General features: G+C 68.7%; 205 protein-coding genes, 1 pseudogene and 1 riboswitch (2 of these 207 running past the window's edge). Of the genes and pseudogenes, 108 read left to right on the top strand and 98 right to left on the bottom strand.

Features of this window, described 5'->3' with window-relative positions; genetic code table 11:
• A protein-coding gene (locus E0H45_RS27175) for a carbohydrate kinase family protein (RefSeq protein WP_131342486.1) crosses the window boundary here: on the bottom strand, positions 1–794 show its 5' portion. It extends 190 nt beyond the left edge of the window; the window shows 794 of its 984 coding nt (coding positions 1–794); it begins with the start codon at positions 792–794; its stop codon lies off the left edge, out of view.
• Positions 795–889: 95 nt separating this feature from the next.
• Between E0H45_RS27175 and E0H45_RS27170 the strand changes: the two genes are divergently transcribed.
• The 5 genes from E0H45_RS27170 to E0H45_RS27150 are packed head-to-tail and all read left to right on the top strand — an operon-like array spanning position 890 to position 4,704.
• Positions 890–1,525, top strand: coding sequence for an O-methyltransferase (locus E0H45_RS27170; protein WP_131342484.1), 636 nt, complete (start codon positions 890–892; stop codon positions 1,523–1,525).
• A gap of 1 nt (position 1,526) precedes the next feature.
• Entirely contained in the window at positions 1,527–2,180 is a 654-nt protein-coding gene (locus E0H45_RS27165; RefSeq protein ID WP_420323350.1) for an ABC transporter ATP-binding protein, read from the top strand.
• Entirely contained in the window at positions 2,177–3,742 is a 1,566-nt protein-coding gene (locus tag E0H45_RS27160) for a DUF6297 family protein (RefSeq protein ID WP_131342480.1), read from the top strand. The genes E0H45_RS27165 and E0H45_RS27160 overlap by 4 nt, the downstream gene beginning before the upstream one ends.
• A 51-nt stretch (positions 3,743–3,793) precedes the next feature.
• Positions 3,794–4,135 carry a PadR family transcriptional regulator gene (locus E0H45_RS27155; RefSeq protein WP_131342478.1) on the top strand — a complete coding sequence of 114 codons (342 nt, stop codon included), beginning with the start codon at positions 3,794–3,796 and terminating at the stop codon, positions 4,133–4,135.
• Positions 4,132–4,704 carry an HAAS signaling domain-containing protein gene (locus E0H45_RS27150; RefSeq protein ID WP_131342476.1) on the top strand — a complete coding sequence of 191 codons (573 nt, stop codon included), beginning with the start codon at positions 4,132–4,134 and terminating at the stop codon, positions 4,702–4,704. Before E0H45_RS27155 ends, E0H45_RS27150 begins: the two co-directional genes overlap by 4 nt.
• Here the strand turns inward: E0H45_RS27150 and E0H45_RS27145 are convergent.
• Positions 4,692–4,997, bottom strand: a complete 306-nt coding sequence (locus E0H45_RS27145) for a nucleoside triphosphate pyrophosphohydrolase family protein (RefSeq protein WP_131342474.1) — start codon at positions 4,995–4,997, stop codon at positions 4,692–4,694. The genes E0H45_RS27150 and E0H45_RS27145 overlap by 13 nt on opposite strands.
• Before the next feature lie 58 nt (positions 4,998–5,055).
• Here E0H45_RS27145 and E0H45_RS27140 point away from each other — a divergent pair, with 58 nt between their 5' ends.
• The gene (locus tag E0H45_RS27140; protein WP_131342472.1) at positions 5,056–5,961 is read left to right on the top strand and encodes a hypothetical protein; all 906 of its coding nucleotides are present in this window, start codon (positions 5,056–5,058) and stop codon (positions 5,959–5,961) included.
• A 13-nt stretch (positions 5,962–5,974) separates the two neighbouring features.
• On the opposite strand, the gene E0H45_RS27135 is transcribed toward E0H45_RS27140, so the two are convergent.
• Entirely contained in the window at positions 5,975–6,862 is an 888-nt protein-coding gene (locus tag E0H45_RS27135; RefSeq protein ID WP_131342470.1) for a peptidoglycan recognition protein family protein, read from the bottom strand.
• 136 nt (positions 6,863–6,998) lie between these two features.
• Positions 6,999–8,048, bottom strand: coding sequence for an LLM class flavin-dependent oxidoreductase (locus E0H45_RS27130; protein ID WP_131342468.1), 1,050 nt, complete (start codon positions 8,046–8,048; stop codon positions 6,999–7,001).
• A 160-nt stretch (positions 8,049–8,208) separates the two neighbouring features.
• Here E0H45_RS27130 and E0H45_RS27125 point away from each other — a divergent pair, with 160 nt between their 5' ends.
• A complete protein-coding gene (locus tag E0H45_RS27125; protein WP_238155310.1) occupies positions 8,209–10,080 on the top strand; it encodes a glycoside hydrolase family 76 protein in 1,872 nt (623 codons plus the stop codon).
• Here the strand turns inward: E0H45_RS27125 and E0H45_RS27120 are convergent.
• Complete coding sequence (locus tag E0H45_RS27120) at positions 10,077–11,090, bottom strand: aldo/keto reductase (protein ID WP_131342464.1); 1,014 nt, start codon at positions 11,088–11,090, stop codon at positions 10,077–10,079. The genes E0H45_RS27125 and E0H45_RS27120 overlap by 4 nt on opposite strands.
• A 121-nt stretch (positions 11,091–11,211) precedes the next feature.
• Here E0H45_RS27120 and E0H45_RS27115 point away from each other — a divergent pair, with 121 nt between their 5' ends.
• On the top strand, positions 11,212–12,045 hold the full coding sequence (locus E0H45_RS27115; protein ID WP_202872525.1) for a helix-turn-helix transcriptional regulator: 834 nt from the start codon (positions 11,212–11,214) through the stop codon (positions 12,043–12,045).
• Here E0H45_RS27115 and E0H45_RS27110 read toward each other — a convergent pair.
• Positions 12,042–12,611, bottom strand: coding sequence for a TetR/AcrR family transcriptional regulator (locus tag E0H45_RS27110; protein WP_131342462.1), 570 nt, complete (start codon positions 12,609–12,611; stop codon positions 12,042–12,044). The two genes, E0H45_RS27115 and E0H45_RS27110, sit on opposite strands and share 4 nt — an antisense overlap.
• Before the next feature lie 85 nt (positions 12,612–12,696).
• On the opposite strand from E0H45_RS27110, the gene E0H45_RS27105 reads away from it, so the two are divergent.
• Together E0H45_RS27105 and E0H45_RS27100 are read left to right on the top strand one after the other, a co-directional pair.
• Complete coding sequence (locus E0H45_RS27105) at positions 12,697–13,572, top strand: aldo/keto reductase (RefSeq protein WP_131342460.1); 876 nt, start codon at positions 12,697–12,699, stop codon at positions 13,570–13,572.
• Positions 13,573–13,795: 223 nt separating this feature from the next.
• Positions 13,796–14,302 carry a peptidoglycan-binding domain-containing protein gene (locus tag E0H45_RS27100; protein ID WP_131342458.1) on the top strand — a complete coding sequence of 169 codons (507 nt, stop codon included), beginning with the start codon at positions 13,796–13,798 and terminating at the stop codon, positions 14,300–14,302.
• An 88-nt stretch (positions 14,303–14,390) separates the two neighbouring features.
• On the opposite strand, the gene glnA is transcribed toward E0H45_RS27100, so the two are convergent.
• Positions 14,391–15,815, bottom strand: coding sequence for a type I glutamate--ammonia ligase (gene glnA / locus E0H45_RS27095; RefSeq protein ID WP_131342456.1), 1,425 nt, complete (start codon positions 15,813–15,815; stop codon positions 14,391–14,393).
• Positions 15,816–16,005: 190 nt separating this feature from the next.
• Here glnA and E0H45_RS27090 point away from each other — a divergent pair, with 190 nt between their 5' ends.
• Positions 16,006–16,467 (top strand): RDD family protein, encoded by a 462-nt coding sequence (locus E0H45_RS27090; RefSeq protein WP_131342454.1) that lies wholly within the window; start codon positions 16,006–16,008, stop codon positions 16,465–16,467.
• Here E0H45_RS27090 and E0H45_RS27085 read toward each other — a convergent pair.
• From E0H45_RS27085 to lipA, 3 genes are all read right to left on the bottom strand, one after another.
• Positions 16,464–17,756, bottom strand: a complete 1,293-nt coding sequence (locus E0H45_RS27085; RefSeq protein WP_131342452.1) for an SAM-dependent methyltransferase — start codon at positions 17,754–17,756, stop codon at positions 16,464–16,466. The two genes, E0H45_RS27090 and E0H45_RS27085, sit on opposite strands and share 4 nt — an antisense overlap.
• A gap of 160 nt (positions 17,757–17,916) precedes the next feature.
• Positions 17,917–18,615, bottom strand: a complete 699-nt coding sequence (locus E0H45_RS27080; protein ID WP_131342450.1) for a DUF4191 domain-containing protein — start codon at positions 18,613–18,615, stop codon at positions 17,917–17,919.
• A gap of 29 nt (positions 18,616–18,644) precedes the next feature.
• Positions 18,645–19,580: a lipoyl synthase gene (gene lipA / locus E0H45_RS27075; RefSeq protein WP_130380347.1), complete on the bottom strand. Its 936-nt coding sequence runs from the start codon at positions 19,578–19,580 to the stop codon at positions 18,645–18,647.
• Positions 19,581–19,636: 56 nt separating this feature from the next.
• On the opposite strand from lipA, the gene E0H45_RS27070 reads away from it, so the two are divergent.
• The 5 genes from E0H45_RS27070 to E0H45_RS27050 all read left to right on the top strand — a co-directional run bounded on the left by E0H45_RS27070 (position 19,637) and on the right by E0H45_RS27050 (position 24,938).
• Positions 19,637–21,016, top strand: a complete 1,380-nt coding sequence (locus tag E0H45_RS27070; protein WP_131342448.1) for a sensor histidine kinase — start codon at positions 19,637–19,639, stop codon at positions 21,014–21,016.
• Positions 21,017–21,024: 8 nt separating this feature from the next.
• On the top strand, positions 21,025–21,684 hold the full coding sequence (locus tag E0H45_RS27065; RefSeq protein WP_131343856.1) for a response regulator: 660 nt from the start codon (positions 21,025–21,027) through the stop codon (positions 21,682–21,684).
• A gap of 131 nt (positions 21,685–21,815) precedes the next feature.
• Positions 21,816–22,697: an ABC transporter ATP-binding protein gene (locus E0H45_RS27060; protein WP_131342446.1), complete on the top strand. Its 882-nt coding sequence runs from the start codon at positions 21,816–21,818 to the stop codon at positions 22,695–22,697.
• Entirely contained in the window at positions 22,694–23,860 is a 1,167-nt protein-coding gene (locus tag E0H45_RS27055) for an ABC transporter permease (protein WP_131342444.1), read from the top strand. Before E0H45_RS27060 ends, E0H45_RS27055 begins: the two co-directional genes overlap by 4 nt.
• Before the next feature lie 109 nt (positions 23,861–23,969).
• Entirely contained in the window at positions 23,970–24,938 is a 969-nt protein-coding gene (locus tag E0H45_RS27050; protein ID WP_131342442.1) for a LysR family transcriptional regulator, read from the top strand.
• 445 nt (positions 24,939–25,383) lie between these two features.
• Here E0H45_RS27050 and E0H45_RS27045 read toward each other — a convergent pair whose 3' ends face one another.
• On the bottom strand, positions 25,384–26,862 hold the full coding sequence (locus E0H45_RS27045) for an MFS transporter (protein ID WP_131342440.1): 1,479 nt from the start codon (positions 26,860–26,862) through the stop codon (positions 25,384–25,386).
• A gap of 110 nt (positions 26,863–26,972) precedes the next feature.
• Here E0H45_RS27045 and E0H45_RS27040 point away from each other — a divergent pair, with 110 nt between their 5' ends.
• Positions 26,973–28,274, top strand: a complete 1,302-nt coding sequence (locus tag E0H45_RS27040) for a sulfatase-like hydrolase/transferase (protein ID WP_131342438.1) — start codon at positions 26,973–26,975, stop codon at positions 28,272–28,274.
• Positions 28,275–28,278: 4 nt separating this feature from the next.
• Entirely contained in the window at positions 28,279–29,658 is a 1,380-nt protein-coding gene (locus tag E0H45_RS27035) for a sulfatase family protein (RefSeq protein ID WP_131342436.1), read from the top strand.
• Here the strand turns inward: E0H45_RS27035 and lipB are convergent.
• Positions 29,640–30,356, bottom strand: coding sequence for a lipoyl(octanoyl) transferase LipB (gene lipB, locus E0H45_RS27030; RefSeq protein ID WP_238155308.1), 717 nt, complete (start codon positions 30,354–30,356; stop codon positions 29,640–29,642). The genes E0H45_RS27035 and lipB overlap by 19 nt on opposite strands.
• Positions 30,357–30,450: 94 nt before the next feature.
• Between lipB and E0H45_RS27025 the strand changes: the two genes are divergently transcribed.
• Positions 30,451–32,286 (top strand): protein kinase domain-containing protein, encoded by a 1,836-nt coding sequence (locus E0H45_RS27025; RefSeq protein ID WP_131342435.1) that lies wholly within the window; start codon positions 30,451–30,453, stop codon positions 32,284–32,286.
• A 20-nt stretch (positions 32,287–32,306) separates the two neighbouring features.
• Here E0H45_RS27025 and E0H45_RS27020 read toward each other — a convergent pair whose 3' ends face one another.
• The 3 genes from E0H45_RS27020 to E0H45_RS27010 are packed head-to-tail and all read right to left on the bottom strand — an operon-like array spanning position 32,307 to position 34,520.
• On the bottom strand, positions 32,307–32,876 hold the full coding sequence (locus E0H45_RS27020) for a hypothetical protein (protein WP_131342433.1): 570 nt from the start codon (positions 32,874–32,876) through the stop codon (positions 32,307–32,309).
• Positions 32,877–32,919: 43 nt separating this feature from the next.
• Positions 32,920–33,588: a class I SAM-dependent methyltransferase gene (locus tag E0H45_RS27015; RefSeq protein WP_131342431.1), complete on the bottom strand. Its 669-nt coding sequence runs from the start codon at positions 33,586–33,588 to the stop codon at positions 32,920–32,922.
• Positions 33,585–34,520 (bottom strand): helix-turn-helix domain-containing protein, encoded by a 936-nt coding sequence (locus E0H45_RS27010; RefSeq protein ID WP_131342429.1) that lies wholly within the window; start codon positions 34,518–34,520, stop codon positions 33,585–33,587. Before E0H45_RS27010 ends, E0H45_RS27015 begins: the two co-directional genes overlap by 4 nt.
• 148 nt (positions 34,521–34,668) lie before the next feature.
• Between E0H45_RS27010 and E0H45_RS27005 the strand changes: the two genes are divergently transcribed.
• Positions 34,669–35,511: an SDR family oxidoreductase gene (locus E0H45_RS27005; RefSeq protein WP_131342427.1), complete on the top strand. Its 843-nt coding sequence runs from the start codon at positions 34,669–34,671 to the stop codon at positions 35,509–35,511.
• Positions 35,512–35,553: 42 nt separating this feature from the next.
• Here E0H45_RS27005 and E0H45_RS27000 read toward each other — a convergent pair whose 3' ends face one another.
• From E0H45_RS27000 to lpdA, 3 genes are all read right to left on the bottom strand, one after another.
• Positions 35,554–36,441 carry a TIGR01777 family oxidoreductase gene (locus E0H45_RS27000; protein WP_131342425.1) on the bottom strand — a complete coding sequence of 296 codons (888 nt, stop codon included), beginning with the start codon at positions 36,439–36,441 and terminating at the stop codon, positions 35,554–35,556.
• Positions 36,442–36,539: 98 nt separating this feature from the next.
• Positions 36,540–38,414 carry a 2-oxoglutarate dehydrogenase, E2 component, dihydrolipoamide succinyltransferase gene (gene sucB, locus E0H45_RS26995; RefSeq protein ID WP_131342423.1) on the bottom strand — a complete coding sequence of 625 codons (1,875 nt, stop codon included), beginning with the start codon at positions 38,412–38,414 and terminating at the stop codon, positions 36,540–36,542.
• A 128-nt stretch (positions 38,415–38,542) separates the two neighbouring features.
• Positions 38,543–39,934, bottom strand: coding sequence for a dihydrolipoyl dehydrogenase (lpdA, locus tag E0H45_RS26990; RefSeq protein WP_131342421.1), 1,392 nt, complete (start codon positions 39,932–39,934; stop codon positions 38,543–38,545).
• A 199-nt stretch (positions 39,935–40,133) separates the two neighbouring features.
• Between lpdA and E0H45_RS26985 the strand changes: the two genes are divergently transcribed.
• Complete coding sequence (locus E0H45_RS26985; protein WP_131342419.1) at positions 40,134–40,451, top strand: hypothetical protein; 318 nt, start codon at positions 40,134–40,136, stop codon at positions 40,449–40,451.
• 3 nt (positions 40,452–40,454) lie between these two features.
• Here E0H45_RS26985 and E0H45_RS26980 read toward each other — a convergent pair whose 3' ends face one another.
• Entirely contained in the window at positions 40,455–41,225 is a 771-nt protein-coding gene (locus E0H45_RS26980; RefSeq protein ID WP_131342417.1) for a carbon-nitrogen hydrolase family protein, read from the bottom strand.
• Positions 41,226–41,254: 29 nt separating this feature from the next.
• Here E0H45_RS26980 and E0H45_RS26975 point away from each other — a divergent pair, with 29 nt between their 5' ends.
• Complete coding sequence (locus E0H45_RS26975) at positions 41,255–41,893, top strand: GntR family transcriptional regulator (RefSeq protein ID WP_131342415.1); 639 nt, start codon at positions 41,255–41,257, stop codon at positions 41,891–41,893.
• On the opposite strand, the gene E0H45_RS26970 is transcribed toward E0H45_RS26975, so the two are convergent.
• The gene (locus tag E0H45_RS26970) at positions 41,880–43,193 is read right to left on the bottom strand and encodes an MFS transporter (protein ID WP_131342413.1); all 1,314 of its coding nucleotides are present in this window, start codon (positions 43,191–43,193) and stop codon (positions 41,880–41,882) included. The genes E0H45_RS26975 and E0H45_RS26970 overlap by 14 nt on opposite strands.
• A gap of 89 nt (positions 43,194–43,282) precedes the next feature.
• Here E0H45_RS26970 and E0H45_RS26965 point away from each other — a divergent pair, with 89 nt between their 5' ends.
• Both E0H45_RS26965 and E0H45_RS26960 read left to right on the top strand, forming a co-directional pair.
• Positions 43,283–43,954, top strand: coding sequence for a DUF2848 domain-containing protein (locus tag E0H45_RS26965; protein ID WP_131342411.1), 672 nt, complete (start codon positions 43,283–43,285; stop codon positions 43,952–43,954).
• 1 nt (position 43,955) lies between these two features.
• A complete protein-coding gene (locus E0H45_RS26960; RefSeq protein ID WP_131342409.1) occupies positions 43,956–44,285 on the top strand; it encodes a cupin domain-containing protein in 330 nt (109 codons plus the stop codon).
• Here the strand turns inward: E0H45_RS26960 and E0H45_RS26955 are convergent.
• Complete coding sequence (locus E0H45_RS26955; RefSeq protein WP_131342407.1) at positions 44,274–45,779, bottom strand: leucyl aminopeptidase; 1,506 nt, start codon at positions 45,777–45,779, stop codon at positions 44,274–44,276. The two genes, E0H45_RS26960 and E0H45_RS26955, sit on opposite strands and share 12 nt — an antisense overlap.
• A gap of 97 nt (positions 45,780–45,876) precedes the next feature.
• On the opposite strand from E0H45_RS26955, the gene gcvT reads away from it, so the two are divergent.
• The 6 genes from gcvT (at position 45,877) to E0H45_RS26925 (ending at position 53,453) form a co-directional block, all read left to right on the top strand.
• On the top strand, positions 45,877–46,977 hold the full coding sequence (gcvT, locus tag E0H45_RS26950) for a glycine cleavage system aminomethyltransferase GcvT (protein ID WP_131342406.1): 1,101 nt from the start codon (positions 45,877–45,879) through the stop codon (positions 46,975–46,977).
• A gap of 351 nt (positions 46,978–47,328) precedes the next feature.
• Positions 47,329–48,336 (top strand): ABC transporter permease, encoded by a 1,008-nt coding sequence (locus E0H45_RS26945; protein ID WP_131342405.1) that lies wholly within the window; start codon positions 47,329–47,331, stop codon positions 48,334–48,336.
• Between the two features lie 41 nt (positions 48,337–48,377).
• Positions 48,378–50,135, top strand: a complete 1,758-nt coding sequence (locus tag E0H45_RS26940) for an ABC transporter substrate-binding protein (RefSeq protein WP_131342404.1) — start codon at positions 48,378–48,380, stop codon at positions 50,133–50,135.
• A gap of 97 nt (positions 50,136–50,232) precedes the next feature.
• Positions 50,233–51,225: an ABC transporter permease gene (locus tag E0H45_RS26935; RefSeq protein ID WP_131342401.1), complete on the top strand. Its 993-nt coding sequence runs from the start codon at positions 50,233–50,235 to the stop codon at positions 51,223–51,225.
• 62 nt (positions 51,226–51,287) lie between these two features.
• Positions 51,288–52,415, top strand: coding sequence for an ABC transporter ATP-binding protein (locus E0H45_RS26930; protein WP_238155307.1), 1,128 nt, complete (start codon positions 51,288–51,290; stop codon positions 52,413–52,415).
• An 18-nt stretch (positions 52,416–52,433) separates the two neighbouring features.
• A complete protein-coding gene (locus tag E0H45_RS26925; RefSeq protein WP_131342397.1) occupies positions 52,434–53,453 on the top strand; it encodes an ABC transporter ATP-binding protein in 1,020 nt (339 codons plus the stop codon).
• Between the two features lie 76 nt (positions 53,454–53,529).
• On the opposite strand, the gene E0H45_RS26920 is transcribed toward E0H45_RS26925, so the two are convergent.
• The 13 genes from E0H45_RS26920 to E0H45_RS26860 all read right to left on the bottom strand — a co-directional run bounded on the left by E0H45_RS26920 (position 53,530) and on the right by E0H45_RS26860 (position 66,135).
• Positions 53,530–54,834 carry a sugar ABC transporter permease gene (locus E0H45_RS26920; protein WP_131342395.1) on the bottom strand — a complete coding sequence of 435 codons (1,305 nt, stop codon included), beginning with the start codon at positions 54,832–54,834 and terminating at the stop codon, positions 53,530–53,532.
• A complete protein-coding gene (locus E0H45_RS26915; protein WP_131342393.1) occupies positions 54,831–55,646 on the bottom strand; it encodes an ATP-binding cassette domain-containing protein in 816 nt (271 codons plus the stop codon). The genes E0H45_RS26920 and E0H45_RS26915 overlap by 4 nt, the downstream gene beginning before the upstream one ends.
• Positions 55,647–55,730: 84 nt before the next feature.
• Positions 55,731–56,810, bottom strand: a complete 1,080-nt coding sequence (locus E0H45_RS26910) for a substrate-binding domain-containing protein (protein WP_131342391.1) — start codon at positions 56,808–56,810, stop codon at positions 55,731–55,733.
• 80 nt (positions 56,811–56,890) lie between these two features.
• Positions 56,891–58,066 (bottom strand): ROK family transcriptional regulator, encoded by a 1,176-nt coding sequence (locus tag E0H45_RS26905; protein ID WP_131342389.1) that lies wholly within the window; start codon positions 58,064–58,066, stop codon positions 56,891–56,893.
• Positions 58,067–58,430: 364 nt separating this feature from the next.
• Positions 58,431–59,273, bottom strand: coding sequence for an adenosylcobinamide-GDP ribazoletransferase (cobS, locus tag E0H45_RS26900; RefSeq protein ID WP_131342387.1), 843 nt, complete (start codon positions 59,271–59,273; stop codon positions 58,431–58,433).
• Positions 59,270–59,797: a bifunctional adenosylcobinamide kinase/adenosylcobinamide-phosphate guanylyltransferase gene (locus tag E0H45_RS26895; protein WP_131342385.1), complete on the bottom strand. Its 528-nt coding sequence runs from the start codon at positions 59,795–59,797 to the stop codon at positions 59,270–59,272. Before E0H45_RS26895 ends, cobS begins: the two co-directional genes overlap by 4 nt.
• A complete protein-coding gene (locus tag E0H45_RS26890; RefSeq protein WP_238155306.1) occupies positions 59,790–60,557 on the bottom strand; it encodes an ECF transporter S component in 768 nt (255 codons plus the stop codon). The genes E0H45_RS26895 and E0H45_RS26890 overlap by 8 nt, the downstream gene beginning before the upstream one ends.
• A gap of 92 nt (positions 60,558–60,649) precedes the next feature.
• Positions 60,650–62,260 carry an ABC transporter ATP-binding protein gene (locus tag E0H45_RS26885; protein WP_131342381.1) on the bottom strand — a complete coding sequence of 537 codons (1,611 nt, stop codon included), beginning with the start codon at positions 62,258–62,260 and terminating at the stop codon, positions 60,650–60,652.
• Entirely contained in the window at positions 62,257–63,354 is a 1,098-nt protein-coding gene (locus E0H45_RS26880) for an energy-coupling factor transporter transmembrane component T (RefSeq protein ID WP_131342379.1), read from the bottom strand. Before E0H45_RS26880 ends, E0H45_RS26885 begins: the two co-directional genes overlap by 4 nt.
• On the bottom strand, positions 63,355–64,071 hold the full coding sequence (locus E0H45_RS26875; protein ID WP_131342377.1) for an SCO2322 family protein: 717 nt from the start codon (positions 64,069–64,071) through the stop codon (positions 63,355–63,357).
• A 224-nt stretch (positions 64,072–64,295) separates the two neighbouring features.
• Positions 64,296–64,505 (bottom strand): hypothetical protein, encoded by a 210-nt coding sequence (locus E0H45_RS26870; protein WP_131342375.1) that lies wholly within the window; start codon positions 64,503–64,505, stop codon positions 64,296–64,298.
• Positions 64,502–65,512, bottom strand: coding sequence for an aldo/keto reductase family protein (locus E0H45_RS26865; RefSeq protein ID WP_131342373.1), 1,011 nt, complete (start codon positions 65,510–65,512; stop codon positions 64,502–64,504). Before E0H45_RS26865 ends, E0H45_RS26870 begins: the two co-directional genes overlap by 4 nt.
• 35 nt (positions 65,513–65,547) lie before the next feature.
• The gene (locus tag E0H45_RS26860; protein WP_131342371.1) at positions 65,548–66,135 is read right to left on the bottom strand and encodes a DUF3043 domain-containing protein; all 588 of its coding nucleotides are present in this window, start codon (positions 66,133–66,135) and stop codon (positions 65,548–65,550) included.
• Positions 66,136–66,301: 166 nt separating this feature from the next.
• Here E0H45_RS26860 and E0H45_RS26855 point away from each other — a divergent pair, with 166 nt between their 5' ends.
• From E0H45_RS26855 to E0H45_RS26840, 4 genes are all read left to right on the top strand, one after another.
• Positions 66,302–67,120, top strand: a complete 819-nt coding sequence (locus tag E0H45_RS26855) for a PspA/IM30 family protein (RefSeq protein WP_131342369.1) — start codon at positions 66,302–66,304, stop codon at positions 67,118–67,120.
• Positions 67,117–67,392, top strand: coding sequence for a PspA-associated protein PspAA (gene pspAA, locus E0H45_RS26850; RefSeq protein ID WP_131342367.1), 276 nt, complete (start codon positions 67,117–67,119; stop codon positions 67,390–67,392). Before E0H45_RS26855 ends, pspAA begins: the two co-directional genes overlap by 4 nt.
• Positions 67,393–67,670: 278 nt before the next feature.
• Positions 67,671–69,209, top strand: a complete 1,539-nt coding sequence (locus E0H45_RS26845; RefSeq protein WP_238155304.1) for a sugar transferase — start codon at positions 67,671–67,673, stop codon at positions 69,207–69,209.
• Between the two features lie 30 nt (positions 69,210–69,239).
• The gene (locus E0H45_RS26840) at positions 69,240–69,809 is read left to right on the top strand and encodes an RNA polymerase sigma factor (protein ID WP_165546607.1); all 570 of its coding nucleotides are present in this window, start codon (positions 69,240–69,242) and stop codon (positions 69,807–69,809) included.
• 45 nt (positions 69,810–69,854) lie between these two features.
• On the opposite strand, the gene E0H45_RS26835 is transcribed toward E0H45_RS26840, so the two are convergent.
• From E0H45_RS26835 to E0H45_RS26780, 12 genes are all read right to left on the bottom strand, one after another.
• Positions 69,855–70,211: a hypothetical protein gene (locus E0H45_RS26835; RefSeq protein ID WP_131342364.1), complete on the bottom strand. Its 357-nt coding sequence runs from the start codon at positions 70,209–70,211 to the stop codon at positions 69,855–69,857.
• Between the two features lie 5 nt (positions 70,212–70,216).
• Positions 70,217–71,836 (bottom strand): right-handed parallel beta-helix repeat-containing protein, encoded by a 1,620-nt coding sequence (locus tag E0H45_RS26830; protein ID WP_131342362.1) that lies wholly within the window; start codon positions 71,834–71,836, stop codon positions 70,217–70,219.
• Complete coding sequence (locus tag E0H45_RS26825; RefSeq protein ID WP_131342360.1) at positions 71,833–73,041, bottom strand: glycosyltransferase; 1,209 nt, start codon at positions 73,039–73,041, stop codon at positions 71,833–71,835. Before E0H45_RS26825 ends, E0H45_RS26830 begins: the two co-directional genes overlap by 4 nt.
• Positions 73,038–74,261, bottom strand: a complete 1,224-nt coding sequence (locus tag E0H45_RS26820) for an O-antigen ligase family protein (RefSeq protein WP_131342358.1) — start codon at positions 74,259–74,261, stop codon at positions 73,038–73,040. Before E0H45_RS26820 ends, E0H45_RS26825 begins: the two co-directional genes overlap by 4 nt.
• Positions 74,258–75,937, bottom strand: a complete 1,680-nt coding sequence (locus E0H45_RS26815; RefSeq protein ID WP_131342356.1) for a Wzz/FepE/Etk N-terminal domain-containing protein — start codon at positions 75,935–75,937, stop codon at positions 74,258–74,260. The genes E0H45_RS26820 and E0H45_RS26815 overlap by 4 nt, the downstream gene beginning before the upstream one ends.
• Positions 75,934–77,184, bottom strand: a complete 1,251-nt coding sequence (locus tag E0H45_RS26810) for a Wzz/FepE/Etk N-terminal domain-containing protein (RefSeq protein ID WP_165546606.1) — start codon at positions 77,182–77,184, stop codon at positions 75,934–75,936. Before E0H45_RS26810 ends, E0H45_RS26815 begins: the two co-directional genes overlap by 4 nt.
• Positions 77,185–77,251: 67 nt before the next feature.
• A complete protein-coding gene (locus E0H45_RS26805) occupies positions 77,252–79,189 on the bottom strand; it encodes a heparinase II/III family protein (protein WP_202872523.1) in 1,938 nt (645 codons plus the stop codon).
• Entirely contained in the window at positions 79,186–81,333 is a 2,148-nt protein-coding gene (locus E0H45_RS26800; RefSeq protein WP_131342352.1) for a bi-domain-containing oxidoreductase, read from the bottom strand. Before E0H45_RS26800 ends, E0H45_RS26805 begins: the two co-directional genes overlap by 4 nt.
• A 9-nt stretch (positions 81,334–81,342) precedes the next feature.
• Complete coding sequence (gene asnB / locus E0H45_RS26795; protein WP_131342350.1) at positions 81,343–83,262, bottom strand: asparagine synthase (glutamine-hydrolyzing); 1,920 nt, start codon at positions 83,260–83,262, stop codon at positions 81,343–81,345.
• Between the two features lie 2 nt (positions 83,263–83,264).
• Positions 83,265–84,503: a glycosyltransferase family 4 protein gene (locus E0H45_RS26790; protein WP_202872522.1), complete on the bottom strand. Its 1,239-nt coding sequence runs from the start codon at positions 84,501–84,503 to the stop codon at positions 83,265–83,267.
• On the bottom strand, positions 84,500–85,840 hold the full coding sequence (locus tag E0H45_RS26785) for a UDP-glucose dehydrogenase family protein (RefSeq protein WP_165546605.1): 1,341 nt from the start codon (positions 85,838–85,840) through the stop codon (positions 84,500–84,502). The genes E0H45_RS26790 and E0H45_RS26785 overlap by 4 nt, the downstream gene beginning before the upstream one ends.
• A gap of 114 nt (positions 85,841–85,954) precedes the next feature.
• The gene (locus E0H45_RS26780; RefSeq protein ID WP_165546604.1) at positions 85,955–86,746 is read right to left on the bottom strand and encodes a class I SAM-dependent methyltransferase; all 792 of its coding nucleotides are present in this window, start codon (positions 86,744–86,746) and stop codon (positions 85,955–85,957) included.
• 157 nt (positions 86,747–86,903) lie between these two features.
• On the opposite strand from E0H45_RS26780, the gene E0H45_RS26775 reads away from it, so the two are divergent.
• From E0H45_RS26775 to E0H45_RS26695, 17 genes are all read left to right on the top strand, one after another.
• Positions 86,904–87,965, top strand: a complete 1,062-nt coding sequence (locus tag E0H45_RS26775; RefSeq protein WP_131342343.1) for an NAD-dependent epimerase/dehydratase family protein — start codon at positions 86,904–86,906, stop codon at positions 87,963–87,965.
• The gene (locus tag E0H45_RS26770; protein ID WP_131342341.1) at positions 87,965–89,209 is read left to right on the top strand and encodes a class I SAM-dependent methyltransferase; all 1,245 of its coding nucleotides are present in this window, start codon (positions 87,965–87,967) and stop codon (positions 89,207–89,209) included. Before E0H45_RS26775 ends, E0H45_RS26770 begins: the two co-directional genes overlap by 1 nt.
• A 30-nt stretch (positions 89,210–89,239) precedes the next feature.
• Entirely contained in the window at positions 89,240–90,094 is an 855-nt protein-coding gene (locus E0H45_RS26765) for a sugar phosphate nucleotidyltransferase (RefSeq protein ID WP_202872521.1), read from the top strand.
• Positions 90,094–90,744 carry a PIG-L deacetylase family protein gene (locus tag E0H45_RS26760; RefSeq protein WP_131342339.1) on the top strand — a complete coding sequence of 217 codons (651 nt, stop codon included), beginning with the start codon at positions 90,094–90,096 and terminating at the stop codon, positions 90,742–90,744. The genes E0H45_RS26765 and E0H45_RS26760 overlap by 1 nt, the downstream gene beginning before the upstream one ends.
• A gap of 14 nt (positions 90,745–90,758) precedes the next feature.
• Positions 90,759–91,880 carry a methyltransferase C-terminal domain-containing protein gene (locus E0H45_RS26755; RefSeq protein WP_165546603.1) on the top strand — a complete coding sequence of 374 codons (1,122 nt, stop codon included), beginning with the start codon at positions 90,759–90,761 and terminating at the stop codon, positions 91,878–91,880.
• 1 nt (position 91,881) lies between these two features.
• Positions 91,882–92,427, top strand: coding sequence for a dTDP-4-dehydrorhamnose 3,5-epimerase family protein (locus E0H45_RS26750; protein WP_131342335.1), 546 nt, complete (start codon positions 91,882–91,884; stop codon positions 92,425–92,427).
• Positions 92,427–93,743 (top strand): glutamate-1-semialdehyde 2,1-aminomutase, encoded by a 1,317-nt coding sequence (locus E0H45_RS26745; RefSeq protein WP_131342333.1) that lies wholly within the window; start codon positions 92,427–92,429, stop codon positions 93,741–93,743. The genes E0H45_RS26750 and E0H45_RS26745 overlap by 1 nt, the downstream gene beginning before the upstream one ends.
• Positions 93,744–93,755: 12 nt before the next feature.
• On the top strand, positions 93,756–94,733 hold the full coding sequence (locus E0H45_RS26740; RefSeq protein ID WP_131342331.1) for a glycosyltransferase family 2 protein: 978 nt from the start codon (positions 93,756–93,758) through the stop codon (positions 94,731–94,733).
• Positions 94,730–95,962: a polysaccharide pyruvyl transferase family protein gene (locus E0H45_RS26735; protein WP_131342329.1), complete on the top strand. Its 1,233-nt coding sequence runs from the start codon at positions 94,730–94,732 to the stop codon at positions 95,960–95,962. The genes E0H45_RS26740 and E0H45_RS26735 overlap by 4 nt, the downstream gene beginning before the upstream one ends.
• The gene (locus E0H45_RS26730; RefSeq protein WP_131342328.1) at positions 95,959–97,278 is read left to right on the top strand and encodes an MATE family efflux transporter; all 1,320 of its coding nucleotides are present in this window, start codon (positions 95,959–95,961) and stop codon (positions 97,276–97,278) included. The genes E0H45_RS26735 and E0H45_RS26730 overlap by 4 nt, the downstream gene beginning before the upstream one ends.
• Positions 97,275–98,477 (top strand): glycosyltransferase family 4 protein, encoded by a 1,203-nt coding sequence (locus tag E0H45_RS26725; RefSeq protein WP_131342326.1) that lies wholly within the window; start codon positions 97,275–97,277, stop codon positions 98,475–98,477. The genes E0H45_RS26730 and E0H45_RS26725 overlap by 4 nt, the downstream gene beginning before the upstream one ends.
• A 184-nt stretch (positions 98,478–98,661) precedes the next feature.
• Complete coding sequence (locus E0H45_RS26720; protein WP_131342323.1) at positions 98,662–99,555, top strand: phytanoyl-CoA dioxygenase family protein; 894 nt, start codon at positions 98,662–98,664, stop codon at positions 99,553–99,555.
• 194 nt (positions 99,556–99,749) lie between these two features.
• The gene (locus E0H45_RS26715; protein WP_131342322.1) at positions 99,750–101,234 is read left to right on the top strand and encodes a sugar transferase; all 1,485 of its coding nucleotides are present in this window, start codon (positions 99,750–99,752) and stop codon (positions 101,232–101,234) included.
• Positions 101,234–102,175 (top strand): GDP-L-fucose synthase family protein, encoded by a 942-nt coding sequence (locus E0H45_RS26710; RefSeq protein ID WP_131342320.1) that lies wholly within the window; start codon positions 101,234–101,236, stop codon positions 102,173–102,175. Before E0H45_RS26715 ends, E0H45_RS26710 begins: the two co-directional genes overlap by 1 nt.
• On the top strand, positions 102,172–103,155 hold the full coding sequence (gmd, locus tag E0H45_RS26705; RefSeq protein WP_131342318.1) for a GDP-mannose 4,6-dehydratase: 984 nt from the start codon (positions 102,172–102,174) through the stop codon (positions 103,153–103,155). The genes E0H45_RS26710 and gmd overlap by 4 nt, the downstream gene beginning before the upstream one ends.
• Positions 103,152–103,898, top strand: a complete 747-nt coding sequence (locus tag E0H45_RS26700; protein WP_131342316.1) for a WecB/TagA/CpsF family glycosyltransferase — start codon at positions 103,152–103,154, stop codon at positions 103,896–103,898. The genes gmd and E0H45_RS26700 overlap by 4 nt, the downstream gene beginning before the upstream one ends.
• 9 nt (positions 103,899–103,907) lie before the next feature.
• Positions 103,908–105,176, top strand: coding sequence for an MATE family efflux transporter (locus E0H45_RS26695; protein ID WP_131342314.1), 1,269 nt, complete (start codon positions 103,908–103,910; stop codon positions 105,174–105,176).
• On the opposite strand, the gene E0H45_RS26690 is transcribed toward E0H45_RS26695, so the two are convergent.
• From E0H45_RS26690 to E0H45_RS26680, 3 genes are all read right to left on the bottom strand, one after another.
• The gene (locus E0H45_RS26690) at positions 105,163–106,662 is read right to left on the bottom strand and encodes a fibronectin type III domain-containing protein (protein ID WP_238155303.1); all 1,500 of its coding nucleotides are present in this window, start codon (positions 106,660–106,662) and stop codon (positions 105,163–105,165) included. The two genes, E0H45_RS26695 and E0H45_RS26690, sit on opposite strands and share 14 nt — an antisense overlap.
• Before the next feature lie 55 nt (positions 106,663–106,717).
• Positions 106,718–108,247 (bottom strand): WD40 repeat domain-containing protein, encoded by a 1,530-nt coding sequence (locus E0H45_RS26685; RefSeq protein ID WP_131342312.1) that lies wholly within the window; start codon positions 108,245–108,247, stop codon positions 106,718–106,720.
• Between the two features lie 144 nt (positions 108,248–108,391).
• Positions 108,392–110,611: a LamG-like jellyroll fold domain-containing protein gene (locus E0H45_RS26680; protein WP_131342310.1), complete on the bottom strand. Its 2,220-nt coding sequence runs from the start codon at positions 110,609–110,611 to the stop codon at positions 108,392–108,394.
• 215 nt (positions 110,612–110,826) lie between these two features.
• Between E0H45_RS26680 and E0H45_RS26675 the strand changes: the two genes are divergently transcribed.
• Positions 110,827–112,452 carry a Wzz/FepE/Etk N-terminal domain-containing protein gene (locus E0H45_RS26675; protein WP_131342308.1) on the top strand — a complete coding sequence of 542 codons (1,626 nt, stop codon included), beginning with the start codon at positions 110,827–110,829 and terminating at the stop codon, positions 112,450–112,452.
• Positions 112,452–113,729 carry a hypothetical protein gene (locus E0H45_RS26670; RefSeq protein WP_131342306.1) on the top strand — a complete coding sequence of 426 codons (1,278 nt, stop codon included), beginning with the start codon at positions 112,452–112,454 and terminating at the stop codon, positions 113,727–113,729. Before E0H45_RS26675 ends, E0H45_RS26670 begins: the two co-directional genes overlap by 1 nt.
• On the opposite strand, the gene E0H45_RS26665 is transcribed toward E0H45_RS26670, so the two are convergent.
• Both E0H45_RS26665 and uxaC read right to left on the bottom strand, forming a co-directional pair.
• Positions 113,715–115,127 (bottom strand): right-handed parallel beta-helix repeat-containing protein, encoded by a 1,413-nt coding sequence (locus E0H45_RS26665; RefSeq protein ID WP_238155302.1) that lies wholly within the window; start codon positions 115,125–115,127, stop codon positions 113,715–113,717. The genes E0H45_RS26670 and E0H45_RS26665 overlap by 15 nt on opposite strands.
• Before the next feature lie 152 nt (positions 115,128–115,279).
• A complete protein-coding gene (gene uxaC, locus E0H45_RS26660) occupies positions 115,280–116,692 on the bottom strand; it encodes a glucuronate isomerase (protein WP_131342302.1) in 1,413 nt (470 codons plus the stop codon).
• 161 nt (positions 116,693–116,853) lie between these two features.
• Between uxaC and E0H45_RS26655 the strand changes: the two genes are divergently transcribed.
• The 6 genes from E0H45_RS26655 to E0H45_RS26630 are packed head-to-tail and all read left to right on the top strand — an operon-like array spanning position 116,854 to position 123,256.
• Positions 116,854–117,849 carry a LacI family DNA-binding transcriptional regulator gene (locus E0H45_RS26655; RefSeq protein WP_131342300.1) on the top strand — a complete coding sequence of 332 codons (996 nt, stop codon included), beginning with the start codon at positions 116,854–116,856 and terminating at the stop codon, positions 117,847–117,849.
• Between the two features lie 56 nt (positions 117,850–117,905).
• Positions 117,906–119,114 carry an ABC transporter substrate-binding protein gene (locus E0H45_RS26650; RefSeq protein ID WP_131342298.1) on the top strand — a complete coding sequence of 403 codons (1,209 nt, stop codon included), beginning with the start codon at positions 117,906–117,908 and terminating at the stop codon, positions 119,112–119,114.
• A complete protein-coding gene (locus E0H45_RS26645) occupies positions 119,111–120,172 on the top strand; it encodes an ABC transporter ATP-binding protein (RefSeq protein ID WP_131342296.1) in 1,062 nt (353 codons plus the stop codon). The genes E0H45_RS26650 and E0H45_RS26645 overlap by 4 nt, the downstream gene beginning before the upstream one ends.
• Positions 120,169–121,047, top strand: a complete 879-nt coding sequence (locus tag E0H45_RS26640; protein ID WP_131342294.1) for an ABC transporter permease — start codon at positions 120,169–120,171, stop codon at positions 121,045–121,047. The genes E0H45_RS26645 and E0H45_RS26640 overlap by 4 nt, the downstream gene beginning before the upstream one ends.
• Positions 121,044–121,877, top strand: a complete 834-nt coding sequence (locus tag E0H45_RS26635) for an ABC transporter permease (RefSeq protein ID WP_131342292.1) — start codon at positions 121,044–121,046, stop codon at positions 121,875–121,877. Before E0H45_RS26640 ends, E0H45_RS26635 begins: the two co-directional genes overlap by 4 nt.
• Positions 121,874–123,256, top strand: a complete 1,383-nt coding sequence (locus tag E0H45_RS26630) for a mannitol dehydrogenase family protein (RefSeq protein WP_131342290.1) — start codon at positions 121,874–121,876, stop codon at positions 123,254–123,256. The genes E0H45_RS26635 and E0H45_RS26630 overlap by 4 nt, the downstream gene beginning before the upstream one ends.
• A gap of 354 nt (positions 123,257–123,610) precedes the next feature.
• Here E0H45_RS26630 and E0H45_RS26625 read toward each other — a convergent pair whose 3' ends face one another.
• Both E0H45_RS26625 and E0H45_RS26620 read right to left on the bottom strand, forming a co-directional pair.
• On the bottom strand, positions 123,611–125,197 hold the full coding sequence (locus E0H45_RS26625) for a right-handed parallel beta-helix repeat-containing protein (protein WP_165546602.1): 1,587 nt from the start codon (positions 125,195–125,197) through the stop codon (positions 123,611–123,613).
• A gap of 130 nt (positions 125,198–125,327) precedes the next feature.
• Positions 125,328–127,040 carry a right-handed parallel beta-helix repeat-containing protein gene (locus E0H45_RS26620; protein ID WP_238155301.1) on the bottom strand — a complete coding sequence of 571 codons (1,713 nt, stop codon included), beginning with the start codon at positions 127,038–127,040 and terminating at the stop codon, positions 125,328–125,330.
• Positions 127,041–127,101: 61 nt separating this feature from the next.
• On the opposite strand from E0H45_RS26620, the gene E0H45_RS26615 reads away from it, so the two are divergent.
• The 5 genes from E0H45_RS26615 (at position 127,102) to E0H45_RS26595 (ending at position 131,152) form a co-directional block, all read left to right on the top strand.
• Positions 127,102–128,307, top strand: a complete 1,206-nt coding sequence (locus E0H45_RS26615; protein WP_131342286.1) for a glycosyltransferase family 4 protein — start codon at positions 127,102–127,104, stop codon at positions 128,305–128,307.
• A 73-nt stretch (positions 128,308–128,380) separates the two neighbouring features.
• Complete coding sequence (locus tag E0H45_RS26610; protein ID WP_238155299.1) at positions 128,381–128,827, top strand: adenylyltransferase/cytidyltransferase family protein; 447 nt, start codon at positions 128,381–128,383, stop codon at positions 128,825–128,827.
• Positions 128,824–129,549 carry a CDP-alcohol phosphatidyltransferase family protein gene (locus E0H45_RS26605; protein ID WP_131342284.1) on the top strand — a complete coding sequence of 242 codons (726 nt, stop codon included), beginning with the start codon at positions 128,824–128,826 and terminating at the stop codon, positions 129,547–129,549. The genes E0H45_RS26610 and E0H45_RS26605 overlap by 4 nt, the downstream gene beginning before the upstream one ends.
• Positions 129,549–129,965: an FAD synthase family protein gene (locus E0H45_RS26600; protein WP_131342282.1), complete on the top strand. Its 417-nt coding sequence runs from the start codon at positions 129,549–129,551 to the stop codon at positions 129,963–129,965. Before E0H45_RS26605 ends, E0H45_RS26600 begins: the two co-directional genes overlap by 1 nt.
• A complete protein-coding gene (locus tag E0H45_RS26595; protein WP_131342280.1) occupies positions 129,965–131,152 on the top strand; it encodes a glycosyltransferase family 4 protein in 1,188 nt (395 codons plus the stop codon). Before E0H45_RS26600 ends, E0H45_RS26595 begins: the two co-directional genes overlap by 1 nt.
• Before the next feature lie 257 nt (positions 131,153–131,409).
• Here E0H45_RS26595 and E0H45_RS26590 read toward each other — a convergent pair whose 3' ends face one another.
• Positions 131,410–132,357, bottom strand: coding sequence for a type IV toxin-antitoxin system AbiEi family antitoxin domain-containing protein (locus tag E0H45_RS26590; protein ID WP_131342278.1), 948 nt, complete (start codon positions 132,355–132,357; stop codon positions 131,410–131,412).
• 168 nt (positions 132,358–132,525) lie between these two features.
• A complete protein-coding gene (gene nadA / locus E0H45_RS26585) occupies positions 132,526–133,707 on the bottom strand; it encodes a quinolinate synthase NadA (RefSeq protein ID WP_131342276.1) in 1,182 nt (393 codons plus the stop codon).
• Between the two features lie 82 nt (positions 133,708–133,789).
• Here nadA and E0H45_RS26580 point away from each other — a divergent pair, with 82 nt between their 5' ends.
• From E0H45_RS26580 to E0H45_RS26545, 8 genes are all read left to right on the top strand, one after another.
• Positions 133,790–134,365 carry a nucleotidyltransferase family protein gene (locus E0H45_RS26580; RefSeq protein WP_131342274.1) on the top strand — a complete coding sequence of 192 codons (576 nt, stop codon included), beginning with the start codon at positions 133,790–133,792 and terminating at the stop codon, positions 134,363–134,365.
• 45 nt (positions 134,366–134,410) lie between these two features.
• Complete coding sequence (locus E0H45_RS26575; protein ID WP_131343842.1) at positions 134,411–135,286, top strand: AAA family ATPase; 876 nt, start codon at positions 134,411–134,413, stop codon at positions 135,284–135,286.
• Between the two features lie 7 nt (positions 135,287–135,293).
• Complete coding sequence (locus E0H45_RS26570) at positions 135,294–136,427, top strand: vWA domain-containing protein (RefSeq protein ID WP_131342272.1); 1,134 nt, start codon at positions 135,294–135,296, stop codon at positions 136,425–136,427.
• A complete protein-coding gene (locus E0H45_RS26565; protein WP_131342270.1) occupies positions 136,420–137,535 on the top strand; it encodes an XdhC family protein in 1,116 nt (371 codons plus the stop codon). Before E0H45_RS26570 ends, E0H45_RS26565 begins: the two co-directional genes overlap by 8 nt.
• Positions 137,536–137,620: 85 nt before the next feature.
• Positions 137,621–138,115 (top strand): (2Fe-2S)-binding protein, encoded by a 495-nt coding sequence (locus E0H45_RS26560; RefSeq protein ID WP_131342269.1) that lies wholly within the window; start codon positions 137,621–137,623, stop codon positions 138,113–138,115.
• Positions 138,112–140,511, top strand: coding sequence for a xanthine dehydrogenase family protein molybdopterin-binding subunit (locus tag E0H45_RS26555; protein ID WP_131342267.1), 2,400 nt, complete (start codon positions 138,112–138,114; stop codon positions 140,509–140,511). Before E0H45_RS26560 ends, E0H45_RS26555 begins: the two co-directional genes overlap by 4 nt.
• Positions 140,508–141,362, top strand: a complete 855-nt coding sequence (locus tag E0H45_RS26550) for an FAD binding domain-containing protein (RefSeq protein WP_131342265.1) — start codon at positions 140,508–140,510, stop codon at positions 141,360–141,362. Before E0H45_RS26555 ends, E0H45_RS26550 begins: the two co-directional genes overlap by 4 nt.
• Complete coding sequence (locus E0H45_RS26545; RefSeq protein WP_131342263.1) at positions 141,359–142,063, top strand: SRPBCC family protein; 705 nt, start codon at positions 141,359–141,361, stop codon at positions 142,061–142,063. Before E0H45_RS26550 ends, E0H45_RS26545 begins: the two co-directional genes overlap by 4 nt.
• Before the next feature lie 60 nt (positions 142,064–142,123).
• Here the strand turns inward: E0H45_RS26545 and E0H45_RS26540 are convergent, their stop codons facing one another.
• The 3 genes from E0H45_RS26540 to E0H45_RS26530 are packed head-to-tail and all read right to left on the bottom strand — an operon-like array spanning position 142,124 to position 143,700.
• The gene (locus E0H45_RS26540; protein ID WP_131342261.1) at positions 142,124–142,618 is read right to left on the bottom strand and encodes an NUDIX domain-containing protein; all 495 of its coding nucleotides are present in this window, start codon (positions 142,616–142,618) and stop codon (positions 142,124–142,126) included.
• Positions 142,611–143,261: a deoxyribonuclease V gene (gene nfi / locus E0H45_RS26535; RefSeq protein WP_131342259.1), complete on the bottom strand. Its 651-nt coding sequence runs from the start codon at positions 143,259–143,261 to the stop codon at positions 142,611–142,613. The genes E0H45_RS26540 and nfi overlap by 8 nt, the downstream gene beginning before the upstream one ends.
• Before the next feature lie 37 nt (positions 143,262–143,298).
• Positions 143,299–143,700 carry a VOC family protein gene (locus E0H45_RS26530; protein WP_131342257.1) on the bottom strand — a complete coding sequence of 134 codons (402 nt, stop codon included), beginning with the start codon at positions 143,698–143,700 and terminating at the stop codon, positions 143,299–143,301.
• A gap of 189 nt (positions 143,701–143,889) precedes the next feature.
• On the opposite strand from E0H45_RS26530, the gene E0H45_RS26525 reads away from it, so the two are divergent.
• From E0H45_RS26525 to E0H45_RS26500, 6 genes are all read left to right on the top strand, one after another.
• On the top strand, positions 143,890–145,008 hold the full coding sequence (locus E0H45_RS26525) for a glycerate kinase family protein (RefSeq protein WP_131342255.1): 1,119 nt from the start codon (positions 143,890–143,892) through the stop codon (positions 145,006–145,008).
• A 192-nt stretch (positions 145,009–145,200) separates the two neighbouring features.
• Positions 145,201–145,557 carry a HesB/IscA family protein gene (locus tag E0H45_RS26520; RefSeq protein WP_130380162.1) on the top strand — a complete coding sequence of 119 codons (357 nt, stop codon included), beginning with the start codon at positions 145,201–145,203 and terminating at the stop codon, positions 145,555–145,557.
• Positions 145,558–145,696: 139 nt separating this feature from the next.
• A complete protein-coding gene (locus E0H45_RS26515; RefSeq protein WP_130380160.1) occupies positions 145,697–146,338 on the top strand; it encodes an ABC transporter permease in 642 nt (213 codons plus the stop codon).
• Positions 146,331–147,497 (top strand): ABC transporter ATP-binding protein, encoded by a 1,167-nt coding sequence (locus E0H45_RS26510; protein WP_131342253.1) that lies wholly within the window; start codon positions 146,331–146,333, stop codon positions 147,495–147,497. Before E0H45_RS26515 ends, E0H45_RS26510 begins: the two co-directional genes overlap by 8 nt.
• On the top strand, positions 147,494–148,315 hold the full coding sequence (locus tag E0H45_RS26505) for an ABC transporter permease (protein WP_131342251.1): 822 nt from the start codon (positions 147,494–147,496) through the stop codon (positions 148,313–148,315). Before E0H45_RS26510 ends, E0H45_RS26505 begins: the two co-directional genes overlap by 4 nt.
• Positions 148,312–149,283: a glycine betaine ABC transporter substrate-binding protein gene (locus E0H45_RS26500; RefSeq protein ID WP_131342249.1), complete on the top strand. Its 972-nt coding sequence runs from the start codon at positions 148,312–148,314 to the stop codon at positions 149,281–149,283. The genes E0H45_RS26505 and E0H45_RS26500 overlap by 4 nt, the downstream gene beginning before the upstream one ends.
• On the opposite strand, the gene E0H45_RS26495 is transcribed toward E0H45_RS26500, so the two are convergent.
• Positions 149,270–150,721 carry a DHA2 family efflux MFS transporter permease subunit gene (locus tag E0H45_RS26495; protein ID WP_131342247.1) on the bottom strand — a complete coding sequence of 484 codons (1,452 nt, stop codon included), beginning with the start codon at positions 150,719–150,721 and terminating at the stop codon, positions 149,270–149,272. The two genes, E0H45_RS26500 and E0H45_RS26495, sit on opposite strands and share 14 nt — an antisense overlap.
• A 117-nt stretch (positions 150,722–150,838) precedes the next feature.
• On the opposite strand from E0H45_RS26495, the gene E0H45_RS26490 reads away from it, so the two are divergent.
• The gene (locus E0H45_RS26490; RefSeq protein WP_131342245.1) at positions 150,839–151,549 is read left to right on the top strand and encodes a TetR/AcrR family transcriptional regulator; all 711 of its coding nucleotides are present in this window, start codon (positions 150,839–150,841) and stop codon (positions 151,547–151,549) included.
• A gap of 182 nt (positions 151,550–151,731) precedes the next feature.
• Positions 151,732–153,165 (top strand): MFS transporter, encoded by a 1,434-nt coding sequence (locus E0H45_RS26485; protein ID WP_238155297.1) that lies wholly within the window; start codon positions 151,732–151,734, stop codon positions 153,163–153,165.
• A gap of 95 nt (positions 153,166–153,260) precedes the next feature.
• Here the strand turns inward: E0H45_RS26485 and E0H45_RS26480 are convergent, their stop codons facing one another.
• Positions 153,261–154,529: an aspartate aminotransferase family protein gene (locus E0H45_RS26480; RefSeq protein ID WP_238155295.1), complete on the bottom strand. Its 1,269-nt coding sequence runs from the start codon at positions 154,527–154,529 to the stop codon at positions 153,261–153,263.
• Positions 154,530–154,594: 65 nt separating this feature from the next.
• Here E0H45_RS26480 and E0H45_RS26475 point away from each other — a divergent pair, with 65 nt between their 5' ends.
• On the top strand, positions 154,595–156,067 hold the full coding sequence (locus tag E0H45_RS26475; protein ID WP_131342243.1) for an NAD-dependent succinate-semialdehyde dehydrogenase: 1,473 nt from the start codon (positions 154,595–154,597) through the stop codon (positions 156,065–156,067).
• A gap of 19 nt (positions 156,068–156,086) precedes the next feature.
• On the opposite strand, the gene E0H45_RS26470 is transcribed toward E0H45_RS26475, so the two are convergent.
• Together E0H45_RS26470 and E0H45_RS26465 are read right to left on the bottom strand one after the other, a co-directional pair.
• Positions 156,087–156,737: a GntR family transcriptional regulator gene (locus tag E0H45_RS26470; protein ID WP_131342241.1), complete on the bottom strand. Its 651-nt coding sequence runs from the start codon at positions 156,735–156,737 to the stop codon at positions 156,087–156,089.
• Positions 156,734–157,462: a maleate cis-trans isomerase family protein gene (locus tag E0H45_RS26465; protein ID WP_165546600.1), complete on the bottom strand. Its 729-nt coding sequence runs from the start codon at positions 157,460–157,462 to the stop codon at positions 156,734–156,736. Before E0H45_RS26465 ends, E0H45_RS26470 begins: the two co-directional genes overlap by 4 nt.
• Before the next feature lie 45 nt (positions 157,463–157,507).
• Between E0H45_RS26465 and E0H45_RS26460 the strand changes: the two genes are divergently transcribed.
• The gene (locus E0H45_RS26460; protein ID WP_131342240.1) at positions 157,508–160,417 is read left to right on the top strand and encodes an FAD-binding and (Fe-S)-binding domain-containing protein; all 2,910 of its coding nucleotides are present in this window, start codon (positions 157,508–157,510) and stop codon (positions 160,415–160,417) included.
• Here E0H45_RS26460 and E0H45_RS26455 read toward each other — a convergent pair.
• Genes E0H45_RS26455 through E0H45_RS26445 form a run of 3 tightly spaced genes read right to left on the bottom strand, consistent with a single transcriptional unit; the run spans position 160,414 to position 163,512 of the window.
• Positions 160,414–161,601, bottom strand: coding sequence for an aminotransferase-like domain-containing protein (locus E0H45_RS26455; protein ID WP_131342238.1), 1,188 nt, complete (start codon positions 161,599–161,601; stop codon positions 160,414–160,416). The genes E0H45_RS26460 and E0H45_RS26455 overlap by 4 nt on opposite strands.
• Positions 161,602–161,605: 4 nt before the next feature.
• A complete protein-coding gene (locus tag E0H45_RS26450) occupies positions 161,606–162,760 on the bottom strand; it encodes a M24 family metallopeptidase (protein WP_131342236.1) in 1,155 nt (384 codons plus the stop codon).
• The gene (locus tag E0H45_RS26445) at positions 162,757–163,512 is read right to left on the bottom strand and encodes a maleate cis-trans isomerase family protein (protein WP_238155293.1); all 756 of its coding nucleotides are present in this window, start codon (positions 163,510–163,512) and stop codon (positions 162,757–162,759) included. The genes E0H45_RS26450 and E0H45_RS26445 overlap by 4 nt, the downstream gene beginning before the upstream one ends.
• A gap of 67 nt (positions 163,513–163,579) precedes the next feature.
• Between E0H45_RS26445 and E0H45_RS26440 the strand changes: the two genes are divergently transcribed.
• From E0H45_RS26440 to E0H45_RS26430, 3 genes are read left to right on the top strand one after another with little or no spacing between them, the layout of a single operon-like run.
• A complete protein-coding gene (locus E0H45_RS26440; RefSeq protein ID WP_131342234.1) occupies positions 163,580–164,572 on the top strand; it encodes a D-2-hydroxyacid dehydrogenase in 993 nt (330 codons plus the stop codon).
• Entirely contained in the window at positions 164,569–165,954 is a 1,386-nt protein-coding gene (locus E0H45_RS26435) for an amidase (protein ID WP_131342232.1), read from the top strand. The genes E0H45_RS26440 and E0H45_RS26435 overlap by 4 nt, the downstream gene beginning before the upstream one ends.
• Positions 165,951–166,445, top strand: coding sequence for a DUF3830 family protein (locus tag E0H45_RS26430; protein ID WP_131342230.1), 495 nt, complete (start codon positions 165,951–165,953; stop codon positions 166,443–166,445). The genes E0H45_RS26435 and E0H45_RS26430 overlap by 4 nt, the downstream gene beginning before the upstream one ends.
• On the opposite strand, the gene E0H45_RS26425 is transcribed toward E0H45_RS26430, so the two are convergent.
• Genes E0H45_RS26425 through E0H45_RS26405 form a run of 5 tightly spaced genes read right to left on the bottom strand, consistent with a single transcriptional unit; the run spans position 166,432 to position 172,005 of the window.
• Positions 166,432–167,244, bottom strand: coding sequence for a MerR family transcriptional regulator (locus E0H45_RS26425; RefSeq protein WP_131342228.1), 813 nt, complete (start codon positions 167,242–167,244; stop codon positions 166,432–166,434). The two genes, E0H45_RS26430 and E0H45_RS26425, sit on opposite strands and share 14 nt — an antisense overlap.
• An 8-nt stretch (positions 167,245–167,252) precedes the next feature.
• Complete coding sequence (locus E0H45_RS26420) at positions 167,253–168,569, bottom strand: amidase family protein (RefSeq protein WP_131342226.1); 1,317 nt, start codon at positions 168,567–168,569, stop codon at positions 167,253–167,255.
• Between the two features lie 33 nt (positions 168,570–168,602).
• Complete coding sequence (locus E0H45_RS26415; protein ID WP_131342224.1) at positions 168,603–169,766, bottom strand: amidohydrolase family protein; 1,164 nt, start codon at positions 169,764–169,766, stop codon at positions 168,603–168,605.
• The gene (locus tag E0H45_RS26410; RefSeq protein ID WP_131342222.1) at positions 169,763–170,947 is read right to left on the bottom strand and encodes a M20 family metallopeptidase; all 1,185 of its coding nucleotides are present in this window, start codon (positions 170,945–170,947) and stop codon (positions 169,763–169,765) included. Before E0H45_RS26410 ends, E0H45_RS26415 begins: the two co-directional genes overlap by 4 nt.
• A gap of 38 nt (positions 170,948–170,985) precedes the next feature.
• Positions 170,986–172,005, bottom strand: coding sequence for a saccharopine dehydrogenase family protein (locus E0H45_RS26405; RefSeq protein WP_131342220.1), 1,020 nt, complete (start codon positions 172,003–172,005; stop codon positions 170,986–170,988).
• Positions 172,006–172,137: 132 nt separating this feature from the next.
• On the opposite strand from E0H45_RS26405, the gene E0H45_RS26400 reads away from it, so the two are divergent.
• The gene (locus E0H45_RS26400) at positions 172,138–173,091 is read left to right on the top strand and encodes an AraC family transcriptional regulator (protein ID WP_131342218.1); all 954 of its coding nucleotides are present in this window, start codon (positions 172,138–172,140) and stop codon (positions 173,089–173,091) included.
• Here the strand turns inward: E0H45_RS26400 and atzF are convergent.
• The 7 genes from atzF to E0H45_RS26365 all read right to left on the bottom strand — a co-directional run bounded on the left by atzF (position 173,048) and on the right by E0H45_RS26365 (position 182,140).
• Complete coding sequence (gene atzF, locus E0H45_RS26395) at positions 173,048–174,643, bottom strand: allophanate hydrolase (protein WP_131342216.1); 1,596 nt, start codon at positions 174,641–174,643, stop codon at positions 173,048–173,050. The genes E0H45_RS26400 and atzF overlap by 44 nt on opposite strands.
• Positions 174,640–176,586, bottom strand: a complete 1,947-nt coding sequence (locus tag E0H45_RS26390; RefSeq protein WP_238155291.1) for a 5-oxoprolinase/urea amidolyase family protein — start codon at positions 176,584–176,586, stop codon at positions 174,640–174,642. The genes atzF and E0H45_RS26390 overlap by 4 nt, the downstream gene beginning before the upstream one ends.
• An 8-nt stretch (positions 176,587–176,594) precedes the next feature.
• A complete protein-coding gene (locus E0H45_RS26385; RefSeq protein WP_131342212.1) occupies positions 176,595–177,224 on the bottom strand; it encodes an urea amidolyase associated protein UAAP2 in 630 nt (209 codons plus the stop codon).
• Positions 177,221–177,868, bottom strand: a complete 648-nt coding sequence (locus E0H45_RS26380; protein ID WP_131342211.1) for a DUF1989 domain-containing protein — start codon at positions 177,866–177,868, stop codon at positions 177,221–177,223. The genes E0H45_RS26385 and E0H45_RS26380 overlap by 4 nt, the downstream gene beginning before the upstream one ends.
• Complete coding sequence (locus E0H45_RS26375) at positions 177,865–179,448, bottom strand: amino acid permease (protein ID WP_131342208.1); 1,584 nt, start codon at positions 179,446–179,448, stop codon at positions 177,865–177,867. The genes E0H45_RS26380 and E0H45_RS26375 overlap by 4 nt, the downstream gene beginning before the upstream one ends.
• 54 nt (positions 179,449–179,502) lie before the next feature.
• A riboswitch (guanidine-I (ykkC/yxkD leader) is annotated at positions 179,503–179,635 on the bottom strand.
• A 97-nt stretch (positions 179,636–179,732) separates the two neighbouring features.
• Entirely contained in the window at positions 179,733–180,671 is a 939-nt protein-coding gene (locus E0H45_RS26370; RefSeq protein WP_131342207.1) for an NAD-dependent epimerase/dehydratase family protein, read from the bottom strand.
• A 71-nt stretch (positions 180,672–180,742) separates the two neighbouring features.
• Complete coding sequence (locus E0H45_RS26365) at positions 180,743–182,140, bottom strand: serine hydrolase domain-containing protein (protein ID WP_238155289.1); 1,398 nt, start codon at positions 182,138–182,140, stop codon at positions 180,743–180,745.
• Positions 182,141–182,177: 37 nt separating this feature from the next.
• On the opposite strand from E0H45_RS26365, the gene E0H45_RS26360 reads away from it, so the two are divergent.
• Entirely contained in the window at positions 182,178–183,074 is an 897-nt protein-coding gene (locus E0H45_RS26360; protein ID WP_238155288.1) for a diacylglycerol/lipid kinase family protein, read from the top strand.
• On the opposite strand, the gene sigJ is transcribed toward E0H45_RS26360, so the two are convergent.
• Positions 183,048–183,905, bottom strand: coding sequence for an RNA polymerase sigma factor SigJ (gene sigJ / locus E0H45_RS26355; RefSeq protein ID WP_131342203.1), 858 nt, complete (start codon positions 183,903–183,905; stop codon positions 183,048–183,050). The two genes, E0H45_RS26360 and sigJ, sit on opposite strands and share 27 nt — an antisense overlap.
• Positions 183,906–183,983: 78 nt before the next feature.
• Here sigJ and E0H45_RS26350 point away from each other — a divergent pair, with 78 nt between their 5' ends.
• Positions 183,984–184,352: a DoxX family protein gene (locus E0H45_RS26350; protein WP_131342201.1), complete on the top strand. Its 369-nt coding sequence runs from the start codon at positions 183,984–183,986 to the stop codon at positions 184,350–184,352.
• An 11-nt stretch (positions 184,353–184,363) separates the two neighbouring features.
• Here E0H45_RS26350 and pulA read toward each other — a convergent pair whose 3' ends face one another.
• The 5 genes from pulA to E0H45_RS26325 all read right to left on the bottom strand — a co-directional run bounded on the left by pulA (position 184,364) and on the right by E0H45_RS26325 (position 192,715).
• Positions 184,364–190,015 carry a pullulanase-type alpha-1,6-glucosidase gene (pulA, locus tag E0H45_RS26345; protein WP_131342199.1) on the bottom strand — a complete coding sequence of 1,884 codons (5,652 nt, stop codon included), beginning with the start codon at positions 190,013–190,015 and terminating at the stop codon, positions 184,364–184,366.
• A 75-nt stretch (positions 190,016–190,090) separates the two neighbouring features.
• Positions 190,091–190,813: an SIR2 family NAD-dependent protein deacylase gene (locus tag E0H45_RS26340; RefSeq protein WP_131342197.1), complete on the bottom strand. Its 723-nt coding sequence runs from the start codon at positions 190,811–190,813 to the stop codon at positions 190,091–190,093.
• 3 nt (positions 190,814–190,816) lie between these two features.
• Positions 190,817–191,377 carry a GNAT family N-acetyltransferase gene (locus E0H45_RS26335; protein ID WP_131342195.1) on the bottom strand — a complete coding sequence of 187 codons (561 nt, stop codon included), beginning with the start codon at positions 191,375–191,377 and terminating at the stop codon, positions 190,817–190,819.
• 13 nt (positions 191,378–191,390) lie between these two features.
• Positions 191,391–191,603, bottom strand: coding sequence for a sulfurtransferase TusA family protein (locus tag E0H45_RS26330; protein WP_131342193.1), 213 nt, complete (start codon positions 191,601–191,603; stop codon positions 191,391–191,393).
• Positions 191,600–192,715, bottom strand: a complete 1,116-nt coding sequence (locus E0H45_RS26325) for a cysteine desulfurase family protein (RefSeq protein WP_202872520.1) — start codon at positions 192,713–192,715, stop codon at positions 191,600–191,602. Before E0H45_RS26325 ends, E0H45_RS26330 begins: the two co-directional genes overlap by 4 nt.
• A 94-nt stretch (positions 192,716–192,809) precedes the next feature.
• Here E0H45_RS26325 and ctaC point away from each other — a divergent pair, with 94 nt between their 5' ends.
• The 4 genes from ctaC to E0H45_RS26305 all read left to right on the top strand — a co-directional run bounded on the left by ctaC (position 192,810) and on the right by E0H45_RS26305 (position 197,322).
• The gene (ctaC, locus tag E0H45_RS26320; protein WP_131342191.1) at positions 192,810–193,694 is read left to right on the top strand and encodes an aa3-type cytochrome oxidase subunit II; all 885 of its coding nucleotides are present in this window, start codon (positions 192,810–192,812) and stop codon (positions 193,692–193,694) included.
• A gap of 26 nt (positions 193,695–193,720) precedes the next feature.
• Positions 193,721–195,481, top strand: a complete 1,761-nt coding sequence (ctaD, locus tag E0H45_RS26315; RefSeq protein ID WP_475009185.1) for an aa3-type cytochrome oxidase subunit I — start codon at positions 193,721–193,723, stop codon at positions 195,479–195,481.
• Entirely contained in the window at positions 195,478–195,873 is a 396-nt protein-coding gene (locus tag E0H45_RS26310; RefSeq protein ID WP_131342187.1) for a cytochrome c oxidase subunit 4, read from the top strand. The genes ctaD and E0H45_RS26310 overlap by 4 nt, the downstream gene beginning before the upstream one ends.
• 198 nt (positions 195,874–196,071) lie before the next feature.
• A complete protein-coding gene (locus tag E0H45_RS26305) occupies positions 196,072–197,322 on the top strand; it encodes a L,D-transpeptidase (protein WP_238155286.1) in 1,251 nt (416 codons plus the stop codon).
• An 84-nt stretch (positions 197,323–197,406) separates the two neighbouring features.
• Here E0H45_RS26305 and E0H45_RS43380 read toward each other — a convergent pair whose 3' ends face one another.
• The 3 genes and pseudogenes from E0H45_RS43380 to E0H45_RS26290 all read right to left on the bottom strand — a co-directional run bounded on the left by E0H45_RS43380 (position 197,407) and on the right by E0H45_RS26290 (position 199,587).
• Complete coding sequence (locus tag E0H45_RS43380) at positions 197,407–197,724, bottom strand: HNH endonuclease signature motif containing protein (protein WP_272949012.1); 318 nt, start codon at positions 197,722–197,724, stop codon at positions 197,407–197,409.
• Positions 197,710–198,270: pseudogene (locus E0H45_RS43690) on the bottom strand (DUF222 domain-containing protein); the annotation flags it as partial. The pseudogene E0H45_RS43690 and the gene E0H45_RS43380, both read right to left, overlap by 15 nt.
• 489 nt (positions 198,271–198,759) lie before the next feature.
• Complete coding sequence (locus tag E0H45_RS26290) at positions 198,760–199,587, bottom strand: alpha/beta hydrolase (RefSeq protein WP_131342179.1); 828 nt, start codon at positions 199,585–199,587, stop codon at positions 198,760–198,762.
• Between the two features lie 41 nt (positions 199,588–199,628).
• Between E0H45_RS26290 and E0H45_RS26285 the strand changes: the two genes are divergently transcribed.
• Together E0H45_RS26285 and E0H45_RS26280 are read left to right on the top strand one after the other, a co-directional pair.
• Positions 199,629–200,093: a MarR family winged helix-turn-helix transcriptional regulator gene (locus tag E0H45_RS26285; protein ID WP_131342177.1), complete on the top strand. Its 465-nt coding sequence runs from the start codon at positions 199,629–199,631 to the stop codon at positions 200,091–200,093.
• Positions 200,094–200,203: 110 nt separating this feature from the next.
• Positions 200,204–201,535, top strand: a complete 1,332-nt coding sequence (locus E0H45_RS26280; RefSeq protein WP_165546599.1) for a serine/threonine-protein kinase — start codon at positions 200,204–200,206, stop codon at positions 201,533–201,535.
• A 46-nt stretch (positions 201,536–201,581) separates the two neighbouring features.
• On the opposite strand, the gene qcrB is transcribed toward E0H45_RS26280, so the two are convergent.
• From qcrB to ctaE, 4 genes are read right to left on the bottom strand one after another with little or no spacing between them, the layout of a single operon-like run.
• The gene (gene qcrB / locus E0H45_RS26275; protein WP_131342173.1) at positions 201,582–203,255 is read right to left on the bottom strand and encodes a cytochrome bc1 complex cytochrome b subunit; all 1,674 of its coding nucleotides are present in this window, start codon (positions 203,253–203,255) and stop codon (positions 201,582–201,584) included.
• Positions 203,252–204,298, bottom strand: a complete 1,047-nt coding sequence (qcrA, locus tag E0H45_RS26270; RefSeq protein ID WP_131342171.1) for a cytochrome bc1 complex Rieske iron-sulfur subunit — start codon at positions 204,296–204,298, stop codon at positions 203,252–203,254. Before qcrA ends, qcrB begins: the two co-directional genes overlap by 4 nt.
• Positions 204,295–205,161 carry a cytochrome bc1 complex diheme cytochrome c subunit gene (qcrC, locus tag E0H45_RS26265; protein WP_131342169.1) on the bottom strand — a complete coding sequence of 289 codons (867 nt, stop codon included), beginning with the start codon at positions 205,159–205,161 and terminating at the stop codon, positions 204,295–204,297. Before qcrC ends, qcrA begins: the two co-directional genes overlap by 4 nt.
• Positions 205,158–205,820, bottom strand: a complete 663-nt coding sequence (ctaE, locus tag E0H45_RS26260) for an aa3-type cytochrome oxidase subunit III (protein WP_131288893.1) — start codon at positions 205,818–205,820, stop codon at positions 205,158–205,160. The genes qcrC and ctaE overlap by 4 nt, the downstream gene beginning before the upstream one ends.
• An 82-nt stretch (positions 205,821–205,902) precedes the next feature.
• On the opposite strand from ctaE, the gene E0H45_RS26255 reads away from it, so the two are divergent.
• From E0H45_RS26255 to trpD, 3 genes are read left to right on the top strand one after another with little or no spacing between them, the layout of a single operon-like run.
• Entirely contained in the window at positions 205,903–206,820 is a 918-nt protein-coding gene (locus E0H45_RS26255; protein WP_131342167.1) for a cytochrome c oxidase assembly protein, read from the top strand.
• 46 nt (positions 206,821–206,866) lie between these two features.
• Entirely contained in the window at positions 206,867–207,286 is a 420-nt protein-coding gene (locus E0H45_RS26250; RefSeq protein WP_131342165.1) for an Rv3143 family two-component system response regulator, read from the top strand.
• A gap of 42 nt (positions 207,287–207,328) precedes the next feature.
• On the top strand, positions 207,329–208,348 hold the full coding sequence (gene trpD / locus E0H45_RS26245) for an anthranilate phosphoribosyltransferase (RefSeq protein WP_238155285.1): 1,020 nt from the start codon (positions 207,329–207,331) through the stop codon (positions 208,346–208,348).
• Between the two features lie 60 nt (positions 208,349–208,408).
• Here the strand turns inward: trpD and E0H45_RS26240 are convergent, their stop codons facing one another.
• On the bottom strand, positions 208,409–209,041 hold the full coding sequence (locus tag E0H45_RS26240; RefSeq protein ID WP_238155399.1) for a hypothetical protein: 633 nt from the start codon (positions 209,039–209,041) through the stop codon (positions 208,409–208,411).
• 528 nt (positions 209,042–209,569) lie between these two features.
• On the opposite strand from E0H45_RS26240, the gene E0H45_RS26235 reads away from it, so the two are divergent.
• Together E0H45_RS26235 and E0H45_RS26230 are read left to right on the top strand one after the other, a co-directional pair.
• Positions 209,570–209,938, top strand: a complete 369-nt coding sequence (locus tag E0H45_RS26235; protein WP_131342159.1) for a hypothetical protein — start codon at positions 209,570–209,572, stop codon at positions 209,936–209,938.
• A gap of 45 nt (positions 209,939–209,983) precedes the next feature.
• On the top strand, positions 209,984–210,334 hold the full coding sequence (locus E0H45_RS26230) for a hypothetical protein (protein ID WP_131342157.1): 351 nt from the start codon (positions 209,984–209,986) through the stop codon (positions 210,332–210,334).
• A gap of 262 nt (positions 210,335–210,596) precedes the next feature.
• Here E0H45_RS26230 and E0H45_RS26225 read toward each other — a convergent pair whose 3' ends face one another.
• The 3 genes from E0H45_RS26225 to E0H45_RS26215 all read right to left on the bottom strand — a co-directional run bounded on the left by E0H45_RS26225 (position 210,597) and on the right by E0H45_RS26215 (position 216,372).
• Positions 210,597–213,998: a hypothetical protein gene (locus E0H45_RS26225; RefSeq protein ID WP_131342155.1), complete on the bottom strand. Its 3,402-nt coding sequence runs from the start codon at positions 213,996–213,998 to the stop codon at positions 210,597–210,599.
• Between the two features lie 129 nt (positions 213,999–214,127).
• A complete protein-coding gene (locus E0H45_RS26220; RefSeq protein WP_131342153.1) occupies positions 214,128–214,415 on the bottom strand; it encodes an Lrp/AsnC family transcriptional regulator in 288 nt (95 codons plus the stop codon).
• A 151-nt stretch (positions 214,416–214,566) separates the two neighbouring features.
• Positions 214,567–216,372 carry a DEDD exonuclease domain-containing protein gene (locus E0H45_RS26215; RefSeq protein WP_131342151.1) on the bottom strand — a complete coding sequence of 602 codons (1,806 nt, stop codon included), beginning with the start codon at positions 216,370–216,372 and terminating at the stop codon, positions 214,567–214,569.
• A 183-nt stretch (positions 216,373–216,555) separates the two neighbouring features.
• Between E0H45_RS26215 and E0H45_RS26210 the strand changes: the two genes are divergently transcribed.
• The 7 genes from E0H45_RS26210 (at position 216,556) to E0H45_RS26180 (ending at position 224,758) form a co-directional block, all read left to right on the top strand.
• On the top strand, positions 216,556–217,863 hold the full coding sequence (locus tag E0H45_RS26210) for an NYN domain-containing protein (RefSeq protein ID WP_131342149.1): 1,308 nt from the start codon (positions 216,556–216,558) through the stop codon (positions 217,861–217,863).
• A 118-nt stretch (positions 217,864–217,981) separates the two neighbouring features.
• Positions 217,982–218,212 carry a hypothetical protein gene (locus E0H45_RS26205; RefSeq protein WP_311136370.1) on the top strand — a complete coding sequence of 77 codons (231 nt, stop codon included), beginning with the start codon at positions 217,982–217,984 and terminating at the stop codon, positions 218,210–218,212.
• Between the two features lie 215 nt (positions 218,213–218,427).
• Positions 218,428–219,489 carry a C40 family peptidase gene (locus E0H45_RS26200; RefSeq protein ID WP_131342147.1) on the top strand — a complete coding sequence of 354 codons (1,062 nt, stop codon included), beginning with the start codon at positions 218,428–218,430 and terminating at the stop codon, positions 219,487–219,489.
• Positions 219,490–219,579: 90 nt separating this feature from the next.
• A complete protein-coding gene (locus E0H45_RS26195; RefSeq protein WP_131342145.1) occupies positions 219,580–221,064 on the top strand; it encodes a hypothetical protein in 1,485 nt (494 codons plus the stop codon).
• Positions 221,057–222,304: a M48 family metallopeptidase gene (locus E0H45_RS26190; protein WP_131342143.1), complete on the top strand. Its 1,248-nt coding sequence runs from the start codon at positions 221,057–221,059 to the stop codon at positions 222,302–222,304. Before E0H45_RS26195 ends, E0H45_RS26190 begins: the two co-directional genes overlap by 8 nt.
• Positions 222,301–223,410 carry a glycosyltransferase family 4 protein gene (locus E0H45_RS26185; protein ID WP_131342141.1) on the top strand — a complete coding sequence of 370 codons (1,110 nt, stop codon included), beginning with the start codon at positions 222,301–222,303 and terminating at the stop codon, positions 223,408–223,410. Before E0H45_RS26190 ends, E0H45_RS26185 begins: the two co-directional genes overlap by 4 nt.
• Before the next feature lie 196 nt (positions 223,411–223,606).
• The gene (locus E0H45_RS26180; RefSeq protein WP_131342139.1) at positions 223,607–224,758 is read left to right on the top strand and encodes an alanine--tRNA ligase-related protein; all 1,152 of its coding nucleotides are present in this window, start codon (positions 223,607–223,609) and stop codon (positions 224,756–224,758) included.
• Positions 224,759–224,764: 6 nt separating this feature from the next.
• On the opposite strand, the gene E0H45_RS26175 is transcribed toward E0H45_RS26180, so the two are convergent.
• The 3 genes from E0H45_RS26175 to E0H45_RS26165 are packed head-to-tail and all read right to left on the bottom strand — an operon-like array spanning position 224,765 to position 227,454.
• On the bottom strand, positions 224,765–225,733 hold the full coding sequence (locus E0H45_RS26175; protein WP_238155283.1) for an EamA family transporter: 969 nt from the start codon (positions 225,731–225,733) through the stop codon (positions 224,765–224,767).
• Between the two features lie 45 nt (positions 225,734–225,778).
• The gene (locus E0H45_RS26170) at positions 225,779–226,450 is read right to left on the bottom strand and encodes a DUF1345 domain-containing protein (RefSeq protein ID WP_131342135.1); all 672 of its coding nucleotides are present in this window, start codon (positions 226,448–226,450) and stop codon (positions 225,779–225,781) included.
• Between the two features lie 26 nt (positions 226,451–226,476).
• On the bottom strand, positions 226,477–227,454 hold the full coding sequence (locus E0H45_RS26165; protein WP_202872519.1) for a DUF5937 family protein: 978 nt from the start codon (positions 227,452–227,454) through the stop codon (positions 226,477–226,479).
• Between the two features lie 67 nt (positions 227,455–227,521).
• Between E0H45_RS26165 and E0H45_RS26160 the strand changes: the two genes are divergently transcribed.
• Entirely contained in the window at positions 227,522–228,724 is a 1,203-nt protein-coding gene (locus E0H45_RS26160; protein ID WP_238155282.1) for an MFS transporter, read from the top strand.
• On the opposite strand, the gene E0H45_RS26155 is transcribed toward E0H45_RS26160, so the two are convergent.
• Complete coding sequence (locus tag E0H45_RS26155; RefSeq protein ID WP_131342131.1) at positions 228,684–229,424, bottom strand: SDR family oxidoreductase; 741 nt, start codon at positions 229,422–229,424, stop codon at positions 228,684–228,686. The two genes, E0H45_RS26160 and E0H45_RS26155, sit on opposite strands and share 41 nt — an antisense overlap.
• 70 nt (positions 229,425–229,494) lie before the next feature.
• Here E0H45_RS26155 and E0H45_RS26150 point away from each other — a divergent pair, with 70 nt between their 5' ends.
• Positions 229,495–230,106 carry the 5' portion of a LysR family transcriptional regulator gene (locus E0H45_RS26150; RefSeq protein ID WP_131342129.1) on the top strand. Its footprint extends 261 nt past the window's final position, so 612 of the gene's 873 nt are visible here — the first part of the coding sequence; its start codon is at positions 229,495–229,497; the stop codon falls past the right edge of the window.

Raw genomic sequence — 230,106 nt, 5'->3', positions numbered from 1 at the left:
GTCAGGTAGCCGGCCCGGAAGGCGTCGCCGCCGCCGGTCGGGTCGACCAGGTTCGGTGCGGGCACCGCGGGGACCTTCGCGAGGATCCCGCTGGTGTCCTCGATCACGACGCCGTCGCCGCCGTGGGTGGTGACGCGTACGCCGACCCGCTCGAGGATCTCGGCGTGGCTCCAGCCGGTCTTCTGCACCATCAGCCCGGCCTCGTACTCGTTGCTGAACAGGTACGCCGCACCGTCGACGAGCGTGCGGATGTCCGCACCGTCCATCCTCGCCATCTGCTGCGACGGGTCGGCCGCGACCGCGATCCCGTGCTGCTTGGCCAGCTCGGTGTGCTTGAGCATCGCCTCCGGGTCGTCGGCGCCGATCAGCACCAGGTCGACACCGCCCGCGGCCTGATGGATCGCGCCCAGGTCGAGCTCGCGCGCCTCGGCCATCGCGCCGGTGTAGAACGAGGCGATCTGGTTCGCGTCGAGGTCCGTCGTACAGGTGAACCGGGCGGTGTGTACGTTCCCGCAGATGCGGACGTGTGAGATGTCGACGCCGGCCTCCGTCAGCGCAGCGCCGTACTCGGCGAAGTCGGCGCCTACTGAGCCGACGAGCAGCGTCGGGAACCCGAGCTGGGCCATCCCATAGCAGATGTTCGCGGCGACGCCGCCGCGGTGGACGACCAGCTCGTCGACCAGGAACGAGAGGGAGACCTTGTGCATCTGCTCCTCGAGGAACTGGTCCTTGAACCGGCCCGGGAACGTCATCAGGATGTCGGTCGCGATCGAGCCGGCGACGGCGATGCGCATACGGGGTGCTCCCTCGAGGTGGGGTGGGTGTCAGGCCAACGAACAACCCATAGAGACTACAGGCGACCGATCTAATACACGGAGGGGCGAATTTCATGGGCCATCAGGTACCGGTGACCGAGGAACTGCACGATTACATGCTCGCCCACGGCATGCCGCTGGACGAGATCGCGACCGAGCTGCGCGCCGAGACCGAGAAGCTCGGTAACCCCGCGGTGATGCTGACCACCGCGGACCAGGCCGGTCTGCTGACCACGCTGACCCGCCTGATCGGTGCCCGCCGGGCGGTCGAGATCGGCACCTTCACCGGCTTCTCCGCGCTGGCGATCTCCCGTGGGCTGCCCGACGACGGCGAACTGATCTGTCTGGACGTCGACGCGGACTGGACCTCGATCGGCCGCAAGTACTGGGAGCGGGCCGGGGTCGCGGACAAGATCGACCTGCGGATCGGCGACGCGCACGAGTCGGTGACCAAGCTCGACGGCGAGTTCGACCTGGCCTTCGTCGACGCCGACAAGGGCTGGTACATCCAGTACTTCGAGGCCCTCCTGCCGCTGATCCGGCCGAACGGGCTGCTGCTGTTCGACAACACGCTGGCCGGCGGCCGGGTGGTGGACGCGGACGGTCCGGCGGACCGCAAGGAGTTCAACGCCCACGTCGCCCAGGACGAGCGCGTCGACGTGATCATGCTCGGTATCGGCGACGGGCTGACGCTGGTCCGGAAGAAGTGAGCTGCAACAAATGAGCAAGAAGGCGGCGCCCCGGCTGGCGGTGACGGATCTGCAGCACAAGTACGGCGACCGTCCGGTGATCGAGGGCCTCACGTTCACGTTGCGGGCCGGCCAGGCGATCGCCCTGGTCGGGCCGAACGGCGCGGGCAAGACGACCGTGCTGAAGTGCATCGTCGGCGCGGCCGAACCGGCGGCCGGGAAGATCCTGCTCGACGGTCTGCCGATCGACGAGCGCGCCGAGGCGGTCCGCCGGGACGTCGCCACCCTGCTCGACGACCTGGACTTCTTCCCGGACCTGACCGCGGCCGAGCATCTCGACCTTCTCGCCCGCGCGCACGGCAACTCGTCGCCGGAAGACCTGGTGGACACGACGCTGCACGACATCGGTCTGCTGCCGGCCGCTGACCAGTTGCCGGGCTCGCTGTCGTCCGGCCAGCGCCGCAGGCTCGCGCTGGCCACGGCGCTGGTCCGCCCGCGCAAGCTGATGGTCCTCGACGAGCCCGAGGCCCGTCTCGACACCGGCGGCGTGCAGTGGCTGTCCGACCGGCTCGTCGAGGAGAAGAGGTCCGGTACGGCGATCCTCTTCGCCAGCCACGACCCGGCGCTGGTCGAGACGGTCGCGGACTCCGTCGTCACCCTCACTCCGCTCCCATGAGCGCTGCCGACGGGCCGGTGCGGTTCGATCCTTCGGACTTCGGGACGATCCCGTCGTCGCGGGCGCTGCGGTCGTGGATGCGGACCACGCGGCGGCAGCACGCGGATCGGTCGTTCTGGGAGGTCTTCGAGGACGTGTACCTGGTCCTGTTCACCCTGGCGATGGTCGGGGCGACCGGCGGGAACGTCGTACGGCATCTGAACTCGAACGCCGCGACCTGCACCTCGTGGACGTGCGGACAGCTGACCTCGTGGTTGCCGTGGATCGTCATACCGTTGCTGCTGGCAACCACGATCCGGGTGCTGCTCGCGGTAGGCCCGGTGTCGGCGTCGCGGGCGACTGGGTTCTGGCTGCTGGCGACCCCGGTGAACCGATCGTCCTTGCTGAGGCCGGCGTACCGGTTGGTGATGGCCTCGGTCGCGGTCATCGGGGTCGTGGCCGGCGCAGTCATCTGGGCCCTGCTCGGCGAGCCGTGGTTCGACGTCATCGAGGCCGCCGTACTGATCGGCGCCGTGCTCGTCTGCGCCGCAGTCGCAACGGTATGGGCACAGCAGAGTGGGAGGCGCTCGCGATGGGCACTGCGGGTCTCGGACGTGCTGCTGGCCGCCGCCGTGATCCCGACGGTGCTCCTGGCGTTCCGCCCAGGCGAGGACCGCTTCACCAACCAAGTGATCGACACCTACGGCCATCCGACGCTGCACATCGGCGCGGTTCGCGAGGCAGGCGGGGTGACTTCAGGTCAGCTGTACCTGCTGCTGTTGTGCGTCGTGGCGGTCGTGGTGTGTGTTGGGTTGGCGATGCTTGCCTCGCGGACGCTTGATCGGCTCGGGCGGGTCAGCGTGATTGCTGGGGGTGAGTTGCTGGCCGGGCTCGCGGGGGCGGCTAGCAGTCTTGATGTCAGCATGCTTGGGGACGTGATCGCGGGGCGGCACTGGCGGTTGAAGGGGCGGGTGCGTTCCCGGCGCGGTCGGGGTGCGGACGGGGCCGCGATCGTGCACCGCGAGTTCCATCGGATCCTGCGCTGGCCGCGCCGGATCGCGGTCGCGTTCGGGCTGCTGGTTGTCCCGTACGCGGTCCACGGCGCCGGCTTCCACGTCCTCGTACCGATAGCGGCCGCGATCGCCGGCTTCATCGCCGTACGGCCGATGCTCGACGGACTCCGCACCGCCTGCCGCTCCACCGGACTCGTGCGCGCACTCGGCTGGGATCTCCGCGAGTTGCGGATCGTGATGGCGGTCGTCCCCGGCCTGTTCACGATCGTCTGGGCGGCCTGCGCCTATCCCGCGATCGGCAGTGCGGCTTCCAGTTTCGCCGTGGTCGCCGCGGTCATCTCCGGTACCGTCCGGCAGGCGTCCGCCCGGCCGCCGTCGTACGCCGGACCGCTGGTCACGTCCCCGATGGGCGCGATCCCGCCCGGCCTGTTCTCCCAGCCGGCCCGCGGCTTCGACCTCCTGGTCGTGTGTCTGGCGCCGGTGCTGTTCAACCTCAGCAGCCTCTGGGTCGTGGTGATCCCGTCCGTCGTGCTGATGCTGATGTTCTCGGTCCGCCCCAAAACCGCCTGACCGGTCAGAGGTGGTTGCAGGTTCTTGGCGCGAGCAGGTACCTTGTATCGCATGGTAGCGGAGAAGGTCTTCACCCAGCTGCGGCGCGGGACGCTGGAGTTCTGCGTCCTGGCGCTGTTGCAGGGAGAGCCTCGTTACGGTTTCGAGTTGGTGAAGGCGCTGGGCGAGGTCGACGGTCTGGTGACCACCGAGGGGACGATTTACCCACTGCTGGCCCGGCTACGACGGGAAGGCCTGGTGGAGACGAGCTGGCGCGAGTCAGAGTCCGGGCCACCGCGGCGGTACTACACATCGACGGCCGAGGGCAGCCAGGCGCTGGCTGCGTTCACCGCGGACTGGCAACGGTTCTGCACCTCGGTCGACAAGATCTTGCAGAGTGGGAGACGGGGATGAACATGGAACTGGACAGCGATCGCCTGGTCGACGCGTACCTGAACGAGCTGGCGAAGGCAGCCGAGGCGTTGCCGGCAGCGCGCCGGACCGAGCTGATCGACGACATGAAGGCGCACATCGCCGAGGAGCGCGCGGCCGGTGCCTCCTCGGAGAGCGAGATCCGGCAGATCCTGCAGCGCCTCGGCGACCCGCAAGAGATCGTTGCTGCGGCCACCGAGGGTCTGGTCCTGGTGGAGGTCCCACCGAAGCTGCGCCCGAGCGACATGGTCGCCCTCGCGCTGGTGTTCTTCGGTCCGTACCTGCCGGGCACCTGGGTGCCGATGATCGCCTACGTGATCGGCATCGGGATGCTGTGGTCGTCGAACCGCTGGACCGTCGCGTGGAAGCTCCTCGGCACGCTCAGCTGGCCGCTCGCGTACGCCGTTCTGCTCGGGATGGAGGTCACCGTCCAGCCGCCGTTGGCGCTGAGCATGACAGTTGACATCCTGATCACGGTTGCCGTGCTGGTCGGCATGGTGCTGGCGGCAAAGGCGCCCGCCAAGGTGCAGCCGGCCGATCAGGCCTCGTAGCGAAGCCACTTTCGGTCGACCTCTGCCGGGAGGTCGACCTGGTGCTGGTGGGCGAAGAGGAGGAGTTGGCAGAGTACGTCGGCGAACTCCTGGTGGAACGTCGCGCGGATGTCGTCCGGCGTCGCACCCTTGGCTCGCGCGCGGCCGGTGAGCTGGAGATAGGCCTGCGTCAGCTCGCCGACTTCCTCCTGGAGCTTCAGCAGGAACCAGTCCGGGTCGCGGTCGAAGCCCAGTTGCTCGCCGTACCCGACCGAGATCTTCTCCAACCGCGCTGTCAGCTCTTCGAGATCCACCGGCACAGCCAACCAGCTCCCACCGACAATCGCCGAACCATCGGTCCAGAATGGGTGGATGGATGCGGTGGCGTGGCTACTGGAGTCAGGGGAGCCGGCGGTTCGGGGGATGGCCCGACGGGACCTGCTGGGGGAGGAGCACGCGGAGGACGTGCTGAGCGGGGCGATCGTGAGTCGATTGCTGACCGACGCCTGCGCGGACAAGCGGGCGTACAAGAAGTGGACCGGCGCCCACTGGCGGATAGTTTCCCTGGCGGAGCTGGACGTTCCGGCGCAGGAGCCGCGGGCGGTGGCGGCGGCCGAGTACGACCTGGCCGAGGTCATGCGCTCGTTGAAGCACGGCGTGACTGTCATCGACAGGCTGGTGCGCAGGTGCGCGTCCGTCGAGGGCAATACACTCGGCGCCTGCAGCCGGTTCGGCATGGCTGCCGATCCGCGGCTGCAGCAGTTGGCGGAAGGTTTGATCGAGTGGCAGTGGCCGGACGGCGGCTGGAACTGCGACCGGAGTGCGTCCGGCCGGCGGTCGTCGTTCCATGAGTCGCTTGCCGCTGCTTGGGGACTCCACGAGTACTACCGAGTCACGGGCGAGGCAGCGGCCCGGGATGCCGCGCTTCGGGCCGGGGAGTTGTTCCTGGAACACCGGCTGTTCCGCAGCCTGTCGACCGGTGAGGTCATCAACACGCGGTGGTTGCGCCCGAGCTATCCGCCGTACTGGCACTACGACATCCTGCAGGCCCTGCTCGTGTTGTCACGGCTCGGGCTGGGGAAGGACGAGCGAGCCACCGACGCACTGGACGAGTTGGAGCGCCGGCGCCGCCCGGACGGACGGTGGAACGCGGGCACGCCGTTGTGGGGTCCGATCGGCGGCAACCGTACGCCGGAAGTCGTCGACTGGGGGCGCAGCGGACCGAACGAGATGATCACGCTCAACGCCCTGCGGGTTCTGAAGGCCGCAGGGCGTTGACGGAGCGTCAGGATCAGGCAGTCGGCTGGTCGCCGTTGGAGGCCGGTGCCTCCTCGGCGGGCGTGTCCGGGAACGGGTCGAGGTCCGGGAGGCTGAGGTCCGGATCGGCGTTCGGGTCCGGCGCGGCCGGCTCGTCCACGGCAGGGGTGCCGTCGACCTGCAGGCTCCTCGGGGCGGTCGCCCAGACCGCGGCGGCGGCGCGGGCGGCGTCGGCGGCGTCGGTCTGGCGCTCGTAGTTCTTGATGTCGAGCGCGTACGCCTTCACCACCGCGGACAGGTCCTTACGCAGCTGCCGGTGTGTCCACAGCGCGTAGGCCTGCGTCCGGGCCTCGATGAAGTTCTTCAGTTCCTGCATCTGGGCCGGGGTCATGTCGTCGTCCTCCGAGTGGCCTGGGGTGAATTCGCCGCGAGCGATCGCGGCGCGGGCGGGGTCTCCGGGGCAGTCGGTCGGCTCCGGGCGTACGGCGGAATGCGGCCGGATCGCCGTACCGCGGGGATAGATTCTGCGGAAGTCGGCGATCACCCCGCGGGTGGTCGCCTTCATCGCGGCCGACGGCTGCTCCCCGGTGACCAGGATCAGCAGAACCGCGCCGTACCGTTCGTTCACGTCGGTGTCGCCGTTGGCGCCTGACTGGGTCCGCAGACCGCGCAGCGTCCAGGCCCGGCCGGCCTGGTCGACCGCGACCTGGTAGGCGATGTCCGACCAGCCGCGGGTGTCCATGTGGTAGTCCTGCCAGCCACGCAACGCGGACGCGACGGCCGCCTTGGAGTGGATGACACTCGTCGATCCGGTCCCTGGCCAGTGGATGACCGCGCCTTCGACCCGCGACACGGTCAGGTTGCCCGGTCCACCGTTCGGCGGGCGCGCGTTCCACGCGGACCGGGGCAGATATTCGACCATCTGTGCTCCTCACATGCCTCACAGCGCCACATACCCACCGTTGGCGCTCGGTAATCAACCGATCACACTCGGCATGCGTCCGTCAAGCGATGAAACCCATCCAATCAGCCCCGGGGTTCGACCGCTCCGACACGCGTCAGGACAGCAAAGGGAGGAGCTGGTCGCCGATGCGGATGATCTCTTCGCGGTACGGGGTGTCGGAGAGGATGAAGTGGGTGATGCCGAGGTCGCGGTACTTGTTGAGGGACTTGGCTACGTCGTCGGGGGAGCCGACGAGCCACGTGGTGCCGGCGCCGCCACCGCCGTACTTGCCGGGAGCGGTGTAGAGGTTGTCGTCGAGCACCTCGCCGCGTTCGGCCAGGTCGAGGAGGCGTTGCTGGCCGACCGCCTTGAACCAGCGCTTGTCCCGCGATCCGTGCGTTTCGGCCATCTTCGCGACCTTCGCCTCGGCGTCGGTCCAGGCCTCCTCGGTGGTGTCGCGGACGAGCGTGGTGATCCGCAGCCCGAACTCCAGCGGCGGATGCTCGCGACCGAGCTCGTTCTCCAGCTCCCGCAGCCGTGCGATCCGCGCGGCGACCCCGTCCAGCGGCTCACCCCAGAACAGTTGTACGTCGGCATCCGTCGCGGCGACCCGTTGCGCGGCGTCCGACGCGCCACCGAAGTACAACCGGGGATGCGGACGGCCATCCCGTACGACGGGACGCGTCGCGACCGTGGAGCCGGTGACGGAGAAGTACTCGCCGGCGAAGGTCACGTCCTCCTCGGTCCACAGGCGCCGTACCAGTTGGAGGAATTCCTTGGTCCGGGCGTACCGCTGCGGCTGGTCGCCCTCGCTGTCGCCGTACGCCGCGAGGTTGTCCTGGCCGGAGACGATGTTGACCAGGAGCCGCCCGCCGGTCAGTTGGTCGAGCGTGCTCGCCGCGGACGCGAAGTGGGCGGGATGCCAGTACCCGGGCCGGATCGCGGCCAGCGGCTGGAATGTCGTGGTCCGCGCGCCCAGCGCGGTCGCGACCGTGAATGTGTCGGGCCGGCCCCAGCCGGTGCCGAGCAGCGCGCCGGACCACCCGTGGTTCTCGGTGAGTCGGGCCAGCTCGGTCAGCCGCTCGATGCTGTTGTGTCCCTGGACGGCGTCGTCCCCGCGGTGACCGGGGTCGACCTGGTTCGGGATGTACCAGAGAAAAGTCATGCAAAGAAGGTTAAGTCCACTTGGTTGGTCGACTTTGAGTGTCTCGCGGGCTGGTCGTCGTGAGGCATTGACAGCGTTGTCGGGGGCGACGACGATACGTTCTCGAAACGTTTCCAACCTCGGTGAGCCGAGCCGCCATGAAGCATCTCGAGGAGATCGTGTGAATCGTCGTGTGCAGATTCTGAAGGTTCTGACGGCCGGGGCGATCCTGCTCGCCGCGGCTCTCGTGCCACAGCCCGCCGGTGCCGCCGGTGGGTCCGCCGGTGCGACGGCGACCGCGCGGGCCCGTGTCGCGGCCGACGTACTGATGGGCTCGTACGAGCCGAACAAGGCCTGGTTCCCGTCGAGCTGGTGGAACTCCGCGGTCGCGTTGCAGACCATCGGCGACTACATGCAGCGCACCGGCGACCGGCGCTACCTGGGGCAGTTGGACAACACGTTCGAGAAGGACAAGGGCGTGTTCCCGGCCGGGTACCTGTCCGGCGATCCGCTGCTCGGCAACTTCACCAGCCGCGCCATCGACGACTCCGAGTGGTGGGGCCTGACCTGGATCCAGGCGTACGACCTGACCAAGAACCGCAAGTACCTCGACATGGCGATCACGATCGCGGAGTACGTCGAGGGCTACTGGGACCCGAGCTCGTGCGGCGGGGGAGTGTGGTGGGACGGCGAACGCACCTACAAGAACGCCGTCACCAACGGACTCTGGATCCGCCTGACCGCAGAACTGCACAACCGCCTGCCGCACGACAAGCGCTGGCTCGGCCGTGCGCAGGAAGGCTGGAACTGGTTCACCGGCAGCGGCATGATCAACTCCGCCGGCCTGGTCAACGACGGCCTGAAGAGCAACTGCGAGAGCAACGGCGACACAGTCTGGAGCTACAACCAGGGCCTTGCGATCGGCGCCGGCCTCGAGCTGTGGCGCGCGACCCGCGACCCCGAACTGCTCACCACGGTCCGGCGGCTGGCGGACGCCGCGATCGCTCCGGGCGGACTCGTCACCGACGGCGTCCTGACGGAGGCCTGCGATGCGCCGGGCCGCACGTGTGACGACAACGGCAAGCAGTTCAAGGGCATCTTCATGCGCTACTGGACCGATCTCGCCGACACCACGCACGACCGTCGCTACACCGACTTCGTCGCGCAGCAGGCCGCCACGATCTGGGACAACAACCACGACGCGGCCGACCGGCTCGGCGAGCGGTGGGCCGGCGCGACCCCGAACGTCTTCGACTGGCGTACCCAGGCCAGTGCGTTGAGTGCCCTGATCGCCGCCGTACCGCAGACGCCGCCGGTGCGATCGTTGTCCGCGACAACCGATCCGGCCCTGCCTGTGGTGATGCCCGCGACCGGCAGCGCCACCCACGTCAAGGTGAAGGTCGACGTAGAGGCCACCGGTCCGGTGGGTGACCGGATTCAGGCCGTCGTCCAGGCAACGGCCCCGTCCGGTTGGACGGTCACGCCGAGCCGGACGACCGTGACGCTGACGACTCGCGGCAACGCCGTACCCGTGGCCACGTCCGTCGACCTCGACGTGACGATTCCCGCGGGTACGCCGGACGGCCTGCATTCGGTGACCGCGTCGGCGACGTCCGGATCGCAACTGTCGTTCACGACCCGGTCCGACATCCTCATCGCGCACACGGCCGACTTCGACACCGGTACGGCAGCCGAAACCCCGTGGCTGTGGGACGCGGACGGGTCGCAGAGCAACGGCGTACAGAACCGGTTCGCCGACGGGCACTCGTACTTCGTCTACCGCTTCCCGTTCCCGTCCGACACCACGTCGGCATCCGTATCGTTGACAATCGACAATGAGTTTGTCGTCCAGGTCAGCGGCGACGGGCAGAACTGGACCACGGTGGCGACCGAGACGACCCCGTACCACGACGGCGAGAACAAGGCGGTCCGGACGTTCGACCTGACGCCGCACCTGGGATCAGCCAAGACCGGGTACGTCCGGATCTCCGACTCCTTCCCGGACGACGGCTGGGGCGGCCGGGTCTACCACGTGAGCGCTACCTACAACTAAGCGGCAGAGCGATCGTCGACCGGGCGCCGGCGCAGGGCCGGGTTGAGGATGGCCGGTGTGTCGTAGTCCATGTCGAGGCGGCCGACGTCGGTGCCCGGTGGGACGATCTTGTCGATCTGATCGAGAACGTCGTCACCGAGCACGACGTCGGCGCCGGCCAGCGCGTCGTCCAGGTGCTCCATCGTGCGCGGACCGATGATCGCGGACGTGACCGCCGGGTGCGCGATCGCGAACGCCATCGCCAGATGGGTCAGCTTGAGCCCGGCCGCGTCGGCGACCGGGATCAGCTGCTCGACGATCTCGAGCCGCCGCTGGTCGGACATGTGCCGGAACATCGCCGTACGCCGAAGGTCCGCCGGCGCCCGTCCGGTGAGCTGACCCTGGGCGAGCGGGCTCCAGACGAGTGCCCCCATCCCGTACTTCTGCACGACCGGGAGCACCTCGCGCTCGATCCCGCGGTTGAGGATCGAGTACGGCGGTTGCTCGGTGCGGAACCGCTCGAGGCCACGGCGTTCCGCGACCCAGTGCGCCTCGACGAGCTCGCTGGCCGGCATCGTCGACGTACCGATCGCCCGGACCTTCCCGCTGCGGATCAGGTCGGTCAGCGCCGACAAGGTCTCCTCGATGTCGGTCTCCGGGTCCGGGCGGTGCATCTGGAAGAGGTCGATGTGGTCGGTCTGCAACCGGCGCAGCGAGTCCTCGACCGCGGTCGTGATCCAGCGCCGCGAGTTGCCGCGCTGGTTCGGGTCGTCGCCCATCGGCAGGTGTGACTTGGTGGCCAGCACGACGTGTTCCCGGCGGCCCTTCAGCGCCTCGCCGACGATCTCCTCCGAGCCGCCGTGCGAGTAGATGTCGGCGGTGTCGACGAAGTTGATCCCGGCATCGAGGGCCTTGTGGATGATCCGGATCGACTCCTCGCGATCGTCGTTGCCGACGGCACCGAACATCATCGCGCCGAGGGCGTACGGGCTGACCTTGATACCGGTCCGGCCGAGCGTGCGGTAGTGCATGGTGTTGCCTCCTTGGTGTTGTCTCCACCTTGGCGGCGCCGGCGGCCGCGGAGAAGGCCCACTTCATCCACGGACAGGTTGTCCCTGGATAGCGCGCAGTACGTCACGCATGATGGAACGTGTGATCGATCGTGACGGCCTGGCCGACTTCCTCCGCCGGCGCCGCGAGCTCCTCCGGCCGGCGGACGTCGGCCTTCCCGACGGCGCACGCCGCCGTACGCCGGGATTGCGCCGGGAAGAGGTCGCGCAGCTGGCCGGCATGTCGACGGACTACTACTCGCGGCTGGAGCAGTCCCGCGGCGCGAACCCGTCGGAGCCGATCGTCGCCGGCCTCGCTCGCGCGCTGCGCTGCGACCTGGACGAGCGCGACCACCTGTACCACCTGGCCGGCCTCGCGCCGCCGCTCCGCCTGGCCGGCCGGCACCTCGGGCCGGGCCTGATCGGTCTGGTCGAACGACTCGGCGACATCCCGGTGTTCGTCGCCACCGACCTCGACGAGGTCCTCTGGCAGAACGCGCTGGCCGACGTCCTCATCGGCCGACGCCCCGGCGATGGCCTCGGCCGGAACCTGACCTGGCTCTGGTTCACCGATCCGGAGATCCGGCGGATCTTCCCCGAGGAGGACTGGGACGCCCACTCGGCCGCCCATGTCGCCGACCTGCGCGGCACCTATTCGCGCCGGATGGGCGACCGCGACGTCACGAGCCTGGTCGACGCACTCGTCGAACACAGCGAGGAGTTCCGCGCATTGTGGGACCTCCACGAGGTCGCCGTACGCCGCCTGCCGCGCAAGCGGTTCCTGAACCCGGAGGTCGGCGAGCTCGACCTCACCTGCGAGACCCTCCTGACGCCCGCGGCCGACGTACGGGTCCGGGCCTTCCTCCCGATCGAAGGCACCGACGCCCGCGAAAAGCTCGACCTCCTGCGAGTCATCGGCACGCAGTCCTTCGTCTAGCGAGCGCGAAGACCCTCGATCAGGAGGGTGAGCAGGCGCTGTGTCTGCTCGCGTTGCTGTTCGGGAGCGGCCGCGATCACCGCGCCGGCCATCGCCGCGACGACATCGTCCGGAGGTACGTCGGACCGGAAGACGCCGGCCGCCGCGCCTGAGTCCAGGAAGTGTGCGACGGCCGCGGAGAGCCGGGCGCGGGTGTCGGCCTGCGTCACGGCGCCGGAGGCGACCATGTTGCGCAGATCGAGACTCATGGCCCGCTTGGAGTCGACGAAGTCGAGATAGCGGTGCATCCAGGTGAGCAGGGCCTCGTCGGCGGGTGCGCCGGCGGCGAGCTCGGGCGCGGCGTCGCACAGCCGCGTGAGCTCCTGACGATAGACCGCCTCGAGGAGCGCTTCGCGGGTCGGAAAGTGCCTGTACAGCGTGGCCACGCCGACGCGCGCCCGGGCCGCCACCCTGTCGAGGGACAGGTGTACCGGCTCGCCGTTGCGCGCGGCCACGGCGAGATCGGCGAGCTCGTCGGCGGCCGCCGCCGCCACCTGCTCACGCCTGCGCGCTGCATCCGCCCGCATAAGTGGAGAAACCTCCAGTTAGTGCTATCGTCGAAGTAAGTGGAGAAACCTCCACTTCCATCGACTCTACCTGAGGACACTGCTGATGACATCGGAACGACCCGGAGGCACGGTCAAGCTCGGGCAGTACGAGATCGCGCGGATCGGGTACGGCGCGATGCAACTCGAACACGTCGACACTGCCGCGGCCGGCGCGGTCCTGCACCGCGCTGTGGAGCTCGGCATCAACCACCTCGACACCGCGTCGTTCTACGGGCACACCACGGTGAACCGGCACATCCGGGCCGCGTTGTACCCGTACCCGGACGACCTCGTGATCGTGAGCAAGGTCGGCGCGCGCCGGGTGGACGCGCCGGTGCCGCTGGCCCTGGCGCAGCGGCCGGAGCAACTGCGGGAGCAGGTCCACCTCGACCTCACGTCGCTCGGTCTGGAGCAGGTGCCCGTCGTCAACCTCCGCCGAGCGGATCAAGGCCCGGGGCTCATCGCTTCCGGCGACGACGTCGTACCCCTGGATGACCAGCTCGCCGAACTGATTGCCCTCCGCAACGAAGGGTTGATCGGTGCGATCGGCCTCAGCAACATCAGCACCGAGCAGCTCGAGCAGGCGCTGCCCGCCGGTATCGTTTGCGTCCAGAACGCCTACAGCGTGCTCGACCGCTCCGCCGAGCCCCAACTCCAACTCTGCGCGGCCAACGGCATCGCATGGATCCCGTACTTCCCGCTGGGCTCGGCCTTCGACCAGATCCCGTCACCGACCGAGCATCCCGTCGTACAGGAGATCGCCATCCGACTCGGAGCGACGCCCGCGGCGGTCTGCCTGGCCTGGATCCTCGCCCACGACGAACACACCGCCCTGATCCCAGGCACCCGCAGCGTCACCCACCTCGAGGACAACCTCCGCGCCGCCACCGTCCACCTCGACACCGAGGCAATCGCACAACTAGACGCGATCGCGGCCTAACCCCTGGACGCAGACGCACTTTGTGCACCGTTCGACCATCAAACGGCCCGCGAAATGGTCGAACGGTGCACAAAGTGGCGCTTCTGCGGGGGTGCGGCATCCGCTCCAGTTCGATTGCCGACGCGATCGTGGTCTGACCGGTGGAAAGCGAACAGAAAGGGAGTGGAAAGGGGCTGCGAATACGTTCGAGGTGTTGCCTGTCGTCTCACAGAGGACTCTCTCGATGCGTATGTTGAAGAAAGCTCCACGGAACATCCTGATGATCAGCGCGGTCGCGGCCGTCGGCGTGGCCGGATCCATCCTGGCCACAGGTCCCGCCGAGGCGGTCACCACCTGCAACAGCTGGGCGTACGTCAGGAACGTCAACCTCGACCCCAGCGCGAGCATCGTGCCGATCTACGGGACGGGGACCACGAGCAGCAGGAGCCTGAACTGCAACCTCTACAAGGGCACGAGCGGCGACGGTGTCCGACAGCTCCAGATGACTCTCAACGAGTGCTACGGGCCGCACCCCGCGAGTGGCGGCGTCAAGAAGTTCAGCACCAACCTCGCTACGGACGGGCAGTTCGGTTCCGCCACCGAGAAGGCGCTGAAGACCGTGCAGTCGTACGTGGGAGTGACCGCTGATGGATGGTACGGCCCGGAGACTCGCAAAAAGATGAAGGCCCGCGACAACAACGGCAGTGGGAACTATTGCATGTACCTGAAGCTGCCGGTCACCTGGTGGTAGGGATCTAGCGCCTACACATCCCGACGAGAAACGGCGGCAGACCGGGAGAGATTCCCAGGTCTGCCGCCGTTTCGGCCGGCTACGCGGCTCAGACGTCGTAGTACAGCTCGAACTCGTGCGGGTGCGGGCGGAGCTGGATCGGGGCGATCTCGTTGTCGCGCTTGAGGTCGATCCAGGTTTCGATCAGGTCCTCGGTGAAGACGTCGCCCTCGAGCAGGAAGGCGTGGTCGGCCTCGAGGGCGTCGATCACGGCCGGCAGCGAGGTCGGGACCTGCGCGATGCCCGCGTGCTCCTCCGGCGGGAGCTCGTAGAGGTCCTTGTCGACCGGGTCGGCCGGCTCGATCTTGTTGCGGATTCCGTCCAGGCCGGCCAGCAGCTGCGCCGCGAACGCCAGGTACGGGTTCGCCGACGGGTCCGGGCAGCGGAACTCGATCCGCTTCGCCTTCGGGTTCGAGCCGGTGATCGGGATCCGGATGCAGGCCGAGCGGTTACGCGACGAGTAGACCAGGTTGACCGGCGCCTCGAAGCCCGGCACCAGGCGGTGGTACGAGTTCACGGTCGGGTTCGTGAAGGCCAGCAGCGACGGGGCGTGCTTGAGCAGGCCGCCGATGTACCAGCGGGCGGTGTCGGACAGGCCGCCGTACCCGGACTCGTCGTAGAACAGCGGGTCGCCGTTGCTCCACAGCGACTGGTGGCAGTGCATGCCGGAGCCGTTGTCACCGAAGATCGGCTTCGGCATGAAGGTCGCGGTCTTGCCGGCCTTCCACGCGGTGTTCTTGACGATGTACTTGAACTTCATCACGTCGTCGGCGGCCTTGAGCAGCTCGTCGAAGCGGAAGTTGATCTCTGCCTGACCCGCCGTACCGACCTCGTGGTGGGCGCGCTCGACGATCAGGCCGGACCGCTCCAGCGCCAGCGTGATGTCGTCGCGCAGCTCGCCGAAGTGGTCGGTCGGCGCGACCGGGAAGTAGCCACCCTTGTAGCGGACCTTGTAGCCGCGGTTGCCGCCGTCCTCGACCCGGCCGGTGTTCCAGGCGCCGGCGATCGAGTCGATCGAGTAGTGCGAGGAGTTCGCCTTGGTCTCGAACCGGACGTCGTCGAAGACGTAGAACTCGGCCTCGGGCGCGAAGAACGCGGTGTCCGCGATACCGGTCGACTTCAGGTACTCCTGCGCCTTGCGGGCGATGTTGCGCGGGTCACGCGAGTACGCCTCGCCGGTCAGCGGGTCGTGCACGAAGAAGTTGACCACCAGCGTCTTGGCGCTACGGAACTCGTCGACGTACGCGCTGGTCGGGTCCGGCAGCAGCTTCATGTCGGACTCGTGGATCTGCTGGAAACCGCGGACCGACGAACCGTCGAAGGCGAGGCCGTCCTCGAAGACCTCGGGCCCGAACGACGACACCGGGACGGTGAAGTGCTGCATGATGCCCGGCAGGTCACAGAACCGGACATCGACGATCTCGACGCCCTCGTTCTTGACGTAGGCGAGCAGCTCCTCAGCGCTGGAAAACATACGTACTCCTAGGGTGGCTCAGAGATTGCATCTGAACGTAGGGCCCGCCGGTTTCTCCGTCGTGACCCTGATGTTTCGCGGATGTTACGCCCAGCGTGTCCGCGCTGACCCACTGGTGTACGGCGGTCACGCCCTGAGATATCGCGGTCCGTGTGGGACCGTCCCGGAGTGTGTCCGTAGGCTAGACATCATGGCATCATCCGCGGCGGCCGCAACCGGACCCTCCGAAGAATTTCGTTACCCGGGCAATCGGCTGGGGCTGCCCGAGGACGGCCAGGGTTCGGTGGCGACCTGGGGCCGCCGCCTGCTGGCCTTGCTGATCGACTGGCTGATCGCCGGCTTGATCGCGTCCGTGGTGATGAGCCGGCCGATGTGGGCGGGCGGCAGCGACTACAGCCTGATGCACTCGGCGATCTTCTTCGCGACGACGGCGATCCTGACCGGCCTGGTCGGCGGCACGATCGGCCACCGGATCTGCGGTCTGCGGGTGGCCCCGGTCCGCGACCGGAAGACGTACGCCGCGCCGCCCGGTCTGCTGGCGGGCGTCATCCGCGCGTTGCTGATCAGCTTGCTGATCCCCGCGGTGATCTTCGACCGGGACCGGCGCGGGCTGCACGACCTGGCCGCGAAGACGGTCGTCGTACTGCGTTAGCGCCGCGTGAGCAGCAGCTGTACGTCGTCCAGGTACCCGGTCCGGAAGCCCGCCTCGGAGTACGCGAGGTAGAACTCCCACATCCGGCGGAACGTGTCGTCGAACCCGAGCGCCGCGATCGCCGGCCAGTGCTCGATGAACCGGTTCCGCCAGACCCGCAGCGTCCGTGCGTAGTCCCCGCCGAGATGCCGAACCACCTCGGCGCGAAGGCCGGTGTGCTGCGCGGTGACGTCCTCGATCACCTCGATCGACGGGATCAGACCGCCGGGGAAGATGTACTTCTGCACCCAGGTGAACGTGTTCCGGGTCGCGAGCATCCGCTCGTGCGGCATCACGATCGCCTGGACGACGCCGACGCCGCCGGGCGCGAGCCGCCGCTCGATCGCGTCGAAGTACACCGGCCAGTACTTCTCGCCGACCGCCTCGATCATCTCCACACTCAGTACGGCGTCGAACTCGCCGATCTGATCGCGGTAGTCGCGCAGCGCGACCTGCACCCGGTCACCGACGCCCGCGTCGGCGATCCGGCGCTGCGCGAGCAACGCCTGCTGCGAGGCGATCGTGATCGCCGTCACCCAGGCGCCCCGCTGGGCGGCGCGAATCGCGAGGCTCGCCCAGCCGCAGCCGATGTCGAGCACGCGTGACCCGGACCGCACGCCGGCCGCGTCGAGGATCGAGTCGAGCTTGCGCAGTTGGGCGGCGGAGAGTTCGTCGTACGACGCCGTGGCGAGATCGGCCGTCGGGTCGCCGCCGAAGTACGCCGCGGAGTAGGTCAGCGTCGGATCCAGGAACTCCGAGAACATCGAGTTGCTCAGGTCGTAGTGCCGGCTGACGTTCTCCCGGGCACCGGCCCGGTCGTTCTCCTGCTCGCCCGGCTGCGACCGGGTGACCAGCCAGCGCAGCGACTGCGCCCACTTCGGCAGCAGGTGCCGCGTCTCGTCGTTGCTGAACCGCTCGGCGAACGGGACCAGCAGGTCGGCCAGGTCGGTGCCCGGCTCCGGGTCCCAGTCGCCGGCCAGGTACGCCTCGCCGAACCCGGACCCGGCGTCCTGACCGAGCCGGTCCAGGAACGCCGACGTACGGTGCACCCGCATGGCAGGTCCGCCGAGGCCGAACGAGCGGTTGCGGTCCAGGTGGATCGTGGCCGGGAGATCCTTGGCGATCAGCCGGATCGCGGTCGCAGCGCCGTACCGACGGACCGGGTTCGACCGTGGCCGGGCCAGTGTCGGCCAGGTCTCGGTCTCCGGCGCGTGCACGGGATGCTGCACGCGCGGCATCACATCCGTCATCTCTACCCCTGTATCGATCCGTCCTGGTCGCACCTTAAGGCCAACCAGCCACCCCACAGCGCGACACGGAGGCACACACGTGCCACGTCACGACAGATCAACTGCCTGAGCGGCCACCGGGTTACCGGTGTCTCACTCAGAGATACCCCCAACAGCTATTTCAGCGGCCCCGCATCGCCTGGCGGGCGCCCTTGAGGCTCGTCGGCACCGGACCCTTCGGCATCGGCACCTGCGGCCGGACCGCGTCCAGCGCCTTCAGCCGCTGCAGCAGGTCGGTGATCTCGGACGGCTGCATCACGGCCGGTAGCTTCATCACGTACTTGGTCAGCTTCCGGATGTCGATCTCGCCCTCGCCCTTGCCGGCGACGATCTGGGTCACCGGCGCCCCACCGGCGACCCGGTTGTGCTTCTTGGCCTCGGCCGCGAGCAGGTTCTTCACCCGGCTCGGCTGCCCCTCGCCGACCAGGATGATGCCGGGCTTGCCGACCACCCGGTGGACGATGTCGGAGTTCTTGGTGACCGCGACCGCGGGGTCGACGTTCCAGCCGCGGCGCAGCGTCTGCAGCGCGGACGCGGCGGCACCGGCCTGGCCCTCGATCTGGCTGTACGCCGCCTTCTCGACCTTGCGACCGAAGACGATCGTGGCGGCCAGGAAGCCGAGCGCGACGCCGAGCGGGATCCATACCAGCAGCGGGCCCACCAGGAATCCGCCGAGCACGGCCAGCGCGACGATGCCGAGGAAGATCCCGGCGAGCACCAGGCCGACCAGCGGCTCGGACTTCTGGGTCAGCTTGTACGCCGAAACGATCTGCTTGAGCCTGCTGGTCTTCTTCTCTTCGGGCGCGTCGTTCTTGGCCATCTCTACCTGTCCTGGTTCATGCCGTGGTGTTAGTTGGCGGCGTTCATACGTGACTCAACGGCCTGTCGGTACAACCGGCCGGCGCGGTACGAGGACCGTACCAGCGGACCGGACATGACACCGGCGAAACCGATCTCCTGAGCCTCGGCGTCCAGCTCGACGAACTCCTCGGGCTTCACCCAGCGCTCGACCGGGTGGTGCCGCACCGAGGGCCGCAGGTACTGCGTGATCGTGATGATCTCGCAGCCCGCCGCGTGCAGGTCCTTCAGCGCCTGGCTGACCTCGTCGCGGGTCTCGCCCATGCCGAGGATCAGGTTCGACTTGGTGACCAGCCCGTAGTCGCGGGCCTGGGTGATGACGTCCAGCGAGCGCTCGTAGCGGAAACCGGGCCGGATCCGGCGGAAGATCCGCGGCACCGTCTCGACGTTGTGCGCGAACACCTCCGGCCGCGACGAGAACACCTCGGCCAGTTGCTCGGGGACGGCGTTGAAGTCCGGCGCGAGCATCTCCACGCCGGTGCCCGGGTTCAGCTCGTGGATCTGGCGGATCGTCTCGGCGTACAGCCAGGCGCCGCCGTCGTCCAGGTCGTCGCGGGCGACGCCGGTCACGGTCGCGTAGCGCAGGCCCATCGTGCGGACCGACTCGGCGACCCGGCGCGGCTCGTCGCGGTCCAGCGCTTCCGGTTTGCCGGTGTCGATCTGGCAGAAGTCACAGCGCCGCGTGCACTGGTCTCCGCCGATCAGGAAGGTCGCCTCGCGGTCCTCCCAGCACTCGAAGATGTTCGGGCAACCGGCTTCCTGGCACACCGTGTGCAGTCCCTCGGACTTCACCAGCTTCTGCAGCGCCTGGTACTCCGGGCCCATCTTGGCGCGGGTCTTGATCCACTCGGGTTTGCGCTCGATCGGGGTCTCCGCGTTGCGCACCTCGAGCCTGAGCAGTTTCCGTCCTTCTGGGGCGATGGTCACGCCCCCAAGGGTACGCGTCCCCGCTCAGGGCCGTCCCACCCGTACGCTGATGAGCTATGTCCACGGTTGAGCTGCGTACGGATGCCGAACCAGGCAACCCGCCGGCGTCCGCTAATGGATCGGGTGATGGACCAGGTACCGGGGTGCGCGGCTGGACCCGTCCCGCGCCGACGGCCCGCGAGCAGCGGTACGACGTACTGCTCGGTCTCGGGATGGCGCTGGCCGCGGTGTTCGGGACCGAACTCGCCCGCGGCGGATCGCCGAACCAGGTGGATCTGGGGATCGGCGGTGTCGAGCCGTACCTGCTCAGCGCGGCCGTGACGCTGCCGTTGTGCTTCCGCCGCCGCTGGCCGATCCCGGTGCTGCTGGTGGTCGCCGTGCTGTTCGTGCTGAACGGGGAGCGTGCCCTGTTCGCGTTCGCAGGCAACCTGATCACGCAGGCGACCATGTTCATGGCGATCTACGCCGCGGTGGCGTGGGCGCGCGACCGGCGGCTGATGAAGGCGGCGGTGGCGGTCGTCTTCGTCGTGATGTTCGGCTGGCTGACGATCAATTTCGTGCAGGCGCTGCGGAACAACGCGATCGAGGGGCCGAACCATGCCCTGTTCTCGCCGTACGTCTCGAACGTGATCATCACCGTCGCGCTGAACGTCCTGTACTTCTTCGGCGCGTACTTCTGGGGCCGGACCGCGTGGGCGACCGCGCGACAGCGGTTCGAGCTCGAGCAGCAGGCGACCGAGCTGGCGGCGCAGCAGGACGCGAACTCGCGGCGCGCGGTGATCGACGAGCGGCTGCGGATCTCCCGCGAGCTGCACGACGTCGTCGCGCACCACATCAGCAGCATCGGCATCCAGGCCGGCGGCGCCCGGCGGGTGATGGACGCCGACCCGGACGCCGCGAAGAACGCGCTGAACGTGATCGAGGAGTCCAGCCGGAGCGCGGTGAACGAGATGCGCCAGCTGCTCGGCATGCTCCGCTCGGCGGACCCCGACCTCGACGTCGGTACGCCGGACCCCAAGGAGCCGCAGGCCGGCGCGGACCGGCTGCCGGCGCTGATCGCGGAGGCGAACAGCCTCGGCCTGGAGGTCGGCTTCCACCAGATCGGATCGCCGGCCGAGCTGCCCAAGACCGTCTCGGTGTCGGTGTACCGGATCGCCCAGGAAGCGCTCGCGAACGTCCGCAAACACTCGACGGCTCGCAGCGCCCATGTCACGCTGCGTTATCTCGGTGACGCGGTCGAGCTCGAGGTGCTCGACGACGGCCGCCCGAAACACGCCCCGGTCGGCAGCCGGCTCGGCCATGTCGGGATCCGCGAACGGGTCGGCCTGCTCGGCGGTGAGAGCGAGATCGGCCCGCGTCCCGTGGGAGGATTCCGGGTCCGGGTCCGGATCCCGCTGGATCCGCAGAACCGTCCTTTGGCTGGGGGAGAAGCGTGACCGACCCGATGCGGGTGCTGCTGGTCGACGACCAGGACCTGGTGCGTGCCGGATTCCGGATGATCCTGTCCGTCGAGCCGGAGATCGACGTGGTCGGCGAGGCCGCGGACGGCGAGAAGGCGATCGAGCTGGCGCTGGCGTTGCGGCCGGACGTCGTACTGATGGACGTCCAGATGCCCGGTATGGACGGGATCACCGCGACCCAGCGGATCGTCGCGGAGGACGCCGGAAAGGTCGTCATCCTCACCACGTTCGACCGCGACGACTACCTCTTCGAGTCGCTCGGGGCCGGTGCGAGCGGCTTCCTGCTGAAGAACACCGCGCCCGAGGACCTGGTGGAGGCGATCCAGGTCGTGCACTCCGGGCACGCGCTGCTCGCGCCCGAGGTGACCCGGCGGGTGATCAAACGATTCACCGGCGGGGGAGAGCGGGTGTACCGGCCGGACCTGCTCGCCGAGCTGACCGAGCGGGAGCGCGAGGTGCTCGGGCTGATCGCCCGCGGCCTGACCAACACCGAGATCGCCAACCAGCTGTACGTCGGAGAGGCGACGGTCAAGACCCACGTGTCCCGCGTACTGCTGAAGCTCGGTCTGCGCGACCGGGTCCAGGCCGTCGTCTTCGCCTACGAATGCGGCCTCGTCACCCCGGGCGACGACCCGACCGGCTGAGCCATCCGTCGTGCGGATGACGCCGGTGATCACCCGCGCGGGCGACGTGCAGGCACACTTCGGCTGGCTAGCTTTAGGAGGGTCGGGCGAGCGCCCGGCCGGGGGCTGAAAGCTGATGGGAACGGTGACACATGCTGAGGGTGGCTGGGCTCACCCGGCGGTTCGGTGATCATCTGGCGCTGGACGACGTGACGTTCGACGTCGTACCGGGACGGATGACCGGATTCGTCGGGGCCAACGGGGCCGGGAAGACGACGACGATGCGGATCATCCTCGGCGTCCTGGCCGCGACGGCCGGCGAGGTGCGGTGGCAGGACAAGCCGCTGACGCAGGACGTACGCCGGGACTTCGGCTACATGCCCGAGGAACGCGGGCTGTACCCGAAGATGAAGATCCGCGACCAGCTGGTGTTCTTCGGCCGGCTGCACGGTCTCGACCCGGAGCGCGCCGCCGCGCGGACCGAGAAGATCCTCGGGCGGCTCGGACTCGCCGAGCGTGCTTCCGACGTACTCGAGACGCTGTCGCTGGGGAACCAACAGCGGGTGCAGATCGCGGCCGCGCTGGTGCACGAGCCGATCGCGCTGGTGCTGGACGAGCCGTTCAGCGGTCTCGACCCGCTCGCCGTCGACGCGATGGCCGACCTGCTCCGCGAGGAGGTGACGTCCGAGGTGCCGGTGCTGTTCTCCAGCCATCAGCTCGACCTGGTCGAGCGGCTGTGCGACGACCTCGTCGTACTGGCTCGCGGCAAGGTCGTCGCCGCGGGCGCCGTGTCCGAGTTGGCGGCCGGGCCTACGTCGACGTACCGCTTGGTGGTTGACGGCGACGCCGGGTGGCTGCGTGACGTGCGGGGGATCCAGGTGCGGGATGTGGCCGGCGGTACGGCGTTGTTCGACGTACTCGACGGTGCGGTGGAGCAGAAGATCCTGCAGGAGGCGCTGACCCGCGGACAGGTGCTCGAGTTCGGGCCGGAGCGGGTGGCGCTGAGCGACATCTTCCGGGAGGCGACCCGATGAAGACATTGGACAAGCCGTGGGTGCTGATCGCGGAGCGCGAGATCACCACGAAGCTGCGGGACAAGACGTTCATCGGCTCGACGCTGGTGATGCTGCTGATCGTGATGGTTGCGGTGATCCTGCCCGCGATCCTCGCGGGCAAGGGCGGACCGGACAAGATCGGGGTCATCGACGACGCCGGCCTGAAGGTCGTTCAGACGGCGTCGGTCACGGCGGGCGGCGACGGGTACGAGGCGACCCGCTTCTCCGACCGGCCGGCCGCTGAGAAGGCCGTCACCGACGGCAAGGTGAAGGCCGCGCTGCTGCCGGACGCGGACGGGTACGTCGTCCTCGGCAAGGACCGCGTCGACTCGGGCGTCGAAGGTGCCCTCCGCGAAGCGGCCGCGGCCGTCGGGATGGAAACGAACGCCGGGAAGGCGGGACTGACCCCGGCGGAGTTGCACGCCGGCACGAAGGTCTCATTGCAGCTGCTGAAACCGGGCCCGTTGCCGGACATCGTCTCCGACTTCGTGAACATCGGGCTGGCGCTGGTGTTCTACATGACCGCGCTCGGTTTCGGGATGATGATCGCGCAGAGCGTCGTCCAGGAGAAGGAGAGCCGGGTCGTCGAGATCCTGGCCGCCGCGGTGCCGATCCGGTCGCTGCTGTGGGGCAAGGTGCTGGGCAACACGGTGCTGGCGCTGACCCAGATCGTGGTGATCGCGGGTGCGTCACTGATCGGGCTGCTCGCCACCGACCAGGCAGACATCCTCGAAGTGGTCGCGCCGGTCGCCGGGTGGTTCGTGGTGTTCTTCGTCCTCGGGTTCGTCGCGCTGGCCGGGCTGTGGGCGGTCGCCGGTTCGCTCGCGACGCGGCAGGAGGACCTCGGGTCGACCACGCTGCCGGGGCAGATGATCCTGATGATCCCGTTCTTCTTCTCGGTATTCGCGGGATCGTCGGCCAAGACCGTGGCGTCGTTCGTCCCGATCGCGTCGTCGATGTCGATGCCGGGCCGGATGCTCACCGAGGACGTACCGGTCTGGCAGCCACTGGTCGCGATCGCGCTGCTGCTGGCCGCCACCGTGCTGATCGTCCGGATGGGCGCGCGGCTGTACGAGCGCACCTTGCTGCAGACCGGCCGTCGCCTCGGTTACCGCGAGGCCCTGGCGCTCGAATCGAAGTAGCACATCGTCACGACCGGGCCCGGCGTTACAGCACCGGGCCCGGCTGTGACGAAACCGCAATGTAGGGTCGCTGTGTGCTGTGTCCAGACCTCGACTACGGTCTCAACGCATGAACGTTGAGCTGCGCCACCTGCGGGTGGTGGTCCTGGTGGCAGAAGCGGGGTCCGTCGGACGGGCCGCCCGCTGGCTCAAAGTCAGCCAGCCGAGCCTGACCGCGCAGCTGAAACGGATCGAGGCCGCGTTCGGCGGCGAGCTGTTCGAACGCTCCCGCACCGGCGTGAAGCCGACCCCGCTCGGCCGGTACGCCGTTGATCGCGCGCGAGCCATCCTGGTCGACGTCGACCACCTGTCGGCGACCGTGTCCGCGATGACCGCGGTCGAGTCGTCGGCGGTCCGGCTCGGCGGGTTTCCGACCGCGCCGATGTCCGGGATCGCGTCCCGGCTCCGCGCCCACGGCGAGATCGAGCAGGTGAGCATCGAGGTCGAGTGGTCCACCAGCGTGCTCCTGCAGCAGCTGGAGAGCGGGCGGCTGGACTTCGCGCTGCTGCGGGAGTTCCCCGGGTTCGAGCTGCGGCTGCCGGCTGGGGTCGAGTCCACCACGGTTGTTGAGTCCGAGTCGGCGTACGTCGCCTTGTCGGCCGACCACCCGGTGGCCGAGGCGTCGCGGGCGCGGGGTGAGGTCGATCTGGCGTCGCTGTCGGCCGAGGAGTGGATCGGTGAGCCGCCGGACGACAGCGGGTTCCACGTGCTGTTCCGGGCGGCGTGCGAGGCCGCTGGGTTCCAGCCTCGGGTGGAGCACCATTCGGTCGACACGTCGGTGCTCATGGGGTTCGTGACCAGTGGTCAGGGCGTGGCACTCATCTCGCCCACGTCGTACCGGATGCTTTCGGCTGACGTCACCACTCGCACCCTGGTGGGCGACCCGATTCATCGGAAGTTGGTGCTCGCGTGGAGCACCGACTCACCGCGGGCCCAGATGGCGGGGGACGTGCTGCAGATGGCGAGCGTGGCGTACGACGAGGCCATCACCGAGCACGCGCGCCGGGACCAGCACCAGCAGCGCATGCACGTCGCCTGACCCTTGCCAGGCACTCCGGCACCCTCCACGGCAGGGGTTCTCCCTTGCCGTTGGGGGTTCTCCCCTCCTACACCACCGGAGAACCCCGAAGACCAGGGGAGATCCCCTGGAGTGGTGTCCACCACCTGGATTCCGGGTCGCTGACCACGGCACCCGGCCAACTCGGCCACCTCCGAGGACCTGCAACGGGCCCCCGAGGGCTTGAACAAGTCATTGCCTGTCCAAGCCCACCACTTCCCCGGCCATCCCCCGAGCCGGGTGTGGTCCGGCGCGTCCGGCCGAACCGAACCGCCCGCCGCGGCCCCGCTGCCCGGCCCCCCGGTGCTCGCTGCCTGTCTGCCTTGATGGAGGGTTCCCGCAGATCGGTGGAGTGTTTCTGGCGCTATCGCAGCAAAATCCTCCACCAAGTAGCCGGCGCCCCGGACGAACTCGGGTCGCGGATCACTTAGGCGGGCTTGACCACCGGGTTCTCGAACGCCATGTGGAACTCCCCGGTGTCCTCCGGGTCCTCCATCCGCTCCCGATACTGCGACCCCATCTGCTCCCGAGGTGAAACACTCCGCTCCACCTTCTTCGTCTCCACCGGCTGAGTTTCCTCAACGGGCGCGGCTGCGGGGGGCTTGGGCTCCACTGGCTGAGCAGGCGGGACCGGCTGAGTCTCGTCAGCGGGCGCGACTGTCTCGGGCTTGGCCTCCGCCGGCTGAGCTTCTTCCACCGGTGCGGCCGCCTCAGGCGTCGCGTCCAGCGGCTGGGTCTCCTCGGCCGGCGCGGCGGCCTGCGGCTTGGGCTCCACCGGCTGAGTCTGCTCGACGGGCGTGACTGCCTCCTGAGCAGGTGCGACCGGCTGGGTCTTCTCGGCCGGTGTGGCTGCCTCGGGCTTGGGCTCCACCGGCTGAGTCTGCTCGACGGGCGTGACTGCCTCCTGAGCAGGTGCGACCGGCTGGGTCTTCTCGGCCGGTGTGGCTGCCTCGGGCTTGGGCTCCGCCGGCTGAGTCTGCTCGACGGGCGTGACTGCCTCCTGAGCAGGTGCGACCGGCTGGGTCTTCTCGGCCGGTGTGGCTGCCTCGGGCTTGGGCTCCGCTGCCTGGGTCTCCTCGACCGGTGTGGCCGCGCTTGGCGGCGCCTCTGCGGGCTGAGTTTCCTCAGCCGGCTCGCTCACCTCAGCTGCGGGGGTCGCCTGCGTGACCGGCTCCTCCTGTGCGACCGGCTCCTCGGCTGCGGGAGGTGGTGCGATGACCGTTTCCTCGCCGGGGTAGTTGCTCTCGGCATCTGCCTCGGGGAACTGCCGTGTGTGGTCGAACTCCTCGGCCTCACTGGCCGGGAACTGCCGCGTCTGATCGTCGGCCTGGTTCCGCGGCTGCGCCGCCTGGGGCTCGTCGAACAGGTCGTCGTACCGCGTGTGACTCTCGTACGCAGCCGGAGCCTGATAGGTGCCCCCGGCAACCGGATACACGGCCGCGACGTCCGCCTCCTGCTGCGCCTGCGCGGCTTCCTGCTCGCGCTGCAGCCGCTCGTCGTCGGCCCGCTCCCGCCGCCGGCGCTGAACACTGCGGACGATCAGCTGGATCGCGTACACCAGCGAGATCACCCCGAGGATCGGCACCACGCCGTTCAGCGTGTACTGCTTCGACCCCTCGATCATCCCGTTGGTGACGCCGGGGACGTCGTTCAGGAAGTTCGTGGTCCGGTTCGGGATCCAGAGCCAGCAGTAGATCAGGGCGCCGAAGGCGATGAACGCCCCCAGCGCGCCGGCTCCGGAGAAGTACGACACCACGGCCCAGAAGATCAGCGCGCCGATGCCGTAGGCAAGCGCCATCCCCTTCGCGTTCAGCTCGATACCACCCGGCGCCGCCAGGACTCCGAACACGGCCGGTCCGGCCAGAGCAACTGCTACGCCGAGCAAGAACCCAAGAAATTTGGCCACACCCCCAAGGTAGCGACGAACTGCGGTTACAGCCCGCAGACACTTCGGCACACACTTCGGCTCACACTCGATGAACCTGGACAGGCAACCGCTTGCCTAAGGTAGGAGCCATGCGCCCACCGAACATCGTCGTCGTCCTGTCCGACGAACACACCGCCGCGGCAGCCGGTTGGGCAGGTCACCCGCACGTCCAGACGCCACACCTGGATCGCCTGGCCGCGCAGGGCGTTTCGTTCGATCGCGCGTACACCAACAGCCCGATGTGCGTGCCGTCCCGCCTCTCACTCATGGCCGGCCAGTACGTGCACCAGATCGGGGCCTGGGACAACGGCGTGATCCCAGACCCGTCGTACCGCACCTGGGGCCACCACCTGCACGCAGCCGGCTACACCTCGGTCATAGCGGGTCGGACGCACTTCAACGGACCAGGCCGCCTACTCGGCTTCGACCGCCGCCTCACCGACGACCTGGACTTCTGGCTCGACCACAGTGGGCGTCCACCCCGGCGTACGGCGGACTGGCGACGCCCGACCAACTCTCATGTCACCGAACAGGGCACAGGCGACCACGTCCACACGCAGCACGACGCAGCCGCCACAGACGCCGCTGTGGAGTTCCTGCGGGACCCAGGCGAGGACCCGTTCCTGCTGTACGTCGGCTACATGCATCCGCACTTCCCGTTGGTCGCACCACCGGAGTTCCGCGCACTGTATGACCCGGCCGACGTCGAGCTACCTGCCGTCGCAGACGACCAGCACCCGGTGATCTCGCTGCTGCGCCACGGGTTCCGTAACGACGAGCCGCTGACTGAAGAGCAGATCCGGGAGGCGACAGTCTGCTACTGGGCGCTGATCAGTCACCTGGACCACCAGATCGGCCGGCTGCTGGCCGCGGTACCGGATGACACCGTGGTCGTCTACACCAGCGACCACGGCGAAATGGCCGGTCACCAGGGCATCTGGCAGAAACAGTGCTTCTACGAGCCCGCCGTACGCATCCCGCTGCTGCTGCGTCACCCGTCGTTGCAGCCGGGCCGGAGCGCCGCACACGTCAGCCTGATCGACGTGCTCCCCACCCTGCGAGACGTCGCCGGTCTGGCTCCCGACGCCGCCCTGCCCGGCCAGACGCTGCTGGAGGCTGAGGACATACCTGTGCTGTCGGAGTACCACGCACAGGGCATGGTCGACGGTGGATTCATGCTGAAGACCGGGCCGTGGAAGTACTGCTACTACGGGTCAGAGCACGCGCCGCAGGTCTTCAACGTCGAGGACGACCCGCAGGAGCTCTACGACTTGTCCGGTGAGACGGCTCTGGTGCGGCGGCTGGATGCTGAGCTGAGATTGCTGCTGGATCCTGACGCGACCGATGCCCGTGCGAAGTCAGACCAGGCTGCGCGCCTTTCGAGAGGATGAACTGTTGCCCGCTCCGAACATTCTGCTGATCGTTTCCGACGACCATGGGTACGCCGACCGCGGTGGACTCGGGGTGCACTCCGACGTACGCACTCCGGCGCTGGACCGGCTGGCCGCGCAGGGAGTGAGCTGCACCGACGCCTACGTGACAGCGCCGATCTGCAGCCCGTCACGGGCCTCGATCATCTCCGGGCGGTACCAGCAGCGGTGGGGCGGCCAATGGTTCGACTCGGCCGCGTTCCCGCCGGACGACGTACCGACGCTCGCGGAGATCCTGCGCGACCAGGGGTACCGGACGGCGTACTTCGGCAAGGTGCACTACGGGAAAGAGGACGTGGGGGACAGGGCGTGTCCGCCGCACCACGGGTTCGAGGAGACGCTGTACGGGCTGGCGGGGCAGTCGTTCGGGCGGCTGAACTACCTGCATCACTCCGACGAGTCGGTCGAGTCGTATGGTCAGCCGGCCGCGCACCACATGGCTGTGCAGCCTCTGCTGTCAGGGGACGAGCCAGTTGAGCACGAGGGCTTTCTGACCGCAGAGTTCGGTCGCCGCGCGGCGGAGTTCATGGATGCGGATGACGAGCGGCCGTACTTCTGCATGGTGGCCTTCAACGCCGTCCACAACTTCTGCTGGCAGCTGCCGGACTCTGAGCTGGAAGCGCGTGGGCTCCCGGCCTTCCGCGACTGGTCACCGGATGCGGACGGTCCGTTCATGGAGTGGTACGACGACGTGATCGTGCCGAATCTCCCGCACGGGCGCGAGTACTACCTCGCCCAATTGGAGCTGATGGATGCGGAGATCGGGCGACTGCTCGACGTGGCCGGCGACGACACGATCGTTGTGTACGTGACGGACAACGGCGGGTCGACCTGCAACTTCGGCGACAATGCGCCGCTGCGCGGGACGAAGTACACGCTGTGGGACGGCGGCATCCGCATCCCGATGCTCTGGCGCTGGCCGGACCAGTTGCCGGCAGGACGTCGTACGGACGCACTGGTCAGCACGATGGACCTGGTCCCCACGCTGGCCGCGGCGGCTGGCGCGACGGTGGACGGTGCTGACGGCGTCGACATCCTGCCCGTGCTGGCCGGAACCGCTGAGGCGGCGCACGAGAACCTGCACTGGGACTGCGGGTTTCAGTGGGCGGTGCGGTCGGGGGAGTGGAAGCTCAGCTGGGTGGCCGACGACGCCAACACCAGGCATCTGCGTGACTACGAGCACGCGCCGATGGGTGAGGGCTGGTTCCTCGCGAACCTGGGCGATGACATCGGCGAGCAGACCAACCACCTGTCAGACCAGCCGGAGATCGCACACCGGTTGCGCTCGTTGCACGCCGATTGGCGCGCGGAGGTGGGGCTGGAGCCTCAGACGGTCAACCCGTAGGTGATCGCGGTCGGCGGCTCCTCGTGGTGGTCGATGTCTGGGCTGCGCTCGTACTCGTTCCAGGCGAGGAGATCGTCGAGGTGCCGGCGGACCGCTTCGAGGACCTCGGTGGTCGTGACCTCGCGGCCGAGCTCCTTGGAGAGCGTGGTCACGTCGGCGTCCGAGATGCCGCACGGGACGATCCGGTCGAACCAGGCCAGGTCGTTGTTGCAGTTCAGCGCGAAGCCGTGCATGGTCACGCCCTGCGCGACCCGGATGCCGATCGCGGCGATCTTCCGCTCCCGGCCGCGGTCGTCAGCCGCGACCCAGACGCCGCTGCGGCCCTTGACCCGGCCGGTCTTCACACCGAGCTCGGCGCACACGCCGATCAGCGCCTCCTCGAGCCGCCGGACGTAGTCCACGACGTACACATGTGAGGCCAGTTTGACGATCGGGTACCCGACCAGTTGCCCGGGGCCGTGCCAGGTGATCTTGCCGCCACGGTCCACGTCGACCACCGGCGTACCGTCCATCGGTCGCTCGTGTGGCTCGGTGCGCTTGCCCGCCGTGTAGACCGGCGGGTGCTCGAGCAGGATCACGGTGTCCGAGCCGGTGCCCTCGGCAACCTCCGCGTGCAGCCGTCGCTGCTCGGCCCACGCGGTCTCGTAGTCCACCGCGTCGGCGCCGAATCCGGCTTCCACGTACCTGATAGCCCTCACGCCTTCGAGTGTAGGCGGCGGCCGATCGTGGCCGGCGCCCTGGGCTGTGGATAACTTCGACGGGCGAGGTCGCGATCGGTGCATCCTCTTGGACATGGACCTCGCAGACCTCACCGGCTACAGCCTGCGCCGCGAGCTCGGGTCCGGACCAGCCGGCACCGTCTGGCAGGTCCGGGACCGCGCCTCCGGCCGCAACGCCGTGCTCAAACACGTCCCGCACAGCGCATTTCCCGATCGGGGGCGGCTCCGCGAGGACTTGAGCATGCTGTCCCGCTTCCGGCATCCGCACGTTGCGCAACTACACGAGTACCGCGAGACCGACACCGGCTGGATCCTGATCACCCAGCACCTGGCTGCCGGAAGCCTCGCCGCCCTACTCACCCGCCGCGGCCCACTGTCCCGCGGCGAGCTCGTCACCCTCCTCGCCCCACTCGCCGAGGCCCTGGCCCACCTTCACGCCTCGAACCTCACCCACGGCTCCATCACCCCCGACAACGTCCTCTTCGACGCCGACGGCCGCCCAATCCTCACCGACGCCACCCTCCGCCCCAGCAACCCCACCACCGACCACCAAGCCCTAGCCACCCTCACCCACCACGTCAGCGCACACCCCACCCCCTTCCCGCCCACGCTCATCACCACCACCCCCCTCCGATCCCTCCCAAACCGCCTCCTAACCCACACCCCCGCCACCCCCATAGACCTAGCCCCCCTCGCCACCCCAACAACAACCCATCCCCCCACCACCAACCACCCCTCGCCCAACCCAGCCCCTCGTCCCACCGCTCCACGCCCCGCCGCCGACGACGTCACGACCAACCCAGCTCCTCCTCCCACCGCGCCGTCCGCGACGGCCGACCCACTTCCCACCCAGCCGCCCACCAGCCCGCCACCCCACCGGGACAGCCCACCGCCGAGCACTCCACCCCATCCGGACGCCCGGCTGCCGGGCGCTCCGCCCCGCCCCGACAGCCCGCCGACGAGTGCCTCCGGGCCAGGCGATCACCCTCCGGCGTCGTCGGGAGGATCTGCAGACGACGACGATTCGCCGGCTGTCTCCCGCGGGCCGCTCGCTCCGCCTCCAGCGGACCCACCGCCCTCACCTCTGACGCAACCAAAGCGACCGCACCCCTCCGCACCGTCCGCGAAGGCCCGCTCGAAGCGCGTCCGCTCCAACCGCCGCACCAAGTCCCGCCGCACCAGATTCGTAGCGGCCCTCGCACTCCCGCGACTCCCACACCCCGCGTACGGCGTACTCGCCGCAGCCGCCCTGGCCGCGATCATCGTGCTCGCGATCGCCATCGCGACCCTCCGCACCATCGACACCCCAGCAACCGCCCACCCAGAGCCCAGCGATCCTCAGTCCACAACCCAACGCACCCCCGCATCCCCGCCCACTCCGTCGCCCACCGCCGCACACCCAACGACCCCCGGGCGTCCCGAGACATCGCCAAGCCAGGCCCGCGCCACGACCTCGGCTCCACGCTCCGAGTCCGCGTCCTCAGCAGAGCTGGCCACCTGGATCCAGACCCTCCAAGCGCTCGACGCCCAACGCGCCCACGCCTTCTGGACCCTCGACCTAGACGCCCTCGACCGGATCTACGTCCCAGGCAGCGCCCCCTGGCGCACCGACCGCGCACTCCTATCCACCTACCGACAGCAAAACGTCCGCGTCCAAGGACTCCGCATCACGATCGAAAGCACCGCAATCACCCGCCGCACCGCGACAACGGTCACCCTCAAAACCACCGACCACCTCACAGCCGGCCAAGCAGTCGACCACACCGGCGCCAAAACCCCACTCCCACCCGCACCTCCGGCCACCAGACTGATCACCCTGACAACCATCCCACGCACCGCCGCCCCCTCACGCAGCTCGGCCCGTCAACCCACCCACACCTGGCGCATCACCACAATCACCCAACCCTGACCCCACCGAACCGAGGTCCCTCAGCTCGGTCGATTGAGCGCGTCGAACACGTCCCGCACGAAGTAGGTGTCCGCCAACGCATCGTGAATCGCGTACGAGGACTGATCGACGCCGACAACCGCCGACATCTCGCCAACGTCCGCAGTCGGTGGCAGATTCGTCCGGCCCAGCAACTGGCTGATCACGCACACCAGCCGGAAGTCCCACGGCACGTCCGCCGCGTCATCCGCGACCAATCCGTTGAGATGCATCAGATGCAGTACGTCGGTCGCATCCATCCAGGGCGCCGCCCCCACCCACAACGGCTCGTCGGCGGTCAGCTCGACCATCAGCTCCGCGACCTCTCGACCGCTGCTCACGTCCTGCTCGGATCCGTTCAGCGACGGGTGGCGATGAAAGCGGCTGATCTCCAGCGCCCGCTCGGTCGCGGCCGACAGATCCAGCTCGTCCAGCCGGACGAACCGGTTGTACGCCGTCTCCCGCCCGTCGTCCTCCCGTCGAATCACCGCCAACTGCCAGACCTGCCGACCACCCGGCAGCCAAGGTTCCCGAACGCTCGTGGTTTCCAGATCGACGAACAGAGTTGGCATCCGGCAATCCAACCAGGCAACGCTGGTTTCGAGGAGAGGCGAGTTAGCGCTTCTCGGCGCGTAGGCCGAGGATCCAGGGGATCGGGTCGGTGCGTGGCTCGACGGTTCGGGTGATCGTGAGGTCTGCGCCGGCGAATGCGTTGAGGAGGTCAGCGAGCGGAACGTGTCGCATGCCGAGGCGTTCGCGAATGCCGCCTTCGCCCCACCAGGGCGCCGGGGGATGCCAACCGACCGTGCGGTACGTCGGATGCACAATGCGCCCGTCGTCGGGACGGGCTTCGGTGTGCGGGCCGTTGAAGCAGGGATGGGCCCCGTAGAACACGAGCACCCCGCCCGGATGCAGCACGCGGGCCGCCTCGCGCAGGACAGCGGCGAAGTCGTCGACGTCAGTGGAGATCCACAGAACGGCGACAGTAGAGAAGACAGCATCAGCGAACGGCAGTTCTGCCGCGTCCCCCTGGACCAGCGCCTCGCCATCGATCGCGCGTTGCTGGGCGAGGCTCAACTGATCCGCGGAGTACTCCAAGCCGACGACGGTCCGTCCCGTACTGCGCAACGTCCGCAGGTTCTGTCCGGTCCCGCACCCGAGGTCCAAGCACAGACCATCTCCCGGACCCAGCAAATCCAGCAGCGGCTCACGATTGGAGTCGGCCGCGGTCGCGTTGTGCTCGTCGTACCACTCGGCAAGCCCGTCGTACCGCGCGGTCGTCATGGCTGAGTTCCCCGCCGCGGATCAGTGGAAGGCATGTCCTGCTCGACGGAGGCGGACCAACTGGCCAGCAGATTCAGGGCATCCTGCGACGGGGATCCGGGCTCGGCTGTGTAGGTGAGGAGGCTCTGGCTCGGGTCGGAGGCCAGTGGGAACGACTCGAAGGGGAGTTCGAGGTCGCCGACTACGGGGTGATGGAGGAGCTTTACGCCGGTGGTGTGGATCCGGACGTTGTGCGCGGCCCACCGTGCGCGGAACTCCTCGCTGCGGGTGGACAACTCACCGATCAGGTCCGACGTTTGCCGGTCGTACGGATCCCTGCCGACTTCTGCCCGGAGCAACGCGACGGTGTCGTTGGCGACCGCGTCCCAGGCGCGGAAGAAGTCCGTCGCCTGCGGGTCGAGGAAGACGAATCTGGCGTTGTTGGGCGGCTTGGCCGGGACGGCGTACACGGGTGAAAACAGCGCCGATCCGAGGGCGTTGGCGGCCAGGATGTCGAGGCGTCCGTTCAGTACGAGCGCCGGTGTGCCGCTCATCGAGTCCAGGACGCGCTGGACCGTGGGCCGAACTCGTTGCGCCGTGGGACGCCGCCGTGGAGCGCGAGTCGTGGCGGCGGCACGGAGTAGGTCGAGAAGGTGCGTTCGCTCGGCCTCGTTGAGCTTCAGCGCGTGCGTGAGGCCCTCGATGACGCTGTCGGAGATGCCGATGGCGTTGCCGCGCTCGAGTCGTGTGTAGTACTCCGTCGAGATCCCTGCGAGGAGCGCGACCTCTTCGCGGCGCAGGCCCGCGACCCGGCGGCGGGCGCCGCCGTACACGGGAAGACCTGCCTCTGCAGGGCTGATCCGGTCCCGCCGGGTGCTGAGGAACTCCCGGATCTCCGCACGCACGTCACCCCGGATGTCGCCTTCATCGCGGATGTCCTTCCGGGCTGTCATGTCGTCCACTCTACGAGCGGATCCGCGCAGGAGGGGGTCCCTCTGAGTACCCCTCAAACAGAGTCTGCCAGCAGCAGACGCCGGCTGGTTGCGTGGACTGCACCAGCCGCGGGATCGCGGTACATCGACGAGAGGGATGTGCAGTCGCATGACTGACAAGAAGGTTTGGCTGATCACCGGTGCAGGCCGGGGCCTGGGTGCCGACATCGTTGAGGCGGCGCTGGCAGCCGGTCACGCCGTCGTGGCCACCGGACGCAATCCGGACCGGGTGCGCTCCGTGCTCGCCGCCCACGACGACCTGCTGGTCCTCAAGCTCGACGTCACCGATCCCGCCGGTATCAACGACGCAGTCCGCTCGGCTGTCGAGCGGTTCGGCCGGATCGACGTACTGGTCAACAACGCCGGCAACTTCAACGCCGGGTTCTTCGAGGAGCTGAGCCCGGAGGAGTTCCGGGCACAGATCGAGACCACTCTGTTCGGTCCGGTCGATGTCACCCGCGCTGTGCTTCCGGTCATGCGCGGCCGGCGGTCGGGTCTCGTCGTCACCATCTCGTCGACGGCCGGAATTGCCGGTCAGGAGTTCTGTACGGCGTACGCCGCGTCGAAGTTCGGCGTCGAGGGATGGATGGAGTCGCTGACCCCCGAGGTCGCGCCGTTCGGGATCCGCACCATGCTCGTCGAGCCCGGCTTCTTCCGTACCGAGTTGCTGAGTCCTGAATCGACGAAGTACGCCGAGCCGACCATTGACGACTACGCCGAGCGAACCAGGCTGACCGTCAAGGGCTGGCAGAGCATGAACGGCCGGCAGGGCGGCGACCCCGCGAAACTCGCGAACGCGTTGGTCCAGCTCGCAAACCAGGACGACCCGCCGCTGCGCTTCGCGGCCGGCGCCGACGCGATCGCCACCTTCGAGCAGAAGGCCACAGCCCTTCTCGCGCAGGCCGAGGCCTACCGCGAGCTGTCCAGCAACCTCGCCCACGACGACGCATGACGTCGGCGTCGAAACTGAGCGGCACCGCCGCTCTCATCCGGGCTAGGCGAGGGCGGCGGAGATTGCGGCGGTGACGGTGGGGTGATGGAAGGTGAAGCCGCTGGACTGGAGACGGGTTGGGAGGGCTCGTTTGCTGCCCAGGAGTTCCCAGGCGAATTCGCCGAGGGCGGCCTTCATGAGGATTCCGGGCACCGGGATGACGCAGGGGCGGCGCAGGGCGGTGGCCAGGGCTTCGGTGAGCTCGAGGTTGGTCGCCGGTGTCGGTAGGGAGATGTTCACCGGGCCGCTCACGCTGTCGTTCTCGGCAACGTGCCGGACGGCGCGGATCCAGTCGGTCAGCGAGACGACCGGGAAGTACTGGGTTCCCGACCCGAAGCGGCCGCCGAGACCGATGCGGAAGGGGAGAGACAGGAGCTGGAACGCCGGAGCCTTGCTGCCGAGTACGACGCCTGTTCGCAGCGCGGCCACTCGGCTGCCTGCTGCACGGGCAGGCTCGAGCGCGCCCTCCCATAACCGGACGACGTCGGACAGGAATCCCTCGCCGAGGTCGGAGTCCTCGGTCAGGATGCGATCGCCGAGGTCGGTGCCGTAGCCGCCGATCCCGCTCTGCGTAAGCAGCACCGGCCGGCGGTCGAGCTGGGTCGCCGCAGCGGCCAGGGTCGCGGTCGTCGCGACGCGGCTCTCCCGGATCTTCAGGCGGTACGTCGGTGTCCACGGGCGGCCGATGTTCGCGCCGGCCAGGTTGACCAGGACATCGGGATCGCCCAGGGCTGCCACGTCCAGATCGCCGCGGGCCGGGTCCCAGCGGACTTCGTCCGGCGTCGACGGAGTACGTCGTACCAGCCGGACGACCTGGTGGCCGTTGGCAACCAAGTCGCGGGCGAGGGCCTTGCCGAGGAAGCCGGAGGCGCCGGCCAGTACGTACTTCATCCCGTTCTGCTCCTTGTCGGTGCCGACCGCCGGATCAAAGAACGGCGCCGGTGGCCGTCTCCGGGGAGACAGGCACCGGCGCCGGGTGTCCGATCGGATCAGACGTCGAACTGGGCCTCTTCGAGGCGCTGCTTGACGGCCGTCAGGTAACGGGCCGCGTCGGCGCCGTCGACCAGGCGGTGGTCGTAGGTCAGCGCCAGGTACACCATCTGCCGGATCGCGATCGTCTCGCCGAGCTCCGGGTGGGTGATGACCACCGGGCGCTTCACCACGGCGCCGGTCCCGAGCATGCCGACCTGCGGCTGGTTCAGGATCGGGGTGTCGAACAGCGCGCCCCGGCTACCGGTGTTGGTGATGGTGAACGTGCCGCCCGCCATCTCGTCCGGCAGCACCTTGTTGTTGCGGGTGCGGTCGGCGAGGTCGGCGATCTTCTTCGCCAGGCCGGCGATGTTCAGGTCGCCGGCGTTGTGCACGACCGGGACCATCAGGCCGCGTTCCACGTCCACCGCGATGCCGAGGTGCTCGGCGGCGTGGTACGTGATCTCGCCCTTCTCCTCGTCGATCGACGCGTTCAGCTTCGGGTACTGCTTGAGCGCGTCCACCGCGGCGAGCGCGAAGAACGGGAGGAAGGACAGCTTGACGCCCTCGCGGGCCTCGAAGTCGGCCTTCTTCTTGTTCCGCAGCTTCGAGATCTCGGTGACGTCGACCTCGACGACCGTGGTCAGCTGGGCCGAGACCTTCAGGCTGTTGACCATGTGGGCCGCGATCGCCTTGCGGATCCGGCTCATCTTCTCGGTGGTGCCGCGCAGCGGGCTGATCTCCGGGGCCTTCGCCGCTGCGGCCGGGGCCGCGGCCTGGGCTGCCGGAGCGGGTGCGGCTGCGGCGGCCTTCTTCGCCTCGGCGGCGGCGATCACGTCCTGCTTGCGGATACGGCCGCCGACGCCGGTGCCCTGTACGGCGTTCAGGTCGACCTCATGCTCCGCGGCGAGCTTGCGCACCAGCGGGGTGACGTAGTTCGCGCCGTCGGCGGAGCCGTTCGGCGACACCGCAGGAGCGGCCGGAGCCGCCGGGGCCGGAGCCGCCTGCGGAGCGGGAGCCTGAGCAGCCGGAGCGGCGACCGGAGCCGGGGCAGCGGCAGGAGCCGGAGCGGGGGCAGCAGCCGGGGCAGGAGCAGCAGCCGGAGCCGGGGCGGGAGCAGCGGCCGGGGCAGGAGCGGCAGCCTGAGCAGGAGCAGCAGCCGGGGCCGCCTCAGGAGCAGGAGCCGGAGCAGCGGCGGCGGGGGCGCCGGAGCCGACGATGGCCAGTTCGGCGCCGACCTCGACGGTCTCGTCCTCGGCGACCTTGATCTCCAGAAGCTTGCCGGCGATCGGGCTCGGGATCTCGGTGTCGACCTTGTCGGTGGAGACCTCGAGGAGCGGCTCGTCAACCGCCACGTCGTCGCCGACCTGCTTGAGCCAGCGGGTGACGGTTCCCTCGGTCACGCTTTCACCCAGCGCGGGCAGCGTCACCGACGTACCGGAAGCGCCCTCAGCGGGGGCAGCCTCGGCCGGAGCAGGAGCGGCAGCCTCCTCAGCAGCAGGAGCCTCAGCGGCAGGAGCCTCAGCAGCCGGCGCCGGAGCAGGCGCGGCGGCGGGAGCCTCGGCGGCCGGAGCCGGAGCGGACTCGGCAGGGGCAGCGGCCGGCGCGGGGTCAGCCGCAGGCTCGGCCGGAGCCGCAGGAGCGGAGCCGGCCTCGCCGGCGTCGCCGATCACGGCCAGTTCGGCGCCGACCTCGACGGTCTCGTCCTCGGCGGCCTTGATCTCGAGAAGGGTGCCGGCAACGGGGCTCGGGATTTCGGTGTCGACCTTGTCGGTCGAGACCTCCAGCAGGGGTTCGTCCACGGCAACCGTGTCACCGACCTGCTTGAGCCAGCGGGTGACGGTTCCTTCGGTGACGCTCTCCCCGAGGGCCGGCAGGGATACAGAGGTCGGCATGACGGTCGTTGCTCCTTCGTCTGATCGGTCGAGTGTCAGCCTACGGTGCCGCCGGAGCGGCCGGGATCCGGGTCACGGCCATCCTTCACGCTCCTGCAGCTCCAACTTACTGGGACGGTCCAGCAGGGTCAGTCATGGAAGTGCAAAGGTTTCCCGGCGAGGGCGAGGTGGGCCTCACCGAGGGCTTCGTTCTGGGTCGGGTGCGCGTGCACCAGCGGCGCCACGTCCGCCGGGTACGCCTCCCAGTTGTAGATCAGCTGCGCCTCGCCGATCAGTTCGCCGACACGCGAGCCGACCATGTGCAGCCCGACGACCGCGCCGTCACGAGCGCGGACCAGCTTCACGAAGCCCGCCGTCTTCAGGATCTGCGACTTGCCGTTGCCGCCGAGGTTGTAGTTGAGGATCTCCACGTCGCCGTACTTCTCCCGGGCCTGCTCCTCGGTCAGCCCGACCGACGCGACCTCCGGCTCGGAGTACGTCACGCGCGGGATGCCCGCCTCGTCGATCGGCGTCGGAGCGAGGCCGGCGAGGTGCTCGGCAACGAAGATGCCCTGCTGGAAGCCGCGGTGCGCGAGCTGCAGCCCCTGCACGATGTCGCCGACCGCGTACACGCCCGGCACGCTGGTCTGCAGCGTCGAGTCGACGGTCACGAACCCACGGTCGAGCGCGACGCCGACCTCTTCATAACCGAGACCCGTGGTGTTGGGCCCCCGGCCGACGGCCACCAGCAGTACCTCGGCCTCGATCACCTCGCCGCCCGCGACGGTCACCTGTACGCCGGAGTCGGTCAGCGCGACCGACTCGAACCGCGTACCGGTCTTGAACGCGATCTTCCGCTTCCGGAACGCGCGCTCCAAGGTCTTCGAGCAGTCGGCGTCCTCGGCCGGGACCAGCCGCGGCAGCGCCTCGACGATCGTCACCTTGGTGCCGAACGACGTCCACGCGGACGCGAACTCGACACCGATCACGCCGCCGCCGAGGATCACCGCGGATTCCGGGACCCGGTCAAGCGTCAGCGCGTGCTCACTCGCGATCACCCGGTGCCCGTCGAGCTCCAGGCCGGGCAGGGAACGGGAGTAGGAGCCGGAGGCAAGGATGACGTTGCGGCCGGTGTACGTCGTGTCGCCGACCTGGACCGTGGTGGGCGAGGTCAGCCGCCCCTCGCCCTCGATCACCGTGATGCCGCGGGCCTTCAACTGGCCCTGCAGACCCTTGAACAGCCGGTCGACGACGCCGTCCTTGTACTTGTTCACACCACCCATGTCGACGCCCTCGAGCGTCGTCCGGACCCCGAACTGCTCACCCTCGCGCGCCGAGTCCGCGACCTCGGCCGCGTGCAGCAGCGCCTTGGTCGGGATGCACCCACGGTGCAGACAGGTTCCGCCGACCTTGTCCTTCTCCACCAGCGCCACGGACAGGCCGAGCGTCGCGGCGCGCAGTCCGGCGGCGTAGCCACCGCTGCCGCCGCCGAGAATTACCAGGTCGTACGTCGTACCAGGTGCAGTACCACTGTCAGTCACAGGTTCCTCCGTGGGTCCAAGGCTGTGGGTCTGGTCGGGGGCGGGCGGTCCCGGATCGCGGTTCCGGCCCGGCGTCATCTTGTCACCGATCACGGCCGGATCCATCCCCGGGCCGGTCGTGGCGGGCAGGCCGGGATCGGCCGCAACCGTTATCCAGGATTTCGGCGCGGACTTGCACAGATAGTGGACACTTGACGTCATGAAGTGGTTCGGTCGCCGGCAGAAGGCCGGAACGATGCGCCGGTCGGACACTCCCGACCAGGCGCACCTGCGTGAGTTCGCCCAGACCCGCCAGGGCGTCGAGGGGTTCGTCGAGCCGCGGACGGCGGTGACGGAGTACACGATGGTGCTGGTCGCGCTCGACGGCGAGTGGACCCGCCGCCGGGTCCCGTCGGTCAAGTGGGCGCACGATTTCGCGAACAAGCTCGGCATCCCGTCGTACGACGCGGCCGTCGTCGGCTACCCGCCGCGGATGCGCGAGTACAACGCCCGCATGAAGAAGAACGGCCTCGCTTAAGCCTTAGAGGATGGGCACCCGGGAGCGGACCGCAGCGACGACCGAGGTGTCGACGACGGCGTGCAACGTCTCGGCGCCGGCGCCGAGCCTGGTGTGGGTCTGGCCCAGGGGAGTGGTCAGGCTGCTGCGCCCGATCCCCAGCGGATCCGTGCCGACCGGCGGTACATAGGCCTGATCGCACGCCAGCAACCAGGCCTGGGCGTCCGCCGCGCGAGCCCGCGTCAGCAGATCCCACTGCTCTTCCTTGCCCGGCCCCGCACCCCACGACGCCGGTACGACGATCAGCTCCGCCCCGAGCCGCCCGAGCGCGGTGAACTGCTCGGCGAACCGCAGGTCGTAGCAGGTCGCCAGCCCGATCGTCACGTCCCGCAGGCCGAACGCCACCAGCTCGTTGCCCGGTGCAACAGTGTCCGACTCGCGCGACCCGAACGCGTCGTACAGGTGGATCTTCCGGTACGACGCTTCCACGCCAGGTCCCGTGACGAGCAGCGTGTTGTGCACCCGTCCGTCCTCGGACGGCTCGAACAGGCCGGCGACCACCACGACCCCGGCGTCCGCCGCGACCTTCCGCAGACCGGTGGCGAACGGTCCGTCCAACGGCTCGGCGATCGAGCGCAGGTCGGTCCCGAAACAGGCCGACGTGGCTTCGGGCAGGATGATGAGCTCGGCGCCGTCGGCGGCCGCCTGCCGGACCGCGTCGGTCGCGGTGGTCAGGTTGGCGACCGGGTCCGGCCCGCTGCTGATCTGGGCCGCGGCCACGTGCAGGGCTGTCATCAGAACCTCCGAAGCTGTATACATTGGGTATGCAATTGAGTGGGGACTCCGGCCGGGATCGTGCCTATCAGTATCTGCGGGGGACGGTGCTGAGCGACCCGGCCGTGTCGGGGACGTTCATCAACGAGCAGGTCGTCGCCACCGAGGTCGGCATTTCGCGTACGCCGGTCCGCGAGGCGTTGCTGATGCTCGCCGCCGAGGACCTGGTCCAGCTCGTGCCGCACCGCGGGGCGTTCGTCGCGCCACTGCCCGGCCGCGAGATCGCCGAACTGATGCAGGCCCGCGGCGTGATCGAGTGCTGGGCCGCGTCGACTTCTCTTGCGGCCGACGCTGCCCCGGTCGAGGCGATGACGAGCGTCCTCGAGCAGCAGCGGGCGATCGTCGCGCAGGGCGACGCGAAGGCGTTCATCGAGCTGGACAGCCAGTTCCACGCGCTCCTGGTCGCGGCCGGCGGCAACTCCGTGCTCGGCCGGCTGTACGAGAACCTGCGGTCCAAGCACGTGCTCCTCGGCGTCGTCGCCCTGCAGCGCAGCGCGACCCGCCGGCAGGACGTCCTCGCCGAGCACCAGGCCATCGTCGACGGCCTGGCCGGCGGTGATCCGGCCGCGGCCGAGAAGGCGATCCTCAGCCATCTCGGCACCACGGGCTCGGTCCTCATGCAGGGCTGAGGGCAAGGGACTCCTCCTGCACGGCCCGGCCGAGGCGGAGGCCGACGAGGGTGATCGAGCACGCCACAATGATGTACGCCGCGATCACGTACCCCGTGCCCGCCTTGGCGAGGAAGTACGTGAACGCCAGCGGCGCCAGCGCACCACCGATCACCCCGGCGAACGTGTAGGCCAGCGAGCTCCCGGTGTACCGCAGCCGCGCGGTGAACTGCTCCGATACGAACGCGGCCTGCGGCCCGTACATCAGCGAGTGGAACACCAGCCCGATCACCACACCTGGCAACACAGTCGCCAGCGACGACGCCATGGCGAAGAAGACCACGCTCCACACGGCACCGCCGACCGCACCGATTGCGTACACCGTGCGACGCCCGTACCGGTCCGAAAGCCAACCGGACCAGGGAATCATCACGACCTGCAGCGCAGAACCGACCAGTACGGCGGTCACCGCCTCGCCACGACTCATGCCCAGTTCCTTGGTCGCATACGTGAGGACGAATACCGCGAACATTGCATAGAGCACGTCCGGCCCCACCCGAGCCAGGATCGCCGCAATCAGCGGCCGGGTCTGGGTCCGTAGCACCTCGGAGACCGGAGCGGTCGGCCGATCGCCCCGCGCCTCGAGCTCGCGGAACACCGGCGTTTCCTCCAGCCTGGAACGGATCAGCAGACCGAAGGCGACCAGTACTGCGGACAGCAGGAAGGCGACCCGCCATCCCCAGCTCAGGAACGCGTCCTCGGACAACCCTCCGGCCAGAACAGCCAGTACGCCGTTCGCCAGCAAGGTCCCGAGCGGCGGCCCGACCTGGGCGGCTGACGCCCAGAAGCCACGTTGTCCGGCCTCGCTGAACTCACTGCTGAGCAGAACGGCTCCACCCCACTCGCCGCCTACCCCCACGCCCTGTGCGAAGCGGAGTACGACCAGGAGGGTCGGTGCGACGGCGCCGGCTTGAGCGTGCGTCGGCAGCAGGCCGATGCAGAACGTGGCCACGCCGATCAGTAGCAGAGTGGCGACCAGCACGCGCTTGCGGCCGATCACGTCCCCGAGCCGGCCGAAGAAGATGCCGCCGAGCGGGCGCGCGACGTACCCGACCGCGTAGGTCGCGAAGGCCTGCAGCGTCCCGGTCAGCGGGTCGCTGCCGGGGAAGAACAGGTCGCCGAAGACGAGGGCGGCGGCGGAGCTGTAGACGGCGAAGTCGTACCACTCCAGCGACGTGCCGGACAGGCTCGCGGCGAAGGCCTTGTACAGACCGCGGCGATCGGGGGGAGAGGGCTGCGCAGAGGGCGGGGCGCTGGACATCGGGTGGACCTCCTTGAGGGGATGCCCCATACTCGTTGTATACGACGTGTTCACGCAAGCGCTGATTGAAGAAATTCTGGAGGAACCTGATGACGATGCGGTTCACCTTGCCCGACGGGAGTGAGCGGGCGATCGCTGTCCGCTACGCGTTGAACGCGGGCTACGCCGGCCGGGACACCGCGCAGGTCCAGCACCACGTGGACGAGCTGGCCGAGCTCGGCGTACCGGCTCCGCGCCGTATCCCGACGCTGTACCCACTGTCCGCGTCACTGGTCGGCAGGCCGGAGGTCGTCCAGGTCGCCCACGCCAAGACATCGGGTGAGGCCGAGTGGGCGCTGGTGGTCGGCGAGGACGATGTCCTGCTCACGGCCGCGTGCGATCACACCGACCGGGCGCTCGAGGTGCACGGTGTTGCCTGGAGCAAGCAATCCGCGCCGGACCTGCTCGGTGACGTCGCCTGGCCGCTCACGGAGATCGAGGACGAACTCGACCGGTTCACCTTGAAGGCGTGGGTCCGGCACGGCGACACCGAGCAGCTGATCCAGGACGGCACGCTCGCTCAGTTGCTGCCGCCGTCGTACTGGCTGAAGGAGCTCGGCGACCGCCTGGTCCCGGGCACCGTGCTGCTCAGCGGCACGATTCCGATGATCCCGGGCGTCGACCAGTTCGCCGACGCGTGGCGGGTGGAGCTCACCGACCCGCGCGGCCTGACCAGCCGCGTCGTGTACTCGATCGAGCAACTCGCCCCGGCCTGGGACTGACGTGAAGGAACAGAAGGAATTCTTCGCGACCGCCGGCCTCGCGTGGACCGACGCCGGCGGCGGCATCACGCAGAAGGTGCTCAGTGAAGACGCCGACGGCACGCTGACGAGGCTCGCGCGCTGGGCGCCCGGTACGGCGTCCGGCGCCGAGGTCATCCGGCACGAGTACGTCGAGGAGGTCTACCTGCTCGAGGGTGAGCTGACCGATCTCACCCTCGACCAGACGTTCGGACCCGGCGACTACGCGTGCCGGCCGCCGGGGATGCCGCACGGTCCCTATCGCACCGGGACCGGCTGCGCCATGCTGGAGATCCGCTACTCAGCTCGCTGAGGCGGCGAGCTCGACCAGGGTGCGGACGGCGTAGCCGGTGCCGCCGGTGGGCGTGTAGCCGGAGGGGCCGCCGTCGTTGAAGGCGGGACCGGCCACGTCCAGGTGCACCCAGTCGATGCCATCAGCAACGAAGTCGCCGAGGAAGGCGGCCGCCGCGAGCGCGCCGCCCCAGGGCTCGCCGGTGATGTTGGCCAGGTCGGCGACCTTGGAGTGCGACTTCAGCTTGTCCAGCATCTCGGTCGGGATCGGCAGCGGCCACATCGACTCGCCGGCCGCGATCGCCGCGTCCACGACCCGGTCGCGTGCGGTGTCGGCGTTCCCGAACGCGCCCGCCACCTTGGTGCCCAGGGCAACGACACACGCCCCGGTCAGGGTGGCCACGTCGATGATCAGGTCGGGCTGGTCCGCGGAGGCCCGGACCAGCGCGTCGCCGAGCACCAGGCGGCCCTCGGCGTCGGTGTTCAGCACCTCGACGGTCTTGCCGCCGTACATGGTCAGTACGTCGGAGGGCCGGGCCGCGGAACCGGACGGCATGTTCTCGGCCATCGCGGCGTACGACGTCACCTGGACCGGCAGACCGAGCCGGGCGATGGCGATCGTCGCGCCGATCACCGCGGCGGCGCCGGCCATGTCGGACTTCATGCTCACCATGCCGGTCGACGTCTTCAGCGACAGGCCGCCGGAGTCGAACGTGATGCCCTTGCCGACGAATGCCAGGTGCGTGACGGGCTTCTTCGGCGTGTAGGTCAACCGGACCAGCCGCGGCGGGTTGCTCGAGCCCTGGCCGACGCCGAGGATGCCGCCGTACCCGCCCTTGGCGAGCGCCTTCTCGTCGAGCACCTCGACCTTGACGCCGTACTCCTTGCCGAGCTTGACCGCGTCGGCCGCGAACTCGGCCGGGTGCAGGTCCGACGGCGGGGTGTTCACCCAGTCCCGCACCTGTGCGACGGCCTCAGCGGTCACCTGGGCGCGCTCGAGCGCGGCCTTGGCGTCCTTGTTCCGGGCCAGGTCGGTCAGCACGGTCAGGTTGCCGGGTACGTCGTTCGCGCCGTCCGACGACTTGTACGCCGTGAACGTGTAGCGGCCCATCAGCGCGCCCTCGGCGACCGCGCGCACGCACTCGGCGTCGGGGGCCGGCAGCGCGAACGCGACCGACTGCGAGGTCTTCGCCGCGCGCACACCGGTGCCGGCCGCGGCCCGCAGGTCCTCGGTCTTCAGTACGCCGTCGGGCGCCGCACCCAGACCGACCGCGATCAGCGTCGGGGACTTGCCCGGCTTGCCGAGCAGCGGCCCGGGCACCTTCGTCACCTCGCCGGCCTTGCCGGTGGCGCCGAGACCGGACAGCACCTCCACCAGCTTCCCGCCGTACGCGGCGTTCAGCGACTCGGTGCCGGCCGGCAGGGTGACGCCGCCGCCGAGTTTGACCACGCCGATGACCACGGCGTCGCTCTTGACGCCGGCGGCATCTGACTTGCTCAGGGTGATGGTGGTCACGAAATCCTCAGTCCTCCTTGACCGGCGGGCAGATGGCCGGTCGTCACGGTACGTGCGTGCTGCCTGAGCATGCTACGCGTCGGGTAGTTTCCCCTCCATGACCCAGTCTCCTGATCTGAAGAAGTCGCCACTGCACGAGCGCCACGTCGCGCTCGGCGCCAAGTTCGCCGAGTTCGGCGGCTGGGAGATGCCCCTGGAGTATTCCGGCGTCGTGGCCGAGCACACCGCGGTCCGTACGTCGGTGGGTGTCTTCGACGTCAGCCATCTCGGCAAGGCGACCGTCAAGGGTCCGGGCGCCGCGGCGTACGTGAACGCGTGCCTGACCAACGACCTCGGCAAGATCGCGCCGGGTCAGGCGCAGTACACGTTGTGCTGCAACGAGAGCGGGGGAGTGGTCGACGACCTGATCGCCTACCTGCACGCCGACGACGACGTGTTCCTGATCCCGAACGCGGCGAACACCGCCGAGGTGGTCCGGCTGCTCCAGGCAGACGCCCCCGACGGCGTCGAGGTGACGAACGTCCACGACGACTACGCGATCCTCGCCGTGCAGGGTGCGAACAGCGACGAGGTGGTGTCCGCGATCGGCCTGCCGACCGGCCACGACTACATGTCCTTCGCCACGGCCGACTTCGGCGGTACGCCGGTCGTCGTGTGCCGCACCGGCTACACAGGCGAGCGCGGCTTCGAGCTCGTCGTACCGAACGCCGCCGCGGTGGCCGTGTTCGACGCGCTGCTGACCGCCGGCGAGCAGTACGGGATCGTCCCGGCCGGACTGGGCGCGCGGGACACGCTGCGGACCGAGATGGGGTACCCGCTGCACGGCCAGGACATCGCTCCCGGCATCACGCCGGTCCAGGCGCGGTCCGGCTGGGCCGTCGGCTGGAAGAAGGAGCACTTCTGGGGCGACGCGGCCCTGCGCGCCGAGAAGGAACGCGGACCGGCCCGGATCCTGCGCGGCCTGCGCGCCGCCGGACGGGGTATTCCGCGGCCGCACATGTCCGTTCTGGATCAATCCGGTACGGCGCTCGGTGAAGTTACCTCCGGAACGTTCTCGCCGACGCTGAAGAAAGGTATTGCGTTGGCCTTGCTGGACGCTTCGGTGAAAGAAGGCGATCAGGTAACCGTCGACATCCGGGGCCGCGAGGAAACCTTCGACGTCGTCAAACCGCCCTTCGTGACCGTTCACGTGCGCTGACCGCGTTCCGCGACCGTACGTCGAGAACCGTTACCCTCCGTCATAACCTGGCACAAATTGGCCACTGTCGGTGCTGTGCCGACGCGTTTTGCGCAGGATTGACTGCGAACGGTGACGAAATGGGGCAAATGTTCCGTTGGAGTACCGGTTCCGGTAACGATTTGTGCACTGCTGCCGGGCACTGCTGGTTTGGTGTCACAGTGTCGGGCAGGCTAGCGCGCGGCTACGGCGGAACCCCCTGTCAAGGGGATTTGACGCCAGCCCGCAAGAGAGCAAAGGTCGGCACGCTATCCACCGATAAGTGCCGGATCCGCGGACCGAAATCCGGTCGACTGAACTGACGGAGTGCGAATGAGTATTGGGTCGCCCGACTCGACCGTAGGGGTCGAAGAACACCCGGCCTCGGCGGAGCCGGTCCGTACGGCCGCCACTCCGCACGGCAAGTCGCCGAGCCGGATCGCCTTCGACCGGCTCCGCAAGGACAAGGTCGCGGTGATCTGCGCGTCGATCGTGCTGTTCTTCGTCCTGGTCGCGATCCTGGCGCCGCTGCTGGCCAAGCTCGAGGGTCAGGACATCAGCACCTTCAACACCCAGCAGATCGACGAGTTCGGCTACCCGACGATCGGCATCACTCCGGACCACTGGTTCGGCATCGAGCCGAAGACCGGCCGGGACAACTTCGCCCGCTGGGTGTACGGCGCCCGCCCGTCGCTGATCATCGCGTTCCTGGCGACCGTGGTCGGCACCGCGATCGGCGTCGTGATGGGCCTGCTGGCCGGCTTCCTCGGCGGCTGGGTCGACCGGGTCATCTCCTGGCTGATCGACTTCGTGCTCAGCCTGCCGTTCCTGCTCTTCGCGATCGCACTGGTTCCGATCGTCGAGTCGCTGCGCGGCGGCTCGTTCAACCTGACGCCGGAAGACCAGGCGAACATCCGGTTCTACGTGCTGATCTTCGTCCTCGCGTTCTTCGGCTGGGCGGGCCTGGCCCGCATCATCCGCGGCGAGGTGCTCTCGCTGCGCGAGCGTGAGTTCGTGCTCGCCGCCAAGGCGATCGGTGTGCCGACCTACCAGGTCCTGTTCAAGGAACTGCTGCCCAACCTGGTCGCCCCGATCGTGATCTCGGCCTCGCTGGCAGTACCCGCGTACGTCACCGCGGAGGCCGGGCTCTCGTTCCTCGGTGTCGGACTGGTCGAACCGAAGCCCTCATGGGGCCAGACGATCGCCGTCGCCACCAACTGGTACAAGGCCGACCCGCTCTACCTGTGGCTGCCGGTCATCGGGATCACCGCTCTGGTGCTCGCGCTGGCCCTGCTCGGAGACGCGATCCGCGACGCCTTCGACCCCAAGACTCGCCGGTAGTACGGCGATTGCCCCAGCGGCAGAAAAGGAGAAACCCGACCATGCAGTGGAAACGGATAACCGCGGTCGCGGCGACGGTCATGCTGACCGCCGTGGCTTGTGGCAGCCCGTCCTCGAACAGCGGCAGCAAGGGCGGCACCGACGCGGTGGGAGGCGCGCAGGTCAAGGCGACGGACCCCACTGCGAAAGGCCCGGCCCCTGACGTAGAGGGTGCGAAGAAGGGCGGGACGATCACCGTCCTGTCCGACGTGACGCCTTCCGGCTTCGACCCGACCGACACGTACTACGTGGACGGTAACGCGATCGAGAAGCTGTACTTCCGCGCGCTGACCCAGTTCCGCCTCGACGGCCCGGACAAGAAGCCGGTGCTGGTACCGGACCTGGCCGAGGACCTCGGCACCAAGTCCGACGACGGCCTGACCTGGACCTTCAAGCTCAAGCAGGGCATCAAGTACCAGGACGGTACGCCGGTCAAGGCCGAGGACTACGCGTACGCGATCAAGCGGTCCTTCGCGCACACGCTGTACGAGAACGGCCCGACGTACCAGATGGACTACTTCCTGGACGGCAAGACCTACAAGGGTCCGTACGTCCAGGGCGGCGACGTCTACAAGGGCGTCGAGACGCCGGACGACCACACCCTGGTCATCAAGCTGGCGAAGAAGTTCGACGACATGCCGTTCTACGCGGCGTTCCCGCTCTTCGCGCCGATGCCGAAGGCGAAGGACACCCAGAAGAACTACGAGCAGCACCCGATGTCGACCGGCCCGTACATGGTCCAGTCCTACAACCCGGGTAGCGAGCTCAAGCTGGTGAAGAACCCGAGCTGGGACCCGAACACCGACCCGGTGCGGCACCAGTACGCGGACGCCTTCGACTTCAAGTTCGGTCAGGACACCATCAAGGCCCAGCGCCAGGTGCTGGTCAGCTCCGGCCCGGACGCGAACGCGGTGAACTACTCGAACCTGGACACCACGCTGCTGCCCGAGGTCAAGGACCAGTCGCAGCTGATCACGGGCCAGTCGCCGTGCACGAACATGTACACGATGGACACCCAGAAGATCCCGCTGGACGTTCGTAAGCTGATCGCCAAGGCGTACCCGTACAACTCGTGGCGCAAGGTCGCCGGTCTGAACCCGACCACCGACCCGCCCGCGTCGACGATCCTGCCGCCGGCCGTCCCGGGCTACGAGAAGTACGAGCTGCCGGGCCTGAACGGCACCGGTGACGGCGCCGAGGACGCCGCGGTCGCCAAGGAGGTCAAGGACGAGCTGGCCAAGGCGGGCAAGTCGAACTTCGAGCTCAGCTGGTACTACTCGATCGACGACAAGATCTCGACCCAGGCCAACCAGCTGCGCAAGCAGGCCTTCGAGAAGGCCGGCTTCAAGGTCAAGGCGATCGGTGTGCCGAAGGCGAACATCCGCAAGTTCACCGGTGCGCCGGACGCCCCGGTGAACATCGGCCGGACCCCGGCCGGCTGGTGCTCCGACTGGCCGAGCGCCACCAGCTGGTTCCCGGTGCTGTTCACGACCGCTGCGGTCGAGGCCGGTAACAGCGTCGGTCAGCTGAAGGACCCGGAGCTGGACAAGAAGATCGAGGCGATCCAGGCCAAGACTCCGGACGAGCAGCTGAAGGAGTGGCCGAAGATCGACAAGGAGATCATGGAGAAGTACCTCCCGGTCCTGCCGCTCTACTACAGCTCGAGCAACATGCCGGTCGGCAAGAACATCGGCGGTGCGGTGAACGACCCGACCCAGGGTGTGTTCGAGTTCACCTCGATGTTCCTGAAGCAGCCCTGACCGACGTCCGTTCTGAAGCAGTACTGATCCACTGAGGGTGGCGTGGTGCCCGGACCACAAGTCCGGGCACCACGCCGATCGGTGAGGAGACAATCCCGTGCTCTATTTCGTGGCGCGCCGTTTGGTCAGCGCGCTCAGTGTGGTGCTGGCGACGTTGATCGCGACGTTCGCGCTGTTCTTCATCGCGCCGACCGATCCGGCCGCGGCCATCTGCGGTGAGCGCAACTGCACGCAGCAGCGCTATGAGGAGATCACGAAGAACCTGCACCTGGACCGGCCGAAGGTCGAGCAGTTCGCCGACTACACGATCGGCATCTTCGTCGGCCGTGACTTCACCACCTCCGGCGTCACGCAGCACTGCGCGGCCCCGTGCCTCGGCTTCTCGTTCAAGAACGACCGGCCGGTCACGGAGCTGATCGGATCCAGGTTCCCGGTGACGCTGTCGCTGGTGCTCGGGTATGCCGTCCTGGTCCTGACGATCGGTGTGTTCGTCGGATCGATGGCGGCGAAGAGACGCGGGAGCCTCGGCGACCGGGCGCTGATGACCAGCACGCTGGTGGTCAGTTCGGTGCCCTACTACATCGTGGCGCTGATGGTCGCGCTGTACCTGACCATCGTCTATCCGATCCTGCCGCGGGGTGAGTGGACACCACCCTCGGAGAACTTCGGCAAGTTCATCGCCGGCCTGCTGACCCCCTGGCTGGTGCTCGGTGTCTACAACTGCACGTCGTACGCGCGGTACTCGCGCGGCTCCATGGTCGAGACGCTGAGCGAGGACTACATCCGGACCGCACGGGCCAAGGGCCTGTCCGACCGGGTGGTCACCTACAAGCACGCGCTCCGCTCCGGGTTGATCCCGGTCGTGACGATCTTCGGTCTGGACATCGCCGGCAGCCTCGGCGGCGCGATCTTCACCGAGCGGATCTTCGACCTCCCCGGGCTCGGGCAGCTGGTGCTGGACAGTCTGAACAACTACGACCTGCCCGTGATCATGGGCACCGTGCTGGTCGCCTCGGTGATCATCGTCGCGATGAACTTCCTGGTGGACATCGGCTACAGCCTGATCGACCCGCGAGTGAGGCTGTCGTGAGCACACCCGCCCCTGAAGACCGCGCCCCTCAAGACCGCGTCCCCGAAGACCGGAAGGACAGCATGGCCGAGAGTGCAGCCACTCCGGCGGACGCCACCGCGGACGCCCAGCGTGGTCCGTCGGTCGCCACCCGCGAGCGCCGGCAGGGTTCGATCAACCCGAGCGGCGAGACGCCGTACCTGGTGGTCGAGGACCTGGCCGTGAAGTTCCCCACCGCCGACGGCCTGGTGAGCGCGGTGAACGGGCTGAGCTACTCGGTCCCGCTCGGCCGCACGCTGGCCATCGTCGGCGAGTCCGGCTCCGGCAAGTCGGTGTCGAGCATGGCTGTGATGGGCCTGCACGACCGCAAGCGGACCCGGATCACCGGCTCGATCCGGCTCGGCGGCGACGAACTCGTCGGCCTGCCCGAGAACGAGCTGATGAAGATCCGCGGCGACGCGATGTCGATGGTCTTCCAGGACCCGCAGTCCTCGCTGCACCCGCTGTACACGATCGGCAACCAGCTGGTCGAGGCGTACCGGGTGCACCACAAGGTCTCCAAGGACGTGGCGAAGAAGCGGTCGCTGGAGATGCTCGACCTGGTCGGCATCCCGAACCCGGCGCGCCGGTTCTCGCAGTACCCGCACGAGTTCTCCGGCGGTATGCGGCAGCGCGCGATGATCGCGATGAGCCTGATCAACGACCCGAAGCTGGTGATCGCCGACGAGCCGACCACCGCGCTGGACGTCACTGTGCAGGCGCAGATCCTGGACCTGCTGAACAACCTGCAGAAGGAGTTCGGCTCCGCGATCGTGCTGATCACCCACGACCTCGGGGTGGTCGCCGAGATGGCCGACGACGTCCTGGTGATGTACGCCGGGCGCTGCGTCGAGTACGGCACCGCCGAGGACGTCCTGGCGAACCCGCGGATGCCCTACACGTGGGGTCTGCTCGAGTCGATCCCGACCGTCTCCGCGGCGAACGAGCGGCTGCGTCCGATCAAGGGCCTGCCGCCGAGCCTGCTGAACCTGCCGCAGGGCTGCTCGTTCTCCGCCCGCTGCCCGTACGTCGACCGCGTCAAGGGCGAGCTCTGCACCACCCAACTTCCGGACCTGCTGCCGGTGGACGGCGCCGGTGCGCACACTTCCCGTTGTCACCTGCACGACAAGGCCTCGATCTACGAGACCGAGATCGCGCCGAGACTGGGCTGACGAGGGGACTGAGGAATCATGAGCGAAACTTTGTTGCAGGTCCGCGACCTGAAGATGCACTTCCCGATCAAGGAAGCGGCAGGCCTCGGCCGGACCAAGAAGGTCGTGCAGGCCGTCGACGGCGTCTCCTTCGAACTGAAGGCCGGCGCCAGCCTCGGCCTGGTCGGCGAGTCCGGCTGCGGTAAGTCGACCACCGGCCGGATGATCACCCGGCTGCTGACCCCGACGGCCGGCGAGATCGTGTTCAAGGGCACGGACATCGCGCAGCTGAAGGAGCGGGAACTGCGCCCGTTCCGCCGCCAGCTGCAGATCGTCTTCCAGGACCCGTACAGCTCGCTGAACCCGCGGCAGACGGTCAGCAACATCATCAGTACGCCGCTGCGCGTGCACAACCTGGTCAAGAAGGGCCAGGAGCTCGCGCGGGTCCAGGAGTTGCTGGAGCGCGTCGGCCTGAACCCGGAGCACCACAACCGCTACCCGAACGAGTTCTCGGGCGGTCAGCGGCAGCGCATCGGCATCGCCCGGGCGCTCGCGGTGGAGCCCGAGGTGATCATCGCCGACGAGCCGGTGTCTGCGCTCGACGTGTCGATCCAGGCCCAGGTGATGAACCTGCTCGAGGACCTGCGCAAGGACCTCGGGATCGCGTTCGTGTTCATCGCGCACGACCTCGGCGTCGTCCGGCACTTCTGTGACGAGGTCGCGGTGATGTACCTCGGCAAGATCGTCGAACAGGGCAGCCGGGACCAGATCTACAACGCGCCGCAGCACCCGTACACGCAGGCGCTGCTGTCGGCCGCGCCGGACCTGGGCACGATCCGGGGCGTCCCGCCGAAGGAGCGGATCCGGCTGGTCGGCGACGTACCCTCGCCGATCGACCCGCCGAGCGGCTGCCGGTTCCGGACCCGCTGCTGGAAGGCGGAGGACATCTGCGCCACCCAGGAGCCGCTGTTGGAGATCAAGCCGCAGTCGACGCAGGGCCACACGGCCGCCTGCCACTTCGCGGAGCCGAAGGTCGACCTGATCGCCGAAACCGCCTAGAGCCGAAACCGCCCAGAGCCGAGAAAGCCCCCGTCAACGGCGACGGGGGCTTTCTTGTGTTTCTCTGCGTGGAGGGTCAGGCGCGGCCGTGGGCCTGGCGGCTGCGCCGGCTGAGCGAGTCGATCGTGACCGCGATGAGCAGGACGACGGCGGTGACGATGTAGCGGACGTTCGAGTCCAGGCTGAGCAGGGCGAGCCCGTTGGAGATCGAGGTGATCACCAGCGCGCCGAGCAGTGCGGAGTACGCCGAACCGCGGCCGCCGAACAAGCTGGTGCCGCCGATGACAGCGGACGCGATCGCGTTCAGGTTCACGTCCGTGCCGCCGCTGGCCTGGCTGACCGCTACCAGCCGGGCCGCTGCGAGGATGCCGCCCACCGCGGCGAAGGTGGTGCACGCGGCGAACACCGTCAGGTAGATCATCCGCACGTTGATACCGGCCCGGCGCGCGGCCTCGACGTTCCCACCGACGGCGAAGACCGAGCGGCCCCAGCGCGTCCGTCGTACGGCGAGGTCTGTGACCACGACCAGCGCGAGGAAAAGCAGGAACATCGACGAGACGCCGCGGTCGCCGTTGAGGACCACGACCGGGATCAGCAGCATGATCGCGAGACCGGCGGCCTTGATCGCGATGACCGAGGTCGGCGCCGCGGACAGACCGGCCGCGGCGCGGGCAGTCCGGCCCTGCCAGCGGCTCAGCGCGTAGGCAACGACGACCAGGGCGACCAACGCGTAGGCCATCGCGGGGGAGAGGAAGCTCCGCGTCGCGAATCCGACCAGCGCGGAGTCGTACGGCAGGTTGATCGTGCCCTCCTTGCCCAGCACCAGCAGCTGCAGACCGAGGAACCCGAGCAGACCGGCGAGCGTGATGACGAAGCTCGGTACGCCGAAGCGCGTGTAGAGCAGGCCGTAGAACAGGCCGATCAACACACCGAGCGCGATGGCGGCGACGAGCGACAGGACGATCGGCCAGCCTTCGTTGACGAACGTGACGCCGACGACCGCGGCCGCCACGCCGCTGACCGAACCGACGGAGAGGTCGATCTCGCCGAGCAGCAGGACCAGAACGATGCCGAGGGCAATGACCCCGACGGACGTGGTCTGCAGTGTGAGGTTCACCAGGTTGCGGCTGGACAGGAACGAGCTGTTCGCGACCTGGAACACCGCCCAGATGATGACCAGGCCGACGACCACCGGGACCGAACCCAGGTCACCGGACCGCAGCCGGGAGGTGAAGGCGCCGACTGCGCCGCTGATCCCTTGCCGGGCGATCAGCCGCTCGTCCTGCAGATCGGCCGGCAGCTGGGCGGCACCGTTCTCCTCGGGTGTCGCCGTCGTACCCGAGATGTCCTGGGGGCGGGTCCCCGATCCTTGGAGACTCATGAGGCCGGTCCCTCTTCCCGGCTCCGGCGCGCTGCGCGTTCGGAGACCGCGTTGTCGGTGGCGCCGGTGATCGCGGCGATGATGTCCTGCGTCCTGGTCTCGCTGACCACGAAGACGCCGTTGTTGCGGCCGAGACGCAGTACGGCGACCCGGTCCGCGACCGCCATCACGTCGGCCATGTTGTGGCTGATCAGGATCACGGCGAGGCCGCGTTCGCGGAGCCGCTCGACCAGGTTGAGGACCTCGGCGGTCTGAGCTACGCCGAGGGCCGCGGTCGGTTCGTCCAGCATCACGACCTTGGGCCGGCCGAGCAGGCTGCGCGCGATCGCGACGGTCTGCCGCTGGCCGCCGGACAGGCTGGCGACCGGGATCCGGACCGACGGGATCTTCGCGGACAGCTGGCGGAGCAGCTCCCAGGACTGGCGTTCCATCTCGACCTCGTCGAGCGTGCCGTTCCTGCGCAGTTCACGGCCGAGGTACAGGTTGGCGACAACGTCCAGGTTGTCGCACAGCGCCAGGTCCTGGAACACGGTGGCGATACCGAGCTGCTGCGCCTCGGCCGGGCTGCCGACCCGGACCGGCCGGCCGTCGAACACCATCGACCCGTCGTCGGCGGTGTAGACGCCGGCGATCGTCTTGACCAGCGTGGACTTGCCGGCCCCGTTGTCGCCGACCAGCGCCAGCACCTCACCGGCGCGGACGTCCAGCTCGATGTTCTTCAGAGCCTGCACGGCCCCGAAACGCTTGGAAATCCCCTGCAACGTCAGCACCGTACCGGCACCGACGTCGAGGGGAGTCGGGGTAACTGTCACTCGATCAGCCTCCTGCGGCTTGACGTGTGCCCCAAGCATGCGCCCCCCGCACCTCACTGCGGGGGGCGCATGCAGCGGGGCGGCTCAGTTGCTGCTCAGGCCTGCGGCGGTGCAGGCGGCTGCGAAGGACGCGGTGCAGATGTCGGTGATCTTGTAGATGTTGTCCTTGACCACGGTGTCCTTGATGTTGTCCTTGGTCACCGCGACCGGGTCGAGAATCGTCGACGGTACGCCGTTCTTGTCGGTGGTGGACTCGGGCTTGCCGCCGTTCGCCAGCGCCACCGCACCCTTGGCGGCCGCCTCGGCCTGCGGCTTGACCGCCTTGTAGATGGTCATCGCCTGGTCGCCGGCGATGATCCGCTGGATCGCGGCCAGTTCCGAGTCCTGCCCGGTGACCGGCGGCAGCGGCTTCACGCCACCGCCCTTCAGTGCGGCGATCGCGCCACCGGCGGTGCCGTCGTTGGCGGCGTACACACCGACCAGTCCGTTCTTGATCGCGCTCAGCTGGCCCTCCATCCAGCCCTGCGCCTTGTCCGGGCTCCAGTCCGGGGTGTCGAACTCGGCGGCGATCTTGAAACCGCTCGAGTCGAGCACGCTGTGCGCGCCCTTCTTGAAGTCGGCGGCGTTCGGGTCGGTCGGCGAGCCGTTGATCATCGCGATGTTGCCGGACGTCTTGCCGGCCGCCTTGAGGGCGTCGACCAGGGTCTGCGCCTGCAGCTTGCCGACCGCCTCGTTCTCGAACGACACGTAGTAGTTCGCGTTCTCGATGAACCGGTCGTACGCGATCACCGGGACGTTCTGGCCCTTCGCGGAGGCGGCGACCGCGGCGGCGGCCTTCCCGTCGACCGGGTCGAGGACCAGCACGTTCGCGCCCTGGGTCAGCGCGGCCTCGGCCTGCTGCTGTTGCTTGGCGGCGTCCTGATCGGCGTTGCTGTAGATCAGCTGGCAGTCTCCGCAGGCCGCCTTCAGCGCCTCGGTGAACAGCGGGCGGTCGAGCGCCTCGTACCGAGTGGTCTTCGACTCGGGCAGCAACAGCGCGACCTTTTTCGCGCCGCCTGAGCCGCTGCCCGAGCCGGAGTCGTCGGAGCCACAGGCCACCAAGGAGGCGGCGAGGGCCGACACGGCAAGGCCGAGGCCGACGAGACGAAGTGCTGAGACGGACATATGGCGGCTCCTTGACGAGACGGCCCCGATTGGTCTGCCCGCAGTCAAGCTCTCCAACGTCTTGGCGTCAAGACTTGAATTCAAGAAATGGAGATATTGGTGTGACTCAGCATCGATGCACGGTGGATCGCGCCGACGATGTCGGCCTCGTCGCCGAGCTCGGCGGGGCGCAGTTCGACGGTCGCCGCGGCGCTCGGGATCGCGCACCGGTCGAGCGCCTCGCGGAGCGGGGCGTGGATCAGCTCGCCGGCCTCGGCCATCAGGCCGCCGACGACGATCGCCTCCGGGTTCAGCAGGTTCACGACCCCGGCCACGGCGACGCCGACGCGCCGGCCGGCGTCCTCGATCACCCGGCGGCAGCCGAGATCGCCGCCGAGCGCGCGGGTCACGATGTCCTTCAGTCGCAGCGGTCCGTGCGACGCGGCCAGGCTGCTGATCAGTGCCCGGGAGCCGACGAACGTGTCCAGGCAGCCGCGGTTGCCGCAGCGGCAGATCGGGCCGTTCTCGTCGATCGTGACGTGCCCGATCTCGCCCGCCGTACCGGTCGAGCCGCGGAACACGTCGCCGTTGATCACGATGCCCGCGCCGACGCCGTACGAGAACTTCAGGTAGCAGCCGTTCCGGACGCCGCGGAGCGCGCCGGCCCGCAGTTCGCCCAGGGCGGCCAGGTTCGCGGTGTTGTCGAGCGCGACCGGGGCGCGCAGGTACCCGGACATCGCCTCGGTCACGTTGACGCCGCGCCAGCCGGGCAGTACCGCGTCGGACCCCGCCTCGCCGCTGACGGAGTCGACCGGCATCGGCAGTCCGAACCCGACCGCGGAGATGTCCTCGACGCCGGAGCTGACCGTCTCGGCCAGGTCGGCGAGCAGCCGGGCGGCGCGCTCCATGCCCTCGTCGGCGACGTGGTCGGCCTGCAGTGGCATCAGTTGCTGGGCGAGGATCTCGCGGGAGCCGTTCGCGACCGCGACCCGGACGTCGCGCTCGCCGAACGCGACGCCGGCCAGCAGTCCGCCGCCGGACGCGAGCGAGACCAGTACGGCGCGGCGGCCGTTGCGGATGCTGCGGGACAGGCCGACCATGCCGGCCTGGTCGAGCTCCTTGACCATGTTCGAGACGGTGGCCGCGGAGAGTCCGGAGGCGGCGGCGATCTCGACCTGGGTGAGCGGGCCGTGCTGCCGGACGACGCCGAGAACGCGCGCACGGTTGGCTTCGCGCAGCGAAGCCTGCGAGCCCGGCGCCGGGCGGGTTGCGTTCATTACATAAAGATAACGGATCGCGGGGCGTGCCCGGCCGCCCACCGGTCGTGAACCACGAACATCTTCCGCAAACCTCGCTGTCCTACCCCACTTGAACGACCACGTGAATCCTTCGTCGGCGACAGTAGACCACCCCGACGCAGAGACCCCGCCACCTCGCCCGATTTGCCTGGCTGACCCACCAAATTGCCTGGCCGACCCATCAAATCGTGGGTTCTACACCCTCAATGTGGCTCACGAACCCCCGAATTGATGGGTCAGCCAGGCAAATCAGTGGGTCTGCCAGGCAAATCAGTGGGTCTGCCAGGGAATTGGGGTGTGCGGTGCGGTGCGGTGCGGCGTGGTGCCGTGCTGATGCGGAGGGTCACGCGGTGATGGCGAGGGTTAGGAGGGTGATGGCGAGGGCCAGTTCGACGGTCGCACCGAGCACGTCGCCGGTGGTTCCGCCGAGGGCTCGGACGGCTCGTCGGCCGGTGAGCAGGCTGGTTACGACGGCCAGGAGGACGGCGGCTGCGGTGCCGGTCAAGCGGAGTGCGTCGCCTGCGGATGTGCACCAACTGATGGCAATGGTCGCGGCAAGTAGTGCGGCCGTGGTGAGCGTTGCCGTGAGCGGGCGGACGGTGGCGGCGACGAACGATCCCAGGCCGTCGGGGCGGGCCGCGGGGATCGACGTACGGCAGGACCAGGGGAGGGTGAGGCGGCTCGCGGCGGTGGCGATCAGGAGCGCCTGCCAGCCGAAGTCCGCTTGCAGGCAGGCGGTGAGAGCGGCGACGTCGAGGAGCAGTACGCCGACGATCGCGACGACGCCGAACGGGCCGATGTCGCTCTGCTTCATGATCCGCAGCATCGTCTCGCGATCCCGCCGGGACCCAAGCGCGTCGGCGAAGTCGGCCAGCCCGTCGAGATGCAGCCCACCCGACAGCCCCGCCACCACCAGCACACCGAGCACGGCCGCGAGCAGGTCCGCCTCAGGCTTCACCAGTTGAGCCAGAGCGACCACACCCGCCGCGATCCCGCCGACCACCATCCCCACAGCCGGCGCCAACACCATTGCCCGCCCGCCCACCTCTCGGTCGACCCGGGACGGCACGCCCGCGGGCAGAACGGTGAGGGTGCCGAGCGAGAGCCGCGCGGCATCGCGCCAGCCCCGCCGCGCGCCGGCGCCTGCAGGCTCGGCGGCTCCTGCCGGTTGGTCGGGCTCGGTCATGTGAGGGGGATCGTTCGGCCGGCGATCGTCCAGAGGACCTGGTCGGACGCCAGCGAGATGGTGGTGTTGAGGCGGCCCATGAGGTCGCGGAAGAGGCGGGTCCCGGGGTCTGCGGGGACGATGCCGGAGCCAACGTCGTTGCTGACGGCAACCACGCGGCGGGCGGTGGCGGACCAGGCGTCGGCGAGGTCGGCGATCTGCTGCTCGACGAGGCCGGCGCGGTCGAGATCGGACCAGACGTCGACGTTGTCCATGGTGCGGGACAGCCACAGGGTGAGGCAGTCGATCAGGAGCGGGGGACCGGGGGACTCGAGCAGCGGTACCAGGTCGATCGTTTCGGCCAGACCCCAGGAGGCCGGCCGGCGGGCCTGGTGCTTGGCGACCCGGTCCGCCCACTCGGCGTCACCGGAGTCGTTTCCGCCGGTTGCGACGTACAGGACGTCAGGCTCTGCGGACAGCAGGCGTTCGGCGGCGACGGACTTTCCGGAGCGGGCTCCGCCGAGGATGAGGGTTCGGTCAGGCATTCGTTCTCCCGGGCTCGAAAACCACCGGCGCCTCGAAGGCCGCCTTGCGCGCCGTACGCCGGAACGCGTTCAGGATCGGCCGTCCGAGCACCAGCACCAGCACCGCTGACAGGATCCCGCGCGGAATGTCCCACCCGAGCGACGTCGCCACCACGAACAGGAAGTACCGGTGCAGGTTGGCTGCGAGTGCGTCGCCCGGGATGAACGAGAAGTCGCTGCCGAACGTCGCGTACGGCCAGAACCAGAGGTTCATGATGACGCCGTACAGCACTCCCGAGACCAGCGAGTACGCCGCCAGCAGCAGTAACTCCAACCGCCCGCCGACGCGCGGCAGCAGCCCGGCCAGGCACCCGACCCACGCGCACGCGAACATCTGGAACGGCATCCACGGCCCGACGCCGCCACTGATCAGCGCCCCACCCAGCAACGACACCGCTCCGAGCACGAACCCGAACCCGGCCCCGAACGCCCGTCCCGCCAGCACGAGCAGGAAGAACCCCGGCTCGAGTCCCGCCGTACCTGGGCCCAACGCCCGCAGGGCTGCGCCGATCGCGGCGAGCATGCCGACGAGCGAGATCACCTTCGCGTCGATCCCGGCTTCGGACAGCTCCGCGAGTATGACGGCCACGAGCAACGGCAGCAGCAACACGAACAGCCAGGGCGCGTCCGTGGTGTGACCGATCGCGGACTCGCCCGCCTGCGAGGTCCGGAGGAACAACGGCCACGCGAACGCGAGCACGCCGACCAAAGACGCACCCACCAAGGCCACCGTACTTCGCGGCTTGAGTCGAATCAGGCGGAGCAGAGGGGTGGGTGTCGACGCCGTGCTGCGCGGCTTGAGCCGGACCAGGTTCATGAGGCCCGGTCCAACGCCTCGGCGACCTCGCCGACGGTCAGGAACGGCAGCGGGGCCAGGATCTTCGCCACCTGCGGCGCGAACGCCGGCGACCCGGCAATCACCTCGGCCGTCTCGCCATCACTCACCAGCTCGCCGTCGGCGAGCACCATCACCCGGGTGGCGACTTCGGCGACCATCTCCACGTCATGCGTCGACAGCACCACTGCGTGCCCGGCGGCCGCCAGCTCGCGCAGGATCGCGACCAGCCGCCGCTTCGCGCCGTAGTCCAGTCCACGCGTCGGCTCGTCCAGCAACAGCAAGGGCGGTGCGCCGCACAGTACGACGGCCAACGCCAGACACAGCCGTTGTCCCTCGGACAGGTCGCGGGGATGCCCGTCCAGAGCCACATCTGGTGCCAGCCGCCCCAGGAGCGCCCGGCAGCTACCTGCGGGCACCTTGAAGTCGGAGTCCGCGCTGGCGCACTCGTCCGCGACAGTAGCGGCGTACAGCAGGTCTGCGGGCTCCTGTGGGACCAGTCCGACTGCCTTGACCAGTTGGTTCGGCTTGGTACGGCGTGGGTCCGTGCCGGCCGCCATCGCCGTACCGGATCGCACCGGAACGATGCCGACCAGCGCGTTCAGCAACGTCGACTTGCCCGCGCCGTTGCGGCCCATCAGTGCGACGACCTCACCGGCCTTGATGCTCAGCGACACACCACGCAGCGCCGTCACGTCGCCGTAGCTAACGACCAGGTCGGTGCACCTCCCCAGCTCTTCACCGATCGCAGCAAGCGGCCGCGCTGGTGCAGCAGAATCCAGCTGGCTTCGCAGTGCGACAGCAGCGCGCCGGGCGTCCCGTACTGACAGGGGGAGCGGCGACCAGCCAGCCAGCCGTCCCAGCTCCACCACGGGCGGTGCGACCGGTGCGGTCACCATGCGCTCGGCCGGCAAGCCTGTCGACACAGCAGCGGCACCACCGGGTACTTCGATCACGCGGTCGGCGTACTGGATCACTCGCTCCAACCGGTGCTCGGCCATCACCACAGTGACGCCCAGGTCGTGCACGAGCCGCTGGAGCGCGGCCAGCACCTCCTCGGCTGCCTGCGGGTCCAGCGCAGACGTGGGCTCGTCCAGCACGAGCACGGCGGGATGCGACGTGAGAGCTGCACCGATGGCAGTCCGCTGCCGCTGTCCACCAGACAGCGACGTCAAAGCACGATCCCGTACGTCGGCCAGTCCGAGCAGGTCCAGCGTCTCCTCGACGCGCCGCCGCATCACGTCCGGCGCCACACCGAGTGACTCCATGCTGTACGCCAGCTCGTCCTCGACCGTGTCGGTGACGAACCCCGCCATCGGGTCCTGCCCGACCATCCCGACCACGTCGGCGAGATCGCGCGGCCGGCACTCGCTGGTGTCCCGCCCCGCGACCAGCACCCGCCCGGCCAGCGTGCCGCCGGTGAAGTGCGGCACCAGACCGTTGATTGCCCGCAGCAACGTGGACTTGCCGGACCCGGTCCGCCCGATCACCAGCGCGAGCTCACCCTCCGGCACCGTGAAGCTCACGTCCCGCAGGGCGGGTTCCCGCGCACCGTCGTACGTCACCGTCACCTGGTCGAACTCGATCATGAGACCGCCTTCTTCAGTGGCGATTTGAGGGGTGGTGCCACTACAGCAGGCGCCAGTCCCGTCAGTACGCCGACGACCGGGAGCGCTGGTACTGGCGGGACGACCAACGGGCCGGCCAGCAGCAGACCGTTTACGCCATGGGCCGCTGCGGTCACCATGGCACCTGCGGCCACGGCACCGGCCGCTACGACGAGCCACTCGGGCAGCGCCCACGGATCGGGCCGGTAGCGCGTCCTGCTGACCCGCTGTCGTCCGACTGCCATGGCTGCGACTGCCAGGAGCACACCGGCCGCCAGTGCACCGGCCGCGAAGGGAAACGCCATGGCGTCGGTCAGCAACGCGTAGACACCGAGCAGGATCCCCAGCAGTCCCAGCAGCACACACAGCGCCGTGAGTCGACGCTGAGCACGAGGAGCCTGCGCAGTACGGCCGTAGCCACGTGAGTCCATCGCGGCAGCCAGCTCCACCGATCGGTCCAACGCACCCTCGAGGACCGGCATGGCCGTCGTACGGAAGGAGGCGCGCGTACGGCCGCGCAGCCGTCGTGCAGCGCGCACGCGGCGACCGTCCGTCACCAGCTGCGGCGCGAAGGTCAGTGCGACCACGCAGGCGACCCCCATCTCGTAGAGGGCTCCTGGCAACGACTTCAGCAACCGCCGCGGACTGGCCAGTGCGTTGGCCGCACCCACGCAGCACAGCATGACGGCCAGCTGACCACCGTCGTACAGAGCCGTCACCAGAGCTTCTGCCGTGACTTCGCCGCCGAGCTTGACGCCCGCAGCCCAGTCAGGCAAGGGGATCTCCGGCAGCGTGAACAGCACGGTGTTTCCCTGCGAGCGGGTGGACAGCAGCGCCTGCAGGACCACGCGGACGCCGATGACCAGCAGGCCGAGTTTGAGGAACGCGGTGAAGCTGTGTGCCCACGGTGCGTCGCTCCGGCGGGCTGAAACGACGAATCCGGTCACGGCGAGGATCAGAATCAGCAGGACCGGGTTGCGTGTCCTGCTGGCCGCGACAGCCATACAGAGCGCCCACAACCACCAGGCCCCCGGGTGGAGTGCCCGGGGGAGTGTCAGGTGGTTGACGGCGCGCACCTATTTGGCCGCAGTACGCCGACGGTTGAGGACGAACCCGCCGCCCGCCAGCAGGAGGACCACGACTACGGCGATGATGATGCCGGTCCACGGCGTACCGCTGCTGTCCGAAGCGGGCGTGGAAGCAGCAGGTGTTGCCGTCGAGCCCACCGCTGCGCCGATCTGCAGCGTGACGGGGGTCTCCGTGGCCGGGACCTTGATGTTCTTCAGTTGGTCGCCGCAGCTCTTCGACGGGTAGCCCGCGATCCCGCAGGTCAGGCCCTTCTCGATCCGGACCGGTCCGGCCGCGGCGAGGATCTGCGCGCCGGTCGACTTCGGGGCGGTCACGACGCAGGTGCCCTTGGCTTCACCCGGCGTGTCACCGGTGACCGCGTCCTCCGGCGTACCCGGGTCGACGACCAGCGCGACCCGCTTCTTGCCGGTCTCCGCCGGGGTCTTGCCGCAGATCGCGTCGAAGTCGCCCGCGGCCCGCGGTACCCGGGGCTTGGCGCCGCCGACGGCGAACCGCCAGCCTTCCACGGCTCCGTCGGCCGGGACGAAGGCGTCGGCGCCCTTCTGGGAGAAGGCCCACTGGCCGCTACTCCACTGGTAGTAGCCCCAGAAGCGGTAGCCGTCCTCGGTCGGGGCGGCGGTTGCTGAGACGGTGGCAACGGTCCCAGCCAGCAGGAGACCCGCCAGCAGGCTGAGGACCAGTCGTACGGTCCGGTGTGCAGTCATGGTGGTTCCTCGGTCGGGCCGCAGCCCGGTGGAGGAGGTCCCGCCTGCACCGGCAGGGTAGGGGCTCCACCCGCGGACCACGGCGGGTAGTTGAGCCTGACTGCCTGCGTCACAGTGTTCCGGCTTGCCACCCTGTTCCAGCTGATGGGGTGGCCTACGGTTGCGGGTCAGCGCCGGATTTCGACCGGCTTCCCTGTGACGCAGGCGTGTGGTTCGAACGCAGCTTACTCTGCTGAGGAGAGGCTCATCGGCCCGTAGACCTCACGGCCGTCCTCCAGCAGGAACACCTGACCGACGCCGCGGTCGGCCAGGTCCCGCCAGACCTCACCGAGCCAGCTCTCCGCGTCACCCTGCGCCGAGAACTCCGCCCCGCCGACCTCACCGGGGTCGACCAGGGCACCGGTCGCGGTCTCGAACCGCCAGCTCCAGCTCACGAGTTCGGCCGCTTCTGCGGGGCGTTCTGCGCGGTCTTCGCCGGGTCGCTCTCGACGATGTGACCGAGCACCTCGTCGATCCGCTTCAGCAGACCGTCGTCCAGCGTCACACCGGCCGCCTTCACGTTCTCGGTGACCTGCTCGGGCCGGGAGGCGCCGATGATGGCCGACGAGACGTTGCTGTTCTGCAGCACCCACGCGATCGCGAGCTGGGACAGCGAGAGACCCGCCTCGTCGGCGAGCGGCTTGAGCTCCTGGACCCGGGTGAGGACGTCGTCGGTGAGGAACCGCTTGATGAAGTTGGACCCGTTGGCGTCGGTCGCCCGGGAGCCCTCCGGCGGCTGCTGACCCGGCACGTACTTGCCGGTGAGCACGCCCTGCGCGATCGGCGAGAACACCACCTGGCCGATGCCGAGCTCCTCGGAGGCCGGCACCACCTCGGCCTCGATCACGCGCCACAGCATGCTGTACTGCGGCTGGTTCGAGACGAACGGGATGCGCAGCTCACGGGCCAGCCGGTGGCCCTCCTGCAGCTGCTCCGCGGTCCACTCCGAAACGCCGATGTACAGCGCCTTGCCCTGCCGGACGACGTCGGCGAACGCCTCCATCGTCTCCTCGAGCGGCGTCTCGGTGTCGTACCGGTGCGCCTGGTAGAGGTCGACGTAGTCGGTGCCGAGGCGCTTGAGCGAGGCGTTGATCGACTCGTGGATGTGCTTGCGGGACAGGCCGGTGTCGTTCGGTCCACCGGGACCGGTCGGCCAGTACACCTTGGTGAAGATCTCCAGCGACTCACGGCGCTCGCCGGCCAGCGCCTCGCCGAGCACCGACTCGGCCTTGGTGTTGGCGTAGGTGTCGGCGGTGTCGAACGTCGTGATGCCGGCCTCCAGGGCCGCCCGCACGCAGGCCTTGGCCTGCTCGTTCTCCACCTGGGAGCCGTGCGTCAGCCAGTTGCCGTACGAGATCTCGCTGACCTTGAGACCACTGTTGCCCAGATAGCGGAAGTCCATGTTCCGACCCTACTTGCTGCGCTCCTCGCCTGCGCTCAGGACGGCTTCTCGCCGCGCTTCACCATCGGCTTGGGCAGCCGCCAGCGGCGCATCTGCATGGTCCGCCGGACCGCGTAGAACCCGATCCCCTTGGTGGACTCCTTCGGGAACTTGATCCCCACCTGCTTCTTCAGCCCGGAGGTGAGCAGGAACCAGTCCGCCGCGATCAGCAGGATCATGAACAGGAACAGCAGGTTCACCATCCCGGCCAGCCACGGGAACTGCGGCGAGAACACCACGCCCACCAGCGACACCACCAGGAGGACCGGCAGCGCGAACTCCATCACCGAGTAGCGCGCGTCGACGTAGTCCCGGGCGAACCGCCGTACCGGGCCCTTGTCGGCGGCCGGCAGGTACCGGTCGTCGCCGGTCTGCATGGCCGCCTGCATCTTGGCGCGCTCGGTCCGGACCTTGTCCCGCCGGATCGCCGAGGCCTCCTTGCGGTTGCGCGGCTTCTTGAACGCGGCCTTGCGGGCGGCTTCGGCTTCCTTGCGGCTCGGCGTCGGCCGGCCCTTGCCGCCCGGCTTGCCCTGGGGGTCGGCGGGTACGGTGGTATCTGTTTCAGACTTGGTACGACGGAACACGGGGTCAGAACCTCATTCGCAGGGCAGGTCGCGACTCGGGGTGGTCCCCGGACCTTCCTACCACTTTATCGGGGCCTGTCCTGATGGTGTGGTGACCCGGTGGGACATAGGGTGGAAGGCACGCACGCCGGGTCGTCACTCCGGCACAGAAGGGGTACGGATATCGATGAGCATCTTCAAGCGGATGTCGACGATCTTCAAGGCCAAGGCGAACTCCGCCCTGGACAAGGCCGAGGATCCTCGCGAAACCCTTGACTACTCGTATCAGAAGCAGCTCGAGCTGTTGCAGAAGGTACGGCGGGGTGTGGCCGACGTGGCCACCAGCCGGAAGCGGGTGGAGCTGCAGGCGTCTCAGCTGCAGTCCCAGTCGGCCAAGCTGCAGGAGCAGGCGCAGAAGGCGCTCTCGATGGGCCGCGAGGACCTGGCCCGCGAGGCCCTGACCCGCAAGTCCGGTCTGCAGGGCCAGATCGACGACCTGACCACCCAGCACGCCCAGTTGCAGGGTGAGGAGGAGAAGCTGACGCTGGCCTCCCAGCGGCTGCAGGCCAAGGTCGAGTCGTTCCGGACCCGCAAGGAGACCATCAAGGCCACCTACACCGCGGCCGAGGCGCAGACCCGGATCAACGAGGCCTTCTCCGGCATCTCCGAGGAGATGAGCGACGTCGGTCTCGCGGTCCAGCGGGCCGAGGACAAGACGCAGCAGATGCAGGCCCGGGCCGGCGCGATCGACGAGCTGCTCGCCTCCGGCGCGCTCGACGACGCGAGCGGCACGGTCAAGGACAACATCACCCTGGAGCTGGACCGGATGTCGTCCGGCTCCGACGTGGAGAACGAGCTGGCCGCCATGAAGGCCCAGCTGTCCGGCGGCGGTGCGCCGAAGGAGCTCTCCGGTGAGGGGGCCGCCCAGGCCCAGCCGCAGTCCGCCCAGCCAGTGCAGCAGCCGGCAGCCGAGCCGGCGCGACCTCAGGACGGAGATGTTCGGTGATCGTTCGCATCATGGGTGAAGGCCAGTGGCGACTGGCCGACGACAAGCTGGACGCGCTCAACGCGGTGGACGGCGACCTGGAGAAGGCGGTGTCGTCCGGCGACGAGACGGCGTACCAGACCGCGTTCGCCGCGCTGCTGGAGTTCGTCCGCTCCGGCGAGCAGGTGCCGGACAACGAGCTGCACGACTCCGACGCCATCCTGCCCCCGTCGGACAGCTCGCTCGCCGAGATGCGTGAGCTGATCAGCGGCGACGGCCTGATCGCCGGCTGAAGCACCCCGATCAGTGCCCCGACCCGGCGACTGGTCACTTTAAGTAATCATTTGAGACCCCTGGGATCCCGTTCGACGGGTTCCAGGGGTCTTTGATTTACGGAACCTCGGAGTCGGGTTTACGCAGGGGTAAACACTCTCCCCGGGTGCTGTTGCGCGGTGCATCCACGTAGTACTCTCTGGTTCACGCCGTTGTGGGGGCGGCGTTTGGACGAGGTCCGTGACGGGGTGTGGGTTGGTCACGGAGTTCGGTTTTCACCTGTGGGGGGTGACTGTGCGTGACTGATCTTGTCATGTCCGAGGGGCTGGCCGAACCGGCTGACCTTCGGGCGGTGCCGTCGGGGGAACGGCGCCGGCCGGTTTGGGTAGTACCGGACGAAGTACCTGCGGTCGTGCCGCGTGCGGCACGGTTCACCGAGGCACGCTGGGTTGCGAAGTACCGGTGGGCTGCGCTCGCCGGCGACCTTGCGGCCGCGCTGTTCGGTGTCTCGCTGGCGCTTGTCGTCCGGTTCGGTGCCCAGATCAACCTCGGCTACGTTCTGCTCGGTGCCGCGTTGCCGATCGCGTGGCTGGCCTGTGTTGCGCTGGAGCGGGGTTATGAGACCCGCTACTTCGGCACCGGCCCTGAAGAGTTCCGCTCGATCATCCGGGCGGCCGTCGCGTTGACCGCGGTGGTAGCGGTGACGTCGTACGCGACCAAGTTCCAGGTGGCGCGTGGTTTCGTCGTCCTGGCGGTGCCGATGACCTGTCTCGCGGCGATGTTCGCGCGCTGGTTGCTGCACCGGCAGATCTCCAGCCGGCGGTTCGTCGGCCGGTGTATGCGCCGGGTGCTCGTTGTCGGACGCAACGATCAGGTGACCACGCTGCGGCGGCACCTGGAGGAGCGGAAGACCGACGGGTACGTCGTGGTGGCCAGTTGCCTGCCGCGCGGTGACGCGTTCGAGGAGCCGGTGAGCGAGACCAGCCCGGAGCGGCTGGGTCGTGCCGAGATGGACATCCTCGCGGCGGTCGACCAGTACGACGTCGAGGTGGTCGCAGTGGCGGCCGACCCGGAGTTGACCGGTCACTCGCTGCGCAAGCTGTCCTGGGCGCTGGAACAGCGCGGGGTGGACCTGATCGTGTCGCCGGGCATCGTCGAGGTGGCGGGTCCGCGGATCTCGATCCGGCCCGTCGCCGGGCTGTCGCTGCTGCACCTGGAGCGGCCGTCGGTGAGCGGCGGACCGCATGTACTGAAGAGCATCTTCGACCGGGTGGTCGGCTGCCTGCTGTTGCTGGCGGTCGCGCCGCTCCTGATGGTCACAGCGGTTCTGGTGAAGCTCACCAGCCGCGGACCGGTGCTGTTCCGGCAGACCCGGGTGGGACGGGGCGGTGAACAGTTCCAGATGCTGAAGTTCCGCACGATGGTGGTCGACGCCGAGGCACGCCAGGCCGAGCTGCACGCGCTGAGCGACGGCAACGGGGTCCTGTTCAAGCTCCGCGACGACCCGCGGGTGACCAGTGTCGGGCGGTACTTGCGACGGTTCTCGATCGACGAACTGCCGCAGCTGGTGAACGTGCTCCGGGGGGACATGTCACTGGTCGGCCCACGTCCGCCGTTGCCTGCCGAGGTCGCGCAGTACGCGATCGACGACGCGCGACGGATGCTCGTGAAGCCGGGCCTGACCGGCCTGTGGCAGGTCAGCGGTCGGAGCGACCTGACCTGGGAGGAGTCCATGCGGCTCGACCTGCGGTACGCCGACAACTGGTCGATCGCGCTGGACCTTTTGATTCTGTGGAAGACCGCACGCGCAGTGCTGGGGAGCAACGGCGCGTACTAGGCGGTGTTTGTGTTCCCGAGGGGGGAATCCGTGACTGTAGTACTGGAAAGATCGGCCGTTGCCCGATCCGAGGCCGCGACTCTGGTGATCAGGGCCGCGGCCGGGGACCAGGGGGCCTGGAGTCAGTTGGTCGATCACTATGCACGGCTCGTGTGGGCCGTTACCCGCAGCTTCCGGCTGGGCGACAGCGACTCCGCTGACGTCTCGCAGGTGGTCTGGCTGCGGTTGCTCGAGCACATCAATCGCGTCGACCCCGAACGGGTCGGCGCCTGGCTGGTCGTCACCACGCGCCGGGAATGCCTGCGAGTACTGGCGTTCCGCAAGCGCGTGCTGCTGACCTACGAAGCGACGGCGTTCGAGGAAGTGGCCGGTGACCAGCCGGAGCTGGACTCCGACCTGATCGCCGGCGAACGCGCCGACGACGTCCGGCGGGCGCTCGAGAAGCTGCCGGACCGATGGCAACAGCTGCTCGGCATGCTGATGTCCGATCCGCCGGCGCCGTACGCCGAAATCTCCGCGACGATCGGGATCCCGATCGGCAGCATCGGCCCGATCCGCGGCCGTTGCCTGGAGAAGCTCAGACTGCTGCTTGCCTCCTGAGGCAGCAGACCCGGTCCGGGCCGCTGACGGATCATGCTCTTCTGGTCAGAGCATGATCCAGGCGGTCCGGACCGGCCGTTGTGTGCTGCCGGGCCACCGCAGCAGGAAGCTCACCAGCTCGGCGTCCCCGGGGCTGTCGCCGCCGCGGGCCTCGACCACGACCGGACCGGCCGGGAAGACCCGCAGTTCCACGGTCAGTGGGGTGCGCTCCACGTCCAGCGTCACCCCGTGCCCGGCGAAGCGCAGCCGTCGTACGTCGTCGGCTCCGGGCTGGTCGACGAGGCTGTCGAAGACCAGGTCGAGGACGTCGAGGCCCTGTTCGTGCCGGCCGAACGCGGCGTACCCGACCGACCGGAGCAGCGCGATCTGCTCGCAGGCGGCTCGCTCCGGAGGCCCGATCATCGCTGTCAGCGCCCCCCGGTCGGGCTGCTCGACGGCGTCGGCAGCTTGATCACGCTGTCCGTGTCCTGGCTGTACGGCGCGCCCTGCCAGGTCGTCCAGTTCGCCCGGGAACCCTGCGCGGGAACGACGAAGCTCCACGGGCCGGAGTAGACGTTCAAGGAGAACTTGTTGTTCTGCTGCAGTGCGACGGCCTCCTGGGTCACGGTGCCCTTGTACGGCGACCACGCCGGGGATGTCCCGTAGTTCGCGAACAGACCGTTGTAGCCACAGCCCGTCTGCGAGCTGCAGGTCGCCGGAAGCTGGCTCGGATCGAGGCTGAAGAGATTGTGGTGGACCTGGACGTTCTGGGTCTTCCACCGGCAGTCGTCGAAGTAGGGCCGCTTCTTGATGTTGGCCTGGGTGCAGGTCTTGGCGGTGACCAACTCAGGATTGACCAGGGTGTCGGCCTGGCTGCCCTCCGCCGGTGATCCCGAGAATCGGTCGGAGTTCTCCCACAGCACGACGCCCGACCAGTTGTCCTTGAAGACGTTGTCGGTGATCTCGAGGGTCGTGCCGGAGCCCGCGGGGACGCGCGGGTCGCTGCCCGACTCCGAGATGTAGATGGCTCCGGTCGGGAAGCTGCCGTTGGTCGGACCCTTGACGTGGCCGTTGCCGACGAACGTGTTGCTCCGGATGACCGCGTTGTAGCTGATCTCGTAGATCAGGCCCTCGGAGTCGTTGCCGTCGATGTAGTTGCCCTCGAAGAGGAATCCGGCGTTGTTCGTGTCGGCCCACAGGCCCGCGCCGTTGTTGTTGTGCACCCAGTTGTTCCGCACGATCGCCCCGGTGACCTCCCAGAACTTCCCTCCGGCCGTGCACCCGCAGCCCGGCCTGAGGCGCTCCCAGTCGTCGGTGTTGTTGCCGGTGATCTCGTTGCTGTCGAGCGTGATGTTCGAAACGGTGGCGGTGGCGTTGTAGGTGCCGAAGCCGCTCTGCCCGTTGTTCGCGAGGCAGTTGTGGCGCAGCAGGTTGCGGGTACCGACCATCACCGCGTTCCCGGCGTTGTTCCGGATCGTGTTCCCCAGCAGCGTCCAGCTCGCCGTGGTCTCGTGGTTCACCACGCCCTCGTCGTTGTTGGATCCGTGGCGCCCGAAGTTCTGGATGGTGAGGTTCCGGATGATGACGCCGCCCGCCGGCCCGGAGAACGCGTACAGGTTCAGGTGCTGCCCGTCGATGATCGCTCCTGGCGCTCCGATGTAGGTGTTGCCGGCCTTCGGCGTCACCTGGTCGTACTGGCCGGTGCCCAGGGTGTGCACTCCCGGGACGAGCCAGAACGTCGTACCGGCGGGCCTGTCCTCGGTCAGAGTGATCAGGTTCTGCGACGGCAGCACGACGACCGCGCCGGCGGGCGGCCTGGCAGGACCGGCCAGTACGGACTGGTTGTCGCAGATGCGGGCCGGTGGAGACGCGGGCGCGGGCGCTGCCGCCGATGGCCCCGGCTCCGTGGTGGCCGATGCTCCAGAGACAGCGACGCCGGTAGAGGCCTCGGTCTCTGAGGCGCGGCTCCTGGCGATGAGCCCGACGGTGACCAGGGCCGCGGCCAGCAACAGCGCCCCGGAGCCGGCCAGCAGGCGCCGGGTGTTCATTGGCGTCGCACAGCGGGGTGCTCCACTGCGTACCTGTAGATCTCGAGCAGCTGCCCGACGTTCTGGGCGGGATGGAACCGGCTCTCGTACGTCGCCCTTGCCTGCAGCCCGTACTTCTCGTACCGCTCCGGGAACCGGTCGACGTCCTGGAGCGCGGTCACCAGTTCGGGGGCGTCACCGGGCCGGAAGAGCGAGCCGTCCACGCCGTCGGTGATCAGCTCGGGGAACGAGCCGTGCGCCGCGGCGATCGACGGGACACCGGCAGCCATCGCCTCCACGAGCACGAGCCCGAACGTCTCCTGGACCTGAGACGGCAGCAGTACGGCGCGCGAGCGGGCAATCAGCTCGAAACACTCCTGCTTGCTCAGCATTCCGGTCACCTCGACCGAAGTACGCCGCTCGGCCCAACGCGAGACCTCTGCTTCCAGCGCTCCACCGCCGGCGATCACCAGACGCAGCGCCTGATCGCCCGCCGTCGAGCAGTAGTCGTCCCAGGCACGCATCAGGAACGGCAGGCCTTTGGCCTCGTCGAGACGGCCGACGTAGGCCACCTGGTGCTCGCGTGATTCGGGCCCGGACACAGGTCCGTCGTACGGCACGAGGTTCGGTTTGACGAAGACGCGCTCCGGATCGAAGTCCATCGCGGCCAGCAGCGGGATCTGGGAAGCAGTGGGCAGCACGTACGCCGAGACCAGCGAGCGCCACGCGTTCCGGTGCACGCGCCCGGCCACGACAACGGGTGCGGTCGCCAGCACCGAGCCGCGGTAGCAGCGGTGCCGGAGGGCGGCCGTGGAGCTGCCGTCGGCGCACTCCAGGCAGATCTTGCCGTCCCGGAAGAAGTCGCCGGTCGCACAGACCAGCCGGTAGTTGTGCAGGGTCGCGACCACCGGTACGCCGGCATCACGGCAGGCGTACAGCACGGAGGAACTGAGCAAGGGAAAAGTGTTGTGGACGTGCACCACGTCAGGCTCGAACCGTCGCAGTACCTCGCTCAGGTCCCGGTGCGAACTGCGGCTCCAGACCACGGTCGCCGGCAGCGCGGCCTTCTGCAGCGGCGACCAGCTCTCGATGTCGTCGCTGCGCCGTTCGAAGTGTTCCACCTCGTGACCGAGGGACCGGAGCGCCTGGCTCTCCTGGTCGACGACCCGGTTCTCCCCGCTGGGAGCCGCCGAGCGATAGCGGTTGTGCAGAACGAGGATTCTCATCGCGGGCCTCTGTGGAGGGTCGGCAGGAGCAGAGATGCGGCGAGGGTGAGTTCGAGCAACGCGAGCGACGCGTCGCCGAGACCCGTCTCGGTGAAGCTGGAGACGATGGCGTAGCCGACCAGGTAGAGCGCGAGCGCTCGGTGCACGCCGTGCGGGCGGAACGACGCGGCGACCAGCAGGAACAGGAGCATCGCGATGTTGAGGGCCACCCCGACCAGCCCCAGCTCGTAGTACGTGGAGATCCAGTTGCTGTCGATCGCCAGGCCGTTGAACGACTTGTTGGTCAGTCCAATGCCGAACAACAGCTCGAACCAGCCCCGCGGCTGGGCCAGTACCTGGTCCCAGACCACGGTGCGGCCGGTCAGGTTCGACAGTCGCTGGGTGTCCTGGCCGCGGGCGAACCAGGTTGTCAGCACCGAGGACAGGCTGAGTGCGCCGATCGAGACGATGACCGTTCCCGTGGCGAACGCCCTCCGGACGCGGGCCCGGGTGCGGAAGAGACTGAGTCCGGCGATCAGGAGGCCGGCCATCATCGACACCAGCGCCGTCCGGGTGTGGCTGAGCAACAGGATCGGGAGGGCGACCGTGGCGGTGATCAGGGCCATTTTCCGCTGGATCGTGCCGGACATCCACAGGATCGCGGTCAGGCCGATCGCGGTCGCGGCGTACCGGCCGACCTGCGTCGCGGGAATCGGCCAGATCGAGCCGCCCAGCCGGCCCTCCGACCCCATGGCGACGCCCGGTGCGACGAGGTACCCGACGAGAACCGAGCCCAGAATGATCCCGATGACGGTCAGATGGACCTTGACGAGGAGCAGGTCGCGCCGGCCCCACCAGGGAGTCAGCAGCAACAAGGTCAGCAGGAACGCGATCAGGCGGCAGACCCGGTACAGGCTGCCGAAGATGAACTCGCTCCGCAGGCTGTCCATCAAGGCCACCCCGGCCATCACGGTCACCAGCAGGATGTAGGTGCTCCGGCGGATCGATCCTCGGCGATTGATGCTCATCGCAAGGACCAACGCGACGGCCAGCGATCCCTGCGTGATCAGCTTGCCGAGGACTCCCGGGATGGGCAGCAGCAGGTGCTGGTCGCCGGGATAGAACGGGATGACGTTGAGAACCAGGAGCCCCCAGCAGAGGTAGATCCGGCGCTTGACGGTCCGCGGCCCTGGCACCGACCGGATTGCCGGTGAGGTGCCGAGGAGCGGCGGAGCAGTCATGGGGCGACCGCCCCGAAACCTGATCCGGCTGCAGCCTGCCCATTCTGTCCGGCCGTCCCGACCCGCTCTGGCTCCTCGGCCTGCTCGGTCTGCTCGGCCTGCTCGGTCTCCGCTTCCCACTGCCCGAGGCTGTCGTCGGTGCGGTCGGCGCGGAGCAGCACGGTAGTTACGACCCGGAGTCCGGCGAGCCGGATCATCTCGCCGGTGGCGTGCAGGGTCGTCGCGTTCGACCGGCCCGCAGTCGCCACGAGTGCCGCGCGGGGGGCCCAGGCCCCGAGGTACTCGGCGCCGAGCGCGGGGGAGAGAGTCGCGTGGACCAGTACGACATCAGCGGCGGCCCAGACCGCGCGCAGAGCCTTCTCGTCGTCGGTGTCCCCGTCCTCGTCCTCGTGCAGGCGAAGACCTTCGAGCGCGCCGGTGCCCGACGCCGGGCGATGGACGTTGATCGGCAGGTCGGTGGCCGTCCCCTCGGTATCGAACGTGCCCGGCTTCCTGATGCCGAACATGGCCGCGAGGTCACCGGTGTCGGTCAGGTCGGCCACCAGCACCCGTTGTCCGTGCTCGGCGAAGGACTGTGCGAGCAAGGCGACGATCCGCGCACAGTCCTTCGTCGTGTCGATGCTCACGACGGCGAGGGCCGGTGTGAGCCCGTCCTCGGCGGTGACGTTCCATCCCAGGTGCCGCACGACTGGTCCGAGGTCGGGTTCCGGTGCGCGGAGCCGGCGGAGGGTCCGCCGCCGGCGGAGCCGCGGGCGCCCGATGCTCAACCGGATCGGCATGCCGAGTGCGTGGGCCACGTCCTGCCGCCGCCAGAGGCGGTCCGAGATCATCGCCCGGACTACGACGAACCCGATCCCGAGGAACAGACCCACGACGAGTCCGGAACCGGTGGCGACGATTTGCGTGTGACGCCGCGACACCAGGACCGGCGTGGCTTGGTCGAGGACGCGGCTGCTGGTCATCCGCGCGCCCGACACCTGCTGGTCGAGGAGTTGCTGCTCTATGTAGCGCTGAGTGTCCCGCGCCTGGCCCAGCCTGGCCGTCAGCGTGGTGGTGGGCGCAGAAGTGTCGCTGGGGTCGCCGCCCGCTGCACGGACGGCTGCCTCGGCACGCTTGACCGCGGCTGCAGCCGCCGCGAGATCAGCTCGCAGAGGCGCGGCCTGCTCGACGATCTGCTGGTTCCGGAACACGAGATAGACGGTGGCGATGGTGTCGGCCAGCGCAGTCGCCTCGGCGCTCGTCTTCGCCTTGGTGTCGATCTGGAGGATGCGGTCGGTCAACGCCGTCGCGGAGTACCGCTTGAGGAGCTCGTCGGGCGTGTCGGTGAGGTTGAGCTTCTGGATGGCCAGCTGCGCGACGGCCCGCGTGGTCACCAGGCTGGCGTCGGTTGACATCGCCGTGTCGAGGTTGTCGCCCTCGCGGTGGGTCAGCAGCAGCTTGGCCGACGACTCGGCCGCCGGTGGCATGACGAAGGGGATCGCCGTGCCTCCGGCCAGCCCGAGGACCGCGATGGTGATCCACAGCCACGCGTGCCGACGGACGGCGTCCTTCAGGAAGCGGAGGGTGACGAGCCCGTCCGGTGGATAGCTGTCGGTCCGCTCGTCGATGCCGTACGGCTCGTCGTCGGACCAGACGACCTCGGGGCCTGACTGTTCGGCCCGCCAGTGCTCGCTCATCGGGCTCTCCTTTTCGCCGCGCCGGTGAGCAGGGTCGGCAGCGCGGAGCCAGACCGCCGCAGGGAGCGCGGCACCCGCCCGATGGTGCGATCGGACGGATCGGGATCCATGACGACGATGCCGTCGATGGTGCGGTCGGTGTCGTCCGCGGCGACCGCGAGCCGGGCGAGTTCCTCGGCCGTCACGGCACCCGCCGCCACCGCGACCACGGTCGTGGTGGTGCCGAGGACGTCGTTCAGTTGCGGCTCTTCGCGGTCCACGACGACGACCAGGATGTCCAGCTGGACCCGGTTGCCGGATCCCACGATGGTCCCCGGCACGACACCGGTCGCCTCGTGGTGGTTGCCGACGACCAGCGAGGTTGCGATCCCGATCGAGGTGGCGTACGCGGCCAGTTGCGGCCCGAAGGGCAGCGCGGCCTCGTCCTCGGTGAACGAGAGGACCGTCAGCGAGGTCGAAGCGTTCTCCTTCGGGTCCAGGCCGAGGTGGTGCAGCGTCTTGCGAAGACTCCAGGCATCGACCGCCGGCGGCGTGTAGCGGTCGAGCAGGTTGCTCCAGTCGGAGACGCCTTTCGCCCGGTACGACGACACCGAGGCCAGCACCGGGATGCCGATCGCGTCGGCGATCTCGTCCCGCAGCCGGAGCCGCCGGTCGCTGCGGGCGATGACGAGTGCGGCCACCGCGCCGAGCAGTGCGCCACCGACGAGACCGAGAAGACCGTAGATAGCGAGGTGCGGGGCCAGCCCTCCGCCGCTGGCCGTCGTCGCTCGCTCCAGGACCCGTGCCCCGGTCTTCTTGCCCAGGTCACCGGGCAGCTTCTGCTCCGTCGTGACGAACACCAGGTAGACGTCGGCGACCGCGTTCGCCAGGCTGGTCGCCTGGTGCTGGCTGACGCCCTGGCCTCTGATCTGGATGACGTCCTCGGTCGCCGACTGGACCTTGATGCGCTTCTTGACATCTTCGACGCTGAGGACCGGACTGACGTTCTGGCCGGCGCTCTTGAGGACCGGTTCGCTGTTCGCGATGAAGACCTGGGTGTCGATGTTCTGCTCGCTCGGGGCCGCCTGGCCCTCCACTTTCGGCGGCGGCGGCAGCAGCACCAGTGACGAGGCCGAGTACAGCGGGGGGATCAGCAGACCCGCGCCGATCCCGCCGAGCAGGCCGACGGCCGCAACGGCGCCGACTATCCGGCGATGCCGCAGGATCGCCCGAAACGCCTTCTTGACGTCGAGTTCTTGCGTGCTCACGCGTCCCTCCTCAACCGCAGGCGCTCTCCGTACAAAGGAGCGGCGAGCGCTCGCCGTGATACAGCCTTCAGGTAGACAGCCGGAATCTGGTCACGATCGGGTAGGTCGGGTCCGATCGACCGCTGCCGAGCAGGGTCGTCGACGGGACCTTGTGGCCGAAACGACCGGAGTACCAGCCGAGGATCGGGTCGGTTTCCCCCCGGTGCAGCGTCCAGGACAGTCCGGCTGGCAGTTCGACGGCAGCCGATCCGGTGGACCACTCCAGGCGTCCCGTCGAGCCGTCCAGTTCCACGGACACCTCAGGTCCCAGATGCCAGGCGATCCGTACGTCGGCTGCGGCGTCTAGGTGGTCCTCTACGTGCAGCACGCCGTGGTCCAGTACGGCGGTACGCCGGTGCGTCACGGGAGCGTAGCCGTCGTGTTCGGCATCCCAGCTGTTCTCGTCGTGCCGACGTACCGTGCCTGTCGCGCCGCGCAGCCAGAGGAACGGGCCGCCCCAGGTGGACTGCTCGGTGCCGGCCACCTCGACGGTGTTGTGGGCGATGGTGGAGCGGAAGTAGTCCCGCCACTCCTCCTCGCCGTGGTAGCAGTACGTACCCGGATCGGCGAGGATGTCGACGCCGTCGACGCGCACCTCGAGCGAGAGCGCGTCCGAGTGGGCGTGGGCCGCGATAGAGAGGAAACCGTGCGGACCGGCGTCCGCACGACACCAGATCTCCGGGCCAGTGTCCCGGTTCCTCAGAATGGTCAGACCGGCGTCCCGGAAGTGGTCCGGTCGATTGGCCGGCCGGTCCGGTTGCTGGGCATTGACCAGAGAGCCGACGATGACCGACGTCGCTGTTGGAGGGCTGTCCGGCCACCAGGGCGCTGCGCCGACCACGGCGGCACCGAGGGACAGGTACGCCGACCAGTTGCTGATGTCTGGTGGGTCGAGGACGAGCACCATGCCTTCGTCGTCGTCACCTTGGCGTGGTGGCCGCAGGTTCGTGTCGACGATCGCTGCTGCCACATCGACGGTGCGCGTCAGCAGGGCCCACGTCTGCGGGCTGAGCGGATGGCCGGCGACGTCGGCCTCCAGAGCGGCGTACAGGCCGAGCTCCGAGACGAAGCGGTGGTAGTCGGTCGCCAGCTCGCGGTTGACGCCGGACGGGAACGTGTTGGCGTCGAGTTCCTTCTCCAGCAGAGCTGCGGCATCAGCACGCCAGCGGGCGCTCTTGGTGAACCAGGGGAACGCGCAGGCGCCGACGAGCTGGCCGGCCGCTTCTGCGATCACGTGGTTGTTGGCCGAGGAGCCGTGGCTGCGGAACGCGGCGAGATAGCGCTGGTGCCAGTAGATCTGCTGGAGCGCCAGTTCGTTGTGCTCGAACAGGTCGGTGATCTCGGGCCAGTCGTTCAGCAACCGGCGGATCCAGGTCCAGCTGATCAGGCGCAGCCCGATCTCGATGCCGCTCGCCCAGTGCACGCCGGACAGGAACGGGTTCGAACGCCACCAGTCGTTGAGATGATCGGCGACGCGTTCGGCGTACTGGTCGTCATGGGTCAGGTACCACGCCGCTGCCAGCTGTGTGAGGTGGTGGTGGCGGGACAGCTCCCACACCTGCTTGATGTTGCCGACCGCCTGCTCGTTGCGGTGGTTCAGCTTGAAGACGTACTGCGTCGGGTCGGACCGACGGCCGGTGGCCGGGTCGCGGAACCAGTCCGGTGCGCGGAGGTCGGTGCGGTCGACGCCGAGGACCTCGAGGTTCCCGGCCAGGATGGCGTCGGCTGTCTCGATCACCGCCTTCCGGGCTTCCTCCGGTACGGCGCCGGCGGTTCTCGGCGGGAGCGTCGTACCGAAGGTCAGGTCCTTGCGGAGCGGAGGGTGGATCGCCGCGTTCTGCCCGGGCCTGACTTGCTGGTAGGCCCAGGCAGTACGGCGTCCGGCATCGCGGGTACGCCAGATGAGTTCGGTGGGGGACATCCGGCGGAGGCGGCGGACGTACCAGCCCAGAGGCTGGCGGCTCACACTTTCTCCGGTTTGCCACTTGCGAGGCTGCGGTCGACGGCGATCGTCGCGCGGGTGGTGGCGACCAGTGCGTCGAACGCGATCGGCATCGGACCGCCGGACTTGACGGCGGCGACGAAGCGTTCGAGTTCGGTGCGCTGGCCCTTGTCGGTACTGCGGGACTTGCGGGTGGACGGTTTGCGTCCGGTCCACAGCGAGGCGCTCTGGAAGTTGTCGAACCGGGCGTTCCGGCCGGCGCCGGTGATGTCGATCGTCTCCTTCGGGAAGCGCGAGTTGCCGCCGCCGACGTAGCTGATCGTGCCGACGGACCCTCCTCCGAACCGGAGCGTGACGACGACGTCGCCGGTGTCAGGCCCGGGTACGGCGTACACCTCGGTCGGGAGACTGTTCAGCCACCAGGTCAGCGTGTCGATGAAGTGGCCGCCCTCACCGGCGAACCGGGTACCTTCCTTGCCGGCGTCGAGGTACCAGCTGGTGGAGTCGAGCTTGCCGGCGTTCACCAGGTAGCGCAGCGAGAAGCTGCCGCCCGGGAGGCCGAAGCGGTCCTTCAGGTCGGTCAGCAACGGCGCGAACCGGCGGTTGAACCCGACCATCAGCCGATCGTTGCCGGTGGCATCCACCGTGGCGACGATCCGGTCCAGCTCCTCGTCGGTCAGCGCCAGCGGCTTCTCGACGAAGACCGCCTTCCCGCTCTCCAGCGCCCGGCAGGCCAGCTCCGCGTGCGAGCTGTGCCGGGTCACCACGAACACCGCATCCAGACTCGCGTCCGCCAGCACCTCGTCCGCGGTGGTGGAAACCGCCTCGAACCCGAACCGCCGCTGGGCGTTGGCCGCCGACAACGACTTGTTGGTCGCCACCCGCGCGAGCACAGCCCGTTCGTCCTTCTGCAGATGCGGCAGCAACATGCTCGACGCGTAGTTCCCGGCCCCGATGAACCCCATCCGCACACCACCACTCGTGGGCACGGCAGCACGTGCAGCGGTGGTCGTCGGCGGTGCGGCTGCCTGAGGTACGTCGGGGTACTCGAACAGGAAGCCCACACCTGGGTACCCGCCGCTGCTGAGCTTCTGGTAGACCTCCGTGGCGTCCGCGATCGGGAAGGTGCTCGCGATCAGGGACCCGATGTCGATCTGTTCGCGGGCGATCAGATCGACGAAGCATTCGAGGTTGCGGCGTTCGGTCCAGCGGACGTAGCCGGCCGGGTAGTCGATGCCTTGGAGCTCGTAGCGGTCGTCGTACCGGCCGGGGCCGTAGGAACGCGAGAACCGGACGTCCAGCTCCTTCTCGTAGTACGCGTTCCAGGGCAGGTCCAGCCTCGTCTTGCCGATGTCGACGACGCGGGCGCGGTCGCGGGCGAGGCGCGCGGCCGTCTCGACCGGACCGTTCGAGTGACCGCCGGCGGTCAGCAGGATGCGGTCGGCGCCCAGACCGTTCGACGCCTCCAGCAATGCTCGCTCGAGCGTCGCAACCCCTGCCTCGTCCGCGGACGAGCAGTGCAGTGCGCCGGCCTTCTCCGCCATCCGGCACCGGTCCTCGACCGTGTCGATGCCGAACACGCGGACCCCAGCGGCAACCAGCAGCCGCACGACCAACTGCCCGACAAGCCCGAGCCCGATCACCACAGCCGTGTCACCGAGCTGAACCTCGGCCTGCCGCACCCCCTGCATCGCGATCGCACCGACCGTGGAGAACGCGGCCTGCTCCGGCGGAACGCCGTCCGGCACCGGCACGCACAGGTTCAACGGCACCCAGTTGTACTCCGCATGCAGCGCGAACTCGTTCCCCGCCGCGGCGACCAGCTGCCCGACACTGAACTCCTCGGCGCCGGCACCGACCTCGACCACCACACCACACAGCGAGTACCCGAGCGGTGTGTACGAGTCGAGCTTGTTCATCACCTTCTTGTAGGTGTTGAGCGCGCCCTGCTGGGCAACGGAGTCCAGCACCTTCCGCACCTGGTCCGGCCGGGCCTTCGCCTTGCCGACGAGGGACAGCTTCGCCTCGCCGACCTTCATCAGCTCGGTGCCGGTGGAGATCAGCGAATACAGCGAACGAACCAGTACGCCACCCGGCGCACAGGCCGGCGGCGGTACGTCGAGAACCGCCAGTTCACCGGACTTGTAGTTCTGCGCAACCTGCTTCATAGCCGTCCTTCAGAGAGAGGTAATCGTTACGCCGAGGGAGCGCATGTGCCGGGTCCAGGTCTCCAGCGTCAGCAACTGCCAGATCTGCTTGGAGTAGTCCTCGCGCCCGGCCCGCTCGTCGTCGACCAGCTTCTGTACGGCGGCCTGCCGCAGGAACCCGCTCCCGACCAGCTCGCCGCGCAGCAGTACGTCGTCCACCAGTTCGCGCAGGTCGTTCCGCACCCAGGCCCGCAGCGGCGCACTGAACGACGCCTTCGGCCGGTAGATGATCTCCTTCGGCAACCACGCCTCGGCCGCCTTCTTCAACGCCAGCTTGCTGACCCGGCGGTGGATCTTCTCGCTGCCCGGGATCGAGAACGCCGCCTGCGCGACGATCGGGTCCACGAACGGCGTCCGTACCTCGGTCGACGCCGCCATGCTGGACCGGTCCGTGTACGCGAGGTTCAGGCCCGGCAGGAACATCCGCGAGTCCGCGAGGCACATCCGGTTCACGTGGTCGGTGAGCGTCGTGTCGTGGTAGATGTCGCTGTGCTCCGCGAGCAGCTTCCCGACGTACGGGTCGAGGTCCGGACTGATGAGGCCGGCGAGCTGGTCGGCGTCGTACATCGTGTAGCTGCGCCGGAACGCCTCCTCCTCCGGCAGGTTCGAGAATGTCTCGAACCGCTTTGCCCAGCGCGCGTACCGCAGGCCGCGACCGTTCACAGTCACCGGCAGCCGTCGTACGGCGGGCCCGACCAGACCGTTCCGCAGTACGCCGGGAATCCGCTGGTACTGCGCTCCCATCACGCACGCGAGGTGCTTGCGGTACCCGCCGAACAGCTCGTCGGCGCCCATCCCGGACAGCAGGACCTTCACGCCCGCGTCGCGCGCGGTGTCGCACATCAGCAGCGTGTTGATCGCGGCCGGGTCGCCGATCGGCTCGTCCAGAATGTCAACAATCCGCGGAAGTAGCTCGACGACATCGGGCGCGATCTCGATCTCGTGCAGGTCGATCCCGAACTGCTGCGCCACCTTGCGCGCGTAGATCGCGTCGTCCGGCATCGCCTCGAGCCTCTGGTCCTCGGCGCGGAACGTGATCGTGTACGAGTCGACCCCGGGATCCATCTGCTTCGCCAGCACGGTGACGAGGCTGGAGTCGAGACCGCCGCTGAGGAACGTAGAGACCGGGACGTCGGCGACCATGTGTGCGGCGACCGACTCCTCGATCACCTGGCGCAGGTCGGCGCGGGGACCGGCTGCGGCCTCGGTGGCGACGTCGGTCACCCGCCAGTACGTCTCGTGCCGGCTGCTGCCGTCCGGCCGGAACTCCGCCCACGAACCCGGCGGCAGCTTCTCGACGCCGTCGATCGCGCAGCGCTGTTCGGGCAGCCAGTAGTAGAGCATCGACGCGATCAGCGCGCCCGGTTCGGTGCGCAGCTCGGAGCCGACCGCGGTGACGAGCGCCTTCAGCTCGGACGCGAAGATCACGCCGCCCTCACGGCGGAGGAAGTACAGCGGCTTGATGCCGAGCGGGTCGCGGGCCAGGTACATGCTGCCGCTGTCCTCGTCCAGCATCGCGAACGCGAACATGCCGCGGAAACGTCTGAGCGCGTCCGGGCCCCAGCGGCGCCAGGCCTCCAGCACGACCTCGGTGTCGCCGTTGGTCCGGAAGTGCACACCCGACTTGGAGAGCTCGGCCCGGAGCTCCTTGTAGTTGTAGAGCTCGCCGTTGTAGCAGATCGTCAGACCGCGCTTGGTGAACGGCTGGTCCGCGGCCGTCGACAGGTCGATGATCGACAACCGGCGGTGCGCCAGAAAGGCGCGCACATCACCTTCGTCGAACGCGTACACCCGGTCCGCATCCGGACCGCGATGGGCGATCCGGTTGCTCATCGCTTCCGCGAGCGCGAAGCCGTCGCGCTGCTGGTAGCAGCCGGCGATGCCGCACACCGTCAGGACCCCGTCGCGTTGCGGATACCGGCCACGGTGCCGAGGTGGCTCACGTGTCCGGTGAGCTGGTCGTACACCTCGAGGTACGCCTTCTGCTGGTGCTTCCACGCGAGCACCCGCTCGACCCGTTCGCGGCCGAGTTTCGCCATCCGGCGCCGGCGGACCTGGTCGTCGAGCAGTTCGACGATCGCGTCGCCGTACTGCGCCACGTCGTTCGGCTCGACGTACACCGCGGCGTCCGCGGCCGAGACCTTGGTCTCGACCAGGTCGAAGGCGACGACGGGAAGCTCGAAGGCCATGTACTCCATGGTCTTGTTCATGGTCGACACGTCGTTGAGCGGATTCTTCGGATCCGGTGACAGGCCGAGGTCCGCGGTCGACATCACCGCGCGGACGGTCTCGTCCGGCACGCGGCCGGTGAACTCGATGTACTCGGTCAGCCCGAGCTCGTCCCGCAGCGCGACCACGTCGTCGAACGAGTCGCCGCCACCCATCAGCGTGAACGCGATATCGGTGCGCTGCAGATTGTTGACGATATGATCCGCGGCGCGCACGACGATGTCGACGCCGTCCTGCGGGCCCATCACGCCGATGTAGGTGACGAGATGGCGGTGACCGCGGCGGAGCGACTCGTCCGCTCCGCCGCGGAGCAACTTGTCCGGGTCCGGACCGGTGCGGACCACGGTGACGTCGTGATTCGCCTTGCCGCTGCGCGTGATCGCGATCCGACGGTACGAGTCGTTCGTCGAGATGACGTGGTCGGCCTTACGATGCGTCATCCGCTCGAGGAAGCGCAATCCCTTGTACGGAAGGCTGGTCGTGCCGCCGAACCGGGACTGGAACAGTTCCGGGCACAGGTCGTGGTGGTCGAAGACGAACCGGGTGCCGTCGAGGCGGCGCAGCAGCATCGCGATCGGCCAGAAGATGTCCGGCGGGTTGCAGGCCTGCAGCACCTTGAACTTGCCGGCCTTGCGGGCCCGGAAGACCAGACGGAGCGTGGCCAGGAACGAGTACGCGTACTCCCAGACGAAGCTGACCTTGCTGCCGCCCGGCGCGTACGCCTTGTACTTGTGCACGGTCACCCCGTCGATGACCTCGTACGACGGATCGCCCGGACCCTTCGGGCAGACCACCGTGACGTCGTATCCGGCTGCCACCAGCGCCTGGCACTCCAGCCAGACGCGGCGGTCGAACGGGACCCAGAGGTTCTGGATGATGATCAGGACGCGCGGACCGTTCACCAGCCCACTCCTTCGTATCCGGGCAACGCCTCGACGTCGACGCCGAGGCGGCCGCTCAGGTCGATGGTGCGCGCCGGTGGTGTTCTCAGCAGCGCCTCGACGGCGGGCCGGTCGGTTGCCGCGACGATCGCCAGGTCGGCGCCGGCCAGGGCCGCGTCGGGGTCGTCGGTGAGCACCCGCTGCAGGTGCGGGAGCTTGGACGTGACGTGTCGCAGGTTCGCGCCGACCAGGCGGCCCGGGTTCACGATCGCGTCGTAGATCCGCAGGTTGTAGCCCTTGCCGATCAGCCGTTCGGCGAGCTCGACGTTCGGGCTCTCGCGGAGGTCGTCGGTGGCGTGCTTGAAGCTCAGGCCGAGCAGCGCGATCTCGCGGCCGGGGCCGGCGATCACGCGGTCGACGACGTCGCGGACGCTCCGCTCGTTGGTGGCGAGCGTGCCGGCGAGCATCGGGAGCTCGGTGTCGTTGATCCGCGCCAGATGCAGGACGCTTCGCAGGTCCTTCGGGAGACAGGAGCCGCCGAACGCGAAACCGGGCTTCAGGTAGTACGGCGAGATGTTCAGGCTGGTGTCCTGGACGAAGATCTTCATCACCTCGCGCGAGTCCACGTCGAAGTGCCGGAAGATCCGGCCCATCTCGTTCGCGAACGAGACCTTGGTGGCGTGGAACGCGTTGCAGGCGTACTTGAGTGCTTCCGCCGTACGAACGTCGACAATCTGCACGTCGACACCGAGGCTGTTGTCTTTATAGACAGGGGCGAACAGGTCGGTCAGAGCGGTACCGACCTTCGGGCTGCGGGTGCCGACCACGACGAACGGCGGCTCGTAGAAGTCGGCGAGACCGGATCCCTCGCGCAGGAACTCCGGGCACATCGCCGTACCGAACGTGAGACCGTCCGGCGGCGGTACGTCGGCCAGCACCTGGGCGACCACCTCGTCGACGGTGCCCGGCGGGACCGTGCTGCGAATGACGATGCTGTGAAAACCCGACTCCGGCCGGACGACGAACCGCGCCGCCTCGGCGATGTCCCGCACCGCGCGTTTGATGTAGGTGAGATCGGTACTGCCCGCCTGCGTCGATGGCGTTCCGACACAGATCAGCGAGACATCGGCCCGCTCGAGCGCGAGCCGTGGATCGGTGGTCGCGTGCAACCGTCCCGACGTGGCACCCGCCGCGACCAGATCGTCCAGCCCCGGCTCGACGACCGGGCTGTGACCCTGGGCGATCGGCTCGACCTTCGCCGTGTCGACATCGACCCCCCAGACATCGTGCCCAGCAGCAGCCAGACAAGCCGCCGTCACCGTCCCCACGTATCCCAAGCCGAATACGGCAACCTTCATAACGCCCCCCACAGGCTCATGACGTGGCATCCCCACGTCCCCACAGCGCCCATGAGAGCGCCGGCCCCACCTCGCTGATACATGACAGTGAAAAATCCCAGCCGGAATTCGGGTTCAGCGTTTGCTGAGCAGGTAGTACGCGTAGCGCTCGTCGAGCGCGTTGTGCGGGACCAGGAAGCAGGCCTCGGGCTGGAAGCCGAGATCCGTCATCTGGGTCCAGAAGGTGTCGATCGGGTACGACGTCATACTCGCGGCGCGGGTGCCGCGATAGCGATGGCGGCGCGGGGCGGTGCGCCAATCGGTGGTCTGGTACTTCGTCTGCACGAACGCGATCCCGCCGTCCTTCAGAAGATCATGCGCGATCTGCATGATCCGCAGTCCGTACTCAGGACTGGGAACCAGCTCCAGGACATACAGACACAGAAAGACGTCGGCCTGCCCGACGTGTTCAGCGGCAGCCTCGGGGTTGCTCATGTCGGCGAGGACAGGGGTGAAGTGCGTCCCGGGTACCGCGGCCAGCTGACGCCCGCACTCGTCCAGCGTCTCCTGGTTGATGTCCACTCCGACGAACTCGTCGCAGTGCGGTGCGAAGGCGAGCGCGTTCGCACCACCGCCACAGCCCCACTCGACGATCCGCGAGTACTGCTCGTCGCCGCCGCGCAGCCGCCCCAGCCGCTGGAACAGTTCCCAGTGTTCCTGTCCGACCGATGTCCAGTCCGTCGTCCGGAACACCTCGGCGTCCCGGAAGTGCGAGAATCCACGCCAACTCGTCTCCGCCGTACCGTCGACCCAATACGCCTTCGCGTCGTCGACGAGCCGCTCCTCTGAGTGGCCGAACCCCAGCCGTACCGTCAACCTGTCCAGCGCTTCCCGCGCCAAGCTCTTCTTGTCAGCTAGTGCGCACACACCGTCACCTCCCAGAGTCGTAGTGCCTACCGATGCCGGGAGGACGTCGAAGAGAGCAGCCAACCCTGCCTCCTGATACCGAAATTGCCTGTATCAGGAGCCGTCCCCGCGGATCTGTATGGGCGACAGCGGCTGTTCTGGGGTGGGGGGAAGTCGGATGAGGGTTCTGGTCAGTGGTGACCGCGGTTATATCGGGGCGGTGATGGTGCCGTTCCTGCGGGCTGCCGGGCATCAGGTGGACGGACTGGACACCGGGCTGTACGAGGGGTGCGACCTCTTGGGCGGACCGGAGCCGATCGGTACGCGCACACCGCGTGACATGCGGGACGTGACGACGGGGGAGTTGACGGGGTACGACGCGGTGGTCTGTCTGGCCGCGTTGTCGAACGACCCGCTCGGACACCTGAACCGCGACGCCACGTACTCGGTCAACCTCGAAGGGACACTGAACCTCGCCCGCGCGGCGAAGGACGCCGGTGTCGGGCGGTTCCTGTTCGCGTCCTCCTGCAGCCTCTACGGCGCCGCGGGGTCGGAGGCGGTCGCCGAGGACGCCGAGATGTTCCCGGTCACGCCGTACGGCGAGACGAAGGCGCTGGCGGAGCAGGAGTTGTCCAAGCTCGCCGACGACACGTTCAGCCCGACGTACCTGCGGAACGCGACCGCGTACGGCGCCTCGACACGGCTGCGGCTCGACATCGTCGTCAACAACCTGACCGCGATCGCGCTGACGTCCGGCCAGGTCCGCCTGGAGAGCGACGGCACCCCGTGGCGGCCGCTGGTCCACATCGAGGACATCAGCCGCGCGTTCCTCAGGGTGCTCGAGTCGCCGCGGGAGACGATCCACGACGAGGCGTTCAACGTCGGCCGTTCCGAGGACGTGGTCCAGGTCCGCGACATCGCCGAGATGGTCCGCGAGGCGGTGCCGGGGTCGACGCTGTCGATCGCCGACGGCGCCGGCCCGGACCTGCGCAACTACAAGGTCGACTTCAGCAAGCTCAACGACACCTTCCCGGACCTGACGCTCGAGTGGACGGTCCGCAAGGGGGTCGACGAGCTGTACGACGCCTACCAGCGCCACGGCCTCACGCTCGACGACTTCAACTCGGCCCAGTTCGTCCGCCTGCGCCGCATCCAGCAGCTGCTCGGTGCCGGCCTGGTCGACGACCAGCTGCGCCGCCAGACCGACGAGCAGTTCCCCGGGCCGAAGGAGCTGAACTGATGACGGACCCAGTGACGGATTCGGTCGCCTGCCGCCTCTGCGGTGAACAGTTGACGCGGACGTTCGTCGACCTCGGTATGTCGCCGCCGTGCGAGAGCTTCCTGCGCGCCGACCAGATCGACAGCGGTGAGACGTTCTACCCGCTGAACGTGCGGATCTGTGACAACTGCCTGCTGGTCCAGCTCCCGGCGTACGTCGCCGCCGACGACGTCTTCAGCGACTACCTGTACTTCTCGTCGTACTCGACCAGCTGGGTGGAGCACGCCCGCCGGTTCGTCGTCGACATGCAGGAGCGGCTGAAGCTCGACGAGAACAGCCTGATCGTCGAGGCCGCCAGCAACGACGGCTATCTGCTGCAGCACGCCGTCGCCGAAGGCATCCCGGTGCTCGGTATCGAGCCGGCCGCGAACATCGCGAAGATCGCGAACGAGAAGGGCATCCGCACCGAGAGCTACTTCCTCGGCGAGGCGACCGGCGCCGACGCGGCCGCGCGGCACGGCAAGGCGGACCTTGTCGTCGGCAACAACGTGTTCGCGCACGTCCCGGACATCGTCGACTTCGCCAAGGGCCTGCGGGCGCTGGTGAAGGACGACGGCCTGGTGTCGCTGGAGTTCCCGCACCTGCTGCGGCTGATCGAGAACCGCCAGTACGACACGATCTACCACGAGCACTACTCGTACCTGAGCCTCAAGACCGCTGCCGAAGCACTCGACCGAGCCGGCCTGAAGGTCGTCGACGTCCAGGAGCTGCAGAGCCACGGCGGCTCGCTCCGGGTCTTCAGCACGCCGACCGAGACCGCGGGCGAGCCCACCGAGCTGGTGGGCAAGGTGCTGCTGGACGAGGAAGACGCCGGCCTGCACAGCGTAGAGGGCCACCTGGGCTTCGCAGCCGAGGTGTTCAAGATCAAGTCCGATCTGCTCGAGTTCCTGATCCAGGCACAGCGAGACGGCAAGTTCGTCGCCGGGTACGGCGCTCCCGGCAAGGGCAACACGCTGCTCAACCACTGCGGCATCCGCGAGGACCTGTTGCCGTACACGGTCGACCGCAGCCCGCACAAGCACGGGATGTTCCTGCCCGGCACGCACATCCCGATCCACGCCCCGGAGCGCCTGGCCGAGACGCGGCCCGACTACATCGTGATCCTGCCGTGGAACCTGCGTGCGGAGATCGTCCACCAGCTCGGCTACGCACGGGAGTGGGGCGCGAAGTTCGTCGTACCCATCCCGCGCCTCGAAGTGATCTGACAGCACGTTTGTGGGGGGAAGGGGAGTCAGATGAAGGTCGTGATCTTCTGCGGGGGGTTCGGGTTGCGGATGCGCAGCGGCGTGGACTCCGCACCGAAACCGATGATGACGATCGGCGACCGGCCGGTCCTGTGGCACGTGATGCGCTACTACGCGCACTTCGGCCACACCGAGTTCATCCTCTGCCTGGGCTTCGGGGGGTCCGCGGTCAAGGAGTACTTCCTGCGCTACGAGGAGACGGTCTCCAACGACTTCGTGATGACGAAGGGCGGGCAGCGCATCGAGCTGCTCGACTCCGACATCAGCGAGTGGAAGATCACCTTCGTCGACACCGGGATCGACACCAGCATCGGTGAGCGGCTGCGCCGGGTCCGGCCGTACCTGGAGGACGACGACGCGTTCCTGGCGAACTACGGCGACGTGCTGACCGACGCGCCGATGGACAAGATCGTCGACCACGTGATGACCAGCGACATCACCGCGAGCCTGCTCGCGGTGCCGCCGCAGGCGTCGTTCCACGTCGTCGAGTTCGACAACGACTCGCGGGTCACCGGGCTGCGCTCGGCCGCGGATCTGAACGTGTGGATCAACGGCGGGTACTTCGTGATCAAGAAGGAGATCTTCGACGTCCTGCACGAGGACGAGGATCTGGTCGGCGACGCGTTCCCGCGGCTGTCCGCGATGCGGAAGCTGGAGGCGATCCCGCACCACGGGTTCTGGGCGCCGATGGACACGCTGAAGGAACGCAGCCAGCTCGAGGAGCTGTACCGGTCCGGCAAGAAGCCGTGGGCGCTGTGGAGCCACGACGCCCGCGAGCAGCAGAGCCGGGTCCTGGACAAGGCGCCGGAACCGTCGGCCGCCGGGCCGGTAGTGGTGGCGATCTGATGCTGCCGTTCCAGCTCGGTCTGATCGACGGACCGGTCCACCTGGTTGCCCTCGGCGCGCATCCGGACGACATCGAGATCGGCTGCGGCGGCACGCTGCTGAAGCTGGCCGAGTCGGTGCCGGAGCTGACCGCCGAGTTCGTGATCGCGACCGGTACGCCGGTGCGCCTGGAGGAGGCCCGCCGCGCGGCGGAGCTGTTCCTGCCGGAGTGCGAGGTGACCGTGACGTCGGCCGAGCTGCCGGACGGGCGGCTGCCGGCGTACTGGAACGAGACCAAGGAGTTGCTCGAGGCAACGGCTCGCGGCAGCCGGCGGCCAGACCTGGTGCTTGCCCCGAGCAAGAACGACGCGCACCAGGACCACCGGCTGATCGCCGAGCTGGCGCCGACGGTCTGGCGCAACCAGCTGGTGCTGCACTACGAGATCCCCAAGTGGGACGGCGATCTCAGCCGGCCGTGGCTGTACGTCGAACTCACCGAGGAGCAGCTGCGGGACAAGGTGGCGCTGCTGCACAAGGCGTACCCGTCGCAGGTCCCGCACGACTGGTTCGACGAAGAGGTGTTCGCCGGACTGGCCCGGCTGCGGGGGATGGAGTGCCGGGCGCCGTACGCCGAGGCCTTCACGACAGGCAAAGCCACGCTGACATGGTGAACAAGGGGGATGTAGTGAGCTTCAAGTGTCGTGGGTGCGCGGCGGAGAACGTCGTACCGGTGGTCGATCTGGGGCCGCAGCCGTGCGCCGACTACTTCCCGCCCGCGGACACACCGGGACCGGATCCGCGCTGGCCGCTCGAGCTGTGGCTGTGCCGGGCCTGCACGTTGGTCCAGCTCGGCCCGGTCGAGGCGCAACTGCCGGAGGAGCCGCTGGCGGTGGAGTCGGCGACGAGCATCGCGCATGCCGAGAAGTCGGTGAAGGAGCTCCTGACCGAGTACCCCGAGTTGCACCACAGCGTCGTCTTCGAGTTCGCCAGCCACCACGGGGGTTCCTGGCTCGAGCATCTGTACGCAGCGGGCTCGCGGCTGGCCGGTGAGGGCGAGAAGGCCGATCTGGTCATCGACGTCCACGGCATCGTGCACGAGCCGCAGTACGGCGACATGCTGAAGGTGCGGTCGGAACGGCTCGCGCCGGGCGGCCTGCTGGTGATGGAGTTCCACCACCTGTTGCCGTTGTTCGTCGGGAACCAGTTCGACACCATCCGCCACGGGCACTGGGCGTACGTCTCGCTGCGCGCGCTGCGGAACCTCGCTGCCGTTCACGGTCTGGCGGTCGAGTCGGTGAAGCAGGTCGACATGTTCGGCGGCAGCCTGATGGTGATGCTCCGGCATGCGGCCGATGCGAAGCCGGATGCGTCGGTCGACGTGGTGCTCGAGGACGAGGATGCCGCAGGCATCGCCGACGAAGTACAGCTCGGCAGCCTGCAGGAGGCCGCGTGGCACGCGGCCCGTGCGCTGCACGACGAGCTGGCCCGGCACAAGGCCGCCGGCCGTACTGTCCTCGGGTACGGCGCTCCTTCCAAGGCGCCGGTGCTTCTCGACCTCAGCAAGGTCACGACGGACCTGCTGCCGTTCACCGTCGACCTTGCCCCCGGCAAGCACGGCCGCCGCGTACCCGGTGGCTGCATGGTGCCGATCCGTCCGATCGAGGACCTGAAGGCCGCGCGGCCGGACATCGTCCTCGTCCTCACGTGGGACATCGCCGACGAGATCATCGCCCAGCTGGAGGCCGACGGCGGGTGGGGTACGACGTACCTCGTCCCGCTCCCGGAACCGCACGAGAGGGCGCGCTGACATGGAGATCGTCGAGGTCCCCGGCATCGCCGGCGTACTGCTGTTCCGTCCGGCGCCGCACCGCGACGAGCGCGGGTTCTTCTCGCGCACGTTCGACCGGGACGTGATCGCGAAGGCCGGTCTGGACCCGGACGGCTTCGTCCAGGACAGCATCTCGCGTTCGCGGAAGGGTGTCGTCCGCGGCATGCACACCAGGTCCGGCCGGGGTGAGGCCAAGCTGGTGCGCTGCTCGTACGGCGCGGTGTTCGACGTCGTCGTCGACCTGCGTCCCGGCTCGCCGACGTACCGCAACCGGGAGACGTTCGACCTCACCGGTGACAACCAGGTGACCGTGTACGTGCCGGCCGGTTGCGCGCACGGGTTCCAGGCGCTGACCGAACCCGCCGACGTCTCGTACCGCATCGATCGTGCCCACGACCCGTCCGAGGACGTGGCGATCCGCTTCGACGATCCCGATCTGGACATCCCGTGGCCGTTGCCGGTGACGCTGATGTCGGACCGGGATCGGGCTGCCGCGTCACTCGATCTCGCCACTGCGAGGCTCTGATGACCAAGTCCTTCGAGAAGTCCGTTGCCGCCAACAAGCGGCTGCACGACCTGATCCCCGGTGGCGCGCACACCTACGCCAAGGGCGAGGACCAGTTCCCCGAGCACATGGCGCCGGTGATCGACCACGGCGACGGCGCGCACGTGTGGGACGTCGACGGCAACGAGTACATCGAGTACGGCTCCGGCCTGCGCGCGGTCAGCCTCGGCCACCGGCACCCGAAGGTCCTCGAAGCGGTTCGCCGGGAGATCGACCGCGGCAGCAACTTCGTCCGCCCGAGCATCATCGAGCTCGAGGCCGCCGAACGCTTCCTCGCCACGGTCCCGACCGCCGAGATGGTGAAGTTCGCCAAGAACGGCTCGGACGCGACCACCGCCGCGGTGAAGCTGGCGCGTGCGGTCACCGGCCGCCCGCTGGTCGCGCTCTGTGGCGATCAGGCCTTCTTCTCGATCGACGACTGGTTCGTGAGCCGAACCCCGATGTCGGCTGGAATCCCCGCCGAGATCGGCGACCTCACTGTCGCTTTCCCGTACGGCGACCTGGCGGCGACCGAGGACCTGTTCCGGCAGCACGACGGCGAGATCGCCTGCCTGATCCTGGAGGCGGCGACGCAGCTGGACCCGCCGGCCGGTTACCTGGAAGGTCTGCGAGACCTCGTTCACCGGCACGGCGCACTGCTGATCTTCGACGAGATGATCACCGGCTTCCGGCTGTCCGCGGCCGGTGCGCAGGGCCTTTTCGGCGTGACACCCGACCTGTCGACGTTCGGCAAGGCGCTCGGCAACGGGTTCGCGGTGTCGGCGCTGGCCGGCAAGCGCGACTACCTGGAGCGCGGGGGACTGCGGGACAGCCACGAGCGCGTCTTCCTGCTGTCGACCACGCACGGCGCCGAGACGCACGCCCTCGCGGCCGCCGTCGCGGTGATGGACGTGTACGCCGCGGAAGACATCCCCGCCCGCCTGCACGAACGCGGCGAGCGACTGACGAAGGGCGTCCGCGAGGTCGCCGCGGCGGCCGGCGTACAGGACCACGTAGTCGTCCGCGGCCGGCCGAGCAACCTGGTCTTCGCCACGCTCGACGAGCAGCTCCAGCCGTCCCAGTTGTACCGCACGCTCTTCCTCCGCGAACTCATCACGGGCGGCGTCATCGGCCCATCGTTCGTCGTCAGCAGCGCGCTCACCGACGCGGACATCGACCGCACCGTCGAGGTCGTTGCCGGCGCCTGCGCGGTCTACCGCCAGGCCCTCGACGCCCAGGACATCCAGGCATTCATCGGCGGACGTCCCGTCAAACCGGTCTTCCGCCGGTTCGTCTAGGAAGGAAAGACCATGGCTTCAGCTCTTCCCAGGCTCAGCGTCGGACTGCCCGTCTACAACGGCGAGGAGTACCTCCGAGAGGCACTCGACGCCGTTCTGGGGCAGACGTTCGAGGACTTCGAGCTGGTCATCTCGAGCAACGCCTCGACCGACGCGACCGACGACATCTGCCGGGAGTACCAGGCGCGGGACCCGCGGATCCGCATCTACCGCCAGGAGCAGAACATCGGCGCCGCACCCAACCACCAGTTCGTCTTCGACCAGAGTCGTGGCGAACTGTTCAAATGGGTCGCGGCCGACGACCTCTACGCGCGCGACCTCTTCGCGCGCTGCGTCGCCCTGCTCGACGAGCATCCCGACGCGGTCCTCGCGCACTCGTGGGGCGCGGCGATCGACGGCGACGGTGAGGTCATCCAGGCGATCGAGTACCCGCTCACGACGGACTCCACGCAGCCATCGGAGCGGTTCCGCAGCATGTTGTTCGGTGTGGATCTGCCCGGGGCGCTGGCCGCGGACGACTTCTACGGGGTGATCCGCTCCGACGTGCTGCGCAAGATCAAGCCGCACGGCAGCTTCTACCACGCGGACTACACCTACACCGCCGAGATCTCCCTGCACGGCCCGTTCGTACAAGTGCCCGAGTGGCTCTACTTCCGCCGCCAGCACGACGACCGGGTTTCGCTCGCGTCGGCCAGCACCGTTGCCGCGCGACTCGACCCGAGCCGGGCCGGCCGACTCCGCAGTTTCAAGGCGAGGCTGTTCGCGGAGTACCTCTGGAGCTGGTTCGAGGTCGTCCGGCGAGCACCGGTCACCGGTGCGGAGCGCCGCAAGTGCTACCGGCACATCCTCTCGTGGGCCGCCAATCGTGCGTCTCGGCGGCTGCCGGGACGCTCCGGGCCGCCGGAACCGGCGCCGGAGAGCTTCGGTGAGATCGGCGCGCGAGTGCTGGCCAGCCGGGCGCTCGTCGCCGGAGCGGACGGTCGCTCGTGAGCAACGTGGAACGAGCTCAACGAGTCGGCCTGTTCGGCCGCCTCGGCTCCGGCAACCTCGGCAACGACGCGGGGCTCGAGGCGATGCTCGCCTACCTGCGCACGGAGCATCCGGACGCGGTGCTCGACAGCCTCTGCTCCGGGCCCGAGGTGGTGACCGCGCGCCACGGGATCCCGGCGTACCAGATTCACTGCCTGAACAACAGTCAAGCGCCGCGCTCGCGGCTGGGGCGTGCCGCCCTGACCGTGCCGCGGATCGCGCTCGGTGCCCTGATCGACACCTGGCGGACGGTTGCCTGGACCCGGCGCCACGACGTCGTGATCGTCCCCGGCAGCGGCGTGCTGGAGGCGACCATGCCGCAGCGACCGTGGCAACTGCCGTACTCCTTGGCCGTGGTGTCCGTCGCCGCGCGGGTGTTCGGTGCGAAGTTCGCGTTCGTCAGCATCGGTGCGACGGTGATCCGGCAGCGCGTGAACCGTCGGCTGATGCGGTTCAGCACGCGGCTGGCGCACTACCGGTCGTTCCGGGACCAGCAGTCGCTCGACGGCGCCCGTGAGAGCGGCTTCGCGACCTCGCGCGACAGGGTCCATCCAGACCTTGTCTTCGCGCTCCCGGCACCGGTGGCGGACCCAGGCCCGACCGGCGTGGTGGGCGTCGGCGTGATCTCGTACCACTACAGCGCCGACGACCCGCGGACCGACGAGCTGTACGACTCGTACCTGGCCAAGATGCGGCGATTCGTCCGCGAGCTGACGACGCGCGGCTACCAGGTCCAGCTCTTCGTCGGCGACGACTACGACGAGCCAGTGATTCCGATGCTGCAGGAGGAAGCGGAAGCCGGGACGATCCGCTACGACCGCTGCGAGACGTTCGACGAGCTGATGAACCAGATCGCCGGCGTCGACGTCATGATCGGCTCTCGCTTCCACAACGTGATCGCCGGGCTGAAGTGCGCCAAACCGACGATCTCGATCGGCTACGGCCGCAAGAACGCGGCCGTGATGGAGCTGTTCGGCCAAGGCGAGTACGCCCACGACATCCGCGACTTCGACGTCGACGTGCTGCTCGAGCAGTTCACCCTCCTGATGCGTGACCGGGAACGGGTCATGAAGGAGCTGGCCGAATGCAACAGTGCGGTCGAGCGTGGGCTGGCAGAGCAGTTCGAAGCATTGTCGGCCGAGGTGTTCGCGAATCCGCCGGTCCGGCGGGCAGGGAGCGTTCCGGCATGAGGAAGCTTGCGCCCTGGCGGCAGCAGATCGCGGGCCGGCTCGGGTGGGCCGTCGCTGATCAGGGGGTGTCGAGTCTGGAGAACTTCCTGCTCGGCGTCTTCGTGGCCAAGATGCTCGGCGCCGAGGGGCTGGGCGCCCTCGGGCTCGCCTTCGTCGCCTACTCGATCGCACTCAGTTGTTCCCGGGCATTGGCGACCGACGCCCTGATGATCCGGTTCTCCGGGGCATCGGAGAACGTCTGGCGGACCGCGGCGTCCGCCGCGACCGGCGTCGCGCTGCTCATCGGTACGGCAAGTGGGGCCATCTCCGTCGGCCTGGGCCTGATCCTGAGGGCCGCGGAGCCGGGGTCGGGAGCCGGTACCGCATTCCTCGCGATCGGTATCGCGATGCCGGCGCTGACGCTGATGGACAGCTGGCGGTGTGTCTTCTTCGCGGCCGAGCGCGGCGCGAAGGCGTTCCTCATCGACGTGGTGTGGACGGTGTTGTTCCTCAGCCTGCTGCTGGTCGCTCAGCTCACCGGGACCAAGAGTCTCACCCTGTTGCTGGTCGGGTTCGGTGTCACGGCCCTGGTGGCGGCGGTGGTGGGAATGGTGAACGCGCGGACGGTGCCCCGGGTCTTCGCCGCCCGTGGCTGGCTGCAGCAGCATCGCGACCTCGGCAGTCGCTTCCTCGTGGAGAACGTGGTGATGGGGGCCGGCGGGCAGATTCGCGCGCCGGTCGTCGCGGCGGCGGTCGGGCTGGCCGCGGTCGGCGCGATCCGGGCCGCCGAGATGCTGGTCGGTCCGGTCGCAGCGTTGCTGATGGGCATCTCACAGGTCTCCGTCCCGGAGGCCGCGCGCGCACTGCGCAAGGGGTCCGGCTCGCTCCTGCGACTCTGCCTGGGCCTCAGCGGGGGTCTCGCCGCGGTGGGGTTCGGCTGGGGCCTGGTGGTCATCGTCGTCTTCCCGTTCGGGATCGGCGAGGCGCTGCTCGGAACGGTCTGGACGGAGGCTCACCAGGTGCTTCTCGGGGTGTGCGTGAGCGCCGCTTTCGGGTGCCTGATGATCGGCCCCTCGGCGGGTCTCCGGGCCCTCAGCCGTGCCGACCGGACGATGCGCTGCCAGTTGGTCGTCTCGGCCCTCTCCATCCTGCTCGGCAGCGCCGGAGCCGTCGTCGGCGGTGCTCTCGGAGCGGTGTGGGGGACCGCGATCGCATCGATCGTCGGGTCCGCGATCTGGTGGTGGGAGTTCCTCCGTGCACGGCGGGAGCACTTCCACGGAGCCACCGAGTTGGTCCAGCCAGACGCGCAGGTGAATACGACAGGAGCGCCCGCATGACGAACGCGACTGCTGTGCCGTCACGCCACCCGGACCGGCTCGACACCGAGATCGTGATGGCGATGCTGATGCGCCGCAACGGCGGATCCGGCGTCCAGACCCATGTGCGCACGGTGCGGCAGTATCTGGACGACGCGGCGCGGCCGGCCAGTGTCGTCAACCCGTTCTCGTCGAAGGACCCGTTGCTTCCGCCGATCTTCGGGGCCAGGTTCGCCATCCGGCTGTTCAGTCCGCAGGCCGGTGTGTGGTGGTACCGGCACTGGCACGCGTATTACCTGGAGCGGGCGCTGTCCCACCACCTGTCGAATGCCGGACCGGCGGTGCTGTACGCGCAGTGCCCGGTCTCGGCGGCGGTCGCCCTGCGGGTGCGGACGACGCAGCCGGTCGTGATGGCGGCGCACTTCAATGTCTCGCAGGCCGACGAGTGGGCCGGCAAGGGCGAGATCGCCCGGTTCGGGACGATGTTCGGGGCGATCCGGTCGTTCGAGGAGCAGGTACTGACCGAACTGGACGGGATCGTCTACGTGTCCGAGTTCGCGCGCTCGGTTCTCGAGGACCGGATGCCCGCGATCCGCAACGTGCCTGGCATCGTGATCCCGAATCCGGTCAACATTCCGTCGCTGGGCGCGGTGTCACCGCACAGCGCGGACCTGATCACGGTCGGGGCACTCGAGCCGCGGAAGAACCACAGCTACCTTCTCGAGGTGCTGGGCGCCGCCGCGCGCCGGGGCCACAGGTACACGCTGTCTGTCGTCGGGGACGGGCCGGACCGGCGCGCGCTGCAGGGGCAGGCCAAGGCTCTCGGACTCGGCGACCAGGTGCGGTTCCTGGGGTACCAGGCCGATCCGCCCTCGTTGATGGCCGGACACCGTCTCTACTGCCACACCGCGACGATGGAGAATCTGCCGATCGCGCTGCTCGAGGCGATGGCCGGTGGACTGCCGGTCGTCGCCGGAGCGGTCGGTGGCATCCCCGAGATCGTGCGGCCCGGCCAGGAGGGACAGTTCTGGCCGTTGGACGACGCGGAGGCGGCCGCCGGCGTGCTGATCGAGGTCATGGAGAACCCGGCCCGGCTGCGGGCGATGGCGGCCGCGGCCACAGTCAGGGCCGAGACCGAGTTCTCGTCGGACGTGGTCGGGAAACGCTTGGTCAGCTTCCTCGAGAACACCGAGATCCGGCGGCGAAAGTTGACGGATTAGCCGAAAACGAAAGATCTCCACAAGGATCGGCACCTCTCGTCGTCACGAGCTCGGCGACGAACTCGCGGCCGGCGTCGGGAGCCCGGATCCGTGGCTGGGGGGCCGGCCCGTGAAACCCGTGTTCCGCCGGTACGGCTGACGAGACCAGAACACCGCACACCATTGAATCCCGAGGGGGAACACCATGCATTCCATTTACGTCGACGCCGAATTCACCGACGACGAGCGCCGGGCGAAGCTGTACGACGGTGACCTGTTCGTCTACTCGCCGCGTCCTTCGACGCTGGCCCTGACGGAGTTCGCCGGGGCGATGGCCCGCGAGGCGTTCGCGCCGCTGGACCCGGAGACGGCCCAGTTCGACATGGCCGTCGAGGACTACGCCGCGCTGCTCGCGAAGCTGAAGCCGGCGTTCATCCACCACCCGGAGTCGAAGCGGCTGATCCAGGAGATGCTCGTCGACCTCGGGTGCGACAGCGAGCAGGTGTACTTCGACGTACCGCGGATGCGTAGTTCGACCTCGAACGACTACCTGACCACGGGTATCGCGTTCGCGTTCCACCCGCACCGTGACACCTGGTACTCCGCGCCGTACACCCAGCTCAACTGGTGGCTGCCGATCTTCCCGATCAGCGACGACAACGGGCTCGCGTTCCACCCGAGGTACTGGCAGACACCGGTCAAGAACAGCTCCCGGGTCTACAACTACGCCGAGTGGAACGCGACCAGCCGGCAGATCGCCGCGACCCAGATCGGCACCGACACCCGCGTGCAGCCGGTGCCGGAAGACGAGGTGGAGTTGGTTCCGCAGATCCGGCCGATCTGCAAGCCGGGTGGCATCGTCCTGTTCTCCGGTGCGCAGCTGCACTCCAGCGTGCCGAACACGTCCGGCCGGACCCGGTTCAGCATCGACCTGCGCACCGTGCACCTCGGTGACGCGCTCGCCGGCCGGGCGGCGCCGAACATCGACTCCGAATGCACCGGTACCACGATGGGCGATTACCTGCGCGTCAGCGACCTGGAACACGTTCCGGAGGACATCGTCGCGGCGTTCGACGTCCCTCAGGAAGAGGTCGCTTGAGACATCAACTGTTGCCGGTGACAGAGGGAGGTAAAACTTCTCCACAAGGATCGGTACCTCTCGTCGCCCGAGGCCTGCCCTCGTAGTAATGTTCGGTGACCCGACGCCGACGCGCGGGTTAACAAGGACATACTGCACGCTGAGCCGGACACTGTAAGTGACCGAGCCGTTGCGGGAGGGAACGAGAGGCCGCTGTGAGCGGAGCAGAAGCGCCTGACGCTGTGGACAGCCGTCGGCCGCTCTGGGTCGTCCCGCATGAGGTCCCGGCGATCGTTCCGCTGCCGTCGCGCTCGACCGAGCCGCGCTGGGTCGGTGTGTACCGCTGGGCCGCTGTCGGTGGCGATCTGCTCGCCGCGATGCTCGGTGTCTCGATCGCCCTGCTGACCCGGTTCGGGTACCACGTCGGCTCGAGCTACCTGGTCGTGAGCAGTGTGCTGCCGCTGGCCTGGGTGGCCGCGGTCGCCTTGTCGAAGGGGTACGACTCGCGGTTCTACGGGGCCGGGCCGGACGAGTTCCGGTCCCTGCTCCGCGCCGGCGTCGGACTCACCGCGGCGGTCGCGATGACGTCGTACGTGACCAAGGCCGAGATTGCCCGTGGCTTCGTGGTGCTCGCGATCCCGGTGATGGTCGTGGCCGCGCTGCTGCTGCGGTATGCGTTGCGGAAGGACCTGCACCGGCACCGGGTCAGAGGCCGCTGCATGCACAGGGTTCTCGTGGTCGGGCGAAGTGGCCCGGCCGCAACACTTTGTGAGCACCTGGAGAGCCGCCCGACCGACGGGTTCCGGGTCGTCGCGACCTGCCGCCCGCACGGCGACGGCAACGGCCCGATGCACCCCGACGAGCTCGGCGAGCCGGACATCCTGGCCGCCGCCGACCGGCACGCGGTCGAGGTGGTCGCGATCGCGACCGACCCGGAGCTGGCCGGCCAGTTGCTGCGCCGGCTGTCCTGGGCGCTGGAGCAGCGCGGCATCGAGCTGATCGTCTCCCCGGGCATCATCGAGGTGGCCGGCCCGCGGATCTCGGTCCGCCCGGTCGCCGGCCTGTCCTTGCTGCACCTGGAGCGGCCGTCGGTCAGCGGCGGGCCGCACCTGATGAAGGCGGTCTTCGACCGGATCGTTGCCCTCGGCATCGTCGCCGTACTGTCGCCGGTGCTGATCGGCCTGGCGCTCGCGGTCAAGCTGACCAGCTCCGGCCCGGTCCTGTTCCGGCAGCAGCGGGTCGGCCGCGCGGGTGCCGAGTTCACGATGCTCAAGTTCCGCAGCATGTACGTCGACGCGGAGGAGCGACTGAGCGACCTGTATGCGCTGAGCGACGGCAACGGCGTGATCTTCAAGATGCGCAACGACCCGCGGATGACACCGCTCGGCCGCTGGATCCGACGGTTCTCGCTCGACGAGCTGCCGCAGCTGTTCAACGTGCTGCGCGGCGACATGTCGCTGGTCGGTCCGCGGCCGCCGCTGGCCGAGGAGGTCGCGCTGTACGCCGCCGACGACTCGCGGCGGATGCTGGTGAAGCCCGGCATGACGGGCCTCTGGCAGGTCAGCGGCCGCAGCGACCTGTCCTGGGACGAGTCCGTCCGCCTCGACCTGCGGTACGTCGACAACTGGTCGATGACCTTGGACCTGCTGATTCTCTGGAAGACCGTGCGCGCGGTGTTCTACGGCGCGGGAGCTTATTGATGCGTTCTGTCTTGGATTCTGGGGCACCGGTGTACGTTGCGGGGCACCGCGGCCTGGTCGGCTCGGCCCTCTGGCGTCGCCTCGAGGCGGCCGGGTACACGAACCTGATCGGCGCGTCGTCGGCGGAGCTCGATCTGCGCGACCGGCAGCAGACGTTCGACTTCCTGCGTGAGTATCGGCCCGCGGTCGTGATCGACGCCGCGGCACGGGTCGGCGGCATCCTCGCGAACCGCGACCATCCGACCGAGTTCCTCAGCGACAACCTGCGTATCCAGGTGAACCTGATGGACGCGGCGCTCGAGGTGCGCACGCCGCGGCTGCTGTTCCTTGGGTCGTCGTGCATCTACCCGAAGTTCGCCGAGCAGCCGATCCGCGAGTCGAGCCTGCTGACCGGTGAGCTGGAGCCGACCAACGACGCGTACGCGATCGCCAAGATCGCCGGCATCATGCACGTCCAGGCAGTCCGCCGGCAGTACGGCCTGCGCTGGATCTCGGCGATGCCGACGAATCTGTACGGTCCGCACGACAACTTCGATCCGACATCGTCGCACGTGCTTCCGGCGCTGATCCGCCGCTTCCACGAGGCAAAGGCTTCCGCCGCGCCCGAGGTGGTGCTGTGGGGGAGCGGTACGCCGCGGCGCGAGTTCCTGCACGTCGACGACCTCGCCGACGCGTGTCTGCACCTGCTGGAGCACTACGACGCACCGGAGCCGATCAACGTCGGTGTCGGCGCGGACGTGACGATCCGCGAGCTGGCCGAACTGGTCGCCCGGACGGTCGGCTACACCGGTGCCCTGAGCAACGATCTGTCCAAGCCGGACGGCACTCCGCGCAAGCTGCTCGACGTGAGCAGGTTGCTGGCGCTCGGCTGGAAGCCCTCCATTTCCCTCGAAGACGGTGTGGCCGCCACCTACGCCTGGTACCAGGAGCATGTGGCATGAAAGCGTTCGTTACGGGCATCACCGGCCAGGACGGTTCGTACCTGGCCGAGTTGCTGCTGTCCAAGGGGTACGAGGTGCACGGCCTGATCCGCCGCGCCAGCACCTTCAACACCAAGCGGATCGACCACCTGTACGAGGACCCGCACGCCCGTGACAAGCGGCTGTTCCTGCACTACGGCGACCTGACCGACGGTTCGCGACTCGTCACGCTGCTCGCGTCGATCCAGCCGTCCGAGGTCTATCACCTGGCCGCGCAATCGCATGTCCGGGTCAGCTTCGACGAGCCGGAGTACACCGGAGACACCACCGGGATGGGTACGACGCGGCTGCTCGAGGCGATCCGGATGATCGGGCTGGACTGCCGGTTCTATCAGGCGTCGTCGTCGGAGATGTTCGGCGCGACCCCGCCCCCGCAGAACGAGGAGACCGCGTTCCACCCGCGGTCGCCGTACGGCGCCGCGAAGCTCTACGGCTACTGGATGACCCGGAACTACCGCGAGGCGTACGACATGTTCGCGGTGAACGGGATCCTGTTCAACCACGAGTCCCCGCGGCGCGGCGAGACGTTCGTGACGCGGAAGATCACCCGTGCGGTGGCGGCGATCAAGACGGGTCGCCAGGATCGCTTGTACCTGGGCAATCTGGACGCATGCCGTGACTGGGGCTATGCCCCGGAGTACGTCGAGGGCATGTGGCGGATGCTGCAGCACGACACCCCCGCGGACTACGTGATCGCGACCGGTACGTCGTACTCCGTCCGCGACTTCGTCTCGCTGGCCTTCGACCACGTCGGGCTGGACTGGGAGAAGTACGTCGACCACGACCAGCGCTACGAACGTCCCACCGAGGTGGACTCGCTGATCGGGGACGCGTCGAAGGCGGCCACCGACCTAGGCTGGAAGGCTCAGGTGCACGTTCCCGAGCTGGTCCGCATCATGGTGGACGCCGACCTCGCACTGCTGACTGGGGAGGACGCATGAGTAGGGTCGACGTTCTCGGGATCCACGTCAGCGTGACGAATCTGGACCGGACGGTGGAGACGTTCGCGCGCTGGATCGACGACGGCGAACGTCAGCTGGTGTGCGTGTCCGACATGAACGCGTTGCTGCACGCGCGCGCCGACGCGCGGTTGACCGAGGTCTACAACACGTCGGGTCTGACGGTTCCGGACGGGATGCCGCTCGTGTGGGCCGGTCAGCGCGCCGGGTTCGAGGAGATGGACCGGGTCGCCGGTCCGGATCTGCTCGAGCGGGTGCTGGCCGAGGCGGCGGATCGCGGCTGGACGCAGTACTTCTACGGCGGGGCCGAGGGCGTGGCCGACGAGCTGCGCGAGCGGTTCCAGGAGCGGCACCCGGCGTTGAAGGTCGTCGGCGTCGAATGCCCGCCGTACCGTGCCCTGACGGACGCCGAGGACGCGGAGACGGTCGCCCGGATGAACGAGGCGCGGCCGGACATCGTCTGGATCGGACTCGGTGCGCCGAAGCAGGAGCGCTGGATGGCCGACCATCGCGACCGCCTGAACGCGACGATCCTGATCGGGGTCGGTGCGGCGTTCGACTTCCACACCGGCCGGCTGGACCGCGCGCCGCACTGGATGCAGCGCTCCGGACTGGAGTGGAGCTACCGGCTGTACAAGGAGCCGCGCCGGCTCTGGAAGCGTTACGTACTGGGCATCCCGCGTTTCCTCCTGGGCGTCCTCCGCCATCCTCCGCGTCCCGTTTAGAGTGAGTCGGTGAAGTTCCGGCGGCCGAAACTACGTCGGCTGGCCGGTCCGGCTGGTCGCGCGAGCTGGGGTCTGGCGGATCAGGGCTTGTCGAGCCTCAGCAACCTCGCCGTCGGGGTCGTCGTCGCGCGGTCCAGTACTGTCGCCGACTTCGGTGTCTACGCGCTCGCGTTCGGCGGCTACACGATCGCCCTGAACGTGTCGCGGGCGATCTCCACCGAGCCCCTCGCCGTACGCCACTCCGGTGCTCGCAGCCCCGAATGGCAACGAGCAGTCCGCGCCAGTACGGCGACGGCTCTCTTCACCGGAGTCCTGGCGTCGTTGCTCGGTCTTGCGATCGCGGCTGTTCCGGCCGTGCCGTCTCGTGGCGTGCTGCTCGCCTTCGCATTGACCATGCCGGGCCTGCTGCTGCAGGACGCGTGGCGCTGGGCGTTCTTCGTCGTCGGCGAGGGGCAGAAGGCGTTCGTCAACGACCTCATCTGGTTGCTGGCGATGCTGGCGATCTTCGGCGGCCTCTATCTCACCGGTACGACGTCCGCCTTCACACTCACGTTCGCGTGGGGACTCGGCGCGGTGATCGCCGCGATCGCCGGCCGCTTCCAGGCGGGCGTGGCGCCGCGGCGGCAGCTGATCCGTGAATGGATCAAGCGGAACTGGGACCTGAGCCCGAAGTACGTCGGGGAGATGCTCGCGGTCTCCGGCACCATCCAGCTCTACATGCTCGGCATCACCGCGGCCGCCGGCCTCGTCGCGACCGCCGGCATCCGGGGAGCGCAGGTACTGCTCGGCCCTGTGAACGTGCTGAACCAAGGCATCCGGATGATCTCCGTCCCCGAGGCGGCCCGGGCCCTGCGGCACTCGTACCGGCGCCTGTGGCTCGTCGGGCTCGCCATCTCGCTCGGTGTCGGCGCAGGCGCGCTGGCGTGGGGCGCGATCTTCCTGCTGCTGCCCCCGGTCGTCGGCCGCGAACTCCTCGGCCCCGGCGTCTGGAACCAGGCCCACAGCGTCCTCGTCCCCGTCATCCTGCTCCAGGCCCTGGGCGCCTCCAACGCCGGCGCCTTCGCCATCCTCCGAGCCCTCACCGCCGCCACCCGCGGCCTCCGCGTCCGCCTGATCTCCTCAGTCGTCCTGATCATCAGCGGCGTAGGCGGCGCCTTCCTCTGGGGCCCCAAAGGCGCGGCCTGGGGCCTGGCCGGCGCCTCCTTCGCCACCTTGCTCCTCTGGTGGAACGAAGCACACCGGGCCATCGCCGCCCACCGCCGGGTCAGCGGACAATGACGGTGGAGTAGCCGCCTCGTACGGCGTGCCTCCCGTCGGAAACCTCGATGCGGTAGCTCTGGGTGGTTCGGGACGGCGCTGTGGTGTCGGTGAGCGTGACGGTGGGGCGGTACCAGAACGCGGAGCTGGCGGTCGTGGTGGCGACGACGGTGTTGGCCGCCCCGCGGAGCAGGCGATAGGTGAGACGGACGTCGTCGTTGTCCAGCGAGGCCTGGACCGTGGCCTTCGCCTGACCGACTGCCGGACTGGAGAGCGTCGGCGACGCCGGGCCGAGCGGGGAGGCGCCGAGGCCGAGATTGGTGAACCGGGTGAGGCCTTGCTGCCCGGCGCCGTTCACCTTGGTGAAATCGCCGCCGATCCACAGATCGCTGCCACCACTTGCCGCTACCAACGGACCGACCGCGGTCGGCGGCCCGGCGTTCGTGTTCGGGAACCATGGCCCCAGGGACCCGTTCGCCGGGTTCTGCAGCAGCAGGAAGTGGGTGCCGCTGCCGTCCGAGAAGGTACCGGGACAACTGTGCGCGTGCGACCCCTTGAACAGCCACCCGTTCACCATGGTGACCGCCTCGGTCGCGCCCAGGCACGTGCTCTTCCAGACCAGGTTGCCGGTGGCAACGTCAGCCGCCCAGGTCCCGTCGAAGCACCCCGAGCCGTCACCGGCGTTGGCGAAGTACACCCGGCTCCCGGACGTCTCGATGTCCTTCACCCGCGACGTGCACCCACTCGACGGCAACGGTACGGCGGACGCCGCGGCGAAGGGCAGCCGTGCGCCGGTCGAGTTGTTGACGCTGGCAACCGCCCAGCGACTCGTCCCGCCGATCTTGGCGAACGTCCCGCCCAGATAGACCTTCGAGTTGTCGTCGGCCGCGTCGATCGCGTAGACGTCGTTGTCCGCGTTCGGGTTCCACGGCAGCAGGGCACCGGTGACCGTGCTGATCGCGGCCGCCCGGTTCCGGGTCACGCCGTTCACGACCCCGAAGGACCCACCGAAGTACAGGCTGGTTCCGCCGATCGCGAGCGCCTTCACCCGGTACGACACCTGCGGCGCGATGGCCGCGACCAGGGCGCCCGTCGCGGTGTTGAAGGCGGCGATCCGGTTCCGGACCAGGCCGTCGACGCGGGTGAAGTCCCCGCCGACGTACACCCTGGACCCGTCGGCCGACGCGACGACCGCCCAGACGATCCCGTTCAGGACATGGTTCATCCCGGCGTCGAGTGCGCCGGTGCTCTGGCTGAACGCGGCCAGATAGGTCCGGCGTGTCTCGTGGGTCCCGGCCGCCGCGCCCGGTGGACGCACGGCCAGGAACCGGCCCCCGACGTACGCCTTGCCCTTGGCAACGGCCAGTCCGAGCACACTCGCGTCGGTCTGCCAGGTCGATGCGGCGACGGCGGTCAGGCCTGCCCCGGTGCCGAGCGCGGACGGTGCCGGCGCCACCCCCAGCACGAGCCCGCTGATGCCCAGCGCAACAAACAGTCTTCTCCCCATGATCGATCCCCCCAATCACCAAGCTACGACTGGGGGGATCGACGCGGAAGGGCAGTTACGGGATCTTCACCGTGGCCGAGGCGCCCTTCATGATGTTGCGGCCGTCGTGGACCTCTACGTGGTACGTGTAGGACGAGCCGCGGGCGAGCCCGCGGTCGACGACCTGGTAGGTCTTGCGGGCCTGCCAGAAGTACGTCGTGTACTTGTTCGAGCCGACGTTCAGCGAGCCGCGGAACACGTTGTACGTGAGGGCCAGGTTGTCCAGGTCGTACGAGTCCGCGTAGCTGACGTACACCCGACCGGACGTTGTCGCGCTCAGTGTCGGAGCCTTCGGTACGGCGGGGGCCGCACCGCCCGGCGTGTTCGTGAACCGGGTGATTCCCACCTGGACCGTGCCGTTCACGTGCAGGAAGTCACCGCCGACCCACAGGTCGGTGTCGGTGCCGGCCATCGCCAGCGGGCCGACCTGGGTGGTGCTCTTCGGGTTCGCGTCGGTATTCGGGAACCACGGCCCGAGGTTGCCGTTGATCGTGCTCTCGACCAGCAGGTAGTGCGTGCCGGTACCGTCCGGGAAGCCGTTCGGCGACGACGAGCAGTTGTGGGCGTGCGAGCCCTTGTAGAGCCAGCTGCCGATCGCCTTGATCGCCTCGGTCGCGCCCAGGCACTTGTTCTGCCACAGCAGTTTGCCGGTCGACACCTGTGCGGCCAGTACGCCGTCGTAGCAGCCGCCGCCGTCACCGCCGTTGGAGACGTACACGTTGTCGCCCAGGGTGTCGATGTCCTTCACCCGGGTGGTGCAGGTCGCGGTCGGCTTCGGGATCGCGGCCGCCGCCGGGAAGTCGAACGCCGCGCCGGTGGTGTTGTTCAGCATCGCCAGCGAGTAGTGGTCCTTGCCGTTGATCGTGCTGAACGGTCCGCCGACGAACACCCGGGTGCCGTTGTCGGAGACGTCGACGGCGTACACGTCGCTGTTCGCGTTCGGGTTCCACGGCAGCAGGTCGCCCTGGATCAGCCGGACCGCGCCGAGCCGGTTGCGGGTCGCGCCGTCGATCGCGCGGAACGCGCCGCCGATGAACACGCTGTTGCCGTAGATCGCCAGCGCCTTCACCCGGGCCGCCACGACCGGGTCCCAGGCCGAGACCAGCTTGCCGGTGGCGACCGAGAACATCGCGATCTTGCTGCGCCGGATGCCGTTGACCGTGGTGAAGTCACCGCCGATCACCACCCACTTGCCGTCCGGGCTGGTGGCGATGGCGTAGACCGGGCCGTTCAGGACCGGCGCGAACGCGGTCGGCTTCCCGGTGGTGCGGTCGAACGCGGCGACGTACGAGCGAAGGGTCTCCGGCGCCTGGCCCGACGCCATGCCGGGCTGCCGGAGCCGGGTGAACATGCCACCGGCGAACACGGTGTTCCCGGCGATCGCCAGCGCGTTCACGCTGTTGTTGGTCTGCCATGAGGTCTGCTTGATCGCGGACACCGCGGACGCGAAGCCCGGCGTCGCTGCCTGTACCGGAGGTCCGGAGGGAATCAACGCGGCGGCGAGCACTGCCGCACCCGTGATCAGGGCGAGCACTAACTTCTTCATTTATGTCCTTACACAGGCGGGGGTGTAACAGTGCGTGCCTCATCACGCACCAGCGGCGGACATTACCGCTGTAGGAGGCCTATCGGAAGCAGACCTCCTACCCGCGTTATGAGTTTGTTCTAGAACTTGCAGAAAGACGCCTTTTCACCTTGCTGCATAGTGGGATTGGACCTGCAGCGGGGTGAGCGCGTACGGGTAGACGGCCGCCTCGTCGATACCCATTCCGGTCTGGGTCGCTCCGCCGCCGGGCCACGAGTTGGTCAGGTCATAGCCGACCCGCCACCAGCCGTAGTACACCGACGCCGAGCCGACCAGTGCGCTTCCGCTGAGGACGCCGTCGACGTACAGCTTCATCATTCCGGTGTCGTAGCTGCCGACCACGTGGTGCCACAGGCCGTCGTTCTTGCCGGACGGGCTGGTCAGCGTCCGCTGCGAGCCGTCGTTCACGCCGAAGACGACCGAGCCGTTGGTCCGCATGTACAGCATCCGGTCGCCGCCACCGCCGCTGTTCCCGGTCTTGGAGTTGCCGAAGCCGATGATCCGGCCGCCGCGGTTGAAACCGCTCTGCTTGACCCAGGCCTCGACCGTGAACTGCTGCGGCATGCTGTACGCCTTCTCGCCGACCATCCGCCCGCTGCTCGAGCTGGTCGTCATCGCGGTGTTGCCCGCGATCGCGCCGGCCCCGCCCAGCGTCACGCCGGTGAACGTGCCGTTGTTGCTCTGGCCCGAAGCGTCGACCGAGGTCGTCGTACCGGCAGGCTCGCCGAGTCGCCAGTACGCCTGCGGTCCGTCCGCGTTGACGATCTGGTCGTACGCCGTCGACGCCGCAGAGGCGACCGTGATCTGGTCGGAGTAGTTGCCGCGGATCGTCGTACTGCCGTCGGTGACCTCGACGCGGTAGTTGGTGACCTCACCCGGGGCCGAGGAGGTGTCGGTGTAGCTCAGCCACGGCCGGTCCCACGGCGTGGACTTGGCCGTCCAGGTCGCGATGGTGGTGTTGCTGAACCCCTTGAGCAGCCGGTAGGTCAGCGTGCTGTCGTCGTTGTCGACGACGGTCGGGAAGTGGATCTGGACGACGCCGGGCTGGACGCTGTACGGGAGCAGCTTGGCCGGTTTGGCCGGGGCCGCGCCCGGGGCGGCGTTCGTGAAGTGGGTCAGGCCCTGCTGGCCTGTGCCGTTCACGTTCAGGAAGTCGCCGCCGACCCACAGGTCGTTGCCGCCGGTCGCGAAGGCGAGCGGGCCGACGTTGGTCACGCTGTTCGGGTCGGCGTCCGTGTTCGGGAACCACGGTCCGAGCGTGCCGTCGGTCAGCTTCTCGCTCAGCAGGAAGCGGTACCCGAAGCCCTGCGGGAAACCGCCGGCGCCCTGGTTGGCGCAGTCGTGCGCGTGCGAGCCCTTGTACAGCCAGCCGTTGACGACCTTGACCGCCTCGGTCGCGCCCAGGCACTGGTTCTTCCACTTCAGCGTGTTGGTCGCGATGTCGACCGCCCAGGTGCCGTCGAAGCACCCGCCGCCGTCACCGCCGTTGCCGAAGTACACCGTGTCGCCGCTGGCGTCGATCGTCTTCACCCGGGTCGTGCAGGACCCGTTCGGCGGCGGTACGGCGGTTGCGCCGGGGAAGGGCAGTACGGCGCCGCTGACCGGATCGAGACTGGTCACGGTGTTCTGCGTGGTGCCGTTGACCGTACTGAACTGGCCACCGGCGTACACCTTCGAGGCGTCGTCGGCGGCGTCCACGGCGTACACGTCGCCGTTCGTCGCGGGGGCCCACGGCAACAACGTGCCGGTGTCGGTGGTGACGGCCGCGAGCCGGAGGCGGTCGACGCCGTTGACGAGGCCGAACGAGCCGCCGAAGTACACCGTCGTACCGGAGACCGCGATGGACTTGACGCGATACGAAACGGACGGTTTCCAGTTCGCGACCAGGGCGCCGGTGGCGGTGTCGAAGGCGGCGATCCGGTTCCGGGTCTGGCCGTTGACCGTGGTGAAGTCACCGCCGACGAAGATCCGGGAGCCGTCCGCGGAGGCGGCGACCGCGTAGACCTGACCGTTCAGCACCGGGTTGAACGCGCTGACCAGTGCGCCGGTGCCAGTGTCGAAAGCCGCCAGGTACGCCTGGGCAACCTCGCCGGTCCCGGGCGCGGCGCCCGGCGGGCGGACGCTCGTGAAGCGTCCTCCGGCGTACGCCTTGCCGGCCGCGACCGCGAGGCCCTGGACGCTGGCGTTGGTCTGCCAGGTCGAGCTGTTGGTGGCCGCGAGCGACGCTTCGACGCTGTGCGCCGGTGGCGCGAGCGTCACGACCAGTGCACCGGCGAGCAGAGTGCCCACGATCCCCAGGCGCGTGAACATCCGTGTCTTCGTCATGTAGCGATGTCCCCCCTTGGACATATACACCGGCGCCGCCTCACGGCGCCGTACCCCTGGAGCCTCTCCGAGCCCGAGAAAACAGTCCCGAGAAACTCCCCCGGGAAGAGAGTAGGGCACAGGACGAGATCGCGTGAGTACCTCGTCCCCACCTGTGGATATCCTGGGTCGCTGGCGCCGAACAGAGTGAGGCGGCGCCGACTTGGAGGTTGGGAATGGAACCGGGCACCGTGGTCTGGCGGGAGACCGCTCAGTCACTGCTGCGGCAGAAATGGCTGATTCTGGGCTGCATCCTGCTCGGACTGCTCGGCGCCTCCGTGTTCGCGCTCTCCCAGACCGAGCGCTGGACCGCCTCGAGCCAGCTGGTGATCGGCCCGGCAGTGCCGCCGGCGCTGGTCGGCAAGCTGTCCACGTCCGCGGACAAGAGCGGCCCACTGGGCATGGACCTGCCGGCCGAGACCCAGGCCCGGGTGATGGCCAGCCCGACGCTGCTCAAGGCAGTGGTCAAGGCGCTCGGCATGCCGGACAACGACCAGACCATCCAGGACCTGGCCGCGGTGACGCGGGTGAAGGCCGTCACCGACAACGCCTACCTGGTCACCACCGACGGCCCGACCGCGCAGAAGGCGGTCGACCGGGCCAACGCGATCTCCGCGATCTACCTGGCGCAGCGCAACACCGAGGCCAAGGCGCTGCTGACCAACCTGGCCGAGCAGGCCCAGGCCCGGTCGAAGACGGCGACCACGCAGTCCCGCAGCCTGGTCAGCCAGATCGACGAGGCGGTCGGTCGCGGTGACAACCAGACCGCGGCGGCGCTGCGCGACCAGCGCGTCGGCCTGGCGACCGAGGCCAGGCAGGCCGCGGACGACGCGGCCGCGATGCTGAAGGCGCTGTCGACCGTCGGCTCCGGGAGCCAGCTGGTCACGCCGGCAACGACCGACACCGCCAGTTCGTCGCCGATGGTTGCCCGCGACATCCTCGTCGGCGGGATCCTCGGTCTGGTCCTCGGCTTCGGTCTCGCGCTGCTGCGGTCGCACCTGACGCCGTACATCCTGACCCGCGACCAGGCGGCGCGGGCGTCGTCCGCGCCGGTGATCGCGGCGTCCGAGGGGCATCGGCGGCGGGTCTGGCAGCGGTCCGCTCCGGAGCTCCCGCAGTACGAGATCACCGCGCTGGGCGCTGAGGCGAGTGGAGCGTTGGCGCGCCGCGAGCTGAACCCGCGTGCGTTCGCCGCCGGCGCCCCGGGCGCGCTGCTGGTCGTGTCGGCGTCCCCGACCCCGAACTCGGCAGGTATCGCGCTGGCCATGGCCGAGGCGAACGCCCGCGACGGCCGCGAGACGTTGCTGGTGCTGGCCGACATCGAAGGTACGCCGGTGCTCCCGCATCTCACCGGGCACGAAGGCCTCACCGACCTGGTGAACGAGCCGGCCGCGACCCGCGCGATCCGGGCCCGGAAGCTGTTCCGGCCGGGGACCGTCGCGGACCTGTACGTGCTGCCGCCCGGGCTGAACCACGAGGAGACGGCCGAGGCAGTCGGCCCGTCGCTGGTCCCGGGCATCGTTGCGGACCTGCCGCCCGGGTACTCCGTGGTGATCCACGGCCCGGCCTCGGTCGGACGGCACGGCATCACGCCGCTCGCCGCGGCGGTCGACGCGTCGGTGCTGGTGGTGCAGGTCGGCCTCGACAAGGAGATGGACGTCGCGCGGCTGACAGGTGCCCTGCAGTTCGCCGGCGCTCCGGTGCTGGGCGTCGTACTGATCGGCACCTCCACGCAGGACGAGACGCTCGGGATCCCGCTGAACTACAAGCCGCTGGACGCGGGTACGCCGACGATGCGCTGATGTCCGTGACGCGATTGGCCCCCGCAGTCCCGGGCACGGTCGACGGCGCGAGCGAGCGGCCGGCCTGGTTCTGGCTGATGCTGTGGTGCCTGTTCGTGCTCGGCGTGCAGCCGTGGTCGTCGCGGGTCGCGGCGCCGCAAGGTACGACCGGGTCGACGAACAGCATCGCGAAGGGGCTGCTGCTCGGAGCGGTCTTCATGGTCGCGCTGGCCGCGACCAAGCCCGGGTTCCGGACCCGGGTCAATCCGGCCAGCTGGCTGTACGTGATGTATGTGCTGTTCGCGTGCGCGACGGCGTTCCTGCTGGCGGAGCCGATGGGGCCGCTGACCAGGTTGGCCCGCTTCTTGATCGGCCTGGTGCTGCTCTTCCTTCTGTGGGGGCCGTTGGTGCAGGTGCCGGAGCGGCTGGTCCGCGCGCATCTGTGGGCCCACCTGTTGCTGGCGGCAACCGTCGTGCTGAGCCTGGCCGTTGCCCCCTCGCAGGCGTGGCGGCCGCTGCGGTCCCTCGGCGCCGGGTACCGGCTGCAGGGCGTCATCATCCCGATGCTGCCACCGCGCGTCGGCGAGGTCGGCGCGATCCTGCTCGGGCTGGCACTGATCGGCCTGGTCTGCCGAAAGCTGTCCACACTGCCCGCGGTGACGTTGATCGGTCTCGGCGGCGTCCTGATCGCGGCCAGCCGGACCCGTACGTCGGCCGCCGCGGTCGCGTTCGGGCTCGTGATCGCGCTGATCATCACCCGGAAGACGTGGCCCGGCCGGATCGCGTGCCTCGCCGTACCGGGGCTGCTCGGCCTCGCGTTCCTGACCATCGGGTCGTTGCACACCTGGCTGCTGCGCGGCCAGGGCACACAGCAGATCACGTCGCTGAGCGGCCGTACGACGAGTTGGCAGGCGGTCCTGGACGAGAAGGTGTCGATCCAGACCGCGATCATCGGCCACGGACTCGGCAACAAGCGCGTGCTGCTCACCCGCGGTGAAGGCGACGTCGACGTGATGGCGATCGACAACAGCTGGCTCGGGCTCTACTGGGAGACCGGTCTGCTGGCCGTGGCGATCGTCGCGGTGGCGCTCATCGCGGCGTGGGTGTCGGTCCTGCGCGCGCCGACGCCGTACATCCGGGCCTGTGGCGCGCTGCTGCTCGGTTACGTCACGGCCGCGTCGCTGAACGAGAGCGGCCTGTCCGACCTGTCCTCGATGACGGTGCACCTGCTGGTGGCCGCCGCGATCTGCGACGGCGACCGCCTGCGCCAGCGAAGACGCGCGTCAGCTGCTCACTGAGTCTTGGTCGAAGCCGGACTGCTGCCACTCGGACCAGGTCATCGTCTTGCCGCGGTAGGCGAAGCGATCGGCGCCTTGGTAGCTGTTGCGGCGGAACGTGATGGCGCCAGGTTGCGCGGGGGAGCGCTTGTTCTCCACCACGCCGAGCGACGAGGCGGCGTCCGTCATCACGACCAGGTTGCCCTCGACAAGGATGTTGCGCAGGACGTACGTACCGCGCGGACCGTCGCCGCGGGTGCGGGACTGGATCGACAGCGCGTTGCGGTTGTCCTGGATCAGGTTGCCCCGGACCTGGACGTCGGACGACGTGTTGATGTTGATGCCGCCGCCGTCCCAGAGCGTGCCGCCGGAGCCGCGGCCGGTGCCGAACCCGTTGTGCTGTACGACGTTCTGGTCGATGACGCCGGCGTAGCTGATCTCGTACCGGATGCCGTCGGCGGCGTTGTCGCGGATCCGGTTCCCGGTGATCCGGCGGTCGTACTCCGCGATGTCGCTCCACAGCCCGATGCCGCGGTTCGCGACGATGTCGTTGCCGCTGACCTCGCCGGACGACCTGGTGGACTTGATCCCGCCGGACTCCCAGTCCGCGATCCAGAACCCGTCGGTGTTGTTGCGGGTGACCAGGTTCGCGCTGATCCGGACGCCGGCGGACTTGTACTGGCCGATGCCGAGCTGCCCGTTGTCGGCGACCGTGTTCCGGCTGAGCTCGGCGTTGTCGCCCTCGATCACCATGATGCCGACGGCGTGGTTCCACCGGACCTCGTTGGCGGTCACCTTCCAGCCGCGACCAGCCTGTAGTGCGCCGGCCTGCGGGCGGCTCGCGAAGTGCTCGATCGTCAGGCCGGTCACGGTCACCTTGTCGGCCGACTTGTCGATCGCGGTCTGGGTGCGCGACATCTCTGTGACGTGTCCGGTGGGGTCGTCGCCGAGGTAGAGGACGTTGGCCCGGTAGTCGGCGAAGAACGTGCCCTGCTTCACCTGGCTCAGGCTCATCACGCGAGTCAGGTGGTTGCCGTCGACGAACAGTTGCTCGCCGACCTGGCACGGCTTGGTCTTGTCGTCCTCACACTGGCCCTTGAGCGGGTACGCCGCCGGCAGCACACCCTGCACTGTCCAGGCGTTCCCGGCCCGCTTCCATCCGGTCAGCCGGACGGCACCGCTCAGTACGGCGCCGGGCTCGCCGGCGAGCGTGTCTCCCGTGCGGGGCTGGATCGCTCGCGTGATGCGGTGGATGCCTTTCGCGAAACAGAACGTGGTGCCCGCGGGGGCGGCGTCGATGATCGGCTGCGGGTCCACGCCGACCGCGATAGCCGTTCCGTTGCAGGGTTTCGCCGTACTCGGGCCCGTCGGCCCGAGGACGGCGGCGGCCGCGGCCGGGGGAGCGGTAGGAACCGTCACCGTGACGGTCGGTGCGGGCCTAGAGGGCTCGGGAGAGCCCTCTGAATCCGTGCAGCCCGACAACAGCAACAGCGCGGCACCAGCAGCCGCGACAACCCCACGCCTCATCCAGGTCCCTTCACCCGCCCCCGGCGAACAAGATCTGCGTGAGACTACCGGTTCGACAGGTACGTGTCCTTTGCCAGGTCGTACGCGAGCGCCTTCGCGACCTGCATCGCGTCGTCCTCGTCGAGCCGGTGCTGTACGACGAGGTCGGCCAGGTAACCGGCGTCGATCCGGCGAGCGAGGTCGTGCCGTGCCGGAATCGACAGGTACGCGCGGGTGTCGTCGACGAAGCCTGACATGTTGTAGAAACCGGCCGTCTCGGTGACGAGCTCGCGGAACCGGCGCATGCCGTCGGGGCTGTCCAGGAACCACCACGGCGCACCGAGCCGCACCGCGGGGTAGACGCCCGCCAGCGGTGCCAGCTCCCGCGAGTAGACGGTCTCGTCGACGGTGAACAGCACCAACCGGAAGCCCTCGGCGTGCCCGAACCGCTCGAGCACCGGCCGCAGCGACCGCGTGAACTCGGTCGTCACCGGGATGTCGTGTCCCTGGTCCGGCCCGTACGTCGCGAAGATCGCCGGATCGTGGTCCCGCAGTACGCCGGGGTGCAGCTGCATCACCAGTCCGTCCTCGGCCGACATCACCGCCGACTGGTACAGCATGTGCCCCGCGAACGCCGCCGCGTCCTCAGCCGTCACGTCACCCTTCAACGCGCCGGCGTAGATCCGCCCGGCCTCCGCGTCGGTCAACGGTACGGCGGCTGCGCTCAGGTGACCGTGGTCGGTGGCCCGCGCACCTGCCGCGATGAACGCCTGCCGACGTTGCCGGATTGCCTGCAGGAACCCGTCGTACGTCGAGGTGTCGACGTCGGCCAGCGCGCCGAGCTGTGCGACCAGTGCGGGCCAGCCGGCCCGGTCGACGTGGGCGACAGCGTCCGGCCGGAACGTGGGGACCACCCGGCCCGGCAGGTCCGCGGCGAGCTTCGCGTGCTGCGCGAGGTCGTCGGTCGCCGCATCGGTGGTGGAGATCAGCTCGATGTTGAAGCGATCCAGCAGTGCTCGCGGCCGGAACTCGGGCTCCGCGATCCGCGCCATGATCTGGTCGTACAGCTCGTCGGCGGTCTCCGCGGACGGGTGCACGGTGAGGCCGAGGACCTCCGCGAACTCGTGCTCCAGCCAGTAGCGGCTCGGAGTGCCGAGGAACAGGTGCCAGTTGGCGCAGAACTCCCGCCAGATCTCGCGCGGCTCGGCGGTCTGCTTTCCGTCGCGGCGGGGGAGACCGAGCTTGTCGGGGGAGACGCCCTGGGAGACCAGCATCCGGGTCACGTAGTGGTCCGGCACGACCAGCAGCTCGGCCGGGTTGCCGAACGGCGCGTCGGTGGCGAACAGCCCGATGTCGACGTGACCGTGCAGGCACAGCAGCGGCAGGTCCTTCGTCGAGGCGTGGATCCGGCGGGCGACGTCCCGCGCGGCGCCGGCCGGCAGGGCGCGGTCCGGATGAGGCTGCAGGGCCTTCGGCATGGGTCCTCCGTGCTGTGCTGGTCTGAATGAGGGGGTTGAAACGGGCACTGCAAAGGATTGCAGTCCACCCTTGTCAGCACAAGGTGCGGTCCATGGAACGGCGTCTTGACACAAGCTGCAACCGATTGCAGACTCGTCCGCGACCCCCTGAGGAGATGACCATGGCGGCAACGATCCGGGATGTGGCGCGGCTGGCCGGCGTATCGCCGTCGACGGTCTCGCGCGCGCTCTCGCTGCCCGGCATGGTCAACGCGACCACCAGGGCCCGCGTCGCCGCCGCGGTCGAGCAGCTCGGGTACGAGCCGAACCGGGCGGCCCGCGGCCTGATCACCGGCCGGACCGGCACCATCGGCCTGGTCGTGCCGGACCTGGCCAACCCGTTCTTCGCCAGCCTGACCAAGGGCGTGCAGGCGCGCGCCCGCCACCACGACGTCGCGGTGTTCGTCGCGGACACCGACGAGGACCCGGCGGCCGAGGCCGGGTTGGTGCGGGCACTGTCCAAGCAGGTCGACGGTGTCGTGCTGTGCTCGCCGCGCGCGAGTGACGAGGAGTTGGCGGCGATCGCCCAGGACACCACCGTCGTCCTCGTCAACCGCACTGCTGTCGGCTTGCCGGGCGTTGCCTACGACAACGAGGACGGGATGCGGCAGGCCGTCGCCCACCTCGTTGCCCTCGGCCACCGCCGGATCGCGTGGGTCGGTGGTCCGGCGACATCGTGGTCGACCCAGCACCGCGGCCTCGGCCTGCGGAACGCGGTCGAGGCGCTGCGGGCCGAGCTGGCACCGGTCGGCAACTTCGCGCCGACGTACGAAGGCGGCATGGCGGCCGCGGACCAGGTGGTCGCGACCGGCGCCACCGCGGTCGTGGCCTACAACGACCTGGTCGCGATCGGTCTGCTGGCCCGCCTGCACAGCCGCGGCATCTCGGTCCCGGGTGACCTGAGTGTGGTCGGCGTCGACGACATCGCGATGTCCAGGATGGCCCGGCCGGCGCTGACCACGGTGCGGCTGCCGAAGCAGGAGGCCGGCCGGATCGCCGTCGAACTGCTGCTCGCGATGCTCGACGACCCGGAGAGCGCGGCCGAAGGTTCGAAGCACGGGGAGCTGCACGGGGAACTGATCGTCCGGGACTCGACCGGACCAGCACCACAGAAGTGATCAACCCGGCCAGTGGTGACGCTGTGCCGGGCCGCCCTTGATCGAGGAGATACCCGATGCATCTGCAGCGGAAGTTGATCGCGGCCACCGGCCTGTTGGCCGTGCTGGTCGCCTGCGGCGCCCCGGCGCCGAACAAACCCGCCACCGAGAGCAGTGGCGACGTACCGGACAAGCCGGCCAAGGCCGTGACGCTGAACATCCTCGACGTGGCCGGCAATCTGCAGCTGACGCAGGGAATGATCGACGACTTCGTCAAGCAGCACTCGGACGTGATCTCGAAGGTCACGTACTCGAAGGGACCGGCGCCCGAGCTGGCCGGCAAGATCAAGGCTCAGCAGAACGCGAACCGGGTCGACATCGACCTCGTGCTGACCGGTACCGACGGTCTCGCCGCCGGCCGGGAGCAGGGCCTGTGGACCGACCTGCTGACGAAGTACTCCGACCGCCTGCCCGGTATGAAGGACTACCTGCCGCCCGCGCAGAAGATGCAGGAACTCGGCGGCAAGGAAGGTGTGACGGTCACCTACTACCCGTCCGGCCCGCTGCTGGAGTACATGCCGTCGAAGGTCCCGACGCCGCCGAAGACCGCCGACGACCTGCTCGCCTACGCGAAGGCCAACAAGGGCAAGGTCATGTACGCCCGGCCCGCGAACTCCGGCCCCGGCCGCACGTTCCTGATGGGCCTGCCGTACATCCTCGGCGACAAGGACCCGAAGGACCCGGTGAACGGCTGGGACAAGACCTGGGCGTATCTCAAGGAGCTCAACCAGTACGTCGACTTCTACCCGTCCGGCACCGCCGACACGATGAAGTCGCTCGCCAACGGTTCGGCCAACATCATCGCCAGTACGACGGGCTGGGACATCAACCCGCGCGTGCTGGGCACCGTCCCGAAGGAGGCCGCGATCACGCCGATCCAGGGCTTCCACTGGGTCACCGACGCGCACTACGCCGTCGTACCGAAGGGTGTGTCGACCGACAAGCAGGCGGCGATCCTGCAGCTGCTGCAGTTCATGCTGACGCCCGAGCAGCAGGCCAAGGCCTATGACAAGGGCTACTTCTACCCGGGTCCGGCGATCAAGGGTGTCGAGCTGGCGCAGGCGCCGCAGGAGAGCAAGGACGCGATCACGGAGTTCGGCCGGCCGGAGTACGACAAGCTGATTGCCGACAATCCGACCGAGGTACCGCTGGACGCGAAGGCGCTGGTGGCTGCCTTCGACAAGTGGGACCGCGAGGTCGGCGGCAGCAAGGTGAAGTCCCAATGAGCGGTTTCGACCAGCTCCGGCTCGACGGTGTGACCCGCCGGTTCGGTGCGGCGGACGCGCTCGTCGGGCTCGATCTGACCATCGAGCGGGGCGAGTTCATCGCCCTGCTCGGTCCGTCCGGCTGCGGCAAGTCGACCGCGCTGAACTGCCTGGCCGGCCTGCTCCCGTTGACCGCGGGCGCGATCTGGCAGGACGACCAGCGGATCGACACGCTGCCGCCGGAGAAGCGCGGCTTCGGCATGGTGTTCCAGAACTATGCGCTGTTCCCGCACCTGACCGTCCGCGACAACATCGCGTTCGGCCTGCGGATGCGGCACCTGCCGAAGGACGACGTACGGCGGCGGACCACCGAGGCGATCGAGATGGTGCAGCTGATCGAGCACGCGAGCAAGCTGCCCGGCCAGCTGTCCGGCGGTCAGCAGCAGCGGGTGGCGATCGCCCGCGCGACCGTCCTCGAGCCGACGCTGGTGCTGATGGACGAGCCGCTGAGCAACCTGGACGCGAAGCTCAGGCTCGAGATGCGCACCGAGATCCGCCGGCTGCACCAGTCGCTCGGGCTGACCACCGTGTATGTCACGCACGACCAGGAAGAGGCACTCAGCATGGCCGACCGCCTGGTCGTCATGCGGCAGGGCAAGGTGCAGCAGATCGGCACGCCCGAGGAGGTACACACCAAGCCGTCGACCTGGCATGTCGCCGACTTCATGGGCTACCGCAACCTGCTGCCGCTGAAGGCGTCGCAGATGAACGGCGACCAGGTGACCGTCGACCTCGGCGGTACGGCGATCCGCGGCTCCGCGCAGGGTGCTGTCGCGCCGGGCGACGACGTGATCGCCGCCGTGCGCCCCGAGGACGTCAAGCTCAGCGACCAAGGTGTGAAAGGGCTTGTCGAGGTCGTCGAGTACCAAGGCCGGGAGCGCGCGGTCGAGGTCGTGCTGGACGGCGGTGGGCAAGACGATCCGGTGCGGTTGCATGTCCGGACCGAGCAGCGGGTCGAGGCGGGGGAGCAGGTGGCGCTGACCGTCACGCCCGGGCGGCTCCTGGTGTATCCGTCATGAGCGCGACCTGGCAGCACCGGCTGGCCGAGCGCGGTGTCGACCGCCGCCTGTGGTTGTTGCTCCCGGCCACGATCTTCGTCCTGTTGCTGTTCGTCTACCCGTTCCTGTACGGGCTCAGCCTGTCGTTCCAGCCGACGGACGGCGGTGGCGTGCTGGCCAACTACAGCAAGTTCTTCAGCGACGCGTACCAGCGCGACACGATCGCGACCACGTTGAAGATCGCGCTCCCCGCGGCGCTGCTGAACGTGCTGGCCGCCGTACCGATCGCGTTCCGCCTGCGGGGCCGGTTCCGCGGCAAGCGGCTGCTGACCACGATCCTCGTCGTACCGATCACGCTCGGGACCGTGCTCACCGCGCAGGGGCTGCTGAACTACCTCGGTCCGACGGGCTGGCTCAACCGCCTCCTGCTGAGCCTGCACATTGTTGACGATCCGATCCGCCTGACGAACAACTACTGGGGCGTGTTCTTCTCGCTCGTCATCACCGGGTTCCCGTTCGCGTTCCTGCTGGTGCTGTCGTACCTGTCGGGCATCGACCCGACGCTCGAACGGGCCGCGGCCACCCTCGGCGCTTCGCGCGCGCAGCGGTTCCGGCGGATCACCCTTCCGTTGTTGGCACCCGGATTGGCGACAACCTTTTTGTTGACATTCGTACTCGCGTTCTCGGTGTTCCCGTCCGCGGTCCTGGTCGGTAATCCGGCCGGATCCACTCGCGTCATCTCGCTGGCGGCGTACCAGGCGGCGTACGAGCAGTACGACTACTCCTACGCGTCGGCGATCGCGATGGTGATGGGCGCAGTGGAGCTGGTCGTCGTCGCGATCGTGCTGGTGTGGCGATCACGGCTCTACACCGGATCGACGGGAGGCAAGGGATGAGGCAGATTCGCGCCACCCCGTTGGGCTGGGTGATCTGGGCCGTTGTCGTGTTCTTCTTCGTCAACCTCGCCGGCGTCGTGCTGTCGGTGCTGGTCAGCTCGTTCGGCACGAAGTGGTTCGACACCTGGTTCCCGAGCGGTTTCACCACCCAGTGGTACGGCGACGCGTGGCGAGAGTTCACGTTGTTCCACGTCATCGTCGTCACGCTGCTCGTGTCCGCGCTGGTCGTCGTACTGTCGGTGCTCGTCGGCGCGCCCGCGGCGTACGTGCTGGCCAGGAAGAACTTCCCCGGCAAGCGGCTGGTGTACCTGACGTTCCTGCTGCCGATCCTGATGCCGCCGATCACGTACGGCATCCCGCTCGCGACCGTGCTCTACAAGTTCGGTTTCGCGGGGCACCTGTCCGGTGTCGTATTGGCGAACCTGGTGCCGTCGGTGCCGTTCGTGATCCTCACGATGACGCCGTTCATCGAGCAGGTCGACCCGCGGATCGAGGACGCGGCCCGGATGCTCGGCGCCGGCACCCGCGCGGTGTTCCTGAAGATCCTCGCGCCGCTGCTCGTGCCCGGCCTGCTGGCCTCGGCGATCCTGGTGCTGGTGCGGACGGTCGGAATGTTCGAGTTGACGTTCCTCACCGCCGGGCCGGACTCCCAGACGCTCGTGGTCGCGTTGTACTACTCGATGTCCGCCGCGGGGATCCGCGCGCAGCAGTCGGTCGACGCGATGGCCGTCATCTACACGGGGATGATGCTGGTACTTCTGGTGGTAGCGCTTCGTTTCGTCAACCCAACCCAATTGGTCGCCCGAGTGAAGGAAGAACCCTCCGAATGAATTCGAGCAGGTTGAGTCTCACCAACCTTCCCGTCGCCCCGGCGGTCGACCCGAAGGCGTTGTCGGTCGGCATCGTCCATCTCGGGATCGGTGCGTTCCATCGCGCCCATCAGGCCGTCGTCACCGAACGGGCGGCGGTCGAAACCGGCGAGACCCGGTGGGGCATCGCCGGGGTGAGCCAGCGCTCCACCACGGTCCGGGACCAGTTGGCTCCGCAGGACGGTCTGTACTCCGTTCTCGAGCGCGGTCTCGGTGAGCCGTCGGTCCAGGTGATCGGCAGCATCCGCGAGGTGCTGACGGCGCCCGAGGACCCGGAGGCGGTGGTCGCGCGGATCGCGGACCCGGCGGTGTCGGTGGTGACGCTGACCGTCACCGAGAAGGGGTACCGGGCTGCCGGCGCCGGGCTGAACCTGGACGACCCGGAGATCCAGGCCGACCTGACCGGCCGCCCGCCGCGCACGGTCGTCGGCCAGCTGGCGGCGGCGATCGCCCGTCGCGAAGAGCCGTTGACGATCGTCTCCTGCGACAACCTGGTTGCCAACGGCCCCTTCCTGCGGACCCTGGTGACCGAGTACTTCGACGCGCTCGGCAAGGTCCCCGCGACGTTCGAGGCGACGCGGTTCCCGGCCAGCATGGTGGACCGGATCGTGCCGGCGACGACCGACGCGGACCGCGACGAGGCCGCTCGGCTGCTCGGCGTACGGGACGAGGCCGTCGTGGTCGCGGAACCGTTCCTGCAATGGGTGATCGAGGACGACTTCGCCGGTGCCCGTCCCGCCTGGGAGCGCGGCGGCGCCGTACTCACCGGCGATGTCGCGCCATGGGAGCAGGCCAAGCTACGGATGCTCAACGCCACGCACTCGATGCTCGCGTACCTCGGTGCGCTGCGCGGGTACGAGACGATCGCCGAGGCGGTCCGCGACGAGGAGCTCGGCGGGCTCGCGCGGCAGTTGATGACCGACGACGTCGTACCGACCCTCACGCCGCCCGACGGGCTGGACCTGGCGGCGTACGGCGCGACCGTGCTGGAACGGTTCGAGAACCCGGCGCTGAAGCACCGCACCCGGCAGGTCGCGATGGACGGCTCGGTCAAGCTCCCGGTCCGGATGCTCGGCACGGTCCGCGACCGGCTGACGGCCGGCGCCGAGCCGCACATGATCTCGCTAGCGGTCGCCGCCTGGATGGTCTACGTCCTACGCACACCGGACCTCGACGACCCCCAGGCAGACCGCCTCAAGTCCGCAGTCGCAGGCATCACCGACCCCACCAAACTCGTCGACGCCCTCCTCGCGGTGGACTCCATCTTCACCCCCGACCTCCACGACTCCCAGATCTTCCGCACCCTCCTGATCGACCACGTCAACACCCTGACCCACTGACCCACCAACCCGCGAGCTGAGGGGTTGTCCGGCGCTTGTGATTGATGTGTGGGCGGCCGCCGGGCCTGGTGTGTTTTGCACGCTCGACAGGAGTTGTCAGGTGGTGGGGTAGTGCACCTGAGCGTGGTTGGGTTGGATGTGTACGGTGTCTCGGGGTGCTCTACCTGTCGAGAGTGCACGTCGTGGGTGCCCGGTCGGGGGCCGGATGTCGGGTCAGAGGGTCCCGGGGTTGGGGACTCCTGCTGGTCGGTTCAGGTGCGTGGAGTTCCCCGGCCCCGGTGACTGATCCCGCCGCGCCCGGCGAGGTTGGCGCTGAGGGGTGCCCCGGGATGGGCGGTGGGGATGGTGGGTGGGTTAGTTCGGTGTGGGGAGGATCGTGAGGATGCCGGTGGCGTCGAGGATTGCTTTGCCGATGGTGAAGGCGCTGGTGGTGTCCTGGCCGGTGCTGCGCCACTGCTTGGCGGTGTACCACCGGCCGGTTTTCTGGAAGCGTTCGGCGGCGAGGCTGTCGAGGATGTAGGTGTTGTCGTTCAGGGTGACCTCGCCGGCCGGGATCACCGCACCGGCGTTCTGCACCATGCCGGTCGCGGTGGTCCCACCGCGCATCGTCACCTGGTTGCCGGAGACAACGATGTCGCGGAGCAGGTTGGTGCCCCACGGCCCGGAGCCGCGGGTCCGGGACTGGATCGCGATCCCGTTCACATTGTTCGCCACCACGTTGTCGCGGACCTGGACGTTCGACGAGGTGTTGACGTTGATCCCGCCGCCGTCCCACAGCGACGTACCGGATCCGCGGCCGGTGCCGAAGCCGTTGCGGCTGACCACGTTGTCCTCGATGATGCCGTTGCGCCCGATCTCGTACCGGATCCCGTCCGCCGCGTTGTCGAGGATCTGGTTGCTGCTGAACGTGCGGCTGTCGTCGTACGCGTCGCTCCAGAGCCCGACCCCGCGGTTGTACTGGATCAGGTTCCCGCTCACCCAGCCGCCACTCGACCAAGTGGTCTTGATCCCGCCGGACTCCCAGTCCGCGATCCAGAAGCCGTCGGTGTTGTTGTAGCTGACCTCGTTGGAGTCAATAGTTGCCTTGAGCGTGCTGTACTGGCCGATGCCGAGCTGGCCGTTCGAGTGGATGTGATTCTTCTCGAGGACGGCGCCGTCCGCGTTCACCAGCATCGCGCCGACCGCGTGGTTCCAGCGGATGTCGTTGGCGATCACCTTCCAGCCCAGTCCGAGCACCACGGCACCGCCCTGCGGCGGGGTGGCGAAGTGCTCGATCGTCAGCCCGCGGACGGTCACACCGGTCGCGCTGGACTCGATCGCGGTCTGCGTCTTCGACATCTCGATCGAATGCCCGGCCGGGTCGCTGCCCAGGTAGATCGCGTTCGCCGCGTAGTCGGCGTAGAAGGTGCCGGGAGCAACCTTGTCGCGGGTTGCCACCCGGGTCAGGTGCTTGCTGTCCAGGAACAGTTGCTCGCCCAGGTAGCAGATGTTCGCCGTGTTGTCCTCACACTGCCCGGTCTGCGCGTACGCCGGTGGCAGGGCTCCCGTGGTCACCCAGTCGCCGTTGTTCGCCGTCCACCTGGTCAGCCGGATCGATCCCGTGAGTACGGCGCCGCTGTTGCCGGCGAGCACCTGATCCGCCTTCGGGTGGATCGTCTCGGTGATCCGGTGCCAGCCGGCCGTGAAGCAGAACGTCGTACCGGTGGGGGCGTCGTCGACGACCTGGGCGGCGTTGTCGGTGGTCCGGATCGGCACACCGCTGCAGGCGGGGGCGAGCGTGGGACCGGTCTGGAACGTCCCGTCCGCCGGCGGTACGGCGGCAGGGGGTACGGCGGAAGGTGGTGCGGTTGCAGGTGGAGTTAGGGCACCCTGGGCAGGCAGGGGGCCGACGGCAACCAGACTGGTGCCGACTGCAACAACTGCAACAACTGCTGTCCTCATAGCGGAGCCTCCGGTGGCACAGGTAGCCCTGAGCGCACCCCCCATGGCGCGGCTTCGCTACGCAGGTTACTCCCACGTCACGTAGTCATGGCAATACGTAGCGCACAAACATGTTGCGAATGGCAAGCGGTCAGTTCGCGAGGAAGCTGCCGATCTTGTCCAATCCGGCGTCCTGCCAGCCGGCCGCGGTGAGCTTGGTGCCGAAGCGGGCGAACCGCTGGGTGCCGAGGTCGTCGAGGACGTACTTGTTGCCGCTGAACACCACTTCGCCGGCCGGTACCGTGGCGCCGGAGTTCTGGACCATGCCGGTGGCCTGGGTCCCGCCGGTCATCTCGATGGTGTTCCCGCTGACCTGGACGTCACGCAGCAGGTAGGTACCCCAGGGTCCGCTGCCACGGGTCCGGGACTGGATCGTCACGCCGTTCACGTTGCCCGAGACCCGGTTGCCCTTGATGGTGACTCCGGTCGAGGTGTTCACGTTGATCCCGCCGCCGTCCCACAGCGACGTACCGGATCCGCGGCCGGTGCCGAAGCCGTTGCCGGTCACCGTGTTGCCCTCGATGGTGCCGTTGCGGCTGATCTCGTACCGGATGCCGTCCGCCGCATTGCCGACAATCTGATTGTCGCTGATCACCCGGCCGTCGTCGGCGACGTCGGCCCACATCCCGATGCCCAGGTTGGACTTGATCACGTTGCCGCTGACGGTGCCGGAGGAGCGGGTCGACTTGATGCCGCCGGACTCCCAGTCGGCGATCCAGAAGCCGTCGGTGTTGTTCGAGCTGATCACGTTCCGGGTGACGGCGGCCGCGGCCGAGCTGTACTGCCCGAGGCCGAGCTGGCCGTTGTGGTGGATCAGGTTCTTGTCGACCTTGGTGCTGTTCGCCTTCACCAGCATCACGCCGACCGCGTGGTTCCAGCGGACGTCGTTGGCGGTGACCTTCCAGCTGGGCCCGGAGACGAGCGCCCCGGCCTGCGGTGCGCTGGCGAAGTGCTCGATGGTGAGGCCGCGGACGGCCACGCCGGTGGCGCCGGACTCGATCGCGGTGGCGGTCTTCGACATCTCGACCTCGTGGCCGGCCGGGTTGCTGCCGAGGTAGATCGCGTTCGCCGCGTAGTCGGCGTAGAACTTCCCGGCCTTGACCGCCGCGACGCTCCCGACCCGCGTCAGGTGCGTGTCGTCGAGGAACAACTGCTCCCGCAGGTAGCAGATGTTCGCCTTGTTGTCCTCACACTCACCGCTCTTGCCGTACGCCGACGGCAGCGCGCCCCGCACCACCCAGACGGACCCCGAACTCGCCCATCCGGTCAGCGGAACCGACCCGGTGAGTACGGCGCGCTGCGCGCTCGCCAGCACCTGGTTCGCCTTCGGGCGGATGGTGTCGCTGATCCGGTGCAGGCCGGCCGCGAAGCAGAACGTCGTACCGGCCGGCTTGGAGTTCACGATCGACTGGGCGTTCTGGCCGGGCTTGATCACCGTGCCAACGCAAGGTCCGGCGACGGCGGGGCCGGCCTCGTCGGAGTCGACGCCGGGCGGCTTCGGGAGCTTGGGCTCGACCGGCTTGGTCGGCGTCGCCGACGTGGTGGGCTTGCGGGTCGGATGCGTCGTCGTGCCGGGCTTCTTCGGCAGTGCCGTGGTGGCTGTGGTCTTCGGCTTGGTCGTGCCGGGCTTCGCGGTGGTGGTCTTGCCGGGGCGGTGCGAGGGCAGCACACGGGACGCGACCTGCTCCGCGTCCTCGGACTTCGCCGCGGTCGTTGCCTTGTTCTCATTGGCGATGACGGGCACCGCGACCGTGACGACGGCCGCCGCCGCAGCGATGAGCGCTGCGAACCACAACTTCCTCAATGCACTCTCCTGGGAGCGGGCGAGACCAGGGTGTAGTTACTGCGGGACTTAAGGTAGTGCCATGCGGGTCGCCATGTTGCACAACCGTTACCGGACCGGTCAACCCAGTGGTGAGAACACGGTTGTCGCGCAAACGATTGATTTGTTACGTAACTCAGGACATGAAATCGACCTGTACGCCCGGAACAGCGACGACATCGCCGAGATGGGGCGAAAAGATCGCGCACTGTTACCGTTCCGCTCCGTTTGGTCATTTTCGGCGGAACGCGATTTAACACAGCTATTGCAGGCGCAGCGGCCCGATGTGGTGCATGTGCACAACACTTTCCCGCTGTTCAGTCCCTCGGTCCTGCGGGCGGCGTACCGGCTGGACCTTCCGGTCGTGGCGACGTTGCACAACTTCCGGCTGCTGTGCGCGAACGGCGTCCTGCAGCGCGACGGCGGACCGTGCGAGTCCTGCATCGGCAAGGTTCCGCTGGCGGCCGTGAAGCACGGTTGCTACCGCGACTCGCGGGTGCAGACGTTGCCGCTGGCGACGAGCATCGGCGTGCACAACGCCTTGCAGACCTGGCAGCGGTACGTCGGGACGTTCGTCGTACCGTCCGAGTTCGTGCGGGACAGATACGCCGCGGCCGGGTTCGATCCGGAGCGGTTCGTGGTGAAGCCGCACGCCGTACCGCATTCGGGTGCGGTGCGCGGCGGTGCGGGGGATGCGGTGGTGTTCCTCGGGCGGTTGAGCGAGGACAAGGGGTTCGCGGACCTCCTGCACGCGTGGGACTCGTCGCTCGGCCGACTGGTTGTGGTGGGCGACGGTCCGCTGCGGGCGGCGGCCGAGGAGCGCGCTCGGAAAGACCTGTCGATTCAGGTGCTTGGTCAACTGCCTTGGGCAGACGGCATGGAACAGCTGCGGTCCGCGCGCGTCGCCGTCGTACCGGCGCGTTCGTATGAGAGCTTCGGGCTCGTGGTGGTGGAGGCCTTCGCGCACGGGGTGCCCGTGGTCGCGTCCCGGCTCGGGGCGCTCGCGGAGCTCGTCGACGACGGCGAATCCGGCGCGCTGACCGCGCCCGGCGACCCGGAAGGCTTGCGGAAGGCGATCGGGTTGGTGGCTGATCCCGAGACTTCGATAGCCTTCGGCGAACGAGCCCGTCAGGTCTACCTGGAACGCTTCACACCGGAGCGCGACCTGGAGGCCACGGAAAGGATCTACACCGATGCGATCGCCCGGCACCCCGCCAGCGGCCGGGCGCGCACGGGACCACGGGTATAAAGTCGCGGGCGATGACGCGGGGGGCAGCGTCGGGCCGGACGGAATTCAGGAGTTTGCGTTGGGGGATGGAAGTGTGGGCCGCGTCGGTAGTGTGCCGCGGCTCGGATGTGTGGCCGGGGTCTTCGACCTGTTCCACGTAGGTCATGTCGACGTGCTCGAGCGAGCGCGGCGGCACTGCGACCGCCTCGTGGTGGCGGTGCTGTCCGACGACTGGGCGCTGGACGCGTGGGGCGGGCGGCCGTTCGTGCCGCTGCTCGAGCGGGCGCAGATCGTCGAGCACCTGCGGTGCGTCGACGAGGTGGTTGTCGTGGACGACGTACCGTCCGAGTGGCTGACCGGCGTACTGGGGGTCCAGACCGTGTTCGCTGCCAGTGCCACGGACGGCGTACTGGGGGTGGGCGAGCTCGACGGGATTCCGGCCGGGCTGATCACCGTCCTGCCCGCCGGCCGCGGCTCCCGCAGCCCGATCCTGCGCGCCGCGATCGACCAGCGGCAGTCCCGCAGTTCGAACGTCGCATGAGTGGGTTGCGGGAGACTGTCGCGCAACTGTCCCGGGCGCAGAAGCCGTCGGCCGGTACGCCGGCGTACTCGAGGTTCGTGAACCGGCGGATCGGGCGGGTGTTCGCGGCCGCGGCGTTCCTCGGGAAGCGGACGCCGAACCAGGTGAGCCTCGCGTCCGGGTTCTGCTCGCTGGTCGGGATCGTGCTGCTGGCCTGCGTGCGCCCGTCACTCGGCCTGGCGCTGGTGGTGACGTTGTTGCTCGTGCTCGGGTACGGGCTGGACTCCGCGGACGGGCAGCTGGCCCGGCTGCGCGGCGGTGGATCGCCGTTGGGGGAGTGGCTCGACCACATGATCGACGCGGTCAAGATCGTGCTGCTGCACAGCGCCGTACTGATCTCGTTCTACCGCTTCGATGCCTTTGACAACGATCTGGCTCTGTTGATCCCGCTGGCGTACGTCTGTGTGTCGTCGGTGCTGTTCTTCGGGCTGATCCTGATCGACCAGCTCCGTCGGCGGCACGGCGCGGGCGGGACGCCCAACGAGCGCGGCGATTCCGTGGTCAAGTCGTTGCTCATCGCACCGACCGACTACGGCGTACTGTGCTTGGTGTTCCTGGCCTTCGGTACGCCGTCGTTGTTCGTCGTGCTGTACGGCGCCTTGCTGGCGCTGAACCTGCTGTTCCTCGCGGCAGCGGTCGGGAAGTGGTACCGGGAGATGGCCGTGCTGGAGGTGCGCGCCTGATGGCGATCGTCGGCTACGCGCCCGGGGTGTACGACATGTTCCACATCGGGCACCTGAACATCCTGCGCCGCGCCCGCGAGTACTGCGACCACCTGATCGCGGGCGTCGTCGAGGACGATGTGGTCACCCGGATCAAGGGCCGGCCGCCGGTGGTGCCGCACGACGAACGGATGGATGTCATCCGAGCCCTCGACCTCGTCGACGAGGTGGTCAGCGACTGGTCCAGCGACAAGTTCGAGATGTGGCAGCAGCTGCGGTACGACGTTCTCTTCAAGGGCGATGACTGGAAGGGAACGGAAAAGGGGACCAGACTGGAAAGGCTGCTGGGTGAGGTGGGCGCACAGGTGCACTATTTCCCGTACACCGCCTCGACCTCGAGCACCGATCTCCGCAGGCTCCTGGAGGGGATGAGCTGATGTACGGCCGGCCGAAGGTACTGCTCAGCGCGTACGCCTGCCGGCCGACGGGCGGGTCCGAGCCGGGCGCCGGGTGGGCGTGGGCGAAGGCCGCGGCCCGGGACCACGACGTCTGGCTGCTGACCCGGGGCAAGTTCGTGCACGAGATCGAGGAGGAGCTCGCGGCGCGGCCGGTACCCGGTTTGACCGTCGTACCGCTGGAGATGCCTCGGTGGATTCTCCGGATGCGCCGGCGACCCTCGGACGTGTACTGGTACTACCCGCTGTGGCAGGGGCTGGCGCGGCGTACGGCGCGGCGCCTGCATGCGGAGCAGTCGTTCGATGTGATTCATCATTTGACCTTCGCGGTCGACTGGATGGGCGCCGGCGTGGTGGAACCCTCTTCGGCGAAGGTGATCTGGGGACCGGTCGGCGGGTCGACGAGCGCGCCGCTGTCGATGGCGCACTGGCTCGGCGGACGCGGTGTGGTCGGTGAGTTGGTACGACGTGCGTACACCGGGTTCCGGCGCCGCGCGACCGGGCGGCGGATGGCGCAGACCGCCGACCTCATGGTTGCCCAGAACAACGATGTCGCCGAGGCGTTCGCGCCGTACGCTCGGGAGATCGTGGTGCAGCCGAACGTGGCGATCCGGCGGTTCACCGCGTCCGGTCCCTATGAGCCGTTCGGTGCTGCCGGTGTGAAGACCGCGCTGTTCGTCGGGCGGCTGATCCCGTGGAAGGGCGTCCTGCTCGCGATCAGCGCGCTGGCCCGCCCCGAGGCGGCCAACTGGGAGCTGCGCATCATCGGCGACGGCCCCGACTGGGGACGCGCGGAAAGCCTGGCTTGGCAGCTCGGCGTCCGCGACCGCGTCGAGTTCATGGGCGCCCTGCCCCGCGAGGAAGTCCTGGCCGCCATGTTCCGCGCCGACGCACTCCTCGCCCCCGCGTTCCGCGAAGCCGCCGGCTGGGCCGTCACCGAAGCCCTCGCCTCCGGCTGCCCCGTGGTCTGCGTGGACCGCGGCGGCCCCGCCGTCATCGTCGGCCCCGACGAAGGCATCACCGTCCCCTGGCAAGGCGACGTAGTAGGCGAACTCGCCAAGGGCCTGGCATCGCTGCACGGCCGAATCACCCCAGTAGACCGCTGGGGCCCCGACCGCCTCCCCGACCTCCTGGCCGCCTGGTACACCCCCGCCCGCGTCTCCCGCTAACACCACCGCCGCCGTACCGCACACCGCCGGACCGCGCCCGCCGTACCGCGTCTCACACCAGGGGATATCCCTCGGTCGTGGGGGTTCTCCGTTGGTATTAGAGGGGAGAACCCCCAACACGAACGGATATCCCCTCAAATGCAGCTGGTGCGTGCAGGTGCACTCAGGCGCTACGCGCGGATGCTGAGCGCGGGTGCGCCCGGTGCCTGCGGTCGGTGTGTGGCCGTCGGGTGGCGGCTCGTTGGGCGGTGTGAGAGCTAGGCCGGTCGGCGGTGGCGGTTGAGGGTTTGGAGGAGGCCGGCTGCGAGGGCGGCGGGGTGGTCGAAGTCGGACCAGTCGGTGCGGACGACGGTGAGGCCGATGGCGCGGAGGCGGTCCTCGCGGCGCTTCTCCCGGATCAGAATCTCGGGGGATCCGCCGTCGTACTTCAGCGCGCCGTCGAACTCGACCACCGTGCTGTATTCGTCGAAGTCGAAGTCGACCCGGGCGATGAGTCCGTGGCGATCCCGGAACTCGGTTTGCAGTCTGGGCTCCGGCATCCCGTGCTCGTACATGAGGACCCGGAGGCGCGACTCGCCGACCGACTCGGACAGTCCGTTGCCGAACTGCAGTGCCTTCCGGGCCGTTGCTGATCCAGGCCAGAACGTGATCGCGGACTGCAAGCGCAGTACGTCGTCATCGCCGAGGTGGCCGGCGCGAAGGGCAGCGTCAAAGCCCACCACTCCCACCTCGAACGACGTCGTACACGCGGATTCGAGAGCTGCCCGTGCCACGCTGGTCACGAGTCGGCCGTCGATGACAGTCAGGTCGGCGGCGGTCAGTACGCCGAGGTGATGCTGTACGCCGGCAACGAGCCCGCCGGACTGTCCGTCCATCCGAGTGACGTGCACCCGGCTGAGGTCGAGGCCCCAGATCGGCATGCCGTGCAGGACCAACGCCGACTGATGGCTGACGGCAACGGAGCGCGGGCGCATCGCGTTCATCACCGCGTGCACCTGGCGGAGGTGCATCCAGCGGGCGCGCTCCCACGGCGGCAGAACAGTCAGGTCGATGTTCTCGGCGTACTGGCCGCGCCGGATCTGTTCCCAGCTGCCGTCCCGCAGGCAACGGACGATCTGCTCGTGGGTGTGTCCGCTGGCGAGCGCCTGCCGACGGCTGAACACGCCGCCCTGCTGCGCTGCGATCAGTCTGAGCCGCTCGTTCACCCACCAAGCATCCACCGATCAGCAGCCGTCCGGACGCCGTAACAGCATATCTGTGGACAACTCCCACCAGGGGATATCCACTGCGGTTGTGGGTTCTCCCCTCTAATACCAACGGAGAGCCCCCAACACGAAGGGATATCCCATCGTGTTGGGGGCTGGCGGCGGTGGTTAGTCGCGGGCGGTTTTGCCTGGGAGGGCGAGCATGCGGTCGAGGGCTACCTTGGCGTGGTGCTGGGTGTCGGCGTCGACCTTGATGGGGTTGACGACGTGGCCGGCTACCAGGTTCTCCAGGGCCCAGACGAAGTGCGGGAGGTCGATGCGGTTCATGGTGGCGCAGTAGCAGACCGTCTTGTCGAGGAAGACGATGTTCTTGTCGGGGTGCTGCTTCGCGAGGCGCTGGACCAGGTTGAGTTCGGTGCCGACGGCCCACGACGTACCGGGTTCGGCGGTTTCCAGGGCCTGGATGATGTACTCCGTGGAGCCGACCTGATCCGCCTTCGTGACCACCTCGTGGCGGCACTCGGGGTGGACGATCACGTTCACGCCGGGGACCCGCGCGCGGACGTCGTCGACGGACTCGGCGGTGAAGCGGCCGTGCACCGAGCAGTGCCCGCGCCACAGGATCATCTTCGCGGCAGCGAGCTGCTCGCGGGTCAGGCCACCGCCCGGCTTGTGCGGGTCGTACACGACGCAGTCGTCGAGCGACAGGCCCAGCTGCAGTACGGCGGTGTTGCGGCCGAGGTGCTGATCCGGGAGGAAGAGCACCTTCTCGCCCTGCTCGAACGCCCAGTTCAGGGCGGTCTCCGCGTTGCTCGACGTACACACGACGCCGCCGTTGCGGCCGCAGAACGCCTTGATGTCGGCGCTCGAGTTCATGTAGGTGACGGGCACCGTCACGTCCGCGACGCCGGCGTCGGCGAGCGCGTCCCAGGCGGCCTCGACCTGCTGGATGCGCGCCATGTCGGCCATCGAGCAGCCGGCCGCGAGGTCCGGCAGGATCACCGTCTGCTCGTCGTTGGTGAGGATGTCCGCGGACTCGGCCATGAAGTGCACGCCGCAGAACACGATGTACGGCGCGTCGGGGCGGGCCGCCGCGTCGCGGGCGAGCTTGAACGAGTCACCGGTGACGTCCGCGAACTGGATCACCTCGTCGCGCTGATAGTGGTGCCCGAGCACGAACACCTGGTCACCGAGCGCCGCCTTCGCCTTCAGCGCCCGCTCGACCAGGTCCGGGTCGGACGCCGGCGGGAGCGCGCCCGGGCACTCGACACCGCGCTCGGAGTGCGGGTCGGTGCTCTGCCCGAGGAACAGCAACGGAAGGGACTTCGAGCCGTCTGCGATCGTCGTCACGTCAGATATCGTCGCACGACCGTCGCGGTACGCCGCGTGGCAGACGTCACTGCTCAGAGTGTGAAATCAGTACGCTGCCGGTGTGAAGATCGCGGGACTGGTGCTCGCTGCGGGCGCGGGGCGTCGGATGGGTACGCCGAAAGCACTCATCCGCGACGCCGACGGGGTGACGTGGGTGGTCCGTACGGCCCGTCTACTCACCGAGGCGGGATGCTCACCGGTCGTGGTGGTCGTCGGAGCGTCCGCGGATCAGGTTCGCGCGGCGCTGTCCGACGAGCCTGTCGAGGTCGTCGAGGCAAGCGATTGGGACGAGGGGATGGCGGCGTCCCTCCGCACCGGGCTTCGCTCGATCAACACGTTGTCCGAGGCGGTGGTCGTGGTGACAGTGGATGTGCCGGGGCTGACGGCGGCCGCGGTACGGCGAGTTGCGGATCGCGCTGCGGAGCACGCGCTGGTGCGGGCGACGTACCAGGGCGTGCCGGGGCATCCGGTGGTGATCGGGCGGGCGCATTGGGACGGGGTGATCGCGTCGGCGCGGGGCGATGAGGGGGCGCGGGGGTACCTGCGCGAGCACCGGGTCGAATTGGTGGAGTGTTCGGACCTCGCGGACGGGGTGGACGTCGACACCGTGGGGGACCTGCCGCCAGGTCATGGCTGACCTGTGAGGGTTGGCAAGGGTCGGAAGTAGGTGAATGCTGAAGGAGTGAGTGCCGTCGGCTCGGCCGTTGATCTGGCCGAGCGTCTGCGGGCGACCGGGTATCTAGCCGGAGAGGGCTTGGCCACGGTCGGGTATCTTGCGCTCGCGCTCCATCGCCCGTTGCTGCTCGAAGGCGAGCCGGGCACCGGCAAGACCTCACTCGCGGCCGCCATCGCCGAGGCCCTCGACCTGAACCTGATCCGGCTGCAGTGCTACGAGGGCATCGACGCTTCGCAGGCGCTCTACGACTGGGACTTTCCGCGCCAGATCCTGCATCTGCGCACCGTCGAGGCGACCAGCTCCGACGCGGCGGTCGAAGAGGTCGAGAAAAGCCTTTTCGACGAGCGGTTCCTGCTGTCCCGTCCGGTACTGCGGGCCCTCCGCGAAAGTCCCGCCGTACTGCTCGTCGACGAGATCGACCGGGCCGACGACGAGTTCGAGGCGTTCCTGCTCGAGGTGTTGTCGACGTACGAGGTGACGATTCCTGAGCTCGGGACGATCACCGCTGAGGTACCGCCGATCGTCGTGCTGACCTCCAACCGCACCCGCGAGGTGCATGACGCGCTCAAGCGTCGGTGCCTGTACCACTGGATCGATCATCCGGGCCTGGCGCGTGAGATCGAGATCGTCCGGACCCGGTTGCCTGGGGTGTCCGCGCGGCTTGCCGAGCAGGTCACCCGATCGGTGCAGCGGATGCGCGACCTCGACCTGCTCAAACCGCCCGGTGTCGCCGAGACCCTCGACTGGGCGCGTGCTCTGGATGCGCTCGGCGCCGACGTACTCGACGTCGAGACGGCGGCCGCGACTCTCGGTGCGGTCCTCAAGTACCGCGAGGACACCGACCGCGTCCGTGAATCCCTCGACCGCCTGCTGGCGAGCTGAGACACCGATGACTGCCCCGCAGGACGCCGGCGCCGCGAAAGCCGACCACCCGCCCGCCGCGCCGGATCTTGCGCTTGCTGGGTTTGCTACTGCGCTTCGGCATGCTGGGCTCGCGGTGACGGCCGATCGGGTGCAGCTCTTCCTGCAGGCCGTTGCTGCTCTCGACGCCGCTCTGACCGCGGACGTTTACTGGGCCGGCCGCGCCGCGCTCTGCAGTGGGCCCGACGACACCGCGAGGTACGACGAGGTGTTCGCCGCCTGGTTCACCGGAAACCGGTCGCGCGGGGTCGTCCCGAGCCGCACCCCGCAATCGTCCGTCCAGGCGAACCTCGGCGAGGGTGGGGACGAAACCGAGGGCGACCACACTCTCAACGTCTCCGCCAGTACGACGGAAGTCCTCAGACACCGCGACGTCGCCGAACTGTCCGCCGTCGACCGCGCCGAACTCGCCCGCCTCTTCGGCACCCTTCGCCCGCAGACCCCGATCCGCCGGGCGAACCGTCGCCGACCGTCGCATCGCGGCGAGATCGACCCGCGACGGACGCTGCGCGCCCAACTGCGCCAGGTGGGCGAACCAGGCCGCGTCCGCTACCGCCGCCGGGGCGTCCGGCCGCGGCGGGTCGTCGTACTGATCGACGTTTCCGGCTCCATGCGTCCGTACGCCGACAGTCTGCTGCGGCTCGCGCACGTGATGGTGCAGCAGGCGCCGCGGTCGGTCGAGGTGTTCACCATCGGCACGCGGCTCACCCGCGTCACCCCGGCTCTGCGGCACCGCGATCCTGAATTCGCGCTGCGGTTGGCGGGCGACGTCGTACCGGACTGGTCGGGTGGGACGCGGCTGGGTGAGGTGCTGAAGGTGTTCCTGGATCGCTGGGGTCAACGCGGTACGGCGCGGCGGGCCGTCGTCGTGGTGTGCAGCGACGGATGGGAGCGCGGCGACGCGTCGCTGCTCGGTGCGCAACTGCAGCGGTTGGCGGGGTTGGCGCATCGCGTGGTGTGGCTGAATCCGCATCGCGGCAAGCGCGGGTACGAGCCGGTGCAGACCGGGATCGTCGCCGTACTGCCGCACCTGGACGACCTCGTTGCCGGGCACAGCCTGGCCAGCTTCGCCGAACTTCTGGAGGTGGTGGCCGATGCGTGACGTCCTCGACCGGTTGCTGGCGTGGTGGCAGGCCGGCGAATCGGTTGCCGTCGGCACCGTTGTCGCGACGTTCGACTCGGCGCCGCGGCCGCCGGGTGCGGTGATGCTGGTCGGTCCTGAGCTGGAGGTGGTCGGCAGCGTGTCGGGCGGCTGCGTCGAGGGCGCGGTCTACCAGCTCGGCGAGGAGATCCTCGAGTCGGGCGAGCCGGTGCTGCAGCGGTACGGCGTGAGCGACGAGTCCGCGTTCGCGGTCGGGCTGACGTGCGGCGGCATCATCGACGTGTTCGTCGAGAAGGTCGACCGTACGTCGTTCCCGGAACTGGGGGAGGTGGCGATCGACATCGCCGAGGGCCGCCCGGTCGCGGTCGCCACCGTCGTCGCACATCCCGACCCGGCACGGATCGGACGTCGGCTGATCGTGCGCCCGGATGCGTCGGGGGGAGGGCTCGGGTCGGATCGGGCTGATGATGCGGTGCTTGACGATGCGCGGGGGTTGTTGGCGAACGGGCGGTCGGAGACGTTGGAGTACGGGCCGGACGGGCAGCGGCGGGGTGAGGGGATGCGGGTCTTCGTGTCGTCGTACGCGCCGGTGCCGCGGCTGCTGGTGTTCGGGGCGATCGACTTCGCGGCCGCGGTTGGACGGCTCGGCGCGTTCCTCGGCTACCGGGTGACGGTGTGCGATGCCCGCGCGGTGTTTGCGACCGCGTCCCGGTTTCCCTTTGCCGATGAGGTGATTGTCGACTGGCCGCACCGGTACCTGACGGGCGAGGCGGCGGCCGGCCGGATCGACGACCGGACGGTGATCTGCGTACTGACGCATGACCCGAAGTTCGACGTACCGCTCCTGGAGGTCGCGTTGCGGCTTCCGCAGGTCGCGTACATCGGGGCGATGGGATCGCGGCGCACGCACGACGACCGGCTGAAGCGGTTGCGGGAAGCGGGACTGACCGAGGAAGAGGTGGCGCGACTGGCGAGCCCGATCGGTCTCGACCTCGGCGCGCGGACGCCGGAGGAGACCGCGGTGAGCATCGCCGCCGAGATCATCGCCCAGCGCTGGGGTGGCGCCGGGCAACGACTCTCCGCGGCAGCAGGGCCGATCCACCACTGATCACCACGGACCGACCCTTGTGGTCTACATCACAACAGGAGCAGGATCAAAAGTACGGCGATTGCTGACATCTGGAGGCGGGGCGATGACCCGGATCACGGTCAAGGTCGACGGAAGCAGCTTCACGGACGAGGTGGAGCCGCGCACGCTGCTCGTGCTGTATCTGCGCGAGCAACTGGGGAAGACAGGCACCGTGGTCGGCTGCGACACCGGCAACTGCGGCGCCTGCACGGTCCACCTGGACGGGCGGAGTGTGAAGTCCTGCTCGTTGCTCGCGGTCCAGGCCGACGGTCACGAGATCACCACGATCGAAGGGCTCGCGACCAACGGTCAGCTGCACCCGATGCAGCAGGCCTTCCACGAGCACCACGCCCTGCAGTGTGGATACTGCACACCAGGCATGATCATGCAATCCATCGATCTGATTGCAGACAATCCGAATCCGAGCGACGAGGACATCCGGCTCGGGCTCGAGGGCAACCTCTGCCGTTGCACCGGCTACCAGAACATCGTCAAGGCCGTCCAGGCCGCAGCGGGGGCAGCCGCACCGCAGGCCAGCGCCGCCGGAGGTGCGCAATGACCGCCACCGAGGAACGCCCGGCGACAGAGATCGGCGCATCGCGCCGGCGCAAGGAAGACGCCCGGCTGATCACCGGCCGGACCCGCTGGACCGACAACATCGTGCTGCCCGGCCTGCAGCACATCGCGATGGTGCGCAGCCCGTTCGCGCACGCCCGGATCACGTCGATCGACGCCGAGGCGGCGAAGGCGGCGTCCGGCGTCGTTGCCGTGATCACCGGCGCCGACATCGCCGACGAACAGGGCGCGCTGCCGAACGCGTGGGCCATCATCCCCGACCAGAAGGCGCCCGTACATCCGTCGATGGCGGTCGACCACGTCGCGTTCGCCGGTGAGATCGTCGCGATGGTCATCGCCCGCACCGCGGCCGAGGCGAACGACGCCGCCGACCTCGTCGACGTCGACTACGAGGAGCTCGAACCCGCCCTCGAACTCAAGGCCGCCGCCCGCGACGAGGTGATCGCGCATCCGGATCTCGGGACGAACGTGTCCGCGGTGTGGTCGTACGACTCGGCCGAGTCCGGCACCGGCGGCGACGTCGAGGCAGCGATCGCGGCCGCCCGCGACGGCGGCATCGTGATCGAGGAGGAGTTCCGCCAGCAGCGGCTGATCCCGGCGTTCATGGAGCCGCGGTCGATTGTCGTCGATCCGACAACTGAACAAATGACCGTCTGGTCGGCGACCCAGGTACCGCACTTCGTGAAGATCTTCATCGCGCTCGTGCTCGGCATCCCGGAGAGCAAGGTCCGGGTGATCGCACCGGACGTCGGCGGCGGTTTCGGCGGCAAGCTGCAGTTCACCCCGGAGGAAGTACTCACGGTCATCGCGGCCCGGCGTACCGGAAAGCCCTGTAAATACACCGAAACCAGGTCCGAGTCGTTGATGGCGGCGCACCACGGCCGCGACCAGTGGCAGCAGGTCACGCTGGCCGCGAACGCCGACGGCACGGTCACCGGACTGAAGGTCGAGCTGATCGCCGACATGGGCGCGTACCTCGGCCTGGTCACGTCGGCGATCCCGCTGCTCGGGGCGTTCATGTACAACGGGATCTACAAGTTCCCGGCGTACCACATCGGCATCACGAACGTGTTCACGAACAAGACGTGGACCGACGCGTACCGCGGCGCCGGCCGGCCCGAGGCGACGTACGCGATCGAGCGGCTGATGGACGAGCTCGCCGCCCGCGTCGGCGTCGACGCCCTCGAGATCCGCGAGCGGAACTGGATCAAGCACGAGGAGTTCCCGTTCTCGACGGTGTCCGGGCTGCGGTACGACTCCGGCAACTACGAGGCCGCGACCGCAAAGGCGCGTGAGCTGTTCGGGTACGACGACCTGCGGGCCGAGCAACGCAAGCGGCGCGAGTCCGGCGACCCGGTGCAGCTCGGGATCGGCGTCTCGACGTTCACCGAGATGTGCGGCCTGGCCCCGTCGCGCTGGCTCGGCTCGATGGGGTACGTCGGTGGCGGCTGGGAGCACGCAGCGGTCCGGATGCTGCCGACCGGGAAGGTCGAGGTGGTCACCGGGACCAGCCCGCACGGTCAAGGACATGAGACCGCGTGGAGCCAGCTGGTCGCGGACCGGCTGGGCGTGGCGTTCGAGGATGTCGAAGTACTGCACGGTGACACGCAGGTCGCCGTACGCGGGCTGGACACGTACGGATCGCGGTCGCTGGCCGTCGGCGGCATGGCGGTGCTGGCCGCCGCGGACAAGGTGATCGAGAAGGCGAAGCCGATCGCGGCGCAACTGCTGGAGGCGAACGCGGACGACCTCGACTTCAGCGGCGGGCGGTACGGCGTGCGCGGGACCGACGCCGGGATGACGATGGCCGAGCTCGCGTTCGCGGTCTTCCAGGGGCACAAGCTCGACGGCTCGGCCGAAGGGTGCCTGGACGCCGACGCGACCCTCGACCCGGACGATTTCTCGTTCCCGCACGGCACGCACCTGTGCGCGGTCGAGGTCGACACCGAGACCGGTGCGACGAAGATCCGATCGTACGTGTGCGTCGACGATGTCGGCGTGGTGGTGAACCCGATGATCGTCGAGGGCCAGGTGCACGGCGGTATCGCGCAGGGCATCGCGCAGGCGCTGTTCGAGGAAGCGCTGCACGACGACTCCGGGACGCTGGTCACCGGGTCGTTCGACCAGTACACGTTGCCGGCGGCACCTGATCTGCCGACCTTCGAGACGGCGCGGACCGAGACGCCCGCGACGACGAACCAGCTGGGTGTGAAGGGTGTCGGCGAGGCGGGGACCATCGCGTCCACGCCGGCTGTCGTCAATGCGATTGTCGACGCTCTACGACCGCTCGGCGTCACGGACGTGCCGATGCCGTGTACGCCGTACCGCGTGTGGACCGCCATCCAGAAAAGTGCCAGTCAGGAAGGGAGCCGGTCATGATCCCGGTGGCGTTCGAGTACTTCGCACCGGCGACGGTCGACGAGGCGCTGGGGTTGCTGCGCGAGCACTCCGACGCGAAGGTGCTGGCGGGCGGGCAGAGCCTGATGCCGGCGCTGCGGTTGCGGCTGGCGGCACCTGAGGTGATTGTCGACATTCAGAAGATCGACGATCTGCGCGGTGTGCGGGACGACGGCGACGCGCTGGTGATCGGCGCCATGACCCCGCACAGCACGGTGGAGTCGGATCCGCTGGTGGCCGAGCACGCGCGGCTGATCGCGTTGGCCACGGCAACGGTCGGCGATCCGCAGATCCGGCATCGCGGCACGTTCGGCGGGTCGCTGGCACATGCGGATCCGGCGGCGGATCTGCCCGTGGTCGCGGTGGCGCTGGACGCGTCGTTCGTGATCGCGGGGCCGGACGGCCGACGTACCGTGCCTGCCTCGGAGTTCTTCCAGGGCGTGTTCAGTACGGCGCTCGGCGAGGACGAGTTGCTCGTCGAGGTGCGGGTGCCGAAGTACACCGGCTGGGGCGCGCACTACGAGAAGTTCAACCGGGTCGCGCAGGGCTGGTCGATCGTGTCCGTCGCGGCGGCGGTGCGGTTGGACGGCGACTCGATCGCGGAGGCGCGAGTCGGGCTCGGCAACATGGGATCGACACCGGTACGGGCGACGGCGGTCGAGGCGGCTCTCGTCGGGCAGCCCGCGACCGCGGACGCCGTACGGGAGGCCGCGGCGCGAGCAGCGGACGGGACGTCTCCGGTGAGCGACATCAACGGTGACGCCGACTACCGCCGGCATCTCGCCACGGTGCTCACCCGGCGGGCGGTCCTGGCTGCGGCGGGTACCGCGTGAAGCTCGAGCACAAGTTCGTCGTACCGGCGCCTGTCGAGCAGACCTGGGCAGCGTTCAACGACCTCGAACGGGTGGTGCCGTGTTTCCCCGGCGCCACCCTGACGACGTACGAGGGTGACGACTTCACCGGCTCGTGCAAGGTGAAGCTCGGGCCGGTGTCGCTGCAGTACTCCGGCACCGGCACCTTCGTCGAGCGCGACGAGGCGGCTCACCACGCGGTCATCGAGGCCAAGGGCAAGGACCGCAGAGGCAACGGTACGGCGAGCGCCCGCGTCACCGCCCGGCTGGCCGGCACGGCGGACGGCACCACCGAGGTCATCGTCGACACCGACCTGACCATCACCGGCCGCCCCGCCCAGTTCGGCCGCGGACTCATCCAGGACGTCTCCAACAAACTCCTCGACCAGTTCACCACCTGCCTGAAAACCAAGCTGGACACCGCAGACAAACCCACACCCACCACCGCTAGCGCCGCCAGCTCCACCGGCTCGACCGAATCCGCTAGCGCTGCTAGCACCGACCCCACCGGATCCGCTAGGGCTGCCGGTTCGCCCACTCGGTCCGGGGCGGATGCGTCGGGGGCGGATGAGGTAGTGCTGGATCTCGGGAGCGCTCTACTTCCGATGCTTGCCCGTCGCGCGGCGCCGTACCTGATCGGCGCGGTGCTAGCGCTCGTGCTCCGCCGCCTGTTCCGCCGGTGAGAGGCTGGGGAGGTTTTTACCCCCGAATCGGCAAGAAATCCTCCCCAACCCGCGCAGTTTTCACTTGGGCGGATCGAAGTACAGCTCGCCGCTGAATACCGCCGGCAGGATCGGTCGGTGTCCCGCGATCACCGTCAGCTCCGCGGCCTCCTCTGCGGTGAACCAGCCGGACTCACTCACCTCCGCGGAGCACCCGGCCTCGCCGCTGACGGCCTCCGCGCGGAACACCACGCCGAGGACCTGCACACGGTTCCCGTCCGGATAGACCACGACCACATCCGGGTTCGAGTACACGCCGACCAGCCCGGTCACGCGCACCACCAGCCCGGTCTCCTCGAGCGTCTCCCGCTCGGCGGCCTCCGCCGGACGTTCGCCCGGGTCGATCGCCCCGCCCGGCAGGCACCATTCGCCGTTGTCGGTCCGCTTCGTCAGCAGCAACCGATCGCCGTCCATCACCGCCGCGGCCGCTCCCGCGCGCAGTCGTGCGCTCGCGCCGATCCGGTCGCCGTACTCGTGCCGCGTGTACCCGGGTACTCGCGGTGCATTGTCAACCATCCGACAATCCTTCCCGGCAAGCCCGATCCGCGAGCCGCGTCGTCTCCGGCAACCGGTACCGCGGCGCCAACCGCAGCACGTGATCAATCGCGGTCCTCAAACTCACCCGATGCCCGACCGACACGTACACCGGCTTGACCCCGTCCTGCGTCCGCACCGCCGCTCCCACCACCTCGCCGCCGTCGACGAGCTCAGCCGTCGCCCCGCCCTCCCGCGCGAGCTCCCCATGCGACCCGACGAACGTCGTCTTCGCGGCACCGATCGCCGGGATCCCCGTCAGTACGCCGAGATGGCAGGCGAGCCCGAACCGCCGCGGATGCGCAAGCCCCTGCCCGTCACACACGAGCAGCTCCGGCGTCGTCCCGAGCTGCTCCAGCGCTGCAAGCAACGCCGGCACCTCACGGAACGCGAACAACCCCGGCACGTACGGGAACGTCGTCTCACCACGCACCACCGCGCGATCGACCTCCGCCAATGTGTCCCGATCCAGCACCACCACAGCAGCCGCCAACCGGTCCCCGTCGTACGCGACGTCGAGACCGGCGACGTACCGGGGTGTCTTTCCGACATCCGTGAGATCGACGTGCCCCCGCAACTCCTCCTGCACCGCGATTGCCTCAACGGCGGTCGTCGGCCACTCCATCAAGACCCCTCCGACGTCGGCGGTGCACCGGGCCGCATCAAGAGTTCTCCGGCTGGGGCGCTCCGCCGGGTGGCCATTCGACGAGTTCGATGCGGTAGCCGTCGGGGTCGATGAGCCAGGAGGTTTTCGGGCCGTCGGGGCCGGCCGGGAGTTCGGGGGCGCCGGGGTGCAGACCTGCCGCGGTGAGGCGGGCGAGGGTGTCGGCGAGCGACTCGACCTCGATCGCGAAGTGCGCGAACCCGCCGACCTCGACCGGGCCGTCCGCCGGGCGGTGGACGAGTTCGAGGGACACGGAAGGTTCGTCGGGGAGCCGCAGCCAGACCAGGCTGGAGCCGTCCTCGAACGGAACCGTGCCGAGATCGACGTAGCCGACGGTGGTGTAGAAGGCGAGCGAGCGTTCCAGATCACTCACGCGGAGTGCGAACAGGACTGTCTTCATACCGAGCGATCCAACTGTCCCGCTCCCGGCCCGTCAATCAAGCTGTGCCCTAACGACAGGAGGTGTGCGGTGATCGCGGCGGGTCTTCTCAGGCGGGCGGTGCCGTCTACGTATATCTCTACGTCCTGTCCTTACGCCGCGCATGGACGGGCCACCCGGCCTGTGGCTGGGGTGAGGGAGGATGTGCGCATGCGGATTCTGATTGCGCCGGACAAGTTCGCGGGGACGTTGACGGCTGTGGAGGCTGCGGCGGCCATCGAGGAAGGGTGGCGGCGCCGGGACCCGGGTGCTGAGGTGCTGGTCGCGCCGATGGCCGACGGCGGTCCGGGGTTCATCGACGTACTGTCCGCGGTGGTGGACGGGAAGCTGCTGTCGGTCACCGTTCGCGGGCCGCTCGGTGAGGAGACTCCCGCGACGGTGCTGCTGGCGGGGGAGACGGCGTACGTCGAGACCGCGCAGGCGTGCGGTTTGCACCTGGTGGAGCCGAAGCAGCGGCGGCCTGAGGAAGCGAGCACGTACGGGGTCGGGCAGCTGATCACCGCAGCCGTGGACGCCGGCGCGACGCGGATCATCCTCGGCCTCGGCGGTTCCGGCACGAACGACGCCGGGGCAGGCCTCCTCGCCGCCCTCGGAGCAACAGCAACCGCACAACCGGACGGGACCGTGGGTGTTGGGCGGTTGGATGGTGGGGCCGCGGGATTGGCAGGGCTTGAGGCGGTGGATTTGGGGCCGGCTCGGGAACGGGTTGCGGGGGTTGAGTTCGTTGCGGCCAGTGATGTGGAGAACCCGATGCTCGGGTTGCGGGGTGCGACGAATGTGTTCGGGGCGCAGAAGGGGATCTCGGACGAGCGCAAGCCTGCGGTCGACGGCTGGCTGACGCACTTCGCGGAGCTGGCCGACCGCAAGACCGCGGACAAGAAGGGTGCGGGCGCCGCGGGTGGGCTCGGGTACGCGCTGCTGCTGCTCGGCGCCGAGCGGGTCTCCGGTATCGACCTGGTTGCGGAGCTGACCGGGCTCAAGCAGAAGGCGTCGCAGGTCGATCTGGTGCTCAGCGGTGAAGGCGCCTTCGACTTCCAGTCCCGCGACGGCAAGGTGATCGCGGGCGTGGCGAAGGTCGCGAACGACGCGATGCGCCCCTGCGTCGTACTCGCAGGCAAGGTCCTGATCGGCTCCCGCGAGATGCGCGCGATGGGCGTCGAGTCGGCGTACGCGCTGGTCGACGCGGTCGGCGAGGAGCAGGCGTTCGCGGACCCGCACGGCTCGCTGGCCGCAGTCGCGGAGCGCGTCGCCCGCACCTGGGCGCGCTGAACCGACCCCGAGATCCCGATCACCACCCGACCCGATCACCACCCAGCCTGTGAGCGGGGTAGTTGATCTGCGAAATTGGTGTGCGACCATGGGAATGAGCGCGGGCCGGGTGATGTTGGCCTGTGTTGACAAGAGACTTCCGTGCCGACGGAGCTGGTGTGCCGGCACTTGAGCAGATGACTGGAGTCAGGGATGACTGAAGCGCAGACCGAGCAGGCCGTCGCCACGGGTGTTCTCCTCACCGACGGGGCCGCCGCCAAGGTGAAGGCGCTGCTCGACCAGGAAGGCCGCGACGACCTCGCGCTGCGGGTCGCCGTGCAGCCGGGTGGGTGCTCCGGGCTGCGGTACCAGCTGTTCTTCGACGAGCGTCAGCTCGACGGCGACGTGGTGGCCGACTTCGGTGGTGTGAGTGTCGTCACGGACCGGATGAGCGCTCCGTACCTGAAGGGCGCGTCGATCGACTTCGTCGACAGCATCGAGAAGCAGGGCTTCACCATCGACAACCCGAACGCCACCGGCTCCTGCGCCTGCGGCGACTCGTTCAACTGAGCAACTGAGCCTGAGCAACTGAGCTAGGCAAACGAAGCCCCTGGCGCCCGCGTGGCGACCAGGGGCTTCGGCCTGTCCGGACTTCGGAAGCGATCGTGCCAATGTGTGAGTCGAACGCTTGTTGGGTACCGGTCGCCGTGTGTGGGACTACATAACTGAGCGTAATTCTCAACTGCTCTATCAGAGCTATCAGCACCTGAGCCTGGTCATCCAGTGCGTGCTGCTGGCCACCGTGATCGCGGTCGGCCTGGCAGTCGTCGTGCACCGCAACCCGCGGATCGCGTCCCTGGCCGGCGCGGTCAGCGCGGTCGGTCTGACCATTCCGTCGTTCGCGCTGCTCGGTCTGATGATCCCGGTGGCCGGCATCGGTACGGCGACCTCGGTGGTCGCTGTCACGTTCTACGCCTGTCTGCCGATCCTGCGGAACGCCGTCGTCGGCCTGGCCGGCGTCGACTCGACGCTGATCGAGTCGGCGCGCGGGATGGGCATGGGCGCGGTCCGGACCCTGTTCCGGATCGAGCTGCCGCTGGCCTGGCCGGTGATCCTGGCGGGTGTCCGGGTCTCGGCCCAGATGTCGATGGGGATCGCGGCGATCGCGGCGTACGTGCTCGGCCCGGGTCTGGGCAGCTTCATCTTCACCGGCCTGACCCAGATCGGTGGCAAGAACGCTCTGAACTCCGCGCTGGTCGGCACGATCGGCGTGGTCCTGCTCGCTCTGATCCTGGACGCCATGCTGCTGCTCGTCGGCCGCCTGACCACCTCGAGGGGTATCCGTGCCTGAATCCGAACCAGAAGTCAGCGGCGTCGACATCGAGCTGACCGATGTCGTCAAGCGGTACCCCGGCCAGAAGAAGCCCGCTGTCGAGGGCCTGTCGCTGCACATCCCGGCCGGCGAGATCGTGATGTTCGTCGGCCCGTCGGGCTGCGGCAAGACCACCTCGCTGAAGATGATCAACCGGCTGATCGAGCCGACGTCGGGCAGTATCCGGATCGGCGGCGAGGACGTCAGCCGGTCCGACGACGACGACCTGCGCCGCCGCATCGGGTACGTGATCCAGGGCGGCAGTCTCTTCCCACACATGACCGTCACACAGAACATCGCCCTGGTCCCGGGCCTGCTCGGCTGGGACAAACGCCGTACGGCGGAACGTGTCGACGAACTGCTCGAACTCGTCGGCCTCGACCCGAACCGGTACCGCGGCCGCTACCCGCGCGAGCTGTCCGGCGGTCAGCAACAGCGCGTCGGCGTCGCCCGCGGACTCGCCGCCGATCCGCCGGTGATCCTGATGGACGAGCCGTTCGGCGCGGTCGACCCGATCACCCGGCAACGGTTGCAGGACGAACTGCTCAGCATCCAGGAGGAGCTGCGCAAGACGATCGTCTGCGTCACCCACGACTTCGACGAGGCGGTGAAGCTCGGCGACCGGATCCTGATCCTCACCGAGGGCGCGAACATCGCCCAGTACGACACCCCCGAGGCGATCCTGGCGAACCCGGCCGACCGGTTCGTCGCGGACTTCGTCGGCGCGGGCGCCGCGCTCAAGCAGCTCACACTGAGCCGGGTCAGTGAGATCGAGCTGGGTCAGCCGACGGTCGCGGAGATCGGCGACCCGGCGCCCGACGTACTGCGGGCCGCGAAGGCGGCGGGCGACGACTCGGTCGTCGTCCTGGACGGCCGGCGGCGACCGGTCGACTGGATGTGGACAGTCGACTTGTCAGATGTCGACAATGTGCCGGCGCCGCACGAGGACACCGACCTGGTGACGATCGACCGGCGGGCAACCCTGAACGACGCGCTCGACACGATGCTGATGTCCAGCCACGGCAGCGCGGTCGTCACCGGCCGCCGCGACGAGTACCTCGGCGTTGTCGACTTCCAGGCCGTACTCGCCCGCATCCAGGACGGCAACGGCCAACCGGAGGCGGAGGTCGCACAATGACCGCGCTCGATCCTGGACCGGATCTCAAAACTCAGGAGAACCTTGCCGACGCGAAGGCGGCCGCGGCCGGGCTCGCCAGCAGCCGGGCACGCCGTCCGTCGTGGGGGCTGCTGATCGGGCAACCGTTGTTCGTGGCCGTCGTGATCGGGGCGTGGGCGATCTGGCGGTCCCGCGCCGAGCTCGACTCGATCGAGCAGCGACAGCTCGACTGGAAACTCGTGGGCCAGTTGACCGTGGAGCACCTCAAGCTCACCGTCGTCGCCACGATCATCGTGCTGCTGGTCGCCGTACCGCTCGGCATCATGCTGACCCGGCCGCGGGCTCGCCGGGCCGCTCCGGTCGTGGTCGCGATCGCGAACGCCGGCCAGGCGGCGCCGGTGATCGGGCTGATCGTGCTGCTCGCGATCTGGCTCGGCTTCGGCTTCTGGACCGCGATCCTCGCGCTCTGCCTGTACGCGATCCTGCCGGTACTGCGGAACACGATCGTCGGCCTGCAAGGCGTCGACCGGACACTCGTCGAGGCCGGTCGTGGCATGGGCATGTCGAGCGTCTCCGTCCTCGGCCGGATCGAACTGCCGCTCGCGGTGCCGGTGATCATGGCCGGCATCCGTACCGCGCTGGTCCTGGTCGTCGGTACGGCGACCCTCGCGACGTTCATCGACGCCGGGGGACTGGGCAGCCTGATCACCACCGGCATCCGCCTGCTGCGCTACCCGGTGCTGATCAGCGGCGCCGTACTGGTCGCGGCACTCGCCCTGCTGATCGACTGGGCGGGCCGAGTACTGGAAGAAGTCACCCGACCGAGAGGGCTCGGATGAAGCGGCTCGTCGCGGCAGCGTCCGCGCTACTCCTCGTCCTGTCGGGCTGCGGTCTCGGCACCAGCGGCGGCTTCGTGCCGACCGGCGCGCTCCAAGGACCGCTCTCGAAGGTGAAGAACCTCGACGGGCTGTCGATCGCCATCGGCTCGAAGAGCTTCCAGGAGCAGCTGATCCTCGGCAAGATCGCCGCGATCCTGATGCGTTCGGCCGGCGCGAACGTCCAGGACCTCACCAACATGCCCGGCTCCGACACGTCCCGCCAGGCGATGATCCAGGACCAGATCCAGATGGCCTGGGAGTACACCGGCACCGCGTGGATCTCATACCTCGGCCACGACACCGGCATCCCCGACAAGCAGCAGCAGTACGACGCCGTCCGCAAGGAGGACGAACAGAAGTACGGGCTGATCTGGTTGAAGCCTGCTCCGATGAACAACAGCTACGGCTTCGCGATGACCCGGAAGGAGTCCGAGCGGCTGCACATCACCAAGTTGTCCCAGGTCGAGTCGCTGCCGGTGAAAGAACGAACGTTCTGTGTCGAGTCCGAGTTCGCGAACCGCAACGACGGGTTCGAGCCGATGCTCAAGCACTACGGGATCCCGATGGGTTCCGGCGTACCGCGGGACAACATCCGGACCCTGGACACGGGCGCGGTGTACGCCGCGACGAACAACGGGGACTGCCGGTTCGGGGAGATCTTCACGACCGACGGGCGGATCAAGTCGCTGGACCTCGTCGTACTGCAGGACGACAAGAAGTACTTCCCGGCGTACAACGTGGCTCCGGTGATCAGTAAGAAGGTGCTGGACAAGTACCCGCAGCTGCGGGAGCTGCTGCAGCCGGTGTCGGACAAGCTCACCGACGAGGTGCTGATCGACCTCAACGCGCAGGTCGACGTCGACGGACGTGAGCCCGCCGACGTCGCCATGGACTGGTTGGTGAAGGAGGGGTTCGTCAGCCGTGACTGACGCTCTCCTCCCGGGCGTGCTTCGGGAGTAGGTACGACACCGCGAGGCTGACGACGAAGAGCCCGATCGCGACCAGGACCGAGGTCTTGGTGGCGCCCAGGAACGCGTGGGTCGGCAGCAGCTGGAAGAAGACGGTGCCGATCACGGCGACTCCGATCGCACCGCCGTACTGCTGCATGGCGGTCAGTACGCCGGACGCCGATCCCGCGGCCTGGTCGTCGATCGAGGCCAGGATGATGTCGAACAGCGGCGCGAACACCATGCCGGCGCCGATCCCGGTGGCGAGCGTCGACGGGACCAGGTTCCAGATCGTGGTCGCGTCGCCGTACGTGTGCAGGGTGAACCACACGCCCACCATCGCGACCGTCATCACCGCGATGCCGAGCTGCAGCGCCTTGCGGCCGAGCTTCGGGGCGAGCAGGCCGGCGGACAGCGGCGCGCCGATCGCGATCCCGAGCGAGAACGGCACCATCGCAAGGCCGGCCTTCAGCGGGCTGTAGTGCAGGCCGAGCTGGGTGAACAGGTTGAACACCAGCATGAAGCCGTTCATCGCGAGGAAGAAAGTGGTGATCACGCCGAGGCCGGCGACGTACCCGCGGTTGCGGAACAGCGACGGGTCGATGACCGGGTTGCCGGACCGGCGCTCCCGCCAGCCGAACAGCGCGAAGACCGCGATCGACGAGGTCAACATCAGGATTGTCCACAACGGCCAGCCGAGCTCGCGGCCCTGCACCAGCGGGTAGATCAGCAGGCCGGAGGCGAGGCTGACCAGGAGCACGCCGATGGCATCCAGCCGGGAGGCGCCGGCGGTCTTGACCTCGGGCATGAAGCGCAGCGCGCCGGCCAGGGCGGCGATGCCGATCGGGACGTTGATGAAGAAGATCGTCCGCCAGCCGGCGTCGAACCAGTTCGCGTCGATCAGTACGCCGGCCAGGATCGGGCCGGCGACCGCGGACAGCCCCATCACCGGGCCGAACATCGCGAACGCCTTACCGAGCTCGTCGGACGGGAAGATCGACTTCAGGATCGCGAAACCCTGCGGGATCATCACCGCGCCTAGCAGGCCCTGCGCGACCCGGCTGCCGATCAGCAGCTCGGGGCTGGTGGCCAGCCCACAGACCGCGGACGCGATCGTGAACCCGAGGGCTCCGATCACGAACAGCCGCCGGCGCCCGACCAGGTCGCCGAGCCGGCCGAAGGTGACCAGCCCGATCGCGAAGGCCAAGGTGTATCCGGCCAGCATCCACTGCATGGCCGATTCGGAGCCGCCGAGGTCGGCCCGGATCGACGGCGCAGCAATGTTGACAATCGTCGCGTCGACAAGGTCCATGATCTCGGCGACCAAGATGGTGGCGACCACGAGCCATCGCCAGCGGTACGGCGTACCGCGCGGGGTGGTCGTGGTGTCGGGTGAGTTCTGTACGGCGGTGGCGCTCATCGGTGGCTCCTCGGGGTCTGGGTCTTGGATCCTGATTCGAACGGTGTTCGTTGACGAACACTGTTCTACGCGCGAACGGTGTTCCCGTCAAGTACGGCGTTCGCTACAGTGGTTCGCATGACCCAATCGCCGTGGCAGCCGATCAGTCCCGCCAAGCCCGTGCGTCCGGCCAAGGAGCCGTTGAACCGGGAGCGGATTGTCGACACTGCCTTGCGGGTGATGATCGACCAGGGCTACGAAGCGGTCTCGATGCGCAAGATCGCGCAGGAGCTGCAGACCGGCCCCGCCTCGCTGTACGCGCATGTCGCGAACAAGAAGGAGCTCGATCAGCTTCTGGTCGACCGGGCCGCGGCCGCGATGAACCTGCCCTCGCCGCCGGACCCGGAGCGCTGGCAGGAGCAGTTGAAGGAAGCGATGCGCGAGATGCTGCGCGCGATGCGGACGATGCCCGGGGTGGCGCGGGCCGCGATCGGTGCGGTGCCGCTGGGGGAGGCCGCGCTGCGGACTTCCGAGTGTCTGCTCGGCATCCTCAAGGCCGGTGGACTGCCGGATCAGGCGGTCGCGTGGGCGGTCGACCTGATCCCGCTGTACGTGACCGCGGTGGCGTTCGAGGAGAACGTGCAGCGTGCGGACCAGTGGAGCCCCGAGGATCTCGAGCAGTTCCTGGATGGTCTGCGGTCGTATTTCGCCTCGTTGCCGGCCGACCGGTTCCCGCTCACGATGGCGCTCGCGGGTCCGTTGACGGCCGGCGCCGCCGGTGACGACCGGTTCGAGTTCGGAATCTCGGTGATCACTGCCGGTCTCGCGTCGCTCGCTGAGCGGCGTTGAGCCGGCAGCAAGCGGCGTTGAACGATTTCGCGTGATCGACGGGTAGTCATCGCTTGTGGTTCACGATTGCACATGGCTAACCTTCGGATTGTCAACAAAACTACGACCTGATCCCCGTGGGGCGTGTGGATTGTCTGCGGGTGGGCACTCGGGTGAGGCCGTAATGACGACAGGAGGAAACCGTGGACTCCGAGACCCCGCCGCCTGAGAGCGCCAAGCCCCCGCAGGGTGACGGCGCCCAGGACCGGCCGCCCGTGACCACGACGGAACACGAGCAGCCGCCCGGAGTGCTCAGGAAAGCGATCGCCGCCTCGGCGATCGGCAACGCGACCGAGTGGTTCGACTACGGCATCTATGCCTACGGCGTGACGTACATCTCGGCCGCGATCTTCCCGGGCGACACCGAGAGCCAGACCCTGCTGGCGCTGATGACGTTCGCCGTCTCGTTCCTGGTCCGCCCGCTCGGCGGCCTGGTCTGGGGCCCGCTCGGCGACCGGCTCGGCCGCAAGCACGTGCTGGCGATCACGATCCTGATGATGTCCGGCGCGACACTGCTCGCCGGTCTGGTCCCGTCGTACGACACGATCGGGATCTGGGCGCCGATCCTGCTGGTTCTGCTGCGGATGGTCCAGGGCTTCTCGACCGGTGGCGAGTACGGCGGTGCCGCGACCTTCATGGCCGAGTACGCGCCGAGCCGCAAGCGTGGGTTCCTCGGCAGCTTCCTGGAGTTCGGCACGCTGGCCGGCTTCTCGCTCGGCGCGTTGCTGATGCTCGGCTTCTCGCTGGTGCTCGGCGACGACGCGATGCACGCATGGGGCTGGCGGCTGCCGTTCCTGGTCGCCGCGCCGCTCGGCCTGGTCGGCGTCTACCTCCGGTCCCGGCTGGAGGACACGCCGGTGTTCCGTGAGCTCGAGGCGAAGGGCCAGAAGGAGCAGGAGACCAGTACCCAGTTCAAGGACCTGCTGGCCGTTTACTGGGCCCCGATCCTGCGGCTCGGCGGCATGGTGATCGCCCTGAACGTCGTGAACTACACGCTGCTCACGTACATGCCGACGTACCTGGAGAAGGAGATCGGGCTGAGCGCGGACGAATCGCTGATCGTGCCGATCATCGGAATGTTGACAATGATGATCTTCGTCCCGTTCGCCGGGCGGGCGTCGGACCGGCTCGGGCGCAAGCCGCTGTGGTGGGCGTCGCTGGCCGGCTTGTTCGTGTTCGGCGTACCGATGTTCCTGCTGATGGGGACGAACGTGGCCGGCGCGATCATCGGCTTCGCGGTCCTCGGTCTGCTGTACGTGCCGCAGCTCGCGACGATCTCCGCGACGTTCCCGGCGATGTTCCCGACGCACGTCCGGTACGCCGGATTCGCGATCGCGTACAACGTGTCGACGTCGTTGTTCGGCGGTACGGCGCCCGCGGTCAACGACTGGCTGACGGCCAAGCTGGGTGACTCGCTGGTGCCGGCGTACTACATGATGGCGGCCTGTGTCGTGGGTGCGCTCGCGCTCGCCAAGGTCCCCGAGACGTCACGGTGCCCGCTCAACGGCACCGAGATCCCGGGCACCGAGGACGCCCCACCGCCGGTCGCCCTCGAACCGGCCCACGCCAAGGCCTGACTCGCGAATCCGCGCTTTCCGGAAACAATTCGCCAACCAGCGCGAAAAAGTTTCCGGAGAGCGCGGATCCGACCCCGCCAAACCCGACCAGCCGCTCAGCCGACTACTGCGGTGACTGCGTCGGACCAGAGGCCGGCGGCCTCGTCGATCTCGTCGGGGGAGACGACCAGGGCCGGGATGAAGCGCACAACCTGACCCCAGGCGCCGCACGTGAGCAGTAGCAGACCTCGCCGCGCCGCCTCCTGCTGGACCGCGGTGGCCGTCGCCGGGTCGGGCTTCCCGTCCGCGTCGCGGAACTCGTTGCCGATCATCAGCCCGAGCCCGCGGACGTCGGTGATCTGCTCGTGCTTGTCCGCGACCAGTTGCAGCGCCTGCTTGAGCTGAGCGCCCCGGTCCGCGGAGTTCTGCACGAGACCCTCGTCCTTGATCACGTCCAGCGTCGCCAACGCCGCCGCACACGCGACCGCGTTCGCGCCGTACGTGCCGCCCTGAGAGCCGGGCCACGCCTTCTCCATCAGCTCCGACGACGCGGCGATCGCGGACAGCGGGAACCCGGACGCGAGCCCCTTCGCCGTGACCAGGACGTCCGGGTGCGATCCGAAGTGGTCGCCGCCCCAGAACTTCCCGGTCCGCCCGAACCCGGTCTGTACTTCGTCCACCACGAGCAGGATCCCGTGCGCGTCGGCGCGCTCGCGCAGGCCCGCGAAGAACCGCTCGTTCGCCGGTACGTAACCACCCTCGCCGAGCACCGGCTCCACGAAGAACGCGGCGGTGTCGGCCGGCGTGCTCAACGTCTGCAGGACGTAGTCCAACTGGCTGAGCGCGAAGTCGGTCGCCTGCTCGACGGGCCAGCCGAAGTGGCCGGGGTCCGGGAACGGGGACACGTGGACGCCGGCCATCAACGGGCTGAAACCGGAGCGGAACTTGGTCCCGGAAGTAGTCATCGTGGCCGCTGCGACGGTCCGGCCGTGGAAGCCGCCGTGGAACACGATCACGTTCGGCCGGCCGGTCGCCTGGCGGGTGAGCCGCAGTGCCGCCTCGATCGCCTCGCTGCCGGAGTTCGCGAAGAACATCCGGTCGAGATGCCGGGGGAGGACCTCGCCGAGCCGGTCCACCAGCGTGAGCAACGGCCGGTGCATGACGGTCGTGTACTGCGCGTGGATGATCCGCCCGACCTGCTCCTGGGCGGCTGCGACCACCCGCGGATGGCAGTGCCCGGTCGACGTGACGCCGATGCCGGCGGTGAAATCCAGGTACCTGCGGTCGTCCTCGTCGAACAGCTGGACGCCCTCGCCGCGGGCGGCGACCACGCCGGTCGCCTGTTTGAGGATCTGCGACAGCTCAGCCACGGACTTCCCCTCCACGTGTCGGATGGTAGATTGTCGACAATCAGCCTATCTCAGCTGTCGAGGCCGGTGAAGGGGTGCAGATGGACCAGTCGAGGGTGGACGAGTCGAGGGTGATCGAGGCCGTCGAGAAGCGGCTGTTCATCGAGGGGAAGTGGGCCGACGCGACCCGCGGCGCGACGTTCGACGTCGTCGATCCGTCGACCGGCGAAGTGCTGTGCGCGGTCGCCGACGCCTCACCCGCGGACGGCCGAGCTGCGCTGGAGGCGGCCGTCGCCGCGCAGCCGGACTTCGCCCGGACGTCGCCACGCGAACGGTCCGACATGCTGATGACGGCGTACGAGCTCTTGATGCAACGCGTCGACGATCTCGCGTTGCTGATGACGCTGGAGATGGGCAAGCCGCTGGCGGAGGCGCGCGGCGAGATCGCGTACGCGGCCGAGTTCTTCCGGCACTTCGCGGGCGAGGCGCTCCGGATCGACGGCGGGTACCAGACCGCGCCGGCCGGGAACGCCCGCTTCCTGATCACCAAGCAGCCGGTCGGCCCGTGCCTGCTGATCACCCCGTGGAACTTCCCGATGGCGATGGGGACCCGCAAGCTCGGCCCGGCGATCGCGGCGGGCTGCACGAGCGTCATCAAGCCCGCCCACCAGACGCCGCTGTCGATGCTGGCGTTGATGGGGATCCTGGCCGAGGCCGGCGTACCCGCGGGAGCCGTCAACTGCGTCACCGCGATGGACGCGGGCGGCGTGATGGAACCGCTGATCCGGTCCGGGCTGGCGCGGAAGCTGTCGTTCACCGGGTCCACGCGGGTGGGCAGGATCCTGCTCGAGCAGTGCGCGGAGAAGGTACTGCGGACGTCCCTCGAGCTCGGCGGCAACGCGCCGTTCGTGGTGTTCGAGGACGCGGATCTGGACGAGGCAGTGACCGGCGCGATCGCGGCGAAGATGCGGAACATGGGCGAGGCCTGTACGGCGGCCAACCGGATCTTCGTACACGAGTCGGTGATTGACGAGTTCGGGCGTCGGCTCGCGGAGCGGATGGGTGCGCTGACGGTCGGGCGCGGTACCGAACCGGGTGTGAACGTCGGCCCGCTGATCGACGAGGCGGGGCGCGAGAAGGTGCGGACGCTGGTGGCGGACGCGGTCGGACGGGGTGCGACCGTGCTCACCGGGGGAGAGGTTGCGGCGGGGAACGGGTACTTCTACCCGCCGACGGTGCTGACCGGCGTACCGCGGGAGGCGGCGATGGCGGACCAGGAGATCTTCGGGCCGGTCGCGCCGCTGACGCCGTTCAGCACCGAGGAGGAGGTCGTGCGGGCGGCGAACGACACGGAGTACGGGCTGGTCGCCTACGTGTTCACCAACGATCTGCGGCGGGCGCTCCGGGTCGCGGAGTCGATCGAGACCGGGATGGTCGGGCTGAACCAGGGCGTGGTGTCGAACCCCGCCGCACCGTTCGGCGGCGTGAAGCAGTCCGGGCTCGGCCGCGAGGGCGGCGCGGTCGGGATCGACGAGTTCCTCGAGACGAAGTACATCGGCATCGCCGTCAGCTGACAGACTCAGCCGACTGGGCTCAGCGGCTGACGAGGCGTTCGATGGCGTCGTCCATGTGGGCGCTCAGGAGGTCGTCGGTGCGATCGACGTCGCCGGTCCGGATCGCGTCGGCCAGCCTGTGGTGCTCGACGGCGCGGGCGTCGGTGGCGAGGTATGTCTCCTCGAGAGCGTGGATGCACATCCGGGTCTCGATGATGGACGTCTGATGCATCCGCGACAGCCGGGGGCTGTCGGCCAGCCGCACGAGCAGCTCGTGGAACGCGATGTCGAGCTCGCCGACCGCGGCCGGATCGCCGTCGGCCGCCGCCATCTGGTCGACGATCGCGAGCAGTGCGAGTCCGACCGTCTCGAAGTCGCCGTCGCGGAGGATCTTGAGGGCCGCGGCGCGCTCGATCGCCTCGCGGGCGAGGTACATGTCCCGGATGTCCTCGGGTGTCATGTCGATGACGAACAGGCCGCGGTTGCGGATCGAGACCAGCAGCCCTTCCTGCGTCAGGCGCTGCATGCCCTCCCGCAACGGACCCCGGCTGACGCCGAGCTTGCGGGCCAGGTCGGCCTCGACGATCTGAGCGCCGGGCCTGAACTCCCCGTGGCCGATGGCCTTGCGCAGTTTGTCGGCGATGATGCTCGGCGTCGACTCCTGAGCCAGCGGCTCGATGTAACTGGTCACTCCGAATTCCCCCTTGTGGCGAACAACGTCCCCAGATCTGGCAAAGACGGTACAACCCCGGCCAACTCGAGCCCCTTCCAGACCGTCACCTGGTTCGCGGTCAGTACCGGTTTGCCGACTGCGGACTCCAGTTCGTCGACGATCCCCAGCGTGTGCATCGCGGTGTCCGGCACCAGGACCGCCTCGGCATCCGGGTGGTCGGCGGCCTTCACCATCGCGACCACCTGCTCAGGCGCGAGCGTCCCGACCTCGGCGGCGGTGATGATCCCGTTGCTGCCCATCGACACCACGTCGACGCCGCCCGCGGTCAGGAACCGGACGAAGTGCTGCGCGACATCCTCCGGGTACGACGCGGCGACGGCGACCCGCTGGACGCCGAGCGCACGGCACGCGTCGACGAACGCGATCGAGGTCGAGGACGCCGGTACGCCGAGCGCCTGCGCCACACCGGCCGCCTGGATGTTCGCGCCCTCCCGCCCGAACACGAAGCTGCCCGAGGTACACGCCCACATCACCGAGTCCGGCCGCGCCGGCTTCAGCTCCGCGGCCCCTTCGGCGAGCCGCTCCGCCCGGCCGAGGTCGAGGAGCGCGTCCACCCGATGCGCGTCCTCGCCCACCGAGGTGATGACGACCGGCAGCTTCACCGAGCCGTCGAGCCGAGCCTCGAGTGACGGGTAGTCGTCTTCCGCGCTGTGTCCGGGGTAAAGGAGTCCTACCGTGACCATCGGGCCTCCTGGCTGGTCGATCGTACGAAAGGTAGATTGTCGACAATGTTAACCCCAGAGCGTCCCGGCACCGGATCCGTTGCGTACGACGCCGCGCGTCTGGCAGGCACGCTGCGCCGGGAACTCAGGGGTGAGGTTGGCGACGATCGAGGGACGCGGGCGCTGTACGCGGCGGACGGGTCGAACTACCGCGCGGTGCCGGACCTGGTCGTCGTACCAGCTGATGCCGAGGACCTGGCAGCGGCTGTTGCGCTGACTGCCGCAGCTGGGGCGCCGGTGGTGGTGCGGGGCGGCGGTACGTCGATGGCGGGCAACGCGATCGGCGGCGTCGTCATCGACACGTCCCGGCACGTGAATCGCATCCTCGACATCGACACGTCGGCGCGTACGGCGGTCGTCGAGCCGGGCGTCGTACTGACCGATCTGCTGGCCGCCGCGAAACCGCACGGGCTGGCGTTCGGCGCCGATCCGTCGTCGGCAAGCCGCGCGACCCTCGGCGGCATGATCGCCAACAATGCCTGCGGCGCTCACTCGGTTGCCTGGGGCACCACAGCCGACAACCTCCGCTCCCTGGACGTGATCCTCGCCGACGCAACCCGCCTGACACTCGACTCTGGGCTCGGCACAGGCGCCGCTCCGGACGCCGCTGAGCTTGCGGCGTTGGCGGCTCGGCCGGGGCGTGAGGGGGAGGTGCATCAGGCGCTGCAGGCGTTCGCGGGGCGGAACGAGTTGCTGATCCGCCGCCGGTTCGGACAGTTCACGCGGCAGATCTCCGGCTATGCACTGCATCGGCTGCTGCCGGAGTACGGGTACAACGTGGCCGCTCTGCTGGCCGGCAGCGAAGGCGGTCTCGCCGCAACGCTGCGGGCGACGGTCCAGCTCGTTGAGTTGCCCAAGGCAAAGGTTTTGTGCGTTCTCGGGTTCGCCGACTCGATCACGTCGGCCGACTGTGTGCCGGTCGTGCTCCGGCACGCGCCGCTCACGATCGAGTCCATCAACAACGAACTGGTGGACCGGCTGCCGACGGAGGTGCGCGACGCTGCGGTCCACGCCGGGCTCCCGAGCGGTAACGCCTGGCTGCTGGTCGAGATCGGCGGCGAGGACGAGGCAGCCGCCGCGTCGGCTGCACGCGCGATGCTCGAAGAACTCCGTGATTCCGGTGCGACCGCGTCCCTGGTGACCGACCCGAAGGCGCAGGCGGTCCTGTGGCGGTGCCGTACGGACGCCGCGGGCCTGGCGACGCGACGCGCGGACGGGGCCGAGGCGTGGGGCGGTTGGGAGGACGCCGCCGTACCGCCGGAGCGGTTGGGCGCGTACCTGCGCGGTCTCGACGAACTGCTCGGGCGGCACGGTCTGTCGGGTGCGTCGTACGGGCATTTCGGCGAGGGCTGCATGCACATGCGGATCGACTTCGACCTGCTGAGTGCGCGCGGGATCGCGACGTACCGGGAGTTCGTCGAGCAGGCCGCGGATCTGGTGGTCGAGCTCGGTGGTTCGGTGTCCGGCGAGCACGGTGACGGGCGGGCGCGCGGCGAACTGCTCAGCAGGATGTACGGCGCCGACGGGGTCGCGCTCCTTGGCGAGTTGAAGCGGATCTGGGATCCGGCGGGCGTGCTGAACCCGGGCATGATCGTCGACCCGCCGCAGCTCGACCTCGCGATCCGGCACGACGGGCCGGCCAAGGACCGCAGAATGTTGACAATCTTCGACTACCCGGACGATGAGCACGACTTCGCGCAGGCTCAGCGGCGGTGTGTGGGGATCGGGAAGTGCCGGCAGTCGTCCGGCAGCGTGATGTGCCCCAGTTACCAGGTGACGCGGGACGAGGTGCACTCGACGCGTGGACGGGCGCATCTGTTGTGGGAGATGTTGCAGGGCGACCTGATCACAGACGGGTGGCGGTCGACCGAGGTACGCGACGGGTTGGACCTTTGCCTGTCGTGCAAGGGATGTCTGTCGGACTGCCCGGTGAACGTCGACGTGGCGACGTACAAGGCCGAGTTCACCCATCACCACTACGCGCGACGTCCGTGGGCGCGGCCGTTGTCACACTGGTCGATGGGCTGGCTGCCTCTGTGGTCCCGCCTCGCCTCCCGAGCTCCGGGCGTCGCGAACCGCTTCGCCGGCCTGCAACTGACCAAGCGCCTCGGCGGAATCGCTGCCGAACGGGACGTCCCGCCCTTCGCACCGGAGACCTTCACCCACTGGTTCACCCACCGCACCAGCCCGGGGTCGGGTGAGCGGCAGGTTGTGCTTTGGCCGGACACGTTTACCAACTACCTCGCGCCGGAGATAGGCCGTGCCGCGGTCGCCGTACTGGAGGCTGCCGGGTTCGAGGTGGTGCTGCCCGCGAAGCCGGTCTGCTGTGGGCTCACCTGGATCTCGACCGGTCAGCTCACCACCGCCCGCCGCGTCCTCAACCGATCCCTCCGCGTACTCGCCCCACACCTCCAAGCCGGTACGCCGATCGTCGGCCTCGAACCCAGCTGTACGGCGGCCTTCCGCCACGACGCCCCCGCCCTCCTCGCCGACAACCCGCTCGCCGCGTCGGCGGCCGCGAACACCCGCACGTTCTCCGAGCTGCTCGCCGAGTCCGGCTGGCAACCGCCGCACGTCGGGGGAGCGGCGTTCGTCCAACCGCACTGCCACCAGCACGCCGTCCTCGGCTTCGACGCCGACCGCAAACTGATGGCAGCGGCCGGCATCGAGGCAGGCCTCGCGGACCCGGGCTGCTGCGGTCTCGCCGGCAACTTCGGCTTCGAACGCGACCACTACGAGATCTCAGCAGCAGTGGGTGAACGCTCGCTGCTCCCCGCCGTACGATCGTTGCCCGAGACAACCACCGTCCTGGCCGACGGCTTCAGCTGCCGCACGCAGATCGCCCAAGCCACACCCCGCCATCCCCGCCACCTGGCCCAACTCCTGGCCGAAGCCCTCCCCACCACACCCGGCTAGGGGACCAGTTTGTCGGCGGCTCGGCGGAGGCGGGTGACGCCTTCGTGAATGCGGGCGGGGGCTGTCGAGGCGAAGCAGAGGCGGAAGGCGTTCTGGAAGCGGGCGGTGGGGGAGAATGCCGGGCCGGGGATGAAAGCGACGCCTTCGGCCAGCGCGAGCTCGAACAGTTCCTCGGCGTTGACGCCGTTCTCCAGCGTGACCCAGAGGAAGAAGCCGCCTTCCGGATCGGTCCAGTGCGCGACGTCGCCGAAATGCTCGGTCAGCGCGGCATGCATCGCTTCCTTGCGCCGTTTGTACTCCGCCCGCTGCCGAACGAGATGTTCCTCGAGATGCCCGCCGGTCAGGAACCCGGTGAGCAGCCGCTGCGCCGGCAGATTCGTGCAGGTGTCCATCGCCTGTTTCGCGTTGATCAGCAACTGCTGCAGTTCGGGATCCGCATCGACCCAGCCGACCCGCAGACCGGGCGCGACGATCTTCGAGAATGTCCGTACGGCGAAGACCAGCGGATCACCCGCGCCGAGCTCGCGCAGCGTCGGGAGCGGCTCGCCGGCGAACCGGAGCAGGCCGTACGGGTCGTCGTCGATCACCATCGAGCCCCACGACCGGGCCAGCTCCAGCAGGCGATGCCGCCGTTCGAGAGAGAGCGTCGCACCGGACGGGTTCTGGAACGTCGGGATCGTGTAGATCGCCTTCGGCCGCCGCCCGTCCAGCAAGCGCGGTAGATCGTCGACAATCATGCCGTGGTCGTCGACCGGTACCTCGAGCAGCTCCGCGCCGTACGAGAGCGCGGTCGCGCTGCCGTTCGTGTACGTCGGTGACTCGACGACGACCAGATCGCCCGGGTCGACGAAGATCTTGCAGAACAGGTCGAGGCCCTGCATGCCGCCGGCGGTGATGGTGAGCCGCTCGGCGGTCGTCTCGTCGCTGGTCCCGCGCAGCATCTCCAGCAGCGCCGCGTGCAGCGGCGGGTCGCCCTCGGTCGCGGCGTAGTCGTAGCTGGAGGGCCGGCTCAGCTCGTCGGCTGCGATCGCGGCCAGGATCTGCGCGGGTACAGCCTCGGCGGCGGGTGATCCCATCGCGAAGCGGACGATGTCGTGCGTCTGCTTGTGCAGCAGCGACGTACTCGAGTCGATCACCGAACCCACCAGTCCGGCGGCGCGTGCGGCGTACGGGAGTGCTGGCAAGGGACTACCTCCTGATCGTCAGTTCGTGGGACAGACCGGTCAGTCGTTCCACTCCGTCGGCGGTGACCACCACGGGCTCGGACAGCTCGTAGCCCCAGCCGTCCATCCACATCCCGAGGATGAGGTGGAACGCCATTCCCGCGGTCAGCACGGTGGTCTCCTCGGGGCGCAGGCTCACGGTGCGTTCGCCCCAGTCCGGCGGGTACCCGATACCGATCGAGTACCCGATCCGGGATTCCTTCACCAGACCGTGCGCGGCGATCACGTCGTTGAACGCGGCGTGTACGGCGCCGCCGGTGACGCCTGGCCGGATTGCCGACAATGCCGCCTGCATGCCGTCGGCAACGATCTTCGCGGTCTCGCGAAGCCGCCGCGGCGGGTCGCCGAGCATCACGGTGCGGGCGAGCGGGGCGTGGTACCGGCCGAACACGCCGGCCAGCTCGATCGTGGTCGCCTCGTTGTCGACAAACGGACGATCGCTCCAGGTCAGGTGCGGCGTACCGGCGGCGGCACCGGTCGGCAGCATCGGCACGATCGCCGGGTACTCACCGCCGTGCTCCGGCGTGCCGATCGTCTGCGCGGCGAGGATCTCCGCGGCGACGTCGCACTGCCGCCGACCCGGCTGAAGCCGATCGAGCGCGGTCCGCATCGCTTGCTCGGCGATCGTGCCGGCGATCCGCAGCAGGCCGATCTCGTACGGCGACTTGACGAGCCGGACCCAGTTGACGAGCTCCGCGGAGTCGACCAGCCGGCGACCGGGCAGACCGTTGCTGAGGGCAAGGTAGCTGCGCGCGGTGAAGTAGTGCGCGTCGCTTTCGACCGCGACGTCCGCGCCGGGCGGGATCAGGTCGTGGCAGACGTTTGCGATCCAGTCGTACGGATGGACGTCCGGCCGGTGTACCAGCTGCTCGGGATACCCGTGGATCTGGTCCGCACGCAGGTTGCAGGTGTACGACGCTCCGGCCGCGTCCATCGCCCGCGCGAACAACCACACGTCGCCCTCGGCCGGAACCAGCAGGCACTGCGGCGTATAGAACGACCAGGCGTCGTAGCCGGTCAGGTAGAAGAGGTTCGCGGGATCGCTGACCACGAGCGCGCCCAAACCACGCTCGGCCAGTACGGCGCGGACCTTCGCCAGGCGGGCGGTGTATTCGCTCATCGGACGCTCAGCAATCGTTGCTCCGGACCGATCCCGGTGTGCCCGGCGAGCTCGAGCACGGACCACATCGTGACCTGGTTCGCGGTCAGCACCGGCTTGCCGAGCGTGGCCTCCAGCCCGGCGATCACGTCGTACGTCGGCAGATTGGTGCAGCTGATGAAGATCGCTTCGACCAGGTCGCTGTCGACGCTGCGGACCAGCTCGACGGTCGTCTCGTAGGGAACGGCCCAGATCTGCGCGATCAGACCGAGCCCGGCGGTCGCGACCACCTCGATCCCGGCCTGGGCGAGGAACGCGGTCAGCCCCGCGGTCAGGTCGTTCGTGTACGGCGTGACTGTCGCGATCCGGTTGATCCCGAGCCGGCGCAGCGCGAGCAGCAATGCGCCGCTCGTGGTCACCGCGGCCGGGGCACCGGCACCGACCATCGCGTCCACGAGCGCCAGTTCGCCGGTCAACCCGCCGACAAAACTGCCGAACGTGCAGGCGTAGGCGACCGCGAGCGGGGCGACCGCGAGTACGTCGTACGTCGTCCGCGCGATCAGCTCCGGATCCGAGATGTGCACCGCCATCTCGACGGTGGCGGCCATCGGTGCGTACGGCGTCCGCGTGACGTGCAGCGTGACGTCGTCGGGCACCCAGCGCCACAGTTCGCGGTCGAGCGCGAAGTCGTACGGCGCGACGACACCGATACCGGTCTGCAGCAGTGGAGGCACTGCCGCCGGCATCGGGTGGGTGGAGGGACGCGTGCTCATGCGAGTCAGTGTGCGGCCATCAGGAGATTGTTGACAATCCTACTAGCGAGTTCCTAGCCTCGATGGCGTGCCAGCCTCCCCGCCAGCAAGCACCGAGCGTCCCGTCATCGCTGTGCTCTGTGAGCGCGCGACCGACCGGCCGCCGGGCCTCGACGGCCTGCCGGCCGACTTCCGGTACTGCGCCGCGGACGGGCTGCGCGAGGCGGTCCGGGGTGCGCGGGCCCTGATGCTCTGGGACTTCTTCTCCACGGCGGTCCGGGACGTCTGGGCGGACGCCGATGCGCTCGAGTGGATCCATGTGACCGCGGCCGGTGTCGACACGCTGCTCTTCGACGAACTGCGGGATTCCGCGGTCGTGGTGACGAACGCGCACGGCGTGTTCGACCGGCCGATCGCCGAGTACGTGCTCGGTGCGGTGATCGCGAACGCCAAGGACAGCCTCCGTAGCTTCGAACTGCAGCGCGACCGTCGCTGGCAGCACCGTGAGACCCGGAGTGTGCTGGGCGCGAAGGCGCTCGTCGTCGGGACCGGTGCGATCGGAAGAGAGACTGCCCGGCTGCTTCGCGCCGCCGGGTTGGAGGTGCGGGGCGCCGGCCGGGTCGCGCGAGGGGACGACCCGGACTTCGGCGAGATTGTTGCCAGCAGCAATCTTCCGGCCGAGGTCGGGTGGGCCGACCACCTCGTGATCGCCGCACCGTTGACCGCCGCGACCCGTGGGCTCGTCGACGCGGCGGTCCTCGCCGCGATGCGGCCCGGCGCACACCTTGTCAACGTTGCCCGCGGTCCGATTGTCGACGAAACGGCACTGCTCGCCGCAGTCCGCGACGGACGGATCGCTGCCACCCTCGACGTCTTCGACAACGAGCCGCTGCCCCCGGAACATCCGCTCTGGGACGCGCCGAACGTGACTGTCACCGCCCACATGTCCGGTGACGTGATCGGCTGGCGCGACACCCTCGGGGACCAGTTCGCGACCAACGTTCGGCGCTGGCTGGCCGGCGAACCGCTGCTGAACATTGTCGACAAGAAGCTTGGCTACATTCCGACAGGAGATCGATGAGACAAGCAACCGAGCTGGTCGAGGGCTACCGCACCGGCGCGTTGTCCCCGGTCGAGGCGACGCAGGAAGCACTGGACGCGATCGAGCGGTACGACGAGCAGGTCAACGCTTTCGTACTCGTCGACGCCGAGGGGGCGCTCGCCGCAGCCAAGGCGTCGGAGGCCCGCTGGCATGCCGGCGCGCCACTCGGCCCCGGCGACGGCGTACCGACGTCGATCAAGGACGCATTGTGGACAAGAGGCTGGCCGACAATGCGCGGCAGCACGATGATCGACCCGGCCGGACCGTGGGACGAGGACGCGCCTTCCGTCGCCCGGCTGCGTGAGACCGGCGCCGTCTTCCTCGGCAAGACGACGACGCCGGAGTACTCCTGGAAGGGCGTCACCGACTCGCACACGTACGGCGCGACGGGCAACCCGTGGGATCCGGCGAAGACGTCGGGCGGATCGAGCGGCGGTTCGGCGACCGCGGTCGGACTCGGGATGGGCGTGTGGTCGCTCGGCACCGACGGCGGCGGATCGGTCCGGATCCCGGCCGCGTTCACCGGTACGGTCGCGCTGAAACCGACGTACGGGCTGATCCCGCTGTTTCCGCCGAGCGCGTTCGGGACGTTGTCGCACGCGGGGCCGATGACGCGCACCGTGCGCGACACGGCGGCGCTGCTCGACGTGGTCACCGGGTTCGACTCGCGGGACTGGTCGGCGATGCCGACTCCGGGCCGGTCGTTCCTGGACGGACTCGACGACGGCATCGCCGGGTTGCGGATCGGGTTCTCTGTAGATCTTGGTTTTGTTGACAATCATCCTGAGGTTGAAGAGCTGGTCCGCACCGCGGTCGGCGTACTCGAGGGCTTGGGCGCCGAGGTGACGGAGGTTGATCCGGGGTTCGCGGATCCGATCGACGCGTTCAACGTGCTGTGGTGGTCCGGCGCCGCGAAGGTGCTCTCGGCGTACACGGTCGACGATCGCGTCGATCCGGGACTGCGCCGGGTCGCGGAGCTCGGGGCGGCGTACTCCGCGTCCGACTTCCTCGACGCGAGCGCGGTCCGGATGGACCTCGGGACACTGATGGGCCGCTTCCACGAGCGGTACGACGTACTCGTCACACCGACGTTGCCGATCCCGGCGTTCCCGGTCGGCCAGGACGTGCCGGACGGTTCGACCTCGCAGGACTGGACCGACTGGACGCCGTACACGTACCCGTTCAACCTCACCCAGCAGCCGGCGCTGAGCGTGCCGTGCGGCTTCACCCGCGCCGGGCTGCCGGTAGGACTGCAGGTGGTCGCGCCGCGGCATGCCGACGCGCTGACGCTGCGGGTCGGCCAGGCGTATCAGGCGGCCACGGACTGGCATCGGCGTACCCCGACCTTGGAGGCCCAGTGAGCAAGCACATCACCGTCAGCCTGGACAAGCGCGGCGTGAGCTGCGTGGCGAAGTTGCTCGACGACGTGGCGCCGCGGACCTGCGCGGCGGTGTGGGACGCGCTGCCGCTGTCGGCGCCGGTGTTCCACGGCAAGTACGCACGGAACGAGATCTACACGCTGCTGCCGGGGTTCGCCACGGATCCCGGCAAGGAGAACACGACGGTCACGCCGATCCCGGGGGATCTGTGCTGGTTCTCGTTCGACTCCGACGATCTGGGGAATCCGGCGTACGGGTACGAGAACACGACCGGTACCGGGACAACTGGTGCGATTGTCGACCTCGCGGTGTTCTACGGCCGCAACAACCTGCTGATCAACGGCGATCAGGGCTGGGTCCCGGGCAACGTGTTCGGCGCGATCACCGAGAACCTTGACGAGTTCGCCGCCGCCTGCCAGGACCTCTGGATGGGCGGCGCGCGCGGGGAGACGTTGTCCTTCAGCCGGCTGTGAGCGGCTGCTGCAGTTCGGTGACCCAGTGCTCCGGGTCCTCCGGGGTGTCGAGGTAGAGCTCGCGGGCGGGCTCGGCGGCGCGTCGGCCGTTGTCGTCGAGCCAGCGCGCCAACGCCTGCCACGAAGGCAGAACCTGGTCGATCGGCCCGCGGTGCACCAGCGTCGCGGCTTGCGCCGCGGGCAGGTCGATCACCTCCAGTCCGTTGAGGTTGCCTCCGGCATCGACCGCGGCCGGTACCGTCGCGCGTACGACGACCTCGTCCTCGGACTCCTGCGCGTACAGGCAGGTCAGCCGACCGGACGGCCGTACGTCGGAGTTCGGCAACCGTCGACCGAGCTCCGCGCACAGCGGGTGCACCACGGGTGTGATGTCGTCAGGTGTGAAGCTCGCGGCCGTGGCGGTGAGGCCGACGAGTCGTACGGCGGGCAGCTCCTTGACCACGACGTCCGCTGTCGGGACGTCGGCTTCCAGGCCGCGCAGACGTGACTCGATCTGTGCGAGCCGCGCGGAGCCCTCCGCCAGCATGGTCTCCAATTGCGCGCGTCGCATCGTGAGCATCACGCGCAGTTCGGCCGGGCTGAGATTGTCAACAATCATCGTGCCAACCTGGTCGAGGGAGAAGCCGAGATCCTTGAGCGCGACGATCCGGTTCAGGTCGGCGAGCTGACCGGCGGTGTAGCTGCGGTAGCCGGTGACGGGATCGACGTACGCCGGTCGTAGCAGGCCGAGCGCGTCGTAGTGCCGCAGCATCCGAATCGACACCCGGCCGTGGCGGGCGAACTCTCCGATTGCGAACATGACGGCAGTCAACCAGCCAGGAGTTCCGCGAAGGTGATCGCGGTGTCGTCCTCGTGCCACGGGCCGACCACCTGGGCACCGACCGGTAGCCCGGCTGGTGTGCGTCCGATCGGCATGCTGAGCGCGGGATGACCGGTCAATGCTGCGTGCGCGATCCAGAACACCTGTGTTTCATAGGGTTGCCCGTCGATCGTCGTCGTACCGTGCGGGAACGCGACGGTGAAGCTCGTGGGGCACAGGAAGACGTCGACGTCGTCGAAGTACCGCTGCCATCTCGCACGCGCCTGCATCCGGCCCCGGTCGAGGTCGCGGACAGCCGCGGCGGTCAGCTCGCTGTCCGAGTCGCCGTGCAGCGCGAAGAACAGTTCGACCTGGCGGCCGAATTCCGCCGCCTGCTCGTTCGCGTCCACCCCGTCCGGCCAATTGTTGACAATCTTCGCGCCGCTGCGGGCCAGGCGGTCGATCGTGTCGGACAGCGCATCGCCGACCTCGCTGGAGACAGGCGCTGCGGGGTGATCGGTGACGATGCCGACGCGGTAGTCCTGGAGCCGGTCGTGCCGTGGCGGGCGGAGGTTGGAGGAGTACGGGGCTTCGGCGCCGGCGGTCGCGCGGAGTCCGATCCGCAGATCGGCGGCGGAGCGGGCTAGCGGTCCGATTGTTGACAAGTTGGGCAGTTCGGTCGGGAGGTACGGCGTACCGGGGATCTCGAAGCCGCGCAGTGGGACCAGGCCGTTGGTGGGCTTGAGTCCGTACACACCGCAGTACGCCGCTGGAAGCCGGATCGAGCCGACCAGGTCGGAGCCGTACTCGAGGTAGGTGAGGTCGGCCGCCAGCGCTGCTGCTGCGCCGCCGCTAGATCCGCCCGGGGTACGGCCGAGGTCGGCGGGGTTGTTGGTCCGTCCGTAGATCTCGTTCGCGGTCTGCCCGAAGTCCGCGAGCATCGCGTGCACGTTGGTCTTCCCAACGACGATCGCGCCGGCGCGCTGCAGCCGTTCCACGACAGCCGCGTCGCGGTCGGCGACGTACTCCGCGAACGCCGGATTGCCCCAGGTGGTACGCATCCCGGCGACATTGAAAGCCTCCTTGACCGTCACCGGCACCCCATGCAACGGCCCGACCACACCGCCCCGCCTGACTGCACTACCGCGCTCGGCCAGGAGCGCGTCGGCTCGGTCCGCTTCCGTCAAGGCGTGTTCGCGCCGGACCTCGACCACCGCGTTGACCTGCGTGTCGTCCGCGATCCGCGCGAGGAGTTCCTCCGTCACCTCACGCGACGTGACCTGACCAGTGCGGATCCGCTCCGCGACCTCTCCTGCTGTGTACATGCAGCCGGTCTACGGTCTGACACCGTGTCAGAGTCAACGCCCGACTTCGGCTCCGTTGTGGAACACCCGCTGGATGCGCGTCTCGAGTGAGCTGCAGTCCAGGTCGACGCCCTGCAGGAGAACTAGGTCCGCCCGCTTACCCACCGCGATCTCCCCACGGTCGTCCGCGAGTCCCAGCAGCGTCGCCGCGTCGATCGTGGCCGCTCGCAGCGCGCCGGCGTCACCCAGTCCGGCGGCAGCGAGATGCCTCAGTTCCCACAGCACCTCCGTGTGTGGCCGGACCGGGTTGTCGGTGCCCATCGCGATGCGCACTCCCGCATCGATGGCGAGTCGCATGGACTCCAGATGGGCCTCGGCGGCGCCCTCCGGCGTGGCGGTCGGATCCGACTGGGTGACGGAGAGAGTCGGCACGTACCAGGTCCCGTGCTCGGCCATCGCCTGCACCGCGGCCTCGTCGAGGTACGTTCCGTGCTCGATGCTTCCCGCACCGGCGCGGGCGGCGAGTTCCGCGGCCCGGGCTCCGTGTGCGTGCACCATGATCCGCCGGCCTCCGCGCCGCCGCGCCTCGTCGACCAGCGCGGTCATCTCGTCCTCGGTCAGTTCGAGGTCCGCAAGCCCCTTCCCGATCGCCAGCGAACCCGTGACGGTCACCTTGATCCAGTCGGCACCGGCCCGGACCATCCGCCGTACGACGGCCCGCGCCCCGTCGGCGCCGTCGAAGATCGGATCGGGCAGCGAAGGATCCTCGAAGAAGTCGAGCGACCCGGTCCGCGGCGCCCACAGGTCGCCGATGCCACCCGTCGTACCCACCTGCCGCAGACTGAGCAGCACCTCCGGCCCATCGATCCAGCCCTTCGCGACGGCCATCCGCACCCCGGCATCCGCGCCCCACGCGTCGCGCACCGTCGTGACGCCGAGACTCAGGAGAGTTCGCAGCACGGGTACGGCGGACAGCGGGCGAACCGACCGCGGCAGCCCGAACGGGTCGATCCGCGTCTGCGCGATGCACAGGTGCGTGTGGCAGTCGATGAACCCCGGCACCAGCAACCCGTCGTCACAGTCGATCGCGTCGTCGCCGTCCAGCCCGATCCCGACCCCGACGATCCGCTCATCTTCGAGCACAACGTCCGCCCGATGCACGACGCCAGACCCGGCATCAAGCACCGACCCGTTCCGAAGAACCACCCGCCTACTCATAGCAGTCGGAGTGCGGTGAGGGCGTACGCGCGTGCCGCCGTGACGAGCTCTGCGACGGCAACGGATTCGTCCGCGCGATGCGCCTGAGTGGTGACCGAACCGGGGCCCAGAACAACCACCGGTACGCCGAGATCGCGGGCGATGTACCCACCGTCGCATGCCGCCGTCCATCCTGCGAGCGGCATCGGTGGTCCGCCGGCGTCGAACCGCGCGGCCTCGGCGATCCGAACCAGGTCGGTGTCCTCGGGGGTCTCGAAGGCGGGCATCTCCATCGGCATCGCGAGCTCGACAGTCAGTCCGCGGTCCTCCAGGTGCAGCGCGGCGACGCGGCGGCCGAGGTCGGCGAGTACTTCGGCGGGCGACTCGCCGGGAAGCAGCCGGCGGTCGGCGACGATCACGCAGTCGGCGGGAACGATCGAGCCGCCGGTGCCGCCGTTGATCTGGCCGACGCTCCAGGTCGCCGGGCCGAGCAGGGGATGGGGCGCGGCCGCGAGTTCCTTGTGCAGGTGTTCGATCTCGGCGACGACGGCAGCCGCGCCGTAGATCGCGTTGGCGCCGCCGTCGGGGTTGCCGGCGTGCGAGGCGCGGCCGTGGACCGAGACCTGGAGGTACGAGTCACCGCGCGCCGCGATGATCGTCTGCAGGTCGGTCGGTTCGGCCGTGATGCAACCGACGTACCGCCGGAGCTCGTTCTGGTTGGCTGCGATGTAGGCGCGGATGCCCTTGCCGGTTTCTTCCTCGTCGACGACGGCGGCCAGTTCGACCGGGCCGCTCAGCGTGGTGCCGCGGAGGGCGGCGAGTGCGACCAGGGCTGCGGCGAGGCCGCCCTTCATGTCGGATGTGCCGCGGCCGTAGATCCGGCCGTCGCGCAGGAGTCCGCCGTACGGGTCGACGGTCCATCCGTCGCCGACCGGGACGACGTCGGTGTGACCGAGCAGCAGCAGGCCGGGATCGTTGCCGCCGGCAAGCGTGATCGAGACGTTGTCCCGGCCGGGCTCGACAACAGAGGTACCGACGTCGAGCCCGAGTTGACGACCCGCCGCGGTGAGGGCGGCCACCGTGGCGGCTTCCTCACCGGGCGGGTTCTGTCCAGGGGCCCGGACGAAATCCTGCGTGATCTGCACCAGCAGGTCCTCGTCGATGCGATCCAGCACCTTCTGTTCGGCGGGCGTCAGGCTCATGCCCACCAACCTTAGGCTCAGTCCAAGGTCGCCGGGGATCAGCCCTCCGTGACCCGCCACCGCACTCCGTGCTCGGACAGGAAGTCCATGAACGTCTCCGGGTCGAATGCCTGGGAAGGTGCCAGTACGCCGGGCTTGGCCCCGTCCGTCACGAGCCTCCGTGCTGCCTCCACCGCGATCACCGCTGTCTTGCCGTAGCCGTCGGTGCCCTCGACCTCGCCACGCACGGTACGTCCGTCTTGCCCGGACGCCTCGACCGAGATCGTCCACCTGCCCTGCCGCCGCTGTTCGTCGTCGGGTCCCTCGGGCAGCGAGTCGATGACCGCGGGGGTGATCACCTTCAGCGCGTCGAACGACCCGCCGAGCAGACCTTCCATCCGTCCGACCGGCACGTGTCTCGGCACCGTCGCCACCGGCGGGAGCGCCGCTTTGCTCACCCCGACGGGCGCGTCCCCGCTCGGGAAGCGCCACGTCGCGTGGCTCGCCGCGCCGTACGTCGTCCAGCCGTCGTTCTCGTAGCGCAGCGCCCCGTCGAACAGCAGGTTCGGGTCGAGCGACCGCAGCGTCCCGCGGCTGAAGCTGCCGTCGCGGTACCAAAGTGCCACCGTCAGTCTGTCCACCGGGCCGGCGGTCTCCCCGACGAGGTGGCTGATGAAGTCGCTCGGCCCGCCGTCGTCGGCCATGGCCGGCACGACACTGACGCCCGCATCGACGGCGGCATCGGTGAAGGTGTCGAAGACCTCGTTGATGTAATGCTGTTCTCCCGTGGTGTCGACGTAGTGCGCGGAGGCGGCGATCGCTGCGCGCACGACCGGCGCGCCGAGCCGAGCGAACGGCCCGGCGGTGTTGACCACGGCGTCGGCGCCCGCGAACGCGGCCGCCAGCGAATCCTGGTCGCCGATGTCGGCGATCCGGACCTCGAAGCCGGTCTTGCCCGCGGCTGCACGAAGCCGCTCGGGGTTCCGGCCGACGAGCACCGCTTCGATGCCGCGGCGGGCGAGTTCGGTGACCACGAGGCGGCCCGTGTAGCCGCTCGCGCCGTTGACTGCGATCTTCATCAGGTACTCCGTTGATCGGTCTGTTGTGTTCGTGATCGACGGTAGGACCGGATGATGCGGACGAACCATGTCCGGAGGTACGGCGTTCATGCCCGATCGTTCTGGATCTCGGACGCAGGGTAAGCTGCCGCTGTGGATGTGCTGAGCGACGCAGTGACGACGATGCGCACCGGCCGTCCGCACTCGAACCGCAACAAGCTGAGCGCCCCCTGGGGTCTGCGTTTCCCGCCGACCGACGGCGCCGGATTCCACATCGTGCTCAGCGGCACCTGCTGGATGCTGCCGGCCGACGCCGAGCCGCTCCGGCTGAATACCGGCGACATCGTGTTCTTGCCCCGCGAACCCGGGCATGCCCTCGCCAACGATCCCGGCAGCCCGCTCACCGAGTTCCAGGTGGGCGGACGCGACCGCGAGGACGATCCAGGCACCGGCGGCGCCGTCACCGAGCTGCTCTGCGGCGCCTACGTGCTCGACCGGTCGCGTCCCCACCCGCTGCTGGCCGACCTGCCCGACATCGTGCATCTGCCGGCCCACATCGGACACCACCCGCGGCTACGGACCGCCGTGGACCTGCTCGGCGGCGAGGTCGCCGAGCCGCGCCCGGGCGCGACCGCGAGCGTGTCCGCGCTGCTGGACCTCCTGCTGCTCTACATGCTGCGCGCCTGGTTCGACGATCAGTCGACAGGCTCGCCGACCGGCTGGCCCGCGGCGCTCGCGGACCCCGCCGTCAGCGCGGCGCTGCACGCGATGCACGCCGAGCCTGCCGCGCCGTGGACGGTGCAGGAGCTCGGCGCACGGGCCGGGCTGTCCCGGACGGTGTTCGCGCAGCGCTTCACCGCGCTCGTCGGCAGGCCGCCGCTGGCGTACCTGACCTGGTGGCGGATGACCCTGGCAGCGAAGCTGCTGCAAGCGACCGACGCACCGCTGTCCACAGTGGCCAGACGCTGCGGCTACTCCTCGGAGTTCGCCTTCGCCAAGACCTTCAAGCGCGAATTCGGCATCGCGCCAGGGGCCTTCCGCCGAACTGACGGCGCGGACCAGCTCAGTTCCCCGCCAGGTACGCGCGCCAGCCGCCGGAACTGGTGATGTCACGGTCGGGGTCCGCGGCGTCCGCCGTACACACGAAGCCGAGAACCTGTTGACCGTCTGATAGCTCAAGCGGTCCGATCGCCAGCGGAGGCTCGATGGTGGCCGCGAATCCACCCAGCTCGGCAGCCGGCACGCTCCATACCTCGACCTCGATCCCTGGGCCGCCCGCACCCGGCAGGGTCCGGGTCAGGCCGGGACGCGGTCCGTCGACCAGATACATCCGGTACGACGAAGCGGTCCGAGCAGTGAAGGCGAGCCGAGCACCACGCCGTACCAGCTGATCGTTGAGTGGCTGGCCGGACAGATGGGCGCCCGCGACTGCGAGCAGGACGTCGGTGTCCGCAGCACGCGTCGGCACGTCCTCACCACACCAGAGAGCGGCCAGATCGATCAGTTCGAGGTCGTGGCCGGCGGGTGCCATGAGCTGGATCCCGAACGGCAGACCGTCGGCCCGATCCGGTCCCGGGAAGGCGATCGCGCACAGGTCGAGCAGGTTGACCATGTTCGTGAAGCGACCGAGACGACTGTTCACGCCGATCGGATCGGCCGCCACCTCGGCCAGCGTCGGATGCCCGGGCGTCACCGGCAGCAGGAGCGCGTCGAGCTGCGTCCACAGGTGCTCACTCGCACGCTTCAGTGTCGCGAGCCGGTCGAACCCCGCGAACGCGCCGGCCGCGGTCAGCGCCGCGCCGCCGCGCACGATCGTTCGCACGGTCGTATCGACCGCCGCGGAGTCGTCCAGCTTGTCCCCGAACGCCAGCCAGCGCTCGGCCAGCCACGGTCCGGAATACAGCAGGTCGGCAGCTTCGAGCAACGGCTGTACGTCGACCTTGACCACCTCGCCGAGACGATGCGCCTCGTCGAGTGTCGCCTGCCATGCCTGTTCGTACTCCGGATCCAGCTCCAGCCGGATATCCGGTACGCCGATGATCGCCGCCGATCCCGCGACGCGGCCCGGCCGGCGATGGGGGAGTGACGACGCTCTCCGTGACCAGGCGTCATCGGTGTCGAAGGCAACCATCACGTCGAAGACCCGGCGCGCGGTGGCGACCGATCGCGCCATCACCGTGACACAGTCGAGCGACCGGCACGCCGGGACGACGCCGCGCGCGGAGACCAGTCCACGGCTCGGCTTGATGCCGACCAGCCGGTTGAAGGCCGCCGGAACACGACCGCTCCCCGCGGTGTCGGTGCCGAGCGCGAAGTCGACCTGACCGGTGGCGACCGCGACCGCGCTGCCCGAGCTCGAGCCGCCCGACACATGCTCAGGCGAGAAGACCGAGTGACATGCGCCGTACGGCGACCGCGTGCCGACGAGACCGGTCGCGTACTGATCCAGATTCGTCTTCCCCAGCGGTACGGCGCCGGCGGCGATCAGCTGATCGACCACGAACGCGTTGTCCTTCGCGGGCTCGGTGCTGCGTGGGTCGCCTGCGGTCGTCGGCACACCGGCCAGGTCGATGTTGTCCTTGAGCGCCATCGTCAGCCCACGCAACGGTCCAGGGACCGGCTCGATCGGGTCGACCCGGGTGATCCACTCGTTGTTCATGCGCCCCACCGTGCCCGCTCCGCCTCGAATGCGGCGCGGCGTCTGGCGCGCAAGGTCGCAATGTCCACAGGTGCCTCCTGCTCGATCCGGCGTACGTCGGCGATCGAGAACGTCGCCGGTGCGGTCTTCAGATCCGCCCGCCCGGCCGCGATCTCGGCCCGCTCGTAGGCGAGTTGCTCCGCGCTCACCGGCGCGAATCTGATCAGGTCGAACTGCCTCAGTAACCAAGGTTGCGCGTCATCGGGGGAGAGCCGCCAGACCGGGACCGTGCGTCCGACGAGCTGGTACCCGCCGGGACCCTCCATCCCGTACACGCACAGGTAGATCCCACCGATCCCGACCGCGTTCTGCGGCGTCCAGGTGCGCGCCGGGTTGTACTTCGTGGTGACGAGCCGATGCCGCGGATCGACCGGTACGGCGACCGGTGCACCGAGGTACACGTCGCCGAGGCCGACCACCAGGTACGTCGCGGCCTGGACGATCTCGAAGACCTCGTCCCGCGTCTCGAGATCGTTGACCCGCCGGATGAACTCGACGTTGTCCGGGCACCACGGCGCGTCCGGCCGTACCGAGGTGGCGTAGCGACGCATCGCCTCGTGGGCCGCCGGATGGTCGAACGCGATCGGCAGCACCACCTCCCGGGCCGGCAGCACCACGGTCTCCGGATCGCCCAGGCCGGCGGCCAGGAACGCGAGCCGCTCCGCGAGTTCGGTGAGCGCGAGCCGGGCCGAGTCGACCGCGACGAGCAGCGATCGCACCCCCTCGACGATCTCCGTGATCCCGGCCGGCCGGTCCTCCCGCAGGGCTTGCGCCAGCAGGTGGATCCAGACCCGGACCGTGAGGTCGAGCTCGGCCGGTCCGGCCTCGACCAGCAGGTGTCGCTCGCCCGCGCACCTGATCGTGTACGACGGCGCCGTGCCGACCTGCTCGCCGTCGTGCAGGACCCTCGGGCGATCCGGCGCACCGGTCGAGACCTGGACGGGCGCGGGTTCCTGACGCAGATCGGTCAGCCAGCGACGGCGGGCCTGGATCGCCTCGGCGGCCGCTTCGGGGGTCACGGGGGTGAGGTGAACGGAGTCGCCGGCGCGTAGCTGGCCGAGCATCCAGCGGTCGGCCTCGATCACTACGGCGGGTACGACGAACCCGCCGAGCGACGGCCCGTCCTTGCCGACGATGACCGGGGTGTCGCCGGACAGCATGATGCCGCCGACCGGGTACGCGGAGTCGTGCACGTTCGACGGATGCAGACCGGCCTCGCCGCCGTCGGTCCGCGCCCAGCCTGGGTTCGGCCCGGTCAGCCGGACACCGGTGCGATCGGACCGATGGTCGACAATCCACTCGTTGGCAAAGAACGCCTCGACGCCGTCCGCGGTGAGATGTTCCGGTGCTCCGTGGGGTCCGGGGATCACGCGCACCTGCCAGGAGTTCGAGATCGCGGGCAGCTCCACCGACAACGGGGTGAGCAGGTTCTCCTGGCGGCCGAGCGGAAGCTCGTCGCCGGCCGCGAGCGGCTTGCCGTCGTGACCACCGAAGCCGCCGAGGACGAAGGTGGACCGGCTGCCCAGCACTCGCGGCACGTTCAATCCGCCCTGGATCGCGACGTACCCGCGCATCCCAGGACCGTCCAGCGGGCCGACGTCCAGCACGGCCCCGGCCGGCCACCGGATGACCATCCCCGGCCTGAACGGCAGATTGTCGACAGTCGGATTGCGGGCAGCGCCTCCGACGCAGATCAGCCGATCCTCGTCACAGGTGAGAACCGGTCCGGTCAGTACGCACTCCAGCCCGGCCGCACTGTCCGGGTTGCCGACCGCGGCGTTGACCAGCGCGAACGTGAGTTCGTCGGCAGCCCCGGACGGCGGTACGCCGACGTCCCACAGACCCGGCCGGCCGGCCAGGTCCTGCACCGTCGTTTGGATGCCCGGCGCAACAACTGTGACCACGGCCACCGTCACCACCGGCCCAGCAGCTGGATCGGCGTCGGATCCCAGCCGTTACAAGGATTGTTGACCTGCGGACAATTGCTGATCAGCACGAACAGGTCGCGGCTCGCGGTGATCTCGACGTACTTTCCCGGGGCGGACAGTCCGTCCTCGAACGTGAGGCCGCCGCTCGACGTCACCGGCACGTTCATGAAGAAGTTGACGTTGTGGGCGAGGTGACGCTGGCCGATGCCCGCCTTCGCCCCGTAGCGCAGGAACGTCTGCCGGCAGGCGTGCTGATGCCGCGTGAACTCGCCGTACCGGATGACGTTGCTCTCCTGCGAGCAGGCGCCGCCGACGGTGTCGTGCCGGCCGCAGGTGTCGTCGGTGATCACGGCGAGTTCGTCGAGCCTGGTCGATACCAGGCGGGACCCGGTGGTCAGGAACACGGCCCGCTGCTCGCGGATCGTGTCGAAGGCGGAGTACCGGTTGTCGATGTCGTGGGCGTCGTAGAACAACGTGTCCACGGCCTGATTGCCGTGCAGGTCGACAATCCGCAGACGCCCACCCGACGGCACCGTCACGAGTGCGCCGTCGCCGGCTTCCACCACGGTGTCTAGCGAGGCGGCGGTTGTGGCGGTGGTTGAGGTGACGGTCATGCGATCAGCTCCCGGGTCAGGCGCAGCGCGCGGGTCGCTTCCTCGCGGAGTTCGGGATCGTCTGTGTGAGCCGGCGTTTCGATCTGTACGGCGACGCCTGCGGCAGGCTCGTCGGACAGGGCGTGGGGTGCGGTCGAGAGGAAGATCAGGAGGTCTTGGTCGGCCCGGAGCGTGACGGTGTCACCTGCGTGGGCGTGGTCGGGGACGTAGGTGAGCGACGCTCGTGGATCGTCTGCGACGGAGACCTTGCTGAAGAAGTTGATGCAGGCGTGCAGATCAGCTTCGCCGAAGCCGTGTTTGGTGAGTTCGAGTAAGAGGAGCTGGTCGGGGAGGGCGCCGGTGAGGCAGTCGTGCCAGTCGAGGCTTGAGGCGGTGACGGTTGCCAGGGCCAGGCCGCGATCCGACATCAGAACCATGCCTGGCTTGATGCGTGCTGACATCTGGGACTTCAACGTGTCGGGGATGTTCAGGCGATCGAGGCGGTCGGCGCCGATCATCAGCATGGTCGCGTTCGCACCGTCGGCGAGTGCGGTCAGCGTGACGGTGCGTCCGGCCCGCACCGGCGCGGACCACGCAACGGCGCCCGGAACCTCGTGCGTATGAGCGGGAGTGAGCGTGGGGTTTGGTGTGGCGGCCGGGGTCATGCGCTGGCGCCTTCTGCTTCGACGGTCGGTGTGGTGGTGCGTACAGGTACGCCGATCGAGGCGTGGTACGCCGTGCGCTGGGCCCGGTAAGCGAGGAGGCCGCCGACTGCGACGACGCCGAGGGTGATCAGCGGGAGGTACTGCAGGTACCAGCCGTCGCCTGCCGGGTCGTACACGTCGGCGCGTGGCCACCCGAGATTGATCGCCATCGCGAGTCCGTAGGCGACCGCAACAATGTTGACAATCAGACCAAACCGCCCGAGCGAGAACAACGGCCGGCCGTTCTCGTCCACGCCGCCGGGCAGTCCGCCGCCGGTCAGACGCCGTACCAGCAGTGGCGTCGTGACCATCAGATAGGCGATGTAGAGCAGCATGATGCAGACGCTGGCAAGGCCCAGGAACAGGCCGGCGTTTCCCACGTTCACCACCAGGCAGACACCGGCCAGCACACCGGGCACCACCGTCGCAGCGACTGGCGTACCGGTCCGCGTGGACACCTTGCGCAGCTGCCGCGATCCCGGCAGCACGTTGTCTCGCGCCATCGAGAAGAGCATCCGGGCCGCCGCGGTCTGGATCGCCAGCGTGCACACGCAGACCGCGAGGGCGACATCGAGGAGCAGCAGCTTGCCTGCCGTCGTACCGAGCCGGCTTGTCAGCACGTAGGGGAGACCCTGGGTGGCGAGGTCTCCGTCGGTCAGCGACGGCGCCGCCATCAGCGCCGCGACGATCAGGAAGGCGCCGCCGATCCCCGAGGCGGTGACCGCGCGGATGATCGTCCGGGGCGTCGTGGCCCGCGGCTTGTGCGTCTCCTCCGACAATTCGCCGGCGCTGTCGAACCCGACCAGCACGTACGCCGCCATCAACGCCGAGATGAGCAGCGGTACGACATACCCGGTGGTGCTGTCGAGGTTCGTCGTGTGCAGTACGACGGACGGACCGCGCTCGGCTCTGCTTGTCAACAATATGACGATCAGAACGACGCCAATCAGCTCGCAGGTCACGCCGACCGAGTTCACGACCGCGGTGATGCGGACGCTCGTCGCGTTGAGCGCGGTGGTAGCGACGAGCAGCAGACAGCCGAGGAGTACGGCGTTCGCCGCGCCGTCCTTCGATGCGAGAGCGGGGTCGGTGCCGACCAGTTGGAAGCCGGGCCAGACCGCGGGCAGTACGACCTGCAGCGCGATGGCTGCCGTGGCCAGCGTGATGATCTGCGCGATCACCATGGTCCAGCCCGCGAACCATCCGACGACCGCGCCACCGAGGCGGCGGGCCCACTGGTAGATAGCGCCGGACAACGGGTACCGGGCGGCGAGCTCGGCGAAGCACAACGCCACCATCAGCTGACCGGTGAGGACGACCGGCCAGGTCCAGAAGAACGCCGTACCGCCGAAGCCGAAGCCCAGACCGAACAGCTGGAAGACGGTGGTGAGGATGGAGACGAACGAGAAACCGGCCGCGAACGACGCATAACTGCCGACGCGGCGTGAGAGCTGCTGGGCGTAGCCGAAGCCACCGAGATCTCGCGCGCCCAGTTGATCGGTGGTCGGTGATTCGGGGGTTGCTGTGCTGGATCCTGGCATTCCGGCCTCCGCTGGATCGGCCCGGAACGCACACGGCAGCCCGGGGCCATCAAGGCCTCCCGGGCTTTTGTCCCGCCGTGGAGCGGTGCGGTCGCGACTACATCGTCAACACAGACAGCACCGCCTCCCCTCTCGGACCAGTCCTGCCGTCAGATCGACCAGCAGCGGAACCCTAGGGGCGCCCCGCCGTTCCGGCGGGTCTGTTCCAGTTCAGGACGAGCCGGTTTCAGCAGTCGTCCTCGTGTGTAACAGCGAAGTAAAGGAATCCTCTCACCTGTCCCGCGTCACAGGCCGTGGCGGAAACCTTCGCGCCAGGAGGTGTAGCCGGGTTGCCAGTCGAAGGTCTGCTTGGCGAGGGTGTTGTCGGCGCCGCGGATCTCGGTGAAGGCGGCCACACCGACGTCGCCGGCCGCGAGGCGGCCGAGCCAGGTCGGGACGCGCAGCGGCGCTTTCGCACCGAGGATCCTGGCGAACTCGGGCAGCCAGACCGCCGCCTGCGCCGGGTCGTCGTCCGCGACGTGGAACACGCCGGTGACGTCGCTCTCGATCGCCTTCACTGTTGCCGCCGCTGCGTCGTCGTAGTGGATGAAGGACCAGACCCCGCTGCCGTCGCCGATCAGCGGGAGCCGGCGCTTCTGGATCATCTCGACCATCGACCCGCCTTTGCCGATGTCGCCGGTCGGGCCGTAAAAGTTCGCGTACCGCAACGCGACGCCCTCGATCCCTTCGGTGTTCAGGGCCGCGGACTCGAGGTGCTTGATCCCGGCCATCGTCTGCCGCTGGGCGGGCACCGGGTTCGGGTCGAGCGGGTCCGCCTCGGTCTTCGCGGCGGATCCACCGTGCTCGAGGTTCCAGCCGGCGTACGACTGGACGACGAACCGTCGTACGCCGGCCGCCTGGGAGGCCGCGAGCAGGTTGTCGGTGCCTTCGATCCGCAGTCGGTTCGTCATCGCGAAGCTGTCGTCGAAGTGCTTGAAGTCGATGCCGCTCTTGAGCGCCGTCATCTGGTGTACGACGACCTCCGGGCGGACCGACTCCACCGCGGCGCGTACGGCGGCGGCGTCCAGGCCGTCCGCGAGTACGGCGTCCGCACCGAACGCCCGCACCCCGGCCGCGCCCGACTCGGACCGGGTCATCCCGGTCACCTCGTGTCCGGCCGCGATCAGCTGCGGTACCAGTGACCGGCCCAGTCCGCCGGTCGCGCCTGCCACCAAAACCTTCATGTCATCCTCCGTCGTCCGTGATTACGACCCGGAGGACACGCGCCGGTCCCGGCTTTGTGACATGACGTGGATCACTTCTCCGAAACGGCAGTGAAGCTGGTCGGTCCGAAGGAGACGTTGAGCTGACCGTCGATGGTCATCGTGTCGCCCTCGGTCCGGCAGGTGAGGGTGGCGAGGAACGGGGTCTCGATCCAGCGGAACGTCGCGACGAAGGCGTCGCCGTCGCCGTACGCGCTGGTCAGGACCCGCTCACCGGTCTCGGGACCGGCGTCCTCGAACGGGCCTGCTGCGGTCTGCTCCTGCCACGCACCGGCCGCGCAGACCAGGTCGTGGCGCTGGCCCTGCTGGTCCTCGAAGCTGAACGTGCCGGTGCCGTCGGGGTCGAGTCGTACGGCGGTCAGGCCGGTCGGGTTGTTCACCACGAAGCGGTACGTCTGCCCGTTGCCCGGTGCGGGTGCGGGACCGCTCGGCGGTGCAAGCTCGAGCCGCTCTGGGCGTTGCGTCGCGGGGACTTCCTTGCCTTCGAGGGCCGGCAGCAGGTAGTCCCAGGCGGTGTTCAGGATCGCCTGCATATCGCTTGTCGCGCTCGTGGTGATAAGCGCCGCGTCGTACTCCGGGAAGACCAGAATGAACTGCCCGAACGCGCCGTCGCCGCGATACGTGGTGTGGCGGCCGCGCCAGAACTGGAAGCCGTAGCCCTGATGCCAGTCCGGGTTCTCCTCCTTGTCATTGGGGACCTGCTTCGAGGTGGCGGCCTCGTACCATTCCGCGGGGACGAGTTGCTTGCCGTTCCACTCGCCGTGCTGCAGCAGGAGCTGACCGAAGCACGCCATGGACTCGGTGTTGAGGCTCAGGCCCCAGCCTCCGACGACGATGCCTTCTTTCGACACCTGCCAGGTCGCCTCGGTGGCGCCGAGCGGCTCGAACAGCCGCGGACGCAGGTAGTCGAGCAGGCTCTCGCCGGTGAGACGCTGCAAGATCGCCGACAGCATGTACGTCGCGCCGCTGTTGTACACGAACTCCGTGCCCGGCTCGTGCTGCACGTCGAGTCCGAGGAAGATCTTCACCATCCGGCGATCCCGGCTGAGCGCCTCGACGGTGTCCTGCGAGTGCCCGGTCGTCATCGTCAGCAGGTGCCGGACCTTCATCGCGGCCAGGTTGTCGCTGACCGTCTCGGGCAACTCGTCCGCGTTGAAGAACGAGATCACCTGGTCGTCCAGTGACAACAGCCCCGCGTCGATCGCGAGCCCGATGCCGGTCGACGTGAAACTCTTCGACACCGAGAACAGCAGGTGCCGATCCTCCAGCCGGTACGGCGCCCACGCCTCCTCCAGCACCACGTGGCCGTGCCGCACCAGCATCACGGTCTGGATCTCCGGTCGCCCGGCGTCGAGCGCTCCGACGAAATTGTCGAGCGCGGCAGCGGACAGCCCCTGGGCTTCTGGCGTACTCCGTGGAAGTCTGCTCATTCTCAGCACGCTATCTCTCCGAACGGACAAATATCAGGTGAGTTCTGCCAGGCGGGCAGCCGTGATCGTGAACCCGGTGAAGGTCGACGGCGACGACTTCCGTCGTACCGTCGAGAAGGCGCTGGCCGCGCGGGGGTACGAGAATCCGCTGTGGCTGGAGACGACCGAGGACGACGCCGGTGTGACGATGGCCCGGCGTTCGATCGACGAGGCGGTCGACCTGGTCCTGGTGGCCGGCGGTGACGGGACCGTGCGGGTGGTGTGCGCCGAGCTCGCCGGGACCGATATCCCGGCGGGGGTGCTGCCGGCCGGAACCGGGAACCTGCTCGCCCGCAACCTCGGCATCTCGCTCGAGCTCGAGACCGCGCTGGCCGAGGTACTCGATGGCTCGGACCGGCGGATCGACAGCGTGCGGGTCGAGGGAGACCAGTTGCCGGCCGACCGTTTCGTGGTGATGGCAGGCCTCGGGCTGGATGCCGCGATCATCGCGGATGCCCCCGAGGACCTGAAGAAGCGGGCCGGCTGGGCGGCGTACGTCGTGTCGACGCTGAAGAACCTGAACCATCCGTTCGTCCGGGTCGAGATCACGGTCGACGACCAGCCCGCGGTACGCCGTCGCGCGCGCACCGTGGTGCTCGGCAACGTCGGCACGCTGCAGGCGAACATCCCGCTGCTGCCGGACGCAGCACCCGACGACGGGCGGATCGACGCGGTGCTCCTCACCCCGCGCCGGGTCAGTCAGTGGCCGCGGCTCTTGCTCGGCCTGGTGCTCAAGTCCTGGCGCGAGGAACATCTGCAGCGCTTCACCGGTCGTCGCATCCAGGTCCGGGCGGAGCGGACAGTACGGCGCCAGCTCGATGGCGACACCGTCTCGAACGGCACGTCGTTGACCGCCGAGGTCGACGCGTCAGCTCTGGTCGTCCGGGTGCCCTGACGGCTGGAGGTGGGTCAGCTTGTCGGGATTCACGATGCCGTGGATCGCGGTGATCCGGCCTTCGGCGATGGTGAACGACCAGACCGCGACGGTGTGGTTCGACCGATCGTGGATCCGCAGCGCGGGCTGACCGCCGACATGCACCGGCTCGGAGGTCAGTTCGCGGAACTTGCCGAAGGCGCCGATGAGCATCCGGGCCACGTTGCCGGCGCCGTGCACCGGACGGGGGAAGCCGCCCTTGCCGCCGCCGTCGCCGGTGAAGGTCGCGTCCGGGGTGAGTACGGCGACGAGTGCCTCCAGCTCACCGTCCTCGGCGGCCGCGACGAACCGTCGTACCAGCTCGTCGCGTTCCTGCGGGGACGGGTCGAAGCGCGGTCGATTGTCGGCAATCCGACGGCGGGCGCGGACGGCGAGCTGGCGGCAGTTGGCCGGCGTCTTGCCGAGGAAGCCGGCGAGATCGTCGTACGAGTAGCCGAACACGTCACCGAGCAGGAACACCGCGCGCTGGTCCGGGGTGAGTCGTTCGAGGACGACGAGGAACGCGGTGGAGAGCGAGTCCGAGAGCGCGGCGCGGTCTGCAAGGTCGACGTACTCGTCGACGGCCGGCTCCGGCAGCCACGGTCCGAGGTACTCCTCCCGCTGCCGTCGCGCCGATCGCAGTTGGTCGATCGCCAGGCGGGTCGTCACCGTGGTCAGGAACGCCTTCGGTGAAGTGACCTCGGGCTCCCGGTGCAGCCGCAGGTACGCCTCTTGTACGACGTCCTCCGCGTCCCCGAACGTGCCCAGCATCCGGTACGCGATCGACAGCAGCAGCGGCCTGAGTTCCTCCATCACACCAATCACAGACGATCGGGGACGCCTTCCAGTGACAGTGTCACAGCTCTGAGCTGTCGATCGTCTGCAATCGACATGAATACGATCACCTGGATCTTCAGCGGAGTGCTGGCGGTTGTCTTCACGATCTCGGGCGTCCTGAAGGCCGTCATGTCTCGTGCTCGCCTGATCGCCACCGGTCAGACCGGGATCGCCCCGTTCCCCATGCCGCTGGTCCGCTTCGTGGCTGTCTGCGAGCTCCTCGCGGTGGCCGGTCTCTTCGCGCCTTGGCTGTCCGGCACCGCCCGCGTCCTCACCCCACTCGCGGCCGTGGGCCTGTGCGTCGTCATGATCGGCGCGGCCACCTCCCACTCCTCGCTGCGCGAGCCCGGCTCGACAGCCGCCAACACCATCCTTCTGGCGTTGGCGGCTTTCGTAGCGGCAGCTCGGTTCGCCGGCCTCTAGCGCTGGACTCTCTAGTGCTGGACCAGTACGGCGACAGTTCGCGGCGGGACTGTTGCGGTGCCCGCGGCCGAGGACCACGTGGTCTGCTTGACCACTGCATCAGAGCCGTTGGCCTGCACAGGGGACAAGCTCAGGTTCGCGCCGGTCAGACCGGGGACCTGCTGGGTGACCGTGGAGTTGGTGGAGTTGAAGACGACCACGAGGCCCTTCAGGGCCGGGTCGACGTCCGGGCCGACGGTGTCGTCGACGCGCATGGTGATGACGCCCGGCGTCGTACCGCTCAGGGGGAAGCTCAGTTTCTGATTGATGAGAGCGGCCGACCCGAGGCGGAACAGGGGAGTGGAGAAGCGCAGCTTCAGCAGATCGGCGGCCGCGGCGGAGGCCGAGGCCACATCGGTCGCCGACGGCTTCAGGGCCGCGGTGCCGAGCAGCGGCCGCATGTACTGCCACTTGGCCTCGTTGTCGGTCTTCGGCGGCAGCCCGTGCCCGAAGCCGTTGTCGGCACCGGTCCAGTCGAGCGTGTTGAACCAGTCGCCGGAGTCGTACGAGTTGCGGTCCAGCGACTTGCTCCGCAGCAGGTCCGCGCCGGCGTGCCAGAACGACGGTGTCTGCGCCAGCGCGGTCGTTGCCAGCGACAACGTGTTCATCCGGATCCGGTCCGGCATCGGCAGGTTCGGCGGCAGCTTGTAGGTCAGCGTGTCCCACAACGTTTCGTTGTCATGGGCATCGACGTACGTGATCACCTCGTCCGGCTGGTCGGCGTACCCGGCCGGTGAGCCGTTGTAGTCGACCTGGTCCCCGCGGACGACACTCCCGGAGGACGCCGACGTGAAGCTGAACGACCTCAGGTTGCCGGCCAGCCCGAGCTGGACCAGGTCGGTGTCGTGGGCGAGCCGCTTGGCGCGGTCGTCCGGCGTACCGTTCACCGGGTCACCGTTCGGGTCGCTCGCCTCGCCGGAGCCGAAGCCCTGGACCCGCGGGTTGTCGTCGAACGGCCCGCCGCCCCGGACCGCGTCCCGCAGCCGGTCGGAGAACGTGCCGATCCCGGTCCCGCCGAGATTCCCCTGCCGGGCCTGGACGAACAGCGCGTCGTTCGCGACCTCGCCGAAGTTCCAGCCCTCGCCGTACAGGTAGATCGACTTGCCGTCGACGCCGTCCTTGGCGAGCGTCAGCTTGTCCAGCGCGGCGCGGACCTTCAGCATGTTCGCCTTGGTGTGGTGACCCATCAGGTCGTACCGGAAGCCGTCAACGTGGTAGTTGCGCGCCCAGCTCACCGTGCCGTCGACCATGATCTTCTCGGCCATCGCATGCTCGGTCGCGATGTTGCTGCAGCAGGTCGAGGTCTCGACCTTCCCGGTCGCGTTGAGCCGCTGGTAGTACCCGGGCACGATCTGGTCCAGCACCGATGTCGGCGCCTGACCTGCGGCCGGGGTGTGGTTGAAGACCTGGTCGAGGACGACGCGCAGCCCGGCCTTGTGCAGTCCGCCGACCATCGTGCGGAACTCCGCGACGCGCGCCAGGCCATCCCGGGCAGTCGCGTACGACCCCTCCGGCGCGAGCCAGTGGAACGGGTCGTAGCCCCAGTTGAACCCGTCCTTCGCAGCCACCGCTGTCACGCAGGCCTGCTGCTGCTCGGAGTCGGGCGGCAGCGACTTGAGATCGCACGCGGGCGTCTGCTGTCCGGTCTCGGGGATTGATGCAATGTCGAATGTCGGCAATAGGTGCACGGTGTTGAGCCCGGCTGCCTTGAGCGACCGCAGGTGCTTGGTCCCGTTGCCTTCGTCGGCAAAGGCCAGATAGGTACCGCGGTGCGCAGCCGGCACCGTGCTGTCGTTGATCGAGAAGTCCCGCACGTGCAGCTCGTAGATGGTCGAGTCGACGCCCCGCGCGAGCTTCGGCGCGGGAGTGGTCGACCAGAGCGCCGGCTTACCCGCCGGATCGTTGAGATCAGCGGCAACGGAGTACGTCGAGTCGGTGGTCAACGCCACCGAATACGGGTCCGTGACGACGTTCGTCTCGACCTTGCCGGTGCTGGGTGCGTACACCTTCACCTGATAGCGGTACGACGCGTTCTTCCACGACCGTGATCCACTGACCGACCAGGAACCGTCGCCGTTGGTGTGCATTGGGATTGTCGACGATCCGATCGTCAGCCGCACGTCCTGGGCGGTCGGTGTCCAGAGGGTGAAGGTCGGCTTGCCGCCCTGCCACGTGACGCCGTAGGAGCGGCCGGTCGCGTTTCCGTAGACGTCGTCGAGCACACCCGGGATCTGGACGCCGGTCGCGTCCAGCAGTCGCACTGCGTCGTCGTACTGCGCCAGACCGAGCTGACCGGTGAGGATCTTGCGTACGTCCGCTTGGTCGAGCCGCAGTGTGGTGTACCCCGGTTTCACCACGGCGGGGTCGTAGCGCAGTGCGGCCGACGAGCCGCCGATGTCGTTCGCGTCGATCTTCAGCGAACCGGTGTCCGACCAGTGCAGCCGCCACCGGTACCGCTCGGCGTGGTCGACCGCGGGTACGGCGAGGGTGTTGCGGTCGAGCCAGTACGCCTTCGCCTGACTCAGGTCCGGCTGTGCACCGGGCTTGGCCGTCGTCACCGTGAACTGGTGGGTCGCGAGCACGTACGAGAACGTGACGACCAGCCCGTCCGACGGCACCACGACCGGTACGTTCTGAGCCGGGTAGCTCTCGTCCATTGACAGGTTGTGCGCGACCTTCGCCTCATAGTTGCCCGCCTTCAGCTCGCTGGTGGACCAGGTGTAGGTCCCGTCGCCGTCCTCGTCGGTCAACCAGGGTCGCATGCAGGACGGATCCCAGTCCGTCGGACAGCCCAGTGCGGTCTGGAACGACCCGGGCGCAGTGATGATCGGCCCCTGTGCGGTGGACGTGGCGAAGTGCCGTCCGTGCTCGTAGTAGAACGTGACCGGTGTGGTCGGTGCGGTGTACGAGATGTTGGCGCCGTTCAGCACACCGCCGGCGCCGTAGTTCTCGTCCCAGGTCTTGTTGATCGCCGCCTTGTACGCGTGCTCACCGGGCGGCAACGTGTACGTGCCCTTCCAGACCTTGTCCTTCGCGTCCAGCTTCAGCTGAGCCTGCCCGCAGTCCGGCGCCCAGTCCCCGCCGCAGCCCATCTCACTGTTGTGGTCTCCCGGGACAGATACGTTGGCCGGCTGTACGACGGGACCTGTCCCGCCACCGCCGCCACCCGGCGCAGCAGCGTCACCAACCACGCCGTACGAACCGGAGACCGAGTAGTTGCCCGAGGCATCCCGCAGTACGGCGCGGTACTCGAGCAGCGTGCCCTTGGCCAGCCCGGACACGTCGTGGAAGACGCGGTACGGCGCGTTGTCGTCGGCACCGAGCCGCTTCCACGCCGTCGTACCCACAGGTCGGTAGCCGAACGTCACTGTCACCGGGGTGTTCGCTGGGACCGCAGCAGCGATCTCTGCGCGCCCACCGACCGCTGCACCGGCCTCTGGCGAGCTCATGTAGACGTTGGGCGCCTTGGCCCGCGGCGGGACCTTGGTCTGGGCCTGGTACACCGTCACGGACAGAGGACCCTGGCTGACGGCCACCCTGCCCTCACGGTCGGTCTTCACCGACTTTGAGCCGCCGTACACAGGCTTGAGCCACGTGTTCGGTCCGTACGTCGCCACCGTCGCAGCGGCCGCGGTGTTCGAGTTGTTCGCGACCACCAGGTACTCGACGTTGTCGCTGCCGATCCGACTGAACGCGTACAGGCCGTTGGCCTTGGACGCGTACCTGTGCACCTGTCGCCCGTCGGACAGGGCGGGGTACTTGGCACGCAGTTTCGCCATCGCCGCGATGTGCTTGTACATCGGCGAGCTGACGTCGTACCTGTCCTTGTTGCCGATCGTCGTCGTACCCGTGCCGTCGACGACCTCGTCGTCCGCGTAGTCGGCGGTCTGGGTCGCGAACATGTCCTGCCGCGCGTCCTTGTCACCACCGGGACCTGTGAAGCCCTGCTCGTCGCCGTAGTAGATGACCGGCTGGCCGCGGGTCAGGTACATCAGCGAATGTGCCAGCTTGTCCCGCGCGAGCAGGTCCTGACCGGCGGCGCCGCCCTGCTTCAGGAACGTGCCCACACGGCCCATGTCGTGGTTGCCGAGGAACGTCGGCAGCTCGTACGCGTTCGAGTCCGTGTCGGTGTAGTAGTCGTCGTCCGCGTAGAAGTCCTGCAGCTTGGTACTCGGGTCGCCCTTCGCGTACGCGACCGCGCTCTGCTGGAACCCGAAGTCGAGCGTCGCCTGCAGCGCGCCCTTGGTCGTGTAGGTCGACATGAACTGCGGGTTCGCGTCGAAGACCTCGCCGAACATGAAGAAGTTCTTCGAGCCGGCGTTCTTCGCCGCCGCCAGGATCGCGGGCGAGAACTTCTGCCAGAACTCGATGTTCACATGCTTCACGGTGTCGATCCGGAACCCGTCGATCCCGAGCTCGGCCCAGGTCTTGTAGACGTCGATCATCCCGTCCCGGACCTTCGGCTGCTCGGTGAACAGGTCGTCCAGCCCGACGAAGTCGCCGTACTCCGCGCTCTCGCCGGCGAACGTCGAGTCGCCGCGGTTGTGGTACAGCGTCGGGTCGTTCAGCCAGGCCGGGACCTTGACGGTCTCGTCGGCCGGCGTCCGGAAGACCGGGATGTTGGGGAAGGAGATGTTCTTGTCCAGCGCCGGGAAGGTGTCGGTGCCGGCATAGTCCTTGTCGTTGAATTCCTTGCCCTGGGCATCCTTGTACGGCGAGGTGGACTTCGGGATGTAGCCGTACTGGCCGGACTGGTAGTCGATCACGTCCGCGGTGTGGTTGGTGATGATGTCGAAGAAGACCTTCATCCCCTTGCGGTGCGCGAGGTCGATCAGCTGCTGCATGTCGGCGTTGGTGCCCAGGTGCGGATCGATCTGGGTGAAGTCGGTGATCCAGTACCCGTGGTACCCAGCGCTCGCATTGGCGCCGGAGCCCTGCACCGGTTGGTTCTTGAACGACGGGGTCAGCCAGATCGACGTCGTACCGAGGGACTTGATGTAGTCGAGCTTCTGGATCACTCCGGCGAGGTCACCGCCGTGGTAGAAACCCTTGTCCTTCGGATCGAGCCCGGTCTGCAGCCGGTCACCGGTGAGTCCGCCGGCGTCGTTCGCCTTGTTGCCATTGGCGAACCGGTCAGCCATCAGGAAGTAGAACCGCTCCTTGGTGAGGTCCGGGCGCAGGCTCGGTGTCGCGAGCATCTTGTCGGCGGCCGTCACCGTCGGACCGGCGAGCTCCACCGGCGTCATCGTCACAACGTGACTAGTGTCGTTGTAACTGAACTGCACCTTGGCCGGGCCTTCGAGCCGCAGCGGGATGTTCTGGCCGTCCCGCACGCCGCCGGCGCCGTAGTTCTCGTCCCAGCTCTTGTTGACCGTGACCTTGAACTCGTACGACCCCGCCGGTACGTCGAACACCTTCGTGTACGGCGCACTCGCACCCAGACTGGACGCGTCGCAGCCCGGATCCCAGTCGGTCGCGCACCCCAACTCGCTCTGCAACGAGCCCGCGACGGTGATCACCTTGTCCGCCGTCACTTGGGCTGGAGCCGGTGCTGCCGTACCCAACCCCAGTACGACCACTGCGGCTGCGGTGAAACCTGCTGTCGAACGCCTGAACCCGCGCATCACGTGCCCCTCCCCGCCGACTCACCCTGCCGGGGACGGTAGCCGCCGCCTTTTACCGTGAGGAGGGCTCGAATGTCACGGTAAGGTCACGAGGTCCGGCAGTGTCGTCTCGATCGGTGTGCGCAGCACAGTCGTCGCCTGCTCGTCGTACGGCGTCGGTTGTGCGTTCATGACGATCAGAGGCTTTCCGGCATTCAGCGCGAGGTCGCAGAGACCCGCGGCCGGGTAGACCTGCAGTGACGTGCCGACAGCCAGGAACAGGTCGGCTGACTCGGTGGCTGCGACAGCTCGGTCCAGTACCGCCCGGTCGAGAGACTGGCCGAACGAGACGGTGGCGGACTTCAGGATGCCGCCGCACACCTCACAAGCCGGGTCCTCGTCGCCTGACTCGAGTCGGGGGAGTACGTCGGCCATCGGGATCTGGCGCTCGCACTGGAGACAGTCGACGTACCAGACCGTGCCGTGCAGCTCGTGGACCAGCTCCGGCGACGAGCCGGCCTTCTGGTGCAGCCCGTCGACGTTCTGCGTGATCAGACCGGTCAGACGGCCCTGCCGCTCCAGCTCGACCAGAGCGAGATGACCCGGGTTCGGTTCGGCCGTCCACGCCGGCACGGCCAGCCGGTGCTTCCAGGTCGCCACCCGGACCTCGCGACTGGCGACGTACTCGTCGATGTCGAACATCGCCTCTGCGGCCGGGTTCTTCGTCCATATCCCCTGCGGGCCCCGGAAGTCGGGGATCCCCGACGCGGTCGAGATCCCGGCGCCGGTCAGTACGGCGATGCGTTCGGCCTTGATCACACCTCAGACGGTATCCATAGACGGCATCCATTCGGGGGCCAGTACGGACATCACGATCTCGTCGACCCACTCGCCGTCCCACCGCAGCGCGTCCCGCAGTACGCCCTCGGCCTTGAAGCCCGCCTTCTCGTAGGCGCGCTGGGCCCGCGGGTTGAACGCGTAGACGCCGAGGCTGATCCGGTGCAGGCCGAGCTGCTCGATGCCGTAGCCGACGATCAGCCGCGTCGCCTCGGTCCCGAGGCCGCGGCCCTGGCCGGCCGGGCCGATCAGGATCCGGAAGCTGCAGCACTGGTTGTCCGGGTCCCAGTTGTTCAGCACGGCCTCACCGACGACGGCCCCCGACGTCTTGTCGACGATGGCGAGGTCCAGCCGGTCGGTCTGGTCCTTGCGGGTCCGCATCCACTCGCGGGCCTGCTCCTCACCGATCTCGCCGTGGCTGCCGGTCAGGCGGGTGACGTCCGGGTCGTCCATGGCGGCGCGTAGCGCGTCGTAGTCGCCCTCGTCCAGTGGGCGCAGGACCACCAGGTCCCCGGTGAGCGTCGGCTTGTACGCGAAGTCGGTCACGTCGCGCAGTGTGTCAGCTGACTCGCCGTACGACGTACTGGTTTTCCCCGGCCGACACCAGCTCCTGAGAGCGCATCCGGCACCACGCCGGGATGTCGGTCGCCGCGGCCGGGTCGTCGGCCAGCACTGTCACCGTGTCGCCCACGGCAACAGTCGGTAGCGTTTTGGCCAGTTTGATCACCGGGAGTGGACAGAGCAGGCCGCGACAGTCCAGGTCGACGTTCACATCCCCACCTCCGCCCGGATCCGCTGCACCAGTCCTGGAAGGACAGCACAGAACCGCTGCACCTCGTCGTGGGTCGTGTCGCGCCCGAGAGAGACACGGACGTTGCCGTGGGTCAGTACGCCCATCGCTGCCAGCACGTGCGAGGGCCGGAGCGTGCTCGACGTACAGGCCGAACCACTGGAGACGGCGAACCCCTCAGCGTCCAGTGCGGTCACCAGCGCCTCACCGTCCACATAGAGACAGGAGAACGTGAGGATGTGCGGCAGGCGGTCGTCCGCGTCGCCTACTACTTCGACATCGGGGATGTCCGCGGCCACACGACGGCGTACCTCGTCGATCCAGGCCCTGTGCTGCTTGCCGAGCTCCTCCGCCTCAGCCAGCCGCGCCTGCAACGCAGCGGCTGCAGCCAGGGCGTTGGGGACGTTCGGGAACCCGGGGGAGAGGCCGTCCTCCCGCTCGTCCATCGGCCACGCCGGTGCGATCCGCGTGCCCTTCTTCACAGCCAGCAGCCCGACACCCGCGGGTCCGCCCCACTTGTGTGCGCTTGCCGCGAGCACCGACCAGCCCGCGGGTACGACGTCGTGCGCGACCGACGCGGACGCGTCAACAAACAGCGGTACGTCGCCTGCTGCCGCAGCTGCCGCCTCGATCGGCTGGCGCGTCCCCACCTCATGGTTCGCCGACTGCAGCGCAGCTACAGCCACACCAGGTCGCCGTACGGCGTCTGTGAAGGCGGCCAGCCCGACCCGCCCCAGCCGGTCCACGCCGACCTCGACCGCCGCCTCTCCAGCCGTGTGCAGTACGGCGGAATGCTCGACCGCACTGTGCACGATCGTTGCCCCGACCCGGCTGCGCGCGGCCCGTACCGCGGTCAGACCGGCCTGGATCGCCGCCGTACCGGAGGTGGTCAGGTACAACTCGTCCGGCCGCACCCCGACCGCGTCCGCGAGGACCGCGCGGGCGTTGTCCAGCAGCAGTCTCGCGGTCCGGCCCTCGTGGTGCAGACGCACCGGATCGGCCCATCCGGAATCCACTGCCGAGAGCAACATCTCCCGTGCCGCAGGGTGCATCGGCTCGGCCGATGCGGCGTCCAGATACGTACGCTCGCTCACAGGGGAAACGCTAAGCCCTACCTATGCGCGGAGACGCGAATGGTGTCCAGTAGTGTTTGGTCGTCAGTCTCACTTGGGAAGGGAAAGGCGCCCCGTGGGTTCGAACGGCACGCCCGGAGTGGAGGAGCGACCGGCAGGTTCTGCCGGCGCCACACGGCCGGCGAAGCGTCGCCTGCTGGTCGGCAGTGCAGTGGTGCTCGGCACCCTGCTGCTGACCGGTTGCTCGACGGCGACCACTGAGCAGTGGAAACGACTCGGTCTGCCCGAGGGCGCATCGGACCGGACCGAGGCCATTCGCAGCCTCTGGATCGGGGCGTGGATCGCCGCCCTGATCGTCGGCGTGATGGTCTGGGGCCTGATCCTGTGGGTTTCGGTGCGGTACCGCAAGCGCAACGACGAGGCACCCCGGCAGGTGCGGTACAACCTGCCGCTCGAGGTGCTCTACACCCTGGCCCCGTTCGCGATCATCGGTGTGCTGTTCTTCTACACCGTCGAGCACGGCAACCAGGTCACGAGGATGGACGCCAACCCGCAGCACACCGTGAACGTGGTGGGCCAGCAGTGGCAGTGGACCTTCAACTACAAGGACACCGTCGACGGGCAGCAGGGCGTCTGGGAGACCGGCACGATGGACAAGCCGGCCACCCTGTGGCTGCCGGTGAACGAGTCGGTCCACTTCGACCTGACCTCGCCGGACGTCATCCACTCCTTCTGGGTGCCGTCGTTCTACTTCAAGCTCGACGTGATCCCGGGCAAGACGAACAAGTTCGAGCTGACCCCGACCAAGACCGGCACCTTCGCCGGCAAGTGCGCTGAGCTCTGCGGGCTCTACCACAGCCGGATGGTCTTCACCGTCAAGGTGGTCTCCCGCGACGAGTACGACGCACACCTGCGCGAACTGGCCGCCAGGGGCCAGACCGGCGCCGCAACCGGCGGCGCCGACGCCACCACCATTCCCGGTACAGGGGGCGAGAAGTGACCGACTTCGCCGAGCGCACCGGCGCTATCGGTAGCACCAGCGCGCTGCCCCGGCGGCGCAGCAAGGGCGAGTTGCTGGTCAAGTACCTGACCACGACGGACCACAAGCTGATCGGGCACATGTACCTGATCACGTCGTTCGCGTTCTTCCTGATCGGCGGCGTGATGGCGCTGCTGATCCGCGCCGAGCTGGCCAAGCCGGGTCTGCAGATCGTGAACGAAGAGGTGTACAACCAGCTCTTCACGATGCACGGCACGATCATGCTGCTGCTGTTCGCGACCCCGCTGTTCGTCGGCTTCGCGAACGAGATCATGCCGATCCAGATCGGCGCCCCCGACGTCGCGTTCCCGCGGCTGAACATGTTCAGCTTCTGGCTGTTCCTGTTCGGCGGCCTGATCACGATCAGCGGCTTCTTCACCCCGGGCGGCGCGGCCGACTTCGGCTGGTTCGCCTACGCCCCGCTGTCGAACGCGGTCCGTTCGCCGGGCATCGGCGGCGACCTGTGGATCATGGGTCTGTGGATGGCCGGTCTGGGCACGATCCTGGGTGCGGTCAACTTCATCACCACGATCATCACCATGCGCGCTCCGGGTATGACGATGTTCCGGATGCCGATCTTCACCTGGAACATCCTGGTCACGTCGATCCTGGTCCTGATCGCCTTCCCGATCCTGGCGGCGGCGCTGCTGGTGCTGGAGGCGGACCGAACACTCGGGGCCCATGTCTTCGACGCGGCCAACGGCGGGCCGATACTTTGGCAACACCTGTTCTGGTTCTTCGGGCATCCCGAGGTGTACATCATCGCGCTGCCGTTCTTCGGCATCGTGACCGAGATCCTGCCGGTGTTCAGCCGGAAGCCGGTCTTCGGCTACATCGGTCTGGTCAGCGCGACCCTCGGTATCGCGGTCCTCTCGGTGGCGGTGTGGGCACACCACATGTTCGTCACCGGCGCGGTGAACCTGCCGTTCTTCTCGTTCATGACGTTCCTGATCGCGGTCCCGACCGGCGTGAAGTTCTTCAACTGGATCGGCACGATCTGGGGCGGGTCGGTGTCGTTCGACACCCCGATGCTCTGGTCGGTGGGCTTCCTGACCACCTTCCTCTTCGGCGGTCTGACCGGCGTCATCCTGGCCTCGCCGGCACTGGACTACCAGCTGTCCGACTCGTACTTCGTGGTCGCGCACTTCCACTACGTCGTCTTCGGCACCGTGGTGTTCGCGATGTTCGCCGGGTTCTACTTCTGGTGGCCGAAGTTCACCGGGCGGATGCTCGACGAGCGGCTCGGCAAGCTGCACTTCTGGCTGCTGTTCATCGGCTTCCACACCACGTTCCTCGTGCAGCACTGGCTCGGCGTCGAGGGCATGCCGCGGCGCTACGCGTCGTACGGCGCCAACGAAGGCTTCACCACGCTGAACGAGGTGTCCAGCGTCGGTGCCTTCATCCTGGGCGCGTCGATGCTGCCGTTCTTCTACAACATCTACAAGTCCCGCAAGACCCCGCCGGTGGGTGTCGACGACCCGTGGGGCTGGGGCCGCTCGCTGGAGTGGGCGACCAGCTCGCCGCCGCCGCGGCACAACTTCGAGAAGCTGCCCCGGATCCGTTCGGAGTCCCCGGCGTTCGACCTGCACCACGCCGACCTGGCGCTCGCGGAGTACCCGGACAACCGGGCCGGCAAGGACAACCTGCTGGACGCGGGTGAGGACCAGGGCCGCGTCGAGCACCTGGTCGAGCAGGTCGAGTCCGATGCTGAGTCCGATGCCGGGAACGACGGGAAGGACAAGGCGTGAAGGTCGAAGCCTGGGTCTTCGGGATCCTGAGTGTGTTCGTGCTCGTCGTCACGCCGATCTACTGGCTGATGTCCGAGGACCCGACCGGCACCACCGCACTGGTGATGACGTTCTTCCTGTCACTGCTGGTGGCGTTCTACCTGAGCGTCACCGCCCGGCGGATGGACGCCCGGCCGGAGGACCGCAAGGAAGCGGAGATCGTCGAAGGGGCCGGCGAGCTCGGCTTCTTCCCGCCGTACTCCTGGTGGCCGCTGTGGTGCGCGCTGACGCTGGCGGTGGTCGTCCTCGGCGTCGTCTTCGGCTGGTGGCTGTTCATCGCCGGCTGCGGGATCGGCATCGTCACGCTGAGCGGGTTCATCTTCGAGTACTACCGCGGTGACCACGCTCACTAGTTGAGAGTCGTACGAAAAACGCCGTCCGGGAACGAACCGGGCGGCGTTTTCGTGCGTCTGTAGTAGTGCGCACCGGTACGGAGAGTTGTGGACCGTACCAGAACGGCGCGCACGGATGCAGGGAAATGTCGCTGCGGCAGGTTACCCTTACCGCGGTCTGACTAAACAGGGGAGAACTGGGGAATGGTGAGCGGTTCGGTGAGGAAGCACGGCCTTGCCGTGGCGGGGATCTGCGTCCTGCTGCTGGCCGGTACTGCCTGTAGCGACACAGAGGCCGGCGGCGGCACCGGCGGCGGCGGGCAGTCGACGCCGAGTACGTCCACGTCGCAGAGCACCTCGCCAGGTGCCTCCAGCACACCAGGGAACTCGACGAGTCCGTCGGAGACCCCGGGGTCGGCCAGCATCGCGATCGTGCCCGCCAAGGGCGCCTCGTCGGTGCAGCCGGACAAGCCGGTGACGGTGACCACCACGGCCGGCAAGCTGACCGCGGTCACGCTCAAGGACGACGACGGCGACAAGGTGACCGGCAGCTTCAACGCCGAGAAGACCCAGTGGACGTCGTTGCCGCAGCTCAAGCCCGGCGCCACGTACACGGTGAGCGGCTCGGCCGAGGGCACCGACGGTGCCACCGTGCCGATCAGCTCGACCTTCAAGACGCTGAAGGCGTCGAAGAGCCTGAAGGCCTCGGTCGTCCCGCTGAACGGTGAGACCGTCGGCGTCGCGCTGCCGGTCCAGATCTTCTGGAACAACCCGGTCAAGGACCGCGCCGCGGTCGAGAAGCGGCTCACGGTGAAGACCTCGGTGCCGGTCGACGGCAGCTGGCACTGGGTGAACAGCAAGCAGGTCAACTACCGCCCGAAGAACTACTGGCCGGCCGGCACCAAGGTGACCGTCGACATCGGCACCCTGGGCGTCAACGCGGGCAACAACACCTGGGGCACCGCGAGCCGGACGATCGCGTTCACCATCGGCAAGTCGGTGGTCACCAACATCAACGTCAAGAAGCACACGATGGCGGTGACGATCAACGGCAAGCTGGCCCGGACCATCCCGATCACCGCCGGCAAGGACGGCTTCACCACCCGCAGCGGCGTGAAGGTGATCATGGAGAAGTTCCCGGTGAAGCGGATGGACGCGGCGACGGTCGGCCTCAAGCCCGGCGACCCGGAGTACTACAACATCCCGGACGTGAAGTGGGCCCAGCGGGTCACCAGCTCCGGCGAGTTCATCCACGGCGCCCCGTGGTCGTCCGGCAGCCAGGGCAGCTCCAACGTCAGCCACGGCTGCGTGGGCATGAGCCTCAAGGACGCCCAGTGGTACTACAACCAGACCCTCCGCGGCGACCCGGTGATCGTCACCGGCACCACCCGCCACATGGAGCCCGGTAACGGCTGGACCGACTGGAACGGCACCTGGGCCGCCTACAAGGCCGGCTCCGCCCTCTCCTGACGCACCAAGACGCAACAGCCTCCTCCCCGCATGCCCGCGGTCAGGAGGCTGTTGTGTTTTCACCACTGGCTGGAGCTCCGTGGTTCAGCCCGCTGGTACGTCGGCCAACGCGAAGTCGGCCGCTTGTCGGAGGACAGCCTTGTCGGCCTTCCATCGTGAGCGCTGTCTGGGTGGTGGTTCTGCCCAGCTCGGGCGGGCGACCTTGACCATCCCGTCGGTGATCGTGACGCGCCACTGGCCGTTGTGCAGGGCGACGTGGTGGCGTCGGCACACGAGCGCGAGGTTGGAGGTCTTCGTCTCGCCGCCGTCGATCCAGGAGCGCAGGTGGTGCGCGTCGCACATGATCGGCGGTGCGCCGCAGACGACGCAGCCTTGGTCGCGGGCGTTGAGTGCGCGACGCATCGCCCGAGTCACCAGGCGTTCGCTGCGGCCCACGTCCAGGGGCTCGGAGTTCGCACCGAGGACGAGCGGGATGATCCTCGCGTCACAGGCCAAGCGCCGTACCGTGGCAGCCGACAGTCCGTCGCCGTACACCACCTGTCCGCTCGCGTTCGCGGTTGCCGCCTTCAGGTCCTCGAAGTCGATGGTGACCGTCAGCTGCGCCTTGGCTCCGAACCCGGGCACCACATCAGACGCGGAGCCTCCCGCGGCGAGATCCGTCTTCTGCGCGGTGTCGGTCGCCGCGGCGGCGATGCTGAGGGTGGCAGACAGCGCGTCGGCCTGGCGCTTCTCGCGGGAGCGTGGGTCGTGTTCGCCGTCGGCGGTCTTGTGTGGACGGGAACCGGCGTGGATCAGGGCACGAAAGAGTTCGGCGTTCTCGTTCGCGAGGTACCCGCGGAACTTCACACCGCGATCCTCCGGGGTAAAGGTCAGCGACTCGCGGCTGTACGCCTTGTCTTCCTCGGGCTCGGGTCCGTCGGTGTCCAGAATGTCCCGCATCTCCTTTGCCGGCCGCGCGCAGCTCTTGGGGAGACAGGTGCGCGGCGAGCTTCACCAGCTCCCGCTCGGCCGCGTCGAGATCAGCGACCGGCACATGCAACGGCACCCGCTCGAGCGCAGACACGATCGCCTCCGCCTGCGCCGGCCGCAGCAACCACTCACTCCCGTCATCCTCAGCGTTGTCGTCGAGGGCGCTGGATACGGCGTGGTACTTCGGCAGGGCCCGGGCGAGGCGGAGCGCTCGGCGGGCCACAGATGCGTCCTGCCGGTAGCGGAACGGCAGGAGCTCCGCGGTGTCCCGGGCGCCGAGTTCAGTGGCGTACCCAGTGCTCTCGATCGCGGCGATCACCGCCAACCGGTACGTCTCCCGGCGGGCAGCCTCAGCGTCCAGCGCGTCGAGAGTCGACAGCAGTTCGCTGCCACTCATCGACCACACCGGCCGCTCGCCCAGGAGTTCCATGCCATCGACCCTAGAGCCCCCGGCCGCCCAGAATCCCCTTATTTTGTGGGCAATTCGTGGGCCCACGCAGCCCACACCTCGTCCGCGTGGAGGGACGGGAGGGAGTGGTGGGTTGCGGTTTCGAGCTGTACGACGGTGGCGCTGGGGGAGAGCGTGTTGACGCGGCGGGTCAGCTGAGCTGCGTTGTGACTCTTGCTGCGGCCCGCGACGAAGACCAGGGGAGCGAGGCCTCGCAGCTGGTCGTCTGTGGGGCGTTTGGTGCGGACGAACGGAGTTGATGGCTGCTCCGCGGCCAGACCGGCCAGCTCCAGGACTTGAGGGTCCATGGGAAGGCCTTGCGTCTCCCAGCGCAGGAACGAGACGCTGCGCTTGCGGGACGGCCGCAGCAGGCCGGGCAGAGCCCGGAGAACGTACGGGACGCGCAGGCCGAGATAGCAGTCCGTCGGGTCGAGCAGAGCCAGCCGCTCCACGCGGTCCGGGTGCTCGATCGCATACGTGACCGCGATCCAGGCGCCGTACGAGTGACCGCACAACACCGCCCGTCCGATGCCGAGCCCATCGAAGGTGTTGCTCAACCACGTATGCAGGTCGGCCGGCGTCTTGGGCGTCCGACCACTGTTCGTACTGCGACCCGCATCGACAATCAGGTCGATCGCGTAGACGCGGTACCGCTCAGCGAGCCGCGGCGCGATCGTGAACCACACCGGTGACGTCGCGCCGTGCCCCGGAAGCAGTACGACGGGTGGTCCGTCAGCGGGACCGCACGCGTTGACATGCGTCGTACCGAACTCGTCGGTGAGCTCGAGCTGCTCGACCGGTACGTCCCAGCGGGTGAGGAGAGCGTCGTACGCGTCCTGAAAGCTCATGCCGCCGAGAATAGCTCACTCAGTGAGGTAAATTGTCGGGCATGCGTGAAGGAGTGACACCGGCTGACCCGGAGCGGGCCGCAGCATTAGAGATCGTGCACCTGCTCCGGGAGGTCGCCCTGCGGCTCGATCTGGCGGTCGGGGAGTTCGCCCGTACGACGGGATTGCACGGGACCGACGTACGGGCGCTGGTACGCCTCCTGGACGCCGAACGCGGGGGAGTGGAGGCCACGCCCACCTGGCTCGCTAAACAGCTCGGAATGACCTCTCAGGCGACGACAGCCGTCATCCACCGCCTGGAGGCTGCCGGGCACGTCGAACGCCTCAGAAGCCGCACAGACGGCCGCAGCGCCCGCCTCCAGGTCTCCGATACCGCAGTAGCCCTCGGCTGGCAGTTCTTCGGCCCGCTCCTGGACCGCCTGATCACTGTCACCAGCGCACTCACAGCCGCCGAGCGAACGACCGTCGGCGACTACCTGACCGAGGTCACCGGAGCTCTCGACTGACCGCTTGCGGTCACACGGGCGCAGGGTGCGGTCACGAGCGGTCGCTGGCCCCTTCGCGTCAATAGGCTCGCTCCGGTTTCGCTGGTCGGGGGCAGAGCTGTGAGGTGATAGTGGCTGAGGAAGTCGCGCCGGGATACCTGGTCGGCGGGCAGTACCGGTTGGTCGAGCTGATCGGATCCGGCGGCTTCGGCCGGGTCTGGAAAGCGGTCGACGAAACGCTCGAGGTCGACGTGGCGGTCAAGCAGATCTGGCTGCCGCAGAGTCTGTCGGCGGACGAACGCGCCGACGCGCTGCGCCGCGCGACCCGGGAGGCCCGGAACGCGGCTCGGCTCCGGGACCATCCGAACATCGTCACCGTGCACACGGTCGTCGTCGACGGTGACTCGCCCTGGATCGTGATGCGCTGGGTCGAGGGTCAGTCCCTCGACAGCCGGATCCGTACCGACGGCCGGGTTCCGGTCGCTGAGGCACGGCGGATCGCGACCGGGCTGCTGTCCGCGCTCGAAGCCGCGCATGCGGCGGGGATCCTGCATCGCGACGTCAAACCCGGCAACGTGCTGCTCGGGCGACACGACGAGGTACTGCTGGCCGACTTCGGGATTGCGGTACATCCGACCGACACGACCGTGACCGCGACCGGGATGTTCATCGGCTCGGCGGAGTACATGGCGCCTGAGAGGTTGCGAGGATCGGACGAACCGGCCGGCGACCTGTTCTCGCTGGGCGTGACGTTGTATCACGCGGTCGAGGGCGTCTCGCCGTTCCACCGTACGACGGCGGCCGCGACGATCACCGCGGTGATGTTCGACGACCCGCCGGAACTGAAGCACGCAAGCGACCTGACGCCGCTGATCACCGCACTGCTGGCGAAGGACCCGGCGGATCGTCCGTCGATCGGCGCCGCCCGTCAGTTGCTCGATACACCGACCGTCAAGCTCGTCGCGCCGCCGACGAAGAAGCTTCCGCCGTCCGAGAGGCTGGCGCCACCGCGGAAGGCGGCGCCCGAGCGGCCGGTGAAGAAGCAGCAGGTCAAGCAGCAGCCGGCGGCAGACGACAAGAGCTCAGGTGGGAGCGTGCTGCTACAGCTGTTCTTCTGGGCTTTGGTGATCGCCATGGCCTTCTATGTCGTGCCGAAGGTCATCGCACCTGCCGTGGGTGCGAAGGCGCCGGGCTCGGCCGCATCGATCACCGAGGGACACGTCGGCGACTGCTCGGCCGCGGCCGAGGAACTGCCGTCGTACCGGAAGGTCCCGTGCTGGTACCGGTCAGCCGGCTACAAGCTGCTGTCGATCGAGCACGTCACGTCGGAGCGGGCGCTCTTCAACCTGGGCGACGACGAGGAGAAGGCCGCCTGCGCCGGAGTCCCGGGGTGGGACGCCGGTACCAGTGACAGCGTGAAGAGTGGCGACGAATGGCTGGTGTTCTGTCTCGGAAGCAAATAGCAGAAGGGCCTCCGGCTGGTGCCGGAGGCCCTTCTGGTGCTCGACGTCAGGAGCGGTCGCTGGTGACCTCTCGGTAGGTCTCCGTGTCTTCCGTCAGCTCGTGGATCTCGTCGGCGTCGTGAGCGTGCTCGTGCGCCTCCTCGATCTCCTGAGTGGTCGGCTTCTGTACGGCGTCGGCGTAGTAGAAGCGGGAGAGCGCGGCACGGGCCTTGTGCAGCGCACGACGCGGGGCGCGGACGCCGTTCTCGTCGGTCTCCGGGCCGATCTCGTGCGGGACCAGCCGGTCCCGCGCGGTGATCGAGTACGCCTCGTACGTCGAGATCGGCTGGTGCTTCTCGGTGTACTTGCCCTCGGGGGAGCGCATGATCACACCGGTCTCCAGGCCGTGCAGCAGCCGCTCCTGGTCGGCCCGCTGCAGCGAGATCGCCCAGCGGCGCGCGATCCAGAAGCCCAGGATCGGGCCGAGGATCACCGCGAACCGCAGGAACCAGGTCACGTGGTTCAGCGACAGGTTGAAGTGGGTGGCGATCAGGTCGTTACCACCACCGATCCACAGCATCGCGTAGAAGGTGATGAACGCGACGCCGATACCGGTCCGGGTCGGGACGTCCCGCGGCCGGTCGAGCAGGTGGTGCTCGCGCTTGTCACCGGTGATCCAGCCCTCGATGAACGGATAGAGCGCGACCAGCGTGACGAACGCCGGCGGGACGATCAGTGCCGGGATGATCAGGTTCCAGCTGAGTGTGATGCCCCAGAAGTGTGACTCGAAGCCGGGGAATATTCGCACCGAGCCTTCCAGCCAGCCCATGTACCAGTCCGGTTGCGCACCCGCGGTGACCTCGGCCGGGTTGTACGGCCCGTACAGCCAGACCGGGTTGATCTGCATCAGTGCACCCATCAGTGCGGTGATGCCGAAGACGACGAAGAAGAAGCCACCGGCCTTGGCCGTGTACACCGGGAACAGCGGGTAGCCGACCACGTTCTTCTGGGTCCGGCCGGGACCGGCGTACTGCGTGTGCTTGTGGTACACGACCAGGAACAGGTGGGCCGTGACCAAGGCCAGGATGATGCCCGGTATCAGCAGCACATGGACGATGAAGAACCGGGCAACGAAGTCGTCGCCGGGGAACTCACCGCCGAAGATGAAGAAGTTCATGTACGTGCCGACCACGGGTGACGCCTGGATCATGCCGTTGGTGATCCGTAGACCGGTGCCGGACAGCAGGTCGTCGGGGAGGCCGTAGCCGAGGAAGCCCTCGATGATGCCCAGGAACAGCATCCCGAAGCCGATCAGCCAGTTCAGCTCGCGCGGCTTGCGGAACGCGCCGGTGAAGAACATCCGGAGCAGGTGCACCATCATCGCGGCGATGAACAGCACGGCCGCCCAGTGGTGGATCTGCCGCATCAGCAGACCGCCGCGGACGTCGAACGTGATGTCCAGCGTGGAGGCGTAGGCCTCCGACATGTGCAGACCCTTGAGCAGGCTGTACGAGCCCTGGTACTCGACCTCGGCCATCGAGGGCTTGAACCAGAACGTCAGGAAGGTGCCGGTCAGGATCAGGATGATGAAGCTGTAGAGCGCGATCTCGCCCAGCATGAAGGACCAGTGGTCCGGGAAGACCTTCCGCAGGTTCTTCTTCCCGATCTTCGCGATGCCGAGGCGATCGTCGACCCACTTGACCGGTCCAGGGAACTCTGTGTTTGTTGACACTGTTGTCACCCTCGTTCGAAGAAGCTCGGGCCGACCGGCTCGTGGAAGCCGCTCTGCGCAACCAGGTAGCCCTCACTGTCCACTGCCAACGGTAGCTGAGGCAGCGGGCGGGCAGCAGGGCCGAAGACGACCTTTGCGCTGTCGGCGAGGTCGAAGGTCGACTGGTGGCACGGGCAGAGCACGTGGTGCGTGGTCTGCTCGTACAACGAGATCGGGCAACCGACGTGGGTGCAGATCTTCGAGTAGCACAGGATGCCGTCGATGCCCCAGTTCTCCCGGCCCGGCTTGGTGCGGATCTCGCTCGGCTTGATCCGGACCACGATCACCGCGGCCTTGGCCTTGGCGTTCTGGTACTCGGAGGCGTTCTCCTCCTGCAGCGGGGCCAGATTGGCCGGCGCCGCGTTGACCAGCTGGCCGACGACCAGGTCGGACGGCTTGATCGGGCGGTCGGTGACGTCGTTGACGACCCGGATGCCCTTCGCCCAGATCGTGTTGTAGAGCGCCCGGCCCGGCAGCGGACCGAGGTCGCGGAGCAGGATGATTGCCGGCAGGCCGAGGATGCCGAGCGCGCCGATCAGCGAGTTGCGGATCATCTTGCGCCGGCCGAAGCCGGACTCCTCCGCACCTTCCTTGAACGCCTCGGTGATCTCGGCGATCTGCTGCGGCGACGAGTGCGCGGCGTGGCGCTCCTCGGAGATCTCCTCGTCGACCATCAGCTTCTTGGCCCACTGGATCGCGCCCGCCCCGATCAGGAACAGCGCGAGCCCGATGCACAGGCCGATGACCATGTTGTTCGCGTTGCCGGACAGCGGGCCGAACTCGAGGATCGAGTCCCGCGGAATGGCGAAGTACGCGACACAGGAGCCCAGCACCAGCAGCGTCGCCAGGCCGAACATGCCCGACACCTGGCGCTCGGCGCGGTCGGCCGCCTTCGGGTCGATGTCGGTGATCCGCGGCTCGTGCGGCTCCAGACCCGGGTCCGGGATCGGCTCCGCCACCTCGACGACGCCGTGCTCGTCCTCCGGCTTCACCGGCAGATTGTCGTTGCTCATTCGGCCTTCGCTCCCTTGGCCTTGACGCCCTTGGCGCCGATCCAGACCGCTACCGCCACCAGCAGGCCGATGCCGACGAACCAGCCCCACAGGCCCTCGGACACCGGGCCGAGCCGGCCGAGTCCGAAGCCGCCCGGGTCCTTCTGGGTCTCCAGCGCCTTCAGGTACGCGATGATGTCGCGCTTGTCCTCGGGCTGCATGACCTGGTCGGAGAAGACCGGCATCTGCTGCGGACCGGTCAGCATGGCCTCGTAGATGTGCTTCTCACTGACACCCATCAGCGACGGCGCGTACTTGCCGTTCGGCAGCGCGCCACCGCGACCGGCGAAGTTGTGGCAGGCCGTGCAGTTGGTGCGGAACAGCTCGCCACCGCGGGTGACCTGCTCGTCCGTGGCCTTGCTCACGTCGTACGACTCGGAGCCCGGGACCGAGGGGCCGGGGGCGAGCGAGGCGACGTACGCGGCCAGGGCCTCGATCTCCTCCTCCGAGTACGCCGGGGCCTTGCGCGGGATCTGTGCGCCCGGCTGCATCGCGGGCATCCGGCCGGTGCCGACCTGGAAGTCGACCGCGGCCGCGCCGACACCGATCAGCGACGGGCCGGCCATCTTGCCCTCGCCGTTCCCGCCACCCTCGGCGTTCAGGCCGTGGCAGCTGGAGCAGCCGACCGCGAAGAGCTTCTTGCCCTCTTCGATCTGCTGCGACTGGGCCGAGTTGTCCGCCACCGCGTTGTCAGGGGCGAAGGCGGCGTACGCCGACCCCACTGCCAGGAGGCCGAACAGGAGCACGACGAGGCCGGCGGACCGGTGCCGTCGTCGCGCGGAGAGAAAGCGCGCCGGTGACAAGGAAGGTCTCTTCTCACTCATTTGAGCAGGTAGATGGTCGCGAACAGGGCGATCCAGACCACGTCGACGAAGTGCCAGTAGTACGACACGACGATCGCCGAGACGGCCTGTTCGTGGGTGAACTTACGAGCCATGTACGTCCTGGCCAGGACGAACACGAAAGCGATGAGGCCGCCGGTCACGTGCAGACCGTGGAAGCCGGTGGCCAGGTAGAACACCGATCCGTACGCGTTCGACGAGATCGTGATGCCCTCGTGCACCAGCTCGGCGTACTCGGTCACCTGGCCGGCGATGAAGACCGCGCCCATCAGGTACGTGAGGATGAACCACTCACGCATGCCCCAGGAGCGGATGTTCAGCACCGAGCCGGTCCGGCCGACCCGGCCGTGCTCGGCCGCGAAGACACCGAACTGGCAGGTGAAGGACGACGCCACCAGGATCGTCGTGTTCACCGCGGCGAACGGGACGTTCAGATGGTGCGTCATGACCTCCCACAGCGTCTCCGTGCCCGGAGCGGCTGCGGCGGTCGTTACCGACCTGATCGTGAAGTACGCCGCGAACAGGGCGGCGAAGAACATCAGTTCGCTCGAGAGCCAGACGATCGTGCCGACACTGACCATGCTGGGACGGTCGTGGTGTCCGTGTTCACGAGACGCTGGGAGCGCGGTTGCAGTGGCCACGCGGTCATTATGTCGGTCCTCGTATCAACTGACACGACCACCCCCATGCATGTCGGCAACTAATGGTTTCTACTGTGGAAGAGTGCTTCCCCTTCACGCCACGCCCGGCGACCGGATCGAGCCGCTGACGCCGGTCCGGTTGCTGACGGCATGGACCTTCGAACCGGTGTTACTCGCCGTGATCGTCGTACTCGGCGCGATCTATCTGTACGGCGTCCACAAGCTGCGCAAACGCGGTGACAAGTGGTCCCACGGCCGGACGTTCGCGTTCGTCGGAGTCGGGCTGGGAAGCGCCGTGATCGCCACCCAGTCGGCGCTCGGCACCTACGACACGGTCCTGATCAGCGTGCACATGGTGCAGCACATGATCCTGTCGATGCTGACGCCGCTCGCGCTGGCGCTCGGCGCGCCGGTCACGCTGGCGCTGCGAACGCTGCCGCAACGGCCGCGGAAATGGTTGCTCTCCGTGTTGCACTCGCGGTTCGCGAAGGTGGTCTGCTTCCCGCTGATCGGCTTCACGCTGTTCGTCCTGAGCCCCTGGGCGCTCTATTTCAGCGGCTGGTACGACGCCACGCTGCACTCGACCGTGCTGCACGACCTGCTGCACCTGCACTTCATCCTGGTCGGCTCGCTGTTCTTCTGGCCGCTGCTCGGGCTCGACCCGGTGCCCGGCCGGGTGATCTACCCGTTCCGGCTGATCTTGACGTTCCTCACGCTGCCGTTCCACGCGTTCCTCGGGATCACGATCATGTCCGCGAACAAGCTGATCGCGGAGGACTGGTACACCAGCTTCGGCCGCTCCTGGTCCCCGTCGCCGCTGCGCGACCAGTACATCGCGGGCGGTCTGCTGTGGGGCTCGGGCGACATCGTGGGCCTGGTGTTCTTCGCCGTACTGTTCGTCCAATGGGTGCGTGAGTCACAGCGTGAGGCGCGCCGTGAGGACCGGCGCCTGGACCGGTTGGAGGAACAGGCTCGCAGGGCCGGACAGGCGCCCCGGTAGCATTCCGGGTGTCCAGTCGTCTTTTGAACAAGCTTGGGATGGATCGATGAGTTCAGAGCGTCCGCTGAAGGTCCTGGTCTACAGCGACGACCGTACGACGCGGGAGTCCGTCCGGCTGGCCCTCGGCAAGCGGCCGGCGGCCGATCTGCCCGAGCTCGAGTACGTCGAGTGCGCCACCGAGCCGGCCGTCATCAAGATCATGGACAAGGGCGGGATCGACCTGGCCATCCTCGACGGCGAAGCCGTTCCGGCCGGTGGCCTGGGGATCGCCCGGCAACTGAAGGACGAGATCTTCCAGTGCCCGCCGGTGCTGGTCATCACCGGCCGCCCGCAGGACGCCTGGCTGGCGACCTGGTCGCGGGCCGAGGGTGCGGTCTCGCACCCGATCGACCCGATCAAGCTGGCCGAGGTCACCGCAGACCTGCTCCGGCAGCGGCTGGCCAAGCTGCCCGCTACTACCGCCTGACGCGCCGTGTCCGATCCAGGGGGCGCCTACAGTTGGCCCCAGGTGCTCAATCCGCTGCTACGGCGCGAAGACCTGGAGGCATCCGCCACCGCGTGGGCAATGGAGCAGATCCTGTCCGGAGCGGCCTCGCCCGCACAGCTCGCCGGGTTCGTGATCGCGCTGCGTTCCAAGGGCGAGACAGTGACCGAGGTCGAGGGACTGGTCGCGACGATGCGCGACTTCGCCACCCGGATCTCGGTGCCCGGCCGGACGCTGGACGTCGTCGGCACCGGCGGTGACCAAGCCCACACGGTGAACATCAGCACGATGTCCGCGATCGTCGCCGCAGGCGCCGGCGCGAAGGTGCTGAAGCACGGCAACCGCGCGGCGTCGTCGGCCTGTGGTGCGGCCGACGTCCTCGAGGAACTCGGCATCCCGCTCGATCTGACCGCGGCACAGGTGGCCGAGGTGGGGGAGCGGGCCGGGATCACGTTCTGCTTCGCTCCGGCGTTCCACCCCGCGTTGCGGCATGCCGCCGTACCTCGTCGTGAGCTCGGAGTGCCGACCACGTTCAACTTCCTCGGTCCGCTCGCGAACCCGGGGAACCCGTCCGCGCAGGCGGTCGGCGTCGGCGACGGCCGGATCGCCGGGCTGATGGCCGGTGTACTGGCGCGGCGCGGGATCGACGCGCTGGTGTTCCACGGCGACGACGGGCTGGACGAGCTGACCACGCGTACGACGTCGCAGGTGTGGATCGTCGGCGGCGGTGAGGTCGAGGGACCGATCACGCTCGACCCGCGGGAGCTGGGCATCGAGCCGGTGTCCGCGGAGGCGCTGAAGGGCGCTGACGCGACGTTCAACGCGAAGGTCGTGCGCGCACTCGTCGACGGCGAGCCGGGGGCGGTGCGGGACGTCGTACTGCTGAACGCCGGAGCGGCGCTCGCGGCGTACACGCCGGAGGCAGGCACCTTGACGGAGCGGGTCCGGACCGGGATGGACCGGGCGGCCGAGGCGATCGACTCCGGGGCGGCGAAGGACGTGCTGGACCGGTGGATCGCTGCCTGCGCAGAGGTGCGCGGCTGACGTTGGTACAGCAGAAGGGCCGGCGGGGTGTTCCCGCCGGCCCTTTCTACTTGCCCTGTTCTACTTGCTCAGCTTGATCTGGGAGACCTTGTAGCGCCAGACGTTCTGCCAGGCCGGGGTCGAGCCGGCGAGGTCGGCGATCGAGACCGCCGCCGTACCGTCACCGCGGTCGACCACCGCGATCATGATCGTGGAGAACGTCTCCGGCAGCTTCGGCACCTTGACGACCACCTTGGCGACGATCTCGTGGCCCGGATGGCCGTTGACCGTGATCGCCTTGTGCTGGGTGCCCTTCATGACCTGCACGTCCTTGTCGTACAGGTTGACGAGCGCGCGGCCGCCGATCTGGACCGCAGCCGCCTTGAGACCGGCCGGGGTGTTCGTGTACGCGATCTCCGGCGGGAGCTGACCGAACGAGACGTAGTTGCCCCAGCTCTTGCCCTTGTCGTAGTTGCCGTGCACCGTCAGCCAGATCGCGGCGCCCCCCCACAGACCGGTGCGCTCGGAGGTGTTGCTCCAGGCCGAACTCATGTTCGGCATCGAGTCGTTGTTGGAAGCAACCATCTCGGTACCGATCACCTTGCCGAACGGCGTCGGCGTCTCCGAGGGCTTCACCGACGGGCTGACCGTCTCCATCGGCTTCCCCACCGTAGGCAACGCGACCCCCGGGACGGCCTCAGCCTTCGTCCACACCCACCCGACGCTCAATCCGGTAGCAGCCAACGCCGCCACCACCAACACCACAGCCCCAACAGCCCGAGCTCGTCCGTTACCCCCCGATACCCCACCACTGTGCGCACCGACATACCCAGCCGCAGCCTGGCTCGAGTGCCCACCACCGTGCCCACCCGAATGCGCACCAACCGCCCCAGCACGAGGTCCACCCGAGTGCGCCCCGGCGGTCCCCGCACCGTGCCCACCCGACTGCCCACCAGCACCGTGACGGCCCGGCTGCCCGCCAGCGCCCTGCCCACCTGCCTGCACACCCGCCGACCAGACCCCCTGCCCAGCCGCACGCCCATCACCCGACGCCTGCCCACCGGGCTGCCCAACACCCTGCCCACCGGCCTGCCCAGCACCGTGCGCGCCGGCCTGTCCACCAGCCGGCCCAGCCGCCCGCGAAATCACCTCAGTGAACGCCAACGGCCCACCACGCGCCCCAGCCTGCTGGCCACCCTGCCCACCGGCCGCGCCAGCCGGCGGCCCACTCTGCGGTCCGCCTTGCTGAGAACCCTGTGCCCCAGCCTGCTGCCCGCCCTGCGGTCCACGCTGCTGAGAACCCTGCGGCCCAGCCTGCTGTCCGCCCTGCTGGGGACCCTGCTGCCCAGCCTGTTGCCCGGCCGGTTGCCCGGCCTGCGGACCGCCTTGCTGCGAGCTCTGCTGACCGAACTGCGGTCGGCCAGGCTGAGGCCCGGTCGCCTGCACCTGCCAGCCACCCGCCTGCTGACCCTGCTGCTGCACACCCCACATCTGCCCCGCCTGGCCCTGCCCCGGAGCCGGCTGTGCGGGACGTGGCTGCGGTTGGCCTGGTTGTGGTTGCCCGGCTTGCGGTTGACCTGCCTGTGGCTGAGACGGCTGACCCTGCTGTGACGGTGGCCGCTGGCCGCCGTACTGCGGACCAGCCGGAGGAGCCGCATGCTGCGGACGCACCTGCTGCGCACCCGGCTGCTGCTGACCAGACGGCTGCGCACCTGCCTGCTGGCTACCGGATGGCCGGGGTCCGCTGTGCTGTGGCCCAGTTTGTTGTGTACCTGCCTGCTGCGCACCCCACATCGGCGCACCCGCGCCCTGCACTCCAGCCTGTTGCGCCCCACCCGACTGCTGTGCGCCGGACTGCGGTACGCCGGACTGCGGCTGTGCGGCTGGGTGTTGTGCGGTCGGCTGTTGGGGGTTCGCGGGCTGCGGCGGCTGGCTGGTCCAGTGTTGTGGTGGGGCTGCGTGTTGCGGCCGGACCTGTGGTGGGGGAGGCGGCGCCGGAGCAGGTGACTGCCCGAACAGCGCATCTGACGAACCGCTCTGTCCAGAACCCTGCGGCTGTCCCGGACCCGGCACCTGTCCCGGACCCGGCACCTGTCCCGGACCCGGCACCTGTCCCGGACCCTGCGCCTGGCCGGGGGCGGTTGGCCGCGGGTTGGGGATGGGGGGTGCTTGGGGAGTGCCGGCCAGGGGGTCGGCGGCTTGGGGACGTGCCGGGGTGTCCGGCGTGCCCTCCGGGGTGTTGTGGCGCGCGGGGTTCTGGTCTTCGTTCTCAGCCAACGTTGATTCCTAGGTAGGCCTGGTCCGCGGCCTTCTTCAGGTCCGGGCGGTTGTTCGGGATGCCGCTGATGTACGCGACCGCGGTCCCGTCACCGAGGTCGAATACGGCAACCGTCAGGGTAAGCACCCGATCGGTCACCGCGGTCGTGTTCGCGGTCACGGTCTGCTGGAAGACCCAGCCCGCCTTCTCCGTCCGCTTCACGGGGCCGTTGGCGACCGTCTTGTAGGTCACCGGGATGTTCCCGTACATGTTTTCGCGCAGCTTGATCGACAGCGACGCCGCGGTCGCCTTCGGGTCGCCGTTGAACCCGGACGCGGTGCCGAGACCGCCGACGAAGATGTCCGCGCTCCAGTCGTCCTGCTCGACGACGTTCTCCTTCAGGAGGATGCGCTGCCCGTTCGAGTTGATCAGCTGCTCGACGAGGCGCTTGCGGTCCGACCACGGCGGGTTCCGGCGCGGGAACGAGATCGCGTCCGACGCGATCCGCCCGACGCCCTCGTGCAGCTTCGGGTCCTTCGACTGACCGGGCTTGGTGCTGGACTGGTTCGTCGGCGAGGGCGAGCCGCTCTGCGTCGCCGTACCTGTCGGATCGGGGTTGGCCGTCTTGTCGTCCCCGTTGGTCAGCAGGACCACCGCGGCGACGATAAGCAGCACCACTGCGACGCCACCGGCGATGATCAACGGCATCTTCCCGCCGAACGGACCGCCGCCGCCGGAACTCTTGGACTTCTTCTTGTTGCTCTTGCCGTCCCGCTTACCGACGCCGGAACTCAGGTCGGTCTGGCCGCCCCAAGCCTCGTTCCCGTCGTCACCCCAGGCACGCTGTGTCTGCTGATCGCCCCACGGCTGCTGCCCGCCCTGCTGCACACCAGCACCCTGCTGGCCGCCGCCCTGCTGCACACCAACACTCTGCTGGGCGCCCCACAGCTGCTGGCCAGTCTGCTGCGGAGTCTGCTGCACGTTCTGCTGGTTGCTGGACTGCTCCACGGGCCAGGACTGCCCGCCCCACGACTGGTCGCCACCTTGCTGACCGGTCTGGGTGTCCGCAGTCGCTTGCTGTGAGCCCCAAAGCTGCCCCGACTGCGCGGCCGGTGCCGCACCCGTGCCCTGGCCACTGGATTGCTGTCCGTTCCAGTTCTGGTCCTGGGCGGGGGTCTGCTGCTGGGGCTGGTCGCCCCAGAGCTGCACCGGCGGCTCCGGAGCGGTGTTGTCCGACGCCCCCGGCACGGTCCAGAGCGGAGCGGCTTTCTCCGATGTCTTCGTGTCGTCTTCGTCCGCAGCCTCGACACCCCACGCGGGGACGTCACTCGCCTGCTGGTCCTGCCCGTCTCCGGACTGGCTGCCCCAGCTCGGCGGTAGCTGACCGGCCGCCTCGGCTTCGTCCGCCGCCTGCTCCGCGGCCAACTCATCCGCGGCTCGCTCGTCGGCCACCCGCGCCGCTCGGTCGCCCGCCGCCTGTACGTCGCCCGCCTGCTGACCGGCCGCCGTACTGGTTGCCTGCGCGTCACCAGCCTGCGTACTGGCGGTTTGTGCGTCCGCGGTGGCTGCGGGGGACTGGGAGGCCGTGGGGTTGTCGGCTGCGTCGTCGGTCGGGTCTGGGGCGAGCTTGAGAGTCCAGCCGCTGGACTGTTCCTCCGGCTGTACGTCGGCGGCGGCCGCGGCCTGTGCTTCTTCGAATTCTGAGATCTCGCGCTGGGTCCAGTGCTCCGGCGGCGCGGGGGCGAGCTCCGGCGCACCCCAGGTCGCGCGGGCACGATCAGCCGCGCTCTCTTCCTCACCAACAGACGCCGAGGACGCAGCCTGCGCGGCTTCGTCCGCCTGCGCTGACGAGTCCGGCTGTGTCGACGAGTCCGCCGGCGAGACCGCCCGCAGGTGTGCGCCGCCGGATGCAGGCGCGTCGTTGCCGGTGGAAGGTGAGTCCCACAGTTGCGGGGTGGCGGCAGGCTGCCACCATCCGCCTCCGCCCGCTTGGTCGGCCTGAGCCGCGTTGCCGGCGCCGGTCTCCTGCACCGCCCGCAACCCAGGCCCCTGCACCTCACTCTGCACGGACTGAACGGGCTGCTGCTCTGTATTCCAGTTGTCGGCCGACCCGTGCTGCGGCTGCGTCGGCTGTTCGTCGGCGGTGCCGTGCTGGTGAGCCGACTGTTGGTCGGCGGTGCCGTGCTGCTGCTGAGCCCACTGTTCGTCGCCGGTGGGGTGCTGCGCTGGCCAGGACTGTTGCTCGGTGCCCCAGTTCTCAGGAGTCGCCTGCTGGTTGTCTGACGTCGGCTGGTCGTACGACGTGAACTGGTCGGCCGACCACGGCTGCTCGTTGGCTGACCACGGCTGCTGCTGGGTCTGCTCCAGGTCAGCCGTGGCGGGGTTGCCCTGCTGCTGCGGCCACGGGTCCGGTTGTGCAGGCCAGGGCTGTTGCTGGGTCTGCTCGGTGTTTGGGTCGGTCTGCTCGTAGGAGCTGAACTGGTCGGCTGACCACGACTGCTGGTTCGCAGACCACTGCTGTTGCGACGGGTCGGCGGGGTTGGACTGCTGCTCCGGCCACTGCTGCTGTGCGGACCACGGTTGCTGTTGGGTCTGCTCGTGGTCGGGCGCACTTGCGTTGCCCTGGTCGTGCGGAGTGGCTTGTGCTGGCCACTGCTGGGTCTGCTCGGCGTTGGGGTCAGTCTGCTCGTAAGTGCTGAACTGGTCGGCTGACCACGGCTGCTGATCCGCCGACCAGGGCTGCTGGTTGCCTGACCACGGCTGCTGCTGGGTCTGGTCCGGCGTGGGGGAGTTGTCCTGCGCGGGTGACTGCTGCGGCCACGGGTCCGGCTGGGCAGGCCAGGGCTGCTGCTGGGTCTGCTCGGTGTCAGGGTCGGCCTGCTCGTAAGAGCTGAACTGGTCGGCTGACCACGACTGCTGGTTCGCGGACCACTGCTGCTGCGACGGGTCGGCAGGGTTCGACTGCTGCTGCGCGGACCACGGCTGCTCAGGCTGCGCATCCTGGTGTTGAGCAGGCCAAGTCTGCTCCTGCGCAGGCCAGGACTGTTGCTGAGCCGGCTCGGGGTCTGGCTGTGCTGGCCAGAATTGTTGCTGAGCAGGTTCGGGGTCTGGCTGTGTCGGCCACGACTGTTGCTGGGCAGGTTCAGGGTCTGGTTGCGTCGGCCAGGACTGTTGCTGGGCAGGCTCGGGGTCTGGCTGGGTCGGCTGCTGCTGCTCGACCGGCTCCGAAGGGGTGGACTCCGACGGGGTAGGCGTGGGGTTGTCTGCGGCCTTGGACTCGTCGGCTGCGGCGGCCAGTGCCGCGGCGTTGTCCTCGTGTTCGGTTTTGTTGGTCCACTTCTCCCCGTTCCAGAAGCGGATCATGTGCGGCTGGCCGGTGGGGTCGGGGTACCAGCCGGCGGGCGGGTTGCTCATCCGCGTCCTCGCTTCGGCACCGGCGCGAAAGCGCGGACCTGCTCGGCAAGAAACTGACCCCGGACGTTCATGTATTCACCGTAACTTCAGCTCGTGTCAGTCGGATCGGTTCGTCCAGTCCCTGAGGACCTAGACGCCGTTCTCCTCGCCCAGGCTGAAGGCGGCTTCCAGGTCGTGGCTCGAGTAGGCGCGGAACGCGATGTGCGTCTCGGTGCTCAGCACGCCCGGCACCCGGTTGACGTGCTCGGGGATGACGGTGGCCAGGTCGTCGTGCCGCGCGACCCGGACGAGCGCGATCAGGTCGAGCCCGCCGGTCACGGAGTACACCTCGCTGACGCCGTCGATGGTCGCCACCTGCTCGGCGACCTCAGGGATCCGTGCGACATCGGCCTTGATGAACACGATCGCGGTGACCATGCCGTCCTCTCCTCGCTACCCGTCCAGAACTACCCGTCCAGAACTCACACCTCAACGCGCTGAAGCATAGTGCGGCCGAGGCACCGCACCGCCCTCGCCGTCCGTTCGTCCGCCGGATCCGGGCCGACTACCAGAGGCCTGACTGAATGGCCTAACTGACCCGCGCCGGACCCAGCGGGCGGAGGTTGCGGCGGCGTTCGGTGGGGTGCTGGTGGTGGTCGGTGTGGGAGTTGTCGAGGCGGGTGAGGTGCCGCCCGGCGCCGCCCACCGGGCAGGTCCAGGTGCCGTCCATCTCGACCAGGCGGATGTCGGGGAGCTCGAGCCAGCGCAGGATCAGCTCGATCTCCTCCGGCGACGCCGCCGCGACCGGCCCGATGCCGGGCAATACCGTCTCGGCCGACGCGCGCAGCATCTCCAGGTGCGGCCGCGGGTCCGTCCCGCGCGGGCTGAACCCGGCCGCCGCGAGCCGCCCGCGGCGGATCACATGCAACTCCCAGCCGCCGTCGTCGGTCCGTCTGGCGGCACAGATCTCCGCGCATCCGGTCACCGACGCCATCCGCTGCATCCGCGCCGAACTCCGCACGAACGCGCTCAACCGGTCCCGATGGACCGCGGCGTCCTCGAACCGCTCGTCCGCGGACAGTACGTCGATCCGCCGGTCGAGCGCGTCGACGACCGGCGTCGGGTCCACGGTCAGCGCCGACCGCAGCCCGTCGACGAATTCGCCGTACGAATCCGTCGAGATCCGCCCGTCGCAGGGCGCGACGCACCGGCCCATCTCGGCGAGCACGCACGGCGACAACTGCGGGTGCTTGGACATCCGCGCGGTGCATTGCCGGATCGGGAACGCCTCGTGCAGCGCGGCCATCGCCCGCTCGGCCGTCTTCCGCGAGCTGAACGGCCCGAGGTACCCGGCGTCGTCGTCGCGCACCTGTTTGACCAGCGACAACCGCGGAAACGGTTCGACCGTGACTTTCAGCCAGTGCTGCCGCTCCGGGAACTTGGACCGCCGGTTGTACCGCGGTTTGTGTTCCGCGATCAGCCGCAGCTCCCGTACTTCGGCCTCCAGCGGCGTCCCGCACTCGATCCCGCGGACGGCGGTCGCGATGCCGACCATCTCGCCGATCCGGTTCCTGGTCTCGGACGCGGTGAAGTACGAGCGGACCCGTGTGCGCAGGTCCTTGGACTTCCCGACGTACAGCACCTCGCCGCGGTCGTCGGTGAACAGGTACACACCCGGTGCGTGCGGCAACGACTCGGCCAGGTGGCGCTTGGCCCGGACGGCCGGCGCGACCCGGGACGAGAACGTCTGCAGATCCTCCACCGTTTGCACGCCCAACGACCCGACCCGCTCGAACAGCCCGTGCAGCACGTCGACGGTGGCGCGGGCGTCGGACAGTGCGCGGTGGTTCGGCGTGGTCGTCGTACGGAACAGCTTGGCCAGCGTGCCGAGTTTGCAGTTCGGCGCCTCGTCCGGGGTGATCACGCGGCGCGCCAGCAGGGCGGTGTCGACGACCGCGAAGTCGGGCCAGTCGTACCCGTGCACCAGGCTCTCGTGTTTCAGGAAGCCCATGTCGAACGGCGCGTTGTGCGCGACCATCACGCAGCCCTGCGCGAACTCCAGGAACGCGGGCAGCACCGACTCGATCCGGGGGGACGTGGCAACCATCCCGTTCGTGATGCCGGTCAGTACGGCGATGAACGGCGGGATCGACTCCGACGGGTTCACCAGCGTCTGGAACTCGCCGATCACCTCACCCGCGCGCACCTTGACCGCGCCGATCTCGGTGATGCCGCCCTCGCCGGGCGGATTGCCCGTGGTCTCCAGGTCGACGACGCAGAACGTGATGTCGCGCAGCGGCGTGCCCAGGTCGTCGAAGCTGTGCTGCACACCACGGATCGGCAGCAAAGGATGCTCAACGGAATCCTGGGCCGGCGCACGCCCTGGGCTGGTCATGGCCACGACGCTAAGAGCCGCCACCGACAATTCCGCAGGTGACACGCCTGCAAGTCGACTAGGCTCTCTGTATGCGTACACAGGCGATCACCGCGATTCCGGGCCGGATGCCCGCTCGTTGTGGTCTGCGTCACTGGCCCAGCAGCTGCTGCCAGCTCGTCGTTCCGGCCGGACTGCGGACCGGTGACTGAGGCCGGCACCGCCGCGAGCTCCGCCGCTACGACTTTGCCTGAACCGGTCCGGCAACGCGTCCTGACCCTCGCCGCGCACGCACTCGGCCAGCTGCCCGCGTCCGACATCCCGGCGCCGCTGCGCCGGTTCGCGAGTTTTGCGCCGGCGAAGCGGGCGAAACTGTCCGCCTCGGTGCTCGGGCCGATCCTGGAGACCGACGACCATTTCCGCCGGCTCACCGCCTTCGAGGTACGGCGGGAGCACCCGGAGCTCGGTGACGCGGTGGCCGACGGCATCGCCGTACCGGCAGCGGATCCGGTGGAGGTCGCCGCGCTCGCGTACCTGCTGCGCCCGGACGACTGGGAGCAGCACGTCGTCGCCGCCGCCCAGGTCCCGGTGGAGAATCCGCGCGCCGACGAGGAAGCCGTCAACCGGCTCGCCGACCAGCTCGACCAGGCGCGCACCGAGACCCGGCAGGTCCGCGAACGGCTTCGTGAACAGGTCAACGAGCTCAAGGCCGAGAACGTCACGCTCCGGCGCAAGCTCAACGAGGCGCGGCAGCGGATCACCGGCCTGAACACCGAGGTCGAGCAACGCACCAAGGAGGCCGAGACCGCGGACGAACGCGTCGAAGCGGCGCGTGCCGACGTCGAGCGTGAGCTGCGCAAGCTCCGCACGAGGATCACCGAACTGGAAGCGGTCGAGCACGCGGCCCGTCGTACGGCGGGACAGGAGCGGGAGCTCGCGTCGACGCGCACCCGGCTGTTGCTCGACACGTTGCTCGAGGCAGCGAGCGGCCTGCGCCGCGAACTGGCGTTGCCGCCTGGGGGAGATCTCCGCCCGGCGGACACGGTGGCCGGCTCCGAGCCCGAGGCGGCTCCGATCGGACGTACGGCGCCTGAGGACGACCCGGCGTTGTTCGACGAGTTGCTGGCGTTGCCGCAGGTGCATCTGATCATCGACGGCTACAACGTGACGAAGACCGCCTGGCCGAACTCGCCGTTGCACTCACAGCGTCAGCGACTCGTCACAGCCTTGGGCGCACTGGTCGCGCAACGCCGGATCGAGGTCACTGTGGTGTTCGACGGCGCCGAGCTGTCGGGGCCGGTGCAGCTGAATCCGCCGCGCGGGGTGCGGGTGCGGTTCAGTCCCGCCGGGGTGATCGCCGACGAGGTGATCCGGCAACTGGTCCGCGCCGAGCCTCCGGGCCGCCCGGTGGTGGTCGTCTCCACCGACCGCGAGGTTGCCGACAGCATCATCCAGCTAGGCGCCCGCTCACTGTCAGCGAGCAGCCTGACAGCACGCATCGCACGCACCTGACAACAGAAGACGACAGAAACTGTCGGCGGCCTTCTCTAGCGTCCTTCTCAGCCGGATGCAAGTCCGGGTGCTTCCCCACTTGGAGGATGTTGTGCTGATCGACTGCGACGCTTGTGTGATGAAGGGTCCGGGCTGCCAGGACTGCGTCGTCACGGTAGTGCTCGGGTTCTCGGAGGAACGGTCCGGCAGCCTGCGCATCGACGACGACGAGAAGGCCGCCCTGGACGCGCTCGCCGACTCGGGCCTGGTGCCGCCGCTGCGCCTCGTGCACGCGGTCAGCAGTGTCGAGCCGGACATTGCTGCCGAATCGCCTGCCGGGGAAGACGAAACGGCCGTTGGGTCGGGTTGATCCTTCGTTAATTTTCGATCAAACCCGAGGGGCGAATTGCACTGGTCACGAAACGGTCACTACTGTTACGTCTCGTTGCCTCAGGGTGTCGGCCGCTCCGGCCGACCGGGCAGCGGCAAGCCGAGGGAGTGATCCGGCGGATTCCGTGGGACAGATGTCCACGGAAGGCCAGGTCAACGGGGACGGCGCGAGCAGAGGAAGGGACCGACCGGGCTGTGTCCATCGGACGCATCAACCGCACCAAGGGAATCGCCCTCGCCGCCATCACCAGCACGGCTGTCGCTGCGGGTGTGTTCCTGATCCAGGGAGCGGCTGACGCCGACCCCAAGCCCACCCTGGAGGAGGCGAAGAAGCAGGTCGCCGCTCTGCAGCACAAGGCCGAAGAGGCCGGTGAGTCGGCGAACGACCTGCGTGGTCAGATCACCGCCTCGAGCGCTCGCGTGAAGGCCCTGCAGGCGGGTATCGCCAAGCAGCAGGTCCAGGTGGACTCGGTGAAGCGGCAGATCGGCTCCCTCGCGGTGGCCGGTTACCAGACCTCGGGCATCTCCACGACGGCGCAGCTGCTGCTGTCGAGCAACCCGGACCAGTTCCTCAGCCAGGCCTCCACCGCCCAGGCGTTCGCCGGCCAGCAGAACTCGGCTCTGCGTCGCTACCAGGTCGCGCAGGGCAAGCTCACCGACCTGCAGGCCAGTGAGCAGACCGAGCTGTCCGCGCTGCAGGCCGTGCAGACCAAGCAGGACGCCTTCAAGAAGCAGTTGCAGGCCAACCTCGACCAGGCCGAGAAGGTCCTCGACAAGCTCAGCGACGCCGAGCGGAAGAAGATCGAGGAAGAGAACGCCAAGGAGGCGGAGGAGGCGCGCAAGCAGCGCCCGACCCGCGACGGCGACCGGACGGGCGACGACAAGGACCTGCCGAACGTTCCGGCCAGCGGCCGCGCGAAGATCGCGATCAACGCCGCGCTGTCCCAGCTCGGTGACTCCTACGTCTGGGGCGCCGCAGGTCCGAACTCCTACGACTGCTCGGGCCTGACCATGTACGCGTGGGGCAAGGCCGGCGTCTCGCTCTCGCACTCGTCGAAGGCGCAGGCCAGCGAGGGCCGCCGGGTCAGCAAGTCCGAGCTCATGCCGGGCGACCTGGTCTTCTTCTTCAGCCCGATCAGCCACGTCGGCATCTACCTCGGTAACGGCCGGATCGTGCACGCTCCCCGTCCGGGCAAGAGCGTCGAGATCAGCCCGCTCGACGAGAACCCGTACAACACCGCGGTCCGTCCGGGCTGACCTGCCACGTTGACATACTCATCGGCTCCGGGGGTTCCTCCCCGGAGCCGAGGCATTTGATGGTGATGCCGTAGTGTCGGAGGAGGCCGGGTGTCCCGCCTGACTGGGGCAGGTGAGCAGCGAGGGGCCGAGGTGATCGACGAGCACGGCGATACGGTTCCACTGCCGGTGGTCCCGTCGGCCGGTGACTCTGAGGAGCCGATCGACCACTTGTCGGAGTCGTACGCCGACGGTCCGCAGCGCCCGCCGTTCACGCCGATTCTGAAGAAGGTCGCTCTCGGCGTCGCCGTCTGCCTGGTCGCCGGAGCCGGGTACGCCGGGCTCCAGCAGATCGCCAACGCCCCCGCCGACCCGAGCGGCGCCGGAGCGCACCAGCCGTCGCAGTCGACCTCGACCACGCCTGATCAGGCCCAGGCCGGCGTCCAGCGGGCGGTCGCCGGCGAGGCCGTGCTGCAGAAGATGACCGACGCGGTCGAGAACGAGGACCGCACCGAGTTCCTGAACACCATCGACCCGAAGGCCACGGCGTTCCGGACCAGCGCGCGGACGATCTTCAGCAACCTCAGCACGCTCCCGCTCGGCACGTTCCAGTTACGTTACGTGAGCGACGACAGTGCTGCCCTGACCCCGGACCGGCAGGCCGAGCTCGGCGGGACGCAGTCCTGGCTCGCGCAGGTCGAGGTCTCCTGGCAGCTCTCCGGGTACGACGTGAAGCCCGCGCGCGAGACACTCCCGGTGACGTTCGTGACCCGCGAAGGCAAGACGTACGCCGCCTCGTTCTCGGAGCGGTTCGTGGCGGGCCAGCGGCGGCCGGTGTGGGCGCTCGGCCCGATCGACCTCGCCAAGGGCAAGCACAGCCTCGTCATCAGCCTCGAATCGGAGTCGGAGGCGAGAAGCTACGTGTCGGTCGCCGACAAGGCGGTCGAGTCGGTGACGAAGGTGTGGGGCAAGGGCTGGCGGCAGAAAGTGGTCATCTACCTGCCCGCGAAGCAGGCCCAGATGGAAGGTGTGCTCGGCGCGCAGCCGAACACGTACACCCAGATCGCCGCCGTCACGATGGCCGAACTGGACACGCCGGCGGTCGGCGCGCCGGTCCGGATCGTCGCGAATCCGAAGCTGTTCGAGGAGCTCGGCAAGCAGGGCCGGCGGATCGTGCTGACCCACGAGACCACGCACGTCGCGTCGACCGCGACCGCGTCTCCGGTGCCGTTGTGGCTCGCCGAAGGCTTCGCGGACTACGTCGCGTTCACCGCCGTACCCGTTCAGGACGAGTCGGCGGCGAAGGAGCTGTTCAAGGCGGTGCGCGCGGGGAAGGTCCCGGCCACGTTGCCGACGCCGGAGGCATTCGCGGCGTCGGCGACCGAGCTGCCGCAGGCGTACGAGTCGGCGTGGCTGGCCTGCCGGCTGATCGCCGAACGCGAGGGGCAGGACAAGTTGGTGAAGTTCTACCGGGCCGTGCACGCGTCGAAGACCTCGTCCGGTCTGCCGGACGCGTTCAAGTCGGTGCTCGGGATGACCGAGGCGGAGTTCGTCGCCGAGTGGCAGAAGTACCTCGAGAGGCTCGCCGGTGCCTAAGAAGACCTCCAGTCCGTGGGCGCCTCGCGCCGCGGGCGGGGTACTGGCGCTTGCGCTGGTCTTCACGATCGCCGTCACCACGCCGTGGCACCTGATCGATCTGCCGAAGCCGGACGCCGCGCTGGACTTCACGGCCGCGGAGATCGCCCGCCAGAACGCGTTCCGGCACGAGATCCTCCGCTGGTCGACGGCGTCCTGGGTCATCTCGGTCGTGGTCCCGCTGGTGATCGGCTTCAGCCCGCTGGGCCGCCGGTTGTACGACGGTCTGCGCATCCGCTGGTGGTTCCTCGCCGTACCGGTCACGGTGGCCGGGATCGCCCTGATCACCAACCTGCTCACGGTCCCGACCGACGTACTCGCCCAGCGGGTCAGCCTGAAGTACGGGCTGGCCGTGCAGAACTGGCGGTTGTGGGTCTGGGACCGCGGCGTGAACTGGGCGATCACCTCACTCGGTGTCGGGGTGCTCGCGATTGTCCTGGTGGCGTTGGCGAAACGCTGGCGCCAGGGCTGGTGGTTGCCCGGGGCAATCGCCGCGGCGCTGCTCGTGCTGGGCGTGTCGTTCGCGTACCCGGTGCTGATCGAGCCGCGGTTCAACAACTTCACGTCGATGCCGGCCGGTGCCCTGCGCAACGACTTCCTGAAGCTCGCGGCCGAGGACGGCGTACCGGTGAAGGACGTGCTGGTCGCGGACGCGTCGAAGCGGACCACGGCCCTGAACGCGTACGTGTCCGGCTTCGGGTCGACCCGTCGGCTGGTCGTCTACGACACGCTCCTGAAGGACACGCCACCCGCGCAGGTCCGGCTCGTGGTCGCGCACGAGCTCGGTCACGCCGCCGAGGACGACGTACTGCACGGCACGTTGATCGGCGTGCTCGGTACCGCGTTCGGTATCACGTTGCTGTACCTCTTGCTCGGGGCCCGGATCGCGGATCCGCGGCGTACGGCGGTGCTGGTCGCCCTGATCGCGGCCGGTACGACGCTGGCGAGCCCGATCCAGAACCTGGTGAGCCGCAAGATCGAGGCGCGCGCCGACTACCACTCGCTCCGGCTGACGAACGACCCGCAGAACTTCGTCGCCATGCAGCACGACCTCGCCGTCCGGAACATCTCGGGACTCGACCCGAGCGCCTGGCGGTACTGGATGTTCGCCAGCCACCCGACCGCGCCGGAGCGGATCGCGATGGGCCGCGCGTGGGCCGCCGAGAACGGCGGCAAGGTCCCACCGCTGGCCCAACGATGACCGTCCTGGTCGTCACCAACGACTTCCCGCCACGCCAAGGTGGGATCGAGACGTTCGTCCGCTCGTTGTGCGACGAACTGCCCGACGTGGTCGTCTACACGTCCCGCGAGGCGGGCGACACGGCGTACGACGCGACGTTGCCGTTCCCGGTGATCCGGGACCGGACGTCGATGTTGTTGCCCACGGCCCGTGTCACGAAGCGGGCCGTCGGGCTGATGCGCGAGTACGGCGCCGACCGGATCCTGTTCGGGGCGGCCGCTCCGCTCGGGTTGATGGGTCCGGCGCTGCGGCGGGCCGGTGCGCGGCGGATCGTCGCGATGACGCACGGACATGAGACGTGGTGGGCCGGCGTACCCGGGGCTCGGCAGGCGCTGCGGCGGATCGGTGATGCGGCGGACACGGTGACGACGGTGTCGTCGTGGTGTGCCGATCGGATCGCTCCGGCGTTGTCGCCGGCGGCCGCTCAGCGGATGCGGAGGCTGACGCCCGGGGTCGACACGCGCCGGTTCGCTCCGGGGTGTGGGGGAGAGCAGATCCGCAAGGGTCTCGGGCTGGACGGCGTTCCGGTGGTCGTCTGTGTGTCGCGGCTGATTCGCCGGAAGGGGCAGGACACGCTGATCCGCGCGTGGTCGCGGGTCCGGCAGTCGGTGCCTGATGCGCGGCTGCTGCTGGTCGGCGGTGGGCCGGACCGCGAGTACCTCGAGGAGCTGGCGGTGAGCGCCGGCGTCGCGGACGCGGTGGTGTTCACCGGGCCGGTTCCGTGGGCGGAGATTCCGCCGTACGTCGATGCTGCCGATGTGTTCGCGATGCCGTGCCGGACGCGGCGGTTCGGGCTGGAGCCGGAGGCGCTCGGCATCGTCACGCTGGAGGCGTCGGCCACTGGCAAGCCAGTGCTGGTGGGGGACTCGGGTGGCGCGGCCGACACCGTGATCCACGGGACGACCGGATACCTGGTCGACCCGTACAACCCGGCAGCCGTCGCGGTGCGCATCGTCGAACTGCTCACCGACCCCCGTGAGCTGGGCGCAGCAGGCCGCGAGTGGGTCGAGGCCGAGTGGACCTGGGTTCGGTCCGGCGCCACGCTGAGAGAACTGCTGGACATCTGACGCCGCGAGTCGTGTACTCTGGCCGGCATGCACCGAATGTTCCGACTTGCCGCAGCCGTACGAGCTTTCTGCTCTCCGGCTGCCGCGGCCTGACATTCTGAAACTTCCACCGGCGACCGGAAACGGTTCGCCGGTGTTGTTGTTTCTGTAGCCCGGTGGTCTGGTTCCGGTCTTGAATTCGACAAGGACGAGAACCATGAGCATCAGCAGGACTTTCATCGACTTCTTCGTCGACCGCGAGCACGTCCCGACGACCGGGTCCACGCTCATTCCGCGGCTCGGCGATCCCGTGCTCTTCACGACCTCGGGGATGCATCCGCTCACGCCCTACCTGGAGGGCGAACCACATCCACTGGGCCGCAGACTCGTGGGCATCCAGCGATGTCTGCGAACCACGGATCTCGACGAGGTGGGGGATCCGACCCACCTGACGGTGTTCGAGATGCTGGGCTCGTGGTCGCTGGGGGACTACGGGAGCAGTGAGACGCTGCGCTGGGGGTACGAGCTGCTCACCACCCGCTTCGGCCTGGACCCGCAGCGGATGTACGTGACCGTGTTCGGCGGCGACGAACAGGTGCCGCTCGACCAGGAGTCGCTCCGCACCTGGCAGGAGCTCGGGCTGCCGATCGAGCTGACCACCGACGACAACTGGTGGTCGAACGGCCCGACCGGTCCGTGCGGGCCGGACTCGGAGATCTTCGTGTGGACCGGCGACGGTGAGCCGGAGGGTACGCCGACCACCGACGACCGCTGGGTCGAGGTGTGGAACCACGTGATGATGCGCTACCGCCGCCACGACGACGGCTCGCTCGAGGAGCTCAAGCAGCAGAACATCGACACCGGTCTCGGCCTGGAGCGGCTGACGATGCTCCTCGAAGGCAGGCAGTCGGTGTACGAGACCTCGCTGTTCGAGCCGTGGATGCGGATCATCCCCAAGCTGTGGACGCTGGACGAGCGGTCGCAGCGGATCGTCATCGACCACTTGCGGTCCAGCATCGTGATCGTCGGCGACGGCGTGCACCCGTCGAACACCGGCCGCGGGTACGTGCTGCGTCGGCTGATCCGCCGATTGTTGACAATCCTCTGGCAGAACGACGAGTCGCGGTCGCTGTCCGACCTGCCGATCGAACTGTTCGAGCACACGCTGAGCCACTTCCACCAGGGCGAGACGGTGACGCTGATCCGGCGGATCCTGATCGACGAGGAGATCCGGTTCAGCAACCTGCTCGACCGGGGCCGGAAGGTGCTCAGCCACGAGCGGTTCCACAAGTCCCTCGACGACACCGACTACGAGTACCTGCACGAGACCCACGGCCTGCCGCGGGAACTCGTCGACTCGTTGCGGTAGCGGGGGTCAGATGGCAGCCCGATCCAGTACGTCGGTCGGGGGAGCGTCGGGGATCTCCGGAGACGCGACCTTCCCCACCGACGACTGGGCCACGAACGCGCCGGCCAGGACGATCACGCCGCCGATGATCTGGTTGGTGCGCAGCGTCTCGCCGAGCAGGATCAGCGCGAACACGCACGCCGCCACCACCTCGACGTACGCGACCGCACCCGCGATCGGCGCCGAGAGTCGCTGTACGGCAGCCGCACCCGCCAGATAGGCGACGACCGTGCTCACGAGGATCAGCCACGCGGCCATCACCCAACCGGGAGCGTGCCGCTGGCCGATCGCGATCGTGTCGACGAGCACGTGCCACGGCGTACCCCACGGTGCCGCGATCAGTGTCAGTACGACGGCACCGACCACGCTGCCCGCCGCTGTCATCACGAGCGGATCCGCGGCGCCGGTCAACTTGTCGATCAGGATGAAGTACGTCGCCTGGCACGCGGCCGCACCGAGGCCGGCGAGCAGGCCGATCAGGTCGATCGACAATCCGGACCAGATCTCGGCCACCGTCGCGAGACCGACGACCGCGATACTCACCCCGATCGCGGCCGAGCGCGGTACGGCGACCTTCTGGCCGAACTTCAGCCACGCGACCACCAGCACCGGGCCGGAGAACTCGAGCATCAGCGCCACGCCGACCGGCAGCCGGCTGGCCGCCAGGAAGAACAGCGTCTGGCAGCCGGCGATCCCGGTCAGGCCGTAGAGCACCAGCGCCTTCCAGGAGGCCCGCGCCGAGCGGAGCCCGGCGCGACCGCGGAAGACCAGCACGAGCGGGACCAGCACCGCGGCGGCGCCGAGGATGCGTAGCCAGGCCGCCTGCTGCGGCGTGAAACCGGCGCCGATCAGCGCCTTCGCGAACGGACCCGACCCGCCGAACGTGATCGCGGAGAAGATCGCGAACCCCAACCCCACCGACTTCGTGCTGTACATGGGCATAACGCTCTCATGCCCATTACATTGCTGTCGAGTGTGATCTCAGAGGACGTTCACCGCGCGGGCCGCGACGATCGCGACGGTGAGCAGTGCGATCGCCGACTGGATACCCATCAGCGTCTTCGTCCGGGCCGTCAGCGGCATCGTGTCGGTCGGGCTGAACGCGGTCGCGGCGGTGAAGGAGACGAACAGATAATCGGTGAACCCGGGCAGCCAGCCCTTCCAGCCGTCCAGGTCGACGGTCATCTGCGGAAACAGCAGGTCCGCGCGCTCGGTCTCCCGCTCGTGCTCGGGCGCCCGGGCGAACGGCCCGCCGCGGTCGATCTCCCAGTACCAGACCGCGAACGCGACCACGTTCGTCACCCAGATCAGCAGGGCGCTCTTCACGAGAACCTTGCCCTCGTTGGCGTCGCCGTTGTTCAGGAAGAAGATCATTCCGGCCAGGTAGTACGCGTTCACCGCGACCAGGACCGCGAGCAGGACGAGCTCCACCGATCGCAGCCAGGGCTCGTCGCGGCGCAGGTGGAACGGGTTCATCCACACCAGCGGCAGCAGCAGAAGCCCACCGAGCACGGGCATGAGCCACCGCGGGAGCGCATTGACCTGCGTCGGCACCAGCACCTGCAGCACCAGAACCGCGACCACCGCCAGCGAGGCAGGCCAGCGCCGGGTGTGGCGGGTGCTGGGCGGACGCGCCTTCGTCGGCTTGTTCATTCCAGCATTCTCACGCCGCGAGCCGGTTATCCGACGGAGGCGTCGATGACGGCCTGTCCGACTTCGGTACGGCGGTAGTGGACCTGGTGACCGGTACGACGACGTGTCGCGAGGCCCGCGTCGTACAACGCCGACAGGTGTTCGGCGACGGTGGCGAGCGCGAGGTTGTTCTGGGCGGCGAGTGCGCTGGTGGTGGCGGGTGGGTCGAGTGCGACGAGAAGGGTCGCGCGAGTACGGCCGAGGAGGCGCGCCAGCGGGTCCGGAGGAGCAGGAGCGTCGGACCACAGGCGGGCGGCACCGCGGGCCGGGTAGACGAGGGTCGGGTGGTACGCCGGGTCAACGACGATCACGAGGTACGGCCAGGCGAAGACCCCGGGAACCAGGAGCAGGCCCTGTCCGGCGAGATCGCGGTCCTCGGCACGGTAACGGGTGGCGATCAGACGGTCGTTCTCCCAGGCCAGGGTCGGGTGCAGATCGTCGAACAGTCCGGCCAGGCCACCGTCGGTCAGTTGCTGACCGCGGTACGCGATGTCGTCCTCGAGGACGCGGCTGATCAGCGGCCAGTCCGGCTTGATCAGGGCCTCCCAGGCGCTCTCGATCTCGTCGGCGAGCCGTTCGCGGGTGCCGGCCAGGTCCTCCAGCATCTTGTCGATCTCCGGCGCGCCGGGGTTCTTCAACTCGTCCCTTGACCGGATCAGTTCGGTGCGGACCTTCTCCAGCGGGGTACTGCGGACGCGGGCGATCTCGGTCGCGAACTTCGCCCGCGACGCCTTCGGCGGCGGGGTCAGGAAGTCCGGCGTGAACCCTACGCGCGGCTGAACCGCCTTCAGTCCGCGCAGGTCGAGCTGCGCTGCCGATTCCCGCTTCGCCGCGATCCAGTCGCCGTACAACGGCCGGTGCTTCGATCCGTTCAGCACCCGCACCGCCGACATCGTCTCCCACAACGGCGACGCCCCGAACCGGCAACGCAGCGCGTCCGCCTGCGTGAACCGCAGTACCGTCATGAATCCGAACTTTCGGCCACAACCAAAACTCTACGCCGCGTGCCCCGGACGCGTGCACGCTCGCCGCGTGAGGTCTTACCGAGCTGTACTCAGCCTTCCCGGCCTGCGCGCCGTGTACGCCGCCCACACCGTCTCGATGCTGGGAACCGTGGCCGCGCAGGTCGCGCTGTCCATCCTGATCTTCGAGCGCACCGGATCGCCGTTGCTGTCGGCCCTCGTCCTGGCCTGCTCATTCCTGCCGTACGCCGTGAGCGGCGTGCTGTTCTCCTCGATCGCGGACCGGTTCCCAGCGCGCCGGGTCCTGGTCGTCTGCGATGTGGTCAGCGCGGTGGCCATCGGGCTGATGCTGACACCGGGAATGCCGGTAGGCGGGCTGCTGGGACTGTTGCTGGTAACCGGGATCGTGGCGCCGATCTTCGCAGGCGCACGGGCTGCCAGTCTCGCGCACCTGCTGCCGACCGACCTCTTCCCGGCCGGCAGGTCCTTGCTGAGGGCAATCAGTCAGGTCGCGGTGCTGACCGGGTTCGCACTCGGCGGGATCGCGGTCGCGCTGGTCGGCGCGAACTGGTTGCTGGCGCTCGACGCGGTGACCTTCGTCGCGTCGGCGGTGCTGATCGGGACGGGTACGCCGTACACGCCGCCGGGGGAGCGCAAGAGCAACACGGTCCGCGATTCGTGGGCCGGGCTGCAGGTGTTGTTCGCCAACGCGAAGCTACGCAACCTGATCCTGCTGACCTGGGTCGCTCCGGCGTTCTCGTCCGTCCCGGACGGACTGGCCGTCGCGTACACCGCTCAGATCGGCGTCGCAGCCGCTGCCGCCGGTGCGTTGTTCACCGGGTACGCCGTCGGCAGTGTGCTCGGCGAGCTCGTCGTCGCGCGGTTCACCCCTTCCGCGCGGCGACGGCTCGTCGTCCCGTTCCTGCTGACCAGCCAGCTGCCCGCGATCGCGTTCCTCACCACACCGCCGATCCCGGTCGCCGCGGTACTCCTCGCGATCTCCGGCACGGGCTACGCCTTCAATCAGGGCATCGACCCGCTGATCCTGCAGCACGCGGACCCGTCGTACCGCGGCCGCCTGTTCACCGTCCAAACCAGCGGCCTGATGGCGATCCAGGGCGTCACCATCGCCCTGGGTGGCGTCGTCGGCTCCTTCCTCGCCCCGAACCTCACCATGGCAGCCGCCGGCATCCTCGGCACCACAATCACCCTGCTGATAGCCCGTCAAGCCCTCACCACGGAGCCACGTCAGCCAGTGACTCCGGCCCTCTGAAGACGCCGGTTGGTCCGTCTGCCGGGAGTGTTGCGAGGGCGACCGGGACGGCTGCTCCGTCGGCCACGGTTCGCTCGCCGCGTGGCACGGACGCCTGCGTGTTCAGGTCGGTCGGCACGAGGCCCGGGGTGGCGGCGTTCACCTTGATGTTGTCCGCGCGCAGGGCGCTCGCGTAGACCAGGGTCAGGGCGTTGAGCGCTGCCTTCGACGAGCTGTAGGCGAGCAGTCCTTGGGTTGCGAGGCGGCCGTCGAGTTCCGAGAGGAGGTTGACCGAGCCGAGTCCGCTCGACATGTTCACGATCCGCGCGTTCGGCGATCGCCGCAGCAGCGGTACGAAGGCGTTGATCACCGCGACCACACCGAACACATTCACGTCGTACGCCGATCGCACCTGTTCGGCCGTGATGTCCGCGACCGCCGTACCCCACTCGGCCACGATGCCGGCGTTGTTGACCAGCACATCGAGCCGGCCGGAGTCCGCCTCGACCTGCTTCGCGGCGGCTGCGACCGACTCCACGTCGGTCACGTCCAGCTGCACAAACCGCACATCGCCGGCCAGCTCCTCCGCGGCGCGAGCGCCTAGAGCCGGATTCCGCGCGCCCAGGTACACCGTCAGCCCGCGCGCCGCGAGCTGGCGCACGATCTCGTGGCCGATGCCTTTGTTTCCGCCCGTCACCAGGGCGACCTCGTTCTGATTCATGCCTCCAGTCCAGCGCGGACCCACCCCCGCGGACCAACACCGATCAGGTGGTCCGCCATACCCTGGAGGTATGCCGGAACCCGAGATCCGCGAGCTGCGCTACTTTCGCGCGGTCGCCGAGGACCTGAACATCACCCGCGCGGCCGAGCGTCTGGGCATCGCCCAGCCGCCTCTGTCCCGCGCGATGCGCCAGCTCGAGCACCGTCTCGGTGTCGACCTGTTCGACCGTTCCGGCCCCCGCCTCGGGCTGACCGCGGCGGGCGAGACCCTGCTGAAGGAGTCGGGGCCGGTGCTGGACGCGCTCGACTCGGCGGTACGACGCACGCAGCGGGCCGGTCAGTCGTCCGGAGGGCTCGTGGTGACTGCGAAGCCCGGCGTCGCCACAGAGGTGCTGCATCGGATCGTGACCGAGCTCCAGGGCGAGTTGCCGGGGGTTCAGGTAGTGGTGAGCGGGTTCGGGGAGCAGGCTGACATGGTGCGGGACGGGCGGGCGGATGTTGCGCTGGTCAGTCGGCCGTTCGACGACCACGGGCTGGAAACCGAGCTGCTGTACACCGAGCCGCGGGTTGCTGCGCTTCCGGCTCGGCACGAGTTGGCGGCACGCGAGGTGCTCGCGGCTGATGATCTCGCTGGGATTCCGGCGCCGCGGTGGAGCCGGGCCGATGTTGCTGAGCGCAACTAC

It is taken from the genome of Kribbella soli, assembly GCF_004331345.1.
GTDB classification, from domain to species: Bacteria; Actinomycetota; Actinomycetes; order Propionibacteriales; family Kribbellaceae; genus Kribbella; species Kribbella soli.
The sequence above is the reverse complement of the archived record's forward strand: the minus strand, read 5'-3'. Positions and strand labels throughout refer to the sequence as shown.

What these genes read in the sequence shown, in the direction of transcription:
- E0H45_RS27170 (WP_131342484.1), top strand. Translation starts at nt 890, where the DNA reads ATGGGCCATCAGGTACCGGTGACCGAGGAACTGCACGATTACATGCTC.
- E0H45_RS27160 (WP_131342480.1), top strand. Translation starts at nt 2,177, where the DNA reads ATGAGCGCTGCCGACGGGCCGGTGCGGTTCGATCCTTCGGACTTCGGG.
- E0H45_RS27155 (WP_131342478.1), top strand. Translation starts at nt 3,794, where the DNA reads ATGGTAGCGGAGAAGGTCTTCACCCAGCTGCGGCGCGGGACGCTGGAG.
- E0H45_RS27150 (WP_131342476.1), top strand. Translation starts at nt 4,132, where the DNA reads ATGAACATGGAACTGGACAGCGATCGCCTGGTCGACGCGTACCTGAAC.
- E0H45_RS27140 (WP_131342472.1), top strand. Translation starts at nt 5,056, where the DNA reads ATGGATGCGGTGGCGTGGCTACTGGAGTCAGGGGAGCCGGCGGTTCGG.
- E0H45_RS27135 (WP_131342470.1), bottom strand. Translation starts at nt 6,862, where the DNA reads ATGGTCGAATATCTGCCCCGGTCCGCGTGGAACGCGCGCCCGCCGAAC.
- E0H45_RS27130 (WP_131342468.1), bottom strand. Translation starts at nt 8,048, where the DNA reads ATGACTTTTCTCTGGTACATCCCGAACCAGGTCGACCCCGGTCACCGC.
- E0H45_RS27120 (WP_131342464.1), bottom strand. Translation starts at nt 11,090, where the DNA reads ATGCACTACCGCACGCTCGGCCGGACCGGTATCAAGGTCAGCCCGTAC.
- E0H45_RS27110 (WP_131342462.1), bottom strand. Translation starts at nt 12,611, where the DNA reads ATGCGGGCGGATGCAGCGCGCAGGCGTGAGCAGGTGGCGGCGGCGGCC.
- E0H45_RS27105 (WP_131342460.1), top strand. Translation starts at nt 12,697, where the DNA reads ATGACATCGGAACGACCCGGAGGCACGGTCAAGCTCGGGCAGTACGAG.
- E0H45_RS27100 (WP_131342458.1), top strand. Translation starts at nt 13,796, where the DNA reads ATGCGTATGTTGAAGAAAGCTCCACGGAACATCCTGATGATCAGCGCG.
- glnA (WP_131342456.1), bottom strand. Translation starts at nt 15,815, where the DNA reads ATGTTTTCCAGCGCTGAGGAGCTGCTCGCCTACGTCAAGAACGAGGGC.
- E0H45_RS27090 (WP_131342454.1), top strand. Translation starts at nt 16,006, where the DNA reads ATGGCATCATCCGCGGCGGCCGCAACCGGACCCTCCGAAGAATTTCGT.
- E0H45_RS27085 (WP_131342452.1), bottom strand. Translation starts at nt 17,756, where the DNA reads ATGACGGATGTGATGCCGCGCGTGCAGCATCCCGTGCACGCGCCGGAG.
- E0H45_RS27080 (WP_131342450.1), bottom strand. Translation starts at nt 18,615, where the DNA reads ATGGCCAAGAACGACGCGCCCGAAGAGAAGAAGACCAGCAGGCTCAAG.
- E0H45_RS27070 (WP_131342448.1), top strand. Translation starts at nt 19,637, where the DNA reads ATGTCCACGGTTGAGCTGCGTACGGATGCCGAACCAGGCAACCCGCCG.
- E0H45_RS27065 (WP_131343856.1), top strand. Translation starts at nt 21,025, where the DNA reads ATGCGGGTGCTGCTGGTCGACGACCAGGACCTGGTGCGTGCCGGATTC.
- E0H45_RS27060 (WP_131342446.1), top strand. Translation starts at nt 21,816, where the DNA reads ATGCTGAGGGTGGCTGGGCTCACCCGGCGGTTCGGTGATCATCTGGCG.
- E0H45_RS27055 (WP_131342444.1), top strand. Translation starts at nt 22,694, where the DNA reads ATGAAGACATTGGACAAGCCGTGGGTGCTGATCGCGGAGCGCGAGATC.
- E0H45_RS27050 (WP_131342442.1), top strand. Translation starts at nt 23,970, where the DNA reads ATGAACGTTGAGCTGCGCCACCTGCGGGTGGTGGTCCTGGTGGCAGAA.
- E0H45_RS27040 (WP_131342438.1), top strand. Translation starts at nt 26,973, where the DNA reads ATGCGCCCACCGAACATCGTCGTCGTCCTGTCCGACGAACACACCGCC.
- E0H45_RS27025 (WP_131342435.1), top strand. Translation starts at nt 30,451, where the DNA reads ATGGACCTCGCAGACCTCACCGGCTACAGCCTGCGCCGCGAGCTCGGG.
- E0H45_RS27020 (WP_131342433.1), bottom strand. Translation starts at nt 32,876, where the DNA reads ATGCCAACTCTGTTCGTCGATCTGGAAACCACGAGCGTTCGGGAACCT.
- E0H45_RS27015 (WP_131342431.1), bottom strand. Translation starts at nt 33,588, where the DNA reads ATGACGACCGCGCGGTACGACGGGCTTGCCGAGTGGTACGACGAGCAC.
- E0H45_RS27010 (WP_131342429.1), bottom strand. Translation starts at nt 34,520, where the DNA reads ATGACAGCCCGGAAGGACATCCGCGATGAAGGCGACATCCGGGGTGAC.
- E0H45_RS27005 (WP_131342427.1), top strand. Translation starts at nt 34,669, where the DNA reads ATGACTGACAAGAAGGTTTGGCTGATCACCGGTGCAGGCCGGGGCCTG.
- E0H45_RS27000 (WP_131342425.1), bottom strand. Translation starts at nt 36,441, where the DNA reads ATGAAGTACGTACTGGCCGGCGCCTCCGGCTTCCTCGGCAAGGCCCTC.
- sucB (WP_131342423.1), bottom strand. Translation starts at nt 38,414, where the DNA reads ATGCCGACCTCTGTATCCCTGCCGGCCCTCGGGGAGAGCGTCACCGAA.
- E0H45_RS26985 (WP_131342419.1), top strand. Translation starts at nt 40,134, where the DNA reads ATGAAGTGGTTCGGTCGCCGGCAGAAGGCCGGAACGATGCGCCGGTCG.
- E0H45_RS26980 (WP_131342417.1), bottom strand. Translation starts at nt 41,225, where the DNA reads ATGACAGCCCTGCACGTGGCCGCGGCCCAGATCAGCAGCGGGCCGGAC.
- E0H45_RS26975 (WP_131342415.1), top strand. Translation starts at nt 41,255, where the DNA reads ATGCAATTGAGTGGGGACTCCGGCCGGGATCGTGCCTATCAGTATCTG.
- E0H45_RS26970 (WP_131342413.1), bottom strand. Translation starts at nt 43,193, where the DNA reads ATGTCCAGCGCCCCGCCCTCTGCGCAGCCCTCTCCCCCCGATCGCCGC.
- E0H45_RS26965 (WP_131342411.1), top strand. Translation starts at nt 43,283, where the DNA reads ATGACGATGCGGTTCACCTTGCCCGACGGGAGTGAGCGGGCGATCGCT.
- gcvT (WP_131342406.1), top strand. Translation starts at nt 45,877, where the DNA reads ATGACCCAGTCTCCTGATCTGAAGAAGTCGCCACTGCACGAGCGCCAC.
- E0H45_RS26945 (WP_131342405.1), top strand. Translation starts at nt 47,329, where the DNA reads ATGAGTATTGGGTCGCCCGACTCGACCGTAGGGGTCGAAGAACACCCG.
- E0H45_RS26940 (WP_131342404.1), top strand. Translation starts at nt 48,378, where the DNA reads ATGCAGTGGAAACGGATAACCGCGGTCGCGGCGACGGTCATGCTGACC.
- E0H45_RS26930 (WP_238155307.1), top strand. Translation starts at nt 51,288, where the DNA reads ATGGCCGAGAGTGCAGCCACTCCGGCGGACGCCACCGCGGACGCCCAG.
- E0H45_RS26925 (WP_131342397.1), top strand. Translation starts at nt 52,434, where the DNA reads ATGAGCGAAACTTTGTTGCAGGTCCGCGACCTGAAGATGCACTTCCCG.
- E0H45_RS26920 (WP_131342395.1), bottom strand. Translation starts at nt 54,834, where the DNA reads ATGAGTCTCCAAGGATCGGGGACCCGCCCCCAGGACATCTCGGGTACG.
- E0H45_RS26910 (WP_131342391.1), bottom strand. Translation starts at nt 56,810, where the DNA reads ATGTCCGTCTCAGCACTTCGTCTCGTCGGCCTCGGCCTTGCCGTGTCG.
- E0H45_RS26905 (WP_131342389.1), bottom strand. Translation starts at nt 58,066, where the DNA reads ATGAACGCAACCCGCCCGGCGCCGGGCTCGCAGGCTTCGCTGCGCGAA.
- cobS (WP_131342387.1), bottom strand. Translation starts at nt 59,273, where the DNA reads ATGACCGAGCCCGACCAACCGGCAGGAGCCGCCGAGCCTGCAGGCGCC.
- E0H45_RS26895 (WP_131342385.1), bottom strand. Translation starts at nt 59,797, where the DNA reads ATGCCTGACCGAACCCTCATCCTCGGCGGAGCCCGCTCCGGAAAGTCC.
- E0H45_RS26885 (WP_131342381.1), bottom strand. Translation starts at nt 62,260, where the DNA reads ATGATCGAGTTCGACCAGGTGACGGTGACGTACGACGGTGCGCGGGAA.
- E0H45_RS26875 (WP_131342377.1), bottom strand. Translation starts at nt 64,071, where the DNA reads ATGACTGCACACCGGACCGTACGACTGGTCCTCAGCCTGCTGGCGGGT.
- E0H45_RS26865 (WP_131342373.1), bottom strand. Translation starts at nt 65,512, where the DNA reads ATGGACTTCCGCTATCTGGGCAACAGTGGTCTCAAGGTCAGCGAGATC.
- E0H45_RS26855 (WP_131342369.1), top strand. Translation starts at nt 66,302, where the DNA reads ATGAGCATCTTCAAGCGGATGTCGACGATCTTCAAGGCCAAGGCGAAC.
- E0H45_RS26835 (WP_131342364.1), bottom strand. Translation starts at nt 70,211, where the DNA reads ATGATCGGGCCTCCGGAGCGAGCCGCCTGCGAGCAGATCGCGCTGCTC.
- E0H45_RS26830 (WP_131342362.1), bottom strand. Translation starts at nt 71,836, where the DNA reads ATGAACACCCGGCGCCTGCTGGCCGGCTCCGGGGCGCTGTTGCTGGCC.
- E0H45_RS26825 (WP_131342360.1), bottom strand. Translation starts at nt 73,041, where the DNA reads ATGAGAATCCTCGTTCTGCACAACCGCTATCGCTCGGCGGCTCCCAGC.
- E0H45_RS26820 (WP_131342358.1), bottom strand. Translation starts at nt 74,261, where the DNA reads ATGACTGCTCCGCCGCTCCTCGGCACCTCACCGGCAATCCGGTCGGTG.
- E0H45_RS26815 (WP_131342356.1), bottom strand. Translation starts at nt 75,937, where the DNA reads ATGAGCGAGCACTGGCGGGCCGAACAGTCAGGCCCCGAGGTCGTCTGG.
- E0H45_RS26800 (WP_131342352.1), bottom strand. Translation starts at nt 81,333, where the DNA reads ATGAAGCAGGTTGCGCAGAACTACAAGTCCGGTGAACTGGCGGTTCTC.
- E0H45_RS26785 (WP_165546605.1), bottom strand. Translation starts at nt 85,840, where the DNA reads ATGAAGGTTGCCGTATTCGGCTTGGGATACGTGGGGACGGTGACGGCG.
- E0H45_RS26775 (WP_131342343.1), top strand. Translation starts at nt 86,904, where the DNA reads ATGAGGGTTCTGGTCAGTGGTGACCGCGGTTATATCGGGGCGGTGATG.
- E0H45_RS26770 (WP_131342341.1), top strand. Translation starts at nt 87,965, where the DNA reads ATGACGGACCCAGTGACGGATTCGGTCGCCTGCCGCCTCTGCGGTGAA.
- E0H45_RS26765 (WP_202872521.1), top strand. Translation starts at nt 89,240, where the DNA reads ATGAAGGTCGTGATCTTCTGCGGGGGGTTCGGGTTGCGGATGCGCAGC.
- E0H45_RS26760 (WP_131342339.1), top strand. Translation starts at nt 90,094, where the DNA reads ATGCTGCCGTTCCAGCTCGGTCTGATCGACGGACCGGTCCACCTGGTT.
- E0H45_RS26750 (WP_131342335.1), top strand. Translation starts at nt 91,882, where the DNA reads ATGGAGATCGTCGAGGTCCCCGGCATCGCCGGCGTACTGCTGTTCCGT.
- E0H45_RS26745 (WP_131342333.1), top strand. Translation starts at nt 92,427, where the DNA reads ATGACCAAGTCCTTCGAGAAGTCCGTTGCCGCCAACAAGCGGCTGCAC.
- E0H45_RS26740 (WP_131342331.1), top strand. Translation starts at nt 93,756, where the DNA reads ATGGCTTCAGCTCTTCCCAGGCTCAGCGTCGGACTGCCCGTCTACAAC.
- E0H45_RS26730 (WP_131342328.1), top strand. Translation starts at nt 95,959, where the DNA reads ATGAGGAAGCTTGCGCCCTGGCGGCAGCAGATCGCGGGCCGGCTCGGG.
- E0H45_RS26725 (WP_131342326.1), top strand. Translation starts at nt 97,275, where the DNA reads ATGACGAACGCGACTGCTGTGCCGTCACGCCACCCGGACCGGCTCGAC.
- E0H45_RS26720 (WP_131342323.1), top strand. Translation starts at nt 98,662, where the DNA reads ATGCATTCCATTTACGTCGACGCCGAATTCACCGACGACGAGCGCCGG.
- E0H45_RS26710 (WP_131342320.1), top strand. Translation starts at nt 101,234, where the DNA reads ATGCGTTCTGTCTTGGATTCTGGGGCACCGGTGTACGTTGCGGGGCAC.
- gmd (WP_131342318.1), top strand. Translation starts at nt 102,172, where the DNA reads ATGAAAGCGTTCGTTACGGGCATCACCGGCCAGGACGGTTCGTACCTG.
- E0H45_RS26700 (WP_131342316.1), top strand. Translation starts at nt 103,152, where the DNA reads ATGAGTAGGGTCGACGTTCTCGGGATCCACGTCAGCGTGACGAATCTG.
- E0H45_RS26690 (WP_238155303.1), bottom strand. Translation starts at nt 106,662, where the DNA reads ATGGGGAGAAGACTGTTTGTTGCGCTGGGCATCAGCGGGCTCGTGCTG.
- E0H45_RS26685 (WP_131342312.1), bottom strand. Translation starts at nt 108,247, where the DNA reads ATGAAGAAGTTAGTGCTCGCCCTGATCACGGGTGCGGCAGTGCTCGCC.
- E0H45_RS26680 (WP_131342310.1), bottom strand. Translation starts at nt 110,611, where the DNA reads ATGACGAAGACACGGATGTTCACGCGCCTGGGGATCGTGGGCACTCTG.
- E0H45_RS26675 (WP_131342308.1), top strand. Translation starts at nt 110,827, where the DNA reads ATGGAACCGGGCACCGTGGTCTGGCGGGAGACCGCTCAGTCACTGCTG.
- E0H45_RS26670 (WP_131342306.1), top strand. Translation starts at nt 112,452, where the DNA reads ATGTCCGTGACGCGATTGGCCCCCGCAGTCCCGGGCACGGTCGACGGC.
- uxaC (WP_131342302.1), bottom strand. Translation starts at nt 116,692, where the DNA reads ATGCCGAAGGCCCTGCAGCCTCATCCGGACCGCGCCCTGCCGGCCGGC.
- E0H45_RS26655 (WP_131342300.1), top strand. Translation starts at nt 116,854, where the DNA reads ATGGCGGCAACGATCCGGGATGTGGCGCGGCTGGCCGGCGTATCGCCG.
- E0H45_RS26650 (WP_131342298.1), top strand. Translation starts at nt 117,906, where the DNA reads ATGCATCTGCAGCGGAAGTTGATCGCGGCCACCGGCCTGTTGGCCGTG.
- E0H45_RS26645 (WP_131342296.1), top strand. Translation starts at nt 119,111, where the DNA reads ATGAGCGGTTTCGACCAGCTCCGGCTCGACGGTGTGACCCGCCGGTTC.
- E0H45_RS26640 (WP_131342294.1), top strand. Translation starts at nt 120,169, where the DNA reads ATGAGCGCGACCTGGCAGCACCGGCTGGCCGAGCGCGGTGTCGACCGC.
- E0H45_RS26635 (WP_131342292.1), top strand. Translation starts at nt 121,044, where the DNA reads ATGAGGCAGATTCGCGCCACCCCGTTGGGCTGGGTGATCTGGGCCGTT.
- E0H45_RS26630 (WP_131342290.1), top strand. Translation starts at nt 121,874, where the DNA reads ATGAATTCGAGCAGGTTGAGTCTCACCAACCTTCCCGTCGCCCCGGCG.
- E0H45_RS26625 (WP_165546602.1), bottom strand. Translation starts at nt 125,197, where the DNA reads ATGAGGACAGCAGTTGTTGCAGTTGTTGCAGTCGGCACCAGTCTGGTT.
- E0H45_RS26615 (WP_131342286.1), top strand. Translation starts at nt 127,102, where the DNA reads ATGCGGGTCGCCATGTTGCACAACCGTTACCGGACCGGTCAACCCAGT.
- E0H45_RS26605 (WP_131342284.1), top strand. Translation starts at nt 128,824, where the DNA reads ATGAGTGGGTTGCGGGAGACTGTCGCGCAACTGTCCCGGGCGCAGAAG.
- E0H45_RS26600 (WP_131342282.1), top strand. Translation starts at nt 129,549, where the DNA reads ATGGCGATCGTCGGCTACGCGCCCGGGGTGTACGACATGTTCCACATC.
- E0H45_RS26595 (WP_131342280.1), top strand. Translation starts at nt 129,965, where the DNA reads ATGTACGGCCGGCCGAAGGTACTGCTCAGCGCGTACGCCTGCCGGCCG.
- E0H45_RS26570 (WP_131342272.1), top strand. Translation starts at nt 135,294, where the DNA reads ATGACTGCCCCGCAGGACGCCGGCGCCGCGAAAGCCGACCACCCGCCC.
- E0H45_RS26565 (WP_131342270.1), top strand. Translation starts at nt 136,420, where the DNA reads ATGCGTGACGTCCTCGACCGGTTGCTGGCGTGGTGGCAGGCCGGCGAA.
- E0H45_RS26560 (WP_131342269.1), top strand. Translation starts at nt 137,621, where the DNA reads ATGACCCGGATCACGGTCAAGGTCGACGGAAGCAGCTTCACGGACGAG.
- E0H45_RS26555 (WP_131342267.1), top strand. Translation starts at nt 138,112, where the DNA reads ATGACCGCCACCGAGGAACGCCCGGCGACAGAGATCGGCGCATCGCGC.
- E0H45_RS26550 (WP_131342265.1), top strand. Translation starts at nt 140,508, where the DNA reads ATGATCCCGGTGGCGTTCGAGTACTTCGCACCGGCGACGGTCGACGAG.
- E0H45_RS26540 (WP_131342261.1), bottom strand. Translation starts at nt 142,618, where the DNA reads ATGGTTGACAATGCACCGCGAGTACCCGGGTACACGCGGCACGAGTAC.
- nfi (WP_131342259.1), bottom strand. Translation starts at nt 143,261, where the DNA reads ATGGAGTGGCCGACGACCGCCGTTGAGGCAATCGCGGTGCAGGAGGAG.
- E0H45_RS26530 (WP_131342257.1), bottom strand. Translation starts at nt 143,700, where the DNA reads ATGAAGACAGTCCTGTTCGCACTCCGCGTGAGTGATCTGGAACGCTCG.
- E0H45_RS26525 (WP_131342255.1), top strand. Translation starts at nt 143,890, where the DNA reads ATGCGGATTCTGATTGCGCCGGACAAGTTCGCGGGGACGTTGACGGCT.
- E0H45_RS26520 (WP_130380162.1), top strand. Translation starts at nt 145,201, where the DNA reads ATGACTGAAGCGCAGACCGAGCAGGCCGTCGCCACGGGTGTTCTCCTC.
- E0H45_RS26505 (WP_131342251.1), top strand. Translation starts at nt 147,494, where the DNA reads ATGACCGCGCTCGATCCTGGACCGGATCTCAAAACTCAGGAGAACCTT.
- E0H45_RS26500 (WP_131342249.1), top strand. Translation starts at nt 148,312, where the DNA reads ATGAAGCGGCTCGTCGCGGCAGCGTCCGCGCTACTCCTCGTCCTGTCG.
- E0H45_RS26495 (WP_131342247.1), bottom strand. Translation starts at nt 150,721, where the DNA reads ATGAGCGCCACCGCCGTACAGAACTCACCCGACACCACGACCACCCCG.
- E0H45_RS26490 (WP_131342245.1), top strand. Translation starts at nt 150,839, where the DNA reads ATGACCCAATCGCCGTGGCAGCCGATCAGTCCCGCCAAGCCCGTGCGT.
- E0H45_RS26475 (WP_131342243.1), top strand. Translation starts at nt 154,595, where the DNA reads ATGGACCAGTCGAGGGTGGACGAGTCGAGGGTGATCGAGGCCGTCGAG.
- E0H45_RS26465 (WP_165546600.1), bottom strand. Translation starts at nt 157,462, where the DNA reads ATGGTCACGGTAGGACTCCTTTACCCCGGACACAGCGCGGAAGACGAC.
- E0H45_RS26460 (WP_131342240.1), top strand. Translation starts at nt 157,508, where the DNA reads ATGTTAACCCCAGAGCGTCCCGGCACCGGATCCGTTGCGTACGACGCC.
- E0H45_RS26450 (WP_131342236.1), bottom strand. Translation starts at nt 162,760, where the DNA reads ATGAGCGAATACACCGCCCGCCTGGCGAAGGTCCGCGCCGTACTGGCC.
- E0H45_RS26445 (WP_238155293.1), bottom strand. Translation starts at nt 163,512, where the DNA reads ATGAGCACGCGTCCCTCCACCCACCCGATGCCGGCGGCAGTGCCTCCA.
- E0H45_RS26435 (WP_131342232.1), top strand. Translation starts at nt 164,569, where the DNA reads ATGAGACAAGCAACCGAGCTGGTCGAGGGCTACCGCACCGGCGCGTTG.
- E0H45_RS26425 (WP_131342228.1), bottom strand. Translation starts at nt 167,244, where the DNA reads ATGTTCGCAATCGGAGAGTTCGCCCGCCACGGCCGGGTGTCGATTCGG.
- E0H45_RS26420 (WP_131342226.1), bottom strand. Translation starts at nt 168,569, where the DNA reads ATGTACACAGCAGGAGAGGTCGCGGAGCGGATCCGCACTGGTCAGGTC.
- E0H45_RS26415 (WP_131342224.1), bottom strand. Translation starts at nt 169,766, where the DNA reads ATGAGTAGGCGGGTGGTTCTTCGGAACGGGTCGGTGCTTGATGCCGGG.
- E0H45_RS26410 (WP_131342222.1), bottom strand. Translation starts at nt 170,947, where the DNA reads ATGAGCCTGACGCCCGCCGAACAGAAGGTGCTGGATCGCATCGACGAG.
- E0H45_RS26405 (WP_131342220.1), bottom strand. Translation starts at nt 172,005, where the DNA reads ATGAAGATCGCAGTCAACGGCGCGAGCGGCTACACGGGCCGCCTCGTG.
- atzF (WP_131342216.1), bottom strand. Translation starts at nt 174,643, where the DNA reads ATGAACAACGAGTGGATCACCCGGGTCGACCCGATCGAGCCGGTCCCT.
- E0H45_RS26385 (WP_131342212.1), bottom strand. Translation starts at nt 177,224, where the DNA reads ATGACCGTCACCTCAACCACCGCCACAACCGCCGCCTCGCTAGACACC.
- E0H45_RS26380 (WP_131342211.1), bottom strand. Translation starts at nt 177,868, where the DNA reads ATGACCCCGGCCGCCACACCAAACCCCACGCTCACTCCCGCTCATACG.
- E0H45_RS26375 (WP_131342208.1), bottom strand. Translation starts at nt 179,448, where the DNA reads ATGCCAGGATCCAGCACAGCAACCCCCGAATCACCGACCACCGATCAA.
- E0H45_RS26370 (WP_131342207.1), bottom strand. Translation starts at nt 180,671, where the DNA reads ATGAAGGTTTTGGTGGCAGGCGCGACCGGCGGACTGGGCCGGTCACTG.
- E0H45_RS26365 (WP_238155289.1), bottom strand. Translation starts at nt 182,140, where the DNA reads ATGAGCAGACTTCCACGGAGTACGCCAGAAGCCCAGGGGCTGTCCGCT.
- sigJ (WP_131342203.1), bottom strand. Translation starts at nt 183,905, where the DNA reads ATGGAGGAACTCAGGCCGCTGCTGCTGTCGATCGCGTACCGGATGCTG.
- E0H45_RS26350 (WP_131342201.1), top strand. Translation starts at nt 183,984, where the DNA reads ATGAATACGATCACCTGGATCTTCAGCGGAGTGCTGGCGGTTGTCTTC.
- pulA (WP_131342199.1), bottom strand. Translation starts at nt 190,015, where the DNA reads ATGCGCGGGTTCAGGCGTTCGACAGCAGGTTTCACCGCAGCCGCAGTG.
- E0H45_RS43380 (WP_272949012.1), bottom strand. Translation starts at nt 197,724, where the DNA reads ATGCGTCGCGCACTCAACGCCCGCGACCAAGGCTGCGTCGTCTGCGGC.
- E0H45_RS26290 (WP_131342179.1), bottom strand. Translation starts at nt 199,587, where the DNA reads ATGAGCTTTCAGGACGCGTACGACGCTCTCCTCACCCGCTGGGACGTA.
- E0H45_RS26285 (WP_131342177.1), top strand. Translation starts at nt 199,629, where the DNA reads ATGCGTGAAGGAGTGACACCGGCTGACCCGGAGCGGGCCGCAGCATTA.
- qcrA (WP_131342171.1), bottom strand. Translation starts at nt 204,298, where the DNA reads ATGAGCAACGACAATCTGCCGGTGAAGCCGGAGGACGAGCACGGCGTC.
- qcrC (WP_131342169.1), bottom strand. Translation starts at nt 205,161, where the DNA reads ATGAGTGAGAAGAGACCTTCCTTGTCACCGGCGCGCTTTCTCTCCGCG.
- E0H45_RS26250 (WP_131342165.1), top strand. Translation starts at nt 206,867, where the DNA reads ATGAGTTCAGAGCGTCCGCTGAAGGTCCTGGTCTACAGCGACGACCGT.
- E0H45_RS26230 (WP_131342157.1), top strand. Translation starts at nt 209,984, where the DNA reads ATGCTGCGGACGCACCTGCTGCGCACCCGGCTGCTGCTGACCAGACGG.
- E0H45_RS26225 (WP_131342155.1), bottom strand. Translation starts at nt 213,998, where the DNA reads ATGAGCAACCCGCCCGCCGGCTGGTACCCCGACCCCACCGGCCAGCCG.
- E0H45_RS26220 (WP_131342153.1), bottom strand. Translation starts at nt 214,415, where the DNA reads ATGGTCACCGCGATCGTGTTCATCAAGGCCGATGTCGCACGGATCCCT.
- E0H45_RS26215 (WP_131342151.1), bottom strand. Translation starts at nt 216,372, where the DNA reads ATGACCAGCCCAGGGCGTGCGCCGGCCCAGGATTCCGTTGAGCATCCT.
- E0H45_RS26205 (WP_311136370.1), top strand. Translation starts at nt 217,982, where the DNA reads ATGAAGGGTCCGGGCTGCCAGGACTGCGTCGTCACGGTAGTGCTCGGG.
- E0H45_RS26185 (WP_131342141.1), top strand. Translation starts at nt 222,301, where the DNA reads ATGACCGTCCTGGTCGTCACCAACGACTTCCCGCCACGCCAAGGTGGG.
- E0H45_RS26180 (WP_131342139.1), top strand. Translation starts at nt 223,607, where the DNA reads ATGAGCATCAGCAGGACTTTCATCGACTTCTTCGTCGACCGCGAGCAC.
- E0H45_RS26175 (WP_238155283.1), bottom strand. Translation starts at nt 225,733, where the DNA reads ATGTACAGCACGAAGTCGGTGGGGTTGGGGTTCGCGATCTTCTCCGCG.
- E0H45_RS26170 (WP_131342135.1), bottom strand. Translation starts at nt 226,450, where the DNA reads ATGAACAAGCCGACGAAGGCGCGTCCGCCCAGCACCCGCCACACCCGG.
- E0H45_RS26165 (WP_202872519.1), bottom strand. Translation starts at nt 227,454, where the DNA reads ATGACGGTACTGCGGTTCACGCAGGCGGACGCGCTGCGTTGCCGGTTC.
- E0H45_RS26155 (WP_131342131.1), bottom strand. Translation starts at nt 229,424, where the DNA reads ATGAATCAGAACGAGGTCGCCCTGGTGACGGGCGGAAACAAAGGCATC.